The organism is Lysinibacillus sp. COL-1 (assembly GCF_059814265.1).
Genome location: NZ_JCAWSJ010000002.1, coordinates 576,717 through 765,997, shown reverse-complemented (window position 1 = coordinate 765,997; position 189,281 = coordinate 576,717). Strand labels below are relative to the sequence as shown.

At 36.7% G+C, this 189,281-nt stretch carries 148 protein-coding genes, 18 tRNA genes, 3 rRNA genes, 15 pseudogenes, 5 riboswitches and 1 other annotated feature (1 of these 190 only partly in view); of the genes and pseudogenes, 51 read left to right on the top strand and 133 right to left on the bottom strand.

Features of this window, described 5'->3' with window-relative positions; all coding sequences use genetic code 11:
- Positions 1-106: 106 nt before the first annotated feature.
- From AC6BKE_RS04295 to AC6BKE_RS04285, 3 genes and pseudogenes are all read right to left on the bottom strand, one after another.
- Positions 107-550: pseudogene (locus tag AC6BKE_RS04295) on the bottom strand (MarR family winged helix-turn-helix transcriptional regulator).
- Positions 551-650: 100 nt separating this feature from the next.
- On the bottom strand, positions 651-1,067 hold the full coding sequence (locus tag AC6BKE_RS04290) for a hypothetical protein (protein ID WP_499855916.1): 417 nt from the start codon (positions 1,065-1,067) through the stop codon (positions 651-653).
- Positions 1,068-1,402: 335 nt separating this feature from the next.
- Entirely contained in the window at positions 1,403-1,639 is a 237-nt protein-coding gene (locus AC6BKE_RS04285; protein WP_499855943.1) for a hypothetical protein, read from the bottom strand.
- A 469-nt stretch (positions 1,640-2,108) separates the two neighbouring features.
- Between AC6BKE_RS04285 and AC6BKE_RS04280 the strand changes: the two are divergent.
- The 3 genes and pseudogenes from AC6BKE_RS04280 to AC6BKE_RS04270 all read left to right on the top strand — a co-directional run bounded on the left by AC6BKE_RS04280 (position 2,109) and on the right by AC6BKE_RS04270 (position 4,832).
- Positions 2,109-2,471 (top strand): annotated as a pseudogene (locus tag AC6BKE_RS04280) (ArsR/SmtB family transcription factor).
- The gene (locus tag AC6BKE_RS04275) at positions 2,464-2,586 is read left to right on the top strand and encodes a heavy-metal-associated domain-containing protein (protein ID WP_499855914.1); all 123 of its coding nucleotides are present in this window, start codon (positions 2,464-2,466) and stop codon (positions 2,584-2,586) included. Before AC6BKE_RS04280 ends, AC6BKE_RS04275 begins: the two are co-directional and overlap by 8 nt.
- Before the next feature lie 132 nt (positions 2,587-2,718).
- Positions 2,719-4,832: pseudogene (locus AC6BKE_RS04270) on the top strand (heavy metal translocating P-type ATPase).
- Between the two features lie 801 nt (positions 4,833-5,633).
- On the opposite strand, the gene AC6BKE_RS04265 reads toward AC6BKE_RS04270, so the two are convergent.
- From AC6BKE_RS04265 to AC6BKE_RS04245, 5 genes are all read right to left on the bottom strand, one after another.
- Positions 5,634-5,720 (bottom strand): cupredoxin domain-containing protein, encoded by an 87-nt coding sequence (locus AC6BKE_RS04265; protein ID WP_499855942.1) that lies wholly within the window; start codon positions 5,718-5,720, stop codon positions 5,634-5,636.
- A gap of 390 nt (positions 5,721-6,110) precedes the next feature.
- Positions 6,111-6,521 carry a hypothetical protein gene (locus AC6BKE_RS04260; RefSeq protein ID WP_499855912.1) on the bottom strand — a complete coding sequence of 137 codons (411 nt, stop codon included), beginning with the start codon at positions 6,519-6,521 and terminating at the stop codon, positions 6,111-6,113.
- A gap of 330 nt (positions 6,522-6,851) precedes the next feature.
- Entirely contained in the window at positions 6,852-7,193 is a 342-nt protein-coding gene (locus AC6BKE_RS04255; protein WP_499855910.1) for an urease accessory protein UreH domain-containing protein, read from the bottom strand.
- Between the two features lie 224 nt (positions 7,194-7,417).
- Positions 7,418-7,639: a hypothetical protein gene (locus AC6BKE_RS04250; protein ID WP_499855909.1), complete on the bottom strand. Its 222-nt coding sequence runs from the start codon at positions 7,637-7,639 to the stop codon at positions 7,418-7,420.
- Complete coding sequence (locus AC6BKE_RS04245; protein WP_499855941.1) at positions 7,624-7,845, bottom strand: DeoR family transcriptional regulator; 222 nt, start codon at positions 7,843-7,845, stop codon at positions 7,624-7,626. The genes AC6BKE_RS04250 and AC6BKE_RS04245 overlap by 16 nt, the downstream gene beginning before the upstream one ends.
- A 379-nt stretch (positions 7,846-8,224) precedes the next feature.
- Between AC6BKE_RS04245 and AC6BKE_RS04240 the strand changes: the two are divergent.
- Positions 8,225-8,338, top strand: a pseudogene (locus tag AC6BKE_RS04240) (cytochrome c biogenesis protein CcdA); the annotation flags it as partial.
- A 98-nt stretch (positions 8,339-8,436) separates the two neighbouring features.
- Here the strand turns inward: AC6BKE_RS04240 and AC6BKE_RS04235 are convergent.
- From AC6BKE_RS04235 to AC6BKE_RS04165, 15 genes and pseudogenes are all read right to left on the bottom strand, one after another.
- Positions 8,437-8,853, bottom strand: coding sequence for a TnsD family Tn7-like transposition protein (locus AC6BKE_RS04235; protein ID WP_499855907.1), 417 nt, complete (start codon positions 8,851-8,853; stop codon positions 8,437-8,439).
- Positions 8,820-8,963, bottom strand: a complete 144-nt coding sequence (locus AC6BKE_RS04230; protein ID WP_499855906.1) for a TnsD family Tn7-like transposition protein — start codon at positions 8,961-8,963, stop codon at positions 8,820-8,822. Before AC6BKE_RS04230 ends, AC6BKE_RS04235 begins: the two co-directional genes overlap by 34 nt.
- Positions 8,964-8,970: 7 nt before the next feature.
- Positions 8,971-9,393 carry a TnsD family Tn7-like transposition protein gene (locus AC6BKE_RS04225; protein ID WP_499855939.1) on the bottom strand — a complete coding sequence of 141 codons (423 nt, stop codon included), beginning with the start codon at positions 9,391-9,393 and terminating at the stop codon, positions 8,971-8,973.
- 56 nt (positions 9,394-9,449) lie between these two features.
- Positions 9,450-10,007 (bottom strand): TniQ family protein, encoded by a 558-nt coding sequence (locus AC6BKE_RS04220; protein WP_499855904.1) that lies wholly within the window; start codon positions 10,005-10,007, stop codon positions 9,450-9,452.
- A gap of 295 nt (positions 10,008-10,302) precedes the next feature.
- Positions 10,303-11,927, bottom strand: a pseudogene (locus tag AC6BKE_RS04215) (AAA family ATPase).
- Between the two features lie 66 nt (positions 11,928-11,993).
- Positions 11,994-12,179, bottom strand: coding sequence for a hypothetical protein (locus tag AC6BKE_RS04210; RefSeq protein ID WP_499855902.1), 186 nt, complete (start codon positions 12,177-12,179; stop codon positions 11,994-11,996).
- On the bottom strand, positions 12,148-12,681 hold the full coding sequence (locus tag AC6BKE_RS04205; RefSeq protein ID WP_499855900.1) for a Mu transposase C-terminal domain-containing protein: 534 nt from the start codon (positions 12,679-12,681) through the stop codon (positions 12,148-12,150). Before AC6BKE_RS04205 ends, AC6BKE_RS04210 begins: the two co-directional genes overlap by 32 nt.
- Positions 12,682-12,781: 100 nt before the next feature.
- The gene (locus AC6BKE_RS04200; protein WP_499855898.1) at positions 12,782-13,066 is read right to left on the bottom strand and encodes a TnsB C-terminal domain-containing protein; all 285 of its coding nucleotides are present in this window, start codon (positions 13,064-13,066) and stop codon (positions 12,782-12,784) included.
- Positions 13,035-13,130, bottom strand: coding sequence for a hypothetical protein (locus tag AC6BKE_RS04195; RefSeq protein WP_499855897.1), 96 nt, complete (start codon positions 13,128-13,130; stop codon positions 13,035-13,037). The genes AC6BKE_RS04200 and AC6BKE_RS04195 overlap by 32 nt, the downstream gene beginning before the upstream one ends.
- 193 nt (positions 13,131-13,323) lie before the next feature.
- Positions 13,324-13,510: pseudogene (locus tag AC6BKE_RS04190) on the bottom strand (hypothetical protein).
- Positions 13,511-13,573: 63 nt separating this feature from the next.
- Positions 13,574-13,726: a hypothetical protein gene (locus tag AC6BKE_RS04185; protein WP_499855937.1), complete on the bottom strand. Its 153-nt coding sequence runs from the start codon at positions 13,724-13,726 to the stop codon at positions 13,574-13,576.
- 158 nt (positions 13,727-13,884) lie between these two features.
- Positions 13,885-13,977, bottom strand: coding sequence for a hypothetical protein (locus AC6BKE_RS04180; RefSeq protein ID WP_499855935.1), 93 nt, complete (start codon positions 13,975-13,977; stop codon positions 13,885-13,887).
- A gap of 288 nt (positions 13,978-14,265) precedes the next feature.
- Entirely contained in the window at positions 14,266-14,460 is a 195-nt protein-coding gene (locus tag AC6BKE_RS04175) for a hypothetical protein (protein ID WP_499855932.1), read from the bottom strand.
- 125 nt (positions 14,461-14,585) lie between these two features.
- Positions 14,586-14,723, bottom strand: coding sequence for a hypothetical protein (locus AC6BKE_RS04170; protein WP_499855896.1), 138 nt, complete (start codon positions 14,721-14,723; stop codon positions 14,586-14,588).
- An 840-nt stretch (positions 14,724-15,563) separates the two neighbouring features.
- Positions 15,564-17,111 (bottom strand): annotated as a pseudogene (locus AC6BKE_RS04165) (multicopper oxidase family protein).
- 73 nt (positions 17,112-17,184) lie between these two features.
- On the opposite strand from AC6BKE_RS04165, the gene AC6BKE_RS04160 reads away from it, so the two are divergent.
- A complete protein-coding gene (locus AC6BKE_RS04160; RefSeq protein WP_499855895.1) occupies positions 17,185-17,520 on the top strand; it encodes a hypothetical protein in 336 nt (111 codons plus the stop codon).
- A gap of 457 nt (positions 17,521-17,977) precedes the next feature.
- Here the strand turns inward: AC6BKE_RS04160 and AC6BKE_RS04155 are convergent, their stop codons facing one another.
- The 5 genes and pseudogenes from AC6BKE_RS04155 to AC6BKE_RS04135 form a co-directional block, all read right to left on the bottom strand.
- A complete protein-coding gene (locus AC6BKE_RS04155) occupies positions 17,978-18,751 on the bottom strand; it encodes a C39 family peptidase (RefSeq protein ID WP_499855893.1) in 774 nt (257 codons plus the stop codon).
- Between the two features lie 191 nt (positions 18,752-18,942).
- Positions 18,943-19,514 (bottom strand): annotated as a pseudogene (locus AC6BKE_RS04150) (YdhK family protein).
- A 752-nt stretch (positions 19,515-20,266) separates the two neighbouring features.
- The gene (locus AC6BKE_RS04145) at positions 20,267-20,365 is read right to left on the bottom strand and encodes a plastocyanin/azurin family copper-binding protein (RefSeq protein ID WP_499855892.1); all 99 of its coding nucleotides are present in this window, start codon (positions 20,363-20,365) and stop codon (positions 20,267-20,269) included.
- Positions 20,362-20,643 (bottom strand): cupredoxin domain-containing protein, encoded by a 282-nt coding sequence (locus tag AC6BKE_RS04140; protein ID WP_499855890.1) that lies wholly within the window; start codon positions 20,641-20,643, stop codon positions 20,362-20,364. Before AC6BKE_RS04140 ends, AC6BKE_RS04145 begins: the two co-directional genes overlap by 4 nt.
- Positions 20,644-20,737: 94 nt before the next feature.
- Entirely contained in the window at positions 20,738-21,190 is a 453-nt protein-coding gene (locus tag AC6BKE_RS04135; protein ID WP_499855888.1) for a hypothetical protein, read from the bottom strand.
- A 293-nt stretch (positions 21,191-21,483) separates the two neighbouring features.
- Here AC6BKE_RS04135 and AC6BKE_RS04130 point away from each other — a divergent pair.
- Positions 21,484-22,403: pseudogene (locus tag AC6BKE_RS04130) on the top strand (C40 family peptidase).
- Positions 22,404-22,489: 86 nt separating this feature from the next.
- Here the strand turns inward: AC6BKE_RS04130 and AC6BKE_RS04125 are convergent.
- The 4 genes and pseudogenes from AC6BKE_RS04125 to AC6BKE_RS04110 form a co-directional block, all read right to left on the bottom strand.
- A pseudogene (locus AC6BKE_RS04125) lies at positions 22,490-23,101 on the bottom strand (nitrite reductase).
- 166 nt (positions 23,102-23,267) lie between these two features.
- Positions 23,268-25,641, bottom strand: a pseudogene (locus AC6BKE_RS04120) (heavy metal translocating P-type ATPase).
- A gap of 124 nt (positions 25,642-25,765) precedes the next feature.
- Entirely contained in the window at positions 25,766-25,972 is a 207-nt protein-coding gene (gene copZ / locus AC6BKE_RS04115; protein WP_499855886.1) for a copper chaperone CopZ, read from the bottom strand.
- A gap of 451 nt (positions 25,973-26,423) precedes the next feature.
- A pseudogene (locus AC6BKE_RS04110) lies at positions 26,424-26,755 on the bottom strand (four-helix bundle copper-binding protein).
- Between the two features lie 318 nt (positions 26,756-27,073).
- On the opposite strand from AC6BKE_RS04110, the pseudogene AC6BKE_RS04105 reads away from it, so the two are divergent.
- The 5 genes and pseudogenes from AC6BKE_RS04105 to AC6BKE_RS04085 form a co-directional block, all read left to right on the top strand.
- Positions 27,074-27,219, top strand: a pseudogene (locus AC6BKE_RS04105) (MerR family DNA-binding transcriptional regulator); the annotation flags it as partial.
- Between the two features lie 6 nt (positions 27,220-27,225).
- Positions 27,226-27,393, top strand: a complete 168-nt coding sequence (locus AC6BKE_RS04100; protein WP_499855931.1) for a MerR family DNA-binding protein — start codon at positions 27,226-27,228, stop codon at positions 27,391-27,393.
- A gap of 99 nt (positions 27,394-27,492) precedes the next feature.
- Positions 27,493-29,133: pseudogene (merA, locus tag AC6BKE_RS04095) on the top strand (mercury(II) reductase).
- Positions 29,134-29,292: 159 nt separating this feature from the next.
- Complete coding sequence (locus AC6BKE_RS04090; protein WP_009374086.1) at positions 29,293-30,615, top strand: ISL3 family transposase; 1,323 nt, start codon at positions 29,293-29,295, stop codon at positions 30,613-30,615.
- A 517-nt stretch (positions 30,616-31,132) separates the two neighbouring features.
- Positions 31,133-31,240 carry a sunset domain-containing protein gene (locus tag AC6BKE_RS04085; protein WP_434801665.1) on the top strand — a complete coding sequence of 36 codons (108 nt, stop codon included), beginning with the start codon at positions 31,133-31,135 and terminating at the stop codon, positions 31,238-31,240.
- A 114-nt stretch (positions 31,241-31,354) separates the two neighbouring features.
- Here the strand turns inward: AC6BKE_RS04085 and AC6BKE_RS04080 are convergent, their stop codons facing one another.
- The 4 genes and pseudogenes from AC6BKE_RS04080 to AC6BKE_RS04065 form a co-directional block, all read right to left on the bottom strand.
- On the bottom strand, positions 31,355-31,756 hold the full coding sequence (locus AC6BKE_RS04080) for a Ger(x)C family spore germination C-terminal domain-containing protein (protein ID WP_229386670.1): 402 nt from the start codon (positions 31,754-31,756) through the stop codon (positions 31,355-31,357).
- A gap of 106 nt (positions 31,757-31,862) precedes the next feature.
- Positions 31,863-32,507 carry a Ger(x)C family spore germination protein gene (locus tag AC6BKE_RS04075; protein WP_499855884.1) on the bottom strand — a complete coding sequence of 215 codons (645 nt, stop codon included), beginning with the start codon at positions 32,505-32,507 and terminating at the stop codon, positions 31,863-31,865.
- Positions 32,504-33,901, bottom strand: coding sequence for a spore germination protein (locus tag AC6BKE_RS04070; RefSeq protein WP_499855929.1), 1,398 nt, complete (start codon positions 33,899-33,901; stop codon positions 32,504-32,506). Before AC6BKE_RS04070 ends, AC6BKE_RS04075 begins: the two co-directional genes overlap by 4 nt.
- Positions 33,902-34,017: 116 nt before the next feature.
- Positions 34,018-35,050: pseudogene (locus tag AC6BKE_RS04065) on the bottom strand (GerAB/ArcD/ProY family transporter).
- A 311-nt stretch (positions 35,051-35,361) separates the two neighbouring features.
- On the opposite strand from AC6BKE_RS04065, the gene tnpA reads away from it, so the two are divergent.
- A complete protein-coding gene (tnpA, locus tag AC6BKE_RS04060) occupies positions 35,362-35,469 on the top strand; it encodes an IS66 family insertion sequence element accessory protein TnpA (RefSeq protein ID WP_379261829.1) in 108 nt (35 codons plus the stop codon).
- Positions 35,470-35,595: 126 nt separating this feature from the next.
- On the top strand, positions 35,596-35,943 hold the full coding sequence (gene tnpB, locus AC6BKE_RS04055; RefSeq protein ID WP_353625556.1) for an IS66 family insertion sequence element accessory protein TnpB: 348 nt from the start codon (positions 35,596-35,598) through the stop codon (positions 35,941-35,943).
- On the opposite strand, the gene AC6BKE_RS04050 is transcribed toward tnpB, so the two are convergent.
- Together AC6BKE_RS04050 and AC6BKE_RS04045 are read right to left on the bottom strand one after the other, a co-directional pair.
- The gene (locus AC6BKE_RS04050) at positions 35,930-36,775 is read right to left on the bottom strand and encodes an AraC family transcriptional regulator (RefSeq protein WP_229387497.1); all 846 of its coding nucleotides are present in this window, start codon (positions 36,773-36,775) and stop codon (positions 35,930-35,932) included. The genes tnpB and AC6BKE_RS04050 overlap by 14 nt on opposite strands.
- A gap of 112 nt (positions 36,776-36,887) precedes the next feature.
- Positions 36,888-37,463: a recombinase family protein gene (locus tag AC6BKE_RS04045; protein ID WP_079524004.1), complete on the bottom strand. Its 576-nt coding sequence runs from the start codon at positions 37,461-37,463 to the stop codon at positions 36,888-36,890.
- 146 nt (positions 37,464-37,609) lie between these two features.
- Between AC6BKE_RS04045 and AC6BKE_RS04040 the strand changes: the two genes are divergently transcribed.
- A complete protein-coding gene (locus AC6BKE_RS04040; RefSeq protein WP_229387499.1) occupies positions 37,610-40,576 on the top strand; it encodes a Tn3 family transposase in 2,967 nt (988 codons plus the stop codon).
- 167 nt (positions 40,577-40,743) lie between these two features.
- Here AC6BKE_RS04040 and AC6BKE_RS04035 read toward each other — a convergent pair whose 3' ends face one another.
- The 8 genes from AC6BKE_RS04035 to AC6BKE_RS04000 all read right to left on the bottom strand — a co-directional run bounded on the left by AC6BKE_RS04035 (position 40,744) and on the right by AC6BKE_RS04000 (position 49,485).
- Complete coding sequence (locus tag AC6BKE_RS04035; RefSeq protein WP_009374088.1) at positions 40,744-42,846, bottom strand: copper-translocating P-type ATPase; 2,103 nt, start codon at positions 42,844-42,846, stop codon at positions 40,744-40,746.
- A 226-nt stretch (positions 42,847-43,072) separates the two neighbouring features.
- Positions 43,073-44,245: a D-alanyl-D-alanine carboxypeptidase family protein gene (locus AC6BKE_RS04030; RefSeq protein ID WP_009374089.1), complete on the bottom strand. Its 1,173-nt coding sequence runs from the start codon at positions 44,243-44,245 to the stop codon at positions 43,073-43,075.
- Positions 44,246-44,410: 165 nt separating this feature from the next.
- Complete coding sequence (locus AC6BKE_RS04025; protein WP_009374090.1) at positions 44,411-45,145, bottom strand: urease accessory protein UreH domain-containing protein; 735 nt, start codon at positions 45,143-45,145, stop codon at positions 44,411-44,413.
- A 21-nt stretch (positions 45,146-45,166) separates the two neighbouring features.
- Positions 45,167-46,093, bottom strand: a complete 927-nt coding sequence (locus AC6BKE_RS04020) for a F510_1955 family glycosylhydrolase (RefSeq protein ID WP_009374091.1) — start codon at positions 46,091-46,093, stop codon at positions 45,167-45,169.
- 12 nt (positions 46,094-46,105) lie between these two features.
- Positions 46,106-46,783, bottom strand: coding sequence for a response regulator transcription factor (locus AC6BKE_RS04015; protein ID WP_009374092.1), 678 nt, complete (start codon positions 46,781-46,783; stop codon positions 46,106-46,108).
- 16 nt (positions 46,784-46,799) lie between these two features.
- Positions 46,800-48,161 (bottom strand): sensor histidine kinase, encoded by a 1,362-nt coding sequence (locus AC6BKE_RS04010; RefSeq protein ID WP_009374093.1) that lies wholly within the window; start codon positions 48,159-48,161, stop codon positions 46,800-46,802.
- Between the two features lie 40 nt (positions 48,162-48,201).
- Positions 48,202-48,735, bottom strand: coding sequence for a thiol-disulfide oxidoreductase ResA (gene resA, locus AC6BKE_RS04005; RefSeq protein WP_036075026.1), 534 nt, complete (start codon positions 48,733-48,735; stop codon positions 48,202-48,204).
- A 39-nt stretch (positions 48,736-48,774) separates the two neighbouring features.
- On the bottom strand, positions 48,775-49,485 hold the full coding sequence (locus AC6BKE_RS04000; protein WP_009374095.1) for a cytochrome c biogenesis CcdA family protein: 711 nt from the start codon (positions 49,483-49,485) through the stop codon (positions 48,775-48,777).
- Positions 49,486-49,966: 481 nt separating this feature from the next.
- Between AC6BKE_RS04000 and AC6BKE_RS03995 the strand changes: the two genes are divergently transcribed.
- The 3 genes from AC6BKE_RS03995 (at position 49,967) to AC6BKE_RS03985 (ending at position 52,448) form a co-directional block, all read left to right on the top strand.
- Positions 49,967-50,749 carry a LytTR family transcriptional regulator DNA-binding domain-containing protein gene (locus tag AC6BKE_RS03995; protein ID WP_499855928.1) on the top strand — a complete coding sequence of 261 codons (783 nt, stop codon included), beginning with the start codon at positions 49,967-49,969 and terminating at the stop codon, positions 50,747-50,749.
- 146 nt (positions 50,750-50,895) lie between these two features.
- Positions 50,896-51,744: an ABC transporter ATP-binding protein gene (locus tag AC6BKE_RS03990; RefSeq protein ID WP_036117970.1), complete on the top strand. Its 849-nt coding sequence runs from the start codon at positions 50,896-50,898 to the stop codon at positions 51,742-51,744.
- Entirely contained in the window at positions 51,741-52,448 is a 708-nt protein-coding gene (locus AC6BKE_RS03985) for an ABC transporter permease (protein WP_058843982.1), read from the top strand. Before AC6BKE_RS03990 ends, AC6BKE_RS03985 begins: the two co-directional genes overlap by 4 nt.
- Positions 52,449-52,464: 16 nt before the next feature.
- On the opposite strand, the gene ldmS is transcribed toward AC6BKE_RS03985, so the two are convergent.
- Together ldmS and AC6BKE_RS03975 are read right to left on the bottom strand one after the other, a co-directional pair.
- The gene (ldmS, locus tag AC6BKE_RS03980; protein ID WP_499855882.1) at positions 52,465-53,616 is read right to left on the bottom strand and encodes an L-aspartate--L-methionine ligase LdmS; all 1,152 of its coding nucleotides are present in this window, start codon (positions 53,614-53,616) and stop codon (positions 52,465-52,467) included.
- A gap of 107 nt (positions 53,617-53,723) precedes the next feature.
- Positions 53,724-54,314 carry a GNAT family N-acetyltransferase gene (locus tag AC6BKE_RS03975; protein ID WP_036117982.1) on the bottom strand — a complete coding sequence of 197 codons (591 nt, stop codon included), beginning with the start codon at positions 54,312-54,314 and terminating at the stop codon, positions 53,724-53,726.
- 96 nt (positions 54,315-54,410) lie between these two features.
- On the opposite strand from AC6BKE_RS03975, the gene pdxR reads away from it, so the two are divergent.
- Both pdxR and AC6BKE_RS03965 read left to right on the top strand, forming a co-directional pair.
- The gene (gene pdxR / locus AC6BKE_RS03970; RefSeq protein WP_499855880.1) at positions 54,411-55,775 is read left to right on the top strand and encodes a MocR-like pyridoxine biosynthesis transcription factor PdxR; all 1,365 of its coding nucleotides are present in this window, start codon (positions 54,411-54,413) and stop codon (positions 55,773-55,775) included.
- Positions 55,776-55,919: 144 nt separating this feature from the next.
- Positions 55,920-56,726 carry an EcsC family protein gene (locus AC6BKE_RS03965; protein ID WP_036117986.1) on the top strand — a complete coding sequence of 269 codons (807 nt, stop codon included), beginning with the start codon at positions 55,920-55,922 and terminating at the stop codon, positions 56,724-56,726.
- Positions 56,727-56,775: 49 nt separating this feature from the next.
- Here the strand turns inward: AC6BKE_RS03965 and AC6BKE_RS03960 are convergent, their stop codons facing one another.
- A complete protein-coding gene (locus tag AC6BKE_RS03960; protein ID WP_499855879.1) occupies positions 56,776-57,744 on the bottom strand; it encodes a quinone oxidoreductase family protein in 969 nt (322 codons plus the stop codon).
- A 317-nt stretch (positions 57,745-58,061) separates the two neighbouring features.
- Positions 58,062-58,326 (top strand) — a binding site (T-box leader).
- Positions 58,327-58,392: 66 nt separating this feature from the next.
- Here AC6BKE_RS03960 and AC6BKE_RS03955 point away from each other — a divergent pair.
- Positions 58,393-59,625, top strand: coding sequence for an MFS transporter (locus AC6BKE_RS03955; RefSeq protein WP_499855877.1), 1,233 nt, complete (start codon positions 58,393-58,395; stop codon positions 59,623-59,625).
- Positions 59,626-59,664: 39 nt separating this feature from the next.
- On the opposite strand, the gene AC6BKE_RS03950 is transcribed toward AC6BKE_RS03955, so the two are convergent.
- The gene (locus AC6BKE_RS03950) at positions 59,665-60,378 is read right to left on the bottom strand and encodes an IclR family transcriptional regulator (RefSeq protein ID WP_058843989.1); all 714 of its coding nucleotides are present in this window, start codon (positions 60,376-60,378) and stop codon (positions 59,665-59,667) included.
- A gap of 241 nt (positions 60,379-60,619) precedes the next feature.
- Between AC6BKE_RS03950 and AC6BKE_RS03945 the strand changes: the two genes are divergently transcribed.
- The gene (locus AC6BKE_RS03945; RefSeq protein ID WP_340809707.1) at positions 60,620-62,281 is read left to right on the top strand and encodes a M20/M25/M40 family metallo-hydrolase; all 1,662 of its coding nucleotides are present in this window, start codon (positions 60,620-60,622) and stop codon (positions 62,279-62,281) included.
- A gap of 55 nt (positions 62,282-62,336) precedes the next feature.
- On the opposite strand, the gene AC6BKE_RS03940 is transcribed toward AC6BKE_RS03945, so the two are convergent.
- The 4 genes from AC6BKE_RS03940 to AC6BKE_RS03925 all read right to left on the bottom strand — a co-directional run bounded on the left by AC6BKE_RS03940 (position 62,337) and on the right by AC6BKE_RS03925 (position 66,072).
- Positions 62,337-63,290 (bottom strand): methyl-accepting chemotaxis protein, encoded by a 954-nt coding sequence (locus AC6BKE_RS03940; protein ID WP_036118002.1) that lies wholly within the window; start codon positions 63,288-63,290, stop codon positions 62,337-62,339.
- Between the two features lie 133 nt (positions 63,291-63,423).
- Positions 63,424-64,608, bottom strand: coding sequence for an NAD(P)/FAD-dependent oxidoreductase (locus AC6BKE_RS03935; protein WP_340809706.1), 1,185 nt, complete (start codon positions 64,606-64,608; stop codon positions 63,424-63,426).
- 45 nt (positions 64,609-64,653) lie between these two features.
- The gene (locus AC6BKE_RS03930) at positions 64,654-65,082 is read right to left on the bottom strand and encodes a helical membrane plugin domain-containing protein (RefSeq protein ID WP_036118008.1); all 429 of its coding nucleotides are present in this window, start codon (positions 65,080-65,082) and stop codon (positions 64,654-64,656) included.
- A 321-nt stretch (positions 65,083-65,403) separates the two neighbouring features.
- Positions 65,404-66,072: a Crp/Fnr family transcriptional regulator gene (locus AC6BKE_RS03925; protein WP_340809705.1), complete on the bottom strand. Its 669-nt coding sequence runs from the start codon at positions 66,070-66,072 to the stop codon at positions 65,404-65,406.
- Between the two features lie 101 nt (positions 66,073-66,173).
- Here AC6BKE_RS03925 and AC6BKE_RS03920 point away from each other — a divergent pair, with 101 nt between their 5' ends.
- Positions 66,174-66,953 (top strand): class I SAM-dependent methyltransferase, encoded by a 780-nt coding sequence (locus tag AC6BKE_RS03920; RefSeq protein WP_058843992.1) that lies wholly within the window; start codon positions 66,174-66,176, stop codon positions 66,951-66,953.
- Positions 66,954-67,017: 64 nt separating this feature from the next.
- Here AC6BKE_RS03920 and AC6BKE_RS03915 read toward each other — a convergent pair whose 3' ends face one another.
- The 6 genes from AC6BKE_RS03915 to AC6BKE_RS03890 form a co-directional block, all read right to left on the bottom strand.
- Positions 67,018-67,314: a cupin domain-containing protein gene (locus AC6BKE_RS03915; RefSeq protein WP_036118016.1), complete on the bottom strand. Its 297-nt coding sequence runs from the start codon at positions 67,312-67,314 to the stop codon at positions 67,018-67,020.
- A 2-nt stretch (positions 67,315-67,316) separates the two neighbouring features.
- Positions 67,317-68,087, bottom strand: coding sequence for an ABC transporter permease (locus AC6BKE_RS03910; protein WP_036118019.1), 771 nt, complete (start codon positions 68,085-68,087; stop codon positions 67,317-67,319).
- Complete coding sequence (locus tag AC6BKE_RS03905; RefSeq protein ID WP_271912144.1) at positions 68,062-69,114, bottom strand: ABC transporter substrate-binding protein; 1,053 nt, start codon at positions 69,112-69,114, stop codon at positions 68,062-68,064. Before AC6BKE_RS03905 ends, AC6BKE_RS03910 begins: the two co-directional genes overlap by 26 nt.
- Before the next feature lie 19 nt (positions 69,115-69,133).
- Positions 69,134-69,820 (bottom strand): ABC transporter ATP-binding protein, encoded by a 687-nt coding sequence (locus AC6BKE_RS03900; RefSeq protein WP_036118022.1) that lies wholly within the window; start codon positions 69,818-69,820, stop codon positions 69,134-69,136.
- Between the two features lie 3 nt (positions 69,821-69,823).
- On the bottom strand, positions 69,824-70,606 hold the full coding sequence (locus AC6BKE_RS03895; RefSeq protein WP_036118025.1) for a class I SAM-dependent methyltransferase: 783 nt from the start codon (positions 70,604-70,606) through the stop codon (positions 69,824-69,826).
- Between the two features lie 680 nt (positions 70,607-71,286).
- Positions 71,287-71,907, bottom strand: coding sequence for a TetR/AcrR family transcriptional regulator (locus AC6BKE_RS03890; protein ID WP_089934964.1), 621 nt, complete (start codon positions 71,905-71,907; stop codon positions 71,287-71,289).
- A 125-nt stretch (positions 71,908-72,032) separates the two neighbouring features.
- On the opposite strand from AC6BKE_RS03890, the gene AC6BKE_RS03885 reads away from it, so the two are divergent.
- The 3 genes from AC6BKE_RS03885 (at position 72,033) to AC6BKE_RS03875 (ending at position 76,408) form a co-directional block, all read left to right on the top strand.
- Positions 72,033-74,219 (top strand): MMPL family transporter, encoded by a 2,187-nt coding sequence (locus AC6BKE_RS03885; RefSeq protein WP_271912142.1) that lies wholly within the window; start codon positions 72,033-72,035, stop codon positions 74,217-74,219.
- A 142-nt stretch (positions 74,220-74,361) separates the two neighbouring features.
- Positions 74,362-75,222, top strand: coding sequence for a PucR family transcriptional regulator (locus AC6BKE_RS03880; RefSeq protein ID WP_089934960.1), 861 nt, complete (start codon positions 74,362-74,364; stop codon positions 75,220-75,222).
- A 103-nt stretch (positions 75,223-75,325) separates the two neighbouring features.
- The gene (locus tag AC6BKE_RS03875) at positions 75,326-76,408 is read left to right on the top strand and encodes an ABC transporter ATP-binding protein (protein WP_089934958.1); all 1,083 of its coding nucleotides are present in this window, start codon (positions 75,326-75,328) and stop codon (positions 76,406-76,408) included.
- A 76-nt stretch (positions 76,409-76,484) separates the two neighbouring features.
- Here the strand turns inward: AC6BKE_RS03875 and AC6BKE_RS03870 are convergent, their stop codons facing one another.
- From AC6BKE_RS03870 to AC6BKE_RS03830, 9 genes are all read right to left on the bottom strand, one after another.
- Positions 76,485-77,366 carry a MurR/RpiR family transcriptional regulator gene (locus AC6BKE_RS03870; protein ID WP_058844875.1) on the bottom strand — a complete coding sequence of 294 codons (882 nt, stop codon included), beginning with the start codon at positions 77,364-77,366 and terminating at the stop codon, positions 76,485-76,487.
- A gap of 62 nt (positions 77,367-77,428) precedes the next feature.
- Entirely contained in the window at positions 77,429-78,322 is an 894-nt protein-coding gene (murQ, locus tag AC6BKE_RS03865) for an N-acetylmuramic acid 6-phosphate etherase (protein ID WP_271912137.1), read from the bottom strand.
- A gap of 5 nt (positions 78,323-78,327) precedes the next feature.
- A complete protein-coding gene (locus AC6BKE_RS03860) occupies positions 78,328-79,341 on the bottom strand; it encodes an N-acetylglucosamine kinase (RefSeq protein WP_271912135.1) in 1,014 nt (337 codons plus the stop codon).
- Positions 79,328-80,155 carry a carbohydrate ABC transporter permease gene (locus AC6BKE_RS03855; protein WP_051891576.1) on the bottom strand — a complete coding sequence of 276 codons (828 nt, stop codon included), beginning with the start codon at positions 80,153-80,155 and terminating at the stop codon, positions 79,328-79,330. The genes AC6BKE_RS03860 and AC6BKE_RS03855 overlap by 14 nt, the downstream gene beginning before the upstream one ends.
- A gap of 12 nt (positions 80,156-80,167) precedes the next feature.
- Complete coding sequence (locus AC6BKE_RS03850; protein ID WP_058844868.1) at positions 80,168-81,112, bottom strand: carbohydrate ABC transporter permease; 945 nt, start codon at positions 81,110-81,112, stop codon at positions 80,168-80,170.
- Positions 81,113-81,198: 86 nt separating this feature from the next.
- Positions 81,199-82,512, bottom strand: coding sequence for an ABC transporter substrate-binding protein (locus AC6BKE_RS03845; protein ID WP_196243723.1), 1,314 nt, complete (start codon positions 82,510-82,512; stop codon positions 81,199-81,201).
- Positions 82,509-83,528, bottom strand: coding sequence for a serine hydrolase domain-containing protein (locus AC6BKE_RS03840; RefSeq protein ID WP_499855870.1), 1,020 nt, complete (start codon positions 83,526-83,528; stop codon positions 82,509-82,511). Before AC6BKE_RS03840 ends, AC6BKE_RS03845 begins: the two co-directional genes overlap by 4 nt.
- A gap of 173 nt (positions 83,529-83,701) precedes the next feature.
- A protein-coding gene (locus AC6BKE_RS03835) for an IS3 family transposase (RefSeq protein ID WP_499855869.1) occupies positions 83,702-84,843 on the bottom strand; the annotation gives its coding sequence in 2 pieces (ribosomal slippage) (positions 83,702-84,570 and positions 84,570-84,843; 1,143 coding nt in all).
- A gap of 127 nt (positions 84,844-84,970) precedes the next feature.
- A complete protein-coding gene (locus AC6BKE_RS03830) occupies positions 84,971-86,485 on the bottom strand; it encodes a DHA2 family efflux MFS transporter permease subunit (protein ID WP_036118147.1) in 1,515 nt (504 codons plus the stop codon).
- A 157-nt stretch (positions 86,486-86,642) separates the two neighbouring features.
- Here AC6BKE_RS03830 and AC6BKE_RS03825 point away from each other — a divergent pair, with 157 nt between their 5' ends.
- Positions 86,643-87,554 (top strand): TetR/AcrR family transcriptional regulator, encoded by a 912-nt coding sequence (locus tag AC6BKE_RS03825; protein WP_036118149.1) that lies wholly within the window; start codon positions 86,643-86,645, stop codon positions 87,552-87,554.
- Between the two features lie 100 nt (positions 87,555-87,654).
- On the opposite strand, the gene AC6BKE_RS03820 is transcribed toward AC6BKE_RS03825, so the two are convergent.
- Positions 87,655-89,298 (bottom strand): sensor histidine kinase, encoded by a 1,644-nt coding sequence (locus AC6BKE_RS03820; RefSeq protein WP_089934951.1) that lies wholly within the window; start codon positions 89,296-89,298, stop codon positions 87,655-87,657.
- Complete coding sequence (locus AC6BKE_RS03815; RefSeq protein WP_101966981.1) at positions 89,295-89,996, bottom strand: response regulator transcription factor; 702 nt, start codon at positions 89,994-89,996, stop codon at positions 89,295-89,297. The genes AC6BKE_RS03820 and AC6BKE_RS03815 overlap by 4 nt, the downstream gene beginning before the upstream one ends.
- Positions 89,997-90,099: 103 nt before the next feature.
- On the opposite strand from AC6BKE_RS03815, the gene AC6BKE_RS03810 reads away from it, so the two are divergent.
- From AC6BKE_RS03810 to AC6BKE_RS03800, 3 genes are all read left to right on the top strand, one after another.
- On the top strand, positions 90,100-91,239 hold the full coding sequence (locus tag AC6BKE_RS03810) for a DUF418 domain-containing protein (protein ID WP_036118160.1): 1,140 nt from the start codon (positions 90,100-90,102) through the stop codon (positions 91,237-91,239).
- Positions 91,240-91,470: 231 nt separating this feature from the next.
- Entirely contained in the window at positions 91,471-92,010 is a 540-nt protein-coding gene (locus AC6BKE_RS03805) for an SLOG family protein (RefSeq protein ID WP_419185178.1), read from the top strand.
- A 111-nt stretch (positions 92,011-92,121) separates the two neighbouring features.
- Positions 92,122-92,436, top strand: a complete 315-nt coding sequence (locus AC6BKE_RS03800; protein ID WP_036118164.1) for a hypothetical protein — start codon at positions 92,122-92,124, stop codon at positions 92,434-92,436.
- A 47-nt stretch (positions 92,437-92,483) separates the two neighbouring features.
- On the opposite strand, the gene AC6BKE_RS03795 is transcribed toward AC6BKE_RS03800, so the two are convergent.
- The 3 genes from AC6BKE_RS03795 to AC6BKE_RS03785 form a co-directional block, all read right to left on the bottom strand.
- A complete protein-coding gene (locus AC6BKE_RS03795) occupies positions 92,484-93,878 on the bottom strand; it encodes an L-cystine transporter (RefSeq protein WP_036118167.1) in 1,395 nt (464 codons plus the stop codon).
- 887 nt (positions 93,879-94,765) lie between these two features.
- Positions 94,766-95,716 (bottom strand): GGDEF domain-containing protein, encoded by a 951-nt coding sequence (locus tag AC6BKE_RS03790; RefSeq protein ID WP_036121973.1) that lies wholly within the window; start codon positions 95,714-95,716, stop codon positions 94,766-94,768.
- Entirely contained in the window at positions 95,694-96,575 is an 882-nt protein-coding gene (locus AC6BKE_RS03785) for an EAL domain-containing protein (protein ID WP_089934936.1), read from the bottom strand. Before AC6BKE_RS03785 ends, AC6BKE_RS03790 begins: the two co-directional genes overlap by 23 nt.
- 297 nt (positions 96,576-96,872) lie before the next feature.
- Between AC6BKE_RS03785 and AC6BKE_RS03780 the strand changes: the two genes are divergently transcribed.
- From AC6BKE_RS03780 to AC6BKE_RS03765, 4 genes are all read left to right on the top strand, one after another.
- On the top strand, positions 96,873-97,058 hold the full coding sequence (locus AC6BKE_RS03780; RefSeq protein WP_009373346.1) for a hypothetical protein: 186 nt from the start codon (positions 96,873-96,875) through the stop codon (positions 97,056-97,058).
- A complete protein-coding gene (locus tag AC6BKE_RS03775; RefSeq protein ID WP_036121982.1) occupies positions 97,048-98,466 on the top strand; it encodes an amidase in 1,419 nt (472 codons plus the stop codon). Before AC6BKE_RS03780 ends, AC6BKE_RS03775 begins: the two co-directional genes overlap by 11 nt.
- Before the next feature lie 160 nt (positions 98,467-98,626).
- Positions 98,627-99,787: a PucR family transcriptional regulator gene (locus tag AC6BKE_RS03770; RefSeq protein WP_499855865.1), complete on the top strand. Its 1,161-nt coding sequence runs from the start codon at positions 98,627-98,629 to the stop codon at positions 99,785-99,787.
- A 103-nt stretch (positions 99,788-99,890) separates the two neighbouring features.
- A complete protein-coding gene (locus tag AC6BKE_RS03765; RefSeq protein ID WP_036121988.1) occupies positions 99,891-100,787 on the top strand; it encodes a DMT family transporter in 897 nt (298 codons plus the stop codon).
- 25 nt (positions 100,788-100,812) lie between these two features.
- Here the strand turns inward: AC6BKE_RS03765 and AC6BKE_RS03760 are convergent, their stop codons facing one another.
- Complete coding sequence (locus tag AC6BKE_RS03760; RefSeq protein ID WP_141905908.1) at positions 100,813-101,391, bottom strand: YitT family protein; 579 nt, start codon at positions 101,389-101,391, stop codon at positions 100,813-100,815.
- Between the two features lie 181 nt (positions 101,392-101,572).
- Between AC6BKE_RS03760 and AC6BKE_RS03755 the strand changes: the two genes are divergently transcribed.
- Positions 101,573-102,862: a DUF2252 domain-containing protein gene (locus AC6BKE_RS03755; protein WP_499855862.1), complete on the top strand. Its 1,290-nt coding sequence runs from the start codon at positions 101,573-101,575 to the stop codon at positions 102,860-102,862.
- Positions 102,863-102,911: 49 nt separating this feature from the next.
- Here the strand turns inward: AC6BKE_RS03755 and AC6BKE_RS03750 are convergent, their stop codons facing one another.
- The 9 genes from AC6BKE_RS03750 to AC6BKE_RS03710 form a co-directional block, all read right to left on the bottom strand.
- Positions 102,912-103,433: a DUF2179 domain-containing protein gene (locus tag AC6BKE_RS03750; protein WP_004227692.1), complete on the bottom strand. Its 522-nt coding sequence runs from the start codon at positions 103,431-103,433 to the stop codon at positions 102,912-102,914.
- Between the two features lie 256 nt (positions 103,434-103,689).
- Positions 103,690-104,040, bottom strand: coding sequence for a VOC family protein (locus AC6BKE_RS03745; protein WP_499855860.1), 351 nt, complete (start codon positions 104,038-104,040; stop codon positions 103,690-103,692).
- Positions 104,041-104,199: 159 nt separating this feature from the next.
- Positions 104,200-105,498, bottom strand: a complete 1,299-nt coding sequence (locus AC6BKE_RS03740) for a nucleobase:cation symporter-2 family protein (protein WP_036121997.1) — start codon at positions 105,496-105,498, stop codon at positions 104,200-104,202.
- Entirely contained in the window at positions 105,498-106,082 is a 585-nt protein-coding gene (locus tag AC6BKE_RS03735) for a xanthine phosphoribosyltransferase (RefSeq protein ID WP_101966985.1), read from the bottom strand. Before AC6BKE_RS03735 ends, AC6BKE_RS03740 begins: the two co-directional genes overlap by 1 nt.
- Positions 106,083-106,216: 134 nt before the next feature.
- Positions 106,217-106,318: riboswitch (purine riboswitch) on the bottom strand.
- 164 nt (positions 106,319-106,482) lie between these two features.
- A complete protein-coding gene (gene kimA, locus AC6BKE_RS03730; RefSeq protein ID WP_499855858.1) occupies positions 106,483-108,306 on the bottom strand; it encodes a potassium transporter KimA in 1,824 nt (607 codons plus the stop codon).
- Positions 108,307-108,424: 118 nt separating this feature from the next.
- A riboswitch (cyclic di-AMP (ydaO/yuaA leader) is annotated at positions 108,425-108,575 on the bottom strand.
- A 192-nt stretch (positions 108,576-108,767) separates the two neighbouring features.
- Positions 108,768-109,292 carry a PepSY domain-containing protein gene (locus AC6BKE_RS03725; protein WP_499855856.1) on the bottom strand — a complete coding sequence of 175 codons (525 nt, stop codon included), beginning with the start codon at positions 109,290-109,292 and terminating at the stop codon, positions 108,768-108,770.
- A gap of 91 nt (positions 109,293-109,383) precedes the next feature.
- Positions 109,384-110,055, bottom strand: coding sequence for a PepSY domain-containing protein (locus tag AC6BKE_RS03720; protein ID WP_499855854.1), 672 nt, complete (start codon positions 110,053-110,055; stop codon positions 109,384-109,386).
- Positions 110,052-111,347, bottom strand: a complete 1,296-nt coding sequence (locus tag AC6BKE_RS03715) for a sensor histidine kinase (protein WP_499855852.1) — start codon at positions 111,345-111,347, stop codon at positions 110,052-110,054. The genes AC6BKE_RS03720 and AC6BKE_RS03715 overlap by 4 nt, the downstream gene beginning before the upstream one ends.
- Positions 111,337-112,032: a response regulator transcription factor gene (locus AC6BKE_RS03710; protein WP_499855851.1), complete on the bottom strand. Its 696-nt coding sequence runs from the start codon at positions 112,030-112,032 to the stop codon at positions 111,337-111,339. Before AC6BKE_RS03710 ends, AC6BKE_RS03715 begins: the two co-directional genes overlap by 11 nt.
- Positions 112,033-112,240: 208 nt before the next feature.
- On the opposite strand from AC6BKE_RS03710, the gene AC6BKE_RS03705 reads away from it, so the two are divergent.
- A complete protein-coding gene (locus AC6BKE_RS03705) occupies positions 112,241-113,506 on the top strand; it encodes an Nramp family divalent metal transporter (RefSeq protein WP_089934921.1) in 1,266 nt (421 codons plus the stop codon).
- A 242-nt stretch (positions 113,507-113,748) separates the two neighbouring features.
- Here the strand turns inward: AC6BKE_RS03705 and AC6BKE_RS03700 are convergent, their stop codons facing one another.
- Complete coding sequence (locus AC6BKE_RS03700) at positions 113,749-115,212, bottom strand: amino acid permease (RefSeq protein WP_036122023.1); 1,464 nt, start codon at positions 115,210-115,212, stop codon at positions 113,749-113,751.
- Positions 115,213-115,294: 82 nt separating this feature from the next.
- Positions 115,295-115,471: riboswitch (Lysine riboswitch) on the bottom strand.
- 176 nt (positions 115,472-115,647) lie between these two features.
- Here AC6BKE_RS03700 and AC6BKE_RS03695 point away from each other — a divergent pair.
- On the top strand, positions 115,648-116,856 hold the full coding sequence (locus AC6BKE_RS03695; protein ID WP_058845206.1) for a CynX/NimT family MFS transporter: 1,209 nt from the start codon (positions 115,648-115,650) through the stop codon (positions 116,854-116,856).
- A 66-nt stretch (positions 116,857-116,922) separates the two neighbouring features.
- Here the strand turns inward: AC6BKE_RS03695 and AC6BKE_RS03690 are convergent, their stop codons facing one another.
- The 31 genes from AC6BKE_RS03690 to hutH all read right to left on the bottom strand — a co-directional run bounded on the left by AC6BKE_RS03690 (position 116,923) and on the right by hutH (position 136,141).
- Entirely contained in the window at positions 116,923-117,453 is a 531-nt protein-coding gene (locus AC6BKE_RS03690) for a hypothetical protein (RefSeq protein ID WP_271912108.1), read from the bottom strand.
- Positions 117,454-117,478: 25 nt separating this feature from the next.
- Positions 117,479-118,525 carry a nitric oxide synthase oxygenase gene (locus AC6BKE_RS03685; protein WP_089934917.1) on the bottom strand — a complete coding sequence of 349 codons (1,047 nt, stop codon included), beginning with the start codon at positions 118,523-118,525 and terminating at the stop codon, positions 117,479-117,481.
- 318 nt (positions 118,526-118,843) lie between these two features.
- Positions 118,844-118,915, bottom strand: a tRNA-Glu gene (locus AC6BKE_RS03680).
- Between the two features lies 1 nt (position 118,916).
- Positions 118,917-118,993, bottom strand: a tRNA-Asn gene (locus AC6BKE_RS03675).
- Positions 118,994-119,000: 7 nt separating this feature from the next.
- A tRNA-Ile gene (locus AC6BKE_RS03670) sits at positions 119,001-119,074 on the bottom strand.
- Between the two features lie 4 nt (positions 119,075-119,078).
- Positions 119,079-119,152: transfer RNA gene (locus AC6BKE_RS03665), tRNA-Gly, on the bottom strand.
- A 6-nt stretch (positions 119,153-119,158) separates the two neighbouring features.
- Positions 119,159-119,234 (bottom strand) — tRNA-Phe (locus AC6BKE_RS03660).
- Between the two features lie 4 nt (positions 119,235-119,238).
- A tRNA-Ser gene (locus AC6BKE_RS03655) sits at positions 119,239-119,331 on the bottom strand.
- A 13-nt stretch (positions 119,332-119,344) separates the two neighbouring features.
- Positions 119,345-119,420 (bottom strand) — tRNA-Ala (locus AC6BKE_RS03650).
- 15 nt (positions 119,421-119,435) lie between these two features.
- Positions 119,436-119,512 (bottom strand) — tRNA-Pro (locus AC6BKE_RS03645).
- 15 nt (positions 119,513-119,527) lie between these two features.
- Positions 119,528-119,604, bottom strand: a tRNA-Arg gene (locus tag AC6BKE_RS03640).
- Between the two features lie 19 nt (positions 119,605-119,623).
- Positions 119,624-119,696: transfer RNA gene (locus AC6BKE_RS03635), tRNA-Lys, on the bottom strand.
- Between the two features lie 14 nt (positions 119,697-119,710).
- A tRNA-Gln gene (locus AC6BKE_RS03630) sits at positions 119,711-119,785 on the bottom strand.
- Between the two features lie 9 nt (positions 119,786-119,794).
- Positions 119,795-119,870, bottom strand: a tRNA-His gene (locus AC6BKE_RS03625).
- A 47-nt stretch (positions 119,871-119,917) separates the two neighbouring features.
- Positions 119,918-119,991, bottom strand: a tRNA-Trp gene (locus tag AC6BKE_RS03620).
- A 4-nt stretch (positions 119,992-119,995) separates the two neighbouring features.
- Positions 119,996-120,079 (bottom strand) — tRNA-Tyr (locus AC6BKE_RS03615).
- A 7-nt stretch (positions 120,080-120,086) separates the two neighbouring features.
- A tRNA-Thr gene (locus tag AC6BKE_RS03610) sits at positions 120,087-120,162 on the bottom strand.
- Between the two features lie 8 nt (positions 120,163-120,170).
- Positions 120,171-120,246: transfer RNA gene (locus tag AC6BKE_RS03605), tRNA-Asp, on the bottom strand.
- 3 nt (positions 120,247-120,249) lie between these two features.
- A tRNA-Met gene (locus AC6BKE_RS03600) sits at positions 120,250-120,324 on the bottom strand.
- 26 nt (positions 120,325-120,350) lie between these two features.
- Positions 120,351-120,426 (bottom strand) — tRNA-Val (locus AC6BKE_RS03595).
- A gap of 11 nt (positions 120,427-120,437) precedes the next feature.
- Positions 120,438-120,553: ribosomal RNA gene (rrf, locus tag AC6BKE_RS03590) — 5S ribosomal RNA — on the bottom strand.
- A 66-nt stretch (positions 120,554-120,619) separates the two neighbouring features.
- Positions 120,620-123,547: ribosomal RNA gene (locus tag AC6BKE_RS03585) — 23S ribosomal RNA — on the bottom strand.
- A 309-nt stretch (positions 123,548-123,856) separates the two neighbouring features.
- Positions 123,857-125,408 (bottom strand): 16S ribosomal RNA (locus tag AC6BKE_RS03580).
- Together the 16S, 23S and 5S rRNA genes with 18 tRNA genes alongside form the textbook arrangement of a ribosomal RNA operon.
- A 408-nt stretch (positions 125,409-125,816) precedes the next feature.
- Positions 125,817-127,670 (bottom strand): SLC13 family permease, encoded by a 1,854-nt coding sequence (locus AC6BKE_RS03575; protein ID WP_058844639.1) that lies wholly within the window; start codon positions 127,668-127,670, stop codon positions 125,817-125,819.
- Positions 127,671-127,834: 164 nt separating this feature from the next.
- Positions 127,835-128,449 carry a nicotinate-nucleotide adenylyltransferase gene (nadD, locus tag AC6BKE_RS03570; protein WP_101967047.1) on the bottom strand — a complete coding sequence of 205 codons (615 nt, stop codon included), beginning with the start codon at positions 128,447-128,449 and terminating at the stop codon, positions 127,835-127,837.
- Between the two features lie 5 nt (positions 128,450-128,454).
- On the bottom strand, positions 128,455-129,915 hold the full coding sequence (locus AC6BKE_RS03565; RefSeq protein WP_499855848.1) for a nicotinate phosphoribosyltransferase: 1,461 nt from the start codon (positions 129,913-129,915) through the stop codon (positions 128,455-128,457).
- Between the two features lie 19 nt (positions 129,916-129,934).
- Positions 129,935-130,489: a cysteine hydrolase family protein gene (locus tag AC6BKE_RS03560; RefSeq protein WP_101967045.1), complete on the bottom strand. Its 555-nt coding sequence runs from the start codon at positions 130,487-130,489 to the stop codon at positions 129,935-129,937.
- Between the two features lie 80 nt (positions 130,490-130,569).
- Entirely contained in the window at positions 130,570-131,370 is an 801-nt protein-coding gene (locus AC6BKE_RS03555) for an NUDIX domain-containing protein (protein WP_058844641.1), read from the bottom strand.
- Between the two features lie 150 nt (positions 131,371-131,520).
- Positions 131,521-132,798, bottom strand: a complete 1,278-nt coding sequence (gene hutI, locus AC6BKE_RS03550) for an imidazolonepropionase (RefSeq protein ID WP_058844642.1) — start codon at positions 132,796-132,798, stop codon at positions 131,521-131,523.
- Positions 132,795-134,465: a urocanate hydratase gene (gene hutU / locus AC6BKE_RS03545; protein WP_058844643.1), complete on the bottom strand. Its 1,671-nt coding sequence runs from the start codon at positions 134,463-134,465 to the stop codon at positions 132,795-132,797. Before hutU ends, hutI begins: the two co-directional genes overlap by 4 nt.
- Positions 134,466-134,626: 161 nt before the next feature.
- Complete coding sequence (gene hutH / locus AC6BKE_RS03540; protein WP_058844644.1) at positions 134,627-136,141, bottom strand: histidine ammonia-lyase; 1,515 nt, start codon at positions 136,139-136,141, stop codon at positions 134,627-134,629.
- 281 nt (positions 136,142-136,422) lie between these two features.
- Between hutH and AC6BKE_RS03535 the strand changes: the two genes are divergently transcribed.
- A complete protein-coding gene (locus AC6BKE_RS03535) occupies positions 136,423-137,877 on the top strand; it encodes a helix-turn-helix domain-containing protein (RefSeq protein WP_058844645.1) in 1,455 nt (484 codons plus the stop codon).
- A gap of 309 nt (positions 137,878-138,186) precedes the next feature.
- On the top strand, positions 138,187-139,692 hold the full coding sequence (locus AC6BKE_RS03530; RefSeq protein ID WP_036125644.1) for a catalase: 1,506 nt from the start codon (positions 138,187-138,189) through the stop codon (positions 139,690-139,692).
- Positions 139,693-139,813: 121 nt separating this feature from the next.
- Here the strand turns inward: AC6BKE_RS03530 and thiC are convergent, their stop codons facing one another.
- The 4 genes from thiC to AC6BKE_RS03510 form a co-directional block, all read right to left on the bottom strand.
- Positions 139,814-141,592, bottom strand: coding sequence for a phosphomethylpyrimidine synthase ThiC (gene thiC / locus AC6BKE_RS03525; protein ID WP_036125643.1), 1,779 nt, complete (start codon positions 141,590-141,592; stop codon positions 139,814-139,816).
- A gap of 145 nt (positions 141,593-141,737) precedes the next feature.
- A riboswitch (TPP riboswitch) is annotated at positions 141,738-141,852 on the bottom strand.
- Positions 141,853-141,930: 78 nt separating this feature from the next.
- Positions 141,931-142,860, bottom strand: coding sequence for an AEC family transporter (locus tag AC6BKE_RS03520; protein WP_271912103.1), 930 nt, complete (start codon positions 142,858-142,860; stop codon positions 141,931-141,933).
- 111 nt (positions 142,861-142,971) lie between these two features.
- Positions 142,972-145,074 (bottom strand): methyl-accepting chemotaxis protein, encoded by a 2,103-nt coding sequence (locus AC6BKE_RS03515; protein WP_499855846.1) that lies wholly within the window; start codon positions 145,072-145,074, stop codon positions 142,972-142,974.
- Positions 145,075-145,284: 210 nt separating this feature from the next.
- Positions 145,285-146,445 (bottom strand): response regulator, encoded by a 1,161-nt coding sequence (locus AC6BKE_RS03510; protein ID WP_036125634.1) that lies wholly within the window; start codon positions 146,443-146,445, stop codon positions 145,285-145,287.
- 211 nt (positions 146,446-146,656) lie between these two features.
- On the opposite strand from AC6BKE_RS03510, the gene AC6BKE_RS03505 reads away from it, so the two are divergent.
- Both AC6BKE_RS03505 and AC6BKE_RS03500 read left to right on the top strand, forming a co-directional pair.
- A complete protein-coding gene (locus AC6BKE_RS03505; protein ID WP_499855845.1) occupies positions 146,657-149,626 on the top strand; it encodes a hybrid sensor histidine kinase/response regulator in 2,970 nt (989 codons plus the stop codon).
- Positions 149,627-150,381: 755 nt separating this feature from the next.
- On the top strand, positions 150,382-151,680 hold the full coding sequence (locus tag AC6BKE_RS03500) for a hypothetical protein (RefSeq protein ID WP_499855844.1): 1,299 nt from the start codon (positions 150,382-150,384) through the stop codon (positions 151,678-151,680).
- A gap of 106 nt (positions 151,681-151,786) precedes the next feature.
- On the opposite strand, the gene AC6BKE_RS03495 is transcribed toward AC6BKE_RS03500, so the two are convergent.
- The 4 genes from AC6BKE_RS03495 to AC6BKE_RS03480 form a co-directional block, all read right to left on the bottom strand.
- Positions 151,787-153,709, bottom strand: a complete 1,923-nt coding sequence (locus AC6BKE_RS03495) for an ABC transporter substrate-binding protein (RefSeq protein WP_340812419.1) — start codon at positions 153,707-153,709, stop codon at positions 151,787-151,789.
- A gap of 143 nt (positions 153,710-153,852) precedes the next feature.
- Positions 153,853-155,763, bottom strand: a complete 1,911-nt coding sequence (locus AC6BKE_RS03490) for a helix-turn-helix domain-containing protein (RefSeq protein WP_499855843.1) — start codon at positions 155,761-155,763, stop codon at positions 153,853-153,855.
- A gap of 190 nt (positions 155,764-155,953) precedes the next feature.
- The gene (locus tag AC6BKE_RS03485) at positions 155,954-156,898 is read right to left on the bottom strand and encodes an ABC transporter substrate-binding protein (RefSeq protein ID WP_036125827.1); all 945 of its coding nucleotides are present in this window, start codon (positions 156,896-156,898) and stop codon (positions 155,954-155,956) included.
- A 100-nt stretch (positions 156,899-156,998) separates the two neighbouring features.
- On the bottom strand, positions 156,999-158,561 hold the full coding sequence (locus AC6BKE_RS03480) for an AraC family transcriptional regulator (RefSeq protein ID WP_036125824.1): 1,563 nt from the start codon (positions 158,559-158,561) through the stop codon (positions 156,999-157,001).
- A gap of 98 nt (positions 158,562-158,659) precedes the next feature.
- Here AC6BKE_RS03480 and AC6BKE_RS03475 point away from each other — a divergent pair, with 98 nt between their 5' ends.
- On the top strand, positions 158,660-159,616 hold the full coding sequence (locus AC6BKE_RS03475) for an ABC transporter substrate-binding protein (protein WP_340812415.1): 957 nt from the start codon (positions 158,660-158,662) through the stop codon (positions 159,614-159,616).
- Positions 159,617-159,654: 38 nt separating this feature from the next.
- On the opposite strand, the gene AC6BKE_RS03470 is transcribed toward AC6BKE_RS03475, so the two are convergent.
- Both AC6BKE_RS03470 and AC6BKE_RS03465 read right to left on the bottom strand, forming a co-directional pair.
- Complete coding sequence (locus AC6BKE_RS03470) at positions 159,655-160,626, bottom strand: helix-turn-helix transcriptional regulator (protein ID WP_036125819.1); 972 nt, start codon at positions 160,624-160,626, stop codon at positions 159,655-159,657.
- A gap of 89 nt (positions 160,627-160,715) precedes the next feature.
- On the bottom strand, positions 160,716-161,882 hold the full coding sequence (locus AC6BKE_RS03465; protein ID WP_340812414.1) for an MFS transporter: 1,167 nt from the start codon (positions 161,880-161,882) through the stop codon (positions 160,716-160,718).
- 232 nt (positions 161,883-162,114) lie between these two features.
- On the opposite strand from AC6BKE_RS03465, the gene AC6BKE_RS03460 reads away from it, so the two are divergent.
- The 5 genes from AC6BKE_RS03460 (at position 162,115) to AC6BKE_RS03440 (ending at position 167,854) form a co-directional block, all read left to right on the top strand.
- On the top strand, positions 162,115-163,071 hold the full coding sequence (locus AC6BKE_RS03460; protein ID WP_340812413.1) for an ABC transporter substrate-binding protein: 957 nt from the start codon (positions 162,115-162,117) through the stop codon (positions 163,069-163,071).
- Between the two features lie 97 nt (positions 163,072-163,168).
- Positions 163,169-164,803, top strand: coding sequence for an ABC transporter substrate-binding protein (locus AC6BKE_RS03455; protein WP_342535281.1), 1,635 nt, complete (start codon positions 163,169-163,171; stop codon positions 164,801-164,803).
- Between the two features lie 34 nt (positions 164,804-164,837).
- Positions 164,838-166,025 (top strand): helix-turn-helix domain-containing protein, encoded by a 1,188-nt coding sequence (locus AC6BKE_RS03450; protein ID WP_499855838.1) that lies wholly within the window; start codon positions 164,838-164,840, stop codon positions 166,023-166,025.
- Between the two features lie 45 nt (positions 166,026-166,070).
- Positions 166,071-167,057, top strand: coding sequence for an ABC transporter substrate-binding protein (locus AC6BKE_RS03445; RefSeq protein ID WP_499855837.1), 987 nt, complete (start codon positions 166,071-166,073; stop codon positions 167,055-167,057).
- On the top strand, positions 167,054-167,854 hold the full coding sequence (locus tag AC6BKE_RS03440) for an alpha/beta hydrolase (protein WP_036125805.1): 801 nt from the start codon (positions 167,054-167,056) through the stop codon (positions 167,852-167,854). The genes AC6BKE_RS03445 and AC6BKE_RS03440 overlap by 4 nt, the downstream gene beginning before the upstream one ends.
- A gap of 47 nt (positions 167,855-167,901) precedes the next feature.
- On the opposite strand, the gene AC6BKE_RS03435 is transcribed toward AC6BKE_RS03440, so the two are convergent.
- The 6 genes from AC6BKE_RS03435 to AC6BKE_RS03410 form a co-directional block, all read right to left on the bottom strand.
- A complete protein-coding gene (locus tag AC6BKE_RS03435) occupies positions 167,902-168,882 on the bottom strand; it encodes an ABC transporter substrate-binding protein (RefSeq protein ID WP_499855834.1) in 981 nt (326 codons plus the stop codon).
- Positions 168,883-169,010: 128 nt separating this feature from the next.
- A complete protein-coding gene (locus tag AC6BKE_RS03430; protein WP_101967029.1) occupies positions 169,011-170,591 on the bottom strand; it encodes a helix-turn-helix domain-containing protein in 1,581 nt (526 codons plus the stop codon).
- A 798-nt stretch (positions 170,592-171,389) separates the two neighbouring features.
- Entirely contained in the window at positions 171,390-173,330 is a 1,941-nt protein-coding gene (locus AC6BKE_RS03425; protein ID WP_499855833.1) for an AraC family transcriptional regulator, read from the bottom strand.
- 115 nt (positions 173,331-173,445) lie between these two features.
- Positions 173,446-175,356: an ABC transporter substrate-binding protein gene (locus tag AC6BKE_RS03420; protein WP_499855831.1), complete on the bottom strand. Its 1,911-nt coding sequence runs from the start codon at positions 175,354-175,356 to the stop codon at positions 173,446-173,448.
- 125 nt (positions 175,357-175,481) lie between these two features.
- Positions 175,482-179,738: an S-layer homology domain-containing protein gene (locus AC6BKE_RS03415; RefSeq protein ID WP_058845263.1), complete on the bottom strand. Its 4,257-nt coding sequence runs from the start codon at positions 179,736-179,738 to the stop codon at positions 175,482-175,484.
- A gap of 656 nt (positions 179,739-180,394) precedes the next feature.
- On the bottom strand, positions 180,395-181,954 hold the full coding sequence (locus AC6BKE_RS03410) for a sensor domain-containing diguanylate cyclase (RefSeq protein ID WP_499855829.1): 1,560 nt from the start codon (positions 181,952-181,954) through the stop codon (positions 180,395-180,397).
- 482 nt (positions 181,955-182,436) lie between these two features.
- Here AC6BKE_RS03410 and AC6BKE_RS03405 point away from each other — a divergent pair, with 482 nt between their 5' ends.
- The 5 genes from AC6BKE_RS03405 (at position 182,437) to AC6BKE_RS03385 (ending at position 187,895) form a co-directional block, all read left to right on the top strand.
- Positions 182,437-183,621 carry a CaiB/BaiF CoA transferase family protein gene (locus tag AC6BKE_RS03405; protein WP_101966944.1) on the top strand — a complete coding sequence of 395 codons (1,185 nt, stop codon included), beginning with the start codon at positions 182,437-182,439 and terminating at the stop codon, positions 183,619-183,621.
- Between the two features lie 254 nt (positions 183,622-183,875).
- Positions 183,876-183,984, top strand: a riboswitch (SAM riboswitch).
- Between the two features lie 107 nt (positions 183,985-184,091).
- Entirely contained in the window at positions 184,092-185,117 is a 1,026-nt protein-coding gene (locus AC6BKE_RS03400) for a methionine ABC transporter ATP-binding protein (protein ID WP_058845260.1), read from the top strand.
- A complete protein-coding gene (locus tag AC6BKE_RS03395; RefSeq protein WP_036124987.1) occupies positions 185,107-185,769 on the top strand; it encodes a methionine ABC transporter permease in 663 nt (220 codons plus the stop codon). The genes AC6BKE_RS03400 and AC6BKE_RS03395 overlap by 11 nt, the downstream gene beginning before the upstream one ends.
- 47 nt (positions 185,770-185,816) lie before the next feature.
- Complete coding sequence (locus AC6BKE_RS03390) at positions 185,817-186,677, top strand: MetQ/NlpA family ABC transporter substrate-binding protein (protein ID WP_058845259.1); 861 nt, start codon at positions 185,817-185,819, stop codon at positions 186,675-186,677.
- Between the two features lie 12 nt (positions 186,678-186,689).
- Complete coding sequence (locus AC6BKE_RS03385) at positions 186,690-187,895, top strand: M20 family metallopeptidase (protein ID WP_499855826.1); 1,206 nt, start codon at positions 186,690-186,692, stop codon at positions 187,893-187,895.
- Between the two features lie 82 nt (positions 187,896-187,977).
- Here the strand turns inward: AC6BKE_RS03385 and AC6BKE_RS03380 are convergent, their stop codons facing one another.
- Positions 187,978-189,281, bottom strand: the 3' portion of a protein-coding gene (locus AC6BKE_RS03380; RefSeq protein ID WP_499855825.1) for a hypothetical protein. It continues 172 nt past the right edge of the window; the window shows 1,304 of its 1,476 coding nt (coding positions 173-1,476); its start codon lies beyond the right edge, outside the window; it ends in the stop codon at positions 187,978-187,980.

The window sequence follows — 189,281 nt, the reverse complement described above, 5'->3', positions numbered from 1 at the left end:
AAATTTTTATACTTTTTTTAAAGCGTACGTTCAGTTACCTAAACGTACGCTTTAAAGATAATGATAAAGATTAATTTATCTCCATTAATTTTTCTTTAGTAACGAGTTATGGAGAAGGTGTACAACACAAATTTGATTTAGCCATAGCTTTATTTAAGAGTTGAATTGAACGTAAAACAGTTTCTTTTCTCAGTCATTCAAATGTGAAAAAACTTCATTTAAATAATTGTTTATCATTTCATCAATTGTAGTAGCGAGAAAATGTGTCCTCCACAGTTAATGACAAAATGTACACTCTTTTATCTGATGTTAGAGGAGTTTTTTTGACAAGATTCATCTTAATAAGAGTTTGAATCTGTCTACTAAATGTAGTAATATCCATACCTATTGCCTCTGCTATTTGTTGCATAGAAGGATTATTTTGTTTGTCGATCTCATATAGAATATGGCTCTGTATTGTGTGATGTCAATTGATCCTACAGTACAACATGTTTTATTTAGTAGAGCAAACTTTTGAGTTAAAACTTGAAACTTTACGTTTATTTTCCATTTAATCATCTCCTATAAAGACATATATATTATTTATTTGCAAAATACAACTAAAATATTTTTAACTTTTTTTGAAGATGTTTTTTCCACTTCAAAAGTTTCTACTTTTCATGTGGTGAAGTAACTTTTTCAACATACTTGGTATCTTCTCCCACACCTCTTAAAGTTGCAGATGAAAATGATCGTTGTCCTTCTAGTCCCACAAAATATAATCCAGGGATACTGCTAATACCTGCCTTTTGTAAAGGCATTCCTTCCCCATCTAATGCACCAAGTAATTTCATATAGGGTAAATGTGGTCTGTATCCTGTGGCATAGATAATGGTATCTACAGGCTCCCTTTCTCTGTCCGGCCAAATAACTCCATCTTCATAAAAAGAAGTAAACATTAAACGTTGTTCCGGACTCCCCTTACTAATTCGATCTTTATATCCTCCTATATCATTCACAGCATTTGATCTGGGTGCCGTTTTTCCAAAGCGCCAGAAAGGAAAGGTATCAAAACCAAATACCTTCAACCAATAGTGTATGTCCCGTCCAAGTAGACGTTGTTTTACAATTTTATTGGCTGTCGTACTGAAAGAGTAGTTTGGCTAACCTTAGACAATTCAACAGCAATTCTGGACAGCCCAATTACCTCCTCCGATTACGATTACCCTTTGGTTGTGATATGGCTGTGGATTTCTGATACCTTCCTTAAGAGTGAAGTGTTTTCCCTTGAAAGACTTCTCTTCCTTGAATGTTAAGGAATAAAAGGATTATTAAATTAGCTGTAGTATTTACTTATTGTTCTAATTTTAAAATTGATCGCCTGTGACAGTTCGAACAATAAAACCTATGTTATTTTTTTTTATCATTCTACTCTCTGATTAATTAAAACAGGTAATTGGAACTTTTTTTTATAATCTTGTAAGTATCGAATAACTTCATCCCTTTTCGGATAGAGATTCTGGTTTCCAGGAAACTTCATGCCGGGCATAGAGGAAAACCCTGCTGGAGAAAACAATTTAAGACTGTCATAATAATTTGGCGAAGAACCCCCCATCCGATCACTTTCTTCTAATATTAAAAATCGTAGACCTTTTTTCAGTAAATGATAGCCTGCTGCAAGTCCAGCCTGCCCTCCCCCAGAACGATTGTATCAAGAATCCCTTTCATTTTTTATCCCCCTTATTATTTGCATTTTGCAAATATAAATTCATTAAAAATAATAGCTGTAATTAATAAAACTAAGTAAAACACAAAAATATTCTATCCTTAATAAATATATATAGCAATTTTATTTGCAATTTGCAACTATTATTCAAACTAATAATTGATCATATTCAATAGCTAACCTCTAATTTAATGATCTACATTTCTTTTTCCATACATATCCAAAAAAATTAACTTTTTTCAAGCTTAGGCTTTTGCATATACTTTTCTGGTCAAAAATAATAAATTGCATTAAATAAATAAAACATTCAAATAACTGTTTTGACTTATTTGAATGTTTAAGTTTATTATAAAAACAATCAAATAATCGTTTGAACGTTTGAATGATAACTGGAGGAAAATATATGAAAGAAATATGTGAAATCACCTGTATTCATGAGGATAAAGTAAACTATGTTCAAGACAAGTTAAAAGAAAAAAAATCAATGGATGTTGCTAAAGTTTTTAAAGCACTTTCGGATCTATACACGTGTAAAAATTGCCTATGCGCTAACACTAGAAGATGAATTATGTGTTTGCGTATCGCTAATATTATTGGGTCAACAACAGCAACTGCGTCGCACCATTTGCGTTTACTACGAAATTTAGGATTAGCTGAATATCGTAAAGAAGGGAAATTGGTTTATTACGCTATTCATGACCCATATTTTAAGAATTTAATCAGTGTTGCATTTGAAGAACATAAAGAAGGTGAAATTAATGACTGAGGAAAAACAGGTATTCCGCGTGAACGGTTTCTCTTGTGCCAACTGTGCAAGTAAATTTGAACGTAATGTAAAAGAAATACCTGGTGTTCAAGATGCAAAGGTGAAATTTGGGTAAACACTGAAAATATCAGTTACAGGCGATGCGACCGTGGAGGAGTTAGAAAAGGCTGGAGCTTTCGAAAACTTAAAAGTAACGCCAGAAAAACAAAAACGTGTTACTCCACCCCAAACAGATACTACCTATAGAATTGAAGGAGCTTCTTGCGTGCAAAGAGTGCAGGTAAATTTGAACGTAATGTAAAAGAGCTTCCAGGGGTTCAAGATGCAAAAGTAAACTTCGGTGCTTCTAAAATTTCCGTAACTGGCGAAACAACTATTGCGGAACTTGAAAAAGCTGGAGCTTTTGAAAATTTAAAAGTATCAATGGATAGCACTTCATACAGATCTAAAGCTCCATCTTCTGACAATAGTGAGGGGCAAGTTGAAAAGAAAGTACCATTTTACAAAAAACATAGCACACTTTTATACGCAAGCTTATTTATCGTATTCGGTTATCTATCTCAATACGTAAACGGTGAAGAAAAATCTTATTACCTCCCTATTATTTATAGCTTCAATTGTAATCGGTGGTTTCAATCTATTCAAAGTTGGTTTCAAAAATTTAACTCGCTTTGATTTTGACATGAAAACATTAATGACGGTAGCTGTCATTGGTGCTGCATTTATAGGAGAATGGGCAGAAGCATCCATAGTTGTTATCCTATTCGCTATTAGTGAAGCTTTAGAGCGTTATTCAATGGATAAAGCACGTCAATCAATTCGCTCATTAATGGATATTGCACCAAAAGAAGCTTTAATTCGTCGAAATGTTAAAGAAATCATGGGACACGTAGATGATATAGAGATTGGCGATATTATGATTGTTATACCTGGGGAAAAAATTGCAATGGATGGCATCGTGGTTAGCGGTCTTTCTGCAGTTAAACAAGCAGCTATTACAGGGGAATCAGTACCAGTTTCAAAAACAGTAGATGATAAGGAATTGCCAAACATTAAATGAAGAGGGTTTATTAGAAGTTAAAATTACAAGTAGGTTGAAGATACAACGATTTCAAAAATTATACATCTAGTTGAAGAAGCTCAAGGTGAACGCGCTCCTTCACAAGCATTTGTTGATAAATTTGCGAAATATTATACACCAATTATCATGGTCATTGCAGGCTTGTAGTAATTGTTCCCCCACTGTTCTTCGATGGTAGTTGGGAAACTTGGGTTTATCAAGGTTTATCAGTACTTGTAGTTGGATGTCCATGTGCGCTTGTTATTTCAACACCAATTTCAATTGTTTCAGCTATAGGTAATGCTGCTAAAAAAGGGGTTTTAATTAAAGGTGGCATTTATTTAGAGGAAATGGGTTCGCTTAAGGCAATTGCTTTTGATAAAACAGGTACGCTTACAAAAGGTGTTCCAGTGGTTACAAACTTTGATGTAATGAATACCCAAAAAGATTCAAAAAAGAATTAGCCATAATTACGGCTTTAGAATTCGATCTCAGCACCCTTTAGCTTCTGCGATTATTAAAAGAGCCGAAGAAGAAAATGTTTCATTCAAAAATATCAACGTTGACGCTTTCGCAGCCATTACTGGCAAAGGAATAAAAGGTGAAGTAGATGGTACTTTGTATTACATCGGTAGCCCAAAATTGTTCCAGAGTTAAATGTACCTATTCCAGAGAATTTAGAAGGAAACATCCTTAAGTTACAAAATGAAGGCAAAACTGCCATGATATTAGGAACTGAAAAAGAGATTCAAGCAATCATTGCCGTAGCTGATGAGGTACGTGAATCTAGCCAAGAAATTATTGAGAAATTGCATAACATGGGTGTTAAGAAAACAATCATGTTAACTGGTGATAATAAAGGGACTGCGAATGCAATTGGTCATCATGTAGGGGTTTCTGAAATTCAAGCTGAATTAATGCCTGAAGACAACTTTCCTATATAAAACAACTTCGAAAAGACTATGGCAATGTTGCGATGGTCGGTGATGGTGTCAACGATGCTCCTGCTTTAGCAGCTTCTACAGTCGGTATCGCCATGGGTGGTGCTGGTACAGACACTGCATTAGAGACTGCAGATGTTGCTTTAATGGCAGATGATCTACGGAAATTACCGTTTACAATAAAGCTAAGTCGTAAGGCCTTAAATATTATCAAGGCAAATATAGCATTTGCCATTTTAATTAAACTAGCTGCATTACTATTAGTTATTCCAGGTTGGCTAACACTTTGGATTGCCATTGTCTCAGATGGGGGGAGCAACATCGTTAGTAGCATTAAACAGCTTACGTTTAATATGTTAATTAACGCACTTTATTCAATAGATGGGCTTTTTATATGAAAGTCCATCTTTTTATTTCTAGTACTTTACTTTCTTAAAATAGCACTTAATTCATTATAGAAAGAAGAGATAAAAATGGAACTGGTAAATGTTTTTTCATTGATTCTGTTTGCTTTGTTTTTATTTTCCTATTCATTAAAGCTAGTTATTCTAAATAAGAAATCAGGGATAAAAGCAAATGTGTTAGGAAAAGGAAATAAGGGGACATCCGTCGATTCTTCCGAAATGTTTGTTAAAATTTCAACTTTCGTATAAAATTGCATGGCTTTTAGAGTCAATATTTGATAATTCGATTGATAATATTTTACCTAAACTATTCACCAATGAGGTTATGCATTACTTTGGATTTTAATACAATTACCATTGGTTTACTGTTTTTTATTTTATCAATGATAACAATGAAAACCTCTTGGAGAGTTGGTATAGATAAAGAAACAAAAACCTCGCTAATCACCAATGGTTTATACAAATATAGTCTAAACTGGATTTGTTGGATTCAATTTAATGTTTATAGGTTAATTTTTGACATTCCCTAACTTAGTTACATTAATTATTTGTTTACTAAATATAGTTTCAATTCATAACCTATTCTTCAAGAAGAAAAACACTTAGAGAATATGCTTAAAGTAGAATATCTCTCTGAAGAAAGAAGAAAACCCCACGATACTTATTTTTTAAATCTACATAAGTAAAGAAATTTTAAAGGTGAAACTAAAACAAAGCACAGACTCTTAATGGCTGTGCTTTGTTTCGTTGTTATCCATTATTCAACTATTATCTTTCCAAAATACATATTCATTCCACAATGAAACGTATATATACCCGGTTTTTCTGGTGTGAATTCGACCAAGTTATCACCTTTTATCAAGATCTTTTTCTATTTGGAAGGAGTCCTCTATTATTAAGTATGATAAGCATCCACCCTGAAAAACTCTTTTGAAAATGAAGTTGAACTGGGATTCCAGCTTTTACTTTTACATATCTCAGCTGCATTCCAATGGCTCTTCCATTATGACGGCTTCCTGATAACCGTCTTTTTGCTCTTGCTTTTACTTCATTTATTTTTGTAGAAGAATCGTCTGAAACCGGAGTTGTATCACCCAAAAGATCTCTGAAGTAATGAGAAATGGGTTTAAAGAATACAAAGAAACAACTAATAATACGGCAATTACACAAAAGAGCTCTTACTCCATTTATTTTTATTTGATATTACCGTTATTTTTGTTCCTTAACTTCTTGTCTAATTAATTTCAATATAAGAATCATGACAATGATAAAAATTGCATCCACAAATATCATCATAACGACAAAATCTCAAGAAAAAACCATTACCCCCAACATTGCACCCATCATGCCGCCCATGATACCTGCTAATATACAGTCCATCTAATGAAGCCAATAAACTAAAGGGACGCCCAATAACATATCCAATTATCATGCCAAAAAGTACTGAGGAGATTACTGGACAGTCATTTTCCCTACTAATATTACTCCTAATATGGTTCTGACGACGTACGCTAGCCATCATAGAAACAGCCATTGCAATCATCATAGCAGTCATTTCTGATAAAAACGATTTGGCACGATAGGTAGAAAAAATGACGTAACCGGTTAACAAAAAAATAATACTAAAACTAAATATATATATCATAAACAAATTCCCTTCTATCCTATCCAAGCATTTAAAGTTTCGAATAATCCTACAATATAAAGAAGATTGCAGAAATATTCCTTGATACTATTAACTGGAATGAATACAAAGTCTTCTTCATTGGATTTAATAACCGTTCACTAATAGTCAGTAATATCAGATATAAAATGAGTGGCATTGCTGTTCCAATTGCAAAAAAAATGGGACCTATCAAATTAAATTCTCCATTTCCTGTCGGCAATAACAAGACAAAAAATAACCAAAACAACGTAGGAACAGATAATAAAAAACCCATAGCCAACCCAAAGAAAGAGATGTATTTTTCATTTTTTATTCTTTTTGGACTTTTTGGAAGATACGTTGTGATGCAGAGGAATGTACTGAAATATTTCCAAGGAGAGCTAATTGAATTAAGAGAAAGAGTAAGGCCAAATAATTTACGGAAAAACATTGTTCCAAGACCAAAGGAAAATCACAAACTGTACCACCCATGAATACAGACATTATGCCTAACAATATGTACACTAAAGATTTGCCTGTAATATAACTCCCTACATTCAACCACCTTTTATTTTTTTCAGTCTCATATGTAATCAAAGCAACAGCAGTAGAATTAGATGTAAGTTTACATGGTGCAGTTGCCCCAACCAACCCTAATAAGAAAGCCTTCATTCCCCATACATCTAGTTTTAGTGCTAAGTATAAATTGGTTCTGCTACTAAATTGGCTAACTGACTTAACCACACATGTATCTGAAGAAATACCTCATTCATTTAAATTCCCCTCTTCAACTGTTCTTACAGGACAATTTAAGGTGTTGAGGAAATGATTTCATTATTTCGGAAAATGTAAGGACTTTACCTCCGAATCCTTTTACAAAGTTCTCTGCATATTCTTTAAGTCTCAAATACCAACACTTGTGGGTAACAACAACGAATATGGACAGTAGTGTCTAAAACAAACCAAGCTAGATGAGCGTCCATCGTTGACCCTGTTAAAAAATCGGTACAAATTGCTTGTGCTACCTCATCACCTAACTGTCGATGCCGCAGTATTCCACAATGGCTGCAACAAGCATTTTCACGTTCTCCATTTAAAAGAATTATCCTGTAAACCAATCGATCATCACACTTACGATGACACACTCGTCTTCCTCAACACGATGTATAGATTGATCCCTTATAAGTGTAATCCCACCATATGTCTTCATAATAAGCCCTTCTTCAATCAGAGGTTTTATATCTCGATGTATTGTCATCTCTGATACCTCAAGTGTTTGACTTAATTCTGAGATTTTCAAATTGTGTCTATATAGAAAGGTCATGTCACGTATAAGTTGTTGTCTCTCTGAAATAAATAAGAAGTTTTCCTCCTCAATGTTATAACTTAACAAGATATAACATCATTTTATTATAGCAATCAGAATAATCAATATAAACCTCGGGATATTTTGTTACATAGTTATGTCAATTATTAATAAACTTCTCTGTAGATGCTCCCCCCACATGAATATGAGAGGTTGCATAGTATGTATTGAACTAAAAACAGAAGCACAGTAGTTTCATATTTACTGTGCTTCTGTTGCTAAAGTCAGAAGAATAAATATTGCTTTGATTACAAACTTGTTCACTGTTCAAGTTCTTCTTAGTCAATATGATTTGCACAGCATGCAACGTCTTTTTCCAACAAAAAGTCATCTCATTATGAGCATTGGTGGATGGTTAATGATAGTAATGGGTGTGCTACTCTATTTTGACATGATGACAAAAATTATTGCTTGGTTTACTCCCTTCTTTGGTGGATTCACAGGATTTTAATTTTTCGATTTCAAGATGAAACAACACCATTATGACTACAACAAAAAAAGCCGTGTTTTCAGCTATTGTAGATCAGCTTTTTGGTATCATTCTTTATATCATAATTTTTGCTTCGCACTTATTATCTGCCTTTTTATTTCTATCTCTAACCCAGAATAAAATCTTTCACTGATTCCTGCTTTTCGCATTATTTTCCAAACTTCAAGTTCTTCATCTTTTAATTGATCTATAGCCCAACTAATACGCCTCTTTTGAAAATTGGTCGTATTTTCTTTAACACTCTCAATATACTTCATCGTATTGGGCAGTTTATTTACTCTTTTTTCTAACAACGATTTATTATTAATCATTTTACCTATACTGCTTACGGTTATTCTAACTGGTTTTTCTTTAGCACTTATATCTTCCACTGCTTTTTTTACCATGCCCAAGATGTGAAGGTCTCTCTGTACCCAATCAACTCTTTTATTAGTAACCCTATTTACTTTAACAACTGGGAATGTTCCTTTAACCATTCCTTATCATTTCTATAAATTCGCATATAAAGTGATGGGTCTTTTTTTCTAAATTCTGTTCTTGATAATATGGGGTATTGGTTAATTAAATCAATCCATTTTTGCTTCAAATCACTTTTAGATGACTTCCTTGTTCATAGGCTTACTATTTCTTTGCTTAGAATACTTAATAATTGTTTTGGTGTCGACTTTTAATATTTTTGAGCATGCTTTATAACTCAACTGTTCTATTTCAACCAATTGATGGAGTTTGCTCAACCAAGTATCACCTAACATCTTAATACGCCCTATATTTGTTTTATCCTCTTCTGTTCTATTTTCTGGTTCCTTACGAGAATAAACAAAGCCACAGGCACAGGAGAAGGTTCCTACCGGCCTTTTAGTATCATAGCAACGAGTAACCTTTAAATTAGTTATTACAGGCTGTAGAAAGTGTTCTGCCGCAGGATTCAAACATAGATATGGCTCTTCACCAAATGGACTATATCGTTTATTTGCATACTGTTCAATTGTATCAACCGATTCACCTAAAAAATAAATGAACAGTAAATGCCGTACAGGATGAAAAGACTTTCGATGTTTTCTTGTTATTGCCCTTAACTACATGGTCCTTTTACACCACTTGGAAATGATTGCATCAATATTAAAAAATCGACCTTAAACTTCTTAATAAAAAGTCTTCTTCTAATCGCCTTTGGTCCGATTGTGCCGTTTGATTTTACATACCCTTCGCGATCCAATAGGTAATGATAAATCTCTAATAAATTTAACTGATCAAATTTATAATCCTTTTGATTTAAGTTGCTACTTTCTACAGCAAAATGACGTAGCAAATCAAAGTTTACTTTTGAAACATCACTTTTATTGCCCTTCTCTAAACTGTTTTCAATGTTTGAATAAAAATACGAAGAGTTTCCTTGCCTAATTAAGATTGAACTGTCTACAAGCAAGACAGAATGCTTTAAACAAATAAATACACTTGGTAATTGGTGATGTCTGCGATATGTTTCTCCATTCACTTGAATATCTTCTTCAAAGCAGTTAGGACAATAGCGAAAATACATAGGCTCTTTTATGTAAGTTTGTAACCATTTGACCTGTTGAATGAGCAAGGAGACATTGCTGATAGCCATATAACATTTTATTTCGAACACTCTGTTTTATTTCTTTTGAAGTAAAATTTGTATAGTAGTTATACAATGTATGATAATTTATCCATTCATCAATACTCGAATTTAAAAAAGGATTTACTTTTTCTAATAATATCTCTAAATCAGTAGGTAAATCAGGAATAATATATGCTTTCTTTTTTCCAAACAAATCTAAAGTTGAATGTTTATTACTTAATTTCCTGAACGTTTATGGTATCTAGCCAACACAACTACACAATAGTTTTCATCTTTATAAATTGAAGGAAAAAATGCTAACATCTATTTTATTTACACACCCTTACATTATTAAGTCATCTAAAGGATTTTTAATATATCCTTCTTCACATAATGCCTCATAACAGAAGCGTTTATTTTCTTTCCTATATCAACTATTGATTGAAGTTTATTTACTGAAGTATTGCCTTTCGTCTTCAACTTCTTTTTCTTTCCCTCAATGTATTGGAGTGATAGAGTCATTAGTTGTGGAATTGTTGACTCAGGTGAATTTTTCAGTGCATATTTAGCAGCGTTTTCAGCAATTTTTTCTGAAACATCTAAATTAATTAAGGATAGGATTAATTTTTCTAGTATTGGAAGTTCTTTATTTGTACGATCTTTGGGCCATCTTTTCTTTTTTGCCTGAACCCTGGCCTTAAGGTCTAATACTGGCAATCTATTTAGAAGATAATCTTCAATATCCATTGGAACAATATCTTCGTATTTTGCAATGTCGCTTTGATTTCCGGATTTAAGAGCCTCCAACATAGGTTGAAGAAGTTTCAAATCTTCTTTCACTACCTTTTGTATAAGTTTAGGGGTTATTTTTTCAAGGCCAGAATTGATTGCCCTCGCTTGTGCGAGTAAATACAACTTAACAGCAACATCCACAATTCCTTGGCTCTCTTCTAATCGTGTTTAATAATTCTTCTGTCAGTTCCGTATATTCATTCGTCCACTGATAATCCCACATACTTGTGATTAATACTTCCCAATCATCATCTTGTTTCATTTGCTGCCATACCATGTCGCCTTGGCCACTGCTTCTACGTGCTTGTCTGAAATCCTTTTGTAATAATGCCTTGGCTTTCATGGTTCCAATAAACATTACTGTACTCCTATTTCATTCACTAGCGTTACAAAAAAATTCATCATCATTTCTGATGCAGCACCTGATGCAAATAACGAGTGCTGAACCTTATCAAATGCTTAATGTGCTATTGGAGTGTAAACGAGCGACTTGCCCCTATACGAGTTACCATTGAGTTAACTGAATTTGATGAACTAGGATACTTTTCAAAATAATTAGTACCTGTCAACGAATCAACTTTTTTTTAAAGTTGATACAAAGACTTTTTTATCATCTATCATGTGGACAATCCAACTTTAACCATACAATTTGAATCAAATTGATTGGATTTTGATGCAATATTACTTGCGGATAAAGAGATAGTACCCTTTTTATCGCACACGTTTTACCTATTCCTGCTATATCCCATTAAAGTGAAACTTGAAGCAGAAGAACGTATATCTGGTGTGCAATTTGGTTTCCTCTTTATTAACAAGCTTGTTGTGTAAATCAAGTAATGCTTGAACATGTTTTTTATGTAATGGATTTCGATTAACATATCCATACCTAATGAAACCTGAAAAACGCTGTTCTAGATTTAAGGTTTGATTTATAGGCTGATAAAATCTTGATAATCTTAGTAAAGCATGGTAACGATGATGACTTGATAAATTTCTTTCACTATTATGAAACATAGGTATAAAGCTAAGTTGATCAAACGCTTCTTCTTTAGAGAGTATCGGAGGTAACGCTTCAATAAGGGGATTCCCTTTATAATCAATTATTTCTTGTTCACGATACTCTGCCAATAGAACTTCAATACCACTCTCTAATTCAATTGTCTTCCCATTTTTCATCTCTTTTTTCTTTGCTTTTTAAATAATTCCATTATCGTAGATGTTTCAGTTTTTTTATCTTTCCGCTCAGAAGGTGCAAAAGAAATAAGCAATGTTTTTATCATTATCAATCTCAGTTACACCTATTTGAAATGCCTCATACTCTCTTCGTAAACTTTTTTCAACTTCCCGATTTTCTCTAATATTTTTTATTTTTTCCGTTTTAGTGATTTTATTATTTTCATCTTGATTTGGTGTTCTTAATTGCCTCATCCACTATTCCTTCAATTTTAGAATAAAAATTAATTTCTTCTTGTAACAAACTATGACTTTCAATTTTATATGTGTTTTGTTCAATCATTAATAATTGTTCAATTTCTTCAAGTACTTTATTTTTGTATCTCTTCTGATGATCTAAAAGGAAGCAACTTTCAAAAAGTGATTTATCATTAATGTGCAGATAAATAATGTCCATGTTTTGAGGATCGTATGAAATATCAACTGTCCAACTTTTCTTTGTTCTAGCTTGTACAAACCAAGATTCCTTTATAGCTGTTTCACAGCTAAATAACCTATTTTTAAACTTTATTCCCTTTGAGGTTACTGTAGCTGTATCTGTGGACAATAAGTAAAACTTTATAGTATTAGGATGTTCCTTCCTTAGCTTACCTGCTCTATTTTTAATGCCCCAATTCCAGAGTTTAAGAGGAGTCGGTTTTACATTTTCCCCTAAATCATGGCTGCTTCCCCTCTTAACAAATCCTTCACATACCATTTTTTGTTATAAAATAATAAATCAATGCAATTTTTGTATATTGATCTATAGTTAACTTAGCTTCTAAACGAGAACTTCACTAGCCCCACGTTCCCTAAAATCACTCTGTACTGTAACCTGGTAAGAACGGCTTTATTTTACTTTGTGAAGTATCGAACAATTTTTCCACAATTCCCTTCCAATCTGGTCGAAAAGCAGGATTATTCTCCACTACCAAATCCAACCCTTCAATTAAACTATTCACGTTATATCCCTCCAACTTACCTCTATCCCCTAGAATAATTTCAGGAAGATGCGCAGATGGCCACATTTCATTTGAAATTTCTATACCATATCTACTGCAATATTCCTTTTTATCTGATGCTGCATTTGCTATTGCCATCATCGTTCAAAGAAGGACCTTCAAATCCGATATACATTCCTGTAATCATATGTGTATATACGTCCACCACAAAATATATAATTGGTTTACCTACAATATAATCACAAATTAAAATGATAATACCAGATACACATTACCAATAGTCGCATCTATTTGATATCGTGATCCTGGCCCCATGACTTCATAAGTTGAAGATCCTGAATATTGCTCGATGATCTCGTTCAAATTTTTTCTTACCTTCTCTACTTACTATTTTTTGTTCAATACCAAATTCTTTTGTTGTGCCAATATCTAAATTGTCTTAATGAAGGAATTTTATTTTCATCCTGTATTACTATATATTGTATTGTTTTCGTAACGAACTTCATCTGCATAGAACTCCTTTATCATCATTTTATATGCGAATGACAATGAGTTTCTCTTGCTTGTAAAATAGTACCTTTTAATCGATTTACGAAATATTTCCCTTGTTTCATCATCGGTTACATCATTCCTACACTGTTAGTGGTTCTAGGTTTTCCCCTTTTCAAAGTACCACTTTTTTTTATTTCTTCCCTTACCTCCAGAGTTACTATAATCCGGAAGCAAACTATTCATAGTTTTTCCTCTCTGCCAGTACTTTCTCAAATATTTATAAGCAGCTTGTTTTTGTACATACTTTATTATTTACAAGTTTGTTTCACCAGCCTCGCCTACCTAATTTTTTCTTATAAATTGAAGGTTCATCATTCACTAAGTTTTTGATAATTGCCCACGCTGTGTCTCTCTTTTGTTTCATTCCCTCAGGTAAATTAATGTGGTTAATTAGTATGTTTGTGTGATCAGATTCTAGATACGGAGTATGAATTTTCTATAAATCCTTGATGTATATCTTTAACTTTTAAAAGGAATGGTAAGGCATTGGAATCTTCTATATCAATTGCATATGTAACTATGTTACTTTCATCAATCCAAAGTATACGTATATACTTTATTACACGTCAAGTCTTTAATTAATTCATTAACTGATATTGTAATCAATGTTATCCTCCTTAGAAACATTCATAATAATTTGATCTAAAGTTAGATTGCTTGGGTTAATTTTCTTTACTCATATCTATTTTAATATATTTTTAAAGCTATAAAATGTTTTATATAACTTAAAGAATGAGCCTGTTTCTAAGTTATAATCCTCATCAAATTTATTATAAAATGCTACAACTTCATCCTTTTTTAAAATCAATAAATGCAGAGAAGAAAATAGGATGGCTTATATCTTCTTTCCTTGCTAAATAATAAGATTTATGTATCCATAGAATATTGTTTGCTAGTTGTTTAGGAATTTCCTTTTCAGTTATGACCCCCCAAGTTATTCCTTGTATCTCCCAATACTCTTGTTTAATTTTTAACTTTTCAATTACTCGTTTATCTTCAAGTTGTTCACTTGGTTTTACAGTTCTTAGTTCTATATCTCTTTCATAGTTTTATAACTGTTATAAAGAAATCTGTTGTCATATCTATCGGTATACCTGAACTATTATCTTTAGAAGTGCTTAATTCCTTTCTCTTCAGCTATACGAATAGTTGTTTCAACATTTAAAGGAAACTGTTCTCTTATGTCTACCACTGTAAATGCCCAATCTAATAAGAGAAAAAAGTCTCTTTCCAAGTTAGACAACAATTCATGCTGTCTCCTTTTGTGGCTCTACTCTATTAATTGAGAAGCATTTCCTTGTGACTATATATCTTGTATTTTAATCCTAGGTATATAATTTGATAGTTCCCCTTGACCCTTGCTCCTTCTTTAAAGCAATCATTTTTTTTTCTCTGAGAAAATGTTGTACATTTCCTTTTAGACATGTAAAGCACCGCCTCGTCGACATAATTATGGTTCAAAAAGTAATTCTGAAAATTATTATAACTTTTTGACTTACTTGTAGTTTAATTTATTCCATTTTATAAAAGTATTTATATTACAATCGTTTACACATAAAAAACGTCCTTTAAAGAGTGGACGTTTGCTAATTTTAGTAAAGAAGATGCTAACTTTCTTCGATTCACATTATGTTTTTAACAGCCCTTGATTATATACATTTTAATTCTCCACTTCTTTTCTACCGCTCGATTTTGCCATTCAAACCAAATCCCAATACACTCACGACAATGACTGTCAACACCGATTTTATTATGCAAATCCTTACATGTAAAAATGGTCTTTTTACGACACTTATAACAGTAGATTTCAATCTCTTTATAAAATTCCATAAATATTACCTTTCATTTTATTTATATTCATTTCCATTAAAAGGGACAACCAGCATAAAATCATTAAGGTATTCTTTTGTATTAACTAAATAAAAATGTTGTTAAGTTGTTAAAAATTTCAATTGAAATTTTAGAAAAAAGATTGAGTATTTCTATAGGGTAGGTTATTTAGTATGAACCACGACCAATAACCCTAGATATAAGAGTTATGTAATAATGATAAAAAAACCTCCTATGGCATTTTGGTGTTTGCAATCTATTGAATAATTGAATTTGCCATTTTAACTTGCCCCATCATACCATTTTCTTCATGTTCAAGGACATGGCAGTGGAACATGTATATGCCCTTATTATTAAACTTCACTGCTAATTTAACTGTTTTGCACCAGCTTCAATTGAGACAGTATCCTTCCACCCTTTTAAATTTAAAGGAGGTTCTTGACCATCAATCGACACGATTTTAAATTGAGTGCCATGTATGTGGAAAGGATGTGTCATACCACCCATCATATCAGGTTTATTATAAATTTCCCAAATTTCAGTCTCACCCTGCTTTTGAGTGAAATCAATGCGATTCATATCAAACTGGTTTCCATTTATAGAAACCATTGTCCCCATACCAAAGATAGTTCAAGCTTCTTAGAAACTGGTAAATTTTTCTCTTCTTCAGTAACACTAAAATCATTTAATTTTTCTGAAATTTTACTTGTACTTGTAGTCTTTTGTTCAATTTTAAATGGTAAAAGGGTAGTACCTTCATCATTGATTAATGCTATATCAGTCTTGTCATCCATTTTTGAAAAGTCCACTATTACCTCTGCTCGCTTTCTCACCTGGTGTTAAGGTAATTTCTTTCAAAACCCAGTTGGTTGATTTAGAAACCACCATCAGTAGCAATTTGTTGGAATGTATCTCCGGTATTCAATTTAAAAGTATAATTACGAGCATTAGAACCGTTTAAAAGCGAAGTCTTACTTTTTCTTTACCAACTGTAAGTTTAGGATTCAACGTACCATTAATTAATAAAGTATCTCCATTTGTACAATCTTTTAAGGACTGCTGATAATTTAATTGCTTTTCTTCAGTAAATTGTCTATCTTGGAATACTAATGGAAAATCATTCACACCATATTATTTGGTACATTGATTTCTTGTGAGTTTTCATCATCTATATAAATTTAACAGGTAAACCTTTATATACTTGCTCTGCTGTAGCACCTTCTGGATGTGGATGAAACAACACTATATGCTCCCTGATTAACTGTAAAATTTACATCTTCTGTTACACCTGGCTCTAGGACTTGATGAGGGAGCCATCACCATTTCCAGGGATTTCTAATCCATGCCAGTGAAATGTTGTTGGTTCAGATAAATCATTTTTAGTTCTAAACGTTACCGTTTGATCTTTATTAATACGAAATGATTGGCCTAAAAAAGAACCATTATATCCATATGTCTCGTTTTAGTTCCCTTAAAGATTTCTGTTGTTCCTTGTTGAGCAGTAATATCAACAATTCCATTTTTAGGTTCAATAATAGGTGGGAGTGCAAACTGATTTTCCCCATTTGAATTATTTAATGCTAATGGATTGTTATGACTCGCATGACCATTTTCCATGCTACTATCTTTATTATCCATACCCTCCATGTTTTTCATTTCTTCATCACTCATATTGGAATGGTCATATTGATACATATTAGAATGGTCCTATTTGAATTATTATTAGATTCCGAATTACCCGCACTACACCTCCAATTATAATAGCGCCTACCAATAATGAAGTAATCAAAAGTTTAGATTTCATTATGTTTCCTCCTTTTATCTTTACATAGGCACTATAACAAATAAATATGGAGAATTTATGGATTTGAAATTAAATGAGACAAATATTAACCACTCTATCTAAGAAAACTTTGAATAACTTTTTTTATTTCTTAACTTTCCAAATCAAAATGATAATTGAAATTAATAAGATACTTATTACAATTTTCCATATTAAATTTACTTGCATAAAACCATATACTGCACCTGCTTCAAAGATTAAAGCTGGTAATTTTCCAATCGTACTAACAAGCGTAAATGTGCCTAAAGACACCTTAGAAAATGCACTAGTAAAAGTCACAAGACCTGATGACATAAAAGGTAAAATCTTTAAACCGACAATTATCCAAAATGTATCGAACCTTCCAACTCCTTTAATTTTAAAAGTTTAGGGTGCAATACGAACGGTCTTTTCCATTTATTGATTCCTTTTCTATATAAAATAAAGCTAATAACTGCACCAATTGATTCACCGATAATAGAAATCAGCAAACCGTTGAATACTCCAAAAAACACAAGGTTAGTGGTGTAACAAAAACACTTCCTAGTACACCTATAATACTAACCAAAGTATTTATCATTAAACTAACCAAAATTGCAAATAATCCAGATTGTTCTAGTAAATGAAGTAATTTTTCTTCATGATTAAACGCTATCTTTTTTAACCTATTACTTGCATATAATGAACTATTGTTAATAAACAACAACTGCCTGTTCGCCTAATGCTTCATAACTATTAAAAAATGCTCCCTTATCCAATGTTATAATTCCCTTACGTGGATCCATTACTTCCACAGCAGTATTTCCCACAGATAATAGTACCATTGTATGTAAATTTTGATAATTTCGTTACATTTTACCTGTTTCTTCAATAATCCATCCCCCTTTAACCTTTGGTGGTGAGAGGTCCAATGTTACCCATGTAATAACTGGTATTCCCTGTCTAATATAATTTGTTATTTCTTTTATTGTTCTTCCACTAATATTTTTTGCTTGTAAATCTAACTTTCTTCTTGTGATAAAATTATTAGCTGCTTTGACAATTGGTTCGGCAAAAACATATGTACCCGTTTCTAGATTACTTGGCTCGCCGCCATATGCTTGATTAGGATTTGGCCCATACTTTTTTTTCATTTTGTATTCAAAAGATTGTTTAGGTAAATAATTTTGATCCATTTCTAATTTAGATGTTTCTGCACCATAGTAATTAAGTACTGCTGTAAGAGTAGTTATTTCACACCCATTTGGTAGTTCAGGATTTTGTAGAATTACAGGTACTCCAAATCCTTTATTATGATTTACTGCATATGTTTGAACCAATATGGATTGTGTAGATGACGTATACGTAAATTTTTTTTCTGTTAAATACATCCCTGTTGTAAAATTGTCTGGACTCCCTACTTTTACTGTAATAAGTTTCATTTGGTTATAAATTATAAAATTCTGCCTCACCTTTATCCAAAATGAATTGTTGAAATGATTTTTTTTTCCTTCTTCATCCAGTAATTCCACATATAGATCATTAAGTGGATCTCCACTAAAATATTCAACTGTTAAAACTGCTATTTTATTTGAATTGATATTTTCGTTGTACAACCCTTTAAAAACTACTAATACTCCCAAAGTGAAGAAGATCCTCTCTTTCTAATTTCCCACGCCTCCTCAGTTATTGTTATATTATTAAAAATGAATATAACGAATAATTATGGAGAAATTATGGATTAAAATTAAAGGATATTATAGAATTTCTAAAACTAAAAAAGATGTCCAATTTGTCAAAATTGACTCGTCGAACATCTTTAAGTATTTAATTTTTATGGAGAAGATAATTCACTTTCCGTTAGCCATTTATGATTTTTTATTTTTTCACCATTAGTAGAAGTGTAGTCAACCACATACACAGTAGTTTCTTCTGCGGAATCAATTTTTGCAGTTACCCCTTCCATACCCTCCATATGATTAGCATTTTATAATAACCTGTGTTCCTGGTTCAAATGGCTCTGAACCAGCACCTTCTATTTCTTCTTGAATGACCGATCTTATGATTTGTTACTCGATTTCCACCATTTGTAGGAGCGTAAGATATAGTATAGACTATTGATCTATTTACATGCCCCTACAATTGTTGCTTCAGCTCCATCCATGCCTTTCATGTGATCTGCATGAATTATTGCTTTTGTCCCAACTCCAAACTTAGGATTTTCAGCTTCTTTTAAACCTTCAGGAAGTTCATTTGAACTAGGATTCATTTCAGAATGGTCGATATCTTCACATATTCTTCCTCGGCCATTTCATTTGTCTGCATTTCTTGTTTATCTTCTTTCTTATTTGTATTTCCTGTACATGCAGAAAGCATTAATGCAGCAACTATAGTAACAAGACTCATTATAATTTTTTTTCTCCATCATAGTCCTCCTACTCGCAGGCTTGAATTTTTGTATTCCCAATCATCATAAATTTACTTTAGGGATATTTTCTATGTCACGAGTTTTTCTTTATTTAGAATCACCAAGAAAATTTAATATATACATTTTAGAATCCTCCCCTTATTCATTTTTAAAACCTGGATTGTCAAAAATGTTGAAACAGCAAAAGGGGTAAGGAGCTTTTTTTAAATTAATTCATATAATGAGATTAACCAATTTTTTAAGGAGTAGATAACCATTGATAACGAAGCTTTTAAAACATTTTCTGATTCTCAATTATTAATTGAATCTATTGAAAACTAGGTGATGAATTATTTGCATTAACTGTGGAAATTGCATTGAATGTCTTAGAGACTGTAAGTAGTGAAGATGGCCAATTTACAAGCGATTTTTCTTCGCCATCAAGTTACTTGCACAAGATAGATTATTTGATTTCTCAATTAAAACCCTAAATGAAATTATACAAAGTAATGAAAACGAAGCAAAATAATATTTGTGATTGTATCCATATGCTTCAAAATTAATACCCTACTTTTATTTGAGACTAAACATTTTTTATTTCACCGTCATCTTATTTATCAAAAAATAGAGCTTATCTAAATATATAGATATACCTTATGCCCTGTTAATAATAACTGGGCATTTTCAAATAAGTATCATTGTATTTAATTTGACAACTCCATTTGTATATCAATTACAAAATCAAAGCTAATTACTTAATTATAAACTTGCCAACCATACCAAGCTCCTTATGTCCTGGAATAGTACAAACAAATTGATATTCTCCTGTATTAATGGGAGTAAAACTCATTTTTTCTGCAATTCAGGCCCAACATGGAGATGAATCATATTCTCCTCCTTTTTGTGATGTACATGATTATTACTACTAATAGTATTTGATGTTGGTATTGTAACTTCAATATCATGTTCTATATTATCTTTATTAATTAATTCTAATGAAACCGGTTGATTCTTCTCCAAAATTACTTCAGAGGGCGAATACTTCATATTTTCTGTTTCTATAGAAATAATCTTAATCTCTTTCTTTTCTAATTTATTTTGAGCGTTCGAGTGTAGATTATGATCCACTAAAAGAAGAGTCTTTAATAAAGTTTATTTGTTTTTCGGCAAAAGGAATGCCCCCAAAAAAAGAGAGAGTATAAAAACCGAAAGAAGAAGGGTGTTAAAAAGCCCATTTGACTTTGGAATGTTTTTTACTTTTACTTGGAAGTAGCGCAAATAAAAAAATAGTGAAAATTGATAGCAACAGAAAAATTCTTATTAATACAATGGATTGCCCGCCATCCACCATTTCACCTAACATTGCCCCCATCATACCAGCCATTAAACCTGCCATTAAACCTTCTAACATAGGTAATAATCCAAAGTTGCAACCACTTAAAAAGCCAATGCTTGCACCGAGAATAATTGAAATAATCGTTGAGTAAAACAAGTTCCCTTGAAAGGTAACTCCAAAAAGTATTCCTAATGTTAGCCCTACATTCATACTAAAAAACATTGAAATAGTCATACCTTGCATAGGCTTAATAGTCTTTTTCATAATTCTTGAAACCATTATGACAATTAACAATAAAAACATTAGTGATACTAAGACAAACATTTGATAAAATCCCACATATCCATCCTTTAACAATTTAATTAGCTGTTCTAAAATACACACCCTATACCTTATATAGGTATGCTCGAAAGAGAGTATTTATTTTATTATTACTTGATTTAAGTTTTATTTATCTTCAAGTAACATCACCTAGTTATTATTGCAGTGAGATTACACCGAGTATATTAAGTCACCAATTTTACATATTCTGCACAAATCAGTAATATAAATGAAAAATTCAAGATCTCTATTCCATGCTATTCTTACTTTAATCAAAAAAGCGATTGCTTTTCGAAAAAGGAGTAAGTTTAGTGAAAAAGAGATGGTTACTACCGGTTTTTGTGTTATTTGTAATTTTTTCAGGAATAGGTATGAATGATGCTGAAGCAGCATCAGTTACTGATTTGACGAGTACAGCGAAAGATTATATAGGAGCTCCTTATAAATATGGTGGGAATGATATTAATACAGGTGTAGATTGTTCAGCATATACAAAGTTTATATTTTCTAAGTTAGGTATTTCTTTAGAGCGCACATCTTGTACTAATATCAGCAAGGTACTTCTGTTTCTAAAGATAGTTTAAAAGCAGGTGACCTCGTATTTTTTAATACTTCAGGCAACGGCATATCTCACGTTGGAATATACATAGAGAATGGTAATTTTATATCAGCTACTCCAAATTTGGGGGCCAAAATCAGTAAATTAAACGATCCTTACTATTGGGGTTCTCGTTATATAGGTGCAAAACGTATTGCAAACTTTACTACAAATGAAATAGCTCAAGCAGAAGTTAAAGGTGAAGAGATAGACTTTTCCATTTATGCCTCACGTGGAGCAGTAGCCATACAGCTTGCTAAAGCTTTAGCATTAGATACAAGTGATACAAACTCAAGTTTCCCTGATGTTAAATCATCTTCTGAACAAGCTGGAGCTATAGTAGCACTAAAAAAACTTGGAATTTTTAATGGAGATAGTAATGGTAAATTTAACCCAAATTCACCGATTACTCGCGGTCAATTAGCAAAGGTTTTAGTTGAAGCATTTGATTTAGAACAACAAGGAGAACCAAAGAATTTTACAGATGTAACGAGTACTCATTGGGCCAAAAATTTTATAGCAGTTCTTTCATCAAATAAGATTACGCAAGGTAAAGGTGATGGCACATTTGGCGTAAACGACAAAGTAACATTAAATCAATTAAATATCTTTATAGAACGATTAACTCGATAAATTTTGTTCGAGGACTTAAATTAAAAATGGCGGCTCATTTATTCAGAGCCGCCATTATAACCTTACGAGAACTTCTTAGAGTAAAACTAATTTATTAACTCTTCTTTTCCTATCCGTTTTAAAAATTGAAAAACGTTTCTGGTTTTTTTCCATTCTGTGAATATACATTTATAATCTTTTCTATTTTATCGTACAATTCATCTGGTGTTAGATTCTCTTGCAACAAAGATCCCACCTCTGCATCTTTCCCTTTTGCTTTTCCTCCAACATATAAATTGTAATGGTCTTTAATTTTCATAATCCCTATATCACTTAACATTGGTTCACCGCAACCAACAGGGCAACCTGTGTATGCAACTTTAAGAGTGAATGGTACAGCTTTTCCTGCTATACGATTATTTATTTCTTTTGCTACTGGCATCCCCTCTTCTTTCTCTCCTTGCAAAAATTACATGTTCTCAAACTCTTTACAAAGTTGCCAACTGGATAACAAGATAAATTAACACGGTTTAATTCTTCAATTATTTCTTTTTTATTTGCCGGATTTCTAGATAGAGTTGTTGGAAGGTTGTTAACTCAAGCTGTGCGTCGTCTTCCATATATTTGGTGATCGTTAAAAGTTGTTTAGAATTTAGTTTTGCCCCAAATTCTATTCGCCCATTAACGGCAATTTTAATTTTTTTATCTTCATTACTCATACCAATTTTCCTCAATACTTTCCCAGACAATTAATTTATTTTGCTCTTTACCTACCTAAGGATGGTTTATCTGATGAAAATAGTAAGTTAAATTATATCAGTTAAACTATTGCGTATTTCTTTATAAGTAAACCCAATGAAGTAAATTTACGATTGAATTAAAGGGTTATTTATTATCTAATTTTACTCTTTGTAAGCGTAATGCATTTAAAACTACAGATAGAGAACTCATGCCATCGCCGCACCTGCTCCCCATGGAGAAGTAGACCTATTGCAGCAAAAGGGATAGCCCAAGTATTGTAGGCAAATGCCCAAAATAGGTTTTGCTTAATATTCCCATTGTTTTTCGACCTCATTAAAAAGCATCTGCAATACTATTTTAAATCGCCACGAGTTAACGTAATATCAACAACTTCCATGGCAACATCCGTTCCTGTACCATGGCCATACCAATATTTGCTGTGGCCAGTGCCGGACCATCATTAATACCATCTCCCAGCATCGCTACATTTTTCCCTTGTGCTTGTAGCTTTTTCACCTCGTCTGCTTTACCTTCAGGAATACTTCAGCGATAACTTGATTCAGCCTACTTCTGTTCCTATCGCTTGAGCTGTAGTTTCATTATCACCAAGTCATGATAATGACTGTAATGCCCATATTCTGTAGTCGGTGGATTGCCTCTTTTGACGTATCTTTAACTGTATCAGCAACAGCTACTAAGCCTGCATACTGACCATTAATGGCAGCAAGCATTGCTGTTTTACCGTTTCGCTCTAACTGCTCCATTGTTGGTAAAATATTATCAATATTGATTCCGTATTGTTGCATTAATTTTCGTGTACCAATGACAACTCCTTGACCTGACACAGTTGCCTGCACACCATAACCTGGAATAGCCTCAAAAAATTGAACTTCTCCTAATGCTATGCCACGTTTTTCTATGCCCTGTACTATAGCTTCTGCTAACGGATGCTCTGACTGTTTTTCAGCAGCCCCAATTAATGATAAAAAACGAGCTTCCTCCTGCTCTGAATCTAAAAGAACGTCTGTAAGAACAGGCTTACCATGTGTTACTGTACCTGTTTTATCTACAACCACTGTATCAATACTTTGTGTTTGTTCTAAATGTTCTCCACCTTTAAATAAAATACCAAATTCAGCTGCACGACCTGAACCTGCCATTATGGAGGTTGGCGTTGCTAACCCAAGCGCACAAGGGCAAGCGATTACAAGTACTGCAATTAAGACCTCTAAAGCTGGTGTAAATTCTCCTGGGCGAACCCAAATGATCCAAACTAAAAATGTGACAATTGCAATGCCAACAACAATTGGTACAAAAACCCCCGAAATTTGATCTGCTAAGCGTTGAATTGGTGCTTTTGATCCTTAGAACATCCTAACCACTTTAATGATTTGTGCTAACGCTGTGTCACGACCAACCTTTGTCGCTGTCATTTTAATAAATCCATTTTTATTAATCGTCGATCCAAATAATTGATCGCCTTGCTTTTTATCAACTGGTAAACTTTCACCTGTAAGCATTGATTCATCAACAGCTGTTGTTCCCTCTATTACCTCACCATCTACAGGTATCTTTTCACCTGGTTTCACTAGAATAACATCGCCAATGATAACTTCTTCTAAAGGAACCTCTTTTTCTACACCGTCACGTACAACAATAGCGGTTTTAGCTTGAAGTCCCATTAGTTTTTTTATGGCTTCAGATGAGCGTCCTTTTGCTTTGGCTTCAAATAATTTACCTAATAATATTAATGTAATTAATACAGCACTCGTTTCAAAATAAAGATTTGGACCATGATGCGACCCTATCGTCACAATCGCTTGATAAACACTATAGAAATAAGCTGCTGATGTTTATGACCACAAGTACGTCCATATTAGCACTACCATTACGTAAAGCTTTATATGCCCCTACATAGAATTGCTTACCAACAATAAATTGCACAGGAGTAGCCAATACCATTTGGATCCACGGATTCATTAGAAATTCTGGGACATATAAAAATGATGTAAAGGAAAAATGTCCAACCATCGTCCAAAGCAGCGGTAAAGAAAGAATAGCCGATAAAATAAATTTTCGTTGTTGCTGTTTAATGGCCTTTTCTCGATGGTCCACTGTTTCCTGTTCATCAGCCTTTTGATGAGCCCCATAGCCCAAATTTCTCCACCTTCGCAATGATGTCTACGCTTAACACTTCAGATGGATTAAACTCAATCATTGCTTTTTCCAGGGCTAAGTTAACATTGGCAGAAGAGATACCACTTAACTTATTTAACCCTTTTTCAATGCGAGTTGCACAAGCTGCACATGTCATACCTGTAATATCAAGTTCCGCCTTTTGTTTAACAACCCCATAACCAAGTGCTTCTATTTTTTTTTCGAAATCTTCTTCACTTAATTTTGCTGGATTGTACTTAATAGATGATTTTTCAAGCGCTAAATTAACAGTCGCTTGTTCCACACCATCCATTTTATTTCAACCTTTTTCTATACGAGTTGCACAAGCTGCACAGGTCATTCCTGTGATCTGAATGCTCGCTTCTTTTTAATGTATTACTCATGATGCTGTTCACCTTCCTCATACCCAATAGGGGTATATATTTTTGAAAACAAGAGAGTGCATTTATGCACTCTCAAAAATATTATTTTACCTCATATCCCTGTTCTTCTATTGTTTCCTTAATTTTCTCAAGCGATACTTGGGATTCATTAAACGATACTCCGAGTTGTGCATCTTTTAAAATCACGTTTACTTGATCAACACCTTCTGATTTTCCTGCGCTTTTTTCAACAGTATTTACACAATGACCACATGACATTCCAGTTACCTTTAAGATTCTATTTTCCATAAAAATCCCTCTCTTTTGAAATATTTTTATAAAATGTAAAAGGGTATTAATAATTTTTTTATATTTCCTTTTAACTTTCGAATTGTGATTTTAACTTATATTGGCTTCATCACTTTTAATGCAGTTTATCATTATCAAACAAGCTTTCTTTAAACGATAAATTTGTAATTACATCATCACCGTAAATTATCAACCTCCTCTAAACACACATTAAGTTACCATACCCCAGTTAGGTATGTAAAGTGGTGTTTTAATTTACTATATGCGTCACTAATTATGCAGTATATGTTAAATATCACGTTTATTTAACATTCAAACACTGTGACTTAATTAAATTTTTTAGCAGTCCATCAAAAAACTCTGCTCCTAAATAAGCAGAGTTTAAAACATTTTCGCGTTAGAAGAATTACTTTTATTTATCATTGATTCTTCATTTATAAAATCAAATCTTCTACACAGCCATTTTTTTACATACTTCAGCGCATCGGTAACATGTTTCTGGCACATTCTTGGCAATGTTTATGATGTTCATGTTTTTTACAAACATCACCACATGCCTAACAAAATCTCAGCACATAATTGACAAATTTGCTTTACGAATGGACTACCAGACTGCATCGATTTAGCAAAAAATAACATAATATCGGCACATTCTCTAAGGGTACGAATGCACTCCGCTAACATTTTAACATCATCTTCTTCTAGACATTCATGATAACATTTATTACATTCCTTCATACACTCTAGACAAGCTTTAATACATTCTTCATAGCTCATTTTCAATTTTAAATACCTCCTGTTAATTTAGTCTGTCTTTATTATAACCACTCCTATTTACTATATACCCCATTCAATCATAACTAATCTTCCCTATTGATATTAAACGGGTCTTCGGAATATATAGTGGAATTACTTTCTTAATAGTTTAAAAACAACTGGTGTTTAAATCGGATTTTCTGGTGGGATGTTAGGATAATCAATAGTATTATATAAAAGTATCAATCACATACGAGTGTAACTTTGGGAAAAAAATAAAATAGTCCAATTTACTTGACCGTGTACTATGGTACACGGTTTATAATATTCATGGGGTGAAATAAGATGATTTATCGCATTAGTGAGTTTGCAGATAAATGTGGAGTTAATAAAGAAACGATCAGATATTACGGCGAAAAAATTTATTACAAGAACCTCACCGAACGGAAGCTGGTTATCGGATATATTCATATGATGACGTTAAGCGTGTTGGGTTTATTAAACGAATACAGGAACTTGGTTTTTCTTTAAGCGAGATTTATAAATTACTTGGTGTTGTAGATAAAGATGAAGTTCGTTGTCAAGATATGTTCGAATTTGTTTCTAAAAAACAAAAGGAAGTGCAAAAACAAATAGAGGATTTAAAACAAATTAAAACTTGTTAGACGACTTAAAACAACGATGTCCAGATGAAAAGCAATTACATTCGTGTCCAATAATAGAAACATTAACATGAGAGATTAATTAACGAAAGGAGCTTTTTTATGAATAAATTTAAGGTAAACATTTCAGGAATGACTTGTCGGGTTGTGAAAAACACGTAGAATCAGCACTTGAAAAGATAGGTGCTAAAAATATTTAGTCTAGTTATCGTCGTGGTGAAGCAGTATTTGAACTGCCCGATGATATTGAGGTTGAAAGTGCAATAAAGGCGATTGATGAAGCAAATTACCAAGCCGGAGAAATTGAAGAAGTATCATCACTAGAAAACGTGGCGTTAATTAATGAAGACAATTATGACCTTCTTATTATTGGTTCTGGTGCTGCTGCCTTTTCTTCGGCAATTAAAGCTATAGAATACGGTGCAAAAGTTGGAATATTGAGCGTGGAACGGTTGGGGGAACCTGTGTGAATATTGGCTGTGTTCCGTCAAAAACTCTTCTTAGGGCAGGGGAAATCAATCATTTATCAAAAGACAATCCGTTTATAGGTTTACAAACATCCGCTGGAGAAGTGGATTTAGCTAGTTTAATCACGCAAAAGGATAAATTGGTGAGCGAACTTCGGAATCAAAAATATATGGATTTAATTGATGATATAATTTTGAATTTAATTAAAGGTGAAGCAAAATTCGTTGATGCTAGTACGGTTGAGGTCAATGGGGCAAAGTTATCTGCAAAACGCTTTTTAATTGCAACAGGTGCATCGCCTTCGTTGCCCCAAATTTCAGGACTTGAAAAAATGGACTATTTAACTAGTACAACACTTCTTGAGTTAAAGAAAATACCAAAACGATTAACTGTAATTGGTTCAGGATACATTGGAATGGAGCTGGGACAACTATTTCATCATTTAGGTCTCAGAAATAACGCTTATGCAAAGAAGTGAGCGACTTTTAAAGGAGTATGATCCTGAGATTTCAGAGTCAGTTGAAAAAGCGTTAATTGAACAGGGTATAAACCTTGTCAAAGGGGCAACTTTTGAGCGTGTTGAACAAAGTGGAGAGATAAAAAGGGTTTACGTAACAGTAAATGGCAGTAGAGAAGTCATTGAATCAGATCAGTTACTTGTTGCCACTGGAAGAAAACCAAATACGGATTCTTTAAATTTAAGTGCAGCAGGTGTTGAAACTGGAAAAAATAATGAAATCCTGATCAATGATTTTGGTCAAACAAGTAAGATGAAAAGATTTATGCAGCAGGAGATGTGACTTTAGGACCAAATTTGTATATGTAGCAGCCTATGAAGGTGGAATTATTACTGATAATGCTATTGGTGGATTAAACAAAAAAATAGATTTATCGGTAGTTCCTGCTGTTACGTTTACGAATCCGACGGTTGCAACGGTTGGTTTAACAGAAGAACAAGCAAAAGAGAAAGGGTATGATGTGAAGACATCTGTATTACCTTTAGATGCTGTTCCAAGAGCAATTGTAAACCGTGAAACAACCGGTGTATTTAAACTAGTAGCAGATGCAGAAACACTAAAAGTATTAGGGGTTCATATTGTATCTGAGAATGCAGGAGATGTCATCTATGCAGCATCATTAGCTGTTAAATTTGGCTTAACGATAGAAGATTTAACAGAAACCCTAGCACCATATTTAACAATGGCTGAAGGGCTAAAATTAGCTGCACTTACGTTCGATAAAGATATTTCGAAATTATCTTGTTGTGCAGGCTAAGGGAACTTTTTTACAACTCCCTATTCAAGTGAACCAGCTAATGCTTTAAGGGATTTTCTAAGTGCATTTGTGGTCACAAAAATAATTTAACACTGATGATTTCGACATCAAATCTATAATTGATACCTTAACACCGCAGAGTAATAAAGGATGAATAATATGTCAGACTTATTATCCCTACCAGACATTAAAACAATAGAACCGCCACAAGAAAATGAAACCGATATGATGTTTAAAGTTGAAGCAGTCGGACCACCTGAACGTTGTCCTGAATGTGGTTTTGACAAGTTGTACAAACACAGTTCAAGAAATCAACTAATTATGGATTTGCCCATTCGTTTAAAGCGAGTGGGCTTACAATTGAACCGTAGACGATACAAGTGTCGTGAATGCGGATCTACCTTCTGGGAACGCCTAATATCTGTAGATGAAAAGCGTAGTATGACCAAAAGGCTTTTAAAGTCCATTCAAGAGCAATCCATGTCTAAGACCTTTGTAGAAGTCGCAGAAAGCGTTGGTGTTGACGAGAAAACCATTAGGAACGTTTTTAAGGACTATGTGGCACTCAAAGAACGTGAATACCAGTTTGAAACTCCTAAGTGGCTTGGGATAGACGAGATACATATTATCCGTAGACCTCGGCTTGTATTGACTAATATTGAACGCAGGACTATTTATGACATCAAGCCTAACCGTAACAAGGAAACAGTCATCCAACGTCTTTCAGAAATCAGTGACAGGACTTACATTGAGTACGTCACAATGGATATGTGGAAGCCCTACAAAGACGCAGTGAACACTATCCTTCCACACGCTAAAGTTGTCGTAGATAAGTTTCATGTAGTTAGAATGGCTAATCAAGCCTTAGATAACGTCAGAAAGTCTTTGAAAGCCCATATGAGCCAAAAAGAAAGACGTACCCTTATGCGTGAAAGGTTTATCCTTCTAAAGCGTAAACACGATCTAAATGAACGTGAATCATTCCTCTTAGATACTTGGTTAGGTAATCTTCCTGCTTTAAAAGAAGCCTATGAACTCAAAGAAGAGTTTTACTGGATATGGGATACTCCTGATCCAGATGAAGGTCATCTTCGTTATAGTCAATGGAGACACCGTTGTATGTCCAGCAACTCTAAAGACGCATATAAAGACCTCGTGAGAGCCGTAGACAACTGGCATGTCGAAATATTCAACTACTTTGATAAAAGGCTCACTAATGCTTATACGGAGTCAATTAACAGCATTATTAGGCAGGTAGAGCGAATGGGTAGAGGTTACTCGTTTGATGCCTTACGAGCCAAAATCCTTTTCAATGAGAAGCTCCATAAAAAGCGTAAGCCACGATTTAATTCAAGTGCTTTCAATAAAGCTATGTTATACGATACTTTCAATTGGTATGAAGTGAATGATCACGACATTACAGACAACTTTGGTGTCGATTTTTCCACACTTATTAAGAATTTGGAGAAGGGTGATTTATAAGCCCTTTTCCACCATAAAATCCGAATACCCTATTAAACTAAGAGAAGCTTCATGAGACCTATCATCATACTAATTATGATTCCCATTCCTATGATTGAATAACTAATTACTTTTAAGTCATCTTTTTTTTGCAATCGACAGTATTTTTTATAACTAACTTCTCCATTTGCGAACATAAGACCAAATTGATCAGGTTTAATTGAATAAAATACACCATTCTCGTCTTCTAAAATTAGTTTTGTTATAAGGTTCTCCCCGTTCGATTTTTGATTATGAGTATTGCTTCGAGCCTTCAATCCTCACCACTTTGTATATGGAGTTCCCCAAAATCTTTTCTGTTATATGAAAAGCTTGATCTTCTATAAAGTTGTTATTTATACACACTTATACCCCCCTCTGTTCACTAAGCTTCTGATATACTATATGTAAAATTTAATATATAGTTTGGGGTACCGTAGGAAAATGCAGATTTACAACGTTAAGGAAATTATAATAGAAAAAAGTCCAATTTCTCAGTATCATAAAAATTTATCATACAGCAGATTCACCTCGGTATGAACGAACTAAGTCAGAAGTCATTTTTTGTATGCGAGCTCCTTTATATTTAGTAGTGAGCTTTCCCTAATTGGTAATTGGAAGTAATGGGTGATATACAAGCCTTTCTGTATATCACCCATCATTTAATAAGGGATCACCTAGTTTGAATGTGTTAAAACACCCTAAAATTATAAGTTTAACATTAATATCCGTCTTGGTACTTCAACTTTCCTGAGTTAACTAAATTAACTTTAACTTTTAAATGCTTTATACTATGTTTATTTAAGTAAAACGAGTCTGCTTTCACTTCTTCTTTCCATTTACTTGGGTTTTGTCGATATAATGATTCCCCTAATCTGTAGATATCTGAATTTATTTCTATTCCTTTTTCAAAGGAGTTTAGAATTTCTAACTTTATAATATCTTCAGTTTTTGTAACCAACTCTTTATCATTAATTTCCTTGATTTTCTCATTGATTCCGGCTTGCACTTCAACTGTAATATTAAAAAGTATTGGTTTACTATTCATAATAGGGGTAATGGTAATCTTAGGTTTCTCTACCACTACTGAAACAACAGCGCTATCATTCTCAACAATCCACACAGGAGATCAACGGTTTTTTCATCCATCCATCTTAGACCGTTTAAATCAGTCTCAGAAAGCCAGCCTTCTAGGCGATTATTTCTTATGAAAAAAGCACCATCATTTCTTAATAATGGTGCTTTTTTTGATTCTTCTTTCCAGTTTCCGTCGAAATTTTAACTGATGGAATTAAAGCTGTTTGTCCCATTGGATCGCTATCTCTAATAAATTGATGAAACTGTTTAGGTTGTATATAAGATCTCTGTTTATAGCTTTCATATGGTTCATGGAGAATGGTTGACAATCCCGACAATGTAAAAAACGCTTTTGTTTTAAGTACATCTTCTATGGGTTCCTTTGTAGCATATAAGAGAATATTATAGCGTATTTCTCGGTATCGATTAATAAAATCAATCGAATCTTTAATATCTTGTTTTAGGAGTTGTTCACTCAAAATTAGCGTAGAGACATGTCCCCAAAAAAGTCTTTGTTGTGCATCTTTATATAATTGATTTAATGCTTCCGTAATTGTAATGCCTTCCCCTCTTCCTATCCAAACTGGTGGTTGTTTATCAGGTCTTGCCCCTTCTAACTTAGCAACATTAGAAAAGTCAAGTAACTGAGCATAGGCTATATATTTTCCTTCTTTAAAATCTATACCAAGAGCTGCTACATAATAAATATCTTGTACTTCTTTAATATTCCAGCATCCAGATAATATTGTGCTAGACAAGAGTATCATGGTTATTAGTTTTAGTTTGTTCAGCTTCACTCTTTCCCTTCTCCTTCATCAGTTTTAGAACTATCATTGGTCCGAAGGTAACTTACTCTATGCCCATAACTTCTCCACGGTAAGCGAAATAATGCCTTGAAAAAATCAGAACTAGATTTTGGGAAAACCAAAGCTAAGTAAGGTATCCCAAAGGAACGCAATCTAGAAAGATAAAGAACGATTACAAATCCCCCAAGCATAAAACCATATAACCCCATTAAAATTGAACATAATAGTACAAAGCCTCTGAGTATGGATACTGCTCCTGCTAGTAGTTGGTTTACTAGGGTATATCCCGCAATAGCAGATAAAGCAGTAATAACAATCACAGATGGGGAAATAAAACCCGAACGGATTGCAGCATCCCCAATGATTAGTCCGCCTACTACTGAAAGGGTTTGACCAAGTGGGGAAGGTAATCTTTGACCAGCTTCACGGAACATCTCAAAAAGAAACAAAACAATTATAAGCTCAAGTGGTGCTGGAAATGGTAGACCTGATCTTGCAACAGTCACAGTCGCAAGAAGAGGGAAAGGAATTTGATCTTGGTGATAAGCAAGTAATGCCATCCAAAATCCGGGTAGGAAGACAGCTAAAAGAAATCCAACCCACCGATAAAAGCGTGCAAATGATACAGTTAGAAAATTAAAGTGGGAATCTTCTGCAGCTTTTATTAAAAAAGTTATAGTAACAGGAGCGATAATAACAATTGGGGAGCCATCAATTATAATCACTACTCTACCTTGCAATAAGCATTCCACTGCAAAATCAGGTCTGGCTGTATCACCACAAAGAGGAAAAATAGATAAAGATTGTTTCGATACCATCTCTTGAATTTGAGTTGAACTAACTACGCCATCAATATCAATTAAAGTTAGACATTCTAGAATGTTATTTAGTATCTCTAAATTAACTACATCTTTTAAATATAATATCCCTATTTGAGTTTGAGTCCGTTTACCTAACGTCAATGTTTGATAAGATAAGGTGGGATGTCTTAATCTTTTTCGAATAAGTGCCACGTTTGTTGAAATATCCTCAATAAAATTGTCTCTTGGCCCACGAATGGATGTTTCGTAATTAGATTGTTCGGTAGAACGGTTTGGTTTATTTGATGCACTAACAGAGAAAAAGGTAAACGACTTAGGAAAATACAGAACTAAATTTCCATTAAATATTTCCAAAGAAATAGACTCGAACCCTTCACTCACTTCTAAAGGTGTCCATTCTAGGTCTTGTTGATATTTATCAATTTCTTCTTTTAAGAAACGGTATTGATGTTTTTGAGCTATTTTTTCTAATTGAGGAATAATAAATTGATTAATTTGTTTTTTGTCCACTAAACTCTCGCAATAAATGAAAAAGGTCTCTATATCACTATCTTCACTCCCGATTTTATGGAGAACTACTTTTACATCTTCACTATTTTGATATGTTGAACGTATTTTTTCCTCATTTATAATTGGATTAGGTTTATAGATAGTATATTTTCCATTCCCATTTTTTTTTATTATTCTGTTCCCCTCTTCTCAAGGATTATCTCTCCTTTAATCTTTTTAGAAAAACTAAAAATCCTAATACTAATGAAAAGAAAAAGCAGAAATAAAAAAGATAAATGAAAATAAACATTTTGTAAAAAACGAACAAATTCAATATCACTCATAGGAAGAAGAACAGCCACAAATGTAATTAGTGAACTGATTCCTATTAATACATTCCTTTTTTTCTCGTTTTTAAATGAAAATAATTGTCCAATAATATATAAACCAAAACTTATCCTAATAAATCCACCTGATAGCCATTGGTAAATTGAAAAGAAATCTACATGTTCAATAAACTTTCCTATTTTCAATAATCTCCATTCTTCGTAAGCAGGATACCTCTGATTAGCAGCCTCTTCAGGTCCAAAAATAGCAATAGAGCCCAATAAAGGGCCAAGCGTTAAGCAGATCAACACTAACCCGAAGAATAATAAAACTCCGTGACTTGATATTCATTTTTAAATTATGTTGAATAAAAAAAATTAAAGTCACTTCTAGCAGAGAACCTAAACTGTAGACGATTCCTTTAATAACGGGTGTCAATCCATTTTCAAGGATAGGAAATATTTGAGAATAATCCTTATGAGGAAGATTAAGACTCATAACGAAAAAGCCCAATGCAACAACAAATACTAATAAAAAACCTGACAGAATAGATAAGGTTGTAAAATTAGATGTTGCAGCAAAAAAACAGATAACTAAAAATACAATAGCTAAAATGGGCGCAGGACTTTGTGGAAAATAGGATGTAACTGTCCATACAATCATATCTTTTAAGGTAACTCCAATAAATAAGAGAATAAACATATACATTAATAAACATAATCCCTTTGCAACAATATTCCCAAAGTGGTTATTTAACCATGAATACAGATGTGTGTGGTCTAACTTTTTCATAATAAATCGAATAAAAAGTAACCATCCCAGAATGAATCCCCCAGATAAGAGGACAGAAATCCATGAATCTCTCCTCGAGATAGCTAATAACATAGGAATCACCATAACGTGATTCATTAAGCCAATACTCATCATAAACAAAACAAATACTTGTGAAAAATTCGCTTTATGTTGTTGCATTGTTAAACCTACTAACTTAGTTGGATTTTATAAAGAATAAACTAATCACATCAAAACTAATTGGCAAGGATACTAAACGGTATTTTCTCCATTTATTAAGAAATTATTCATATAACACCTCATATTATAAGTGTAAGCCTCTACCTTACCCACATGTTTGGCATTTTTTTATATGCGATAATCTCCTAAAGATCGAATTCTAAGGAGGTTTTGCGATGAATAAATCTCAATTATGAATGGAATGGGGACAACGGATTACCAACTGTTTGGCCAGCGGACAAAGTGCTTCAAAATGGTGTGCTTCTAATGAAGGAAGCATTCATCAGTTCTGGTATTGGAAATAAAGCTTAAAATGACTCAGGATACAAGTGATAATTCACCTATATGGTTGACATTAGAAATGGACGATTCTTTCGAAAATCAAGATTAGTGGTAGGGGGTGGCCAAGCTTCTTTAGATGTTGAACCTGAATGCGATCCAAAGTTACTTCCAGATGTAGTAAGGACGCTTCAATCAGTATGTTGAGACCTTCAATGATTGAAAGTGTCTATCTCGAACGAGGTAGTACGAATATGAGGAAATCTATCGACGGATTAGCTATTTTGGTTCAGGTGGAGTTTAATCTAGACCCATTTTCATCAAGTCTATTTGTTTTTTGTTGCAATAAGGGTAGCGTCATGAAAATGCCGATTACAACAATAAGGAAATTCCAATATAAAAAGCCTGATTTCTCGTCAATTAAATTGAGAAATTTGGCTTTTTTGTCACTCCATAAAAGTCTTCTATTATTGGAGAATTTGTATATTACTTCGGGATAACAGGGACCCAGAGTTCGTGTCTTGGTTTATGCTTCTGACCGTAATAACATTCTATACACGGTAAATTTGCAAGTTCATACTCGGAGGTAGGAACCCACTCGGAATATAAACGTTTCCATGCATCCACTATGTTCGGAAAAACTGCCCATGTACCTGCGGGAATAATAAGCGTCTCCATATTTTCTGGGGATTCCCCATCGTATCTTACGCCCATGAAATAGGAAAATTGTTCATCTGTTATGGCGGCTTCTTTTCCGCAAACCCCCAGAAGGCTTTCAAGCGTGCATTTTGGATTTTCCCATGACATATCTACTAGTTCTTGCATAAATCCATCTTTTTTAGCAGTGTTCCAAAGCGTAGGGATTGTTTTAAATGCTCTGCTTGTTTTTACTGGCTTACTTTTTCCAACAATTCTTAAATCAAAATCAAGGTTTTCAATTCTGTAGTCCATCTCGTTATCTCCTTTAATAGAAATTTGAAAGGAAATTCTGGGAAAGGCTTTTAACTGTACCCCTCTATTACGAGCATTGGAAGGGGTTACTCCATGCATTTTTTGAAAGGCACGTGAGAAAGTATCAGAAGAAACATAACCATATTTAATTGCCACATCGATAATCCGAATATCACTTTTTTGAATTTCAAATGCTGCGAGTGTTAACCGTCTACGTCTAATATATTCTGATAGCGATATACCAGAGATTGAAGAGAACATTCTTGAAAAATGAAACTCAGAACAATTAGCTGCTTTTGCAATCTTTTTGTAGTCTATTTCTTCATCCAGACTATTTTCAATGTAGTTTAACGCATTGTTCATTCTTTCTAGCCAATCCATAAGTTTAATCCCTTTCAATATTTACTATAAAACAAAATAGATAATAATTGCCGACATTTCATGCCTAAAAATGTTGGTGAAAAAATACACCTTTTGATAGAATCAGGACAAACTATTTGTTTCCTTCCGATAGCTTTCTATATAATGAAGCCCTAGATACATTAGTAATTTCGCAAATTTGATTTACAGTCATACCGCCTTCTTTATATAGTTTTACTGCATAATTCATTCCTGCGTGATTTTTATGATATTTCTTTAACCGGCCTTTAAACTTGCCTTCTTTCTTAGCCAGCTCAATCCCTTCACGTTGACGCATACGGATAAGATCTCGCTCTAATTGATTAACACCAGCCATTACCGTAATTAAGAATTGACTGTAAGGATTATCTTCTGATAAATCTAGCCATGAATCCTTGAGTGATTTTAAGCTCGCCTTTTTACTTCGTATTAAATCAATCAATTCAAATAAATCCTGCGTACTTCGAGTGATCCGAGTTAAGTCTGTAACATAAATGATGTCGCCTTCTTGTATATCCTCTAACATCTTTTGAAGTTGCTTACGATCTTTTGTTGCTCCGGAAACTTTTTCTTCAAAAATAATATCCATTCTGATTTCGTTCAGTTGCTGAACTTGCCTTGAAGGATTCTGGCTAGTTGAACTGACACGTATATAACCAATTTTCCGCAAAATATCACCTCATTTTTTGAGACAAGTCTTATGAGACGCTCTTAACTATGATTTTATCAGTCTCCTACACTTGTATCAATAGAGTACACTCTATTGATATATAATTGAACTAATAAATTGAAAATACAGAAATGGGAGGATATTGAATGAAAATTGCGAGAGGTAGAGAATTGCTTACACCGGAACAGAGACAGGCTTTTATGCAAATCCCTGAAGATGAATGGATACTTGGGACCTACTTCACTTTTTCCAAACGGGATTTAGAAATAGTTAATAAGCGAAGGAGGGAAGAAAACCGTTTAGGATTTGCCGTTCAATTAGCTGTTCTTCGCTATCCCAGTTGGCCATACACCCATATCAAAAGCATCCCAGATTCAGTCTTACAATATATATCGAAACAGATCGGTGTAAGTCCATCCTCACTTAGTCATTATCCTCAAAGGGAAAATACACTTTGGGATCATTTGAAAGAAATTCGAAGTGAATACGACTTTGTAACTTTTACCCTAAGAGAATATCGAATGACATCTAAGCACCTTCATCAATTAGCTTTGGAAAATGGTGATGCCATTCATCTACTGCATGAATGTATAGATTTTCTAAGAAAAAACAAAATCATACTACCTGCTATCACTACACTTGAAAGAATGGTGTGGGAGGCAAGAGCAATGGCTGAAAAGAAGCTATTTAATGCGGTTAGTCAGTCTCTAACAATTGAGCAAAAAGAAAAACTTGAAGAGATCATAACTTCGCAGCATCCATCCGATTCCAATAAAACAATATTGGGTTGGTTAAAGGAACCCCCGGGTCATCCTTCACCCGAAACATTTCTAAAAGTAATAGAACGGCTGGAATACATACGGGAAATAGAATTGGAGACGGTAAAAATTAGTCATTTGCATCGCAATCGCCTGTTACAGCTATCTCGTTTAGGTTCAAGATATGAGCCTTATGCATTCCGTGACTTTCAGGAAAATAAACGCTACTCAATATTAACCGTCTATTTATTAAATCTTACTCAGGAGTTAACGGATAAAGCTTTTGAAATTCATGACAGACAAATACTCAGTCTGTTATCAAAAGGCCGTAAGGCTCAAGAGGAAATTCAGAAACAAAATGGTAAAAAGCTGAATGAGAAAGTTATACACTTTACGAACATTGGACAAGCTTTGATCAAAGCAAAACAGGAGAAATTAGACGTTTTTGAGGTTTTAGAATCCGTTATCGAATGGAATTCTTTTGTCTCTTCAGTCGAAGAAGCTCAGGAGCTTGCACGTCCTGCCGACTATGATTATTTAGACTTACTACAAAAACGGTTTTATTCACTAAGAAAATATACGCCAACGCTATTAAGAGTATTGGAATTCCATTCCACAAAGGCAAATGGGCCACTTTTAAAGGCTGTTGAGATTATCCGAGGAATGAACGAATCCGGAAAACGAAAAGTGCCTAATGACTCACCTGTGGATTTTATTTCAAAACGATGGAAAAAGCATTTATACGAGGAGGATGGTACAACAATAAATCGTCATTACTATGAAATGGCTGTTTTATCAGAACTTCGGGAGCATGTTCGGGCAGGAGATGTTTCCATTATAGGTAGCAGACAATATAGAGATTTTGAGGAATATTTGTTTTCGGAAGATACATGGAACCAAACGAGGGAGAATACGAGATTATCAGTTAGTTTATCATTCGAGGATTATATAACGGAGAGAACCAGCAGCCTTAATGAAAAGTTAAAATGGTTAGCTTCCAATTCCAACAAGTTGGATGGAGTTTCTCTTGAAAAAGGAAAGCTGTCACTTGCACGCTTAGAAAAAGATGTTCCAGAAGAGGCAAAAAGGTTTAGTGCAAGCCTTTATCAGATGCTACCAAGAATAAAATTAACTGATTTACTCATGGATGTGGCTCATATTACAGGATTTCATGAGCAATTCACTCATGCTTCCAATAATCGAAAACCAGATAAGGAAGAAACAATCATTATCATGGCTGCTCTTTTAGGAATGGGAATGAATATTGGCTTGAGCAAGATGGCCGAAGCCACACCTGGACTTACATATAAGCAATTAGCCAATGTATCTCAATGGCGCATGTATGAAGATGCAATGAATAAAGCCCAAGCCATTTTAGTAAATTTCCATCATAAATTACAGTTGTCCTCCTATTGGGGTGACGGTACAACATCCTCGTCAGATGGTATGAGAATGCAGCTAGGTGTTTCATCACTGCATGCAGATGCAAACCCACATTATGGCACGGGAAAAGGAACCACCATCTACCGTTTTACTAGTGATCAATTCTCTTCTTACTACACAAAGATTATTCATACTAATTCAAGGGATGCGATTCATGTTTTGGACGGTTTATTGCACCATGAGACAGATCTAAACATAGAAGAGCATTATACAGACACAGCCGGTTACACAGACCAAATTTTCGGATTGACCCATTTATTAGGATTTAAATTTGCTCCGAGAATAAGAGATTTATCAGACTCAAAATTATTTACAATAGATAAAGCAAGTGAATATCCAAAATTAGAAGCCAGTTTACGTGGACAAATAAATACAAAGGTCATTAAAGAAAATTATGAGGACGTTTTGCGATTAGCTCATTCTATAAAGGAAGGAACAGTTTCAGCATCCCTTATTATGGGGAAACTAGGATCTTATTCAAGACAAAATAGCTTAGCCACAGCCTTGCGTGAGATGGGACGAATAGAAAAAACGATCTTTATTTTGAATTACATTTCGGATGAATCATTAAGAAGAAAAATACAAAGAGGATTGAATAAAGGAGAAGCCATGAATGGATTAGCAAGAGCTATTTTCTTTGGAAAACAAGGTGAGCTTAGGGAGCGAACCATACAGCATCAATTGCAAAGGGCCAGTGCCTTAAACATAATCATTAATGCCATCAGTATATGGAATACCTTACATCTAACAAAAGCAGTTGAATATCAAAAACAGACTGGTAGTTTTAATGAAGATTTGTTACACCATATGTCACCTTTAGGTTGGGAACATATTAATTTGCTAGGAGAATATCATTTTAATTCGGAGAAAGTGATCTCATTAGATTCTTTAAGACCACTAAAACTTTCTTAACGTTGTTAAAAATGGGGGAATCGTCAGGAAAATAGGCTTAACGTTGTAAATCCGCATTTTCCTGACGGTACCCCAGTTTTAACTAATCAGGAAATTGGAATCTTTTTTTTACAATATAATAAAAATTCGTCAAATTATATTTGACGAATTTTTTGCTTCATCTTTACTTATTCGATTTTGAGCAATTGTGCATTTATTGCACATATAATCGTACTTAAGGACATGACAGCAGCTCCAATTGCAGGTGTAATAACAATACCTACACTATATAAAACGCCTGCAGCTAGTGGAATTGCAAGAATGTTATAACCAGCTGCCCACCCTAAATTTTGGACCATTTTTTTATGACTAGCTTTCGATAGCTTTAATGTATTCAGAATGTCCTCTGGATTGCTGTTTACCAGTACTACATCTGCAGTTTCAATGGCCACATCTGTGCCTGCACCGATCGCAATACCTAAATCTGATTCAGCCAGTGCAGGCGCATCATTAACACCGTCACCAACCATTGCAACTTTCGAATTTTCTTCTTTTAGTCCTTTCACCTTATTAGCTTTTTCATGGGGTAATACTTCAGCAATAACTTTCGTCATGCCTAGTTTTTCACCAACATATTTTGCTACACGCACGTTATCACCTGTCATCATAACGGTTTCAATACCTAAATCACTCAATTCTTTTATAACCTTATAAGAGGAATCCCTTATTATGTCTGCTAAAGCAATCATGCCTAAAAATACATTATCCTTTAATATAAAAATAACGGTTTTACCTTGTTGTGCAAGTTTTTCGTAAGTACTTTCATCGAAGCTAATATTTTTTTCTTTTAAAACATTTGGACTAACAATTGCAATTTCAGACCCGTTAACATTAGCCACTAACCCTTTACCTGTTAAATTTTTAAAACCTTTTACTTCAGATACTTTTATATTTTGCTTCTTACCCTCTTTTACAATTCCCTTTGCTATTGGATGTTCAGATTGAATTTCTACAGAGTAAGCAAGCTTTAATAATTCTTTTTCGCTAACCCCTGTAACTGGATGAATATCCGTTATACCAAAATTACCTTCAGTTAAGGTACCAGTTTTATCAAACACAATTCTATTGATTTTAAATGCGTTTTCAAATGAAGTACGATTCCTAATTAATAAACCCTTCTTAGCAGCAATAGATGTAGAACGTGATGTTACTAAAGGAGTAGCTAGACCTAAAGCATGAGGACAAGCAATTATTAAAACTGTCACCATTCTTTCTAATGCAAAATCAAAGTCATCTGTTGACCACCAATAAACCAGTGTGATAATACCTGCAACAATAGCGACATAGAATAACCATTTAGCGGCTGTATCAGCAAATCCTTGAGCTTTTGATTTAGTTTTTTCTGCATCGCTTACTAATTGGATTACTTGTGCAAGATAAGTGTCACTGCCTGTTTTACTAACATTTATTTTTAGTACACCCTCTCCATTAATTGAACCCCCAATGGCCTCCATACCTACCTTTTTTTCAATAGGAATTGATTCCCCAGTTAACATCGATTCATCAACTGTAGAGTGTCCTTCAAAAACTATTCCATCAATGGGAATTTTCTCGCCTGGTTTTACTAGTATTTGATCACCTGGTTTTAAATCTTCAACAGATACTTCAATAAGGTTGCCTGATGCATCTAACTTATGAGCTTCTTTAGGCATTAATTTAATTAACTCTTCTAATGCTTTTGAAGCACCCATTATTGATCTCATTTCGATCCAATGTCCAAGAAGCATAATAACAATTAAGGTTGCTAATTCAAAAAAGAAGTCACTTCCTTCAATGAAAAATGCTGTTAGTGAACTATAGACATAAGCTGTTACGATAGCAAGAGTAATTAATAGCATCATCCCAGGAGTTCTATTTTTCAATTCACTCCATGCTCCAAGTAAAAATGGTTTTCCTCCATAGAAAAAGACTATTGTTGAAAGTAAGAATAGTAATAATGTGTCACCAGCAAAATTTACTTTATATCCAAGAAGCATCTGAATCATCATGGATAAATATGATATTGGAATCGTTAATACTAAAGATACCCAAAACCTTTTCTTAAAATCAGAAATCGAATGACCATGGTGTTTGTTGTTACCCTCGCTTTGATTATGTTGATGATGATTGTGTTCATTATTTTTCTTATTGTTAGGGCTGTAATTTTCATGAACATCTTGCATATGATTTGTTATTGGTTCATGCGAAACATTATGATTGTGGATGTGGTCTCTTTTTTCTTTTCTCTCCATCAAATATCACTCCTCTAAATATAAATCAGATGTGTACTATTTTTTTAGTGAATGTTCCCTCATTTTTCTTGAATTCATTTCTCCTAGGTTTCCTAGAAAAAATATTTCTTATTTAATCTTAATTTACCCCAAAGTTATGCAAAAATTATGAATTGTAATTTGAATAAAATTATTATTTAACAAAAAAAGAATGAGGATAAAAATGTACCTCATTCTTTGTCTTAATTTATATTAATTTCTTCTTTCGAATAAACTTTAAATAGATGAATAGGACGAAAATAAACATTACGCTAAATTTTGTGTACACCGATGCATCCTGATTTAAATTCGAGTCCTCTGTGTCTTTATGAGTTACATTTTTATTTATTTTACTATTGGCATTTTCTAACTGAAAAGATGCGATAGTATCCTGATTTTGATTTAATAGCTCTAAATGACCCTTTCCAGAGATTCTTTGACTAACTGTTTCATGTTGTAAAACTATATAATCGAGTTTTTCTTTGGTCTTAAAGGACATTTCATCAATTTTATATATTTTTCCCATCGGAATATTCCTAGACTCAAAATTCTCAAATGCATAATCAAGAAGTTCTATTGTATCGTTATAGGCCATGTCTTCTGTTTGCGCTTTAAGCGTTACGACAATAACCGATATATCGTTTCTTGTTGCTGTTGTTATAAGAGTTATTCCTGATTCATCAACATATCCAGTCTTTCCACCCGTTATTCCTTCATAAGGTCGCTCTCTCATTAATTTATGATGACTATAAAGAGTAGTATCCCACGATTTGCCATCCCAATTAAGTTCCTTTAGACCAAAAATTTTACGAAACTCCTTATTTTGCATTGCGTATTTCGTAATTTTTGCTAAATCTTGTGCAGTAGTTTTATGATCTGGATCATATAGTCCATGGGGATTTACAAAGTTCGTATTTTGTATTCCAATATTCTCTAAATATTTATTTATACTAGTCGAAAACTGTTTTACAGACCCATCCAAATGCTCAGCAATAGCAATACCTGCATCATTACCAGAATTCACAAGTAAGCCTTGAATAAGCTTTCTTAGATTAACCTTTTCTCCTTCTTCTAAAAAAACCCTAGTTCCTTCAACTTCTCTAGCATTTTTACTAATTGTGACAATGTCTTCTAGGTTCCCTTTTTCAATTGCATATATTGCAGTTGCTATCTTTGTTAAGCTAGCAGGAGCCATCTTCTGATTTGGATTTTTTTCATATAAAATTCGCCCCGTTTTTTCATCTATTAATATAGCAGCTTCACTGCTAATCAAAGGAGATTCGACCTTCATTGCGCCATGAACTCTATAAACAAAATTTGAACCTAGTATTAAGAAGATTACTACTAAAATCGCAACCTTTTTTATTAAATGTGTTTCCATATTATTATTCTCCTCATAGTAATCTACACATGTATCTTAGAAAAAATATGTGGAGAAAATATGGAGAACAAGTTACGTAATCTAAACTTAACACTTGTAACAATAGTGATTTCTATTAATGTTTGAAAAGCAATGTACTTTTATTTGTTTCTAAATTATTTATATTTACATTCCCCAATAAGTAATTGTGTCAAAAATTCCAATAATAAAAAGAGTAACTCCGGCTATTTTTTGAATAAACCTACCTACTTTAATACTTTTCTTCATTACTAATCCCTTAATATCAAAGTACCATATAAAAAATAAGATGATGACAAGAGGTATTGATGTTGCCAATCCAAATATTGCAGGTAACACTAATCCATATGAAGTCGACATAACGGTTGGCATTAGCCATACAAAATAGAGTACAAACATTGTTGGACAGAATGCAATTGCAAAACTAGCTCCTAGAAAAAAGGAACCAATATAACCTTCTTTTAGTATAGTAGGAACGTTCTTTGAAATTCGATTTAATATTCTTAACTTTATTGTCCCCATTAACACAAGTCCGGTAAGTATTAATAGAGGACCAATCAATTTTCGGAAAACCGGAAAGAAATTAATTATTTTGTTTTCAAATGTTTGTCCAAATGCCCACGCCAACAAACCAATTGCACTATATACTATGACTTTACCCATAATAAACGAAACGATCTCTCTCCAATTACTACCTAATTGGATAGTACGATTACCATATAACGTAATAGCGCTAATATTTCCAGTCAGTTGACATGGAGCAAATGCACCTATCAACCCAAGGAGGATAGATATAATGATTGGGGAATGCTCATATGAATTTAAGAATACAGAAACTGGTTCACTTATGGTTTGACTAATTTGAGACATCAAATTATACATCTCAATCACCCTTCAATAACCTTATTTTATTTTTAATTCCCCTTCTGAAGCTAATTTATCCCACGATTCCCCTTCGTTCTTAGAAAGATAGAAGTTAAGATTATTTGTTACAAAAGTAATTTCTTCTCGATTAGTAGGATTAGAAGCGATATAAATAATTGGGTCTTGCATTATCTCGTTTGGGAGTTGTATATTTTTTTCTTCTTTACTATCCAATGAGAATGATCTAAGGGAAACAGAATTTGAGTCATAGTTTGTATAGTAACCCCCATTCTCATTTAAAGTTACGTATGTAACCATTTGAGTAGACTTAAGTAATTTAAAGTTAACTCCATAGTCATTCGAAACAAAGATTCCATCTTTACTACCAATTGCAACTATTTCTTTTTTGGAAGGGTGAGCTGATAAATTAGAAACAAACTCGGAATTAAAGCCATTCATAGCTGATTCAGTCCAAGACTTCCCTTCATCAATTGAATAATGCAATCCACCACTCATATTCTCTGTAGGTGTTTCATTAATGACATAGATTGTATTCGAATCATAACCAGCTGCAAGATAATGAAAATCAATTTCGCCGTAAAAGGCTAATTGTTCTAGATTTGCTCCTTCATCTGTACTTTTTATAACTCCTAAAGGGTTTTTAAGGTTTGAGCCTTCCTCAGGATGTCCACTTGAATAGAAGCCATCTTTGACCGCCTGAAAGCCCATATAGTCATGTTTTTGGCTGTTCGCTTCTTCCCAACCCTTTACACCATATTTATACAATCCTCTATGTGTTGCAATTACAAAATCACTTTTACCATTTATATATCCCAAACCATGTATATGTTCAATTTTTGGGTTATCCACTTCTTCAAATGAATAACTATCTTTTTCTTTTGAATTACAAGCACTTAAAACTAAAACAATAACTAATAGACCTAACCAAATTTTGTAATTTTTCATACTTTTCTCCTTTTAACTCCATTTATACCCTATTCCCCAAACCGTTTTAAGGAACTCATCGGTAGGAAAGTCAGATTTACTTAATTTTTCTCTTAGATTTCTTATATGTGAATCAACAGTCCGCGTATCTGTATCTGTTTCATATTCCCATGCAGCATGCAGTAATTCCTCTCTTGTAAATGTCTTAGAAGGTCGAGATATTAATGCTTTTATAATTAAAAATTCTTTTAAAGTAAGTTGCACACTTGAATTTTGGTAGTGTAGAGAATATGTTTCTTTATCTAAAACAAAATCTTTAAAAGTGATATTTTCATTATCCTTTTCAAATCCGACAATTCTACGCAAAACAGCATTGATTCTTGCTATTAACTCTCTTTCATCGAATGGCTTGGATATATAGTCATCTGCACCTAATAAAAGTCCCTTAGCTAAATCAGATTTATCAGCTCTTGCAGTTAGCATTATAATGGGTACTTTTGAAAATTCACGAATAGATTCACAAACATCCCATCCATCCATTTCAGGCATCATAACATCTAATAAAACGAGATCGATATTTTCTTTCTTAATTCTCTCTATTGCCTTTATTCCGCTCTTTTCTTTAATACAGGTATATCCATGTGGAATTAAAAATAATTCGACTAAATCGAGCATTCTTTCTTCATCATCCACAATCAAAATTGTCTGCATATTTAACCTCCATGTGTTATATGATCACCGTAAATGTACTTCCTTCTCCAAGTTTACTTTTGACTTCAATGGTACCATTGTGTGCTTCTACTAATTCCTTCACAACAGCAAGTCCAATTCCTGAACCACCATATGCACGAGAACGTGATTTCTCAACACGATATAGCTTCTCAAAAATGAAGTCAATTTCTTCTTGTGGAATGCCAATACCTGTATCAATAACCTCAATTCTTGTTTTCCCTTCATTTTTACAAGCCTTTAATGTTACCTCTGTATTTTCCTTTGAATATTTCAAAGCATTATCCAATAGGTTTATGACAATTTGCTCTAAACGTAATGGGTCAGCATATATTTGAAAATCTTCAGTGCAAACAAAGTTCAACTTAATATTCTTGAGATCATATGAAGGAGCAACAAGTTTACATATTGCTTCGAAAAAATATCGAGCAGAGAAAGATTCTTTCATGACAGTAAATGTGTTTTCGTCCATTCTAGCCAAGTCTAATAAATTTTTTACCAATTCCTTCATTCTATTGGACTCTTCAACAATAATTTCAAGATACTGTTCTCTTTGTTTCTTACTTAGACTCTCTCTCATCGCTACTTTTGAATATCCAATTAAATATGTCAACGGTGTACTTAATTCATGAGCCACTGACGCCAGAAATTCATTCCGGTCTGTTTTTAAACGTTCTAAATCATTGGCTAATTTCTGAATTGAACTTGCTAACTCACCAAGCTCGTTTTTACTTTTAATTGCAAGCTTTACATTAAACTCACCTTTGCTTAATTTCTCTGTTGCCTCTTTCATCCGTATTAAAGGTCTTGTTATAACTTTTGACAGAACCGCGTAAACAATAAAAAGTACAATAAAACTTGTAGCACCTGCCATACCAAAATGTTCAGTTAATTCATGAACCATCTTATTAAGAGAACCAGTACTTTGTAGCATTAAAACGTATCCAGATTGATTTGTATTTGAGATATAAGGATGCACACTCATAATATAAGGGGATTCTTTCCAGTTAGAAGTCAATAATTCATCTGTTTCTACGTCTACGTTCTTTATTAAAGAAACTATTTGTCCACTTAAAGATTCACTAATATCTGAACTACCAATGATATTTCCTTTATTATCGGTAATGATCACCGCACGATCTTTACTTTTTTCCATCAAAACGATATGTTTTATTGTAGTTTCAGAAAAATTTTCAATTAAAACATCTCTATGATTAGCACCATTCGCCAATAATGTATAATATTCTTCTTCAACTCTCGAATTAATTATATTTCGATGAAGATAAAACATAAGAAATAAATCCATTATTAGCACTACAATAAAAAAACACGATGCTAATTTTGTAGAGATTTTGTTCACTAATTTTTTCACCTCTCTTATTAGTCTAAAAAATTATTACTTAGTCTGGTAAAATTTGTTCCATGTAACTCTTTATATCCTGTTCTTTCATTTCTCCAGTGATTATTTTTTCTATTTTACCCTCTGAATTAATAAGAATAGTCGTTGGTAATGGATTTATATTATATGCTTCCATTACACTTTTGTTTTTGTCAATTAATACCGGAAAAGTTAAACCTTTTCGGTCAATATAATTTTGAACCACGAAGTCGGATTCTGCTATATTTATAGCTAATACCTGTATACCTTTTTCTTTATATTCCTTATAATATCTATCTATAATTGGGAATTCCCTTTCACAGGGTTTGCACCAAGTCCCCCAAAAGTTTAAAAAGACACCTTGTCCTTTGTATTCCTCCAAATTATGTTTATCACCATACATATCAACTAGAGTAAAATTTGGAGCATTATCCCCTATTTGTAATACTTCATTTTTTTCTTTAGTTAAAGTTGTATATACTGTAAATAATATTGCCCCAAATAATACAATTAATATAATTGAACGCATAAGAAATCGTCTCTTTTTTTTATCCATAATTAAGTTTGGTTCCTTCCCCTCTTATATGATATAAAACTAAAAGCCAGTAAATCCTCCAAAAATAGGTGTTAAAAACGCAATAATTTTAGTCATCATATCAAAGTACAATAAAACCCCCATCAGAATCATTATTGCACCACCTATTTTCATAAACAGTCCATTTTTTCTTTGAAGAAACTTCATTTTTCCAATAAATAAGGACATTATTAGGAAAGGTATAGAGAAACCTAGCACATAAAATAACATGTACAACATTCCTTGCCCGGGGTTAGACACTCCTAAAGCTATTACTCCGGCAAGAATTGGTCCAGTACAAGGTGTCCATCCAGCTGCAAAACCCATACCAATAAGTACTGAGCCAAAATATCCTTTGGGCCTTTTTTTAAAACTAATCTTTTTTTCCGATTGTAAAATATCGAATTTAAAGAAACCTAGAATAACTAATCCAAAAAAGACCATGAAAATTGCTCCAAATTGCCTTAGTAACTCTTTATACTGAATAAAAATCTTTCCGATAAAAGAAGTTGAGAAACCTAATGCCATAAAAATAATAGAAAAACCAAGTAAAAAAAGCAGGGTATGTATTAAAGACTTTCGTCTTAAGATCCCTTTCTCTTCTTTTAGTTCATTAAAGGATATTCCTGTTATATAAGATAGAAAAGCAGGATACAATGGTAATGAACAAGGTGATACAAATGATAATAATCCAGCCCCAAATGCAAGTATTAAATTTAATTGTTCTAACAAATACTCTCACGCAACCTTTCTACAGAACATTTAAAAATAAAGTATAGACTATAAATGTGGAGAATATATGCATATGTTGATACATATCAAAATTAAGAAGTTTATTTTTGATACCTTTCTACAACTCATTAATTAATAGCAATTTTTTTTTAAAAAAAGTTTTAATTCCTGCTCTAAGGATTATAATTCAACGGTAATAATGACAAAACAAAACCCTGGCACAGTAGACAATGTACCAAGGTTATTTTAATGTACCTACTTTATATATATATAGTTAGAAAAATGAAAGGTTTGAAAGCCATTTTGAAAAAACAAAAACCCTGATACAGCATCATACTGTATCAAGGTTTATCTTATTTATATACAATAATATAGTTAGAATCACTCATAGAAATTGTTTGAATATCCAGTATACAACTTTTTTGTCCAGTATAAGACTTTATTGTAAAGTATACAACTATTTTGTCTAGTATAGAACTTTATTGTAACTGAACAGTTATATGAGCGACTTACTGTTCGTGAATATATCCAGTTTTTATTGAGACTTTTTAACCGTCCAACGAACGAAACGGAGAATCTATTAAAGCTCTTTAGCCTTACTGAACAAAAAAACACTAGAATTAGTCGGCTTTCTCATAGTGAAAAACAGCGATTAAAGTTATTGAATACGTATCTCCATCAAGCACCTATTCAAATTTTAGAAGAGCCCTTTCAAAATATAGATGAATTTTCAAAACAAAATATCCAACAATTATTAAATAGTCAAATAAAACAGCAAAAAACCATCATTTTATTATCGACCAATCTAGAAGATTTAATGATTATGAGTACAGCTATACATAGATTAGACGGAGCTGGTTTGCATGCGTTAGATGTAAAGGAGGATGAAATAGAACAATCACCTCAGCAAATTGAATCTGCACCAATTCGCATTGATAAAATCCCAACAAAGAAAAATGATAAGATTATTTTATTTAATCCACCCGAAATTGATTATATTGAAAGTGTTGAAGGTGATGTTTCTATCTATGTGGCTGGAGAAGCATATCCATGTACTTTATCGCTCAATGAGCTAGAGCAAAAATTGACACCATTCGGCTTTTTTAGAAGCCATCGTTCTTATATTGTGAATCTGCAAAAGGTTCGTGAAATCATTACATGGACACGTAACAGCTATAGTCTAGCACTCAATAGCACTGAAAAGGCTGTTGTCCCACTGTCGAAAAATAAATTAGCAGATTTAAAGGAAATACTCGGAATATAGTAGATTTCCCAGGAAATAAACGACTCCTGTCACCTTTAATATTGTTTCACTGAGGATCATTTTTCCGCCTTTCACCCGATTTATACTGTGTACCTTATGTTTGTTGCTTATAGTGTAGACATCAACAACAAACAGGAGGTTTACACATGAACACAGTGATTGATGTGCAGCACTTGAAAAAAACATTTAATAAAGAAACAGCATTGCAAGATGTTTCTTTTACAATTCAGAAAGGGGAAATATTTGGCTTTCTTGGTCCAAGTGGTTCTGGTAAAACAACTACTATTAAAATATTAACCGCACAAACAGATAAGTCGGCTGGTAATGTCCTATTATTTGGGCAACCAGCATCTGAAATGAAGCAAAGTCAAAATCGTAAACGTTTTGGTATTTTAACAGATAATAGTGGTTTGTATACAAGACTATCTATTGAAGAAAATTTATTATTTTATAGTAACTTATATCAGCTATCCCACTCTGCCGTAAAAGAGGCTTTAGATTTTGTAAACTTATATGCGGAACGTAAAAAGAAGATCAGTCAGCTTTCAAAAGGAATGATTCAACGTGTTACCCTTGCTCGTGCTATTATGCATAAGCCTGAATTATTATTTTTAGATGAGCCTACTTCTGCTTTAGACCCTGTCAATACACAGCATATTTATAATGGCTTACGAAAATTAAATGATATGGGGACAACTATTTTTTTAACCACTCATGATATGAGCGAAGCAGAGATACTTTGTGACCGTGTAGCCTTCCTTCATAAGGGAAAAATTCGAGCAATAGGTGCACCAAAGGATTTAAAACAGGAATTTGGCTCTGATTCTATTACAGTTGAACTCAAAAATGGCATGCAAGAGATTATACAAAACGGTGCACAAGATGCAGAGAAGCTTTATCAATGGATGCATTCCAACGAAGTTACAAGAATTAATACAAATGAGCCGACATTGGGTGATATTTTTATGCAAATAACAGGGAGTGATTTAGTATGAATTTTTCAATGACACGTATTCAAGCTATATTGGTGAAGGATTATAAGGAATTTTCACGTAACTATGCTGTATCGACGATGGTGCTTCTGCCGCTAATAATGGCTTATTTATATAATCAATCTGGTTCCAATAGTATTAGTATATATTTTCTACCAATCAACATGGCCTTTGCTGTAGTAACAACATATGTCCAATGTTGCTTAATTGCAGAGGAAAAAGAAAAAAACACTCTTCGCAGTCTCATGCTATCCCCAGCATCACTTGGTGATATTTTAATTGGTAAAAGCTTGTTTGTTTTAATAATTACAATTCTAGCTGAAGCTGTGACTATTTTTCTAGTTGGCTATGAGCCTGCTAATCTTTTCATCATAGTAATAGCATTATTACTTTCAGCTTTGTTTTATATTGCATTAGGTACAATATGTGGTTTATTTGCTAAATCCATTATGGAGGCATCCATCATTGTGTTGCCTGTAATGTTAATATTCTCTTTCGGTCCTTTTGCTCTAGCTTTATCTTCTGTCAACCCAATCTTAAAAATAGCAGAATGGTTGCCTAGCTCACAATTATTACTTTTAGCAGAGGCATTAGAAGGTACGTATTCCATGCCAGATGTGGTCATTCCTCTGTTGGCAATCATTGTATGGACACTTGTTTCTTGGTTTTTCGCAGCAGTTATCTATAAAAAAAGAATGGTCGATTAATGACCATTCTTTTTAACTATAATAATTCCTTCTCTAGCTTTTCAATCTCATCTAGCGTTTCAGCGTACCATATGCCGACAAATCTAGAGGCAACGGGCTCATCAAAGTAATCCCCATCATAGAAAGATAACGGAAATAATGCTTCCTGTTCAATACATTGCTTAATTGTTTGAAAGAAGTGATCATTCTGTTGCGGATCTTGTGCAGCATAGGAAGCAAATTTATTAATGGGCTTTCCTAAAGCATCATGAAACATCAGCATAGAGGTAGAACCATTCTGACGGAAATTTAAGTCAATGGCTTGAACATCACCAGCCTCTGTCACAATTAAATCAAAGCCTGCCACACCAACAAAACCTTCCTCCACACCACGCTTCATTATATGTTTTCCTGCCTCAATTACTTTTTCAGGTACTTTATCTACTATGATATTTCCTTCATAAATGCCGTTGTCATCTGTTATTTGCTGTGAAGCTCCTAAGTATTGAATCCCTAGCTCCTCACAGTAAATAAATTGACAGCTATAATTGTGCTTTGTTTGTAAAAGTTCTTCAATAATGATACTGTCAGTGCCAGTCATTCGAAATTGGCGTATACCTTCTGTCAGCTCTTCTTTATTATGGCAAATGATGACACCATATCCTCCCGATGTTGGGGAATCATCTCCAGGCTTTAGTACAACAGGTGGCTGCCAATTTTTTATGGCATCAGAGAGTCTATAGGTTTCTACATTTAAACGACTTGGAATGAATTTACTATCAATTAAATGATCGATATATGCTTTTGTATTCAGCTCATTAAACTTTTCGGCATCCATCCAATAGCATTGACGATCCATATGCTCTAAGTCATGTATATACTGACAAACAATTGTCTTCCCTTCCTCACACCAAGATTGGATCTGTGCCAGATATTCTTCCTGTGTGTCATAGCTATACGGCTGTTCCATCCAAGGTAACCCTGCTAATTGATGAAGCTCCTGGGCTTTTTCTGTTTGTGTGGCTCGGTGTACTAATACGGGGATATCAGCAACAGCTACTTCTCTAGAGGTTAAAGCATCCAGCTTATGAGGTTCGTCCATCATCCACGGATTATCACTATACGGCGTTCTTGGCGTATATACAGCATTATCACCATAAATTTGTCTTAAAGTATATTTTGGTTTCAAGTAGATTACCCTCTTTCAAGTTTTAAGTACTCTACCCTTCCCATTACTTTTTGACACTTTTTATAAGAAAAAGTGGTTTTCTAGATTAAAAAAAATCCATTTTATTCCTAATTATAACCAAATTGCACTAATAGCTCTTCTAAATGTTTTTTCACCTTTGACCATTCTTCAATCGTGATACTATACATCACAGTATGCCGCGTTGTTCCATCCTTGCGAATCATATGATTACGCAATATTCCTTCCTTTGTGGCACCTATACGCTCAATGGCCTTTTGAGAACGAATATTTTCATGATCCGTTTTTATTTGAACTCGCTTTAAATGAAGCTGTTCAAAACAATATTGCAGTAATAAATATTTACAATTCGTATTTATAGCTGTACGCCAGTATGCAGGAGTCAGCCATGTATTGCCTATTTCTAGTCGCTGATGCTTATCATCAATATCCATAAACCTAGTTGAACCTATAATATCTCCTGATTTTTTATCCACAATTACAAACGGGAATTCTGTTTTTCCGCTTCTTGTTATTAATGCGTTTTCCACAAAGTTATTCACATCCTCCTTTTTCTTGATCGTTGTGGACATATGTGACCAAATTTCTGGATAACGCCCAGCCTCTATTATTCCCGGTAAATCGTTTAACTCTAAAGGCTTTAGTTTAACCACATTATTTTCTAATGCAATAAATTCCATTACAGCTCACTCCTTTTTTACTTATTTAACGATAAAATTGATATGATAGATATAACCAATTACTAAAAAACCGACCATACCAAAGGAGGCATTTTTGTGGAGCTTTCCATTTCATTTACAGGGGATTCAGCGAAATATATACAAATCTACGAAGAAATAAAACACGCTATTATAACGAAAAAAATACACGCACATACGCAACTGCCTTCTAAACGAGCTCTTGCTCAAACATTGGATGTGAGCGTGCACACCATCAAGGAAGCATACGAACAATTACTTGCGGAAGGCTATATTTATAGCAAAGAAAGATCTGGTTATTATATCGCTCCCTTTGAATTTGATTGGCTACAGCAAGAACAGCCACCTGTTTTTACTCCTAGTATCAGTAACGCAAATGACATTCAATTCGACTTTACGAATGGACATGTGGATAACGAAGCTTTTCCTTATGCTGTTTGGCACAAGCTAATTAAAAAGCATTTTAATAGCAACAACTTATCAACAAGCCCCTGGGAAGGAGAGGCAACTTTACGCACAGAGATTGCTCGCTATGTAAAACGTTCGCGTGGGGTTGTTTGTGCTGCATCACAAGTGTTTGTCTATAGTGGTACACAAAGCCAGCTTCAAGCTCTCTGTCATTTTCTTGGTGGCACGACTCGCGTTGGCTTAGAGGAACCAGGGTTTAAACGAGTACGTGCCGTTTTACAGCAATGTGGATTATCTACAGAAGCGATTCCTGTGGATAATTCAGGGGTTACACTTCCTCCAACAACAATTCACATGTTATACACAACACCAGCTCATCAATTTCCTTTAGGCATGATTATGACGATGGAAAGAAGAGCGGCATTGTTACAATGGGCTAACTCGAACGAGGCTCTTATTATAGAAGATGATTATGATTCTGAATATCGTTATAAAGGGCTACCAATCCCTTCTTTAGCAAAAATGGATCAGCTTCAACGAGTCATCTATTTCGGAACATTCTCGAAAACATTGCTTCCATCATTACGTATTAGTTATATGATTCTACCAAAATCCCTAGTCATACCGTTTATGACTTTTCATCAAGATCAAAAATCAGTTGTCTCCAAAGTAGACCAGCTTGTTTTAGCAGATTTTCTTGCACAAGGGCAATTCGATAAGCATTTGGCAAAAATGCGGACGATTTATCGTAAAAAACAGCAGGCATTACTGGCTGCCATCTCTACACATTTTTCAAATGAATTTCAAGTGATCGGTGAAAAATCTGGGCTCCATCTTGTCATAAAGCTACCTCCATATCTTGCCGAAAATAGAGCAATCCAGCTAGCTCAAGAGGTAGGAATTCAAGTCTATCCATGCTCTACCTCCTATCAAAATGGTACGATTGACGCGAAAGTCATTATTGGCTATGGTGGACTGACACTTCAGCAAATTAATGACGGCATTGCACTCCTTGCTTCTGTTTGGCAATCATGATGAATTCATTAGTTTGTCTAAATCTTCATTGAATAGAGCGAAACCTTATAAAAATTTTTTCGTATATCAATTACGACACGCTGAAAATAAACATTGGCTGAATCAAGTTCAAATGATATGGACAAATAAGGGGATTAGATAATAATGGAGAAACGCGAGCAATTAGAACAGTATTTGCAAGAGATTCAATTGTGGGAGAAGGATCAAAAGGATTTATGGTTTTGGGAGAAATTAGGGAGAATACCTTTTAAGATATTAGATAAAATGACGCCTGCCTTTATTCAAAATAAAATTGCTTTATTAGTTGATGAATTAGGCAATTATATTCAATCGGGCGGGAAATATTTAATTAATGAACAAGCCATACTTCAAAAAATCCGCAACCATTCTTCTACACAGCATATTTTGACGATTGCTGATATTGGGCAAATTCCTTTAGAGGACATGATTGCTCTCAGTGATAAATTACAAAATGAACGTGTAAAATTTGCTACGGTACAAGGGGCCTCTACTGGCTTCGGAGGCATTTTTACTTTAGCTATTGATATTCCAGTTATTTTAGGAACTGCTTTAAAAACATTACAGGAAATAGCGATGATTCATGGCTATGATCCGAATGATAAGATGGAGCGTGTTTTCATAGTGAAATGTCTACAATTTACTTCTGCTGATATTGTCGGTAAAGAAGCCATTTTGCAGGAACTTTCAACTATGAATAGCTCGAAAAAGGCTTCTGATAATATGATTTCACAGCTCCAAGGATGGCAGGAAGTATTTTACACCTATCGAGATCAGCTTGGCTGGAAAAAGCTGTTTCAAATGATTCCTATTGCTGGAATGGTCTTTGGAGCCTATGCCAATAAAGGAATGATTCAGGATGTCGCTGAAACGGGCATGATGCTTTACCGAAAAAGACGTATATATGAAAAACTAAATGAATTAGAACATTAATAGAAATGGAAAGATGGCACTATTATTGACGTGTCATCTTTTTGTATTTTTATATTTTAATAAGAATTTTCCCTTGATGCTGGCGGCTTTCCATCAATTCATGTGCCTTTTTCATTTCTTCTAAGGCAAAAATTTTAGCAATGGGGACCTGAAAGCTATCTTCTTTTATTAAAGAAAAAATAGCCTGTGCAACCTGTTGCAACATTTCTGGCTTTGAAGCTCTAGTCGTGCCTAAGCTGAAGCCTTTTATAGTACGGCAGCTACTATGTAAATCTGATGTTTTAATATTACCAGCTCTACCTCCACTATTGCCGAATTGTACAAGAGTGCCATAAGGCGCTAAACAATTCAAACTTTCCTCTGTTATAGCACCTGCTATCGAATCAAATACAATATCAACACCATGTCCCTCCGTTAGTTCATGCACTTGTGTACTGAATTGATCATATGTGAGAACATGATTTGCACCAAGCTGATACACGATTGGAGCTTTCTCTAAATTACTCACAGTCCCAATAATCTGCTTTGCCCCTAGCTTTTTTGCCATTTGGATGAGCATTGTCCCTACTCCACCGGAAGCAGCATGTATCAAGACGGCATCATGCTGACCAATAGCTGCTATTTGATGTGTTAGCATATACGCCAAAAATGAAACCGTCGGTACAGCTGCTACCTTGTCAATTGGTACATCACTAGGAATTTTAAAAACCAGCTGTTCCTTAGCTACAACAAATTCTGCATAAGCTCCATTTTTAGGGAATGCGATGACTTGGTCGCCCTTTTGAAAGTTACTGTTATCATCGAAGACCTCTTCTACAACACCTGCAACATCTAAGCCAAGAATCATTGGGAAATTGGCTTTAGCTTTATTGCCTGTGCGGTTTTTAATATCTGCATAGTTCACACTCGTATAAGTTGTGCGTATTAGGACTTCGCCTTTAGTCAAAGTAGGCTCTGAACAGTCTATATAGTTTAAAACTTCTGCCTCACCAAACTCATGGATCACAATAGCTTTCATTCATTTCTCCCTCCTTGTTAAGAAAAATTATATACTAAATTTAGAATGGATGGATAATCTTCCTGACAATGGACTGGAGCAATAATGCTAGTCTAAAACAACAAGTGGTTTTGCCAATTAGGACGATTAACAAAGGCTCACTATTCACAGAAAAAAATAGTACAACTAACGACATTGGATCTTACCATTTTGAAGAATCTCGATCACTTACTTAAAGTTGCGTCAACTGTTGCTTGACCATACAAATTATCAGTAAAGGAATTGACGAAATTTTCAGATCACACTTTACCAAAATTATGTACATATGATACACTAGCAAAAATACATTGAAGAGAAGAGTAAATAAGGCTGTTCTTCCCAGAGAGCTCGGGTCGCTGAAAACGAGCAAGAACGAATGATTGAAACAAGTCTCGGAGTAGCGCATTGGACTTCTATTTGAATGATGGTGCGACTGGAACTCCCGTTATAGAGTTACAGTATAAACATAAGTAATTATGTCGTACTGAAAAGGCTATTATGGTGACATAGTAGTGAACTAGGGTGGCACCACGTGAGTATAAATTCCACAATCTCGTCCCTAAGACTAATCGTCTTGGGGGTGGGATTTTTTATTTTGCAGATCTTGACTTTGCTTAAGGAGGAATTGATATGAAGAAATCTTTAGAGAACTGGCGTTATCCTGCCATCCTATTATGTAGTATTGGTGTTTCCAGTATTGGCGAATGGATTTATTTTATCGCCTTAAATCTTATTGTATTAAATCTTACAAAATCAGCTCTTGCTGTCTCTGGCTTGTATATTGTAAGAGCAATCTCATCTTTGCTCACTAATTTTTGGGCAGGAAGCCTTATCGATCGCTATAATAAGAAACATTTAATGATTACTTTAAATCTTGTGCAATCTATACTAATTGTTATACTTCCCCTCTTCTATAGCTTAGCGTGGATGTATACGCTAGTTTTTATCATTACAGTAGCTAGCTCTATGTATCATCCAACCTCGATGACCTACATCACTAAATTAATTCCTATAGCACAAAGGAAACGTTTTAACTCATTACGTAGCTTGCTGGACTCAGGGGCTTTTCTAACTGGACCAGCAATTGCCGGCTTTCTATTTACACTAGGAACACCCAATATGGCTATATACTTAAATGCCTTTGCTTTATTTTTATCAGCCTGTATAACGTTCAACATGCCGAGTGTTGAAACCTTTAAACGACTAAAGTTTGATAATGCTATAGAAAAAAAATCCCTTTACCAAGTACTATTTCATGATTGGCAAATGGTCATACGCTTTAGCTTAAAAAATATATATGTAATGAGCGTCTATTTATTGTTTAGTGCTACCATCGTCTTAATGACAGCGACTGATTCTTTAGAGGCTGCCTTTGCAACTCAAATACTTGCTTTATCAGAGGAACAATATGGAATTTTAGTTAGTATTGCTGGAATAGGTGTATTAATTGGCTCATTCACCAATTCAGCGGTAGTTGAAAAAGTGTCCACTGCCTGGTTGATTGGTCTGGGGTCTCTTCTAACAGCATTAGGCTATTTGGTGTTTACTTCATCCTTCACTTTTCTTATTGCTGCTCTAGGCTGCTTTCTATTATCATTTGCGACTGCCTTTGCAAATACAGGATTCTATACCTTTTATCAAAATAATATCCCATCTGAGAGCATGGGGCGAATAGGCAGTATTTATGGATTCTTGGACGCATTTTTCATCATTCTCTTAACAGCCATTTTTGGCATTACTGCTGAACTAATCACAATACGATTTGTCGTCGTGAGTGCCTCCCTTGTTATGATCATCGTCGCTATTATTTTATTGTTTTTAAATATACAATCCTCTAAGTCCCATTACTATGAATATGACTAAAGAACATAAAAATAGGTCTTTTCCTTAAATAGGAAAGACCTATTTTATATGCCCGAGTTCTTGTGAGAGAAGGTAGGCTGTTTTGGTTACTTCTTTCACAATACCCTCTAATTTTTCATCATCTGTATCATATTCAAAGCATTCTGCACTGATAGCTGCAATTGGTTTCTCATCCAAATCAAAAACAGGCGCTGCAACAGAAACGGTTCCCTTTGTTTTTTCACCGTAGCTAATAGAGTAGCCCATCTCTTTAATTTGTTGAAGTTGCTCCATCACTTCATAATTCTCTGAAAAAGTAGCTTGGATTTCTTTGCTTGAAAAGGCTAGTAGCACTTTATTGGCAGCCCCGATTGGATATGGAATTTTTTCACCAATCATATCTATGATTCGGACGTTTTTTGGGCTGTCTACTCTATCAATAATGATTGAGCTAAATTGTTTGGGAATATTTAAATATGTAGTTTCACGAACATTATTTGCAAGCTCTTCTAATAATGGATGTGCTTTTTCTCGAATATTTGTATGATGGTACATTTTCATTCCTAGTTGTAACCAAGTATACCCTAAACGAAATTCCTTTTTTTCCTCATTTCTTTCTACTAAATCGAAAGTTTCTAATGTATACAATAGACGATAAATCGTACTGCTCGGTAAATCTGTTTCATTGTAGATATCTTGCACAGAATAGAATTTCTTCGGTTGTTTAGCTAGTACATTAATAATCAACATTGCTCTTTCAATAGATTGAATCATCACTACTCCTCCTTTTATTCATTTTAACGAATTTTTACTCATTTAAATAGACTTCCTAGCGAATAAATTAATAATAAATAGCAGAATTTTATAAAAATTAAAATTGACTATTACACGTTTTTTTTATATGATATTTTCATATTCCACTATACGGATTAATTTTCATATAATGAAAACAATTGAACTGAAATGGTTGCTAATTTGAATGATATGTAGTCGAACAAAAAAAGGAGCAATATACATGTGTCAACAACTAAGTCAATTACCACTTGCAACACATATAGAAGAGCTTACAAAAGAATTAGTCCATATTAATAGCATTAATGGTACACATGGTGAGGGGAAAATCATTGAGTTCATCTATGAAAAAATGCAAGCATTCCCTTATTACCAAGAAAACCCTACATTTCTTTGGACGACAAATGTGAAGCATGATCCGATCGGACGCAAAAATCTCTTTGCATTCGTAAAAAGTCCTAATGAAACAAAGAAAACAATTATTTATCATGCCCATTTGGATACGGTCGATATAGAGGATTATGGTCATCTAAAGGAGTTTGCTTTTTCCCCTCACAAGCTTGAGGAGTTCTTTGGAAAATATGAAGGAAACGCTGAAGTACAAAAGGATGCTCAAAGTGGCGATTGGATGTTTGGACGTGGGGCTGTAGATATGAAAAGTGGTGCCGCTGTCCATGTGGCGAATATTCAGTATTTCACACAGCATCTTGAAGAATTAGATGGAAACCTACTTCTAATTTTAAATGGTGGTGAAGAGTCAGAGCATAATGGGATTATTGATGCATTAGATGAACTTAGTCATTTAAAAATAGCACATGGGTTGGATTTTCTAATGGCAATTAATACCGATTTTACAACACCATTATACGGGGATGATCCACATCGTTATATTTATACAGGCGTTGCTGGTAAGCTTCTTCCCGCATTCTATATCTACGGACGTGAGGTACATGTGGGTGATACATTAAGTGGTATCGACCCGAATTATATAGCAGCTAAAATTACTGAACGCATTCATAATAACTTAGCATTGACTGAGCAAATTACAGGTGAAACGATACTCCCACCTACTTGCTTATATCAGCGTGACACAAAGGAATCCTACACAGTTCAAACAGCATCTACAAGCCAAATTTATTTTAACTATTTTTTATATGAAGAATCTCCAGCTCATGTCGTCAGTAAACTAAAAGCTGTTACACAGCAGGCATGTACTGAAGCAGAGCAATACCTACAACTTCAATATGAAAAATATAGTGAATGGTCCAATGTCCCAAAACGCTCTTTGTCCTGGCATATTGAGGTGGTGACGTATGATGAACTGATTTCATACTTGAATGAAAAAGGTGTTCAAACTGAGGCTATTCTTGCAGAGGTAATGAAAAAGAATGAAGGAAAGGAATTACGCCAACAGTCATTTGCTCTTGTGGATGCCCTACAAAAGGCTGATCCAGAACATCAACCTCGTGTTGTCCTATTTTTTGCACCACCATTCTTACCACATAATTGTTTAAAGGAAAATGTGGAAAGAGATCAAGTATTGAAACAAACTATTGAGCATATTGTCAAAGAGGTTGCTATGGAAACAGGTGAGCTATTCCAAGTTAAACGCTTCTTCCCTTATTTAGCTGATGGTAGTTTCTTATCTATTCATGCGACAGAGGAAGAACTACAAGAATTGCTTCATAATTTTCCAGAATGGAATACCCTTTATCCCCTACCCTTTGACAAAATAAAAGCACTAAATATCCCTTCCGTTACAATGGGTGTATATGGGAAGGATGGACACAAATGGACTGAGAGAGTTTACAAACCTTACTCCTTTGGTGTTTTACCAAAACTCATACAGAAAACAACTAAAGCAATATTCCAATCAAACCATTAATCTAATCAAAACACCATTCGATTCATTAAGAATCGAATGGTGTTTTTTTATGTACCTACATTTTATTCGGGAAGCATTTCACTTTATCTACAGCTTCTAGTAATTTTTTGGTTACTATTTCCGATTCATCAATATGTTCTGTTAAAACTTTATTCGTTTCATCAAATAGCGCTGTTGTTGTTTGGAATTTACTCATAACATCCTCAGTCGATATTTTTTGACTATCAATATATTGTAGCAATTCCTTCACTTCACCCTGCACATTCATAATGATTTGGAGTAAAGCATTGATTTGCTCAGAAGTATCTGTACTTTTTTGTAGGCCCTCTGTTACTAGCTGCATATTATTTTTATTATCTTCATAGGCTTCAGAGATTTGTTCCTCTATTTTTTTCGTAAGGTTTACAATATCTTCTGTGCTTGACTTTGTATTTTCAGCTAATTTACGTACTTCTTCTGCAACAACTGAAAACCCTTTGCCATGTTCGCCAGCTCGTGCTGCTTCAATTGAGGCATTCAAAGCAAGTAAATTAGTTTGGTTGGAAATCTCACTAATCACTTTGACAATATCCGTTATTTGCTTTGATCGTTCACTTAAATGATTCATGCTATTTGTTGTTTTTCTTGATTGTTCACCTAGCTCATCAATAACATGCTGCACTTCCTTAACCGCTTGTTTGCTATCAATCGATAAAGAAACCATTTTATCTGATGAGACAATTAAAGAACTACCTTTTTCAAGTGCATGTCCAGATATGGTATTTGATTGTATTGTACTATCTTCTACTCTATTAAATTCTTTTAATATTTCAGTAACCATCTCTCCTAAAATGATATGCTGGTTATTGACTATATCATGTTGTCCAATCGTTGAAATTAGTTCTTTATGTAGTTCATTGAGGAAAATCTGAAATTCATGATCCTTCTTATCTAGCTTTGCATTCAGTTCATCAATTTTAGCCTTAAATTGCTCTATATCTTCTTTTTTTGATTGAAACATTGTTAACATAGCCTATCACCCCAGAAAGTAGATTATTGAATATGTATTTAGTTTACTGGATTTAAAGTGATTAATATACATTTTTAGAAAAAAACACTCACTTCTATCAGCGTAATCCCGATAAAAGTGAGTGTTTTATTTATTAATAAGCTAAACCGAATAAAGCTTTAATATGTGTTAAATAACGAATATTTGAAGCTTCTTTCATTAATGTTGCAGGAAGACCTTTAAGCTCTGTGTTGCTTGCGCCAATTGTAGCGACAGCATCTTTACGACCTAAGCTTGCAAGTGTGCCTGAGTTTACTGCTGAGAATGATTTCATCTCTTGGTTTTTGTATTGTGCAAATACATTATAACCAGCGCATTCACCCATTTGCCATGCAACTTGTGCAGTTGGAGCGTATAATGGACGACCTCCATCAGCAGGTAGAGCTACTGATGCATCACCAATAACAAATACATCTTCGTGAGAAGTAGATTGTAAGAATTCATTAATTGTTGCTTTACCACGATCAGCTGCTAAACCTGATTCACCTACGATTGGTAGTGGAGCTACCCCACCTGTCCATACAAGTGTGTTTGCAACGATTGGTTCACGATCTTTTAATGAAATAACATTGCCGTCAACACCCGTTACAGGCGTACCTGTAATAAATTCTACACCGCGTTTTGTTAAGCTTTCTGTAGCGCGTTGGATCAGTGTATCTGGAAGTACTGGTAAGATTTTTGGACCAGCTTCAACAAGTTTAATTTTAAGGTCAGCAAAGTTAACACCGTGTTTTGCAGCGATTTTCGGGAAGTTGTCCACAATTTCACCAACAAGCTCAACGCCTGTTAAACCGCCACCGCCAATAACGATTGTTGCATCTGCTTCATCTTTAGATTGTGCGTATGCTTTAATGCGGTCTTCGATATGCTTGTTAATTTTGTTAGCATCATTTACTGATTTAAGGACCATAGAGTTTTCTTCTAATCCTGGGATACCGAAGAATCCAGTTTGGCTACCTAAAGATACTACAAGCGTATCGTAAGTTAATGTATAGCCATTATCTAAATCAACTTTTTTATTATCTACATTGAATTTTGATACTTTTGCAATGTGTAAGTCGATATCTAAACCTTTAAAGATTTTTTTAAGTGGTAATGCAACAGCACCTTCTGCAATTGTACCACCTGCTAAACGGTGAAGCTCAGTGATAATTTGGTGTGTTGGGAATTGGTTTACTACAGTAATTTTAGCTTCATCAGCTGATAGATACTTACGTGCTGTTAATGCAGTTAAAACGCCAGCGTAACCTGCACCTAAGATGACGATTTCTTTTGACATGATTAATTAATCCTCCGTCCTTACGAATTGAATTTACCTTGAGTCTTATTTAGCTTTGCGTTCTGAGCTTACTTGTAAGAAAGCATTAACAAAACGGAAAACATTTTGAACTTGAGGGTCTTTTAACATTTTCACAAGACCAAATAAACCAATTACTTCTTGGCTTTCAGATGCACGGTCTTTCGCTTCAATTGCAGTTGCTGCAAGGTTTTTCGCAGAGCCTACTACAGGACCAGCCATTTCTGTTACTGCTCCAACAGTATCATTTTTAAGCACTTCGTCTGTTGCAACAGCTTGAGCAAACTCGTATGATTTCGTTAATAATGTCATCATTTCAGTTAACTTTGGTAATTGCTCAACTAAAGTTGTAAGTGATTCTTGAACTTCAGGCTTTAATAATTGATCTAGTACATCTAATTGCTCTTTACTCACAGTTACTTGTTCAGCCTGTGTTTGGTTATTCGTTTCTGACATTTTGAACTCTCCTTTGCCATCACTAGTACTATTTTTTATTGCTTACATGTAAAAAAGACCATTAAGGTAAAACTTAACAGTCGTTACAGCGTATATCTTACACAATCACCAGTCACAAGGGCTGGATAGCGATTCGTATGACTTGTTATTACAATGTTTACTTTAAATCGCAAAAAGCGCATCATAATACCATCCTTATCTTGTCTTGGTGACATTACAACCTTCATTATAAGACTGTTTGTACATTATTTCAATGAGCTATATCACAATTTCGACAATATTTTCAAAACTCATTGATTTTATCAACTATTAACTGTCTTACTATAATAAATTTTCCAAAGCATCATAATTTTTTATGATAATTCTTTTTCCTGTCATCTCTATATAACCTTCCTTTTGAAATGCAGATAAACGACGGCTTAATGTCTCTCTTGTAGTATTCAATAAAGAGGCTAAATCTTTTTTTGTAAGTGTCAATAAAAATGTATCGCTTCCTGCTGTAGCAGCAGATTTTAAAATAAAGGCAGCCAGTCTTTCACTTACCTCTTTAGAAACAGCTTCACTCAATTGATTTTCTGTCTCCTCTAATCGTGAGGAAAGCTGGGCAAGCATATGAAACAGCGTAACAGGCGTACCTGCTAAGATCTTCATCAGTTCCTCACCATCAAGTGAGCAAATTTCAGTTTTTTCTAGTGCCTCTACTGTCGATTTTTGCGGCTCATCATTAAACAATGTAACATCCCCAAAAAATTCTCCTGCTTCCAAAACTCTCATAACGTACTCCCGACCGTCTGTAGAAATATGAGATACTTTTGCACGGCCATACCTTACGATAAATAATTTTTTCTTCCGGTCACCTGCGAGTAAAATAATGTCTCCCTTATCAAAATGATGATGTGTAATAATGTGTGAGATTTCTTCCATTTCATGTGCTTTTAGATGTTGAAATATTGGTACCTTTGAAAAACAGTATTGTTTTTGACAGTTCATTTATCTACCTCCAAATTTGACATATATCACAGTAATTAATGTTATATTACCTTTATAATAGTGAGAATAATAATCATTTTCAATAAAAGGAGGATACATAAATGACTAAACAAACCTTAAACTACGAAAAAATGCCTGGTCATTGGCTCTTAGCGAGCTTAGGAAAAACGGTACTTCGCCCTGGTGGCATTCAAATGACATGTCAAATGCTTCAACATTTAGCCATTAAAGAACAGGACTATGTAGTAGAATTTGCACCTGGACTTGGCACTACTGCAAAAATGACATTAGCAAAAAATCCAACCTACATAGCCGTTGAACGTGATGAGGAAGCTGCAAAAAAGGTAAGAGAATATTTAAATGGGGATAATCAACGCTGTATCATTGGTAGTGCTGAGCAAACTGGTTTACCAGATGCATGGGCTACTGTTGTCTACGGTGAAGCCATGTTGACCATGCAATCAACTAAACAGAAAAATGCCATTATTAGCGAGGCAAAAAGACTATTAAAGCCTGGTGGTATCTATGCCATACATGAGATGTGCTTAACACCATCTACTATTACTAGCACTCAACGTGAAGAGATTCGTAAAGATTTAGTCCAAGCTATAAAGGTCAATGCCCTACCATTAACAGTAGAGGAATGGGAAGATGCTTTAAAGCAACATGGTTTTACTATAGAACATGTAGAAACGGCACCTATGCATCTCCTTTACCCGAAACGCTTAATTGAAGATGAAGGCTTATTCGGCGTTCTAAAAATCATCAAAAATGTAGTAATAAATTCGAAAGCTCGTAAGCGCGTACTTTTTATGCGTAAAACGTTTATGAAGCATAATCAAAACCTACAAGGCATCTCTATCATTGCGCGTCTGCCTTAATAACATCACTTAAAGTTCAGCTAAAAATGAAGCATAGAAAAAGCTCCATTCGCTAGGAGCTTTTTTATTTCAATTTAATCACAATCAAGCGAACATCTGTAATAGCTTCTAAGCTGTGCTTCTCAGATGGGTTTAAGGCTAAGATGGTATCCTGTGTTAAAATTTCTTCCACCCCTTCAATAATAAAGCGAACTTCCCCAAATTGAACAATAATTAAAACTTCATTGTCTGTATGATGCTCAGGAATTTTTTCACCTGCTCGCAATTGAATGTTTAAAACATCTGCACCCTCAATACTGCCCAATTTACCAATATGCTTTTTCTTCTCTTTTAGCATTGCTTGAACTTGTATAATTGTCATTGTCATTCCTCCCTATTCCATGTCATCATTTTTGCTTTTAATGGGTTTAAAATAAAACTATCGATTGCTAAAATTATTAGTACACTTATCAACGTCCAAGCGAATACTTTATCCGTATTAATATTGATGCGTGCCATTGTTAAAGCCGCTCCAATACCACTATTCGTTCCTAATAGTTCAGCCATAATGGTCATTCTTACTGCACCTCCTGCCGCCAGCGAACAGGCTGTAAAAAATGGCACCATCAGACTTGGTAATATGATGAAACGTAACTTTTGCCATGTTGATTTTTGATAGACGGTCGCCATTTGTAAGAGTTGATTATCTATTTGTCGATAACCATTAGCAATATTAATATAAAATGTTGGAAACACTAAAATACTTACGACAAATATTGGTATGATTGAATTAGTACCAAACCATACCATTGCAACTACGACTAAAATAATAGGTGGAATACCTAATAAAAATGCAATAACTGGGCGGAACATTTCATAAATAACTGCAAATCTACCCGCCAATAAACCCGATAAAATTGCCAAAAACATACCGATTGATAAACCTACTACCATACGAACCATTGTTAAATAAAGTTGATGAAGCAACTCACCACTTACTATAAGTTGCCATAGTGCTGTTAGTGTTTCATATGGAGAGGGTATTAAAATGCTCGGGAAATTTAAAGATAATAGTGTCCAAATGAGCACGATGCCACTGCAAGTGCTCATTTGAATAATCAAGCTTTTTTTACGGTTCATAATAGAAATCATCATCCGGTAATTGCCCACCAATAATATCTGGCGATAGTGAAGCTAGTTGTTCAAAGAAAAACTCAAGCTCTTCCTTGGCTTCTTGCGCCGTGACAAATTCGATATTTAAATAAGGTAATAATCCTGCAATAAAGGTTGGATCAAGCCCTTCTTGATACGATGCCAATAGCTCGCCAGCAGCTTCAGGATTATCTTTTAAAAATTGAATAGATTCCTCTATTTTTGCTTGTAGCAATGCTACAGTTTCTGGGTGCTCTTGAATTAATGCCTTATCCACAACAAGTCCAGCTTGAGGAATACGCGGTGCCTTTCCTGTTGCTGCTGCCCATTCCTCTTGTAGACTCATTGATTTTTGTAGGGCAATTCCCTCTTTTTTCGCCTTCGCAATAACAAGGGAAGCAGTATGCTCTGGTAATACAGCATATTGTGCTTTGCCAGCCGCTAATAATTGGACAACCTCCTGAGGAGTTGCTGTATATTCCACCGTTAAATCTTTCTCTATATCTAGCCCGTTTTTCTGTAATAAATACTGAAATACTAATGCTGGCATATCTCCCTTAAATGGTACATGGACCGTTTTACCTTTTAAATCCTCCCATGATATTGCTTCACCCTCTGGTCCAATAAAATATAAAATACCCCAAATTAATGTATTTACCAATTGAATGTCTACACCTTTATTGTAAAGGTTAGCACCTACATATGTTGGCACAGCAGACACTTGCACCTGACCTCCACTGATACGTGCACGTAATTCGTCAGGAGTATTCCAAGTTAGAAACTCAACATCCTCTGCACCTTCTAGTAACGATTTATCATCAATCATTTTATAGAGTGGTGCAGCAATCGAAATACCTGCCGGTGCCTGAATAGTCATTTTTTCAACCTTTGATACACTTGGTTGTTCAGTAGTAGCTTGTACACTTTTCTCTGGTTCTTGATCTTGCTTTGCTTTTTCTGTATTGCCACAAGCCGTTAAGACAACTGTAAGACATACTATTAAAAGACTTACTATAGGCCATTTTTTCATAGCATACTTTCTCCCTTATTTAAAGTTGTAATAATTGATATTCAATATTTTTTATATAATCAAAGTTACGATGTTTTCTTGGTGTATCTAAAACTATTTCCTTGTAGATTCCTTCATTTGCATACGCAATATTAATAATGCGGTCTGCTACCGTTGCAGCTTCTTCATAGTCATGAGTTACATAAAACATACCTACTTGCTCATTTTCTATTAAATCAATAAGGTCCTGCACAAGTTCTTTTTTTATCCAATAATCTAATGCTGAAAAAGGTTCATCCATCATAATAAGCTTAGGCTTGCATGCAAATGCTCTAACAATTGAAACTCGCTGCTTCATGCCACCAGATAATTGCTTAGGAAACGCATCCATTTCATTGTCAAGCTTAACGCGAGCTAATAGATTCATAATTTGAGATCTATCTACTACACCATTACAGCTAAATGTGACATTTTCATATAATGTACACCATGGTAATAACCTTGGTTCTTGAAATACATAACCCAATTTATCTGTGATGCATGTAATATGACCAGATGTTGGCTGTAGTACATTCGTTGCAAGATGTAAAAAGGTAGTTTTTCCACATCCTGAAGGTCCAACAATAGCCACCACTTCGCCTTCTTGCAAACTTAAATGACAATCTTTAATAATTTGCTTCGTTCCAAAAAATTTAGATACGTGTTCAAATTGAATTGCTGTTTTCATTGGCTATCCTTGCTTTTTTGCAATGATGGTAATGTGACCAAAATGATGGCGAGCATGATCAAAATGCTCAATTATTTCAAGGAAATATTGCTCATCATCCGAATTTTTCCGTGCATTTTCAATGATACGTATTAAACCATCTAAGCCCTCATCTCGTATAAGCCCTACCAAAGATACTAAGTGGAGTTCTCCAGTATGCACATCTACAGGTTTGAATCCTGTATTTTCAACTAAAGTTTGCCAATGCTGCTTTGATAGTGGCTGTGCCTTCACAACAATGACATTACGCAGTGCCTCAATTTCATCAGTAACACTTTCTTCACTTGATGCTTTAACAACTAAATCATGTGTTGCTAAAATACCGCCTGGCTTCAAAACCCTCCTATATTCAGCTAAAGCCTGTTCTTTTAATTCCTGTGGTAGCATTGTGAGCATCGCTTCATTTATAACCACATCGAAGGTTGCATCATCAAATGGTAATTGTGTAGCATTTCCTTGTTGAATTTGAACGAGATGCTGTACATTTTCACGAATAATAATTTCTTTTGCTTTTTGAACTGCCTCTTTATTAATATCAATTCCACTTACTTTAGCATTGTATGCTTTAGCAATATGTATTGCTGTCGCTCCTGTATTCGTAGCCACCTCTAGGACATGGCTATCTTCATGTAGCTGACAAGCCTCTAATATTCGGTTCGTAGCCTCCTTTCCACCTGGACGTAAAATTGTCTTTCCTAACTTCGCTAAAAAGAGATGTGTAGGTAAACGCTGTTCTGTCGAATTCATTTTTTCTCCTCCTCTGTCATCTATAGCTACACTATAAATGAGAATCATTATCAATGTATGTGACCCATATCACAATTAAAGGAGTTACCTCAAATAATGAGATAACTCCTTTAATTGTGTTGAAAAATAAAACAATCCATAGAGTTTTGGTGACAGGTGAAAATGGATTTCCGTTGCAGGCTACTTGCTTTCCTGTGGGCGAGCGCATAGCCGCTCCGTTTAGAGGCTTGCCTGTCTCACTATCCCACGGGAGTCAAGTAGCCTTCCACTCCAACCTACAAAATGTTACCTTTTTAGCAGAGGTTTTCAAATAAATGAAGGTGTTTACTACTCTTTATGAAGAGGTGTTGTCACTCATTAAGAATACAGATAATGGGCGATTTGATCGCTATGCTACTATGAAAAAAGTTAAGACATTTTGCAGAATGGTTGATTGGAGTGGAGCCAGCGTCACTCCTAGGGGATTTAGCGTCACAGAGGAGACCCTGGAGCGAACGGAAGTGAGTGAAGCGGCTCATCGGACGCCCCCTGGAAAGGACGCTGGCGGAACGGAAATCAACCCCCACCTTGCTAAAAGGTCGTTTTCTGCTAGTGACATGATCTTTTTTCAACAACATAAAAGGAGTTACCTCAAATAATGAGATAACTCCTTTTATAAAAAATTACATAATCATTAAGTTTTATTTATTTTCAACAGACAGCCAAAAGAAATTTGTTACTTCCTTTGCCGTCACATCTACTGAGCCTAGCAAAGTTTTACCGTCGCCATCTTTAAAATATCCTACTGTCATTAATGCCATAAAGTTATGAGCGAAAAATTTAGCATTTCCTTTTCGAATCGTGCCATTATCCATCTCCACTTGCATGGTCTGCTCTATTGTTTGATACATATCATTTTCAGATGCCTGTACTTGTTTCAGCTGTGGTTCCGATAAATTGATGGTTGCCTCTTTCATAAAATTTTTCATATCAATATCGATAGTCGCTGATAAATGAACTGCCACAAGCTGCTCTAATCGCTCTTTAAATGGTATAGGCTGCTCTAAAATTTCTAGGATAGATAGCTTGATTCGATCCATCATAGCAATTAATGCAGATGTATATAATTCACCTTTAGTTGGGTAGTAGTAATAGATAGTCGCCTTTGTTACGTTACAAGCTTTAGCTACATCATCCATCGAAATATTTTTGTAGCCTTCTTTAATAAAAAGTCTTGTGGCCGTTTCAAGGACAAGATCTTTTGTTGGTTTCGCATTTCCATCATGGCGAGGTCTCCCGAGAACACGCGGTGATTGTTTCAACAAGTTCGCCTCCTTAAATTAAGCATACTTTTTACACATAGTATAACATATGAATATTTCTAGGTTGATTAATTAACCTTCTAGTATATATAATTAAATCACTTACATGAAATGGAGGTCTTCTCATGAAAAAACATCCACTTGAGCAATGGGGCTCAATGGTTGCAAGTAAAAAGGGTCGCTTATTAGCATTAGCTTTTTGGGTGTTATTAGTAGTGGTGCTGTCGTTTGCATGGCCACAAATCAATAGTATAGAAAGTGAATCCGGTAAAAATTTACCTGATACTGAAATGTCTGAGCAAGCAGCGGCGATTATTGCTGAGCAATTCCCTAACGATGCTGGAACACCTTTATTACTAGTTTGGCATCGTGACAGTGGTCTTAGCATTGATGATTTTACGGCTATCCAAGGTGTTTATAGCGAGCTTCAGGCAAAGCCCTTAGCCCATCAAACAATGATCCCACCATTTGATCAAATGCCACCACAGGCTTTAATGACTTCCGCTTCCGAAAATGGCACAACGATTGTGACACCAGTGTTTTTTGAAAAAGATGTCGCTACAGATATGCTACAGGATAGTTTAGATCATCTGACAAAGGTAATGGAACGCTATCAAGTTCAATTAGATGAGAAATTATCCAGTGATGCACTCCATGTCCGCTATTCTGGACCAGTTGGGATTGCCACTGATGCTGTCAGTTTATTTTCACAGGCAGACGTGAAATTATTAATAGCAACCGTATTGCTCGTTTTAGTATTACTTATTATCATTTATCGTTCACCATTACTGGCTATTATTCCTTTAATTGTTGTAGGTCTTGCCTATGGTGTTATTAGTCCGACACTTGGTTTCTTTGCTGACCAAGGATGGATAGATAAGGATTCGCAAGCAGTATCCATTATGACTGTTTTACTCTTTGGTGCAGGTACTGACTATTGTTTATTTTTAATTTCTAAATATAGAGAAATTCTCTTAGATGTTGAGGATAAGACTGCTGCTATGAAGCTGACTGTCAAAGAATCAGGTGGTGCCATTTTAATGAGTGCTTTGACGGTTGTCATTGGTCTAGCTACTCTTAGTCTTGCTCATTATGGTGCATTCCAACGCTTTGCTGTGCCATTTAGCTTTGGCGTGCTTGTAATGGGAATTGCAGCACTTGTTGTCCTACCAGCTATTCTTGTCATAATAGGACGTGTAGCTTTCTTTCCCTTCATCCCTCGTACTGAGGAAATGGCAAATAAAAAAGGTAAAAAGCAGCATAAACCTTCACATAAGGTTAGTCATAAAATCGGACGTTTTGTTACACATAAACCATGGATTGTTATTGCTGTAACAGTCATTTTACTCGGGGGATTGGCAGCATTCGTTCCACGTATTCAATACACGTTTGATCTGCTTTCATCCTTCCCAAAAGATATGCCGTCCCGAGAAGGCTTTACTTTAATAGAAGAGAATTTTTCTCCTGGAGAGCTAGCTCCTGTTCAATTGGTTATTGATACTGAAGGTACCGATATTAATTTACAGCAACAACTTGCTGACATCTCTTATATTGATAGTGTTGCAGATGTACAAACTGGCGATAAAAATAAGGCTATTCAATTGTACGAATTAACTTTCAATGTCAACCCCTATGCAAAGGAATCATTAGCCCATATTCCTGAGCTTCAAGCTGAGGTAATTAAAATGTTGGAGGTACAGGGGCTCACTAGTGCTGAGAAGCATGTTTGGATTGGTGGAGAAACAGCCAGCCAATACGATACACAACAAATAACTAAGCGTGATGAGACCGTGATCATGCCAACCATGATTGCTTTAATCGCATTATTATTGTTTGTTTATTTACGCTCTATTACTGCTACGGTTTATTTATTAGCAACCGTTATTATTTCCTACTTTGGAGCATTAGGTGCTGGATGGCTAATTTTGCATCATATCATGGGTGCAGAAGCCATTTCTGGAGCTATACCACTGTATTCCTTCGTGTTCCTAGTAGCACTCGGAGAAGATTATAATATCTTTATGATCTCAGAAATTTGGAAAAAGCGTAAAACTGCTGATCATTTAACAGCTGTAGAAGAAGGTGTCGTCCGAACAGGAAGTGTTATTACATCCGCTGGACTCATCTTGGCAGGTACGTTTGCTGTGTTGGCAACTTTACCGATTCAGGTGCTTGTTCAATTTGGTGTCGTTACAGCCATCGGTGTGCTTCTCGATACATTTATTGTACGTCCATTGCTTGTACCAGCAATCACAACAGTACTAGGTAAATATGCATTTTGGCCAGGGAAGTTATTTAAAAAAGAGGCATAAACAGATAACACGGACATTAGATAAGTATGACTATCATACTTGCTAACATCCGTGTTTTTTCTATTAATACTATAAACATTTCATCATATAATTATACTAATTTAACTTTATTACTCTCCATTCAAATAAAGGAGTGGCATAAATGAACCTTCAAAAACTACAGCAACGCTTCCCATTATTAACCCCCTTTTCAGGTAAAACAGACGGAAACTATGTATTTAATTTTGACAACCATCTTTATGAAATTCCAGCACATACCGTGACACAAAGTGAATTTGAGCTGTTGCAAATTTTCTCAGATCCCATTGCCTTGCCACATGACTACGATAGGATTTGGCTAGATTATTTAACAGACCTAACGGATATTGCTCCATCTATCCTTCCTCTACATCGTTTGTTATTTCTTCACTTCGACAAAGATTTTACAGCACCTGCATTACTCCGCACAATCTTTGAAGCTTTACTAGGAAAAGATATTTTCATGCTATCCATACATCCACAATTATTTGTCATAATCGAATGTATTAAGGGTGATGAAATATTAAATTTTGCTCATTATCTTGATCCATTAATCGAGGATTTACAGGCTCATTTTAAGATTTTCGTATCTGATGTTATACCAGACGTAACGACGACTAAGGAGCGATTTAGCTGGTATGTCCACCTTCAACAATTTATTTGGACCTATACACCAAAGCATGTACTCACACAGCAGGAGATTTTAGTGCCATATGTCATGCAGCATATAGAGTCACATGAAAAGGAGATTTTTATTTCCTCTGTCTTAAAAAGTGCCACCTCTCAGCCTGAATTACTCCATACGATAAAGCAATTGATTGAATATGAAGGGAATATCACATTAGCTTCTAAAAAAATGTATATGCATCGCAATACACTACAAAATCGCTTAGAAAAATTTCAGCTATTGACGCAAAAGGACATTCGGCATTTTTCTCATCGACTAGATGTTTATTTCGCAATTATTTTCTTAGAATCACTTTAGGTTAACTGCACAATTAATGGCCTCAACACTGTGCACTGTTTCTCTATCACTCTGTGCTGAAGTTATTTACAATAAAATTATGTCTTACAAAGGGGTGTATATTATGGCGGAATTACGGTTAGAGCATATCTATAAAATTTACGATAAAAATATTCAGGCTGTAACTGATTTCAATCTGCATATTCATAATAAAGAATTCATTGTGTTTGTAGGTCCATCTGGCTGTGGAAAAACCACAACTTTGCGTATGATTGCTGGCTTAGAGGACATATCAAAAGGAGAACTCTATATTGATGATGTCCTAATGAATGATGTGGAGTCAAAAGATCGTAGTATTGCCATGGTATTTCAAAGCTATGCTTTATATCCACATATGACAGTCTATGATAATATGGCGTTTAGCTTAAAGCTCCGAAAGGTCGATAAAAAGGAAATAGATCACCGCGTCAAAGAGGCTGCTAAAATATTAGGTTTAGAGGATTATTTAAAAAGAAAGCCAAAAGCTTTATCAGGTGGACAACGTCAGCGTGTGGCTCTTGGTCGAGCTATTGTTAGAGACGCTAAAGTATTTTTAATGGATGAACCTCTTTCTAATTTGGATGCCAAATTACGTGTGCAAATGCGTGCTGAAATCCAGAAACTCCATCAACGAATTCAAACAACTACAATCTATGTTACGCATGACCAAACAGAGGCTATGACAATGGCTACTCGCCTCGTCGTGATGAAGGATGGTCTTATTCAACAAATCGGGACGCCAAAGGAAGTATATAATACACCTCATAACATGTTTGTGGCAGGCTTTATTGGTTCACCATCCATGAACTTATTCCATTGCCACCTTACAGAAACAGAGATCCTTTTAGGAGAGCAGAGCTTCCCTATCCCATCCATGTACGTACCATTGTTAAAGGAAAAAAATTATTTAGGGAAAGAGATTGTTATGGGTATACGTCCTGAGGATTTACAAATTACGGATGTCGTTTCTCCTTTTGCTTTTAAGGCAACTATTGATGTTACTGAATTACTAGGTGCAGAAACTTATCTTTATTGTTCTTTAAACAATCAAAATTTCATTGCACGCGTACAGGCTGACAATAATTTACACCCATCCGATAGGGTTTCCTTTGTCATGAGGGAGGAAAAAATCCACTTCTTTGACCCTGAAACAGAAGAGCGCCTTTAAGCATACACTCTAGCGACTACAGCTGAATCGAAACCAAAAACGAAGACGATACTATGGGATAATAGATCGCCTTCGTTTACTTTATTTTATTTTTTCGTTTCGCCACTTTTTTATGCAGCCCTTGAATGACTGAACGTGTTTCGTCTAAATAGTCAACTGTCTGCTCATAGGCACTCGTCACGACTCCCATAAATAAAATATCAATGACGAGTAGTTGGGCAAGGCGTGAGGAGGTTGCACCACTTCTAAAAGTAGCTTCAACATTTGGAGATACATATAAGCAAATGTCCGCTAAACTAGCTGCTAAAGAACTACCATAGCGCGTTAAACTAATTGTAGTTGCCGGTGTTTCCCTAGCTATCTCAAGAATTTTAGCCACTTCATGTGTTTCTCCAGAAAAGGAAATGCCCACTACGACATCTCCCTCCTGTGCATTGACTACCGCTGTAGCTCCTAAATGTAGGTCCATAAAAGCTCTACTATTTTTATTGATTCTTAAAAATTTTTGATCTGCATCCATTGCTGCTATACCTGAAGCACCCACTCCAAAAAATATAATTTTACGAGCTTGTGATAAAGCAGTGACGGCACGCTCTAATTCAACTATATCTATTAAATTAGCTGTTTGTGCCAAAATTTCACTACTTTGCATCGTCACCTTTTCTACAATCGATGGCAATGCTTCATTTGCCTCAATATCCCGATCTACTGTTTTCGTATGTTGTAAATCACCAGCGATACGTAATTTCAGCTCTTGAACACCACTTATATTTAACGATTTACACAGACGAATGACAGCCGCACTACTTGTATGACTTGCTTCTCCCAATTCAACCGCAGTCATTTTAATTGCCTGTGTTGGGTAGTCTAAAATAAAGCTCGCTACCTTTTTTTCTGAAGGAGGTAGCTTCTCTCGCATTTCTGCAAGCATAATTAAGCCAGCATTTATTTTGTCCATTCTTCCATCCTCATCTCTTGTTGAATGGAGGTTTCCATTCACATCTCGCATCAAAACTTTCTTCATTCCACTGCTCTACGTACATGCCCTTCGGATTGGGCTAGTAATTCCGTTGCTTCTTCTATTGTTGTATTCGTCAGTAGCATCACAATCGATAGCTTCACTTGAAAATTAGTTTGCTCCAAAACACTTTCAGCCTGACTATAAGCAACACCTGTCACATCACAAACTATTTGTTTGGCTCGCTCTCGCAATTTAAAGTTACTAGCATGGACATCCACCATTAAATTTTTATAGACTTTGCCAAGCTTGATCATTGTGGCTGTTGTAATCATATTCAGTATTTGTTTATGGGCAGTGGCAGCCTTTAATCTTGTAGACCCTGTCAAAATTTCAGGACCAGTAATCACCTCTATCGCAATGTCCGTATACTGACTAATGGCAGAATGAGAATTACTAACTAAGCTGATGGTTTTCGCTCCTATTTGCTGCGCGTATATTAATGCCCCCTTCACAAAAGGTGTTCTACCACTTGCCGCTATTCCAATCACTACATCGCGGTTTGTTAGCTGTCGTTTCTTTAATTCTGCTTCGCCTAATGACAGATCATCCTCCGCTCCTTCTACGGCAATCATGACTGCCTCTTCCCCACCAGCCAATATTGCCTGTACAAGCGCTGGTAAGGTACTAAATGTGGGCGGACATTCCACTGCATCAAGCAAACCAATTCGCCCACTCGTCCCTGCACCTATATAAAATAAACGGCCACCATTCTTCAGTGCATGAACAGTAGCTGTAATAGCTTGTTCAATCTCAGGTAAAACTTTGGCTATGGCTAACGGTATTTTTTTATCCTCTTCATTCATCAGCTTTACAATTTCAGCAGTGGACATTAAATCTAGATTTGTCGTATCTGGATGGTAGCCTTCAGTCGTCAGTTTTGTCATGCGTTCCATTGAATTTAAATCCCTCCCGCGCTCTTTTCATGGATGCTCATCCAAGTTCCCTTTACCGTTTGCTGTAAAGCTTCTGTCATTTGAATCCCCTCACTCAAAAGCCCATTAATGAAAGCCCCAATAACAGGTGGCACTTCAGGTTGTATGAGCCGATTATGCCTAGTTGCTAGCCGTAATGTCTCTTGAAAACATTGCTTAAAATAAAGATTTTCAAATAAACCTCCACATATGACAATAGGCCAATTTTTCACTTGTGGTTCTTTTTTCAGCATCGTTTGGAGGAATTGCACTAAATGATGAACAGCCTGTTCGATAATATTCTTTGCTTTATCATTCTGTTGTTCAGCTAAACTTAACACCGTCCGAGCTATAGAGGCTATGAGGACACGTGGTTGTGGATGCTCATAAACATGGGTAATGATGTCAGTAGGATTTGTTAATGTTAACTGCTCTAAAATGGCCGCAGTAAAGACATCTCCATTCATGCCAAAAACATCATAATGCTGAGCAATTACACGCAATGCCTCTTGCCCAATATAGTAGCCACTGCCTTCATCTCCAAATAAATAACCCCATCCTCCAACACGACTAACTTGATGATCTTTCCTGACAGCGTATACAATGGAGCCTGTGCCTGCTATTACAACGAGCCCTTGCTGGGTAAATGTACCGCTAGTAAGAGCCGCTACTGCATCATTGGTGATCGTTACCTTACAAGAGCTAGCAGGGAAAATGAAACCAATCCATTGCTCCCAGCGGACTTTATCTACTTGTCGATCTCCTCCTGCCACACATAAGAACACAGTCGAAACATCACTCTTTGTCGCAGCTATCTTTTGTAATAACTGGGCTAGTAGATGCTCAATCTGTATCCTTACCACGTTTGGTGGTGTCGCCTTCATATTCGTTCCGACTCCTTCAACAACCGCCAGCACTTCTCCTTCTTTCGTTCCAATTACTGCGCGAGTTCTCGTCCCGCCTCCATCTACCGCAATAATGTATTGTCTATTTAATAGCACCAGCCGTCAGCCCTTCCATAAATTGCTTTGAAGCAATAAAGAATAATAGGATCATTGGTAATGATGCTAATGTTAGGCCTGCAAACAGCGAGCCCCAATCTGCGGAATGTTCCCCAAAGAGTGACATCATCCCAACTGGTATCGTCCGTTTCATTTTCTCTGTAATAAAAATAAGCGGGAAGAAAAAATCATTCCATGCAGCGATAAAGTTAATAATGACGACTGTTCCAAGTGCTGGTCTCATTAACGGTAATACCACATGCCAAAGGACTCTTAAGTTTCCTGCCCCATCTATACGGGCAGCCTCCTCCAGCTCATAAGGCATCGTTTTAAAAAAGCCTGTTAAGATCAGCATGGATAATGGTATGCCTGTCGCCATATTCATCAAAATTAAAGACCATAAGGAATTAATTAATCCTAAATCACGCATTAAAATAAAGAGCGGTACAATACCTAGCTTTATAGGGATCATCATGCCTAATAAAAAAATAAAAAACAATGCATGATTCCAAGAAAATTGAAAGCGAGCAATATAAAATGAAGCCAATGAACAAACAACAACAATCAATACAACAGATACAACGCTAACAAACAGGCTGTTTAAAAAATACGTTGTAAATGGGATTTTAGATAATAATGTACGGTAAGTCTCTAAGCTAAAGCTAGTTGGTAAGCCTAATGGATTTTTGTAAATGTCCACGCTTTTTTTAAATGAAGATAAAATCATTAACAAAATGGGATATAAACTAATGGTCGCCACCGTAAATACCACAAGATAATAAAAAGGTCGAACCCATATTGCACCTTGCTTCACTATATTCACCCCTTACATTTGGACATCCCTTTTATTGGCCAAGCGTAAAAACACCGTGGTACAAACTAAAATAAATAGGAATAGTACCGTTGCTAGCGCAGAACCTAGCCCAATAGCTGTCGCTCCAGAAGCTGTAGAGCTACCAAATGCCAAGCGATAGAAAAACACAGCTAAAGTATCTGTAGAATAATATGGCTCTCCCATGGAGCCCTGCATCGCATATACAAGCTCAAATGCCTCAAAGGACTGGATAAACGTTAAAATTCCCATGATCATAATAGATGGCACCATTAATGGCAAATAAATAGTGCGTAATAATGTAAAGCCTTTGGCACCATCCAATTTTGCTGCTTCAACTAACTCACTTGGAATTCCTTGAAAGCCAGCTAAAAATATTAAAACGCCAAAACCAAGCCCAAACCAACAATTCACTAAAATAATCGCTATTAAAGCTGTTCCAGGATCTCCAAGCCAAGCCTTTTGTAAGGTTTCAAGACCCAATTTCTCTAAAATAACATTTAAGGTACCAAAATTAGGATTTAAGATGAGCTTCCATAAGAAACCTACTACGATTACTGATAATAATCGTGGTAGAAAGAAAGCCGCCTTAAAAAACGCCGCTCCCTTAACTTTTTGGTAGATAATAAATGCAAGAAAGAATGCTAATCCATTCATCACTACCATTTGCAAAACAAAATACAGGACATTATGTTTGAAGGCGTTCCAAAACATAGAGCTATAAGGTTCTGTCGTAAAAAGCGTCACAAAATTTTGGAAGCCAATGAAACCACCACGAGCCATCCCTTTCCATTCAAAAAAACTATAGGATAAAGCTGCTACTATCGGATAAAGCACAAACATTCCGTATACTATTAGTGCAGGAATTGGGAAAAGATGTATTGTCCATTTTGCCCATGATTTCCTCTTTCTTGACGATGAAGCTGTAGATTCTTTCATGTTGAACAGCCCCCTTTCATCATAATGAGACAACAAGACCCCTATACACCTTAGTGGAGTTTCAGGGGTCTATCTTAATACATTACTTATTGCTGAAAGGGCGTAAACCAAGCTTTAGCGTTTTCCTGTACTTTTTTGGCTACCTCTTCAGGCGTTACCTGATCTAAGTACATGCCCTGTAGCTCACTCTCAAGCAAGCTCTTTGTTGTCGGGTCCCCACCAGTAAAATTAGTCACCCACATATATGGTGTTGCTTCATTAGCAGTCGAGTTACTAATGTCATTTAGCAAGGCGTCATCAGAAGTAATGCCAGGAATAGCACTGATCATAGAAAATTCCCTCACAAACAGTTCACCAAATTCCTTTGTTGTTAAAAACGCTAAAAATTCTTTAGCTGCTTCTTTATTTTTTGAATTTGCATTGATCGCAAATGAACCATCTACCCAAGTTGTCACTGTTTTATGACCTTCTTTTGAAGGAATCGGGAAATACCCTAAATCTAAATCTGGATTCATTTCTAAGACAACAGGAATTTCCCAGCTACCGAGCGGGAACATCGCTGCATCCTCTAAAGCGAACAATGTACGAATATCATCCATTCCCAAGCCTTCTGAATTAGCTGGAAAATACTTTTTCAAGTCGTTCATCACTTGTATAGATTCGATAAACTGAGCGTCTGAGAAATCCTTTTCTCCCGTAAGCACTGCTTGATAGAAATCATTTCCTTCATAAATAGCGGGGCCCACAATACCGTGTAGCAACGATAATAACCAACCTTCTTTTGTACCCATTGCAATGGGTGTAATGCCCTTTTCTAATAATTGATCATTTAAGGCTATAAATTCATCCCATGTAGTAGGAACTTCGAGATTATTATCTTTAAAAATCTTTTTATTATAGAAAAATTGCGTTGAGCTTAAATTAATTGGTACACCATACTGATTCCCTTGCTCATCACGTGAAGCCATTAATGCCTCTTCAGGATATGCACGCAAACCGCTTAAGTCATTTATTTTCTCAACATAACCCGCCTCTGCAAGCTTCAACCCAGCTGCATATGGACGCAAGTGGAAAATATCTGGTCCTTCCCCCGCTTGTAATGCTGTATTGAGGACTGTGTTATATTCTGTATTTTTAGTTGGGTTAAAGGAAATGTGTATATCAGGATGTTGTTCATTAAATAAAGCAATTACTTTTTCATATTTGGCAACATCTTCTGTCCGCCAACTCCCTATTGTTAGGGAAACCTCTTCTGTTTTCGGCCCGTCTTCTTTACCAGGTGTTGTTGCGTTCGTTGATTTCTTATCAGTGTTACAGCCTACTAAAGCTACAACGAGTAATAAAAGAAACGGCAATAACCATTTACTCTTTTGTCTCATACCAACAGATCCACCCTTCATATCAGTAATTTTTCATAAATCATCGTATGAAGCTTCTCCCGAATCCTTCGCAGCTTTGTATTTCTCCCATAATGCACCGCATTCGTTAAGAAAATAACAAATGCTTTTTGAATAGGGTCCATCCAAATACTCGTGCCTGTAAATCCTGTATGACCAAATGAGTTCTTGCTCCACCTCCTACCAAAACAAAGTGATGTATCGTCCCCTCTCCATACTTCAAAACCAAGTCCCCTATTTTTGAATGTTTTTGTATAGGTAAGCTCCATCCATTCATATGGAATAACCGTTTGTTGCCTGATCCCTAAAAAAATTTCCGCATACTTTGCTAAATCCTCTGCGCACGAAAACAAGCCTGCACTCCCAGCAACCCCATCGAGTAATAGAGCTTTTTCATCATGAACAATCCCCTGAACAAATTTCCCTGCAAACATTTCAGTTGATGCCGCAAGCCTTCTTTGTTGCTCCTGCAATCGAAAACGAGTATGGTGCATGCCCCATGGCTTAAAAATCTCTTGCTCTACAAAACTGTTGAATGAACACCCAGTAACCTGTTCAATCACCTTTCCTAGTAGAATCATGCCTAAATCACTATATACCACCTGTTTATTTGGCTGACACACTACTTCACTTGCCATTATCTCCTGCATGATGTCACGTCTGTGATTCCGCTCTACCACTGGTGTTAAATCTGCCGGTAGCCCTGAGCAATGCTGTAATAACTGTTGAATCGTTATATCTGGGTAATGAAATGTAGGCAAAAATGTTTGAACAGGCTCTCTTAATGTTAATTGATTTCGACTTATCAACAGTAAAATAGCTGGTACTGTAGCTACAACCTTCGTTAAGGAAGCTAAATCAAACAGCGTATGATTTACAATAGCTTGCTTGCTACCATCCTCAGCTGTATAGGCTCCATAACTGCCTGTTAATAGCCTGTTTTGTTGCTGTTGAACAATTAATACAGCTCCTGGCAGTTCCTTTTCGTTCACTAAGTCATTGATATATGCATCTACCACGAAAGCACCTCATTATATAAAAATCTAAATTTTCTGTAAATTATTATTATCATATAAAATAAAATGATGAAAAATAACAACAATCCTAAAATTTTTTTTCAAATAAACATATAAAAAACCCCCTTCGTTGGTAGGCACTGACTACCTTTTTTGAGACAGTAAGAAAACACCTTTTAAACTGCCAGTTGACGGTATTTTACCGGCGACTGGTTGTTTAGTTTCGTTTGGATACGGATATTGTTATAATAGTGTATATATTCTTCGACGATTCGAATCACACAAGCATTAGACGTGCTGTGTATTCCGTCGAGATAGAACGTTTCGGACTTTAGCGAGGAGTGAAACGTTTCGATTGGGGAATTATCAGCGGGCGTGCCTTTGCGGGACATGCTCATGGTAATTCCTTTTTCTTTTACTGCTGCTTGATAAACATAGGACGTATACACAGAGCCCTGATCGCTATGCAGAATGATATCCTCAGGCAGCTGCTTCAATTGAGCGAGCGTATCTAAGATAAACGTTGTATCTTGTGTATCACCGACTGTATAGGCAATGATTTCACCATTGTATAAATCCATGATGCTTGAAAGATATAACATCGACTGACCAAAAGGCAAGTAAGTAATATCGGTTACGAGCTTCTGGAGGGGTGCTGTTGCCTTAAAATCACGGGCTAATGTATTGTCTGCTATGTCCGCTGGTTGACCGGTACGTTTACGCTTTTTTACTTTGACACGACAAGACCAATTATATTTTTGCATCACTCTTTGTACCGTTTTTTCTGCAATTTCTGGAAATAAAGTGGCGATTTTACGATAGCCATAACGATATTTATGGGCTGCACAAGCTTCACCAATCGCTTGATCTCGACTATCTTTATTGGACAGTATTCCACGTTGTTTTCGCCAACGGTAATAGGTCGCCCTTGCCACGCCCATATGTGCACAAATAGTTTGAATAGACATGGTTCCTTTTAATTCTTCTACGAGGTCTACGAATGCTTGTCCAACCACTTCCTCTCCAGTTCTTTGTACTTTTTTAGTACTTCAATTTGTTGTTTTAAGAAACGAATTTCAGCTTGTAAACGTGCCTCCTCTGTATCGTATTCAGGACCTTTACCAAATGAATATTGTTTCCCAACCGGTTGTTGTAATCGTTGATGCTCTCCTTCACGATACCATTTCATCCACACTTTTAGTTGCGTATGATTTTTAATATTTAATTGCTCAAGCACTTCCTTCACTGGCACACCAGCTAACCTCATTTCAATCGCTTTCATTTTTATCTCAATTGGATAACTTACTCTTGTACCCATAGAAAAAACACCTCCACGTTGATTGTTTGGTATTCAATACCCGTTTTTCAACGAAAGGTGTTTTTATTTGTCTCATATTTTTAGGTCAGTGCAGTAAATGTTTTACCTATAAAGGGGGTTCTGTTCATTATTTAGTTGGTTTTTTTAAATCCATTGAAGCTGCTGTGCTTTCAACTTTTACACGTTTTAAGAAGAAGGCAAGTACTACTGCAATCACTGTTATACCCGCTGCAATTAAGAAGGAGTGTGTAATACCATCTAATAAGGCAGTTTGCATAATCTGATCTTGCATTTGTTGCATTTGCTCTGCTGTAGGTGCCGCTCCTGATTGTGCAGCATTCGCTTTGGCTTCTACAATTAATTCTTCTGCTTTTGCTTTTGTACGGTTATTCATAAATGTAACTAAAATCGCACTACCGATTGCTCCTGATACCTGCTGTAATGTATTGTTAATAGCTGTACCATGAGGATTCATAATTTGTGGTAGTTGATTTAAACCGTTTGTCATAATTGGCATCATGACCATCGACATACCAAACATACGAATTGTATACATTGATACGATATATGTGTAGCTTGAATCAATTTCTAATTTTGTTAAACCAAATGTTGCGATTGTTGTGATTGTTAAGCCAATAATGGCCAACACACGAGGACCAAATTTATCGAAAAGCTTACCAGTGATTGGTGACATAATCCCCATAACAAGTGCCCCTGGAAGCATCATTAAGCCCGCCTCAAATGGTTCAATACCACGAATAGATTGTACGTATGCTGGTGTTAAAATCATCCCTGAGAACATCGCCATAGAGATAATAACTGAGATGACAGACCCTAAAGCAAACATTGGGTATTTATAAATACGTAATTCCAGAAGTGGCTCATCCATTTTCAACTGCTTAATGATAAAAATTATTAAAGCGATGAAGCCAACTGTAATTGTTCCATATACCCATGGACTTGACCAGCCTTTATCCCCCGCTGTACTAAAGCCGTATAAAATACCACCGAATGCAACTGTTGATAAAAGGACTGAAGGGAAATCTAAGTGAACTTCACGTGTCTCCATCACGTTTCTTAGTTTCCACACACCAAATAATAAACTAATTATTGCAAATGGAATAATCATTTGGAAGAGCATACGCCAATCATGATGCTCCACAATGTAGCCTGATAATGTAGGACCAATTGCTGGCGCCATGATCATTACTAAACCAAAGATCCCCATCGCTGCTCCACGCTTCTCTTTCGGGAAGCTTGTTAGCATAACATTCATTAAAAGTGGTGACATACTAGAAGCCCCAGCTGCTTGCACCATACGACCTGCTAGCAGCACACCAAAGTTTGGCGCAAAGCCTGCCATAATTGTACCGATTGTAAAGATGGACATCGCTGTTATAAATAGATGTCTATTTTTAAAGCGTGTCACAAAGAATGCTGAAGCGGGCACTAAAATACCGCTCACGAGCATATACCCTGTTGCTAACCATTGTACCTTTGAATAGGTAATCCCAAAATCCTTCATGATTGTTGGTAATGCCACATTCAACAATGTGTTGTTTAGAAAAGCAACAAAAGCACCCACAAATAGAATAGCTATCATGCCGTAAGGGGGCTTTTTCATTGTTTGCTCACTATTCATTTATATCCCTCAATTCTTTCTTGTGTTTTGCGATAAAACTTATTTTATACTCGTAGTCTACTTTTTTCAACAAATAAGTTTATATTTTTTATAAACGTTGATATGCAAGGGTTTTAAGTGTAGAATAAGAGTATAATAATATAAAAAAGGTGAGGTTATGAACAAAAGAAAAAGACAGATTATTACAGCAGCACGTGAACTTTTTATTGAAAAGGGTTTTCTAGATACATCGATTAATGACATCATCAATGCAGCTAAAATCTCAAAAGGTACATTTTATAATCACTTTACTTCGAAAAACGAATGCTTAATCGCCATTTTGGATGAAGGGCGTGAAGAAGCTAGTAATCGTCGTCATGAGCTTATCTATGGTAAAGACCCTACAGATTTAGAAGTATTGACACAGCAAGTCGCTGTTCTCATGTATGTCAATCGTGAACATAATTTAATACAGATTTTCGAATCCGTCTTCCAATCAAGAGATAAAGAACTAAAGAAAATCATTATTAACTACCATTTACAAGAATTAGAATGGCTAGCCAGCCGACTAGTACAAGTTTTTGGCGAAGAGATTAGCCCAATTAGCTATGAATGTGCTGTCCAAACACTTGGGATGATTAACCTCACTCTACGTGCTGTCTTTATTGCCGATTATAAATATATCAATCGAGAAGCTATTGTACGTGTAGCATTGCGTAATATTAGCGTAATTATACCCACGATGCTTGAGTCGAAAGAAATCATCGTGAGTGTTGAAATGATCAATACCATTCAAAATGTGGTGAACTATAAAACCGTTACAAAAGAAATGGTTATCGAACAATTACAAGGCTTTACAAAGGGTTTGTCGAACAACGAAACAATGGAAGGTTTGGAATATGCTCAATTCTTATTAGAAGAGCTACAGCGCGAAAAACCAAAGCTTTTTATCATCGAATCACTTCTTACTCCTTTCCGTAAGGCATTCGTTGGCACAGAACATATCGCAGAAGCGCGCGATATCGCTAATAACTTATGGCGCTATGTTAAAATTGAACAGCCAGCCGAGCGTTGTACGAAAAATAAATAAAACAAAAAGAGGTATCAAATAAAACACTTTGATACCTCTTTACTCTGTTTAATAAGCCTCGTCCTTCAAGAGCATTCCTCTCTAGAAATCGAATCTAACACTAGTGACATTGGAATTTTAGAACGAAGATGGTTCCATCTTGGCCTGAACGAACACTAATTGTGCCATTGTGTAAATCAATGAGCTGTTTCGTAATGGCTAGTCCTAGCCCTGTTCCTGTTGTATCATCTGTCGTATTCGTTCCTCGATAATAGCGTTCGAATAGATTATCGAGCTCCTCCTGCGGAATACCAGGGCCTTGGTCAGCAATGGTTAGCATTACTTCTTTACCAGTATGTTGTGCCTCCACAACGACCTTCGTGCCTTCAGGCGTATACTTTTTCGCATTAGTTATTAAATTATCCATAATCCGCTTAAGTAAAAGCTCATCTGCTTGCAGCAACACATCACCATATACCTTTACACATACCTGTTCATCTGCAAATTGTGGTAACCATATGGCTAGCGGTAATAACACTTTATCCAGCTGTATCGCTTTATTTTTTAATTGGTACGTATAGGTTAAATCCTGAATGAGTGCATCCATGTATGTCGCCTTTTCTTGCATGGTTTGTGCAAAAATACGCATCTCATCCTTTGTCCACTCATATTCCTCAGATGCAAGCATAGTGGAATAGCCATAAATGGAGCTTAACGGGGTCTTTAGATCGTGCGATAAGCCTGTTATCCACTCCTCACGTAAATGCTCTGCATGCTTGATTTGTCTTTCATTTGAATCAAGTCGTTCAGATAGATGATTGAGTGACTCCTCTACAGGTTGAAACAGTTTAAATTTCCGTTTTAACTTCCCTGTTTTTTGATGATGGATTTTTTTATCACTAATTTCACTGTAATCAAATTGAGTTAGTCGTTCAATGCGTGATATAACATAGACTAATGGTCGTACAAATTGTCGTGAAATACTGATGGATAAAAAGATAACGCCCAACAGCAATATAATATGCCCTCCAAAGAAGATAGAAACGAACAATACCATCGCCTTATTAAAAGGCTCTTCAAAAGGCTTATAAGATGGGTTAGGCATTCGCACAACAAATGTCATATCGTTGGCTAAGGCTGTGCTTTGCTTCAGCTCCGCATGCTCGAAAATATCGTATTTTTCCTCTAGTAATTGTGGCTTATTTAGCTTCTCATAGCGTTCGCCAATGACTTCAATCCGATTCCATTGCTCGTCATAGATTTCAACACTGGCTTTATTTTCTTTTAGACGTTGCCGTGTTACAGCAGAAATATTCCCTGTTGCTGTCCAGTTTTCAAGTGCCTCCTCAAAAAGTGGTTGGACAGGAGTAGTCGGAAGAAATAATAAATAGTAATTTGGCAGTTCCCACGTATGCATACCCGGTTGTTTCAATGCCAATAGTTCATTATCTGACTTGCCACATAATCCACATGTATCTCCCGTATAATCAACAATTGTCATGGATGAATCAAATAAATAGAGCTGTCCTACATTTTCCTCAGCTCTCTTCACTAAATAATCAGCAATTTTAACCGTCTTCCCTTTCTCTACAACGGCATCATCTTCAATTTCAAAGGAGCTCATTACATGAATGTTGTCACCGACACGTTCATTGATAAAGATAGCGAAAAACACCAGACTTATAATAAAACCTGAAATGATCAATAGATAGAATATGATGAAATACGACACAAAACGGAGTGTTAATTTTCCAGCAGACTTCATGAAGAAATGTCTCCAACTAGCTTATAGCCAATACCTCTGACAGTGATAATGCAGGTCGGCTTTCCAGGATTTTTTTCTATTTTTTCTCGCAGCTTTCTTATATGTACCATCACTGTATTATCATCAAATAAGCAATCACCCCATACGCGCTCGTATATTTGCTCTTTTGATAACACTTGCCCTACATTGTCACATAAATATTTTAATAAATGAAACAAGCGACCACTGATTATTTCCTTCACCCCGTCTACCTCGATTTCTGCTGCGTCAATGTCAAATGTAAAACGGCTGCAAGTAAATACATGATTTTCTGGTACACTCTTTTTCTTCATGTAACGGACTAACTGTACCTTTACTCGTGCTACAAGCTCTAATGGGTTAAATGGTTTTGTAATATAATCATCTGCGCCATTCATAAAACCGCGAAGTTTATCTGCATCACTGCTTTTTGCAGTTAAATAAAAAATAGGGGCATCACTTTTTTCCCGAATCCTATTCGCGATATCCAGCCCACTTCCATCTGGCAGCATGATATCTAATAGATAAAAGTCAAATGTTTTAGTATTCATTTCATCTTTTGCTTCTTCAATTGTGTTACATAATGTAATATTGGTAATTCCTTCTTTTCTTAAAATGATTTCAATCATTTCAGCAATGGCACGTTCATCCTCTAACACTAAAATTGATGCGTCCTGCATTTCCTCACCTACTTTTAAGATTAATTTAAGGTAGTCATTATTTCACCATAAGCTTCCTTCACTATTCTATGTATAAGATAACCAATTAAGGAGATAAAACGCAATGACAACTAAACGTGTTACTTTCATTGATACGATGCGTGGATTTAGTTTATTTGGCATCTTAATGGCGAATTTACTGATTTTCCAGTACGGGATGTATGGCAAAGATGAATTAAAAAATCTTTCTACCTTAGATAATGGAGCTTTATATTTTGTGAAAATTGTGATTGAAGGCTCGTTTATGCCTATCTTCACTATATTATTCGGCTTCTCACTTATTAAATTAATTGAATCCATTCGCAGAAAAAAGAATAAAAGTCGCTGGTCTATTTTACGCCGTGCTACTGGCTTGATTGCTCTCGGCTTACTTCATTCCACTTTATTATGGGAAGGCGATATTCTATTTTCTTATGGCTGTATGACTTTATTTTTGATTCCTTTTATTAATCGGAAGCCGAAAACGCTATTTATATGGGCCAGTATCCTTTTCGTCCTAACAACGGCATTAACATACGGCTCTATGGAAGCTTCAAAAAAGGAACAAAAAGAGCTAGATACCTATATTGAAAAAGCAGATAACGTTTACGCTAACGGAAGCTACTCAGAAATTTTTGATTTTCGAGCTAATGCTGAAGTACCGGGAATGGAAGAGCCAGCCTTCCTCTTCATTTTATTAATTTTTACACCGTTGTTCTACGCACCTCTATTCCTTTTCGGTATGGCACTTGCTAAAAAGCAAGCCTTCATGGAGATGGATAAGGAAATGAAATGGTATAAGCTAGGTACTCTCCTCGTTCCTATTGGGCTCGTATGTAAAAGTCTAAGTTTTATAGAAAGTGCCTTTTCTTCCATCTTATTAATGGGTGGCGCTCAGTTACTAGCGGTTGGCTATGTTTGCCTTGCAGCACTCATTTATAAAACACGTCCTGTACAACTACTTGCACCAGCATTTGAGAGCGTTGGAAAACTGTCATTAACCAATTATTTACTACAAACCATTATTTGTACAACTGTTTTTTATGGCTATGGTCTCGGATTATACGGTAAACTAGGCGTCTTTGGTGGTATCCTATTCGGAATCGTTGTATATGGCTTGCAATGTGTTTTCAGCCTTGCCTATTTAAAGAAATTTAAACGTGGCCCATTTGAGACAATCTTACGGATATGGACGAATTGGTCTTGGACTGGGCAGGTAAAATAAAACTCAACAGGTAGGCAAATAAGAAAGGAATTATTTTATATGAATAGTGACACTAAAGAAGACTTTACAGACTCATGGTGGTTTTTAGGTATTTGTGCGGCTGTAGCAGTGATTCTAACACTACTTGCATTTTCATAGACAATTGCATGGAATTCGTTTTCATTTGCCCCCTACTGTATACTAGAACTACAACTATACAGCTTAGGGGGCATTTTGTTGTTACAGCGTATTATGATTACTGGCTATAAGCCACATGAACTTGGTATTTTTAATGATAAACATCCTGGCATTGCCATCATAAAAAAAGCACTGGAAGCCCGTCTACGCACACTACTTGATGAAGGACTGGAATGGGTTATTATCAGTGGTCAGCAGGGTGTAGAATCTTGGAGTGCTGAAGTTGTTTTAATGCTAAAAAAAGAATTTCCACATTTAAAATATGCCGTTATTACACCATTTTTAGAGCAAGAAAAAAATTGGCAGGACCTAAAAAAGGAAAAATATCAAACATTAATTGCCCAAGCCGATTTTGTTACAAGCGTGACCAAAAAACCATACGAAGCACCCTGGCAATTTGTTGAGAAGGATAAATTTATTATTCAAAATACAGATGGGCTTTTATTAATTTACGATGAAGAAAATGAAGGTTCTCCGAAATATATTAAGCGACTTGCTGAAAAATATATGGAATCTCATGACTACACTCTTTTAATCGTAAATGCCTATGATTTACAAGTAATAGCAGAGGACATACAGCAACAAGATTGGTAGAAAAATATTGATATAATTTTCTGATAATTATATACTAAAATTAATAAAACCCTTATTTGTAACTAGTTCACATACGGACGTTACTAATAATTTGAAAGGAGCTATCATCATTTGAATAAACAGATTGAAATGATTCTTGAAGCTTCTCCCGTAAATGTTGCTCACGATACCTACCGCAGAGAATGCCGCTATACACGAGGAATTCATATTGAAGAACAAGAATTTCTAGCTATTTTAAATACAATGAGCAATGATGCACGCCTCTATTTCGATTTCCATAATCCTCGGAAAGAGATTAAAAAGGGAACCTATTTAAATGGACACTCTGGTCTAGCCTACAATATTTATGATTACTATAAACAAAATTATAAAATTGAAGTTTCCGAATTAATTAATGGTAAAGATTTTTATGTAAAAATAATATAAAATGTAAGCCCCTTTAAAGTTTTACCTTTAAAGGGGCCTCTTTGATTTTATAGATCTGCTACTTGAGCACCTAATTCTTTATCATTGTACATTTCTGTATCCAATTCTTTTGTAATACGTGCTGTTGTAACACCCGCTGTCATTGACCCACTTACATTTAATGCTGTACGTCCCATATCAATTAAAGGCTCTACAGAAATTAATACACCTGCAAGTGCAATTGGTAAATCAAGTGCTGATAACACAAGAATAGCTGCAAATGTTGCACCACCACCAACACCTGCTACACCAAATGAGCTAACCGCTACTACCGCGATAACTGTAATAATGAAGATAGGATCGAGTGGATTAATGCCAACTGTTGGTGCGATCATAATTGCTAACATAGCAGGATATACACCAGCACAGCCATTTTGACCGATTGATAATCCGAATGAGCCTGAGAAGTTTGCAATACCCTCAGATACCCCAAGACGACCTGTTTGCGTTTTAATATTCATCGGTAAAGTACCCGCACTAGAACGAGATGTAAAGGCGAATAATAATGTCTCTGCAGATTTTTTCAAATACGTGAATGGATTTAATCCGCTTAATGTCAGAATTAATAAGTGTACTAGTAAAACAATAAATAACGCCACATAAGAAGCAATAACAAACTTACCTAAATTGTAAATCGCACCGAAATCTGATGTTGCAACAGTACGAGCCATAATAGCCAAAATGCCGTATGGTGTTAATCGTAAGACAATCGTTACGACACCCATTACAAGGGCATAGATTGCATCTAAGCCTTTTTTAATTGTAGCTGCTGTCCCCTCATCCTTACGTGCCACACGTAAATAAGCAAAACCAAGGAATGCTGAGAAAATAACAACCGCAATTGTTGAAGTAGAACGAGCACCTGTTAAATCAAGGAATGGATTTGCAGGGAATAGCTCGATAATTTGTGTTGGTAGATCTGGAGCTGCTAAGCCCGTTGTTTTTTCTTCAAGATATTGACCGCGTGCCGTTTCTGCATCACCTTGTAAAATTTGTGTTGCATCTAAATCAAATACGGTTGCAGAAAAAATACCGACAGCCGCTGAAACCGCTGTTGTACCAATTAAAATGGCTAAAATAAGAGCTGCCATTTTCCCAAAGTTTTTGCCAATCTTCATCTTCGTAAAGGCAATTAAAATAGAAATAAAGACTAATGGCATTGCTACCATTTGTAGCAATTTTACATATCCTGTACCTATAATGTTGTACCAAGATGTTGTTTTGGCTAACACTTCAGAATCTATACCATAGATAAAATGAAGTCCAAGACCAAGTACAATCCCTAAACCTAAACCTGCAAAAACACGATTTGAAAACTTGACGTGTTTTTTATTCATAACATATAAAATTCCAACGAACACAAGTAACACTGCTACGTTAAGAATGATTTGTAAATTCGACAATGGAATGCCTCCTAAGATGTTTTATAATAATGTAATCGAATTATATACCCATAATCCCTATAATTCAAGTATGTTTTATTAAGATTAATAAATTCCTAAAATAAAAACGATTTCTTCCTTTGATTATGCCCTTAAAATTAAAATCAATAATATTTATTAGCAATAAGTAAAAGGAGCCATTTTAAAAGGGCATAATAGATAGTTATCGAAAACGTTCATTTTAACGTATAGACAGCTAAACTATAAGGCTTGATAGAATTGCTCATTTCAGTTGTATTAATATTCTAGTCAAAAACATAGAAGTTGGTGACAAAATGGTTACCAGAATTTTAAAATTGTTCATATTAACTACAAAATCTATACCCAAAATGCCTTACTGACGAACAAAAAACCTACATCGTTTAATGAACGAAGTAGGTTTCTCTTAGTGTTGAAAAACAAAACAGTCAATTGAAAGGTAGAAATGGATTCCCGTTGCAGGCTACTTGACTCCAACCTACAAAAGTATTACCTTTTTAGCAAAGGTTTTCAAATAAGGCGAAGGTCTTCATTACTCTTTATGGAGAGGTGTTGTCACACATCACTTCCCCACATTGAAAATAAGAGCTTATTCCCTCTAAAAATAATGGGCTATTTAATCGCTATATTACTATGAAAAAAAGTAAAGACACTTTGCAGAATGGTTGATTGGAGTGGAGCCAGCGTCACTCCTAGGGGATTGAGCGTCACAGATGAGACCCTGGAGCGAGCGTAAGTGAGTGAAGCGGCTCATCGGACGCCCCCTGGAAAGGGCGCTGGCGGAACGGAAATCAACCTCTCACCTTGCAAAGTTGCTTTTTCTGCCTTTGACATGATCTTTTTTCAACAACATGAAAAACCTACATCGTTTAATGAACGAAGTAGGTTTTTTGTTCGTTGATAAGGTAACAGCTGCCTGCAATTTTTTTACACTGCTTTTTCACGTGTGTGACCGCATTGGATAATTGTTCGACGGAGTTAAAATACTGATATTCATTCGTAATAACGGCAATGGATAAGGATGTACATGTTAGAGTACCTAGCTCACCCGCTCTATTAGCTACCTGCACATACACTAAATCCTCTAGCTCATAAAAGCTTAAAATATTGGCATCAAAGTCATCTATGATCTTCTGACAAATCTTTTCTATTTCATAATGCGGAAGGATGGCAACAAAATCGTCGCCACCAATATGTCCTAAAAAATCTTCCGCCCCACAGATATATCTTTTTAGTATATCTGTTAAATAACGTAAAATTTTATCTCCTTTATTAAAGCCATATGTGTCATTGTAGGATTTAAAATGATCTAAATCAAAATAGATCAAACTATAGTGTGCTAGCTGTAATGCTTCCTCTAGCTTTTCATCGATTAATGTATTGCCTGGAAGACTACTTAACGGATTTAAAAAACTGGCGATAGCTACTTGTGTATCAACAAGCTTTAACAGTAACTCACGAATGCTAACCATTCCGTCATATAAGTCATTTTTCGTCACAATGATATCATCATATAAGTCTTCAGGAGGTCTAGACATCGCTAGTGTACTAACCTCAGTGATTGGAATATAGCGATCTACTATTAAAGGATTTTCTTTAATGATAAGTTGATTTTGCCGTCCCATAAATAAATGATAGCCATATTGAGTACCTATTTTTTGATAGAAATGTGTGCGTGTAATATGTCCAATTGGTTTTTCATCCCGAACGACAACAATACTACGCAATGAAGGATTACTTGTAAAAAGTACATCTACTTCTTTATTTTTCACAAATTCATCAATACATGGAACCTTTTCAATGACTTCCCCTATCTTCATTGTCACCCACCCTTATTTTCCCCAATTGTATTTCCTTTGCGGGCTTTCCTATTGCATAACCTTGTGCATAGTGAATGCCAATATGATGCAGATACGCCAGCTCTTCTTGTCGCTCAATCCCTTCAGCAATCATTTTAGTGTTAGCTTGCTCGGCATACTTCATTAATAAGGTAACGAGTTGTTGCTGTTCGCTGTTTTGATCGATAAATTGAATTAAGGAACGGTCTAATTTAATGAATTCTGGCTTTAAATAAATGAGCGTTTTTAAACTATTATAGCCTGAGCCTACATCGTCCACTGCTATGCGATAGCCCTGTGATCGATAATGTGATAATACACGCTCAAACTCTACAAAATCTATCACGGCACTACGCTCAGTTAATTCAAACACGACTTGCTGCGGTTTAATGCCAAGTTCCTTTAGCAATTGCAGTGTTTCTCCACAATGGTAATTTTTATCTACTAATACATTTGGATGTATATTAAGAAAGACTAAGAAGCTTTTATCCGCCAAATCGTTAGGCATACGTTCCTTAAATCGTTGTAAGGAAAGATTTCGACAAAAACATTCAAATAAAAATACACAATCTGTTTGTCCAACAAACTCATAAAACTGGTCGACACTATTAAATAATGCTGAGGAAACTGGACGGTTTAATGCTTCAAATCCCATCGTTTGTTTTGACTGTAAATCTACAATAGGTTGAAAATATGTATGTAAATCGTTATGCTGAATAATTTGTTTCAATGCTTTTAAACGTTTCATATATAACGTATTGCTTTGATGTTGCCCATATAAATATTTAAAAAAAGAAAATATATTACTAGTTTTTATATTTTGCCCCACAGCAGACTCCATTCTTGCACCTCTTCAATTGGTTATTATGGTTCATTGTACGCTTTGATTGTAAATAGACTGTGAATCGTATGTAAAAAGAGCAAGCACACACACTAGACTTTGACCGTTTATTAGCGTAGTAAATATTTCATAATATTAAATATATTACAAATAATTTATTTGATATAAATTATTGTTAGTGTATGATTGTAATAATAGGTTTATATTACCTATTATAATATTTTGCGTTTTTACCCTATCGATCTTAATGGGGAAACCTATTTAGATATAAAAATTATTCAAGGGAGGATCCTGTTAATGAGCTTGTCTATTCAACAATTATTGGAGAACAAAGGAATTACACCGAAACCTGAACACCTTGAACTATTAAAAACACGCTGGGAGGGCATGCAGTCACTTCGTAGCAATTTAGAAGGTATTGCGATTGATGATGCAGATATCGCGGTACGTAGTATTCCTGGAGGTGATCATATTGACAACTGATTTACATTTAAAATCCGTTGAAGAGTTGGCACCCTTACTTGCATCGAAGACACTATCTCCCGTGGAATTAACGAAGGCGATTTTAGATTTTGCTGAGGAAAGTCAGCCTAAAATTAATTCCTATATGGCCTTTTACAGGGAAGAAGCTTTAGCAAAGGCAAAAGAAGTGGAACAGGAAATTCTCCAAGGCCACTATAAAGGCATGTATCATGGGATTCCGATGGCCTTAAAAGATAACTTGTATTTCAAAGATAAGATAACAACGATGTCCTCAAAAATTCATAAGGACTTCGTTTCTGATTATGATGCGACAGTGGTTGAAAAACTTCGTGACGCTGGTGTAATTTTCACTGGAAAACTAAGCATGCATGAATATGCTTGGGGAATTACCAATAACAATCCTCATTACGGACCTGTTCGCAACCCATGGGATTTAGATAAAATCCCTGGCGGTTCTAGCGGCGGCTCTGGGGCGGCTGTTGCAGCAGGGGCCAGTGTTGCTTCATTAGGAACGGATACAGCTGGTTCCATTCGAATTCCATCCTCTGCTTGTGGCATTGTTGGTTTAAAACCTACACACGGTCGTGTAAGTAAATATGGCTGTTACCCACTCGCTTGGAGTTTAGACCATATTGGCCCAATGACAAAGACAGTAAAGGATGCAGCAGGCTTGCTTGAAGTCATTTCTGGCTTTGATCATCGAGACCCTACTTGCATTGACGTTCCAACAGACAACTACGTGCAGCAGCTTTCTGGCAATATCAAGGATTTAGTGATTGGTATCAATGAAGAATACTTCTTTAAAAATGTGGATGCTGATATTGAAAAAGCTGTTCGAGCAAGTATTCAAAACTTAGTAGATCAAGGTGCGAAAGTGGAAGTAGTGCGAATTCCTTCATTACAATATGCAGAATGGGCAGAGCTTGTGACGTCCCTTTCGGAGGCGGCAGCTATACACCATTCCGATTTACAAGAGAGACCACAAGATTTTGGTGACGATATACGCCTACTCTTTGAGCTCGGTGAATTGCCTTCTGCTGTCGATTACTTACAGGCACAACAGGTACGTCGTCAAATCAAACAGGAGTTTACAGAGATTTTTAATAAGGTAGATGTGCTTATTACCCCTACTCTACCTGTTGTGGCTAATACAATTGGTGATGATTTCGCAGAGTTAAATGGTCAAAAAGTGGATTTAATTGATAATATTATTCGCTTTACAGGCCCTAGCAACTTAACAGGCTTACCTGCCCTTTCCGTTCCTTGTGGCTTTAAAGGGAATTTACCAATAGGGCTACAAATTATTGGCCCTGCCTTTAAAGAAGGACGCATTTTAAATGTAGGGTATGCCGTTGAGCAAACGAATCCACTGAGAAATAGAAAGCCAAATATTTTTGCTAACATTTAAACGATAAGTACTGAAATCTGCTCACTTCACGGTTTACCGCTGAATGAGCAGATTTTTTTGTGGTGGATATCCATTTGCATGAATACAAATGGTTTTTTATGAACAAGTAAATTTATAATAGAAGTTAGTACCTTACTACAAGAAAGGCAATGGTCCGTTTATGAATGTAGAAAACTTTTTACAATTACCCATTACAAAGAATTTCACCGTTGTCGCTGGCCACAACGGTTTGCATAAAGCTGTTCAAAATGTAGAGATTTTAGACTTTGAATTTTCACCAGACATACACCATGTGCGAGATACAATTTTCACGCCCAACAGCGTTGTATTAAGTAGTTTATTATTTGCCAAACAAAAGCCTGAGTATTTATTAAATGCAGTAAAAAATCTAGTGGAGCTCGGGGCGAGTGCCTTAGCTTATAAGCCTGTTATTTTCAGAGATTTACCTGAAGAGGTTTTGACTTATGCAGAGGAACAAGATTTTCCTATTTTAAGATTTGGTGGAGATGAGTTTTTTGAGAAGATTATTTTAGAAACAATGGCCTACGCTAAAACACAGGATTATTCATTCTTTTTAGAAACGATCTTACGGAGATTAATGGAGGAAGATATTACACAAGAGCAAATCAAATCCATTTTACAGCAGCTCAATAGACCCTTTGAAAAATATGTATTTGTAGCAACTTTACGAGCAAGTGACACATCTCACCATAACTGGATGCAAGCTATTTTTTCGTTAGAGCCACTACTTAAATCAGGTCTGATTTGTTCCTATAAGCAGAGCCTTTTTATCATCATGACACATCCATCCCAGCTGTTTCAATTTGACAAGGTGTTACATGAATGGTTAGCATTATATGCCATCCCAACGGAAAAGATCACTTTTGGCTATAGTAGTAGCTACGATACTCAAACTGGCTTCCCTATTGCTTTACGCGAAGCCTTCTTTGCTAGTATATTAGCTGAGATTGACATGCTGCCTAGCCTTCATTATAAGCATCTCGCATCGGATCGTTTATTAATTGAGTTGTATCGTAAAGATCCTATATTTGCGATGGATTATGTTACTTCTTTTTTAGCTCCTTTACTTGATGATAAGGCTGATCCCGATTTAATGGAAACTGCCATAACCTATATCGTAAAAAAAGGAAATATTAAGGAAGTTGCCGTAGCACAATTTTGTCATCCTAATACAATTCGCTATCGTATGGCTAAAATACGTCATTTAGTAGCACCGACAGATAATGATTATGTTTTTTATGAACACTTAGCTGCAGCCGTTAAATTGTACTTATTACATAGCAAGGTAGGTTTTGAGTAATCGCTTTGGAATAAGTACAAAAAAACGCCTGAATATTTAGAAATAAAATCAAATTCTTTTCCTCACTCCTATGCTATTCTATTGAAGTCAGGAGGAAGAAAACATGAAAACTTACATAGCTGATGGCATGCTATTGATTACTGCAATCGTGTGGGGTAGTGGATTTGTTATAACGGCTATTGCCTTAGAATATTTAACAGCTTATCAAGTGATGGCTGGTAGATTTTTATTAGCTTCCATTATATTATTGGTTTTATTTGGTTCTCGATTAAAAAAAGCTTCGAAATCTGTTATTTGGAAGGGAGCTTTATTAGGTACAATTCTGTATATAGCATTCGCCCTTCAAACCGTTGGACTCCAATATACAACACCGTCTAAAAATGCCTTTTTAACCGCAGTGAATGTTATTATTGTTCCTTTAATAGCCTATGCGGTTTATAAACGCCGCATTGACGGCTATGAAATCATTGGTTCTCTAATTGCGATCGCAGGAATCGGCTTTTTATCACTACAAGGCTCATTAACAATGAATGTTGGGGATGCACTTTCTCTAGCATGTGCCGTTGCTTTTGCCTTTGATATCTTTTATACTAATCTTTTTGTTCAAAAAGAAGATGCCATTGCTCTTACCATTATTCAATTTCTCACGGCATCCTTTATAGGTGTTCTAGTCGTCATTAGCCAAGGGGATATCCCGACATCACTCGAAAAAGAAGCAATCTATTCGATTATTTACCTAGGTATTTTTTCTACAACAATTGCTTACCTCTTCCAAAATGTAGCCAATCAATATACAACTGCTACTAAAGCTGCGATTATCCTATCGACTGAATCCTTTTTCGGTATGGTGTTATCCGTCATCTTTTTACATGAAATCTTAACAAGTCGCATGGTCGTAGGTGCAATACTTATTTTACTGGCTATACTCATTGCAGAGATCAAACCAGCACACCCTAAAAAGAAGCTAATGAAAACACTTGATAATCAGACGCCAAAATAGTTTCAGTTTTATACTGGGACTATTTTTACGTACCTGATACTCGACTAGTAATAACACTTGTCGTAATGCCTACTACCAATACGGTAATAATGGATAATAGGAAGGTCGATGTGGATAGTAGGAAGCCTCCTATAACAATAACAATGGAATCAATAAAAAATATTAATATTCCAACATTGATACCTGTCTTGTCACAGATAAATTGAGCGATTAAGTCTGTCCCCCCTGTGCTTGTCTGAAAACGCAGCATCAGACCAATGCCGAAGCCAACAAGTATACCTCCAAAAATTGCACTGTAAAGCGCATCCATTTGGACAAGATTTCGCACAGGCTTTAGCAAATCAATAATTACGGAAGATGCTATTAAGCCATGTATACTATTGTAAAAATAGGCTCTATATTTAAACCAAGCAATAATAAAAATAGGAATACTAATAATAATGATCATTAAACCGATTTTGAGCTTATATAGATAATGTAATATAAGCGCTAACCCTACTACTCCCCCATCTAAAATTTCATATGGCGTTAAAAATAAATTAATTCCTAACGACAATGAAATACTTCCTACTATAATGACAAGACCTTTTGTAAAGAAATACATATAACCCCCCTCCGTGATTAAGCATGTCTTATAGTATGAAAATAGGTTATCGAACATGTTATGAAATACCCTTAGATGTATAACCATTTTTATCGAGAACATTTGCTAAATTTCTTCGAAACCTATTCAATTATTTTTCGTATATACAGGTAAATTTTGATTTAACAAAGGGGATTATTGTATGGAGCATGCTTTATTGGAACAAGTTAAACATACTAGAACTTTTTTAAGACAAGAACAATTAGAAACAATCTTTGAAGAATTTGATGTTCAACGAATGAGTTTAACAGAGGGACAGCGCTTGGAAAAATACCGTAAAATGCTAGAAAGCCCATTCCGCTTTTTCCGCGGAAGTGCCTATCTATTTTATTTTGATATGACAAAATCTGCCTCAATCTTCCATACTCCTGATAGAAAGCCAACTTGGATTCAAGGTGACATGCATATGGATAACTTCGGTGCTTTTCAAAATGAGGCAGGCGAGATTGTTTTTGACGTTAATGATTTCGATGAGGGCTATGTCGGCTCTTATTTATACGATATTATTCGCATGAGCGTCAGTATTGCGCTCTATTTAGAAGAACAAGGCTTATATAAGACAACTCAGGAAACGGCTATTCAGTATTTTCTCCGTAGCTACATAGATCAGCTAAAACGATTCCAGCGTAAACAGGATGATCCTTTAACACTGATGTTCACAAAGGACAATACAAAGGGACCAGCAAAGAGATTATTGAAAAAGCTTGATAAACGCCAGCGATCTCATTTTTTACAGGATATTTCGTATGTAAATGAGGATGGTCAGCGTGCCTTCTTATGGAATGAAGAAATTCAACCGGTTACTAGTGAAGAATACAGCGCCATTTCAAACGCACTTTCTACATATAAAATTAGGGACATAGCTTATAAGTATGGCTCTGGTACAGCTTCCATCGGTTTAAAACGTTACTATATTTTAGTGGAAGACGAAAAAGGTGCGTCAGGAGTCGAGGATTTAGTGTTAGAAATGAAAGAGGTACGCACAGCAATTCCTGCCTACTTCCTCCCTTATCAGGAACTATTTTGGGCTCATTATGAGCATCAGGGAGCACGTGTAGTCGGAACTCAAAAAGCTATGCACCATTTAGAGGACCCACATTTAGCCTTTATCACGATGAATGGACAGGAATTTTATATTCGTGAACGTTCTCCTTATAAAAAGAAGATTAAGCCTAAAAACTATAAGGATGTAGAGGATTACTTTACTACAACATCACTTATGGGGAAAATTGCTGCTAAAATACATGCACGAGCTGATATCGATTATTCTCATGTTTTTACCTATCACAGTGAGGAGGAGATTTTAAAAGCGATCGGCAAAGAGCGTGATGTATTTATAGAGCATACAATTTTACAAGCCATGAGCTACAAGGAAATTGTCTACACAGACTTTAGCTTATTTAAAGACTGGGTAGAAACAAAATTTGATTAACATCCTAAAAAAGGACCTCGGCATTTAGCAGAGGTCCTTCCTTATTAAATTATTTTTGCTTAGCCTTCATACGAGCAAGCAAAAAGCCGCCCTTAAATGATTTAGGCTCATATGAGATAATAAAGGCATTCGGCTCGAACTGCTCTACAATTTGAAAGAGCTCCCCTTCACGATTTCTCTTCGTTAAGATTTCATATTTATAGCGATTACTATCTCGCCCTTCTCCAATATAAATCGTGACTGCAAACCCTTCGTTACGAAGAAATTTTACAAGCTCTTCATTCTTATTTTGCGTATTAATGGTTGTATAAACATAGCCTATTGCTAGCTTACGTTCTATTTTTGCTCCTAAAAATATACCTAATCCAAATCCAACTGCATAGACAACCATAGATAACATACTTTGCTTCCCACTAAAAACGAGTGAAAGGCCAAATACATACACTAGCATTTCCAGCATACCAAATATCGCTGCAAGGAATGTAATATTCTTTACCAAAAATATTGTTCGTAATGTTAAAAAAGGTACATAAACTAATTGAAGAATTAATATTAAAACGATACTTTGCATTTGTACTAGACCTTTCTCAGAGTAGTTATATATAAGTGTATGTTGAAAGAGAGAATTACATTCTATTAAAAACCATCCTCATTTTTAAATTCCCCTTATAACCCGATATTAAACATCGAACATAACAAAAAAAGTGTAATTTTACACCTACACTGTTATATGATATTATCTAAAAGAGTTGAGGAATAACATAATGATGCTGCTATTAATCGTAAGCTTAGGCATGGAAATTGGTTTTTCATTGATCAATGTTATATTACTTTTCCCAAAGCTCTATACGTCTTCCTTCAGGATCTTCAATCCAAATGAATTGTCCAAATTCATTCATCGTCTTGTCCATTACAAAGGGAATACCCATTTTTTCTAAATGCTTGATGCTATCATCTAGATTTTCCACTTGAAAGTTTAACATTACTTGTTGTTCTGTTGGAAAATAGCTATCACTTTCAGAAAAGAAAGAGAAGACCGTTTCATTGTCTGATTGTGGCTTAATAATAGTACCATTCCAATTTTCAATTTCAATGTTCAAGACTTTACTGTACCATTTTTTGATTTCCTCAAGATTTTTAGTTCTCCAAAAGATCCCTCCAAAGCCCTTTATATTCATAAATAATCCCTTCCTATCCTATTATTAGTCATTCATTCTAAATTCTAGTTTTGAGAGTGAATTCCTTCTATTTCTCTGTTCATATCTACTTTTCACACAAAAAAAGTCACCTACTTTCAACTAAACGACTAGTCAAAAATAGATAACTTTTAGGATTCTTTATACTTCACCATGCATCGGGTCTTGCTTATGCTTCGGCCCAATCATATTGAATAAAATATTAAGGATAATCGCTGTGACAGAACCACAGACGATACCGTTAGATGTTAAAATAGAGACTTTTTCTGGTAGTGCATCAAAAATACCAGGAACCACTGATACACCAACCCCTAAGCTTACTGCAATAGCAGCAATCATTGCATTTTCCGCTGATTCGTTCATAACTGGTACAAGCATACCCATACCTTGGGTAATCACCATACCGAACATCGCAAGCATCGCCGCACCTAGTACAGACGTTGGAATAATCGTTGTTAATGCTGCGATTTTTGGTAGGAAGCCAAGTGCTACTAGTAAACCACCTGTGATATAAATGACTTTACGGTCCTTAACGCCTGACATACGTGTTAGTCCCACGTTTTGTGAGAATGTTGTGTAAGGGAAGGCATTGAAAATACCACCGATTACTGAAGCTAGACCTTCTGAACGATAGCCGCGAGCTAAATCCTTTGAATCTAATTTTTTATTACAAATATCACTTAGTGCAAAATAGACACCAGATGACTCTACTAAAGATACCATTGCTACAAGTGTCATGGTGATAATTGCCGTTACATCAAATGTTGGCATGCCAAAGTAGAAAGGTTGTACCATGTGAAATACATTAGCATCCGCTACTGGCGTGAAATCCACTTTGTCCATGAATGCACCTAAAACGGTACCTACTACTAATCCAATCAGAATAGAAATCGCACGAACAAAACCTGTAGAAAAACGATACACGATTAAAATAATAATTAATGTAATAAACGCTAATGCCACATTAGAAGCAGAAGCAAAATCCTCAGCACCTTGTCCACCTGCCATATTGTTTAAAGCTACTGGTAATAAAGAAATACCGATAATCGAAACAACGGATCCAGTTACTACTGGAGGGAAGAATTTCACAAGCTTGCCGAAGAAGCCCGCAATAATCATTACAATTACACCAGAGGCAATAATAGAACCATAAATATCTGTGATACCTTGCTCTGGATTTGTGCCGATCGCAATAATTGGACTTACTGCTGTGAATGTACAGCCAAGTACTACAGGTAAGCCAATCCCGATGAATTTACCTGAATATACCTGTAAAAGTGTTGCAATCCCGCACATCATAATATCAATTGCTACTAAATACGTCATTTGTGTTGAATCAAAGCCAATTGCTCCACCAATAATCAGTGGCACTAAAATGGCTCCAGCATACATCGCAAGTAAATGTTGAATCGCTAGCGCAGTTGATTTAAAGGTATTCATTACGAGCGAGCCTCCGTAGCAAATGTTACATTGCCATCTTCAAGAGAGTCTACAATCGCTAATGACTCAACGCGAACTCCCTGCTCACGCAATAATTTTCCACCATCTTGGAAGCCCTTTTCAATAACGATGCCCACACCCACAACATGCGCACCAGCTTGTGCAGCAATATCTAGTAAGCCTTTGACAGCTTCACCATTTGCTAAGAAATCATCAACAATTAAAATATTATCGTCCTCATTTAAGAAATTACGTGATACAGAGATCTCATTTGTTTCATTTTTTGTAAACGAATGTACCTTTGATGAATAAAGGTTATCTGAAAGTGTTAACGATTTGCGTTTACGAGCAAACACGACAGGCGCGCCAATTTCTAACCCTAACATAACAGATGGTGCAATACCTGAAGATTCTATTGTTAAAATCTTTGTAATCACTTGATCAGAGAAACGGTTTGCGAATTCATGACCAATTTCCTTCATTAACATTGGATCAATTTGATGGTTTAAAAATGAATCAACTTTTAATACGGATGAAGATAATACTTTACCCTCTTGCATAATTTTGTCTTGTAATAACTTCATTTCTTTTATATCCTTCTTTCTTTCAGAGTAATAAAAAACGCTAAATACCTTGTTTCCATTCAGCTACGAGTGGAGCAAAGCATTCAGCGTAAAAACGTCGAAACGAATAGAAAACATCATTATAATTGAAGTTCTCTAAAAGCATTGCTACCCATAGTCGATTTATTTACGGTAAATCGGTAGAAACTTGCGAGCCCTATTCTCGCTATTATATGAGTGGATTTGTATGAAACTATCAGAATATCCAATTTATCACTTTATTCGGCAAGAACCTATAACTTTTACGAAATAAAGTTTGATTTTTCGGAATTTAATGGTATTTCGCAACTTTTCAATTGCAAACGTTCGTGTTTTCAATCAACGTACTGATTATAACAGACTATTTTCTAGCTTGCTAGCATTATTTTGATAAATGAAAAGGGACTGTCATAATGACGACATTTCTGTGAAACAACAGTGTCGTACGAATGAGTAGACTCGATTGGTTGTGTAGCATATGATGCCACCCTTTTTTCGGTAGAAATTGAGGAATCACAACCGTCACTTTATGATTTGTTTTAGTACAATGGTGCTCTACTTTATCAATAAATTTCATCAATGGCTGTGTAATGCTACGATATGGTGAATAGTAAGTCACTAACCGTACATCAGGTTGCCATGCGTTCCACTTCTCTTCAAAAGCTTTTGCTTCTGCTTGATCGAAAGCTACATAAAAGGCGATCACTTTATCCACCTTAAGCGATTTAGCATAATGAAGAGAGTTTTCAACTACCTTTGTTATACCAGCGACTGGCACAATGAACACATTTCCCTCAATAGTAGTCAGCTCCTCCTGATTCAATCTCAATTGTTCTCCAACGGCTTGATAATGGTGCTTAATCCGATGAAATACAAAAATAATGATTGGTAAAAAGACGAACACTGGCCATACTTGGGGCATTTTTGTCACAAAGAACATCATAGCTACAATGAAAGAGATCGCTGCTCCAATTGTATTGATAGAAAATTTTGCTACCCAACCTTTAGGTTTTTCGCGCCACCATTTTCGCATCATTCCCGTTTGCGCTAATGTAAACGGAATAAATACCCCAACTGCATATAGCGGAATTAAATGCTCTGTGGCTCCATCAAAAAGAATAATTAAGACAATGGCCGCAACACCTAGCATCATGATGCCATTTGAATAACCAAGACGATCTCCACGAATTTGGAATATTCTTGGGATAAAACCATCCTTCGATAAATTCACAGCAAGCAATGGAAAGGCTGAATACCCTGTGTTTGCGGCAAGTACTAAAATCATTGCTGTTATACCTTGCACAATATAATAAAAGAGATTTCGACCAACACTAGCTTCTGCTAGTTGGGAAACTACTGTTGCTTCTGCTGTTGGGGCAACCCCATAAAAATAAGCTAGGCTTACAATACCAATAAATAAAACAGCTAAAATAGCGCCCATTGCTAAAAGTGTTTTAGCTGCATTATTAGGAGCAGGATTTCTAAAATTAGGTATGGCGTTAGAAATAGCTTCTACCCCGGTTAACGCTGAGCTACCTGATGCAAATGCCTTTAATAAAATAAATAAGCTAATCCCTGCCACTGGTGTACCAACCTTTGGATGCAACTCTGCTGGCACCTGACCAGTTACAACCTGATAGAGCCCAATCCCAATTAACAAGAGCATAACGCCTACAAATAGATAGACTGGGTATGCCAAGATAGAGGCTGACTCTGTTACACCTCGTAGGTTTAAAATTGTTAAGAAAATCACAAAAACGATAGCAATGGGTACATTGTATGGATGAAGGCTTGGAAATGCCGATGTAATAGCATCTGTACCTGCTGAAACACTAACTGCTACTGTTAAAATATAATCAACAAGCAAAGAGCCTCCAGCTACAAGACCTGCATTCACTCCTAAATTTTCTCGCGATACTACATAAGCGCCACCACCATGTGGATAAGCAAAAATAACCTGACGATAAGATAAAATCAGTGCCACAAGCAGAACGACCACTCCAGCGGCAATCGGTAAAGAATACCAAAGGGCAAGTGTGCCCACTGTCATAAGAACAATTAAAATTTGTTCTGGTCCATAGGCTACTGAAGATAAAGCATCGGACGATAAGATTGCCAATGCCTTTGCTTTACTAAGCTTTTGTTCCCCTAACTCATCGGATCTTAATGGTTTGCCGATTACATAACGTTTGAATGAGGATTTCATTGATAAACACCTTCTAGTTTCATAGAATGTGTTTCGCCTCTCTAAATAACATCAAAAAACGTCTACAAGTCATCACTAAATAAGACTTGTAGACGTTCATCCGTCTGCCAAGCTCCACTTTTCTGCTCTTAACGCTTACGAGGTTAGCTGTCGGATTCGGGCCTGAGTAGCCCTACCCCTCCAAATGGAAGAGATTCACCCCAAGAATGGCTTATGCCATACATCAAAATTGGTTCCCCCGCGTTTAGTTGCTTCAGCGATTTAGAAATTTGAAACTTTTATAATGATGTCATATTACGCCTGCTGATTGAAAAAGTAAAGAAGAAAATTTTTCATTTTCACGAGTGAAAAACATAGACTTTTTTCGAGCATATGTTAATACTCGTCATTGCTGCCAATACTCTCGCTACAACAAAAAACTGTCTTAAAAGTATGCTCTACTTTTAAGACAGCTCGCTCTTTTAGTCTTCTATATCTTGTTCAAAATCAACAATGTTCCCTGTCATTGCATCCACATCTACTTCATATTCATACTGACCATCTTTCAATTCTATTTCATATAAGCCATCATCCAGCTTAATCTTTGTCACGGTACCTTTTGCTTTCGTTAAGGCTGTTTCGATAGCCTGTTCTTTTGTAATAATTTTCGCTGTTGGCGTGCTAACAGAAATGTAATTATCCCAATCATCGTCATCTCGACGCTCTTTTTTCTGCTTCAGTAATTTTCCCGTATAAGCATCAAATTTTAAATCATATTCCGCTGTCTCGGTATGCACCTCTACTTCGTAAATAGAGCGGAATTGATTTTGATCAAATTCGATATCCGCAATAGTCCCATCAACTATTGCTAATGCTTTCTTCTCAATCTGCTGCATTGTTAATACCTTATTTTCTTGCGCATTTCCTGATAATAAAGTTGTCGAGCCAATTGCTGCTCCAACCCCAAGAGTAACTACCAATGCTGGAATCATAATTATTTTTTTCATATTCATCTCTCCTTTGTTTTATCTATTCTTAGCTTAGCAAGCGAAGATGATAGAACTATAAGAGGAACATTAGAATTTCATGAGAAGTGATTTATTGTTCGTCATCCCATGTAACAGACAGAACCTTTCCTGAAACGGCATGAATTTGAAAAGTGGCTTCGTCATCCTGTGTTTCAATTTCAACTAAATAGTAACCACCCTCTGAGGTTTCTTCAAAATCGACTGAATCCACCTCTCCCTTCAATTGCTCCAGTGCTATTTGAACGGCTTGCTGCTCAGTAATAATAGGCCCTTCTACAGATTGTTCTTGTGGCTCCACCATTTTCTCCGATAATACTTCACCGGAATAGCCATCAAGTGTGATTTCTTTTTGCTTGCTATCTTTTTTAACTCGCACTGTATAAATGGAATCTGTTAACATAACACTTTCTACATCTCCATATTCCTGTTTAACCATCTGCCTGATTTGCTTTTCTGTTAACAGTAATTTACTTTGTCCTTCTTTTATTTTTAAATCAGTCACCTGTTGTGTCGTAGCATCGAGCACAGCTCCATACTTGATATGATCTCGCGTAAAGAGCATTTCATAGGTTTTTCCTTGTTTCTTCACCTGAGTAACATGACCTTTATAGATTGTTTCAACATGGCGAATGGCCTCCGCTTCGCTAAGAGGCCCGACTTGAAAATAACGCGTTTGAATAAACCAAAACGTTCCGCTACCGAGAAGGACAATCACAACAATCATCAACAGCCACTTTCTCATTGTTGTCCCTCCTTTGGTATACATAAGGTAAAGCTTGACCCTTCTCCAATTGTACTTTTTACATCCATCATTATCCCCAATTGTTCTGCAAGCCCATGCGCTATGGCAAGTCCTAGCCCAGAACCACCTGTCTTACGGTTACGATCTCCTGTTACACGATAAAATCGCTCAAACAAATGTGGAATATGCTCCGCTGGAATACCAATACCAAAATCTTGGATGGTAATGCATACATGATTAGCTGTTTCTGTTGCGAGAATATGCACTTCATCCTCACTATATTTCCTAGCGTTATCCAGCAAAATAAAGAGTAGTTGCTTTAATATTTTTTCATCACTATAAACAAAACTTGGCTTCTTCACATCAACTATAAATGCTCGATGATACGCATGCTGCATTTGGGAAGCCACTTTATTCAAGAACGGCGCGAGCTCTAGCTGTTCAAAATGAATGTCCAGATGCTCATTATTTTTAGCTAGTTCTAGCAATTGCAGCACCATTTCATGCATGCGTGATGATTCATTGGCAATAGCTAGTAATGATTCCTGTGCAACTTCCCGATTGTCAAAACCTCTTCTGAGCAGTAATTTTGCATAGCTTTCAATAACCGTAATGGGTGTCTTCAATTCATGGGAAGCATTCGATACAAATTCTTCTTGCTTTCGATAATGCTGTTCAAGCTTTTCCATCATCATATTAAAAGTACGGTTAATGTTTGTTAACTCATCCCCACCTTTTACTGGTATATCCATTTTTTCATATTTTCCTGTCGATGCACTTTTTCGCATAGTCTCATTTAAACGTTCTAGCGGTAATAAAATAAGTCGCCCAAGTACTAGGCTTGCTAAGAAAATAGGAATCGTTGCAATAACAGATACAATAATCAATATAACCTTTAGCAAACTTAATGTCCGTTCTACTTCTTCCATGGATTGCTGTAATGTGATATCCACAACCGTTCCGTCTATCCAAATAGCAGGCATTGTATAGGTAATGGAAGGGCCTTCTGGCATGTCAAGGGTAGCCTGAACCTTTGTTTTTAAACGTTCTCCATCATAAATGTAGACGGCACCATCTGTCGGCATATAGGCTCTTAATACTTGCTGTAGGTTAGTTTGAGCATTTAACTGACTGAATGTAGAGCTTAAATCATTGGCACGTGTTTGAAGCTGATGATATTCCGTATCATAGGCAGATTTCTCATACAATAAATAAATTCCACTGTTTGTGGCCACTAATATTACTAGCATCAGCAATGTTGTAAGTAGATGAATTTTTGTTTTAAGTCTCATCACGATGTTCCTTCAACACATAGCCAACTCCACGAACTGTTTGGATAATAGGCGTTGCATTAGCAGCTTCAAGCTTTTGTCGTACATAGCGAATATAGACATCCACAACATTTGTATCCCCATAATAGTCATAGCCCCATACAGCCTCTAGTAGCTGTTCCCTAGTCAGTACTTGTTTAGGATGCTTTAGTAAATAGAACAATAAATCATATTCACGAGGTGTCAGTTGAATATCTTTATTAAAATATACGACCTCTCTTGTTTGCTCGTTTATCGATAAATGTCCAAATGCAAGGGCAACTTGTTTTGGACTAGCCTTTTGTGAAAATCGTAAAGCATTGCGAATACGCGCCAGCAATTCTTCAATTTCAAACGGCTTTGTCACATAATCATTGGCTCCTAAATCCAATCCTTTTACTTTATCCTCCACCTCACTTTTGGCAGTAAGCATAATAACAGGTGTCTGGGATTCCGTTGCACGAATCCGCTTTAGCACATCAATGCCACTCATCTCTGGCAGCATGACATCAAGTAGGATCAAATCCCATGGCTGTTCACGGTAACGAAGCAAACCATCTGTCCCTGTATGAGCCATTTCCGCCTCAAAGCCTTCAAATCGAAGCTCAAGCTGTAGCACTCTCGCAATATTTTCTTCATCTTCTATAATTAAAATTCGATTGGTCATGTCGAATCCGTCCTTCATCTTTTCTTTTCATCGTAAACGATGCTGGTGGTGAAAGTCTAATTAGAAAATGATGAGAATGGCACATACTTATAGAAACTTAAAGCAAACCACTTCACTTTTTTGATTCCTAGCGTTAGAATACTAATATCTTATTTTCCTATAGGAAACTTTATTTCGTTAATGATACTTTTTGAAACGAGGGAACAATATGGTTTACAAACGAGTCACAAAATCGTCTGCCGAGGCGGTTTTAGATGGAGATATAAAAGGTTGGCGACGCTTTTTACCATTTTTAGGACCTGCATTTATTGCAGCCGTCGCCTATATCGATCCTGGTAATTTTGCTACAAATATTACAGCAGGCTCTCAATATGGCTACCTGCTACTTTGGGTTATAGCCTTTTCTAATTTAATGGCCGTGTTAATTCAATCCTTATCTGCCAAGCTTGGAATTGCGACAGGTAAAAACTTGCCTGAAGTAGCACGCGAGCATTTTTCTAAAAAAACATCCATCTTTTTATGGATACAGGCTGAATTGGTCATCATTGCTACAGATCTCGCTGAATTTATTGGTGCAGCATTAGGGCTTTACTTGCTCTTCAATATCCCTATGCTGCCCGCAGCATTAATTACGGCAGTTGGTTCATTTGCTATTTTAGAACTTCAAAGAAGAGGATTTAGAGCCTTTGAAGCCGGTATTTCGGGCATGGTGTTAATTGTTGTCTTAGCATTTGCCTTCCAAACATTTTTAGCACAGCCAGAATGGGGCGATGTAGCGATTGGCATGTTCACGCCACAGTTTGAAGGTGTAGATTCACTATTATTAGCAACAGGTATTTTAGGAGCAACTGTCATGCCTCATGCTATTTACTTACATTCATCGTTAACGCAAAATCGTATTGTTGGTCGGAATGAAAATGAAAAAAAACGTATTTTCCGTTTTGAATTTATCGATATTATCATCGCTATGATTATTGCCGGAGCGATTAATATGAGCATGCTGATCATTGCTGCAGCAGTCTTCCACACACAAGGCGTGGTTGTAGAAGATTTAGATGTTGCCTACAATGGCTTAAAAGATGCGCTCGGCCCCATGGCTGCTATTTCATTTGGTCTTGGTTTACTTATTGCCGGGCTAGCTAGCTCCTCTGTCGGGACGTTAGCAGGTGATGTAGTCATGCAAGGATTCATTCAAAGAAAAATACCACTTTATTTACGTAGAGCGATTACTATGGTGCCGCCTCTAGTCATTATTGCTTCAGGCGTGAATGCAACCTATGCGCTCGTTCTAAGTCAGGTTGTTTTATCTTTCGGTATTGCATTTGCTCTTGTCCCTCTTGTTATGTTTACAAGCAAACGAAACATCATGGGCAGTTTAGTCAATCACCGTATTACAACGTTTTTAGGTTGGTTTGTTGTTATTATCGTTGTGACATTGAATATTTACTTACTGTGGGAAACAATATTTGGATAATAAAAATCAGGTACTCGAGATGAACTGCCCCGTAAAAGTTTGATTTCTAACTATTACGGGGCAGTTCAAGAATGGGTACCTGTTTTTTATTTGATTAGACATCGACTTTCGAATGGCTAGTTAGTAAATACTAATATTACTCTATATATGATATTATTTTTTGATATTTTTAACGACGATTAAGACATAAAAAGCTGTCCCATAAACCAATCATTCATTAGTTTACAGAACAGCCCTACTATTTAATCTTCCACTTTTAAATCACATTCTTGAAGTGAAAGCATTTTTGTTTTGTGCTTGATTTTGTAGCCAAACCATAACAGTAAAAATAGTGGGATTCCAACATAAGAAACTAATATCCCATACCAATCAATTTGGTCTCCCGTAAAGGCCGTGTAATTTTGCCCAATGACCACAATCATACAAACAGTAAAGGCAAATAGTGGTCCAAACGGGTACAATTTTGCTCTATAAGGTAATAGCTTTGGATCTAGGCCCTGTGCCTCAAATGCACGACGGAAGCGATAATGACTAAAGGCAATGCCGAGCCATGCAATAAAACCAGACATACCAGAGGCGTTTAACAGCCAAATATAAACAACGCCATCACCAAAGAAAGACGCTAAAAAAGCTAAGCAACCTACAGCTAATGTTGCCATCAACGCATAAATTGGTATTCCTCGACGACTTAGCTTTGTGAAGAACTTAGGCGCATGTCCATCCACTGCTAATTGCCATAGCATACGTGATGATGCATAAAGCCCTGAATTTCCAGCTGACAGCATAGCCGTTAAAATAATGGCATTCATTAACGAAGCTGCAAAGGCAATACCTAAGCGGTCAAACACTAATGTAAACGGTGATACTGCGATATCTTCTGATAATAAGCGTTCATCTGTAAATGGAATCAACATTCCGATTGCACCAATTGCTAAAATATAAAACAAAAGAATACGCCAGAATACGGATTTAACAGCCTTTGGAATATTTTTTCCTGGATCGTCTGTTTCACCTGCTGTAATCCCAAGTAACTCTGTTCCTTGGAATGAAAATCCGGCTGCTAGGAAAATTCCAAATGTAGCTAGGAAGCCACCGTGAAATGGTCCATCACTAATAAAGAAATTAGTAAAGCCTACAGGTGCCTGTCCACCTAAAATACCAAAAATCATTAATAAACTGATAATAATAAAAACAATGACTGTCACTACTTTAATCATCGCAAACCAATATTCACTTTCTCCATAGCTCTTTACAGAAAGTAAATTAAATGACAGTACAACAGCAATAAATAATACTGTCCAAAGGGCTGATGAACTATCAGGGAACCAATATTTCATAATTAAGGATACTGCCGCAATTTCTGCTGCAATAGTGATTGCCCAGTTATACCAATAGTTCCAGCCTAATGCAAAGCCTAGTGCTGGATCTACAAATTTTGTTGCATACGTACTAAATGAACCGGATGATGGCATATAGGCAGCCATTTCCCCTAAGCTTGTCATTAAAAAGTACACCATAATACCGATTAGGGCGTAGGCAAGCAATGCACCACCAGGTCCAGCTTGTGCAATGGCACCACCACTGGCTAAAAATAGTCCCGTACCAATTGTACCGCCTAAAGAAATCATTGTGATATGACGGCTTTTCAATTCTTTTTTCAGCTTTGGCGCTTTATGTCCGAGCTGATTTACTTTTATTTCACTCACGATATAGCTTCCTTCCTATTTACGAGGCAAAAAAATGCCATCACATATACACTGTGATGGCTAAGTTAATCCTCAGTTTTTCCTAAATGATAGCTCAACACGTTGTGCAAACGTGACAGTTCTGTTCCTTTCGGAGACAGCCCCAGCATGAGGTTTTCAAGTCCCCTCACACTTCGGCAATATTCCCTTTCAGCTAATCTCATCAATGCTTGTCATTTCCATTAGCATACTTATAAATATCGCGACCTCTACCTCAATACAAACATGAGGCATATAATTATTAAATTTATGATGCTTATTATATTAGCATAAGACCTTTGACATTTCAATATAACAATAAATGTTCTGTATTTTGTGAATCTTCTACTATTTTTATTAGTTTGTTAAAGTGTTATAGTAGTTCAATTAGAACGGTTACGAACAGGGGGATTTATTTTGACTACAAATGATCATTCCGCTAGTTTTCCGAGTAAAAAAATTAGCTGGAGGGGAACAACCTTACTTTTAGTCTTCGGAGTTATCTTTATAGCCTCTACATTAAGAATGCCACTAACTGTTGTTGGCCCTATTATATCATTTATCCGTGACGATCTTGGTATTTCTAATGTACTTGCAGGCTTTCTAACAACGATTCCATTGCTCGCTTTTGCTACCATCTCACCATTTGCGCCCGTTGTAGCACGCAAACTAGGGCTTGAGCTAACACTATTTTTATCCACTATTTTATTAGCCTTGGGGATTGTTCTACGTTCCCTTGGTACAACGGGGTTACTTGTATTTGGTACTGTACTCATCGGCATAGCCATATCATTTGGAAATGTGCTGATTCCAGGATTATTAAAATTAAAATTTCCATACCATGTTGGTTTATTAATGGCATTTTTCACTATGTCGATGAACTTAACGGCTGGGCTTGGCGCAGGTATTAGCTATCCTATAGCCAATTCATCATTTGGCTGGCAAGGAGCGCTGTCCATTGCACTTGTACTAGTGGTCGTAACGATTTTAATTTGGATACCTCAATTGAAATCAAATAAACCTGAGCCAGCCACTACCTCTAAAATGACGAGTACACCCTTATGGAAGTCACCTGTTACTTGGGCTGTCACAGGTGCAATGGGATTACAGTCTTTATTATTTTATACGACTGCTGCTTGGATTCCCGAAATCTACATCGCCCAGGGATTGGCTCCTGACAAAGCTGGTTGGATGTTTTCTATCATGCAATTTTCACAAGTACCAATGGCATTGGCTGTGCCTATCATTGCAAGTAAAATGGCTTCTCAAAGACCTCTTGTAGTGATGTTTACATTCTTCTATTTAATAGGCTTTACTGGAGTTGTCATGGAGTGGACAAGTCTTGGGGTACTGTGGATGATTCTTTTAGGTTTAGCAGGAGGTTCTTCATTTGCCTTAGCGATGATGTTCTTTACACTTCGTACACGCACGGCATTTGAGGCAGCAGATTTATCAGGCTTTGCACAATCATTAGGTTATTTATTTGCCGCCATTGGCCCTATTCTTTTTGGCTACTTACATGATTTATTTGGTGGCTGGAATATTGCTGGTTGGCTCTTTGTAGCTGTGGCGACCATTCTTTTCTTTTGCTCAATGAGAGCTTCTAAAGACGAATATGTCCATTAAAATAAAGCAGATGGGATAACTGCTCATATTTCCCATCTGCTTTACTTCTATATAGGTATAGACGTTTTATTTGTCCAATTGCTGTAGTAAGGTTAGCAGTTCAGTAAGACGGTCTGCTGTTTCTTTGTTGTGAGCTATAACTGCTGCAAAAATAGGAACAGCCTCTTGTAAGAGTATATAACTAAAATAATAATAGCTTACAAAAGCTTTCTGCTCATAACCCTTTGGCGTTTCCTCCTCCCATTCCAGCTCATCATTCTCTTCGTGATCCATCCATAAATATTTGACATCTAACAGCTCCTGCATAGTTTGAACTGAATAGGATGGGTCTAGATAATCTTCAGAAATTGCATGTGCCACAGCTAAATAAAGCTCTACTTCTTGTACAGAGACATCCCCCGTATTTTTGCTAGCAAGCTTTTTTAGAAGGACAAGCAAAGCCCATGGTGTGACCTGCCATAGTGTACCTTGATGCTCCACTAACTCAGCTAGCTCTGTATATTGCTCCTGTTCAATCAGCTGAGGGATAGCCGTTCCTCTTCCATAAGGTGTCGTCAATTGTAACCACGGGATACTCGGAATTTGCTCATTCAACATAGCGTTTCGTCCTCTCCACAATCAGTTAATAGCATGGTTTTTGATAAAAATAATTGGGTGTATGATAAATATTGACATAAGGTTTATGGAAAATATGAGTCGTTGCGGGCGAAAGTGGTGGGATTAGCCATGTCCAGTTGCCTGTAACGTCTCGTCCTGCTGATTCCTCTGCTTCTTCAAACAATTTAAACTGCTGAGCAGCTGTATGATGATCGACAATGCTCACGCCTTGTTCTTTAAAAGAATGAAGGACAGCAATATTAAGTTCCACTAATGCACGATCACGCCAAAGTGAAGCTTGCTTGGTTGTATCAAGATTAAAAACCTCCGCAATAGCTGGTAGCATATTATAACGGTCATGATCTGCTAAATTACGTGCACCGATTTCTGTCCCCATATACCAGCCATTAAAGGGTGCGGCTTGGAAATCAATGCCTGCCATTTGAAAACGCATACTTGAAATTATGGGTACAGCATACCATTTCATTCCTAATTTCTCTACATCCACTGACTCTGGATGACGAATTGGCACCTCTAAAATATATTCTACAGGAATTGTAAACAGCTGCGGAGCTCGCTCATCTACTTGTATAACAAGAGGTAACACATCGAATGGTGTCCTCTCACTTTTCCAACCTAACGATTCACATACTTTAGTAAAAACAATAGAATGTGCATCACCAATAACGCCAGCTTCCGTTTCATAGCCTGCATAACGAATTAGCTGATGATTCCATATACGCACTCTGTTCGAAGCAAATACTGTTATTGTTGGACGGATTTTTCCACTATTTGTTGCATAATCGATATGCTCCAGTAGTTTTTGAAAAATATCCTGTTCATCTAAAACGGCACGTGCATCTACTACATGCAATGATTGCCAAAACAGACGACCAATACATTTGTTACTATTACGCCACGCCACCCGTGCACCAAAAGCTAGCTCCTCTGTTGTTGGGTCGTACTCACCTGCATTCTTAATCTGTTGTAATCTATTCGCTAACCAACGCTCTGATTCATCTTGTTCTGTCTGATATAAACTTAAAAATTGCTGGATCTCCTGTATATTCATTTCGATTCCTCCACTTATCCTCATATTAGAGGAACAAAACGACAAGCACCACGAAAATAGCTATAAAAAAACATACATATTGCATATATGAAATAGTTTGTTCAAATTTATAATGAATCGAATCATGATTAGAAGATATTGTGAATGAAGAAGGAAAAGAGGTGGGCGACATCTTATAGAAAGGAGAAACAAAATATTAGTCATGTAAAAAAGCTACTGAACCATTGATAGCGGATTCGTAGCTTTCACTCTTTACTAATGTATCATTTATTGATAAAAGAAAAAGCATGTAACACAATATTTGTGCTACATGCTTGATGACCCGTACGGGATTCGAACCCGTGTTACCGCCGTGAAAGGGCGGTGTCTTAACCACTTGACCAACGGGCCGTGGCTCCGAAGGCAGGACTCGAACCTGCGACAACCTGATTAACAGTCAGGTGCTACTACCAACTGAGCTACTTCGGAATAATGATGGGCCTAAATGGACTCGAACCATCGACCTCACGCTTATCAGGCGTGCGCTCTAACCAGCTGAGCTATAGGCCCATTTTGGAGCGGGTGATGAGAATCGAACTCACGACATCAGCTTGGAAGGCTGAGGTTTTACCATTAAACTACACCCGCAAATAATGGTGGGTCAGGACGGAATCGAACCGCCGACACTTAGAGCTTCAATCTAATGCTCTACCAACTGAGCTACTGACCCAAAATGGAGGAGGTAGAGGGATTCGAACCCCCGCGCGGTGTTACCCGCCTGTCGGTTTTCAAGACCGATCCCTTCAGCCAGACTTGGGTATACCTCCAAAAATATTGAACTGGTGGAGCCTAGCGGGATCGAACCGCTGACCTCCTGCGTGCAAGGCAGGCGCTCTCCCAGCTGAGCTAAGGCCCCATTTATCATAAAAAATGGTCGGAATGACAGGATTCGAACCTACGACCCCTTGGTCCCAAACCAAGTGCTCTACCAAGCTGAGCTACATTCCGAAAACATAAATTTATTGGCGCGCCCGACAGGAGTCGAACCCATAACCTTCTGATCCGTAGTCAGACGCTCTATCCAATTGAGCTACGGGCGCAATATTCATTAAAAAACGATGAGCCATGAAGGACTCGAACCTTCGACCCTCTGATTAAAAGTCAGATGCTCTACCAACTGAGCTAATGGCTCGTAAAAAAGAAAAATGGCTGGGGTACTAGGATTCGAACCTAGGCATGACGGAATCAAAATCCGTTGCCTTACCGCTTGGCTATACCCCAATTTGAAAATGGGGCGACTGATGGGAATCGAACCCACGAATGTCGGAACCACAATCCGATGCGTTAACCACTTCGCCACAATCGCCACTATATAAATTATAACAGCTGTATATGAACGAGTACCTCAATACCTGGCAGGGGCAGTAGGAATCGAACCCACACCAAAGGTTTTGGAGACCTCTATTCTACCGTTGAACTATGCCCCTAAAATGGTGGAGGGGGACGGATTCGAACCGCCGAACCCTAAGGAGCGGATTTACAGTCCGCCGCGTTTAGCCACTTCGCTACCCCTCCAAGGGAATGGTGCCGGCGATAGGAGTCGAACCCACGACCTACTGATTACAAGTCAGTTGCTCTACCAACTGAGCTACACCGGCAAAAAAAATGGCGGTCCCGACCGGGATCGAACCGGCGATCTCCTGCGTGACAGGCAGGCATGTTAACCGCTACACCACGGGACCATTTGGTTGCGGGGGCTGGATTTGAACCAACGACCTTCGGGTTATGAGCCCGACGAGCTACCACTGCTCCACCCCGCGATAATACTATACTGTTTTAAAAATAATGGTGGAGGATGACGGGCTCGAACCGCCGACCCTCTGCTTGTAAGGCAGATGCTCTCCCAGCTGAGCTAATCCTCCACGAAAAATAAGCGAAGCGATGTCCTACTCTCACAGGGGGAAGCCCCCAACTACCATCGGCGCTAAAGAGCTTAACTTCCGTGTTCGGTATGGGAACGGGTGTGGCCTCTTTGCCATCATCACTTCACTTATTCAGTTGAAAGAGTTGTTCTTTCAAAACTGGATAAACGGTTCATTGAATGTTTCAAACGTTTTGGTTAAGTCCTCGATCGATTAGTATTCGTCAGCTCCATGTGTCACCACACTTCCACCTCGAACCTATCTACCTCATCGTCTTTGAGGGATCTTACTTACTTGCGTAATGGGAAATCTCATCTTGAGGGGGGCTTCATGCTTAGATGCTTTCAGCACTTATCCCGTCCACACATAGCTACCCAGCGATGCCTTTGGCAAGACAACTGGTACACCAGCGGTGTGTCCATCCCGGTCCTCTCGTACTAAGGACAGCTCCTCTCAAATTTCCTACGCCCACGACGGATAGGGACCGAACTGTCTCACGACGTTCTGAACCCAGCTCGCGTACCGCTTTAATGGGCGAACAGCCCAACCCTTGGGACCGACTACAGCCCCAGGATGCGATGAGCCGACATCGAGGTGCCAAACCTCCCCGTCGATGTGGACTCTTGGGGGAGATAAGCCTGTTATCCCCGGGGTAGCTTTTATCCGTTGAGCGATGGCCCTTCCATGCGGAACCACCGGATCACTAAGCCCGTCTTTCGACCCTGCTCGACTTGTAGGTCTCGCAGTCAAGCTCCCTTGTGCCTTTACACTCTACGAATGATTTCCAACCATTCTGAGGGAACCTTTGGGCGCCTCCGTTACCTTTTAGGAGGCGACCGCCCCAGTCAAACTGTCCGCCTGACACTGTCTCCTACCCCGCTAAGGGGCATGGGTTAGAATTTCAATACAACCAGGGTAGTATCCCACCGACGCCTCCTTCGAAGCTGGCGCTCCGAGATCTCTGGCTCCTACCTATCCTGTACAAGTTGTACCAAAATTCAATATCAGGCTACAGTAAAGCTCCACGGGGTCTTTCCGTCCTGTCGCGGGTAACCTGCATCTTCACAGGTACTATAATTTCACCGAGTCTCTCGTTGAGACAGTGCCCAGATCGTTACGCCTTTCGTGCGGGTCGGAACTTACCCGACAAGGAATTTCGCTACCTTAGGACCGTTATAGTTACGGCCGCCGTTTACTGGGGCTTCAATTCGCAGCTTCGCTTGCGCTAACCACTCCTCTTAACCTTCCAGCACCGGGCAGGCGTCAGCCCCTATACGTCACCTTACGGTTTTGCAGAGACCTGTGTTTTTGCTAAACAGTCGCCTGGGCCTATTCACTGCGGCTCTCATGCGCTTGCACGCTCAAGAGCACCCCTTCTCCCGAAGTTACGGGGTCATTTTGCCGAGTTCCTTAACGAGAGTTCTCTCGCACACCTTAGGATTCTCTCCTCGACTACCTGTGTCGGTTTGCGGTACGGGCACCTCTCACCTCGATAGAGGCTTTTCTTGGCAGTGTGAAATCAGGAACTTCGTCCATACGGACTCGCCATCACAGCTCAACGTTACAGTGTGCGGATTTGCCTACACACACGCCTTACTGCTTGGACGCGCATAACCAACAGCGCGCTTACCCTATCCTACTGCGTCCCCCCATTTCTCAAACGGTGAGGAGGTGGTACAGGAATATCAACCTGTTGTCCATCGCCTACGCCTATCGGCCTCGGCTTAGGTCCCGACTAACCCTGAGCGGACGAGCCTTCCTCAGGAAACCTTAGTCATACGGTGGACGGGATTCTCACCCGTCTTTCGCTACTCATACCGGCATTCTCACTTCTAAGCGCTCCACCAGTCCTTCCGGTCTGACTTCAACGCACTTAGAACGCTCTCCTACCACTGACATCGTAGATGTCAATCCACAGCTTCGGTGAATCGTTTAGCCCCGATACATTTTCGGCGCAGCGTCACTCGACCAGTGAGCTATTACGCACTCTTTAAATGATGGCTGCTTCTAAGCCAACATCCTGGTTGTCTGTGCAACGCCACATCCTTTTCCACTTAACGATTACTTTGGGACCTTAGCTGGTGGTCTGGGCTGTTTCCCTTTTGACTACGGATCTTATCACTCGCAGTCTGACTCCCGTGTATAAATATCTGGCATTCGGAGTTTGTCTGAATTCGGTAAACCGGGATGGCCCCCTAGTCCAAACAGTGCTCTACCTCCAGTATTCTCATCACGAGGCTAGCCCTAAAGCTATTTCGGAGAGAACCAGCTATCTCCAAGTTCGATTGGAATTTCTCCGCTACCCACACCTCATCCCCGCACTTTTCAACGTGCGTGGGTTCGGGCCTCCAGTAAGTGTTACCTTACCTTCACCCTGGACATGGGTAGATCACCTGGTTTCGGGTCTACGACCACGTACTATTTCGCCCTATTCAGACTCGCTTTCGCTGCGGCTCCGCCTTCTAAAGCTTAACCTCGCACGTAATCGTAACTCGCCGGTTCATTCTACAAAAGGCACGCTATCACCCATTAACGGGCTCTAACTACTTGTAGGCACACGGTTTCAGGATCTCTTTCACTCCCCTTCCGGGGTGCTTTTCACCTTTCCCTCACGGTACTGGTTCACTATCGGTCACTAGGTAGTATTTAGCCTTGGGAGATGGTCCTCCCAGATTCCGACGGAATTTCACGTGTTCCGCCGTACTCAGGATCCACTCAGGAGAGAACGAACTTTCGACTACAGGGCTTTTACCTGCTCTGGCGGACCTTTCCAAGTCGCTTCATCTAACTCGCTCTTTTGTAACTCCGTATTGAGTGTCCTACAACCCCAAGAGGCAAGCCTCTTGGTTTGGGCTCTTCCCGTTTCGCTCGCCGCTACTCAGGGAATCGATTTTTCTTTCTCTTCCTCCAGGTACTTAGATGTTTCAGTTCCCTGGGTCTGCCTTCAAGACGCTATGTATTCACGTCAAGATACTACGCGATTAAACGTAGTGGGTTCCCCCATTCGGAAATCTCCGGATCAAAGCTCACTTACAGCTCCCCGAAGCATATCGGTGTTAGTGCCGTCCTTCTTCGGCTCCTAGTGCCAAGGCATTCGCCGTGCGCCCTTAATAACTTAACCTAACGGCTTTCAATACACATCACATTTCGTTGTCAGCTTCACTCGTTCAATCAGTCACGTACTCAAGTACGCTCCTTCATTCACTCGATTGCTTCCTAGAACTGCTCGTGTCTTGAAACCTTCTAATGTTATTAAGCCTATAAAAAAACTTAAAAAAATAAATGTGTTTGTTACAATTTCAATGTCGTTTTATCCAGTTTTCAAAGAACAAGTTTTGAAGCTTTTCATTCAAGAAAGAATGAACCTTCAAAACTGAACGCAAAACGTAATCTTACAAACCCTAGGTTTGTATTCCGAAATAATCCTTAGAAAGGAGGTGATCCAGCCGCACCTTCCGATACGGCTACCTTGTTACGACTTCACCCCAATCATCTATCCCACCTTCGGCGGCTGGCTCCAAAAGGTTACCTCACCGACTTCGGGTGTTACAAACTCTCGTGGTGTGACGGGCGGTGTGTACAAGGCCCGGGAACGTATTCACCGCGGCATGCTGATCCGCGATTACTAGCGATTCCGGCTTCATGTAGGCGAGTTGCAGCCTACAATCCGAACTGAGAACGACTTTATCGGATTAGCTCCCTCTCGCGAGTTGGCAACCGTTTGTATCGTCCATTGTAGCACGTGTGTAGCCCAGGTCATAAGGGGCATGATGATTTGACGTCATCCCCACCTTCCTCCGGTTTGTCACCGGCAGTCACCTTAGAGTGCCCAACTAAATGATGGCAACTAAGATCAAGGGTTGCGCTCGTTGCGGGACTTAACCCAACATCTCACGACACGAGCTGACGACAACCATGCACCACCTGTCACCGTTGCCCCCGAAGGGGAAACTATATCTCTACAGTGGTCAACGGGATGTCAAGACCTGGTAAGGTTCTTCGCGTTGCTTCGAATTAAACCACATGCTCCACCGCTTGTGCGGGCCCCCGTCAATTCCTTTGAGTTTCAGTCTTGCGACCGTACTCCCCAGGCGGAGTGCTTAATGCGTTAGCTGCAGCACTAAGGGGCGGAAACCCCCTAACACTTAGCACTCATCGTTTACGGCGTGGACTACCAGGGTATCTAATCCTGTTTGCTCCCCACGCTTTCGCGCCTCAGTGTCAGTTACAGACCAGATAGTCGCCTTCGCCACTGGTGTTCCTCCAAATCTCTACGCATTTCACCGCTACACTTGGAATTCCACTATCCTCTTCTGCACTCAAGTCTCCCAGTTTCCAATGACCCTCCACGGTTGAGCCGTGGGCTTTCACATCAGACTTAAGAAACCACCTGCGCGCGCTTTACGCCCAATAATTCCGGACAACGCTTGCCACCTACGTATTACCGCGGCTGCTGGCACGTAGTTAGCCGTGGCTTTCTAATAAGGTACCGTCAAGGTACAGCCAGTTACTACTGTACTTGTTCTTCCCTTACAACAGAGTTTTACGAACCGAAATCCTTCTTCACTCACGCGGCGTTGCTCCATCAGGCTTTCGCCCATTGTGGAAGATTCCCTACTGCTGCCTCCCGTAGGAGTCTGGGCCGTGTCTCAGTCCCAGTGTGGCCGATCACCCTCTCAGGTCGGCTACGCATCGTCGCCTTGGTGAGCCGTTACCTCACCAACTAGCTAATGCGCCGCGGGCCCATCCTATAGCGACAGCCGAAACCGTCTTTTAGTGTTTCACCATGAGGTGAAACAGATTATTCGGTATTAGCCCCGGTTTCCCGGAGTTATCCCAAACTATAAGGTAGGTTGCCCACGTGTTACTCACCCGTCCGCCGCTAACGTCGAAGGAGCAAGCTCCTTCTCTGTTCGCTCGACTTGCATGTATTAGGCACGCCGCCAGCGTTCGTCCTGAGCCAGGATCAAACTCTCCATAAAAGAAATTTGAATAGCTCAAATTGTTTTGCTGGCATCATTTTGATGTCCAAAATTTTGTTTCGTTCACTAACCGAAGTTAGTTACTGAAAACTTTATTGATTACGTTTTGCTTGTTCAGTTTTCAAGGTTCATGTTTTGCTTTGTTTTAGCGTGTCACCGTGGCGACTTGTATAATACTACACTCTTATTTTTAAAAGGTCAACACTTTTCATGAAAAAAATTTAACTTTTTTCTTGGTAATGAAAAACTTCCTATATATACTCGTAAAAATAATGACAACCTAAAATTCAATTTTCACAAGTGAGTGCCATGTTATACCGCTATCTAAAAAAGAATTTTATCATACTTTTCGATAAAAAATAATAGATCTTTATATAAAATAAAAAACTCGGTATAGAAACCGAGTTTTTAAAACGGGAAAAAGAATGGGATGGCAATCATCATAACGATAAACATAACAATTTGTAATGGTACCCCTATTCTTACAAAATCCATAAATTTATAGCCCCCCGCCGTCATTACTAGCGCATTCGTAGGGGAAGCAATCGGCGTAGCAAATGCCATACTTGCCGCAACTGCTACTGCAATCATAAATGTTGTAGGACTAACTTCCATAGCAATGGCTGCACTCATTGCAATGGGCGCGAACAATACAGCAGTTGCCGTATTACTTATAAATTGACCAAATATAGCTGTTAAAATATAAACACCAATGAGCACGCCATATGGTCCAAAATCACCCAAGGCATTAATAATACCATCCGATAAAATGGTCATGCCTCCAGTTTTTTCTAACGCCGTTGCCATTGGCAACATTGCAGCCACTAGCACAATACTTTCAAAATTCATATTGCTATAGGCATCTTCCATGTTTCGTAAACAGCCTGTTAAAATCATCAACACAGCACCAATCATTACTGAGATTACAGCTGGGAAAACTTCGAATGCCATTAAAATAATCATCAACAGCATAATTAAACCGGCAATACCAGCTTTACCTGTAGCGGCTGCCACACTCGCGTGTTCTTTAGGCTGACCGACAACCACGACATCCTGGGTCTCTCTTGCTAACAAGAGAATTTCATCCCATGCTCCCTGTACTAATATGGCATCTCCAAATTTCAATTTATGAGAAACCATATCCTGAAGCTTATAACCACCTCTGCGATTAATGCCAATGATATTTAAATTATATTTTTCCCTGAATCCAAGAGAGCTAACGGTTTCATTAATAAAGCTCGAATTAGGTGTCAGCAACACCTCTGCAATACCGAGATGTTTCGATACCAATTCATCAGCTTCTCCTTCCACTAACCCTTGCATCTCAAGATGATAATCCTCAACAAAACGACGAATATCCTCTACTTCTCCTTGAACATACAGCTCGTCCTTGGCATGAATGACACTAGTTGGACCTGCCATTTCCTGATATGTCATCGGCAGTAAATTGATACCCTCCTGTGATTTACGATGAATTTTCATCATACAGAGCGTGTACTTAGCTGGCAGTTTTAGCTCTGCTAAAGATGTCTCAATAATTGGTGAGTCTTCAGGAACAGCGATTTTAAATAGACGATTATTTAAATCATATTGCTTAATAATTTTTTTTGGTGAAAGTTTATAGCCTTCATTTGTTTGTGTACGGTTTTGATCCTTTGGTAATAGAATATTACGTACAAGCACTAAATAAGTAATTCCAGCAATCATCCCAACAATACCAATAGGGGTCACTTCAAAAAAGCCCAGTTTATTATAGCCTCGATCAACCAATAACTGACTGACAATTAAATTGGTTGGTGACGCAATCAGTGTCATCAGACCAGAAAGACTTGCTACATATGAGAGTGGGAGTAGAAACTTAGACGGACTAACTTTCATACTAATCGCTATACTTACAACGATTGGCATCATTAATGCTACGGTACCAGTATTGCTCATAAAGGCACCAACAGATCCTACAATAATAAGCAGTAGCACAAATAATTTCAGCTCACTATTGCCCGACCATTTAAGTAAGAGTTGCCCTGCCATTCCTGCTAGACCTGTGCGTAATATTCCAGCGCCCACGACAAATAGCCCTGCAATCATTAAAACGACAGAGTTTGAAAAACCAGCTAATGCCTCCGTTGGCGTTAGAATATCCGCAATGACAAATGCTAGAAGTGACACAATCGCTACAAGATCTGCTCGTATTTTATTGGTCACAAATGCAAAAATTGTTGCTCCTAAAATAAGAAATGTTAATGTAAGCTGCACATCCATGAATTCCTTTCTAACATTAATCATTGTAATTATCGTCAGCAAAAAGGGTGTATTCCATTGCTATTTTTATTATAGCTTACCTAGAGCTACATATGATGAAATTCACCATCTTTTCAAAATTAAAAAAAGTGCGGCATCCAACCACACTTAAAAAAATAATTCCACTATTTTTGATAAAGATGATGCTCTTTAATATAGTCGTAACAAGCAGTAGGCAAGAGGTATCTCGGCTCTCCCCCCATCGCAAATTCCTCACGAATATAAGTAGAGCTAATTTCCATCGCTAGCCCTTTATCTATCAGATGGAATCTACCATCATCATTATTTCTTAAAATGGGAGAACGACTAATCGTTGATAGCATATCGATGCCATGTCTAGCCATTACAATAAATTTATTCTCCGCAACTAATGCGTCACCTTTTTTCCACAATCCCGCGCCGATATCCACTAATAAATCAGCGCCCATGATAAAATGCAATTCATCCTCTGGATGTTTTTCTCTAAAGTATTTCATCGTGTCATAAGTATAGATGTTCCAGCCTTCTTGGTCCATCTCATAGGAATCTGCAATAAAACGATCATCCTTAGCAATGGCCAGCTGTAGCATATTCCAACGATGAGTATCTGCTGTTTTTATCGTTTTATCTTTACGTTTGTTTGAACAAGGTAAAAAAATGACTCTATCTAATTTACAACGGTGCGCGACTGTGCTTGCTGTCCAAAGATGAACATTGGTAATAGGATCAAAGGATGAACCATAAATACCTATTCTCGCCATTGTAGCTACCTCCTATCTTGTGAAATTTTTTCTTTTATGTCCTGTATGCTTGCCATTTTATTGTCCCAACATGCTTGACTTAAATCGACAGGATACTCTTCGGGATTCATTGTTCGTTTATATTCACACCACAGTAAATGTAAATTTTCTTTCACATATGCTTGTGTTTCTTGAATTGTAGGTTCCTCATAAACCACTTTTCCGTTTTCTACGATGCTTTCATGTAAATCTTTTGCAAAAAAATTCGTTACAAATTTACTAATATACGTATGAACAGGGTGGAACATTTTCAATCTTTCTTCTTGCTCTATGTTTTCTCCCTCTAATGCAATATAGTCTCCTGCAGCATGACCATTATCCATATTAATAATACGGTAAACACGTTTACGCCCTGGTGTAGTCACTTTTTCAGGATTTGCTGAAATTTTAATGGTATCTACCATATCTCCACTTTCGTTTTCAATTGAAACTAATTTATATACCCCGCCAAGAGCTGCCTGATCATAGGCTGTAATAAGCTTCGTTCCGATTCCCCAAGCGTCAATTTGTGCACCTTGCGACTTTAAATGCATAATTGTATATTCGTCCAAATCATTCGAAGCCATAATTTTTGCTTCTGTAAATCCTGCAGCATCTAGCATTTTTCTTGCCTGTTTTGAAAGATATGCTAGATCACCACTGTCTAAACGAATACCAATAAAATTAATGTGATCTCCTAGCTCCTTTGCTACACGAATCGCATTAGGAACGCCCGAACGTAACGTATCATAGGTATCTACTAAAAATACACAATCTTTATGTGCCGCTGCATATTTTTTAAATGCAGTGTACTCATCCCGATAGGTTTGAATCATTGCATGGGCATGCGTTCCTGACACGGGGATACCGAATAATTTTCCTGCTCTTACATTACTTGTTGAAGAGAATCCACCTATATAGGCAGCACGAGTTCCCCAAATAGCTGCATCAAATTCATGTGCACGTCGAGTACCAAACTCCATCACGACATCCTCACCTGTCACTTGTTTAATGCGTGAAGCCTTTGTCGCAATCAACGTTTGATAGTTCACAATATTTAACAAAGGGGTTTCCATTAATTGGGCTTCTGCCAATGGGGCTTCAATTCGTAGGATAGGCTCATTCGCAAAGACTAGTTCTCCTTCCCTCATCGCCTTAATCGATCCAGTAAACTTAAGCTCCTGTAAATATTGAAGAAATTCCTCTGGATATTTTCCTTCTTCTCGTAAATATTGAATATCACTTTGAGAGAAACCGAAGTTATTAATAAACTCGATAGCTTTTTTTAAGCCTGCAAATACCGCATAACCATTGCCAAATGGAAGGTTTCTAAAATATAGCTCAAAAACAGCTTTGCGTTGATGAGCCCCATCTTGCCAGTAAGTTTGAACCATATTAATTTGATATAGATCTGTGTGTAACATAAAACTATCGTCAGCATATTTCATGTTTTTCCCTCCATTCATGTCAAATCACAGTGGCGCCAAGTGTATGCTCGAAATGTCCTAACGCCCACTCATGGCCTGTTTGATTAAAGGAGGCGACAGCATTCTTATGAATGACGACTTCGAACCCTTTATTATAAGCATCGACAGCTGTATGAAGAACACAGATATCTGTACAAACGCCGATTAAGTGAAGCTCAGTAATGCCTCTTTCACGTAGTTTCAGCTCTAAATCTGTCCCTGCAAAAGCTGAGTAGCGCGTTTTATCAATGTAATAGACATGATCCTGCTCTTTATGTGCTTCGTACAACGGTTTTAAAGCGCCAAATAAATCTCTGCCTTTTGTATTTCGAATATTATGTGGTGGAAATAGCTTTGTTTCTGGATGATAAACATCTCCTCGTTCATGAACATCGATGGCAAACACCGTAAACTCACCATTCAATATAAATTCCTTCGTTAAGCCTACATTTGCTTGCTCAAGCAGCTGGCCAGGCTCTCCACAAGTTAAGGCTCCATCAGATGCAACAAAATCAACTGTATAATCAATATTAATTAATGCTCGCTTTTTCATCATCTCATCACTCCGTTTTTTAATTAGTAATAGCTAAATTACAAATTACTATATTTAAAACAATCAGGAAAGACGGATCTTTCCTAATGATAAATGGACTCCACCATTTCAAAATTATTAAATCTATATAGTTGCGAAGGTCTGAATGAATTTCGTTTGGTTTTCTTCGGTTTGCCTTCCTCATCTAATATTTTTTCGATAAAAGGTAATTTGGGTGCTTTTGTAAAGAACACCGAATCATTAGAAATTCGAGGATCTTCCCCAACTGTTAAAAGTACTCGCTGTAATTCTGACAAAGTGAATGCTTGTGGTAAAAAATTTTTAGCAACGGTTGTTTGAATCATATCTCTTTTAATAAAATTCAACGCATCTGTAATAATTTTTCTATGATCGAAGGCTAGTTGAAGTGTAAATACACTTTCTATATCAAACAGTTCTACCTCAGCCGCATCATCATTTGCTTGACGTTGTTCAATATATGTCTCAGGAACAATTGCGTAAAATGCATTTGAGATCATCCAACCACGAGGATCTCGATCGATTTGATCATAAACACCAAAGTGTTGAACATGCAAACCTTCAACATTGGTTTCTTCTTTTAATTCTCGTTTAGCTGCGATATAGGCTGTTTCTTTTTGATCGGCATCTACAAATCCTCCTGGGAGTGCCCATTTCCCTCCTTCAATATTCGGATTTCCATCAGCATCCTTAGCCGCACGCTTAATTAGCATAATCTTAAGCGTCATGTTGGGCGGCGCCTTTTCTTCTGTTTTCTCTGACGTAATTGTAAAAATGGCAATATCTGCGGTATATCCATCAGGTGTTTGATATTTTGAAGAATCATAATGCTCAAGCACTTCTTCCTCAGTACGGAATTTTGTCATTGTATAACCCCTTTAATTGATTACAAGGTTAAGTAATTTGTAATTCAATAATTACTATTTAATTGTATTATAATCTTCCTTCAAGGTAATTGCAACTCAATTTTAAAAAAGCATAAATAAAGCTTCCTCAGCCTTATTTATGCCCATTTTTTATCGATTATTCAACAGAATGCCGTTTTGTACAACAACTTGCCCATTTTTGATAACTGTATGTGTATGGTTCATACCATAGAAATATTGTAACTGCTTATAGTTGGCAACATCTAAAATAAGTACATCCGCTTTTTTATTCGCTTCCAAGGAACCTATTTGTTTGCCTCGATTTAATGCATAAGCTGCATTAATCGTTGTCGCAGTTAACACTTCCTCCAATGTCATGCCCATATGCATACAGGCTAAATTCATAATAAATGGTAAACTCATTGTCGGTGATGATCCCGGGTTAAAATCTGTTGATATTGCTACAGGCACCCCTTCATCAATCATTAGACGTCCTCTTGCATATGGTGCACGTAAAAAGAATGCAGTTCCTGGCAGTAATACAGCAATTGTGCCCGCTTCAGCCATTTTTAGAATTCCTTTATCAGAAGCAACCAGCAAATGCTCTGCCGAAATAGCTCCCACCTCGGCAGCAAGCTCCGCTCCTTGATAAGGCTCGATTTCATCAGCATGTATTTTCGGTGTTAAGCCAAGAGCTTTGCCAGCCTCTAAAATGCGCTGAGATTGCTCTGGTGTAAAGACACCCTTTTCACAAAATACATCATTAAATTCTGCCAGTTTTAGCTCTGCCACCTTGGGCAACATGTCATGGATTACAACATCAACAAATTCATCCTCACGTTCCTTATAGTCGCGTGGTACTGCATGCGCACCCATAAACGTACTAACAATATCAACGTCATGTGTAGCTTGTAATTGTTTCGCTACCTCTAGCTGCTTCTTTTCCGTATCCCAATCCAATCCATAACCTGATTTTGCTTCAACAGTTGTCACACCATGCTTTAAAAATACATCTAAATGCTGCATCGTCTTTTCATATAATTCTTCAAAGCTGGTTTCTCGTGTACGCTTTGTTGTAGCATGAATACCGCCACCTGCGTTCATAATTTCCATATAGGTAGAACCATTAAGTCTCATATTAAATTCTTGTTCACGTGTTCCACCATGCACTAAATGGGTATGACAATCCACTAAACCTGGCATCACAATCTTACCAGTAGCATCAATAATGTCTGCTTTCCTTACTAAATCAGGGAAATCTACTTCCAGTTGTTCAAAAGCTCCAACAGCTACAATACGATCTTCTTCAATTAGTACACAGCCATTTTCTACTACCGCAATTTCCTGCATTTGTTCTTTCGTACGCGGTCCTTGTGCATTACTTCTCAAAGTAATTACTTCATTGGCATTTCTAATTAGAATGGTCACTTCACATCACCCTTTAACATTGGTATATGGACACCTTTGTTTTTTGCCGTATTAATCGCAATCTCATAGCCTGCATCAGCATGACGGGCAACACCCATGCCAGGGTCCGAAATCAATACTCGTGCGATTTTTTCAGCAGCAAGCGCCGATCCATCCGCAACTAGTACTTGACCTGCATGCTGTGAATATCCCATTCCTACACCACCGCCATGATGCACACTCACCCAGCTCGCACCACTAGCAGTATTTACAAGCGCATTTAAAATTGGCCAATCCGATACTGCATCCGAACCATCCATCATCCCTTCTGTTTCACGATTTGGTGATGCGACTGAACCTGAATCTAAATGATCACGTCCAAAGACAATCGGTGCTGACAATTCACCATTCGCAACCATTTCGTTTACCTTTAATGCAAAGCGATGACGATCACCATAGCCTAACCAGCAAATACGAGCTGGTAACCCCTGCCATTTAACCATTTTTTGCGCCATATCAATCCAATTGACTAGACCTTCGTCTTCAGCGAACATCTCTTTCGCAAGTGCATCTGTTTTATAAATATCCTCAGGGTTTCCTGAAAGAGCCGCCCAACGGAATGGTCCCTTTCCTTCACAGAATAGTGGACGAATATAGGCTGGTACAAAGCCCGGGAAATCGAAGGCATTCGTTACACCCATCTCTTTGGCATAGGCACGAATATTATTTCCATAATCAAATACTTCTGCACCTGCATCTTGAAATGCTAGCATTGTACGAACATGCTCTGCCATTGTTTCTTTCGCTTTGTGCTCATACGTTTTAACGTCCGATTTCCGAAGTGCTAATGCTTCTTCAAATGTCATGCCATTTGGTACATAGCCATTAATCGGGTCATGTGCAGATGTTTGATCCGTCACAAAATCCGGAATAATCCCTCGATTTAACAGCTCACGATTGACATCTGCACAATTCCCTACAAGACCAATAGAAGCTGGCTCTTTCTGATTACGTAATTTATCGACTAATGCAATGGCTTCATCCACAGTCTCCACGATGTAATCACAGTATCCTTCTTTTATTTTACGTTCAATGCGGGCACGATCCACTTCAACGACTAAGATTACAGCGCCTGCCATTTTCCCAGCTAACGGCTGTGCACCACTCATACCGCCCATACCACCTGTTAGGATGAATTTACCACGTAAATCCGCAGTACCAAATACCTTCTTCCCTGCTTCTACGAATGATAAATAAGTTCCCTGTAAAATGCCCTGAGCACCAATATAAATCCAGCTACCCGCAGTCATTTGCCCATACATCATTAAATCTCTGTCCTCTAATTCATAGAAATGATCCCAATTTGCCCATGCAGGTACTAGGTTTGAATTGGCAATTAATACACGGGGAGAATGCTCATGCGTACGGAATACAGCTACTGGCTTCCCTGATTGAATCAGCAGTGTTTCATCATTCTCTAATTCTTTTAAAGAAGCAATAATTTGTTCATAGCTTTCCCAGTTACGAGCAGCCTTTCCAATACCACCGTACACAATCAGCTCATCTGGGTTCTCAGCCACCTCTGGATCTAGATTGTTCATTAACATACGCATTGCCGCTTCCTGTGTCCATCCCTTACATGTTAGTTCACTTCCACGCGGTGCACGAATATCTGTTTTGAATACCATAAAAACACGCTCCTTTTCATAAAAATACTATTAGTTTGAAAGTGTAGACACTAAAATAAAGACTGAATATTCAGACTAAAAAGCATATAATTATATCCAAAGCAGAGGTGACTCGGTTTAACGAGTCTTGCCTCAGCCTTTGCTCTTTCATTCAATCCTATTTACACATACTCATTTACTAGATCATTACTTGCTAGTAAATATTTCGCCAATGCTTCAATTTCGTCACCAATTGGTTGATCTGCTAATAAAGGTGGACAGAATTCACGCACTTTCTCTAAGAATTTACGTGTTGTTGGAGATAATTGCTCTTCCGCCTTATCTAAATGGATTGCCTGAGAAGCACAAATTAATTCTATTGCGATAACGCGAGCCGCATTGTGAACAATCTGACGTACTTGACGGGCCGATGTTGTTCCCATACTTACATGGTCCTCTTGGTTACCTGATGTAGGAATAGAATCCACACTAGAAGGATGAGCTAATACTTTATTTTCTGAGACAATAGAAGCTGCTGTATATTGTGCAATCATTAGTCCACATTCAATCCCTGGGTTTGTTGCCAAGAACGGCGGCAATCCTTCGTTAAGATGTGGATTTACCATACGTTCTGTACGACGTTCTGAAATATTAGCCCATTCACTTACACCAATCTTCAAAAAGTCCATTGCCAAGGCAATTGGCTGACCATGGAAATGACCACCCGATAGTACCTCACCACTTTCTAAAACAATCGGATTATCTGTAGTCGCGTTCATTTCAGTTTGAACACGATTCTCCGCGTAGAAAAAGGACTGCCAAGAAGCACCGTGTACTTGCGGAATACAGCGTAGCGAGTAAGCATCCTGCATGCGAATTTCGCCTTGCTTTGTGACACGTTTACTACCATCAAGCCACTTACGAATACGTCCCCCCACCAGTTCTAATTCTGGATGTGGCCTTACTGCTAATAGCGCTGGATCAAATGCTGACGTAATGCCCTTTAAAGCTTCTAGCGTCAAGCTTGCCGCCATATCCGCCGCAAGTCCAATTCGTTCAGCTTCATTGACTGTTAATACACCAATTCCTGTCATAGCTTGCGTACCATTAACAAGTGCCAGCCCCTCTTTAGCTTGAAGTCGAACTGGTGTTAACTCCGCTCGTTGTAGCGCCTCGCTTCCACTCATAACTTCTCCGTTAAACTCCGCCTTACCTTCTCCCACTAGCACTAATGCCAAATGCGATAATGGCGCCAAATCGCCGCTTGCTCCCACCGAACCTTGTGACGGAACAATCGGATGCACTCCTTTATTAATAAACTCCAATAACAGCTGTACGGTTTCCTCACGAATGCCAGAAAATCCTCTAGCTAAAGCATTGGCACGTAACACCATCATTGCACGTACAACATCAGTAGGGAACGGTTCACCAACACCCGTTGCATCAGATCGTAATAAATTCAGCTGCAATAGCTCAATATCCTCTTGCTCAATTTTTATATTGCTGAGTTGCCCAAAGCCTGTATTCACTCCATAAATCGTTTGTCCTTCAGCTAAGCGTTTCTCGATACGCTCTCTACTTAAACGAATACGTTGTAAACTATTAACAGAAAGTGCAACTGTTGCTTGCCCCTTAACGATTTCCTCAATTTGTTGTCTTGTTAATGTATTGCCATCAAGCTCGATGATCGATTTCACATGACATCCTCCTATTCCCTATCTAACTATGTAAATAAAAACTCCTCATTTATTGGTCGTAATATTAAAAACTTCAGCATTAAATTCCATTTAAGCGTTTTCATTGTACAAGTGGTTTCTGCTGATGATTTATTACTCTATTTACATTGTACTCACTACTTTTTTCAGAATATAGAGAATTTTAAAAGAGAAAAGAAGATTTTTTTCAGATTCCTATGTTATTTTTAATAATATAATCGTATTTTTATATGAAACTGGAATATTTTATAGGAGTTGATGTAATGAAGCTATTATTAATTGATCGTGATCCTACCGACTTGGCAGGCATAAAGTGGTTTTTACATACCTATTTCCCTGGAGACGTCTTCATTGAAATGTGCACAAGTATTTCAGAGGTGCCCCAAAGAATTCGATTATTTGAACCGGACGCCATTCTGTTAAATATCGATCTATTTCCTAATAATCGCTTAACGGCTCTTTATCGGGATTTACAAAAGCTATCTGGTGCCATTCTTGCAATGACGACAGAACCTTTATTTAAAAATGCATTGAAGGCAATAGATTTACAAGTGGCCCATCTCTTTGTAAAACCCATTGATTTAGAATTATTAAAACAAAAGCTCACAACCATTTCTCTTCGCACACCACAGGTCACGGAATATGCACAGGAGACTACAAATGATTCCTTTTATGATCAATTATTTTTAGATAACAAATCTAGTTCAATTGAGACGACCATACATTTCACAATGATGGAGCCAGAACATATCGAAACTTTTAATAAGCTTTACAATTGGCTACAACAAACACCTATCCACTTCCATATGAAAACCTACCCTCTGTCCAATACAATTGTATGCCTTTTTCAAACAAGTGACATAAAGATGGTAGAAAAGGATGTCCGTGCACTTATGATGGAATGGCGATTAATTAGTAATAGTTCTTTAAATATTGGCATTTATGATGGGCCACCGACAACCATCAAAAACATGTATACATTAACAAAGCGCGCACTACATCAAAGCTTTTACGAAGGCTTTGGTCATATTTTTTATGCAAGCAAACAAATTGAAACACAGCCCTTTGATCCCTTATTAACACCAGAAGAGCAGCAATTGTTAATCAGTAGTTTGGAAGACGGAAACCTTGAAGCCGTTAAAACATTTTTATACCAGCTATCTAATGAGGGAATATATTATGAGCAAGATGATCTACGTATTCATTTAACAAGTGTTCTAGCACAAATTCGACGCTTTATGTTGAAATATAAATTACACGAAAAAGCAGTTATCGAGCAAAGCTATCGTCAGCTATTTCACTTAATCATTGAACATCCTATATTTTATACAATTCTCAATGGCATTATTTCTTTCACACAAACATTAATTGAATTAGCGCGGGAAGCTCGAATGGAGAAACGAGCCGATTATGTTGAACTAGCTTTAGAAATAATTGATCAACAATTTAATGATAGCTCCTTGTCCCTGCCCTTCGTCGCCCATAAGCTCGGAATCAGCCCAAATTATTTAAGTACCATTTTCTCAAAGAAGCAAGGCTTACCATTTAAACGCTATTTACAGCAAATAAGAATTCATCATGCTACTAACATGCTGCTAGAAACGGATTTTTCCATTAGTGAAATTGCCCATTTAAACGGTTTTGATGATCCTAATTATTTCATTAAAATATTTAAACAACAAATCGGCATAACGCCTAATCGATATCGAAAAAACTAAAAGATAATTGATTGAAATAATTTTCAATTAGTCCATTTTATTTTCAATAAAGGTTTTTACAATGTAGTCATTATCTTAAAATTCATGTCATTTTCATACCTAATATTTTTTAAAAGGAGATTAGAAAAGTGAAATTTCTGGTGAAAACTATGTATAAAACGCCTTTCCTTCGCATATATTTATAGTTTATCTTTAAATATAAAAATTCTTTAACGATAATAATTATAATGTACTAGCAATTCTATTTTATATTTGTTATAGTTATAGATGAAGAGTTTGACTTATATTTTTTTCAGGAGGTAAACTAATATGACAAACGCAAATGATCGTAGCCGTCGTTTTACAACAGCAGGTGGCGCTCCAGTAGTAAGTAACCATGACTCTATGTCAGCAGGTCCACGTGGTCCTCTTTTACTTCAAGATGTATGGTTAGTTGAAAAATTAGCAAATTTTAACCGTGAAGTAATTCCTGAACGTCGTATGCACGCTAAAGGCTCAGGTGCATTTGGTACTTTTACTGTAACGCATGATATTACTCAATATACAAAAGCGAAAATTTTCTCAGAGATTGGCAAGAAAACAGAAATGTTCGCACGTTTCTCAACAGTTGCTGGTGAGCGTGGTGCTGCAGATGCTGAGCGCGATATTCGTGGCTTTGCCCTTAAATTCTATACAGAAGAAGGAAACTGGGATCTAGTAGGGAACAATACACCTGTATTCTTCTTCCGCGACCCATTACACTTTACAGATTTAAACCATGTCGTTAAACGTGATCCACGTACAAATATGAAAAACGCTAACTCCAACTGGGATTTCTGGACTCTATTACCTGAAGCGCTTCACCAAGTGACAATTGTAATGTCTGACCGTGGTATTCCAGCTGGTTACCGCAATATGCATGGATTTGGTTCTCATACGTATAGCTTTATCAATGCTGAAAATGAGCGTGTATGGGTTAAATTCCATTTCCGTACAGAGCAAGGTATTAAAAACTTAACAGGTGCTGAAGCTACTGAAGTTATCGGTCAAGATCGTGAATCTTCACAACGTGATCTATATGAAGCTATTGAAAAAGGCGATTTCCCTAAATGGAAAATGTATATTCAGGTTATGACAGAGGAGCAAGCTCGTGAGCTTCCATACAACCCATTTGACTTAACAAAAGTATGGTATAAAAAAGACTTCCCATTAATTCCTGTCGGTGAGTTCGAGTTAAATAAAAATCCGGACAACTACTTTGCAGAAGTTGAACAAGCTGCATTCGCACCATCTAACATTATTCCTGGTATTAGCTTCTCACCAGATAAAATGTTACAAGGTCGTATCTTTGCATACGCAGATGCACAACGCTATCGCCTAGGTGTAAACCACTATATGCTGCCAGTTAACGCACCGAAATGTCCATTCCGTACCTTCCATCGTGATGGTGCAATGCGCTTTGACGGCAACCTCGGTTCTACATTAGGCTATGAACCAAATAGCTATGGTGAATGGGAGCATAATCTAGACCATAAAGAGCCTGAATTACGCATTGATGGTCATGCAGGTATTCACGACTTCCGTGAAGATGATAACAATTACTTTGAGCAACCAGGTAAACTGTTCCGTTTAATGACTACAGAAGAGCAACAACGTCTATTTGAAAATACAGCGAATGATATGGCTTCTGTTGAAGAATTCATCAAACGCCGTCACATCCTTCACTGCTATTTAGCTGACCCAGCATATGGTGAGGGTGTCGCAAAAGCGATGGGTCTTTCGTTAGAAGGTATGGACCTTACAAACCCATATGTAAAACAACCAACTAACGTTTAATAGTCCACTTATTATTGATATCCAAATTCAACTTTTACTCCATGTGAATCTGTCATTCACATGGAGCTTTTTTATGATTAGAAAAGGCTTATGTCTATACTTTGACATAAGCCTTCCTTCATTATTGATAAATCTGACTCCCCGCTTTTTTAAACTCCTCTGCCTTTTCCTGCATACCTTGATGAATAGCTTCAGTCGTATTTAAATCTTTTTCTTTAGCATAATTACGAATATCCTGTGAGATTCTCATACTACAGAATTTAGGGCCACACATTGAGCAAAAGTGCGCTGTTTTCGCCCCCTCTGCTGGAAGCGTTTCGTCATGATATTCAACCGCACGTTCTGGATCTAATGATAGATTGAATTGATCACGCCAGCGGAATTCAAAGCGTGCTTTTGACAATGCATCATCCCGTTGTTGTGCACCTGGGTGTCCTTTCGCTAAATCAGCTGCATGGGCAGCAATCTTATAAGTAATAACTCCTACTCGAACATCCTCACGATTAGGTAAGCCAAGATGCTCCTTCGGTGTCACATAGCAGAGCATCGCTGTACCAAACCAGCCAATCATCGCTGCACCAATAGCTGAGGTAATATGGTCATATCCTGGCGCAATATCTGTTGTTAATGGGCCCAATGTATAGAAAGGCGCTTCCTTACAAACTTCTAATTGCTTGTCCATATTCTCCTTTATCAAATGCATCGGTACATGACCTGGCCCCTCTACCATCACCTGAACATCATGCTTCCAAGCGATTTGTGTTAATTCACCCAGCGTTTCAAGCTCTGCAAATTGGGCCTCATCATTGGCATCTGCAATGGAACCTGGGCGTAAGCCATCTCCTAAAGAAAAAGCAACATCATATGTCTTCATAATTTCACAGATTTCCTCAAAATGTGTATAAAGGAAATTCTCTTGATGATGAAATAAACACCACTGTGCCATAATTGAACCACCACGTGACACAATGCCTGTTACACGATTTGCTGTAAGAGGTACATAGCGTAAAAGAACACCCGCATGTATCGTGAAATAATCAACCCCCTGCTCTGCTTGCTCAATGAGCGTATCACGATAAACTTCCCACGTTAAATCCTCGGCTATGCCATTTACTTTTTCTAAAGCCTGATAAATGGGCACCGTTCCCACTGGCACTGCAGCATTTCGAATAATCCATTCTCTCGTTGTATGAATATGTTTACCAGTCGAGAGATCCATAATATTATCGGCACCCCAGCGTGTAGCCCATGTCATTTTCTCAACTTCTTCTGCTATTGACGACGACACCGCGGAATTTCCAATGTTTGCATTGATTTTCACATGGAAGTTGCGACCAATAATCATCGGCTCTGCCTCAGGGTGATTAATATTAGAAGGCATAATAGCCCGACCTGCTGCAATTTCTGAACGAACAAATTCAGGATCCATGTTTTCACGTATCGCCACAAACTCCATTTCCGGCGTTATCATTCCATTTCGTGCATAGTGAAGCTGTGTTACATTTTTACCCCTTTTTGCACGTAAAGGCTTCCGCTCCAATTCAGGGAAAACATTTTCTTGAATGCGCGGATCATCAACACGACGAAAACCGTTATCCTCAGGTTTAATCGTACGCCCCTCATATTCCTCAACATCTCCTCTTTCTTCTATCCATGCACGTCGCAAAGCAGGCAGACCCTTTGTAATATCAACGTGATAATTCGGATCTGTGTATGGACCACTCGTATCATATACTCGAATAGGGGCATTTTTTTCATCCCCAAAGCTACCAGTCGTTGGGCTTAATGCGATTTCACGCATAGGTACTAAAATATCTGGACGTGATCCTTCCACATACACTTTTTTGCTTCCTTCAAAGCTAGACATAATCGTAATGTTCTTTTCACTAACTACTGACATGAGCTACTTCTCTCCCTTAAATGTAATTTGATACAAGGACCGAAAATCTAGCTCACTCCAACAAATAAAGAAAGGCCGAATCCAAAATATTTTTTTGGATCCGGCCATGAATGTAAAGGTCTAGTAATTGCACACGACATACGATGCAATAGCTTCTTAACTTTCCCACGCTGGTATGAGCCAGATCAGGTCCAAAGGGTCAAGAAACTTCTAAGCGTTTCCCTCTCAGCCTGACTCATCAGACTCCCCTAGTTAATACTATTTAGTTTGATGCTAGTGTAGCAGATATTTCTAAGAGATGGAAGTTTTCCATTCAATATTTTAAAATTTTCATCCAACTAAGTAAATAATACTTCCGCAAGATAAATCACGATCGTTACTGTTAGACAGCTCACAATGGTTGAAAATAAAACAGTTTGCGCAGCTGTAGCTGATTCCACATCGTATTCTAATGCTAGACTAGAGCTATTGCGAGATGTTGGGAAGGCACTGGCTATAAACAGAGATTGTGCGACAACTCCATCTAACCCCAATACATAAATAATGACCAATGCTACAGCTGGTCCGATAACTAATCTTGTAAAACAGCTAACAAAAACAGTTTTATTAAACATAGATTTGATTTCAAGCTGTGATAATTGTGCGCCTAATGTAATTAAGGCTACAGCAATAAATCCATCTGCGACATGCTCTACAGGTATTTTGATAAACTCCGGTATACCAATATTAAAATAGTTCATAGCGACACCAATAATTAGCGCATGAATAATGGGCATTTTAAAGAAATCTTTGATGATTGTCATACCCGATTTCGTAGAGGAAATTAAATTGTACAAACCATATGTATAAGTTGTCATATTTTGAAATATAACGAGCATGACCTGAATGGCTACACCAATAGGTTGTGTTACAAAAATCATTTGGGCCACTGGAATACCATAATTTCCAGAGTTAATGAGCACAACACTATTTTTAAAGACGGCTGCCTCCGTTTTGGCCAAACCAAGCCCTTTCGCTAAAAAATGACTGAGTATCATTTGACTCCCAATAAAAAGCACAATAAATAACCCGACTTCTCCCAGAACAGACAGCTCTACACGTGTTTCATATAAATTCACAAAAACAGCGGCTGGCATAAAGCAATATGTAATAAGCTGAGACAATGCTTTTAAGTTAAAACGAAATTTCTTTTGTAGTATAGCGCCAAGTACAAGCAACACTAAAATAGGTGCAACAATTTGAAAGAAAATCATTCCGAGATACATCATATTGATGACCCCCTTCCCTTCATTATAGTAGTGCTGAATGGCTAACAGGTCAATGTCTCTTCCCTTCACCATTAAGAAAGACTGCCTATATATTTTAGGCAGCCTTTTTCTTTACGCTAGCTTAAATCGATTTACGACTTCTTGCAGTTCATTTGATATATCATTCATATTTTGAATAGACTCTGCTACTTTTTGTAACTCTGCTTGTTGATCCATTGCAGAAGCACTTACTTGTTCAGCAGAGGCAGCTGTTTCCTCTGAAATAGCAGATATACTTTGAATGGCCATAATTGCTTGATTTTTATGCTCTAACATACTAGATAGCTTACTCATTAGTTCACTAATGGAAGCTGCAATTGAACGTGACAAGTCACTGCTATCTTTAAAGGCCATTTGTGTGCTTTGTACGGACTCATTTTGAGAATGCATTAAATCTGCATTCGAAGCAATAACAGCTACTGTTTGTTGGGAATTTTCGAGAATACTTTCTACCGTACTCTTAATAATTTCTGTTTCATTTTTAGATTGCTCTGCTAGCTTTCTTACTTCCTCTGCTACTACTGCAAACCCTTTTCCATGTTCGCCAGCACGAGCTGCCTCAATACTTGCATTTAAAGCTAACAAATTCGTTTGCTCTGTAATACTTTGAATCGAAGCGATGATTTGATTAATATTGGCAATGTTAGAAGCTAATGATTCCATTTGCTGTTGAATACGCCCATTCATCTCATTTGTTTCTATATTATGTTCACGTAAACTATTAACCTCATGCAATCCCTTTTCTGTCGTTGCACTTGTTTGATGAGATAGCTCATCCATCTCATTGGATAGTGACGTAATGGCATCAATCTGATCAGATAGATCCATCATTCGATAATTGGTTTCTTCAGTATCCTCTGATTGCTTCGATGCACCTTGTGCAATTTCATTGATTGCTACTGAAACCTCTTGACTTGAAGCTACTATTTCATTAAAGACCTCATGCACTTGATTAGAAGATTGGTTCAATAATGTCGTAGAATTTAGCACTGTTTGTATTGCACTATTGGTTTTATCCAGCATATTATTATAAGCCAGTGCAACTGCACCAATCTCATCAGACTTAATATATTTCTCCTCTACTCTTTGTGTTAAATCCCCTTCTGCAGCTGTTTCAATGGATGCACGCAAAAATTGGAGTGGCTTTAACTGTTTGTAAATGAATAGCACACTTGCAACTGTCATCAAAACAACCATAATAATAGAAGAAATAATTGTAAATACAAAGACGTGGTTGTATGTCTCTAGAATTTTTGATTCAGGCAATACAATTTGAACAGTCCACGTCTCGTCAATATCCTCTAAAATCATTGGGGCAAATACATTAAATGCCTTTTCCTTAAACTGTTTAGAATCAACGTACATACTTGTAAGCTCATCATTTTCCATGGTCTTACTAATACTTGTCCAAGCTGGGTCCTCTTGCATATTGCGCCCATCTAGCTCTTCACCAAAACTGTTGGCTGTCAGTACACCCTTATTCGTAATAATGCCCGCATAACCACCCTCTGGTGCAACAGATTCTGTTAATCCATTTAAAAAATCTATCGATACATCCGCCGTCAATACACCAAAAAACGATCCAGAAGCATTGACTAACGGCACTGAAATGGTTGTCATTAATACGTTCTTTCCATTTACATTGTAATCATACGGCTCCGTTAAAACTGCGCGTCCGTCTTCTTTTGGCACCCAGTACCATTCAGAAACACTTTTATCATCGACCCCTTCAATTAAAGTGGTGCTGATCTTATTATCATCTTTGCTTAGGTATGGTCCAAAACGTTTTTTGGAATCGACTAAAGTAGCCTCTGCATTTGCATCTAACATAATAGAACCCTGCTCAAAGATTGCTCCAACACCAAGTAAATCATCATTGTTAGCTAGATTATTTTCCATAATGTCTAAGACACCCTTGGAAGATAAAGCATTATTCTTCTGCATGCTTTCAATGATTTGCTTTGTTGTTTGCAATGCCGTATTTGCTTTCTTGAAACGTTCACTCATAATAGCAGCCGAAGATTCAGCAGCCTGCACCGTTGCATATTCTGAGTCTTCCACACTTTGATTTTTTATAATAATTCCCGTTGTCACTGTATAGGATAAAAATAAAACTAGAAATAATCCTATAATTAGGGAAGATAGTTTTAATGCAATACCTTTAGATTTTTTCATAACTAACACCCCACTTTTATAATAATGATAAAGGATGAAAGGTTGTATCACAATAAAATATTTAGCGAATAAAGTAGAATTTTACAGAGTTATAGAGAGAAATATGGACAAATCTACAACCAATATACATTTTTTAATAAGGGTCTTATGAACTATTAAAAACAAAAAGCTCTGTCTATGACAGAGCCTCTCATAACAAAATCATGTAGTTTAACTAAAGGTTTGAGCATGAGGCATAGCATTTGCTTGTTTCCAGCTTTCATACCAACTCTCAATTTCCTCGCTTGGTTCCACTGCCAAATGCTCCTGAAGCATTTTTTTTAATAACCAGTATTGCTCCTCAACAGCAGCTGTATTATTTAGAAGATCGTATAGCTTCATTAAAGTGAAGTAGTTTTCCTCTGCATCAGAAAAAAGTGCCTGGACTTTTTCCTGTACCTTTACTGCAGCCATGTAGTTCTCATTTTTTATGTAAAACTCGCTTAGCTGATGAGCATGGTGTAACCACAATCTCCTTAAGCGCTCTCGCTCACTTTCCGCCCATAGATAATCGCAATCTCCTAAATAATCACCTGTATACATTTGGAATACTTTTTCATGTTCATCAACTGATGTCTCTTGTAATGGGGGTAATGATTTTAAACAGGACAGCCACTGTTCTACATCCACTACAACATTTTCAACTAAGAGCTTATAGCCAGAATTCAGCAAAGGGCTTGAAATTTGCACACCATCCATTCCATAATTTTTTAATGTTTGACGGATTGTATAGATAGCTGTATAAAGCTGTTTAGATGCTTTATCGATATCAGACTCCGGCCAAAATAATTCTAAAATCGTATCACGATAAATCATTTCATCACGGTGATTTAGCATGAAGGCAAATAGCTCTTTGGCTTTAGATGTACGCCATTTCATGAGCTGTGTATGACCATCTGGTGTAACAACATTAAGACCGCCAAAAAGCTTAATAATTGTATGTTTAGGCGGAACTTTTTTATGTTTATTATTTATGTGTTCTAGACGTTCTAAGGTCTTTTCTAAACGAACATTTTGTACAGGCTTTAATAAGTAATCAATAGCATGTAGATTAAATGCATCTATTGCGTATTGATCAAACCCTGTTGTAAAAACGATTTCTACATCGGGCAATAACTCTTGAATTTTTTCCCCTAATGCTAAACCATCCAAATCAGGCATCACGATATCTAAAAATACAGCATTTGGCTGTAGCGTTTGGATCTCTTCAATTGCTTTTAGAGAATCGGTGTATTCTCCTACTATTTCAATTTCCGGGACATTACTTTTTTCAAGTAAGGTTTTCAGTCTCGTTAATGGTAAAATTTCATCATCTACTAGCACGATTCTCACATTGACCCCTCCTAAAAAACTATTCCTTTACTTATTATCGTATAATTATTAAAAGAATTGATAGAATAACCATTACTTTTGAAGGAGAAATAACTCTATTTGTTGAAATCTATTATTTATGATGAAAAAGAAAATACTTTCCAAAAATTTTACTATTTTTCTAATTGCCGGGTTATTCTTTTGTTTTCTAACTTTGATACGCTTCACTTGGATGAATTTCACAAATATTTCAACAGGGATCGATGCTATCCAAGGGACTGTTAATTTAAGAAATATTGATACAAGCCATAATTTTATAATTAAGCTACAAAAGGAATGGGAATTCTACCCTAATATCCTTCTTGCTTCAGAAAATACCCAATCAGTGGAACAACATAAAGTTTATACAAATCAACCAGAATCTTGGGATCAGTATTTTCAACATAATGATGAGGTTCATTATGGTTCTTATCGTTTAAAAATTCTCAAAGAACACACTGCACCTCAGATGTATGGCATTACGATTCCTGAAGGTTTAGCTCCCTATGAGCTTTACATAGATGGTCAATTCATTGGTGGACTAGGGAATCTTACAGCGGATTATACTCAAACGGCTCCTATTGGCAGACCTGTAACCCATTATTTTACGCTTACTACTAATGAAAGCGAAATTATTATCCAAGGTGTTCAAACAAACCCATATGTACAAGGCGGGTTTCAAAAAGAAATTATTTTTGGCGATTTGCACTCTATGGAACAATCAAAAACCTTTTCCATTACAACTCAAATGGCGGTTTGCTTAGTCTTTATTTTTTATCTATTATTTACGATTCTACTTTGGATTATCGGTATTCGGGATAAATCTCTTCTTTATTTTGCCTTGATTATTGTTTCAACCTGTGTAACCGTACTCGTTTCTAGCAATAAAATTTTATTTAGCTACATACCTATCAATTGGATTTGGGCAAACAAATTATTTTATTTTTCTTATATTAACAATATGATGTTTTTCGTTTTGTTCCTACGTGAATTGATGAAGGAATACGCTAAGCCTAAAATATTAACGATTGTTCCTTTGCTATGTGCTACCTATTTATTATTTATTGTAGTAACCCCGATAGAATACATTTTTAAAACAAAAATGATATTCATAATACTTTTCATCGTCTCACCTATTATTATAACGATTTTCACATTGTCTATCGTGATAAAAGGTCAAAAAGGCGTAATATTTTTATTATTAACAGGGACAGCAGTAGTCACTAATTCATTATTTTTCTCTATAAGACAAAATGCTACACTACCTTATAGTCATTATCCTTTTGATTTATTAATTGGTATAACGGCATTATCCGCATTTTGGTTTACACGCTATTTTCAATCAACCTTACAAACTGAACAGCTTTCTGTGAAATTACAAAAAGAAATAAGTACAAAGGATGATTTTCTAGCAAATACCTCTCATGAGCTGCGAAACCCTTTGCACGGCATGATGAGCATCGCCCAAACTTTGTTAGCAAAACAGGAAACTAAAGAAGATCAAAGTGATTTAAAACTATTGGTAAGAATCGGCAATCACATGACCCATATGCTAGATGATTTATTAGATCTAGTAAAGCTAAAAGAAAAAACGCTTCGACTGCAGCCCAAACCTTTGAATGCTTATAATCTCGCAAGTGGGGTTAGCAATATGTTTCGTTTTATGCTGAAAGGAAAACCAATTGAGCTTATCATACGGATACCTACTAATTCACCTTTTGTGTTAGCAGATGAGACACGATTAATTCAAATTTTTGCCAACTTAATTCATAATGCCATTAAATTTACAGAGCAGGGCTCCATTACGATTGATGCCGAAGTGGTTGGTAAAAAATTATATATTTCCGTTACAGATACAGGAATTGGCATTGAAAAGGATATGCAAGAAAGAATATTCGACCCTTATGAGCAAGTTGATTCAACAATGACGTCGGTAAGTGGGGGCCTCGGATTAGGCTTAAGTATTTGCCAAGAGCTTATATCTTTGCACGGTGGGACAATATCGTTGACTTCCACTCTTGGGGAAGGCTCATCCTTTACGTTCTCCTTACCCATAGCAAAGACACAAACAGTGGAATACAGTGACTCCACTACTGAAATGGATACAACATTATTAAAATTTACGTCATTGTTAAATGATTTATCGCAAATGAAAGAAAGCTTTGCCGCTTCCACTGAAGAAACTACTTTGGTGACCAGTCAGGCAAGAATTCTTGTCGTGGATGATGATGCTGTAAACTTACAAGTTCTCGTGAATGCATTTTCGACTGAACCCTTTGAAATTGAAACAGCTTTAAGTGGGACCGAAGCTCTTAGAAAACTACAAGAGAGTAGCTTTGATTTAGTTATTTCCGACATTATGATGCCGCATATGTCTGGCTATGAATTGGCAAAGTACATTCGTGAAAAATTCTCAATTTCAGAGCTGCCCATATTATTTTTAACAGCTCGACAGCAAAGTGAAGATATTCGACTCGCCTTTTTAAGTGGAGCAAATGACTACATTAGGAAACCAATGGAATACATGGAGCTTAAATCACGTGTTCAAGCACTCATTCAGATGAAGCAATCTAGTGAGGAACGTCTTCGCATTGAAGCTGCATGGCTCCAAGCACAAATTCAACCTCACTTTTTCTTCAATACACTGAATTCTATTATTTCTTTAAATGGAGTAGATGATGAAAAAATGGAGGAATTACTACTGGCCTTTAGTGATTACCTACAAATGAGTTTCGATTTCCAAAATGTCGATTTAGTCGTGCCTATCGACTATGAATTAAAGCTTGTACGCGCCTATATTGCAATTGAACAAATTCGCTTTGGTGACAGGATACGAGTTGTGTGGAATATTCCTAATCAGATGAGTCTGTTTGTTCCTCCACTGTCGTTACAAACCTTGGTCGAAAATGCTATCCAGCATGGTATTTTACCTCGTCGAGAGGGTGGTACTGTGACCATCTGCATCAAAGAGATGGAGAAGCTTTTTACAATAGCCATTTCTGATAACGGTGTTGGCTTTGAACATAGGATACCTGAAAAGAAAACAAGCGTAGGTCTTGTCAATACGGAACAACGTCTAAAGCAATTATTTGGCGTGGAATTAACGATAAACAGTGTCATTGATCAAGGCACAACCATCGCCTTCTCCATTCCAAAAACTTAAAGGCGAATGATGTCGTTCTAACCGCCAGTTTGGAAGCTGAATCCGTCACTTTATGAGCTCTATTCATCTCTTCCAGAAATCCTATCCATTGCACGAACAAAAAAGACTAGGCTTACAAAAGAAGCCTAGTCTTTCTTGGTTTGCTTACAGTTTAAGACATTGACAAGATTACATAAAATAGCTTACTACATGGTACTGAACAAATCCTGAACATCCTTGTATTTTTCATGTATCACATTCGTAACTTTTGACTGTTCAGCTGCTTAATTTTCTTTTCTGCTTAGTTTGCTTGTAACCGTTCCCTTCTTGGCTCTCTATCTACTGTTAATCTGTTCAATGTCTACATACCACCCAAATTAATACTTCATCACATGAATATTTTCAGCGATTTGTCGATTTTCTTATGTACCTGTTACAACATAATACTTTGATGAATTGTTCATTTTCTTCTTTTGAACAGTACCTAGTGATGCATTTTTAACCTTCGGGATCAATTGTAACCAATTGACTCACCATGCTCTCTACTCAACATCTCCTGTTTTTCCCATTGAATTTCTATTATCTTTACAAATATAACTTCCTCTATAGGTACTGAAGTTATATGATGCTCACATAAATTTTATAACCAATCTACCTAATCATCTAAAAAATGCATAAAAAGATCCTAGGCTATGATAAAATTGATTTAACACCAAATCTTGGATAGATTCCCACTGCATCTACCATGAAAAATAAAATAGGAGGCTTCTCTTAGTATGAAAAACAAAAAAAGATTGGCTTTGCTGTCTTTAGTTGCTATCCCTTCACTTCTTTACAGTGCACCAGCATCAGCAGCTGAAGTTACAGAGCCATCAAAAATAGCCTACACATACAATAATAACTACTACTACAATTCTAATGTCTGGAATGTTGTTCAGCTCATATCAATCATTGATGATCGATATTCCTCATTCCAAACAAGATTGGAATCGGCTCTCAAAGCTTATAACAATTTGACTGAAACAGAAAAACAGTATGTTACTAATTATGACGTACTTTCCAATCATCAACATACTAGAATTTTATATCGTAAACTCGCTTCACAAATTGAAGAAAAACTAGCTTCTGTTGAACCTACCGCAGTTAATTATTATGAAAATGTTTTGGCTACAAGGGAGTGGTTCAATTCTTTAAACGCTGCACAGAAAACATTTGTTAATGCTGAAACACAGAGAATACTATCATCATATATAAGTCCAAATACGACAATTGACAAAGTAGTAACGAAAATACAATTATTAAATTCTTCACGCTTAAGCTTCCATCAAGAAGTTGAGGCAGCACGTGCTGAATATAATGCATTACGAAAATTTACAAATGCTTATTTACCGTATGGTACAGAGCAACTATTATTGGAGGCTGAACGACTTGTCGTAAAGGATAAAGCTGCTGCCAAAGATGTAGAAAATGCCATTGCTGCTCTATCACCTAAAACATCTACAATTAAGGATGTACAAAAGGTTAAAACTGCGTTTGAGGCGCTAACACCCGTGCAGCAACAAATAGTTCCAAATGTGTCTATTTTAATTGATTTTGTGAATGGTAAATATAAACTTCCAACACAATCAGTTGAAAATACAAAGCCTAATTTTTCCAATATCGCCGCATTGCCTGGTAAAACAACGGCTATGTCTAGAAATAGAAATGATTATAGTGCAAAAATAAATGTCACTGACCCAGGAGTTCACACAGAAAGATTTATCTTAACTACCAAATCCAATATGACATTAATTATTCCTTCTCTCTCAACTTTAGTGGATAAGGATACTACTGGTGTCATAGAAATTCAGCTTAAAAGAAAATTAAATAACATTACATTCAAGATGACACTCAATAATAAACCTATAGAATTCGAGGAAAACATCGAATTAATTATTAACAATTTGCCTAAAAATGCTTCCATTATTCAAAGGAACGATTTAGGTGAGAAGTTGCATACTAACTTCTATGTTGATGGAAATCGCCATATTGTTCAAGCAACTACGTCTGGCACATTCCAAATTATAAGAAAATAAGCATGACGCTTCTGAAAGAAGAAACAACTAAATTCAAGTTAGTTGTTCCAGACTGTAGACAAAAGCCCCATAAATGATATTTATGGGGCACTCTCTAATGTTTATACTATTTTGTCGTAGCTACTAGGTTGTCCACGATGAAATCTAGCTGCTTTGTTAATGAATAAATGTCGTTATAGTAACAAAAACCAAAATCCATTTCAATCAGCCTTCCTTCTTTAACGGCTGGGATATTAGACCAAACTGGGTGATCTGTTAAATCCACCATTCCTTCGTAGGATGAACGGAACACAAAATCACCTGCATAATCTGTTAGTACTTCTAAAGAAACATTGATTGCCTCATCCGTGTTGTTTTTGTCATCAATTTTCTTTTGAATAATATCAGGTGCTTTCAAACCTAAATACTCATAAATAGCTTGGGAACCACGTCCATAGGTATAGCTTGTCACTACGGACATTTGTCCTTTGCCGCCTTCCATAATACTAACTGTTTTATCTAAAATACCTGCCTCTTTCAGCTTCTCTTGACTGTTCTCTACTTTTGTATAGAAATTAGCTAAAAGCTCTTTTGCTTCTTTCTCTTTCCCTAATACTTCACCAATCTTCGTTAAACGGTCATCCAGTGATGTAGAGAAATCGATCATGACAGTAGGTGCAATTTTTTGCATTTGCTCATACAGCTCATCCTTACTTGGGATAATGATGACGTCAGGTTTTAATTGGATTACTGCCTCCACATTTGGTTCGAACCACTCACCTAAACTTTCAACTGTTTTTAATTCTTCCTCAAATGCTGCTCCCTCTTGTATTTTAGAGGAGCCCACTGGTGTCACATCAAAAGCTAGTACATCACCTGTATAATACATCACCACTACTCGCTCAGGATTTACAGGTATTTCTACATCTCCTTTCATAGTGGATACAATTTTTGTTTGTGATTCGCTGACTGCTTGTGCCGTAGAGGCCTGTTTTTCCCCGCTTCCAGTATTTGTTGTTGCTCCACTACTGCAAGCACTTAATAAAAGTGTCAGACATAGAAAGAGTGTTGCAATAGCTGATAATCCTCTTTTATTCATTGGTTCATACTTCCTTTCATTATATTGATAACCATTCTCAATATAATCTTGGAAGCTCCAATCGACAATGGAGTATCTTTCAGACATTGAAGGACTATCTTTTACTAGACGATTCAACTGTTCCCTTTGACGAAATTTTGTGGGGGAAACGCCTACTCTCTTTTTGAATAGTCTACTAAAATAATAAACATCGTTATAGCCGACACCCATTGCGATATCGCGCAAGCTAGCATTTGTCTGCTCAAGCAAAATAGAAGCTTTTTCAATACGGAGCTGAATTAAATACTCAATCGGACTACAACCTATTTGTTGCTTGAATTGAATGGATAAATGGGATGGACTATAGCGTAATGCCTTCGCAATTGATTCTAAAGTCAATGGCTGTGCATAATTTTCTTCTAGATAGGCTTTAATTTGACTAGAGACATTCAGCTTTTGAATGTCGATACTGTCTTGTTCTAACTGCTTGAAAATCTCATTTAATAATTGATAGAATAGCGATTTAATGGTAAATTTGCTGAGATTATTAGCATTTCCCCATTCTATATACATATAATGTATTTTTTTAAACATAGTAATAGGTGAGTTAGGTATAAGACTGTATTGATAGTTGAAAGGATTATTGCTTTGCATGGCTCTTGCTATCATTTTATTAAGGGTTAAAGGAATGGAAGCTCGATAAAATACCATGTAGTATTCAAACCCTTTGTCTGTTGCCACGATTTGCAAAGTGGAGCCTTTTCCACCGTGAATAAGATGAAAGCCCTCTAGTGTATAGTTTGTTAAATCGATCTGGATTTCTGCACCTCCACCTGTGGCAAAAAGAAACATATTAGCAGGCAATTTATATAATTTCCCAATCTCTTCAGGTTTAAATAGTTCATATCGTATATCGAGTACTTTAATCGTTGCATGATTCCAAAGAAAAAAAAACTCCTCTTTTGGCAGCATCCTACATCATTCCTTCCAATTATCACTATCTCCCAGTTTATTATAATTGATAATCGTTCTCAATAAATTTTTCTACAATCATGCATGAAACATGGAAAAATCACTCAAACATCCAATGCTTGAGTGATTTTATGGAATCCCATTTATTTTGCTTTTGCATGCTGTACTAGCATTTCTGTCACTTCTTCAATTTGTCCTAGGATTGAAATAGGATCTGAAAACCAGAAACTCCAGCCATCAATTTCAAAAATTTGATCATCTTGCACAGCATCTAGCGTTTTCCAAACTGGTTCGTTTTTATAATCATATGTTTCTGTCGCTTTATCAACAGCCACAAAAATATAATCACCCGCATAATCTGGAAGTAATTCAGGTGATAATTCCAGCCACGGCTTTTCAGGATCAATTTCCTCTACTACTTTTGCGGGTGGAGTTAGCCCAAGCCCATCATAAAATGATCGCCCTGTATAACCATTACCATATAATGTTATGTTATTTTTTGCTCCACCAGCAAAAATCGTCACGGTTTGATCCTTACCAATGATATCTTGAACCGTTTGTCTCGCTTTTGCTACCCTTTGACTATAGTCATCTAACCAAGCCTTCACTTCTTCTTCTTTATCTAAAATTTTACTAAACTCCTCCAATGTTGCATCCATTTCTAAATTAAAGGGTATTAAAACTGTAGGCGCTATTTTAGCATATGCTTCGTATTTCTTATCATCCCCAGTAATGATAAGGTCGGGCTTCAAATCAACTACTGCTTCAAGGGATTCTTCAAAATAAGTAATTCCTTCATTATGCTCCTTCAGGTAAGGGCTTTTCATATAAAGCTCCTGTGTTCCAACTGGTTTAATGCCCATAGTTAATAAAAAACCTGGGTAATAATCGGTTACGATACGTTCTGGGTCAACAGGAATCTCGACATCCCCCTTCACAGTGGATACAATTTTGGTTGTCGACTGTACTTCCGTTGACTCATTAGCTGGTGCTTTTGTTTCTCCATTATTAGAAGCTGTGATAGCAGTACCAGAGCATGCACTAAGCAATAAAGTGAAGCATAGCAATAAAGTCGCCATCATAGAGGACTTTGCTTTTTTATTCATCGATAAATCTCCTTTTGCTTTATATTGATAATAATTATCATTATCAATATAATGTCGTATCCACTTTTTATCATTAGACAAAGAAAGCCGATACATAGGACGATACGATTTATGCTTATCTGGCTGTTGTTTAAATTGCATTGGCGTTTGCCCACTGTACTTTTTAAAGATACGGATAAAATAAGAGACATCTTCATAGCCAACACTCGACGCAATCTCCTGTAAGCTCGAAGTGGTATGTAATAATAACTGCTGTGCTTTTTGTATTCTTATCTGGATAAGATAATCAATAATACTTCTACCCGTCTTCTGCTTAAATTGCTTAGCTATATAGGGCACACTATAATTCAACATTTGGGCAAGCGATTCTCGTGTAATCGGTTGATTGTAATATTCTTCTATATAATTTTGAATTTGCTCCACAAGGTCCGGCTGTTGAACAATGACTTGCTGTTGATGTAATTGCTGCAAAAGCTCAGAAATGAATTGATAAAAAAGGGCTTTGACATGAAAATGGGCTAGATTGCCCTGTTTGAGCCACTCTCGGTGCATAGTTTCGATTTTTTCCTGTAATGTGAGCGCATTCGAAATTTGAAAAACATATTGAAGCTGAAAAGGTTTTTCACGTTCCCACAACGCTAGCAAATTTTTTCTATGAGGAAGAGGTAACGTCGCTTTGTAGAGAATTAAATAGTACTCCAAACTATCTTCTACAGCACTAATATGCAGGCAACTCCCTTTACCAACATGCACTATATAAAAATTTTCTATCTTATAGGCTTTACTGTCTAATAATACTTTAGCCTTTCCCTTTATTGCGTACAAAAAACCGCTTGCTGGCACACGATAGGAGCTAAGCTGTTCATCACTTTGCATCCTTGTATAACGAATATCAAACAATTGAATGGAAGCCGCTTTCCACAAAAGGATATGATCATCTATGTTCACTGTTTGTTTTCACACCTTTCTAATCAAAGCATAGAATGGTACCTCATGTGAATATTATAAATGATAAACATTCTCAATAATATATTAAAATGAAACAACAAAAAAGAAGCACCTTTATTGCTAAAGTTGCTTCCTTTTTTTACTTGCTATAAACCATCGTACTAATAAATTATCTGCACAACTCACCCTGTTATTTTTTAGTCGTTAGCCATTTGGTTAATTCCTCAACCTGAGCCAACACTGCTGTAGGGTCATAGTACCACGAACGTTCCTCAGGCCAAACATAAAGATGATCGTTTTTTACAGCTGGTAGGCTACCCCATATTGGATCATTTTTAAAATCTTCAACTGTGCGACCATCTGCAGTTAAAATGATGTAGTCTCCTGTATAATCTGCTAGCACCTCTTTTGAAATTTCAACCCACTGCTTTTCCATAATTTCGTCTGCTACTTTAGCGGGTGGCTTACGACCAAGCGACTGATAAACTGGCTGTCCACCACGTCCAAAGTTATCGCCATAAGCATAATAAGATTTGCCTGCATCTTCAATAATAGAAAAGCTTGCATCCTCTGGAATAATCGCATCTACCAGTGCTTTTGCATCGGCAATCTTTTGATCGTATTGTGCGAGCCAATCCTTCGCTTCCTGCTCTTTGTCAAGCAATTCACCAAAATATGTAAGCTCTTCATGTGCATTCTTTAATTCACCATAAGGGATGACAACTGTCGGTGCAATTTTACTTAAAGCATCGTAATTTTCCCCATTGCCCGTAATAATTAAATCTGGTTTGAGTGATATAACTTTTTCAATCGATGGTTTTCCATAATCACCGATTTCTTCTACATCCTTTAATCCATCCTTTAAATAATAGTTTTCAAGAGCCAACCCAGGAGCTCCCACTGGTTTCACGTCCAATACAAGCAAACTAGCAATATATTCCTCTGCTACGATACGCTGTGGATTAGTCGGAATAACAATTTCGCCATTTGTCGTCTGGACCGTTTTTGTCTCTGCTTCTTTTGTATCTTGTTCTGTAGTTGAACTAGTGTTTTTTTCATTTTCCCCACAAGCCGTTAACAAAAGAAGTAATAGAAGAAACAGTGGTGCTATGAATTTTCTATTTTGTCTAAGCATTTTTTCCCTCCATACACATTAGTTGATAATCATTCTCAATAATTGTAGAAGAAAGTAAAATAACTGTCTATGCATGGAAGTGATTTGTTCCCTTGTACTTTTATGATGTTAGTACTTCCATTAATTTTTGTAATTGAGCCACTGTAGATAATGGGTCATAGCCATAAAATAATTCATATTGATTCATAAAGTACATCTGCTTCTTTTGCACTGCCGTAAGTGACCGCCATTTTTCTGACTGCAATACTGTTAAGAGACACTCCTTTCCAAAATCTGTTGTAGGAAGAGCCGTAACGAATATATAATCAGCTGGAAAGTACACAATATCTTCAATATCTACTGTTAAGTAGCCTGTTTGTTCAATGTTTTTCGTGACTATCGCATCTGGTCGACTAAAGCCTAAATCCTCATATAATATATGACTTCCTCTCCCATGACTACTATTTAAACAATATGCTTGATGACTACCTATTTCCCAAACAATAGCGGTACCCCTTCTTGACCCAAGTTGTTGATCAAGAATATAGTTACAATGCGCTATTTGTTCATCATATTGCTGAAGCCAGCTCTTACACACTTCTCGCCTATCAACAATATCGGCAATCAGCCCAAATTGCTCTCGCCAACTCAATTGTCTACATGGTAGCTCGAATACAGGGGCTACTGACAGTAATGCTTGTTTCTCCTTGCCACCACTGTAGTTAACAATGACATCTGGACATGCTGCGGTTATCTCCTGATAATTTGACGTAATAGCATACTCATAGCCTTTAAGCCTCTGCAAAGAGGGTACTGGCTCGATGCCCTCCAGAAATGGAGAATACACCCCCAACACTGGCGTAATGCCCAGAGCAAGTAAGCAGGCTGTATGATTGGTATTAAGCGCAATGACACGCTTCGATTTTTGATAATAAACTGTCGGTGACATACCCACTAATTCTTTAAATTTCCGACTTAAATAAGTACCCTCACGGTAGCCAACCTCCTGGGCAAGATCATCTAATTTCGGCATCGCTAACAACAGCTTTTTCTGGGATTCTCGTATTCTTAGCAACGTTAAATATTCACTATATGTATGACCAGTATGCTTGTGGAAGGTACGTGAAAAATGCTCAGGACTTACTTGTGCATTTTCAGCCAGCTGCTCCCTTGTTAATTCTTCACGAAAATGTAGGTTGATATAATGAAGTACCTTATCAATCCATAGTTGTTGTTGTGTATTATCACGTAAATGGTTGTATAACACTTCAAGCATTTCACCAAATAATTTTTGTAAGTGAAACGGATTGTTACCTTGGGCGTCCGCTTCCTTTTCTATTTCTTTAGCTAGATTCATGAGCCGATAGGAGCCATGTTCAATTAAAATAGCATCTTGTAATAAATGATCCGTTTTAGAGCCATATGCACAGTATTGAATGACGATTCCGCTACTTTCACCTGTTTCAAGTAGATGAAAATCGTCAGTATCGTTCAACAGCATAACAGAATTTGAACTAAGCTGAATCTTCTTACCTTGGTGGGTGCACTCTACTTGTCCCTCATAAATGATGACAATAATAGGATGTGTGAAATGTGCTGCTTTGTCATTTAACATTTCTTGTAATGTCACTATTTGAATAGGTTGATAAAAAATATGGGACAGTAACTGACGATCTTTGTTCATTTCGTTTTATCTCCTAAACATCAAATTGATATTGATTATCATTTTCATTATAATGAAATAGCATGATAGAAATCAATTGAATTAGGAGGCTTATCGTTTTGACAAAATATATAAAACAGAATGTCTTGTTAATAGGCATTTTTATTATTTCCATCCTATTAGCTGCATGTGGAAATCAACCATCTTCCTTATCCGATACAACAAATGAAAAGAGCACTAATCGGGTTTTAACAGATGCCATCGGTCATGCAGTGACCATTCCCAAAAATCCTCAGCATGTCATTGCACCCTATTTAGAAGATCACCTTGTAGCATTGGGCATAAAGCCAGTTGCACAATGGTCAGTCAAAGGAGGTACCTCTATCCAAGGCTACCTTCAAGATTCATTAAAAGACATCCCAACAATTGAATTTGATCTTCCTTACGAAGCTGTTACAAGCTTTAATCCGGATTTAATTGTAATTGGTTCACCTGAAATTGCTGAAGGTGAAAAATACGAGCAATATAGCAAAATTGCGCCTACTTATGTCATGGGAGCAGAGGATAATAATTGGCGCAATAAGCTCTTAACAATGGGCGAAATTTTTGGTCAAACAGATACAGCAAAAAAAGTCCTTGCAGATTATGATCAATTTGCTAAAGAAGCTAAAGAAGATATTCACAACAAAGTTGGAAGCCCTTCTGCCACTGTCATCTGGAATATTAAAAATACAATTTATATGGTAAGTGACACAGCTTCTAGCGGTGTTGTTCTTTATGAGGATCTCGGACTACAAACACCAACCTTAGTAAAAGAGGTATCAGCCTCTGCTGCTGGTGATTGGTCACAGGTTTCTTTAGAAAAATTTATACAAATAGATGCTGACTATCTTTTTGTTATTAACAGTGATCATACAGGCAGCACTGAATTATTAAGTGATCCACTCTTAGCAAATATACCTGCTATTAAAAATGGCCATGTTTATGAATTTGACCAAAATTCAAGTTGGTTATATTCAGGGGCTATTGCTAATCGGCAAATCATTCAAAATGTCGTAGATAGCATTGCTAAGTAAGAAAACCCCTCCAGCGTCAACATAACGCTGGAGGGGTTTTAGTGTGAACTATATTTTACAAATTCTCGAGGACTCAGCCCATACCTCTCCTTAAAAACCTCAGCAAAATGACTTGGATTCGAATACCCGACAGCATTTGCCACTTCCATGACATTCATTGTTCCATTTTGTAGTAAATAACAAGCCTTTTCTAATCGTTGCTCACGTAAGTAGCCAAATACTGTTGTGCCATACATTTCTTTAAATCCTTTTTTCAACTTATAATCATTTAAGCCAATTAAACGAGACAGCTCCATGAGTGAAGGAGGATTCACTATATTTCCTGCCATGATGGCTTTTGCTTGAGATAGTTTAGCTCTATCGTCCTGTGAAAATTCCATTGAATTAGTAGGATGAGAGAAAAAGGTTTGAAATGTTCTCGTTAAAAGCTGTAAAGCCATGCTTTCTAACTCCAAATTAGTCATCCGATTAGCTGCTATCCCTTCTAGCAGCTGTTTTACCATAAACAAATCAAGCGAATCTATCTTCTCTTGAAACAAACGATAGGGATATCCTTGAAGAACCTTAGAAAACTTGGTAGCACCGCCATTGCCATTGATTTTTTCCATGTAATGATTAAAAGTTGTTACGGGAATACCGATGCCAACCATCTGATAAGACTCATCTTTATTAAATAAAAAATTTGCCTCTACTTGCTCCATTAATTGCAAAGTACATGTTCCTGGCGTTACTTCATATTCACAATTAGAAATATGAACGCCACGTGTCCCTTGCAAGCAGTAGCTAACTTCCACCATTGGCTTCGCTGTAGAGATATACATTCGATGTTCTTGATGAAATGAATAATCCGATACAACCACCTCTAAATCTGCACGAGGCATAAAACGATGTATTGCCCCTTCCTTTATCGATGATTGGAATGTCATATATTGTGTTGCATTTTCCTGTGGTTTTAGTATCTCTAATGCATGAAAAAATTGAGTAAAATTTTGATGAAAGTCGATATTCATAGCGTTCACCATCCCTCAGTATTTTATTGAGAATGATTATCAATAATTAACCAAAGTATAGCAAAGGTACATCGTTTCCGCTATGAAATTTAGAATTCTTCTGTTGTTGCAGTAGTCATTGTAAATGCTAGCAGGATACATATAAAGAAAACTATCGCTCCAAAGCCATAAGCAACTGGAAATCCTCCAACATGCTCAATTAACCAACCTGCTAAACCAGGCCCCATCATTTGACCAACTGCATAAAAAATGGAAATAAATCCGATGGCAGATGCAATATATGGAGGTGGCACTTGCTGGCTTGCCTTCATCTGAATCAAGACAAGAACACCACCGAGTGATGAACCCCAAATAATAGAGGATAATATAAACCCTCCAATATTTTCAAACACTATTGGTAGTAAATCGCCGACAACCGATAGTAGTAAAGCCGCTGTTAATGCCTTTTTAACACCCATTTTATCTGCTAACATTCCCCAGAATGGAGCGCCTCCAATCGACACGATTCCCGCAATGGCATAAATGGAACCTGCTAGTCCATTGGATAGCCCAAGGCTTTTCATATAGCTTGTTTGGTATAGATTAGGAATAAGATAGACTAGACCAACAGCAAAATAAATACCTGCAATGATATATAGCTGCTTATTGCGCCATGCTGTTGTTTTTTCCTGTATTGTATCCTTCTTAACAGGATTTGGTTGCTTTATCGTCCAGAACGCTAACAACATGACGATCAGTGTCAAAATCGCAAATACTAACCACGCCCCTCGCCATCCTAACGTAGGAAATTGTTGCAGCATAAAAGGGACGAGTAAGCCTGATAAAAGCATCCCAATTCCAGCTCCACTCATTAACAGCCCCATGACAGTCCCTCGTTTCTTAGGGTATAGCCTAATGGCTATAGATAGTAGTGGTGTATACACAAGTGCACTACCAGCGCCTGCAAAAAACAGTGTGATAGCAGCCTCCCAGAAACTAGTGACGAAAACTAGACCCATCAATCCTAAAACAACACAGACTCCTCCAACTAACAGAACATTTTTTGCACCAATGCGTATTGTGAGTACTCCTGAAAGTCCAACAGTTAGTAAATAGCCTAAAAACAGCATTGTACCTAAGTAACCAGACTGAGAGGTCGTAAGGCTTAACCCCTCCTGCATAAACGGTAAAATAATGCCATAGGCCATACGTGCAAATCCTGTCGTTGTAACAATTAATAGCATACCTGTTAAGACAAACACCCAAAATTTTTTCATTTGTATACTCCTTTCATTACATGCATCTTAGTTCAATGAAAGGCCCATTTTCCACCTATGGAAGGATGCTTATACGGTTAAACGGATTTTATTTTCTGCCATTTAAAAGAGAAGACATTCGCTTTTTGGATAAACCTCAATGACCCATCTTTTGTTTGTCCATTGTCCTTGGACAATGACTAAATTATGCTAATCTATATCGATAATGATTATCATTTATGGAGGAATAGACATGAAAAAATTAAATCGACATATGCTCATTTGTAGCCTATTACTACTGATGGGGATATTTATGGTTGCTTGTGGTTCAAGCAATGAAGAAACAAATAAAAAGGGGACAACAGCAACTGAAGCAACAACTCGTTTGTATAAGGATTATCTAGATCATGAGGTTGAAATTCCAGTAAATCCACAGAGAGTGGTTTATCATGGAGAAGGATACGGTGATTTGCTTGCATTGAATATCAACACAGTTGGTGCAGGCTTCTCCTGGATTACAAATTATGCTTGGGAAGATCGTGTAAAAGATGTAGAGGACGTTGGTTTTCCTATAAATGTTGAGAAAACATTGTCATTAAAACCAGACCTTATCATTATTGGTACTTCTGATGATAAGACATATTCACAGCTTTCTAAAATCGCTCCAACCATAGTGCTTGATACTTTCGCGCCTTTGGACCAACGTTTGACAGAGCTAGGCGATATACTTAATAAAAAAGATGAAGCAGCACAATGGATAGATGACTATACAGAAAAAGCAGATAAAATGTGGAACTCACTTGTAGCTGATGGTAGCGTTAAACCAGATGAAACGGCATCGGTTTTAACCTATTATCCAGGAGACCGATTATTTGTAATGGCACGTGCTGGACTTTCTCAAGTTTTATACGATTCAAACGTTCTTAAGCCTGGTGACAAAATACAAAAAATACTTGATGATGGAACAGGCTTTGCTGAAATCTCCACAGAACTTCTCCCTGAATATGCTGGTGATCGAATTTTCATCCTAACACCAGTAGATGATGAGGCGAAACAATCGACAAAAGAAATGATGGAAAGCCCGATCTGGAAGAACCTACCTGCTGTGAAAAATGGACATGTTTACACAATTGATATTCAAAAAAGTGATAGCGATGCCTCAACTAGAGAATGGCTGTTAACACAAATACCTACTATGCTAAAAAAATAAATAGCAAGAGACATTTCATCTTTGTTGAAATGTCTCTTTACTTTTTATACAATATAGTTAATTGATAATCATTTTCATTTAGCAAGGAAGTGAACAGATGGAAGACAATATTTCATCTTCTTTTAACAATAATTTACTATTTCATTTAGAAGATATCGACTATATTTCACAGAGCTATCCATTTATCTCAACTTCTCACCATACGATGATACTTTTTATGGATGGCTGTGGCACATTAACGATTGATGATATTCCCTATTTGGTGACGAAAGGGAAGATTTTTCTTATACAACCTCATTCTATGATAGATTTATCGGATCTAACGAAGCAATTCCATTTCTATAAAATAACTTTTACAGCTTTTCAGCTAAAACATGAGTACCCTTCTCCATATTTAGGAGCCCTTTTTTCTGATGAAGTGGAGTATACCGTTTACCCAAATACGCGCTTTATTCGTCTTACCGAAGATCTATATCATTTAAAGCCTAAATCAGATTATCTTAAACAACACGGAATCTTGTATGAACTATTAAATTTATTATTTGAACATCAGCTTCATGTGAATTACCAATTAACAATGACAAAGTCGGTTGAAGAAACGATTAACTATATACATAGCTACTATCAACAGCCTTTAACCGTGAAAAAGCTGTCAGAGCTAGCTCATATCGCTCAATGGCAATATAGCGCAATCTTTCAAACTTTAACAGGGAAAAAACCGTTAGATTATATTACAGATTTACGTCTTACCAATGCAAAGGAATTATTGCTACAAACAAATGAGCCATTAAAGGATATTGCACAGCAAGTTGGATTTGATGATGAATATTATTTTAATCGCCGCTTCCGACAAGTGATTGGGATTCCCCCAAAGCAGTTTGCACGGCAGTATAAGCAAAGAACAATTGTAAAAGATTGGACTGGACATGAGGTAGTCATCCCTTCCTCTCCTCATCGTATTATTTATCATGGAGAGACATTTGGCGATATGTTGATTTTTGATGTACAGCCAATAGGTGGTGACAAAAACTCTATTAGTAAATCTTTTTATAAAAACCATGTTCCGTACATTCAAGATGTAGCATTTCCAATCAATCTAGAAAAATCTTCAAAGCTTAATCCAGATTTAATCATTTTTACAAATAACGATGAACGGCAATATCAGGCATTATCGTCAATTGCTCCAACTATTACCCTAAATTCTTGGGATTCATTAGAAGAACGCATCCGTCTATTAGGACAATGGCTAAGCCAACAACAATGTGCAGAAAATTGGCTAACACGTTTTAAAATCCAAGAACAAACTATGTGGCAGCAGCTACAAACCGTTGTAGAGCCTGGTGAAACGGCATCAGTTTTGACCTTTGATCATGGTAAACGCCTTTATGTCATGGGCTGTACAGGTCTATCCCCTGCCCTTTTTCATCCAGATGGATTTCAGCCTCACCCGCAAGTAAAAAAATTACTTCAAGCAAGCATGGGGTATAAGGAAATACCGATAGACCACTTGCCTCAATACGCTGGTGATCGAATTTTTATGCTTTTATCTGATAAACCAGAATCGCAAAAGGCAACGATGGAATTGATGCAAAGTGATATTTGGAAAAGCCTCACTGCCGTACAAAATAACCACGTTTATTTAGTGGATGCAACAAAGTGGAATTATAGTGATGCCTTTACAAGGGAGAAGTTACTCGGTGCATTACCAAAGTTATTGGTTACTGCAAAGTAATTCCCATAATTATATACAAGGGGTGACATGTTACATGAAAACGGAAAGCATAACAGATAGAATGACAACTCAAATTTCATTAAAGGATATTCGAGATTATATTGCTAAAAACCATCATCAACCACTCACGATGGAGCATCTGGCACTCATTTCTGGTCTAAGTTCTAGCTACTTTGGTGAGGCATTTAAAAAGGCATTCGGTCAAAGTGCCACTGATTATTTAACGGAGCTGCGTATTGGACATGCTAAGCAGCTATTGCGTGATACAGATCTATTGCTTCGTGAAATCGCTAGAAAAGTTGGATACAGTGATGAATTTTATTTTAGTCGGAAGTTTAAAAAGGAAGTGGGGGTTTCACCTTCTGCTTTTAATAAAATAGCTCGTCAGCGAATCTCTACTTTTTCTGTTTCAGCTACCGGGAATTTATTAGCACTTGGCATCGTACCTGTTGCAGCTCCATTGAATGCTAAATGGAGTCCTTATTATTACAACCATTACCAAGACAAAATTCAAGTGCATGTCAATATTTTTGATGCAGAGTCCGAAGACAACTTTAGAAAATTAGCCTCTGCTAAGCCAGACATTCACATTTTCCAAGAGGAGCCCTCCCTCTCCATGCTTGATTGGCTTCAAACAATGGGTATTAAAAATGTCTATATACAAGCTAAGGACTGGCGAACACAGTTAAGAGAGATAGCTGTTGCTGTCAAAAAACAAAGCGTGGGTGAGCATTTCATTCAAACATATGAACAAAAGGTATTACAGGCTAAACAAGATATCAAAGGAGTGACTGGGGAGGATACTTTTGCTGTTCTCCGTTTATGTGGCGACCAATTATTTTTATATTGTAATAAAGGCATTCAGGATGTGCTCTTTACGGATTTGCAGCTTCGTCTTGTTGATGCGCAACAACAAACATGTAACGAACCTATTACACTTGAACAGCTAGTAGATATAAATCCAGACCGTCTACTATTTATCATTTGCCCAGATTCGCCCACTCGGAATTATTGGCTCACTTTACAATACCTCGATCATTGGAAAGAGCTCCAAGCCGTAAAAAATGGACATGTATATGTTTTGCCATCAAATCCTTGGTTCGAATACTCTGCTATTGCTATAAACCGAATGCTAGATGAAATGTTGCTGATGTTAACCGGAAAAAATCCAAACCCTTTTCCTGTTTCCGTCCATGGTATCCTATCAGACAGTGATTTATAATTCCATTTGAGAATGATTATCAATGGAAGGAGACTTTGATGAACAATGAAACAAAATTGTCGTAATCACTGTCAAACGATTTTAAAATCTGCCTATATATTAGCGATGTTATTGCTTGCTATTGGCATACTTTCGGCATGCAATGACCAATCAAGTAATAAAGAAGAACAGGCTGACTCAGAAAATACGAAGGAGCAAAGTGTTTATCCATTAACAATAAAAGATGAGGTTGGCAATGATGTGACACTACCTGCTAAGCCTACAAAAATATTTGCACCTGTTATGGAGGATTCGTTATTAGCTTTTGGCATCAAGCCTATTATGCAATGGTCGAATGGTGTTAAACCACAGCTCTATTTACAAGATCAGCTACAAGGCGTACCTGAAATTAGCTTTGCAAGTGGTCCCCCTTCAGCCGAATCAATTATGGCTAATAAACCAGATTTAATTATTTTGCACAATTCATTTTATGTGGAAAATGGCACATACGAAAAATATGCCAAAATTGCTCCAACCTATGTATTTAATAATGCTGCAAGCGATTTAGAAGGCTCTATTAAAATTTTAGGGCAATTACTTGATGAACCAGACAAGGCTGAGCAAGCTTTACAAGGCTATCAAGAAAAGGTGGATGCAGCAAAAACAAAGCTAGCCTCCATCACAAAAGGTAAAAAGGTTGCGTTAATTCGCTTTAATGCAAAAGGAATGTTTTTCATGACTGATGAGTATTTCAGTGGGTATGTCTTAACACATGAATTAGGATTTGAACAAAGCAGCTACGTGAAAAATGGTGCCTTTGAAGTATCATTAGAAATTCTACCTGAACTTGATGCCGATTATATTTTCCTAATCAATGATGGCAATCTTGGAGATGAATTTATAAATGAGTTGAAGGACAGTAAAATTTGGCAAAGTACAGCTGCCTTCAAACATAATCAAGTATTTGAAACATCCGAGGATTATTGGCTAAATGGTGGTATTCATGCACAAGGAAAAGTGATAGAGGATGTATTGGAGTTTTTAGCGCCATGACAACAATGACAAAGAAACCTTATACATCAGATAACTACTTTGAAGTTGCCATGACATCTCGTCAACAGCTTGACTATCGAATTTTAATTGCTGCCCCAACAGAAGCACCACCAGCAGATGGCTATACTGTTATATATGCCTTAGATGGGGACGCTCTTTTTCCAACGCTCGCTGAGGCAGTAAAATTACAAACACGTAAACCAAAAGGCTATGAGCCAATTCTTGTTATTGGGATTGGCTATCCCTCAAAGGAACCCTTTGATATGGAACGACGTTGCAATGATTTTACACTACCTGTTAGTGAAGCTCAGCTACCACCACGTCCAGATGGATCGCCTTGGCCTCCTAATGGCAAAGCCAATGAATTCCTAGACTTTATTGAGCATGAGCTAATGCCTGCTATCGCAAAGGAGTGGCCAGTCAATAAGAAGAAACAAGCGGTTGTTGGTCATTCATTAGGCGGTCTTTTCACACTGTATGCTCTATGTGCGAGACCAAATTTATTTAGTCATGTAGTAGTCGGAAGCCCCTCTGTTTGGTGGGCTAACAATGCCGTACTAAAAGAAATAGACAAATTTGCTGAAACTTGGAACAGTCAGCATACTATTAATCTCTTACTTACAATCGGCGCTAACGAGCTGCCAGATATGCTTGAAGGAGCTGATCAAGCAGCTGAACAAATGAAGCGTTTAAGCGACAAAAACATTCTTACTGATTATGTGAAATTTGATGAGGAGGACCATGTGAGCGTCCTCCCTTGTATGCTTAGTCGTCTTCCCCGTTTTTTGGATTCCTAGTAGAAGACCCAAGTGGTAATTTATCCACTTGGGCTTTTTTGTAGCATTTACTTCTCTTGCTCTAAATGGTTCTTTAACATTTTAGCAATTTCTTCAACCTGTGATTCCACTGCAATTGGATCATATGGCCAGAAACGTTCGGGATTTAAGTAGAATACTTTATTATTTTTAACTGCATCAATCGTTGACCATACAGGGTCATTCTCATCAAATTCCGCTTCTCCTGAAATGTCTAAAAAGATATAGTCACCTGCATAATCTGCAATCTTTTCCTGTGAAATACTAAGTGCATTAATTTTTGGCTCAATTAAATCCTTGCTTACTAATTTTGGTGGTGTTAAACCTAGCTGCTGATAAATTGCTTGTCCACCGCGATTTACACCATCACCATAGATATAAAAATCCTTTCCAAACGGACCCATAAGAGAAAAAGTCGTTCCTTCTCTAATTAACCCTTTAATAGAGTCCTTTGCCTTCGCTACTTTTTTATCAAATTCTTTTAGCCATTCTTCGGCTTCCTTCCCTTTTCCTAAAATCTCCCCAAAAGCTCTCATTTCGTCATGAACTTCATGATATGTACCATAAGGGATGACCAATGTTGGGGCAATCTTGCGGTATTGCTCATTTAATTTTTCATCTCCTCCAACCGTGACTATTAAATCTGGTTTAAGTGATAAAATTTTTTCAACCGAGCCTCCATCAATTTGACCAATATCTGTGATCCCTTCACTTAATTCCATAGTATAAGGGCTTTCCATTTCCCAATATGGTGCACCGACTGGTTTAACATCAAAAACTAAAAAATTTGCTAAATATCCTTGCGTAACGATTCGTTGAGGATTGGCAGGTATTTCAACATCACCATCAACTGTTTTAATAATTTTTGTATCTGTTTCTGAATTACTTTTTGACTCTGACTGTGGGCTTTCTGAATTGCTTTTTGTCGCCTTGCTACAGCCACCTAAAACAATTAAAATCAACAGTAGCATCATTAACCCTATCCAAATTCTTTGCCTCGCCTTGACCATTTGTTCCACTCCTATCGATAATGATAATCTTTCTCAATCAATATCCTTATCGTAATGGTCTCTTCTTCAATCGTCTATTTCAAAATGTGAGAACTTGCATATGGACAAAAGTGACATTGGCTTCATTATTAATGATTATATAGCTTTTCTAGCATAATACTAAGTTGTTTTTCTAGCGTTAATCCATCATTGCACCAAAAATCATTCAGCTTAATTGGATAAATGCTCCTTGTTGGATCTTCAAATAGCTGCTTCCAAGCTTTATGCTTTAATAACTTATTTGGGAAATCTTGATAGTAATCTTCTGTGAGGACGACAAACATGTGGTTAGCAGCGTAGTCAGACAATATATTTCCCTCTATAAAAAGATGACTATTTACTTCGAGCACCTCTTGCTGAATACGTGGAGGAGGAGTTAACTTTAAGCCATTATATAAATTAAAGGTAGCTCTTGCAGTGGTATTCCAAATACATATTGTATGATCCTCCCATACCTCATATAAACCTACTGTTTCGTGAGGTTGTATAATGAATTCGAGCTTAGCAGCTGCTGTATGTGTAATGGATTGATAATGCTCAACCCACATCGTTGCCTCTGCCTCACATCCAAGAATTTTCCCTATAAGCTTAACTTCTTCAAGTCGATCTAATTGATTCCATGGCAAAACCAAAATGGGTGCAAGTTGCTCCAATTTTTCTAACTTGCCTGGACAATAATATAAATATTCAGGCACAATGATTAGGTCGATGTCCATTTTCTCCAGTTGATGAGTTCTATCTTGCTCCAGATCAATCGTACCACTAAGCTCACGATGTATAAGCGGTGATACTTCCCATGGTGTAAAAGGAGCAGCAATTGGCTGTATGCCTAAAGCAAGTAAATCACCACTATATTGGAATGCTACAATACGTCTCGGCTTTGGTCTATACCGATACTCACTTGGCGATACACCAACAATTTGTTTAAACTTTCGGCTTAAATAGAGTCCATCTGTATAGCCAACTTTTCTCGCAATCTCGTTCAATGTGGCATCCGTTGAAAGAAGATACATTTTTGCTTTGTCTATTCTCACTCTCATCAAATGGTTCGAGAAACTACGCCCTATTTGTTGTTGAAACAATCTTGAAAAATAACTTGGATTAAAACCCATAAGCTCTGCTAATTGTGATCGATTTAGATTTTGATCATAATGGCGATTGATATATGCTAGAGCTTCTCGCATAATCAAATCTACTTTCTCTTTATACGGCTTTAAAGCTTGGATAAATAAATGTAATATTTCCTCCAACAAAAAATTTTGTCTACTATGAAAATGCTGTTCACCTAAGTCTAACTCACCTACAAGTTCTTGAAGAAGAGTAACAGCACGATACGATAATGTTTCTACACTAGCAATTGAGCCATGGGCAGGCAATTGTTTATGATCGACACGATAAAGCAATAAATCAGCATTTTCTTCAGTAAGACTGTACATTTGAAAAGATACAATGTATAAATGAACAACTTGGTGATTTGCTTTTTCTAACTTTGCTATTTTCCCCGCACTAAGATATATCATTTCATTTTTATCTAAACATAACCATTTTCCATCTAAGGAAATTTTGGTAGCAACATCGCAAGCTAATAAGGTTGGAAATTTTGTATGAAGTGAATATGTATTAACCTTTTCTTTCCATTCAATTATTGCTGTGTCCATTAATCTATACATTTTGCATCCACCTTAATATAATTGAAACAATCATTATAGAGTCATTATAATTGATAATAGTTATCATTAAAAGTCAAGCAAATATAGATAACTATAATTGCTTGACTTAGTGTTGAAAAACAAAACCATCCATAGAATTTATGTGAAAGGTGAAAAAGGATTTCCGTTGCAGGCTACTTGCTTTCCTGTGGGCGAGCGCCGAGCCGCTTCCTCCGCTACCGCTCCGTGCAGGGGCTCGCCTGTCTCGCTACCCACCGGAGTCAAGTAGCCTTCCACTCCAATCCATAAAATAAAAATGTTAACTTTTTAGCAAAAAAGGGAAGGTATTCATTACTCTTCTATGGAGGGGTGTTGTCACACATCACTTTTAATGGCTATTTTGTTCAGGAAAAGACACTTTTGCAGAATGGTTGATTGGAGTGGAGCCAGCGTCACTCCTAGGGGATTTAGCGTCACAGAGGAGACCCTGGAGCGAACGCAGTGAGTGAAGCGGCTCATCGGACGCCCCCTGGAAAGGACGCTGGCGGAACGGAAATCAACCCCTCGCCTTACAAAATTGCTTATTATGCCGTTGACATTACCTTTTTTCAACAACAAGTCAAGCAAATATAGATAACTATAATTGCTTGACTTTTATAGTTTATCGTATTTAATTCTTTAGAAAAGCCAGCTATTTCTCTAACAGTTTTGATAGTCCTCTTTACTATCAATTGCCTCTGCTGGATGATTTGATAACGTCTGCCTTTATTTATCAAACACAAAAAAGGCTAAGGATTTCCCCGAGCCTTTCTAGTTTACTTATTTTTTCAGTATATTTGGAAATTCCTCTAACAGCATGTTACTTGTTGTCATATCATCATAATTCCATTTATCCTCAATAAAGTGAACTTTATTGTTCTTCACGGCAGGTAAGGAGTTCCATAATGGCTCTTGTGTTAATTCATCAAATGCCTTTTGTGCCTCTTTATCTCCAGAAATTAATACAAATAATTGATCACCCACAAGTGTCTCATGCAGTGTTTCTTTAGTAATTTCAATATATGGCCCACTATTTGGCTGTAATGCCTGTACCTTTTCGTCCATAGTATATCCTTTGTCTTGATACAGCAAGCCTGCTACCCCGCCTGTTTTCATCACGAACATTTTTTTATTCCAAAAAAATTGGAATACGACAGCCGTTTCTCCTTCAGCCACCTTACCATTTGCGCGAAGCTGTTCCCACATTGCATCGGCATCTTCATTATATTTCCTCAGTAGCTGCTCTCCCTCTTCCTTTTTACCAACAATATCAGCAACGACTGGGAATCGATCCTTTAATGGCTGCATACCATCGAAAACAACGGTTGGTGCAATTTTAGAAGCTTCTTCAACCTCATTATCCATAATATATGACAGCATAATCAAATCGGGCTTCAACGTCAGTACCTTCTCTAAATTTGTTGGAAAGCCGATATCTGTTGAACTAATTTTCCCGTTATCTTCTAAAACACCGCTCTCGATGAAACGACGATCTACCCCAACAGGCTCTATACCTAATGCTATTAAATCACCAATTGCATTACCCTGAAGGACAATTCGTTCTGGATTTGTAGGAATGTCTACTTCTGTCCCTTGAAGGTCTTTGTAAACCCTTGTCTCAGTAGAGCTAGCTGACTGACTTTCTACTACAGTCTGATTTTGTCCAGTAGTTTCATTGTTTAGATTAACAGTACCTCCCGTACATGCTGATAATAGTAATGTAATACAAAGTAGTGCCATTGCTGTGAATGAAGCTCTTGAACCTCTATGCATATGTATAACTTCCTCTCGCTTATATTGATAATGATTATCACTATCAATATATCGCCATATTGGTCTCCAAACAATGGACGATTCAATGCTATTTTGAGGACGATGTATAGCATTTTTTCTTTCTTGTTTTCTAAAGCGTAATGGCGTAACACCCCTATGCTTTTTAAAAAGACGGCTCAAATAATAAGGGTCCTTATAGCCCACATTTTCGGCAATTTCCTTCAATGTGGCATCCGTTTCTACTAATAAATTTGCCGCTATATCAAGGCGAATCTGAATCAAATAGTCAATTACACTATAACCCGTTTTCTTTTTAAAAATGGACGCTAAATAAGGAACGCTATAATTCAAATTGGCTGCAATAGATTCTAGTGTCAAAGCCTGTGCATAATGCTCTTGTAAATATTTCATTACCTGTCCTACAAGGTCTGGCTTCATCATATCTATACCTTGGCTATGTAGTTGCTGTAGCAGATTATGAACAAATTGATAGAATAATGATTTTACATGAAAGCGATCTATTCCACCAGACTTCCTCCACTCCTGCTCCATCAATTTAACTTTGTGAAAAATAATAATCGGGGAACTGGGTATATAGCTATATTGCAGTTGAAATGGATTACTTTTATCCATTAGGCGTAATACTTCCGGGCGCATAGGATTAGGCATGGTCGCTTTATAAAAAATCAAATAATACGCCAACTCATCCTCCGTTAGAAAAATATCTAAAATAGTCCCTTTGCTACCATGTATGACTTGAAACTGCTGAATAATATACTCGATTTGATTGAGCTGAACTTGCGCCCTTCCTCGGGAAACAAAAATAAAGCCATTAGCTGGCATTCTATAAGACTGTAATGTTTCTCCCATCCTCATAATCTGATGCCGAACATCTAGCACTTTGATAGCAGCATGATCCCACAGGTATATATGGTCATCAACATTCATAATGCACATAATTCCTCCTACCTATCTTTTTTACTACTATCATTATAATTGAAAATGATTCTCAAATGAAAGCCAAACTACATTGATGGTAGTTTGGCTTCCGAAAATATTCATGTTATTCATTTTTATGCATTTTGTTAAAGGCTTCTACTACAATATCAAGCTGCTTCTCTAATGAAACGGGATCATTAAAGTAGGAAGCATCACTATCTAATATAGTGACCTTGTTATTTTTCACCGCAGGTAGCTCATTCCATAAAATACTTTCCTTTAGAAATGCAAGTGCTGTATCTTCTACAAAAATAAAATCTCCTGCATAATCCAGCAAACGTTCAATGGAAAATGCAACTCCCCATTCTTTCGACTCAAGTGCTTCTTTTTGAACCAAGGCTGGCGCATTTAGCTGGAACTCCCCATAAATAATTTCTCCACCTCTAGAATAATGATCACCATATATGTAAACCTCTTTGTCAGTACCACCCATTAGAGAAACGGTCTGATCTCCAACAACCTCTTGGATAGTTGACTTGTTGTCGGCAATTTTTTCATCCCAATTATTTATCCATTGAGCGGCTTCTTTTTCTCTATTAAGCATCTTACCAAACTCTACTAATTGTTCACGGTAACTCATGGCGCCATACTTAATGCCAACAGTTGGCGCAATCTTTTCAAAGTTTTCAAAGCCTTCCATGCCATCAAAAGCAATAATTAAATCTGGTTTCAATTCCAAGATTTTTTCAATCGATTTGTTGTCACCAATACTTTCAATGCCATCTATTTTACCTTCAAAATAAGGATTACTTAACGCAAAATCAGACATACCAATAGGTTTAATGCCCAATGCCAATAAATAACCCGCATAACTGTCTGCTACAACTACAATACGTTTCGGATTTTTGGGAATCTCCACTTCTCTATTCGCCGCCTTATAAACGATGGTTGCTTGTGTTACTTCGGTAGTCTGTCCTTGTGTCTTGGACTGTGGGTTTGTGCCATTCGAACAAGCACCCAATAGTAGTGTTAGACAAAGCAATACTATCGCTGCAAAGTTTGTTTTATGTTTCTGAGACATTGGAATATTTTCTCCTTTTTTATATTGATAATGATTATCATTAACAATATATCGTTGAAACATTTCCCCTTCAATAGAGGATTCCATGATGATTTGTGGAGTATCTTCTAGTATGCCTTGTTCCATTACTCGTTTTCTATATTTCCCTGGTGATATTCCTAGATGTCTTTTAAAAATACGATTAAAATAATGAACATCTGTATAGCCAACACTTGTCGCAATATCCTTTAAAGACACGTTTGTTGATTTTAATAGAGCTACAGCCTTTTTCATTCTTGTATGCATGACATATTCGATAAAGCTATAGTTGGTCTCTCTTTTAAATACTGCCGATATATGTGATACACTGTAATTTAAATGCTCTGCAAGAGACTCTAGCCTTATCGAATCTGCATAATGCTCATCCACATACCTCTTTATTTGACTTACTAAATCTGTTTCTTTTACATAGCTCTCTTGGCTACATAACTCTTGATATATACTTAATATAATTTGATAGAATAATGTTTTAACTTGCAAACGTTCCAGCCACCGTGATTGTTGCCAGCTTTCGTACATAAGCTGCACTTTTTCATAAATAGTTACCGGATATTTCGGTACCAAGCTAAACTGGATTTGAAATGCATTTCTTTTCTCAAACAGCTGAAGAATCCTTTGACCAACAGGATAAGGAACAGAACCTTTATAAAAAATAAGGTAGCACTCTAGTTCATTAGTTATTTGATTAATTTCTAAAGCTGCCCCTTTACCGCTATGTATCATTTGAAACTGAATCACGTGATAATTAGTTTGATCCAAATGCACTTGCGCTGTTCCACGCGTGATTACTATAAGTACACTTGTTGGCAATTTATAAGGCTGTAATGTATCCCCTATCCTCATTACTCTATGACGAACGTCTAATACCTTGATAGAAGCGTAATTCCAGAGTAGTAGATGTTCTTCTATATTCATGTCGACTTTCACCCTCCTTCACTATGTATTATAAATGATATTGATTATCATCCACTTTTAAAATAACGTGTTTAAGTAAATAAAAAACACTAGCTATTAGAATTGATAGCTAGTGTTCTTATATTCTATTGAGTTCTAGGTTGGATTAAGACATAGTTTGGAGCTGTTGGAGATGTAGATTCCTTCGCATAAACTATATTTCCGTATTTATCCTTCGTAAATAAATATATTTTTTGATCCTTTTGGAATATGTTTGTAGAATTTGGATCAGTGCTTGTTTGAATAGCCGTAAATGTTTTTTCAGAACTTGCATCTGAAGGTTTTGTTATTTGTCCCTTACCATAAGATATTATTCCTCCGCCAGGAATGTCTGTGTAATTACTGCTATCAGCTCTTTCGATAATATCTTTAATATTAGCTATTGTTAAGTCACCCTGGTTTTTTGAAAGAACTGCATAATAGTAATGCTGATTCCATGTTATATCTGCATCTAAGTTAGCAATAACTCGAACCTGCTTAGAAATATTTAAGTCACCTGGGTACTGTATATCAGGTACTAACGTTGCTGAAGTAATTGTATTCACTTTTGTTGGATATTTGTATTCTGCTTTTAATTTACTGAATGCCCATCCGCCTTTATCCTTCGCGGTAGCATTGATTGTCATATCAAAGCTTTGTGTAACTTCATTTGCAAATGTTAGTATCATTTTACGTGGCTTCCATTCATCAATTTCATCTACCTTATCCTGCCACTTCCATGAAGCATAAGTAGGAGTAATTGCAGTGCCTGTTTCAGGATTCACTAATTGGAAATCTGAGTCTTTTAATTCAATAGCCTCAGAAAAAGTCACTTCTAATGTTTTTCCATCAAGCTGTTTAACGATCGGATCCTCTACCTTTGGTGGTGTACCATCTGAGAAGAATTTATATGCCATTACACCTTTGTCAGTTTCGCCTGGTGTCAAAGTAATTGTTTTATTTTGCTGTTCATCAAAAGTATATACTTTTGACTCAGTACCTACTTGAAGCATTGTTGCATTTTTATATCTATCTTTTACCGCAACATAAAGCTCATAATTTTGATGGGGTTCTAAAGAGGTAAAATTAATTTCATTAGTACCCTTTCGCATATTGCTAGCTCTTCCTCTTTCAATAACCTCCTCAGCACTTGAAGGTACTGGAACTGTTGCATCGCCAGCTTTTCTAAGAATATAGTGATACGTACCATCTTCATCTGACATAAATTTGAAGGTAGCATTCTTATCTCCTTGAGCTATCTTTATCGATGTATTTTCAATTTTCGGTGGTGTTTGGTCATCGATTACATGTCTAGTCTCAATATCTGAAACATTTCCTGAACGATCGCGCAATACCATATAGATAGAGTAGCTCTTAAACGGATTTAAATTTGCTGTTGGTAATGGGATTACTACCTTTTGTTTTCCTAGTTGAGCAGGTTTATTACCTCCGCTCCCAACAATATCGATTTCTTCTGTTCCAACCTTAAATTTTGTTTCATTTAATTGGACAGCTTCAATTAAACGTAAGCGGTCATCACGTGTAAGAGTTATATCTGACTCCATAATTAGATAATGATACGTTCCTGCTTTTGAAGCATTAAACTCAAGAAGTGTTTGGTCCTTTGTATTATTAATTACTGGTTCTCCTATAATTGTGAGGACTGGTAATTCAATATCGTTATGAATGTATTCGGCTGTGTTTCGCGGAACAGTATTATTTGGAATGTTATTGATATTTTCAAATTCGATATCAGCCAAATCTTTAACATTCGGTGATATTGTAACAACTAGATTATCCCCGTTTACAAAGCCTGTTAGTGATGGAATGGTGAAAATTAATCTTTTCTGAGCTTTATTATAGACAACCTTTGTAGGATGTATCGGTTGCTGTGCACCTTGATTGACTATCCCTGTACCTGAAAGATCATAGTTCTCTATTTTTTCAGCAGAAATAGGATCTAAATCCTCACTCACGGTTAGATAAAATTCATTTTTAATCTCATCTAGTAATACAAGTTGTCCACCTACAACATATGGTGGGATATTATCAAGCTCACCAGTTTTAAACTCTTTAACCGCCTCTTTAGGTATAGGATCTACCGAGAAGTTGCCTGAATCATCCTTCATGACAACATAAAGTTGATATTCGGTTTCAGCATCTAATTCTGTTAAAATTCCTGTTATTCCAAGTTCTCCAGCTTTTGCTTTCCCTTTACCTGTTGGGTTTGCGACGATATCTGCCGTCGTCGGGTCAGCTGCTGTTGTTTTCTTACGTACATAATAGTAATAATCTCCAGGTTCACTTGCTGCAAACTTGAATTCAGCACGTGTTCCTCCATGTAAAGGCGTAACTTGTAGAGATTTAACTACTGGTGGAGTTGCATCTTTCATTTGGAATGCTTGAGAGACAATATCAGATGCATTTTTCGAGCCGTCTACAACCATGATGTAGATGACATATTCTTTTTTCTCACCTAGATTTGACACTTTTATTGAGTTTGTGCCTTTGATTGCTGCACTACTTCCGTATGCAACGTTTTCAATTGAAAGATGGTTTACCATTTCACGTTTATTAGGTGCCTCTGCTCCCTTTTCACGCACAATATAGTAGTACGTACCTACCTCATCAGATGTGAAATCTGCTTGAATCTCACTGCCATTGAGCACTTTGACATTTGTAATACTTACAATAGGCTTTGTTTTATCATCTGGATTCTGATTCTCGTTTTCGTCTTTATCGATTGGTTTGCCATCTGGATCTGTGATATTTCCGATATTGTCTTTATCATCTAGGAAATCATCAAAGATATTATTTGGAGATTCATCTTTAGGTAAAATGACTTTGTCGATATACGTATAGTCCCCAATGTCAACCTTGCCGTATGAATTATCAACATATAGAGTACCGATACGGCCATCTATATACAGCTCTAAATCTGTATAACTGTTGTAGTTTATCCAATCAATATTGCCATCTCCATAGATCGTTAACTTTGTTTCGGTATCCAGATTTAATGTTCCAATATAGCCTTGAATTTCAAATTCGCGAACACTTCCGATGATGTCTACACGTGGTAGTTTCATATTGGATTCGATTTTTGTCCCTGTTTGTGATACTACTAGTCTCGAAACAGTGCTGTTATAAAATTCAAGATGCTTTTCAACATTTTTCATTTCTTGTTTTTCTTTTGACCAGTTGACAAATGGCTTATCTTTATCAGGATTTTGGTTCGTCCAATTTTGAAGATCGTTTGTTGAATTGTTATTAGATGGACCATCGCCTTTAGTATTATCTGGATTTGACCAGTTGATAAAAGAAATATTATTGCTCGCCACACGCCCAATGGATAATGGTTGATTGTTAGTAGCACCTAAATGCAATGGTGGTCGAACTGTTTCATTGACAAACATAGTACCTGTCATCTTCAGATTCGAAAATTCAATATAGTTGCCATTAACTACAATGGTTGCACCTAATGAACCATAATCACCATCAAAATCAAGGAATCTTGAGCTTGTTCCGCTTGCATTTAATGTTAGTTTAGAGATGGATCGAACCTTCTTACCAGAAAGATCACCCTCAATATAAGCACCCTTTAAGACAGGTGCATTATCGTCATTAAAAATATGTGAAAGGCTTTCTGGAACTGCATAGGCTTCACCATTTATATAAACGGCATCATCATCTACATCTATAATTTTGAAAGATGTTTCATTGTTCTTTTTCTCTTGTGAACGAACCACAAAAGAAGCAAACTGTCCGCGATTTACAGCATCAAACGGAGAGAATGTCACAGGTGTTGTGCCTTCAGTAATATTTAAATCGATAAGTGTTTGAATATAGATAGCATTGCTTGATTGGCTATCTACATCTTTAAAAATATTGTTGTAACTAGGAGATACCTCCAAATGGAATGCTAATACTAATATTTTTGCTAATTCGCCACGAGTCATCACTTCGTTTGGCATAAATGTGCCATTAGAATACCCAGACATAATGCCCGCGTTTTGCAATGCTGCGACAAATTTATAAAATTCGCTACCCTTCGGTACATCCTTATAATAAGGATTTTGGACATTTCTCGTATCCAATTTTAATGCCGTTGCAATCATTTTTGCTGCTTGTCCACGTGTTACATTGACATCAGGACGGAAGGTTTTATCGGCAAACCCGTTAATCACACCCTGAGAATATAATTTTAATATATCGTTATAATGAACTGAGTATTGGTCGATGTCTGTAAAGGGAGAAGTAGCCGCTGCCGCTTTTTGTGGTGGAGGTACTACAACGGCAATCCCACTTGTAGCAAATACTGTTGCTATCAAGGCTTTATTTACTTTTTGGATTTTAGATTTATCCATCCCACTCTTCCTTTCGCTTATGTATTTTGATACGTACAAATATCATTTCCTCATACTCTTTATATCGGCTCGTAGCTAACGAACCTTCATAGATAAATCTAAATTAGTCAGGTAAATTTCTTGATTAATCAAATGACCTTTCTATTTCTGAAATGGTGATTAATTTTTCAGTTTGCTAACTGAGTGATTCGCCATTTTGACTCACCTTTCTATTTCTTTTGGAATGATAGCCCTTCTTAATGAGCATCTTTTCCCACTTTTAGAACGGGCTCTACACTTTGACGAGCTCTTCCATGTGATATCACCACTTCTCTCCTCTTCAAACCATTGTGGCCACGTTTGACCCTCACTAATAACAAAATAAATTCCCTTCATCCACACAACAAAAAAGCCAAGGAGCATCGGTGCTCGCTTGGCTTTTCACGATATATAGGCATACATCTAGTCGTCCTTGGGGTGTCATAAGGGAAAGGGGGATAACCTTACGTCTTGTCAAGTCGATCAAGAGATGTGACCCGAGTTACATATCATTTGAACATGGTTTAGGAAGTCATATGGCGGATGACTTACAAGTAGCTTGCCCAAATGATGTTTGCATTAATCAATTACCCCGAAATTCAAAATTGTAAGCCCCTTTGTTTCATTTTTTACTGCATTTATATTTCCGCAACCTTTACTTGATTGCGTCCCTCTTGTTTCGCAAGGTATAGTGCATCGTCAGCTGCTTTAATTAGTTCCTCTGTTGAATCTGCCATTGCTGGATAGGCAGCTATTCCTGCAGATAATGTTATGGGTCTGCCACATGGACTTTCTGTTGTTGCCAAAATTTCTCGTAGTTGTTCAGCCACTTGTGCTGCCTCTTCTGCTGCCGTATTTGGTAGCAGTATGACAAATTCCTCGCCACCATATCGACAGCATACATCTTCTTCACGAGCCACAGCTTCCATATGACTGGCTAAAAATTGCAAAACTTTATCGCCTACTGCATGACCATATGTGTCGTTCACACTTTTAAAGTGATCTAAATCTAGTAAAATAATTGCATGTGGTACATTGTTCGTTAACCATTCGGCAAGCATCGAATCCATTGTACGTCGATTCGTAACTCCCGTCAGTGGATCAACAGTAGATTGATCCTTGAAAAACGAGACCTGTCCATGTAAAAATGATAAACTCCGAACCAAGGCATTCTTCAAAGAATAAGCTTCAAAGTACCATCCACTTACAGATTTTAAACCTTCTACATTTTTCTTATCTAAACTTTCCTCCGTTAAATTTGCTAGTTGCTGCAAAGGGTTGGCAATGCGTGCTGCCGCCCAAAGTACAATGATAATAGATAGAATCATAAGGGGTACAGATTTAATAATGACTTCCTGCACACGATCAAAGGAAGGGGCTAGTGCTACGTCTAAAGGTTTCTGGGCGACAACGCCCCATCCTGTTGATGGGACTGTACTATAGCCAGCAAGCATTTTCACTCTTTCTGTGTTCTCAACAAGTTGAGCACCACTCTTTCCTGATATCACCGATTGAACGACTTTATTTTTCGTTACCACATCATTAATCCGACTTGGGTCTTGATGATAGATAACACGCCCATCTGAATCAACTACATATACGTAAGAGCCGTCCTTACTATAATGCTCTCCCAGTAAAGTTTTAAAGGCATTTGGTTCCTTTAAATAAATAGTCCCTGCTATCATTCCTAAATACTCATTGGAGTCGGAAAAAATAGGATGAGAAATAAAAATGATGAGACGTCCTGTCATCGCCTCATATGGTTTAGAGATAAGTGGTGTCCTTTTGGATAACGCCTCTTTAGCACCGATTGATGTTAAAATTTCCCCCTTTATTTCAATAGATGGTGGAGAGACGGATAAAACCAATCCTTCTGCATTTGTTATTACTACAGAATTAAACATTTGATTTTGCAATCTCAAACGTTCTGTTTCCTGATTCAATGCTTGCGCATCGTCCATCTTTGCTTGTATCTGAGTTGCACTATAACCTAATATTTGGAAAGATTCATGTAGATAAGAATCCGCAGTAGATGCCAATTTTTGAGCATAAACCCTATTCGTTTCTAGTGTATTTTCCTTTATCGAGTCAATATTCATTCTGTATCCGCCCCAAACACTACCAAGGCTCGTGAAAAAGAATGCTGCCATCGCAACTCCCATAATTAAATGCTTTAGTTTTAATTGATGTGATTTCATTTCTTCTCTCCTATTTACGTTAATTTTATATGTATTTTTTGAGAGATACTTTATTAATAAATGGGGTAATAGTATCATTTCCAAATTGCGTAAGAAGAATCCAATACACCACTAGGATTGTATCAATAAAAAGGGTCGTATCATATAGCTAGCTAGTAAACAAAATTCTACAATTTATTTTTTTAAATTAAATATTCTAACAACTGACAACTATTGTCTGAAATTTGATAAAAAATCTAAATTCTAAATTTTTTTACTTTTATTGTTATTCTGACATATGAAAGTTGAAATGTTTATTTTATAATGAAAAATAGCATAGGCAAGTTAAGGTCTATTCTGTTATAATACTCTTTAAAATAAAATAAACTGTATTAATACAGAATCGAACGTTACGCTTTTCACACAATGGGGATTATGAGAAAAGCGCTACGCTTCCATCAATGGGATGGTCGTGTAGCCTACACAAAAAGGGGTTGGAAGATTTGGGCATTTTACAAGGGTTAAAAATTCTCGATTTTTCTGCATTACTACCAGGGCCAATGGCGACAATGATTTTTGCTGATTTAGGAGCAGATGTCATCCATGTTGAATCTTCAAAGCGCGTTGATTTAACACGAATTATGCCTCCCTATGATGAAGATCATGAGGCTTACATTCATCAACATTTAAATCGATCTAAAAAATCAATTACATTAAATCTTAAATCACCAGAGGCTATAGACATTGTAAAATCACTGGTGCAAGAGTATGACGTTATTATCGAAGGTTTTCGGCCTGGTGTCATGCAACGCCTTGGCATTGGCTATGAAGCTCTAAAGGAAATAAATCCAAAGGTTATCTATTGTGCGATTACTGGTTACGGACAAACTGGACCTTATAGCAATCGACCTGGACACGATAATAACTATTTATCTTTAGCAGGCTTACTCGATTATTCACGCCATAAGGATAAAAAGCCTGTCTCCATGGGGGTTCAACTAGCTGATATAGCTGGAGGGACAATGCATGCCGCAATTGGGGTACTGGCTGCTGCCCTTCATCGTGAAAAAACAGGCGAAGGACAATTCATAGATATTAGTATGACAGATGCTGTCTTTTCGCTGAATGCTATGTATGGTGCTGCGTTTATTGGGGGTGGTCGTGTACCACAGCCAGAGCAAGAAATTTTAAACGGAGGCAGTTACTATGATTTTTACAAAACAAAAGATGGACGCTTCTTCTCTGTCGGTAGCTTAGAACCTCAATTTCGTAAACTGCTCTGTGAAGCACTCGACATTCCTGAGTTGATTGATAATACCTTTAATGATTCTTACTATACGCAAATACGCTTTAAAGAGGCTGTTCATGATGCCTTTCTATCAAAGACATATGAGGAATGGCTTGAGGTATTTAACGAGGATTTTGAAGGTTGTGTAGAGCCTGTACTCACTTTTCCAGAAGCATGTGAGCATCCACAGTTGAAGGCTCGCGGCATGATCGTCGATATTCCAAAAAGCGATGGCACCATGCAACAGCAAATTGCTTCTGCCTTTAAATTTGATGGCACTGAGCCTGAGTACAAGTATGTCGGTGCCAAGCTTGGAGAGCATAATGAAGAAGTATTAACTGCACTTGGCTATAATGATGAACAAATTGCTAGTTTACGAGAAAAGGGCGTTTTAGAATAACGGAAAGGTTCAATTTGGAAGTAGGCAATTTTCAAATTGAACCTTTTTATGGCTGCCTGCTCATTGACATCCTCAGTAACATAAGCATAAATTATTTCACTAGAAAAAACGCGGCTACCAATGTACTCCTGCTGTTATAACAGTAAATGGATTTATTTTTCTAATAAAACTTTTTAAAAGAAATGTTGACATATAATTCATCAAGCATTATAGTATTGTTTAAATCTTAACAGACAATTAAATACGATAATTTCTTCTTATCCAGAGAGACTGAGGGACAGGCCCAATGAAGTCTCGGCAGCGGGTTATTAACATAATACCGTGCCAATTCCTGCAAATGTACTTACATTTGAAAGATGAGAAGGAAGTAGTTTCTTCAATAGTGGGGACCTTCCTTTTTTCTTAATCGATAAGAACAAAAGGAAGGTCCTTTTTGTTCTTTATTTTTAAATAGGGAGTTGAGCAAGTAAATGATTGAATTTCAGAATGTAGCGAAAACCTTTAAATTTGGTGATCGTGAAGTGAATGCAGTGAAAGATGTATCTCTTTCAATTCAGCAGGGAGAGATTTTTGGAATTATTGGATTTAGTGGTGCAGGAAAGAGCACATTATTGCGACTTGTGAATCTATTAGAAAGTCCAACCCATGGCACTGTTCAAGTACAAGGTGTTGATATTAATTCGCTCACACCAAAAGAGGTAAGAAAGCTGAGAAGAAGAATCGGCATGATTTTTCAAAATTTCAACTTATTCTCCTCAAGAACGGTAGCTGGAAATGTAGCCTATCCACTTAAGCTGGCGGGAGTGCCTAAAAAAGAAATTAATGAAAGAGTTGCAGAACTTCTTAGTTTTGTTGGTCTTACAGAAAAAGCGAACGATTACCCTGAGCAATTATCTGGAGGCCAAAAACAGCGGGTTGGAATTGCGAGGGCGCTTGCTACCTCCCCTGATATATTAATTTGTGATGAAGCAACCTCAGCGCTCGATCCAGATACAACTGGGGAAATTCTCCGCCTTCTCAAAAAAGTAAACAAGGATTTAGGAATCACTATTTTGCTAATCACACATGAGATGAATGTCATCCAACAAATATGTGACAGAGTAGCAGTCATGGAAAATGGAGCAGTAATTGAATCTAATTCAGTTTTTGATATTTTTACAAATCCACAGCATTTAACGACTCAACGGTTTATTCAATCGGTTCAGCAAGATCGACCATCTGCATCTCTATTAGAGGAATGGAGAAAAAAAGGCGGCAAAAATTTATACCGTGTTATTTTTAAAGGTGATATTGCTAGCGATCCTATCCTTTCTCGCGTAACAAGAAAATTTGATGTGGACGTTAATATCGTCTATGGCTCTGTCCGAGAAATTCAGGAGAAGTTCTATGGGAACTTGCTCGTCTCATTTGAGGGACATAGCGATAAAATACCTAGTGTTCTTACTGAATTACAAGACATTGTAACTGTTGAGGAGGTAAAATTCAATGAAGGTTGATTGGACGACTTTTTGGCCCCGTATTTTTGAATCTACGGGTGAAACGATTTTAATGGTTATTATAACCCTTATCTTCGGTTCTATTCTTGGTATAACAATAGGTTTACTACTATATGTGACACGAAAAGGAAATATTTTAGAGAACAAATTCGTGTTTCAATTGTTAAATTTTTTAATTAATATTATTCGCCCAGTTCCATTTATTATTTTTCTAGTGGCCATTAGCCCATTAACAAGAATGGTTGTTGGAACAACGATTGGTACGTGGGCAGCAATCTTTCCGATGACGATTGCCTCATCATTTGGTATTGCGAGAGTAGTAGAGAATAACTTAGTTAGCATTGACCCTGGGGTAATTGAAGCCGCAAAGGCAATGGGAGCAAGTCCTCTACAAATTATTTTTACTGTATTAATTCCAGAGGCACTTGGACCGTTAATTTTAGGCTTAACGTTTGTGACAGTCGGTTTAATAGATTTCTCTGCAATGGCTGGTACAGTTGGCGGAGGCGGTTTAGGTCATATTGCAATGACATATGGTTATCAACGCTTTGATGGAAGTGTCATGCTTGTGACCGTTATTATTCTTATTATTCTTGTACAAATTGCGCAGTGGATTGGGAATAAGCTATCAAGAAAAATTATGCGACGGTAAGAAGGACATTTTTCATTTGAATAAAACAACGAAAGAGGAGATCAATAATGAAAAAGTGGTTTAGTATTTTATTAGTTTTAACAGCCGTATTAGCATTGGCTGCCTGTGGGTCTGATTCAGCTACAGATAATGCTAAAAAAGAAGAAAAAGTAAAGATTGGTGTAACTGGAACAGATGGTGAAGTATGGCCGATTTTAAAAGAGAAAGCTAAAAAGGAAGGGATTGAAATTGAGCTTGTCGAGTTCTCTGACTATACATTGCCGAATCAGGCATTAGCAAATAAAGAAATTGATATTAATTCCTTTCAGCATATCGCGTTTCTAACACAATTTACTAAAGAAAATAATGTCGATTTAGTTCCAATTGGTGCTACTGTTATTGCTCCAATGGGAATATATTCAGAAAAAGTGAAGGATGTTAACGAAATTAAAAAAGGTGACAAAATTGCCATCCCTGATGACCCTTCCAACCAGGCTCGTGCATTAAGATTATTAGAATCAGCTGGCTTAATTAAATTGGCAGATGATTTTGGTCTCTTCGGTGACCCAAGTAAAATCGTCGACAACCCGAAAGATTTAGACATTTTACCGATTGTAGCTCAACAAACACCACGTGTATTACCAGATGTAGTTGCATCCGTTATTAATAATGGAGTTGCTGGACAAGCTGGGTTTGATCCCGTAAAGGACCCCATTTATCTTGAAGATGCCAACGATCCTAACGCCTTACCTTATGTGAACATTTTTGCTGCACGAGCAGATGATCAAGATAATAAAACATATCAGAGAATTGTCGAGCTGTATCATGAGGAAGACGTAATGAAGGCAGTCGAGGCAGAAACAAATGGAGGATCTATTGTTGTTGATTTATCAAAAGATGAGTTAATAAAACAAAGCAAAGGACTATAGGGGGAGATAAATATGAGCAAAACTTTATCGGGAATTGAACTAATCCAGGAATCCATTGAAACAAATCAAGCATTGTATATTGAAACTAGCCAGGCAATCCATGCCAATCCAGAAATAGGGAATCAGGAGTTTTTCGCAAGTCAAAAGCATGTAGAAATCTTGACGAATGCAGGATTTAAAGTAGACACAGCCGTTGCTGGACATGAAACCTCCTTTTATGCAGTGAAAGACAGTGGAAAACCTGGTTCAACAATTGCCTTTCTTGCTGAATATGACGCTCTTCCAGGTTTAGGGCATGCCTGTGGTCATAATATTATCGGAACAACGAGTGTCGCAGCCGGAATTGCTCTTTCTAAAACATTAGATGAAACTGGTGGAAGTGTCGTCGTCTTAGGAACACCTGCTGAAGAGGGTGGTCCAAACGGCAGTGCAAAGGGAAGCTTTGTAGCACATGGCTATTTAAAGGAAGTAGATGTCGCTTTAATGATTCATCCAGCAGGAAAAACATCTCTAACAAGGGAAACACTTGCCGTTGATCCACTTGATTTCCATTTTTACGGGAAAGCCGCACATGCATCAGGGGCTCCTGAGGAAGGAATTAATGCATTAGATGCAGTGATCCAGCTTTTTGTTGGGATTAATGCTTTACGCCAGCAGCTTCCTACAGATGTTCGAATTCATGGAATTATTACACATGGTGGGGATGCACCAAACATTATTCCTGAATATGCAGCAGCAAGATTCTTCATTCGTGCGGATTCATGGAAAAAAACAGAGGAGGTATCAGTAAAGGTACGTGCAATTGCTGAAGGTGCTGCACTAGCAACCGGGGCAACGGTAAAAATTGAACGATTCCAAAATGAAGTAAAGGATTTTGTGCTAAATCCTTTACTAGATAATATTTTACAAGAGGAGTTAGAGGCTTTAGGAGAAAAGGTTTGGACAATTCGAGGACAAGGCAAAGGTTCAACAGATGCTGGGAATATTAGCTACGAGGTTCCAACAGCACATCCATATATAAAAATTGGCCCAGACGATCTAATTGGGCATACAAATGAATTTAGAGAAGCTGCTAAATCCCCTGAAGGTGATGCAGCTTTAATAAAAGGAGCAAAAGCACTTGCTTCAGCTGGCTATCGCTTATTAAAAGATAGTGATCTTTTAAGTGAAATAAAAGCTTCTTTTGAGACAGCGAAGGCACAGAAAGAAAACTTCTAAAACTCATTCTAGCATTATTTGCATATGGAACAGGGCTGTACCAGAAAGTTGCCGAAGATCAACTTTTTGGACAGCCCTACTTTTATACATATGCACTTATAAATACTCGTAGCTTTTCAAAATGATCGTCAATCAATAAATACTTTTTGTAGATTTCCATTAATTTCTCAAAAAGCTCATAGTGCTCTGTTACAAATAAAATCTTTATAATATTTAATAGATGGAGAGAGGCACTTTGAGCTACAAAATAATAAGGAGCCTCTGATTGGCGATAATGTTGACGCCATTCTTCCACAGATAACCCAATATGCTGTAATGAATTATTAACATGTAATGCAATATCCTGCTGAACATATGCCTCAATTGCAATCAATTGTTCATTGCTACAACTCCCCTCCACTAATGCTGCATGTATTTTTTTATTGGATGCTAGTACATGCTCTTTTAAAAGGACTAACCCCTCTTGATAACGTCCCATTCTTACGTAATGATCCAGCAATATAGCATACAAATTCTCTAAAAAATTTAGTTCATAGTTTTTAATAATTGCAGGAGGAGTCGGCTTACGATTTGGTAGTAACTCTTTATATTCAAGCATTATCTCGATTGCATAATTATTAAGTCGCTCATCCTCTAATAAATATTCCCCATATTGAATAACTAATTCATTATCCTTCTCCTGATGTGCTATATGAAATAGTAGATAGGCTATTAACACTTTTTCCTTCTCCGTTAATGCATACATTGAATAGCGCCAATCCGCCTCAAAGGACGTAATAAGTGTCTTCACACAGTTATTATCTCCCTCAGCCAATCGGTAGTGTACAACAATTTGATAAAGACGTAACTGTTTTTTTGCCAAACAGCTAGCATTGTGCTTATCCACATGAGTTATACACTTATCCAGTATCGTTTTATAGTTATTCACAAAGTTATCCACATGTTCACAATTTTCTTTCATAGATTGCTCAAAATGTCCCATTATTTCATAAAGAAATGTGAATTGCTCTAAGGGTCTGTGGATAAGTAGTGAATAAACCTTTTTTGTAAAAAGCCAATGCCAAAAAGATGCATGCTCTTTATACATCATATGCACTAAATATTCATCTTGAAATTTATATAAAATAATTGTTTGTAGTTCATTAACTGGCATTACTATTTGCATTCGTTTCCCAAAAACTAGCCAAATTAGTCGTTCTAAGTCTATTGTGTGTTGCGCAAAGAGTTGCTCAAAAAAAGTTTCTTTTCCTTTTTGTGTATAAAAAAAAGCATTGAGCCGTTCATTCACAAATTTTGCATCTAAGCCATATTTGTCAAAATACATTTGCATTTCTGTTGATACACGACCCCAATATTTACGAGCTGTGGAAAAGGCAATATTCTTAG

Bases quoted from the DNA above. Each gene is read 5' to 3' on its own strand.
- AC6BKE_RS04090 (WP_009374086.1), top strand. From the start codon at position 29,293: ATGTCAGACTTATTATCCCTACCAGACATTAAAACAATAGAACCGCCA.
- AC6BKE_RS04235 (WP_499855907.1), bottom strand. From the start codon at position 8,853: ATGGTTAAAGGAACATTCCCAGTTGTTAAAGTAAATAGGGTTACTAAT.
- AC6BKE_RS03895 (WP_036118025.1), bottom strand. From the start codon at position 70,606: ATGAATTCGACAGAACAGCGTTTACCTACACATCTCTTTTTAGCGAAG.
- tnpA (WP_379261829.1), top strand. From the start codon at position 35,362: ATGGAATGGGGACAACGGATTACCAACTGTTTGGCCAGCGGACAAAGT.
- AC6BKE_RS03480 (WP_036125824.1), bottom strand. From the start codon at position 158,561: ATGAACAAAGATCGTCAGTTACTGTCCCATATTTTTTATCAACCTATT.
- AC6BKE_RS04260 (WP_499855912.1), bottom strand. From the start codon at position 6,521: ATGATATATATATTTAGTTTTAGTATTATTTTTTTGTTAACCGGTTAC.
- AC6BKE_RS03785 (WP_089934936.1), bottom strand. From the start codon at position 96,575: ATGGAGTCTGCTGTGGGGCAAAATATAAAAACTAGTAATATATTTTCT.
- AC6BKE_RS03940 (WP_036118002.1), bottom strand. From the start codon at position 63,290: ATGTTAACAATGTTTCAATCAAAAAAAGAAGATATAGAGCAATTTAAG.
- AC6BKE_RS03460 (WP_340812413.1), top strand. From the start codon at position 162,115: ATGAAAAAATTAAATCGACATATGCTCATTTGTAGCCTATTACTACTG.
- AC6BKE_RS03440 (WP_036125805.1), top strand. From the start codon at position 167,054: ATGACAACAATGACAAAGAAACCTTATACATCAGATAACTACTTTGAA.
- AC6BKE_RS03575 (WP_058844639.1), bottom strand. From the start codon at position 127,670: ATGGATGTGCAGCTTACATTAACATTTCTTATTTTAGGAGCAACAATT.
- AC6BKE_RS03850 (WP_058844868.1), bottom strand. From the start codon at position 81,112: ATGAAAGAATCTACAGCTTCATCGTCAAGAAAGAGGAAATCATGGGCA.
- AC6BKE_RS03395 (WP_036124987.1), top strand. From the start codon at position 185,107: ATGAAGGTTGATTGGACGACTTTTTGGCCCCGTATTTTTGAATCTACG.
- AC6BKE_RS04035 (WP_009374088.1), bottom strand. From the start codon at position 42,846: ATGGAGAGAAAAGAAAAAAGAGACCACATCCACAATCATAATGTTTCG.
- nadD (WP_101967047.1), bottom strand. From the start codon at position 128,449: ATGGCGAGAATAGGTATTTATGGTTCATCCTTTGATCCTATTACCAAT.
- AC6BKE_RS03465 (WP_340812414.1), bottom strand. From the start codon at position 161,882: ATGAAAAAATTTTGGGTGTTTGTCTTAACAGGTATGCTATTAATTGTT.
- AC6BKE_RS03725 (WP_499855856.1), bottom strand. From the start codon at position 109,292: ATGAAAAAAATAATTATGATTCCAGCATTGGTAGTTACTCTTGGGGTT.
- AC6BKE_RS04200 (WP_499855898.1), bottom strand. From the start codon at position 13,066: ATGATGGCAATAGCAAATGCAGCATCAGATAAAAAGGAATATTGCAGT.
- AC6BKE_RS03505 (WP_499855845.1), top strand. From the start codon at position 146,657: ATGAATTTCACAAATATTTCAACAGGGATCGATGCTATCCAAGGGACT.
- AC6BKE_RS03710 (WP_499855851.1), bottom strand. From the start codon at position 112,032: ATGACCAATCGAATTTTAATTATAGAAGATGAAGAAAATATTGCGAGA.
- AC6BKE_RS03720 (WP_499855854.1), bottom strand. From the start codon at position 110,055: ATGAGAAAGTGGCTGTTGATGATTGTTGTGATTGTCCTTCTCGGTAGC.
- AC6BKE_RS03885 (WP_271912142.1), top strand. From the start codon at position 72,033: ATGAAAAAACATCCACTTGAGCAATGGGGCTCAATGGTTGCAAGTAAA.
- AC6BKE_RS03820 (WP_089934951.1), bottom strand. From the start codon at position 89,298: ATGAAGTCTGCTGGAAAATTAACACTCCGTTTTGTGTCGTATTTCATC.
- AC6BKE_RS04025 (WP_009374090.1), bottom strand. From the start codon at position 45,145: ATGTATAATTTGATGTCTCAAATTAGTCAAACCATAAGTGAACCAGTT.
- AC6BKE_RS03960 (WP_499855879.1), bottom strand. From the start codon at position 57,744: ATGAAAGCTATTGTGATCCATGAGTTTGGTGAGGCAGAAGTTTTAAAC.
- AC6BKE_RS03900 (WP_036118022.1), bottom strand. From the start codon at position 69,820: ATGAAAACAGCAATTCAATTTGAACACGTATCTAAATTTTTTGGAACG.
- AC6BKE_RS03880 (WP_089934960.1), top strand. From the start codon at position 74,362: ATGAACCTTCAAAAACTACAGCAACGCTTCCCATTATTAACCCCCTTT.
- AC6BKE_RS03760 (WP_141905908.1), bottom strand. From the start codon at position 101,391: ATGTATTTCTTTACAAAAGGTCTTGTCATTATAGTAGGAAGTATTTCA.
- AC6BKE_RS03975 (WP_036117982.1), bottom strand. From the start codon at position 54,314: ATGGAATTTATTGCATTAGAAAATAATGTGGTTAAACTAAAGCCTTTA.
- AC6BKE_RS03815 (WP_101966981.1), bottom strand. From the start codon at position 89,996: ATGCAGGACGCATCAATTTTAGTGTTAGAGGATGAACGTGCCATTGCT.
- hutU (WP_058844643.1), bottom strand. From the start codon at position 134,465: ATGGTATTCAAAACAGATATTCGTGCACCGCGTGGAAGTGAACTAACA.
- AC6BKE_RS03500 (WP_499855844.1), top strand. From the start codon at position 150,382: ATGAAAAACAAAAAAAGATTGGCTTTGCTGTCTTTAGTTGCTATCCCT.
- AC6BKE_RS03565 (WP_499855848.1), bottom strand. From the start codon at position 129,915: ATGAAATATGCTGACGATAGTTTTATGTTACACACAGATCTATATCAA.
- AC6BKE_RS03560 (WP_101967045.1), bottom strand. From the start codon at position 130,489: ATGATGAAAAAGCGAGCATTAATTAATATTGATTATACAGTTGATTTT.
- AC6BKE_RS03455 (WP_342535281.1), top strand. From the start codon at position 163,169: ATGGAAGACAATATTTCATCTTCTTTTAACAATAATTTACTATTTCAT.
- AC6BKE_RS04205 (WP_499855900.1), bottom strand. From the start codon at position 12,681: ATGGTATGTGAAGGATTTGTTAAGAGGGGAAGCAGCCATGATTTAGGG.
- AC6BKE_RS03965 (WP_036117986.1), top strand. From the start codon at position 55,920: ATGGAGAAACGCGAGCAATTAGAACAGTATTTGCAAGAGATTCAATTG.
- AC6BKE_RS03805 (WP_419185178.1), top strand. From the start codon at position 91,471: ATGATTACTGGCTATAAGCCACATGAACTTGGTATTTTTAATGATAAA.
- kimA (WP_499855858.1), bottom strand. From the start codon at position 108,306: ATGAAATCCTCATTCAAACGTTATGTAATCGGCAAACCATTAAGATCC.
- AC6BKE_RS04030 (WP_009374089.1), bottom strand. From the start codon at position 44,245: ATGGAAACACATTTAATAAAAAAGGTTGCGATTTTAGTAGTAATCTTC.
- AC6BKE_RS03420 (WP_499855831.1), bottom strand. From the start codon at position 175,356: ATGAATATAGAAGAACATCTACTACTCTGGAATTACGCTTCTATCAAG.
- AC6BKE_RS03870 (WP_058844875.1), bottom strand. From the start codon at position 77,366: ATGGACAAAATAAATGCTGGCTTAATTATGCTTGCAGAAATGCGAGAG.
- AC6BKE_RS03415 (WP_058845263.1), bottom strand. From the start codon at position 179,738: ATGGATAAATCTAAAATCCAAAAAGTAAATAAAGCCTTGATAGCAACA.
- AC6BKE_RS04255 (WP_499855910.1), bottom strand. From the start codon at position 7,193: ATGAAGGCTTTCTTATTAGGGTTGGTTGGGGCAACTGCACCATGTAAA.
- AC6BKE_RS03945 (WP_340809707.1), top strand. From the start codon at position 60,620: ATGTGTCAACAACTAAGTCAATTACCACTTGCAACACATATAGAAGAG.
- thiC (WP_036125643.1), bottom strand. From the start codon at position 141,592: ATGTCAGTAGTTAGTGAAAAGAACATTACGATTATGTCTAGCTTTGAA.
- AC6BKE_RS03390 (WP_058845259.1), top strand. From the start codon at position 185,817: ATGAAAAAGTGGTTTAGTATTTTATTAGTTTTAACAGCCGTATTAGCA.
- AC6BKE_RS03780 (WP_009373346.1), top strand. From the start codon at position 96,873: ATGAGCTTGTCTATTCAACAATTATTGGAGAACAAAGGAATTACACCG.
- AC6BKE_RS03950 (WP_058843989.1), bottom strand. From the start codon at position 60,378: ATGATTCAATCTATTGAAAGAGCAATGTTGATTATTAATGTACTAGCT.
- AC6BKE_RS03430 (WP_101967029.1), bottom strand. From the start codon at position 170,591: ATGTATAGATTAATGGACACAGCAATAATTGAATGGAAAGAAAAGGTT.
- AC6BKE_RS03435 (WP_499855834.1), bottom strand. From the start codon at position 168,882: ATGGTCAAGGCGAGGCAAAGAATTTGGATAGGGTTAATGATGCTACTG.
- AC6BKE_RS03470 (WP_036125819.1), bottom strand. From the start codon at position 160,626: ATGAATATCGACTTTCATCAAAATTTTACTCAATTTTTTCATGCATTA.
- AC6BKE_RS03735 (WP_101966985.1), bottom strand. From the start codon at position 106,082: ATGAAGTTATTACAAGACAAAATTATGCAAGAGGGTAAAGTATTATCT.
- AC6BKE_RS04145 (WP_499855892.1), bottom strand. From the start codon at position 20,365: ATGAGTTTTACTCCCATTAATACAGGAGAATATCAATTTGTTTGTACT.
- AC6BKE_RS03740 (WP_036121997.1), bottom strand. From the start codon at position 105,498: ATGAATACCTTTAAATCAACTGCGCTAGCGATTCAACATTTACTTGCG.
- AC6BKE_RS03400 (WP_058845260.1), top strand. From the start codon at position 184,092: ATGATTGAATTTCAGAATGTAGCGAAAACCTTTAAATTTGGTGATCGT.
- AC6BKE_RS03935 (WP_340809706.1), bottom strand. From the start codon at position 64,608: ATGTCAAAAGAAATCGTCATCTTAGGTGCAGGTTACGCTGGCGTTTTA.
- AC6BKE_RS03910 (WP_036118019.1), bottom strand. From the start codon at position 68,087: ATGATGATTTCTATTATGAACCGTAAAAAAAGCTTGATTATTCAAATG.
- AC6BKE_RS03990 (WP_036117970.1), top strand. From the start codon at position 50,896: ATGAACACAGTGATTGATGTGCAGCACTTGAAAAAAACATTTAATAAA.
- AC6BKE_RS03765 (WP_036121988.1), top strand. From the start codon at position 99,891: ATGAAAACTTACATAGCTGATGGCATGCTATTGATTACTGCAATCGTG.
- AC6BKE_RS04210 (WP_499855902.1), bottom strand. From the start codon at position 12,179: ATGAGGCAATTAAGAACACCAAATCAAGATGAAAATAATAAAATCACT.
- AC6BKE_RS03745 (WP_499855860.1), bottom strand. From the start codon at position 104,040: ATGAATATAAAGGGCTTTGGAGGGATCTTTTGGAGAACTAAAAATCTT.
- AC6BKE_RS03485 (WP_036125827.1), bottom strand. From the start codon at position 156,898: ATGCTTAGACAAAATAGAAAATTCATAGCACCACTGTTTCTTCTATTA.
- tnpB (WP_353625556.1), top strand. From the start codon at position 35,596: ATGCGATCCAAAGTTACTTCCAGATGTAGTAAGGACGCTTCAATCAGT.
- AC6BKE_RS03925 (WP_340809705.1), bottom strand. From the start codon at position 66,072: ATGAACTGTCAAAAACAATACTGTTTTTCAAAGGTACCAATATTTCAA.
- AC6BKE_RS04245 (WP_499855941.1), bottom strand. From the start codon at position 7,845: ATGACCTTTCTATATAGACACAATTTGAAAATCTCAGAATTAAGTCAA.
- AC6BKE_RS03515 (WP_499855846.1), bottom strand. From the start codon at position 145,074: ATGAAAAAATCTAAAGGTATTGCATTAAAACTATCTTCCCTAATTATA.
- resA (WP_036075026.1), bottom strand. From the start codon at position 48,735: ATGGATAAAAAAAAGAGACGATTTCTTATGCGTTCAATTATATTAATT.
- AC6BKE_RS03770 (WP_499855865.1), top strand. From the start codon at position 98,627: ATGAATGTAGAAAACTTTTTACAATTACCCATTACAAAGAATTTCACC.
- AC6BKE_RS03685 (WP_089934917.1), bottom strand. From the start codon at position 118,525: ATGAATATACAGGAGATCCAGCAATTTTTAAGTTTATATCAGACAGAA.
- AC6BKE_RS03715 (WP_499855852.1), bottom strand. From the start codon at position 111,347: ATGAGACTTAAAACAAAAATTCATCTACTTACAACATTGCTGATGCTA.
- AC6BKE_RS03955 (WP_499855877.1), top strand. From the start codon at position 58,393: ATGAAGAAATCTTTAGAGAACTGGCGTTATCCTGCCATCCTATTATGT.
- AC6BKE_RS03825 (WP_036118149.1), top strand. From the start codon at position 86,643: ATGAACAAAAGAAAAAGACAGATTATTACAGCAGCACGTGAACTTTTT.
- murQ (WP_271912137.1), bottom strand. From the start codon at position 78,322: ATGGAACGCATGACAAAACTGACGACTGAAGGCTACCATCCAGATACG.
- AC6BKE_RS03530 (WP_036125644.1), top strand. From the start codon at position 138,187: ATGACAAACGCAAATGATCGTAGCCGTCGTTTTACAACAGCAGGTGGC.
- AC6BKE_RS03445 (WP_499855837.1), top strand. From the start codon at position 166,071: ATGAAACAAAATTGTCGTAATCACTGTCAAACGATTTTAAAATCTGCC.
- AC6BKE_RS03755 (WP_499855862.1), top strand. From the start codon at position 101,573: ATGGAGCATGCTTTATTGGAACAAGTTAAACATACTAGAACTTTTTTA.
- AC6BKE_RS03930 (WP_036118008.1), bottom strand. From the start codon at position 65,082: ATGTCAGAAACGAATAACCAAACACAGGCTGAACAAGTAACTGTGAGT.
- AC6BKE_RS03750 (WP_004227692.1), bottom strand. From the start codon at position 103,433: ATGCAAAGTATCGTTTTAATATTAATTCTTCAATTAGTTTATGTACCT.
- AC6BKE_RS03450 (WP_499855838.1), top strand. From the start codon at position 164,838: ATGAAAACGGAAAGCATAACAGATAGAATGACAACTCAAATTTCATTA.
- AC6BKE_RS03520 (WP_271912103.1), bottom strand. From the start codon at position 142,860: ATGATGTATCTCGGAATGATTTTCTTTCAAATTGTTGCACCTATTTTA.
- AC6BKE_RS03810 (WP_036118160.1), top strand. From the start codon at position 90,100: ATGACAACTAAACGTGTTACTTTCATTGATACGATGCGTGGATTTAGT.
- AC6BKE_RS04015 (WP_009374092.1), bottom strand. From the start codon at position 46,783: ATGCAGACAATTTTGATTGTGGATGATGAAGAAAGAATGCTCGATTTA.
- AC6BKE_RS04020 (WP_009374091.1), bottom strand. From the start codon at position 46,093: ATGAAAAATTACAAAATTTGGTTAGGTCTATTAGTTATTGTTTTAGTT.
- AC6BKE_RS03905 (WP_271912144.1), bottom strand. From the start codon at position 69,114: ATGAAAAAATGGCCTATAGTAAGTCTTTTAATAGTATGTCTTACAGTT.
- AC6BKE_RS03845 (WP_196243723.1), bottom strand. From the start codon at position 82,512: ATGAAGGGTGGATCTGTTGGTATGAGACAAAAGAGTAAATGGTTATTG.
- AC6BKE_RS03385 (WP_499855826.1), top strand. From the start codon at position 186,690: ATGAGCAAAACTTTATCGGGAATTGAACTAATCCAGGAATCCATTGAA.
- AC6BKE_RS03690 (WP_271912108.1), bottom strand. From the start codon at position 117,453: ATGTTGAATGAGCAAATTCCGAGTATCCCGTGGTTACAATTGACGACA.
- AC6BKE_RS04275 (WP_499855914.1), top strand. From the start codon at position 2,464: ATGACTGAGGAAAAACAGGTATTCCGCGTGAACGGTTTCTCTTGTGCC.
- AC6BKE_RS03875 (WP_089934958.1), top strand. From the start codon at position 75,326: ATGGCGGAATTACGGTTAGAGCATATCTATAAAATTTACGATAAAAAT.
- AC6BKE_RS03705 (WP_089934921.1), top strand. From the start codon at position 112,241: ATGGTTTACAAACGAGTCACAAAATCGTCTGCCGAGGCGGTTTTAGAT.
- AC6BKE_RS03915 (WP_036118016.1), bottom strand. From the start codon at position 67,314: ATGACAATTATACAAGTTCAAGCAATGCTAAAAGAGAAGAAAAAGCAT.
- AC6BKE_RS03495 (WP_340812419.1), bottom strand. From the start codon at position 153,709: ATGCTGCCAAAAGAGGAGTTTTTTTTTCTTTGGAATCATGCAACGATT.
- AC6BKE_RS03425 (WP_499855833.1), bottom strand. From the start codon at position 173,330: ATGAATGTTGATGACCATATATACCTGTGGGATCATGCTGCTATCAAA.
- AC6BKE_RS03920 (WP_058843992.1), top strand. From the start codon at position 66,174: ATGACTAAACAAACCTTAAACTACGAAAAAATGCCTGGTCATTGGCTC.
- AC6BKE_RS03535 (WP_058844645.1), top strand. From the start codon at position 136,423: ATGAAGCTATTATTAATTGATCGTGATCCTACCGACTTGGCAGGCATA.
- AC6BKE_RS04050 (WP_229387497.1), bottom strand. From the start codon at position 36,775: ATGGATTGGCTAGAAAGAATGAACAATGCGTTAAACTACATTGAAAAT.
- AC6BKE_RS03985 (WP_058843982.1), top strand. From the start codon at position 51,741: ATGAATTTTTCAATGACACGTATTCAAGCTATATTGGTGAAGGATTAT.
- AC6BKE_RS03410 (WP_499855829.1), bottom strand. From the start codon at position 181,954: ATGAAATCACATCAATTAAAACTAAAGCATTTAATTATGGGAGTTGCG.
- copZ (WP_499855886.1), bottom strand. From the start codon at position 25,972: ATGGAAAATAGAATCTTAAAGGTAACTGGAATGTCATGTGGTCATTGT.
- AC6BKE_RS03555 (WP_058844641.1), bottom strand. From the start codon at position 131,370: ATGACAAAATTCCGTACTGAGGAAGAAGTGCTTGAGCATTATGATTCT.
- AC6BKE_RS03830 (WP_036118147.1), bottom strand. From the start codon at position 86,485: ATGAATAGTGAGCAAACAATGAAAAAGCCCCCTTACGGCATGATAGCT.
- AC6BKE_RS03790 (WP_036121973.1), bottom strand. From the start codon at position 95,716: ATGAAGATAGGGGAAGTCATTGAAAAGGTTCCATGTATTGATGAATTT.
- AC6BKE_RS04040 (WP_229387499.1), top strand. From the start codon at position 37,610: ATGAAAATTGCGAGAGGTAGAGAATTGCTTACACCGGAACAGAGACAG.
- AC6BKE_RS04160 (WP_499855895.1), top strand. From the start codon at position 17,185: ATGAGACAAATATTAACCACTCTATCTAAGAAAACTTTGAATAACTTT.